This is a genomic window from Siminovitchia sp. FSL W7-1587 (assembly GCF_037963795.1).
Taxonomy (GTDB): Bacteria; Bacillota; Bacilli; order Bacillales; family Bacillaceae_C; genus Siminovitchia; species Siminovitchia thermophila.
On the sequence record NZ_CP150169.1, the window covers coordinates 1,787,814 to 2,018,499 of the forward strand.

At 41.8% G+C, this 230,686-nt stretch carries 201 protein-coding genes, 8 tRNA genes, 7 pseudogenes and 2 other annotated features (1 of these 218 running past the window's edge); of the genes and pseudogenes, 71 read left to right on the forward strand and 145 right to left on the reverse strand.

Translation table 11 applies throughout. The annotated features are described in order from the left end of the window. The 3 genes in view from NST31_RS08290 to NST31_RS08300 are tightly spaced (at most 25 nt apart) and all read right to left on the reverse strand, a layout consistent with a single transcriptional unit that may run on beyond the window. On the reverse strand, positions 1–1,155 hold the 5' portion of the coding sequence (locus NST31_RS08290) for a hydantoinase B/oxoprolinase family protein (RefSeq protein WP_339164969.1). It extends 621 nt beyond the left edge of the window; only the first 1,155 of its 1,776 coding nucleotides appear in the window; the start codon lies at positions 1,153–1,155; the stop codon falls past the left edge of the window. Further along, positions 1,148–3,190 (reverse strand): hydantoinase/oxoprolinase family protein, encoded by a 2,043-nt coding sequence (locus NST31_RS08295; RefSeq protein WP_339164970.1) that lies wholly within the window; start codon positions 3,188–3,190, stop codon positions 1,148–1,150. Before NST31_RS08295 ends, NST31_RS08290 begins: the two co-directional genes overlap by 8 nt. A 25-nt stretch (positions 3,191–3,215) precedes the next feature. Beyond that, on the reverse strand, positions 3,216–3,758 hold the full coding sequence (locus NST31_RS08300) for an XRE family transcriptional regulator (protein WP_339164972.1): 543 nt from the start codon (positions 3,756–3,758) through the stop codon (positions 3,216–3,218). Between the two features lie 600 nt (positions 3,759–4,358). Between NST31_RS08300 and uvsE the strand changes: the two genes are divergently transcribed. Then, positions 4,359–5,324, forward strand: coding sequence for a UV DNA damage repair endonuclease UvsE (gene uvsE, locus NST31_RS08305; RefSeq protein ID WP_339164973.1), 966 nt, complete (start codon positions 4,359–4,361; stop codon positions 5,322–5,324). 325 nt (positions 5,325–5,649) lie between these two features. On the opposite strand, the gene NST31_RS08310 is transcribed toward uvsE, so the two are convergent. Continuing rightward, entirely contained in the window at positions 5,650–6,033 is a 384-nt protein-coding gene (locus NST31_RS08310; RefSeq protein ID WP_339164974.1) for a RidA family protein, read from the reverse strand. Between the two features lie 104 nt (positions 6,034–6,137). Here NST31_RS08310 and NST31_RS08315 point away from each other — a divergent pair, with 104 nt between their 5' ends. From NST31_RS08315 to NST31_RS08330, 4 genes and pseudogenes are all read left to right on the forward strand, one after another. Continuing rightward, a complete protein-coding gene (locus NST31_RS08315; RefSeq protein WP_339164975.1) occupies positions 6,138–6,473 on the forward strand; it encodes a helix-turn-helix domain-containing protein in 336 nt (111 codons plus the stop codon). Positions 6,474–7,231: 758 nt separating this feature from the next. Next, complete coding sequence (locus NST31_RS08320) at positions 7,232–7,564, forward strand: DUF4870 domain-containing protein (RefSeq protein WP_339164976.1); 333 nt, start codon at positions 7,232–7,234, stop codon at positions 7,562–7,564. 27 nt (positions 7,565–7,591) lie between these two features. Then, positions 7,592–8,341 (forward strand): MerR family transcriptional regulator, encoded by a 750-nt coding sequence (locus tag NST31_RS08325; RefSeq protein ID WP_339164978.1) that lies wholly within the window; start codon positions 7,592–7,594, stop codon positions 8,339–8,341. Positions 8,342–9,129: 788 nt separating this feature from the next. Next, positions 9,130–9,213, forward strand: a pseudogene (locus tag NST31_RS08330) (TetR/AcrR family transcriptional regulator); the annotation flags it as partial. Positions 9,214–9,749: 536 nt separating this feature from the next. On the opposite strand, the gene NST31_RS08335 reads toward NST31_RS08330, so the two are convergent. The 7 genes from NST31_RS08335 to NST31_RS08365 form a co-directional block, all read right to left on the reverse strand. Beyond that, entirely contained in the window at positions 9,750–11,006 is a 1,257-nt protein-coding gene (locus tag NST31_RS08335; protein ID WP_339164979.1) for a dicarboxylate/amino acid:cation symporter, read from the reverse strand. Positions 11,007–11,411: 405 nt separating this feature from the next. Continuing rightward, a complete protein-coding gene (locus tag NST31_RS08340; protein ID WP_339164980.1) occupies positions 11,412–12,431 on the reverse strand; it encodes a D-cysteine desulfhydrase in 1,020 nt (339 codons plus the stop codon). Positions 12,432–12,572: 141 nt separating this feature from the next. Further along, the gene (gene dapF / locus NST31_RS08345) at positions 12,573–13,412 is read right to left on the reverse strand and encodes a diaminopimelate epimerase (protein WP_339164982.1); all 840 of its coding nucleotides are present in this window, start codon (positions 13,410–13,412) and stop codon (positions 12,573–12,575) included. Positions 13,413–13,810: 398 nt separating this feature from the next. Next, positions 13,811–13,978 (reverse strand): helix-turn-helix domain-containing protein, encoded by a 168-nt coding sequence (locus NST31_RS08350; protein WP_339164983.1) that lies wholly within the window; start codon positions 13,976–13,978, stop codon positions 13,811–13,813. Between the two features lie 86 nt (positions 13,979–14,064). Continuing rightward, positions 14,065–15,390: a citrate:proton symporter gene (locus NST31_RS08355; RefSeq protein ID WP_339164984.1), complete on the reverse strand. Its 1,326-nt coding sequence runs from the start codon at positions 15,388–15,390 to the stop codon at positions 14,065–14,067. Positions 15,391–15,503: 113 nt separating this feature from the next. Then, complete coding sequence (locus tag NST31_RS08360) at positions 15,504–16,256, reverse strand: response regulator (protein WP_339164985.1); 753 nt, start codon at positions 16,254–16,256, stop codon at positions 15,504–15,506. A gap of 11 nt (positions 16,257–16,267) precedes the next feature. Continuing rightward, a complete protein-coding gene (locus NST31_RS08365; RefSeq protein WP_339164986.1) occupies positions 16,268–17,884 on the reverse strand; it encodes a sensor histidine kinase in 1,617 nt (538 codons plus the stop codon). Positions 17,885–18,642: 758 nt separating this feature from the next. Between NST31_RS08365 and NST31_RS08370 the strand changes: the two genes are divergently transcribed. Then, positions 18,643–19,878: a Zn-dependent hydrolase gene (locus NST31_RS08370; protein ID WP_339164987.1), complete on the forward strand. Its 1,236-nt coding sequence runs from the start codon at positions 18,643–18,645 to the stop codon at positions 19,876–19,878. Positions 19,879–19,961: 83 nt separating this feature from the next. On the opposite strand, the gene NST31_RS08375 is transcribed toward NST31_RS08370, so the two are convergent. Both NST31_RS08375 and NST31_RS08380 read right to left on the reverse strand, forming a co-directional pair. Continuing rightward, complete coding sequence (locus NST31_RS08375) at positions 19,962–20,363, reverse strand: hypothetical protein (RefSeq protein ID WP_339164988.1); 402 nt, start codon at positions 20,361–20,363, stop codon at positions 19,962–19,964. An 18-nt stretch (positions 20,364–20,381) separates the two neighbouring features. Then, positions 20,382–20,906, reverse strand: a complete 525-nt coding sequence (locus NST31_RS08380) for a hypothetical protein (protein ID WP_339164989.1) — start codon at positions 20,904–20,906, stop codon at positions 20,382–20,384. A 469-nt stretch (positions 20,907–21,375) separates the two neighbouring features. Here NST31_RS08380 and NST31_RS08385 point away from each other — a divergent pair, with 469 nt between their 5' ends. The 8 genes and pseudogenes from NST31_RS08385 to NST31_RS08420 all read left to right on the forward strand — a co-directional run bounded on the left by NST31_RS08385 (position 21,376) and on the right by NST31_RS08420 (position 30,765). Continuing rightward, on the forward strand, positions 21,376–22,758 hold the full coding sequence (locus NST31_RS08385) for an NAD(P)-dependent oxidoreductase (protein ID WP_339164990.1): 1,383 nt from the start codon (positions 21,376–21,378) through the stop codon (positions 22,756–22,758). 24 nt (positions 22,759–22,782) lie between these two features. Next, positions 22,783–24,060, forward strand: coding sequence for an NAD-dependent dihydropyrimidine dehydrogenase subunit PreA (preA, locus tag NST31_RS08390; RefSeq protein WP_339164991.1), 1,278 nt, complete (start codon positions 22,783–22,785; stop codon positions 24,058–24,060). An 18-nt stretch (positions 24,061–24,078) separates the two neighbouring features. Further along, complete coding sequence (hydA, locus tag NST31_RS08395; RefSeq protein ID WP_339164993.1) at positions 24,079–25,491, forward strand: dihydropyrimidinase; 1,413 nt, start codon at positions 24,079–24,081, stop codon at positions 25,489–25,491. A gap of 36 nt (positions 25,492–25,527) precedes the next feature. Further along, on the forward strand, positions 25,528–25,755 hold the full coding sequence (locus NST31_RS08400; protein ID WP_339164994.1) for a hypothetical protein: 228 nt from the start codon (positions 25,528–25,530) through the stop codon (positions 25,753–25,755). 73 nt (positions 25,756–25,828) lie between these two features. Then, positions 25,829–26,713, forward strand: a pseudogene (locus NST31_RS08405) (solute carrier family 23 protein); the annotation flags it as partial. A gap of 243 nt (positions 26,714–26,956) precedes the next feature. After that, positions 26,957–28,185 (forward strand): IS3 family transposase gene (locus NST31_RS08410; protein ID WP_212951973.1). Its coding sequence is split into 2 segments (ribosomal slippage): positions 26,957–27,245 and positions 27,245–28,185, totalling 1,230 coding nucleotides; the frame shifts between segments, so codons are not numbered across the junction. 646 nt (positions 28,186–28,831) lie between these two features. Beyond that, entirely contained in the window at positions 28,832–29,404 is a 573-nt protein-coding gene (locus tag NST31_RS08415; protein WP_339164995.1) for a hypothetical protein, read from the forward strand. Positions 29,405–30,165: 761 nt separating this feature from the next. Then, entirely contained in the window at positions 30,166–30,765 is a 600-nt protein-coding gene (locus NST31_RS08420) for a class I SAM-dependent methyltransferase (protein ID WP_339164997.1), read from the forward strand. A gap of 263 nt (positions 30,766–31,028) precedes the next feature. On the opposite strand, the gene NST31_RS08425 is transcribed toward NST31_RS08420, so the two are convergent. Next, a complete protein-coding gene (locus NST31_RS08425) occupies positions 31,029–31,817 on the reverse strand; it encodes an MBL fold metallo-hydrolase (RefSeq protein WP_339164999.1) in 789 nt (262 codons plus the stop codon). 799 nt (positions 31,818–32,616) lie between these two features. Here NST31_RS08425 and erm point away from each other — a divergent pair. After that, positions 32,617–33,465: a 23S ribosomal RNA methyltransferase Erm gene (gene erm / locus NST31_RS08430; protein WP_339165000.1), complete on the forward strand. Its 849-nt coding sequence runs from the start codon at positions 32,617–32,619 to the stop codon at positions 33,463–33,465. A 268-nt stretch (positions 33,466–33,733) separates the two neighbouring features. On the opposite strand, the gene NST31_RS08435 is transcribed toward erm, so the two are convergent. After that, positions 33,734–33,856, reverse strand: a complete 123-nt coding sequence (locus NST31_RS08435) for a hypothetical protein (RefSeq protein ID WP_339165002.1) — start codon at positions 33,854–33,856, stop codon at positions 33,734–33,736. Positions 33,857–34,557: 701 nt separating this feature from the next. Between NST31_RS08435 and NST31_RS08440 the strand changes: the two genes are divergently transcribed. From NST31_RS08440 to NST31_RS08460, 5 genes are read left to right on the forward strand one after another with little or no spacing between them, the layout of a single operon-like run. Then, complete coding sequence (locus tag NST31_RS08440; protein ID WP_339165004.1) at positions 34,558–35,247, forward strand: RraA family protein; 690 nt, start codon at positions 34,558–34,560, stop codon at positions 35,245–35,247. After that, entirely contained in the window at positions 35,244–36,269 is a 1,026-nt protein-coding gene (locus NST31_RS08445; RefSeq protein WP_339165006.1) for a TRAP transporter substrate-binding protein, read from the forward strand. Before NST31_RS08440 ends, NST31_RS08445 begins: the two co-directional genes overlap by 4 nt. 14 nt (positions 36,270–36,283) lie before the next feature. Next, a complete protein-coding gene (locus NST31_RS08450; RefSeq protein ID WP_339165008.1) occupies positions 36,284–36,766 on the forward strand; it encodes a TRAP transporter small permease subunit in 483 nt (160 codons plus the stop codon). 3 nt (positions 36,767–36,769) lie between these two features. Continuing rightward, a complete protein-coding gene (locus NST31_RS08455; RefSeq protein ID WP_339165010.1) occupies positions 36,770–38,065 on the forward strand; it encodes a TRAP transporter large permease in 1,296 nt (431 codons plus the stop codon). 40 nt (positions 38,066–38,105) lie between these two features. After that, positions 38,106–38,930, forward strand: coding sequence for a carbon-nitrogen hydrolase family protein (locus tag NST31_RS08460; protein WP_339165012.1), 825 nt, complete (start codon positions 38,106–38,108; stop codon positions 38,928–38,930). Positions 38,931–39,604: 674 nt separating this feature from the next. On the opposite strand, the gene NST31_RS08465 is transcribed toward NST31_RS08460, so the two are convergent. The 18 genes from NST31_RS08465 to NST31_RS08550 all read right to left on the reverse strand — a co-directional run bounded on the left by NST31_RS08465 (position 39,605) and on the right by NST31_RS08550 (position 58,302). Continuing rightward, positions 39,605–40,833 (reverse strand): IS3 family transposase gene (locus NST31_RS08465; protein WP_212951973.1). Its coding sequence is split into 2 segments (ribosomal slippage): positions 39,605–40,545 and positions 40,545–40,833, totalling 1,230 coding nucleotides; the frame shifts between segments, so codons are not numbered across the junction. A 181-nt stretch (positions 40,834–41,014) separates the two neighbouring features. Beyond that, on the reverse strand, positions 41,015–41,158 hold the full coding sequence (locus NST31_RS08470) for a hypothetical protein (RefSeq protein WP_339165013.1): 144 nt from the start codon (positions 41,156–41,158) through the stop codon (positions 41,015–41,017). A gap of 94 nt (positions 41,159–41,252) precedes the next feature. Then, positions 41,253–42,992: a phospho-sugar mutase gene (locus NST31_RS08475; RefSeq protein ID WP_339165015.1), complete on the reverse strand. Its 1,740-nt coding sequence runs from the start codon at positions 42,990–42,992 to the stop codon at positions 41,253–41,255. A gap of 55 nt (positions 42,993–43,047) precedes the next feature. Beyond that, positions 43,048–44,421 carry a glucose-6-phosphate isomerase gene (locus NST31_RS08480; RefSeq protein ID WP_339165016.1) on the reverse strand — a complete coding sequence of 458 codons (1,374 nt, stop codon included), beginning with the start codon at positions 44,419–44,421 and terminating at the stop codon, positions 43,048–43,050. Positions 44,422–44,618: 197 nt separating this feature from the next. Beyond that, positions 44,619–45,590, reverse strand: a complete 972-nt coding sequence (gene galE / locus NST31_RS08485; protein ID WP_339165017.1) for a UDP-glucose 4-epimerase GalE — start codon at positions 45,588–45,590, stop codon at positions 44,619–44,621. Between the two features lie 33 nt (positions 45,591–45,623). After that, positions 45,624–46,904, reverse strand: coding sequence for an oligosaccharide flippase family protein (locus NST31_RS08490; protein ID WP_339165018.1), 1,281 nt, complete (start codon positions 46,902–46,904; stop codon positions 45,624–45,626). Then, positions 46,897–47,604: an acylneuraminate cytidylyltransferase family protein gene (locus NST31_RS08495; RefSeq protein WP_339165019.1), complete on the reverse strand. Its 708-nt coding sequence runs from the start codon at positions 47,602–47,604 to the stop codon at positions 46,897–46,899. The genes NST31_RS08490 and NST31_RS08495 overlap by 8 nt, the downstream gene beginning before the upstream one ends. Next, entirely contained in the window at positions 47,597–48,748 is a 1,152-nt protein-coding gene (neuC, locus tag NST31_RS08500; RefSeq protein ID WP_339165020.1) for a UDP-N-acetylglucosamine 2-epimerase, read from the reverse strand. The genes NST31_RS08495 and neuC overlap by 8 nt, the downstream gene beginning before the upstream one ends. 36 nt (positions 48,749–48,784) lie before the next feature. Beyond that, on the reverse strand, positions 48,785–49,834 hold the full coding sequence (neuB, locus tag NST31_RS08505) for an N-acetylneuraminate synthase (RefSeq protein WP_339165022.1): 1,050 nt from the start codon (positions 49,832–49,834) through the stop codon (positions 48,785–48,787). Beyond that, positions 49,803–50,792 (reverse strand): polysialyltransferase family glycosyltransferase, encoded by a 990-nt coding sequence (locus NST31_RS08510; RefSeq protein ID WP_339165024.1) that lies wholly within the window; start codon positions 50,790–50,792, stop codon positions 49,803–49,805. Before NST31_RS08510 ends, neuB begins: the two co-directional genes overlap by 32 nt. Continuing rightward, entirely contained in the window at positions 50,789–52,231 is a 1,443-nt protein-coding gene (locus NST31_RS08515; protein WP_339165025.1) for a DUF6418 domain-containing protein, read from the reverse strand. The genes NST31_RS08510 and NST31_RS08515 overlap by 4 nt, the downstream gene beginning before the upstream one ends. A 2-nt stretch (positions 52,232–52,233) precedes the next feature. Next, a complete protein-coding gene (locus NST31_RS08520; RefSeq protein ID WP_339165027.1) occupies positions 52,234–53,001 on the reverse strand; it encodes a DUF4422 domain-containing protein in 768 nt (255 codons plus the stop codon). Next, complete coding sequence (gene glf, locus NST31_RS08525; protein ID WP_339165029.1) at positions 52,998–54,098, reverse strand: UDP-galactopyranose mutase; 1,101 nt, start codon at positions 54,096–54,098, stop codon at positions 52,998–53,000. The genes NST31_RS08520 and glf overlap by 4 nt, the downstream gene beginning before the upstream one ends. A 63-nt stretch (positions 54,099–54,161) precedes the next feature. Then, positions 54,162–54,803 (reverse strand): sugar transferase, encoded by a 642-nt coding sequence (locus tag NST31_RS08530; protein WP_339165505.1) that lies wholly within the window; start codon positions 54,801–54,803, stop codon positions 54,162–54,164. A 58-nt stretch (positions 54,804–54,861) separates the two neighbouring features. Then, positions 54,862–55,746, reverse strand: a complete 885-nt coding sequence (gene galU, locus NST31_RS08535; RefSeq protein ID WP_339165030.1) for a UTP--glucose-1-phosphate uridylyltransferase GalU — start codon at positions 55,744–55,746, stop codon at positions 54,862–54,864. A gap of 266 nt (positions 55,747–56,012) precedes the next feature. After that, positions 56,013–56,780 (reverse strand): CpsB/CapC family capsule biosynthesis tyrosine phosphatase, encoded by a 768-nt coding sequence (locus tag NST31_RS08540; protein ID WP_339165506.1) that lies wholly within the window; start codon positions 56,778–56,780, stop codon positions 56,013–56,015. 90 nt (positions 56,781–56,870) lie between these two features. Continuing rightward, complete coding sequence (locus NST31_RS08545; protein WP_339165032.1) at positions 56,871–57,569, reverse strand: CpsD/CapB family tyrosine-protein kinase; 699 nt, start codon at positions 57,567–57,569, stop codon at positions 56,871–56,873. After that, positions 57,556–58,302: a YveK family protein gene (locus tag NST31_RS08550; protein WP_339165034.1), complete on the reverse strand. Its 747-nt coding sequence runs from the start codon at positions 58,300–58,302 to the stop codon at positions 57,556–57,558. The genes NST31_RS08545 and NST31_RS08550 overlap by 14 nt, the downstream gene beginning before the upstream one ends. Before the next feature lie 151 nt (positions 58,303–58,453). Here NST31_RS08550 and NST31_RS08555 point away from each other — a divergent pair, with 151 nt between their 5' ends. After that, on the forward strand, positions 58,454–59,254 hold the full coding sequence (locus NST31_RS08555; protein WP_339165035.1) for an SGNH/GDSL hydrolase family protein: 801 nt from the start codon (positions 58,454–58,456) through the stop codon (positions 59,252–59,254). A 767-nt stretch (positions 59,255–60,021) separates the two neighbouring features. Here the strand turns inward: NST31_RS08555 and NST31_RS08560 are convergent. From NST31_RS08560 to NST31_RS08575, 4 genes and pseudogenes are all read right to left on the reverse strand, one after another. After that, positions 60,022–61,056 (reverse strand): MraY family glycosyltransferase, encoded by a 1,035-nt coding sequence (locus tag NST31_RS08560; protein WP_339165037.1) that lies wholly within the window; start codon positions 61,054–61,056, stop codon positions 60,022–60,024. Positions 61,057–61,135: 79 nt separating this feature from the next. Further along, positions 61,136–61,942: a teichoic acids export ABC transporter ATP-binding subunit TagH gene (gene tagH / locus NST31_RS08565; protein ID WP_339165039.1), complete on the reverse strand. Its 807-nt coding sequence runs from the start codon at positions 61,940–61,942 to the stop codon at positions 61,136–61,138. 14 nt (positions 61,943–61,956) lie between these two features. Beyond that, a complete protein-coding gene (locus tag NST31_RS08570) occupies positions 61,957–62,775 on the reverse strand; it encodes an ABC transporter permease (protein WP_339165041.1) in 819 nt (272 codons plus the stop codon). A 12-nt stretch (positions 62,776–62,787) separates the two neighbouring features. Then, a pseudogene (locus NST31_RS08575) lies at positions 62,788–63,927 on the reverse strand (CDP-glycerol glycerophosphotransferase family protein); the annotation flags it as partial. A 180-nt stretch (positions 63,928–64,107) separates the two neighbouring features. Here NST31_RS08575 and NST31_RS08580 point away from each other — a divergent pair. The 4 genes and pseudogenes from NST31_RS08580 to NST31_RS08595 all read left to right on the forward strand — a co-directional run. Further along, positions 64,108–65,640 carry a glycosyltransferase gene (locus NST31_RS08580; protein WP_339165043.1) on the forward strand — a complete coding sequence of 511 codons (1,533 nt, stop codon included), beginning with the start codon at positions 64,108–64,110 and terminating at the stop codon, positions 65,638–65,640. 1,428 nt (positions 65,641–67,068) lie between these two features. Further along, positions 67,069–68,064, forward strand: a complete 996-nt coding sequence (locus NST31_RS08585; protein WP_339165044.1) for an LCP family protein — start codon at positions 67,069–67,071, stop codon at positions 68,062–68,064. A 182-nt stretch (positions 68,065–68,246) separates the two neighbouring features. Further along, positions 68,247–68,477 (forward strand): annotated as a pseudogene (locus NST31_RS08590) (transposase family protein); the annotation flags it as partial. A gap of 241 nt (positions 68,478–68,718) precedes the next feature. Then, positions 68,719–69,663: pseudogene (locus NST31_RS08595) on the forward strand (ISL3 family transposase); the annotation flags it as partial. On the opposite strand, the gene NST31_RS08600 reads toward NST31_RS08595, so the two are convergent. From NST31_RS08600 to NST31_RS08620, 5 genes are all read right to left on the reverse strand, one after another. Continuing rightward, the gene (locus NST31_RS08600; protein ID WP_205179217.1) at positions 69,638–70,759 is read right to left on the reverse strand and encodes a glycosyltransferase; all 1,122 of its coding nucleotides are present in this window, start codon (positions 70,757–70,759) and stop codon (positions 69,638–69,640) included. The pseudogene NST31_RS08595 and the gene NST31_RS08600 sit on opposite strands and share 26 nt — an antisense overlap. A gap of 96 nt (positions 70,760–70,855) precedes the next feature. Beyond that, positions 70,856–72,169, reverse strand: a complete 1,314-nt coding sequence (locus NST31_RS08605) for a nucleotide sugar dehydrogenase (RefSeq protein ID WP_205179216.1) — start codon at positions 72,167–72,169, stop codon at positions 70,856–70,858. A gap of 372 nt (positions 72,170–72,541) precedes the next feature. Next, complete coding sequence (locus NST31_RS08610) at positions 72,542–72,733, reverse strand: UDP-N-acetylglucosamine 2-epimerase (protein ID WP_268920967.1); 192 nt, start codon at positions 72,731–72,733, stop codon at positions 72,542–72,544. Continuing rightward, positions 72,705–72,953, reverse strand: a complete 249-nt coding sequence (locus tag NST31_RS08615) for a hypothetical protein (RefSeq protein WP_268920973.1) — start codon at positions 72,951–72,953, stop codon at positions 72,705–72,707. Before NST31_RS08615 ends, NST31_RS08610 begins: the two co-directional genes overlap by 29 nt. A gap of 557 nt (positions 72,954–73,510) precedes the next feature. Then, positions 73,511–73,903, reverse strand: a complete 393-nt coding sequence (locus NST31_RS08620; protein ID WP_205179211.1) for a transposase family protein — start codon at positions 73,901–73,903, stop codon at positions 73,511–73,513. Between the two features lie 405 nt (positions 73,904–74,308). Between NST31_RS08620 and NST31_RS08625 the strand changes: the two are divergent. Beyond that, positions 74,309–75,000: pseudogene (locus NST31_RS08625) on the forward strand (DUF4372 domain-containing protein); the annotation flags it as partial. A 196-nt stretch (positions 75,001–75,196) separates the two neighbouring features. On the opposite strand, the gene NST31_RS08630 reads toward NST31_RS08625, so the two are convergent. The 11 genes from NST31_RS08630 to NST31_RS08680 all read right to left on the reverse strand — a co-directional run bounded on the left by NST31_RS08630 (position 75,197) and on the right by NST31_RS08680 (position 88,879). Continuing rightward, positions 75,197–76,336 carry a glycosyltransferase gene (locus NST31_RS08630; protein ID WP_205179209.1) on the reverse strand — a complete coding sequence of 380 codons (1,140 nt, stop codon included), beginning with the start codon at positions 76,334–76,336 and terminating at the stop codon, positions 75,197–75,199. Positions 76,337–76,417: 81 nt separating this feature from the next. Continuing rightward, the gene (locus tag NST31_RS08635; RefSeq protein ID WP_339165046.1) at positions 76,418–77,815 is read right to left on the reverse strand and encodes an O-antigen polymerase; all 1,398 of its coding nucleotides are present in this window, start codon (positions 77,813–77,815) and stop codon (positions 76,418–76,420) included. After that, a complete protein-coding gene (locus NST31_RS08640) occupies positions 77,802–79,223 on the reverse strand; it encodes an oligosaccharide flippase family protein (protein WP_205179207.1) in 1,422 nt (473 codons plus the stop codon). The genes NST31_RS08635 and NST31_RS08640 overlap by 14 nt, the downstream gene beginning before the upstream one ends. A 280-nt stretch (positions 79,224–79,503) precedes the next feature. Continuing rightward, on the reverse strand, positions 79,504–80,244 hold the full coding sequence (locus NST31_RS08645; protein ID WP_205179198.1) for a hypothetical protein: 741 nt from the start codon (positions 80,242–80,244) through the stop codon (positions 79,504–79,506). Between the two features lie 74 nt (positions 80,245–80,318). After that, entirely contained in the window at positions 80,319–81,434 is a 1,116-nt protein-coding gene (locus tag NST31_RS08650; protein WP_205179196.1) for a DegT/DnrJ/EryC1/StrS family aminotransferase, read from the reverse strand. 620 nt (positions 81,435–82,054) lie between these two features. Next, a complete protein-coding gene (locus NST31_RS08655) occupies positions 82,055–82,693 on the reverse strand; it encodes a sugar transferase (protein WP_328799787.1) in 639 nt (212 codons plus the stop codon). Positions 82,694–82,710: 17 nt separating this feature from the next. Continuing rightward, positions 82,711–83,862, reverse strand: a complete 1,152-nt coding sequence (locus NST31_RS08660; RefSeq protein WP_339165050.1) for a DegT/DnrJ/EryC1/StrS family aminotransferase — start codon at positions 83,860–83,862, stop codon at positions 82,711–82,713. A 41-nt stretch (positions 83,863–83,903) separates the two neighbouring features. After that, positions 83,904–85,133, reverse strand: coding sequence for a glycosyltransferase family 4 protein (locus NST31_RS08665; protein WP_339165052.1), 1,230 nt, complete (start codon positions 85,131–85,133; stop codon positions 83,904–83,906). Positions 85,134–85,144: 11 nt separating this feature from the next. Further along, complete coding sequence (locus NST31_RS08670) at positions 85,145–85,855, reverse strand: N-acetyltransferase (RefSeq protein ID WP_205179185.1); 711 nt, start codon at positions 85,853–85,855, stop codon at positions 85,145–85,147. A 27-nt stretch (positions 85,856–85,882) separates the two neighbouring features. Further along, on the reverse strand, positions 85,883–86,914 hold the full coding sequence (locus NST31_RS08675) for a Gfo/Idh/MocA family oxidoreductase (protein WP_205179183.1): 1,032 nt from the start codon (positions 86,912–86,914) through the stop codon (positions 85,883–85,885). 93 nt (positions 86,915–87,007) lie between these two features. Further along, positions 87,008–88,879 carry a nucleoside-diphosphate sugar epimerase/dehydratase gene (locus NST31_RS08680; protein WP_339165054.1) on the reverse strand — a complete coding sequence of 624 codons (1,872 nt, stop codon included), beginning with the start codon at positions 88,877–88,879 and terminating at the stop codon, positions 87,008–87,010. A 1,009-nt stretch (positions 88,880–89,888) separates the two neighbouring features. Between NST31_RS08680 and tagD the strand changes: the two genes are divergently transcribed. Next, positions 89,889–90,284 carry a glycerol-3-phosphate cytidylyltransferase gene (gene tagD, locus NST31_RS08685; protein ID WP_205179178.1) on the forward strand — a complete coding sequence of 132 codons (396 nt, stop codon included), beginning with the start codon at positions 89,889–89,891 and terminating at the stop codon, positions 90,282–90,284. Positions 90,285–90,297: 13 nt separating this feature from the next. Beyond that, positions 90,298–91,428 (forward strand): CDP-glycerol glycerophosphotransferase family protein, encoded by a 1,131-nt coding sequence (locus NST31_RS08690; protein WP_339165056.1) that lies wholly within the window; start codon positions 90,298–90,300, stop codon positions 91,426–91,428. Positions 91,429–91,500: 72 nt separating this feature from the next. On the opposite strand, the gene NST31_RS08695 is transcribed toward NST31_RS08690, so the two are convergent. Both NST31_RS08695 and NST31_RS08700 read right to left on the reverse strand, forming a co-directional pair. After that, positions 91,501–92,259 carry a WecB/TagA/CpsF family glycosyltransferase gene (locus tag NST31_RS08695; RefSeq protein WP_077114477.1) on the reverse strand — a complete coding sequence of 253 codons (759 nt, stop codon included), beginning with the start codon at positions 92,257–92,259 and terminating at the stop codon, positions 91,501–91,503. A gap of 230 nt (positions 92,260–92,489) precedes the next feature. After that, positions 92,490–93,374, reverse strand: a complete 885-nt coding sequence (locus NST31_RS08700; protein ID WP_339165059.1) for a LysR family transcriptional regulator — start codon at positions 93,372–93,374, stop codon at positions 92,490–92,492. A gap of 117 nt (positions 93,375–93,491) precedes the next feature. Here NST31_RS08700 and NST31_RS08705 point away from each other — a divergent pair, with 117 nt between their 5' ends. Beyond that, positions 93,492–94,550 (forward strand): putative sulfate exporter family transporter, encoded by a 1,059-nt coding sequence (locus NST31_RS08705; RefSeq protein ID WP_339165060.1) that lies wholly within the window; start codon positions 93,492–93,494, stop codon positions 94,548–94,550. Between the two features lie 90 nt (positions 94,551–94,640). Here the strand turns inward: NST31_RS08705 and NST31_RS08710 are convergent, their stop codons facing one another. The 3 genes from NST31_RS08710 to trpE all read right to left on the reverse strand — a co-directional run bounded on the left by NST31_RS08710 (position 94,641) and on the right by trpE (position 98,000). Beyond that, complete coding sequence (locus tag NST31_RS08710; protein ID WP_339165061.1) at positions 94,641–94,970, reverse strand: thioredoxin family protein; 330 nt, start codon at positions 94,968–94,970, stop codon at positions 94,641–94,643. Between the two features lie 910 nt (positions 94,971–95,880). Beyond that, positions 95,881–96,282: a DUF6157 family protein gene (locus NST31_RS08715; protein WP_205180313.1), complete on the reverse strand. Its 402-nt coding sequence runs from the start codon at positions 96,280–96,282 to the stop codon at positions 95,881–95,883. A gap of 323 nt (positions 96,283–96,605) precedes the next feature. Further along, the gene (gene trpE / locus NST31_RS08720; RefSeq protein ID WP_339165063.1) at positions 96,606–98,000 is read right to left on the reverse strand and encodes an anthranilate synthase component I; all 1,395 of its coding nucleotides are present in this window, start codon (positions 97,998–98,000) and stop codon (positions 96,606–96,608) included. A 62-nt stretch (positions 98,001–98,062) separates the two neighbouring features. Then, positions 98,063–98,310 (reverse strand) — a binding site (T-box leader). Between the two features lie 44 nt (positions 98,311–98,354). Next, positions 98,355–98,594 (reverse strand) — a binding site (T-box leader). 106 nt (positions 98,595–98,700) lie between these two features. On the opposite strand from trpE, the gene NST31_RS08725 reads away from it, so the two are divergent. Together NST31_RS08725 and NST31_RS08730 are read left to right on the forward strand one after the other, a co-directional pair. After that, on the forward strand, positions 98,701–99,447 hold the full coding sequence (locus NST31_RS08725) for a threonine/serine exporter family protein (protein WP_077113218.1): 747 nt from the start codon (positions 98,701–98,703) through the stop codon (positions 99,445–99,447). A gap of 47 nt (positions 99,448–99,494) precedes the next feature. After that, positions 99,495–99,938 (forward strand): threonine/serine exporter family protein, encoded by a 444-nt coding sequence (locus NST31_RS08730; protein ID WP_077113217.1) that lies wholly within the window; start codon positions 99,495–99,497, stop codon positions 99,936–99,938. A gap of 4 nt (positions 99,939–99,942) precedes the next feature. Here the strand turns inward: NST31_RS08730 and fbpA are convergent, their stop codons facing one another. From fbpA to NST31_RS08755, 5 genes and pseudogenes are all read right to left on the reverse strand, one after another. After that, positions 99,943–100,119: a Fur-regulated basic protein FbpA gene (fbpA, locus tag NST31_RS08735; RefSeq protein WP_339165065.1), complete on the reverse strand. Its 177-nt coding sequence runs from the start codon at positions 100,117–100,119 to the stop codon at positions 99,943–99,945. A 215-nt stretch (positions 100,120–100,334) separates the two neighbouring features. Further along, positions 100,335–100,469 (reverse strand): annotated as a pseudogene (locus tag NST31_RS08740) (ferredoxin--NADP(+) reductase); the annotation flags it as partial. A gap of 285 nt (positions 100,470–100,754) precedes the next feature. After that, complete coding sequence (locus tag NST31_RS08745; RefSeq protein WP_339165066.1) at positions 100,755–101,477, reverse strand: DsbA family oxidoreductase; 723 nt, start codon at positions 101,475–101,477, stop codon at positions 100,755–100,757. A gap of 13 nt (positions 101,478–101,490) precedes the next feature. Then, positions 101,491–102,312 (reverse strand): prephenate dehydratase, encoded by an 822-nt coding sequence (gene pheA, locus NST31_RS08750; RefSeq protein ID WP_077113214.1) that lies wholly within the window; start codon positions 102,310–102,312, stop codon positions 101,491–101,493. Positions 102,313–102,962: 650 nt separating this feature from the next. Next, on the reverse strand, positions 102,963–103,892 hold the full coding sequence (locus tag NST31_RS08755) for a manganese-dependent inorganic pyrophosphatase (protein WP_339165067.1): 930 nt from the start codon (positions 103,890–103,892) through the stop codon (positions 102,963–102,965). A gap of 129 nt (positions 103,893–104,021) precedes the next feature. Between NST31_RS08755 and NST31_RS08760 the strand changes: the two genes are divergently transcribed. After that, a complete protein-coding gene (locus tag NST31_RS08760; protein WP_339165069.1) occupies positions 104,022–106,019 on the forward strand; it encodes a penicillin-binding transpeptidase domain-containing protein in 1,998 nt (665 codons plus the stop codon). A gap of 175 nt (positions 106,020–106,194) precedes the next feature. Here NST31_RS08760 and NST31_RS08765 read toward each other — a convergent pair whose 3' ends face one another. From NST31_RS08765 to nadB, 4 genes are all read right to left on the reverse strand, one after another. Further along, positions 106,195–107,034 carry an S-adenosyl-l-methionine hydroxide adenosyltransferase family protein gene (locus NST31_RS08765; RefSeq protein WP_339165071.1) on the reverse strand — a complete coding sequence of 280 codons (840 nt, stop codon included), beginning with the start codon at positions 107,032–107,034 and terminating at the stop codon, positions 106,195–106,197. Between the two features lie 510 nt (positions 107,035–107,544). Next, entirely contained in the window at positions 107,545–108,651 is a 1,107-nt protein-coding gene (gene nadA / locus NST31_RS08770; protein ID WP_339165072.1) for a quinolinate synthase NadA, read from the reverse strand. Positions 108,652–108,722: 71 nt separating this feature from the next. Beyond that, a complete protein-coding gene (gene nadC, locus NST31_RS08775) occupies positions 108,723–109,574 on the reverse strand; it encodes a carboxylating nicotinate-nucleotide diphosphorylase (protein ID WP_339165074.1) in 852 nt (283 codons plus the stop codon). Beyond that, entirely contained in the window at positions 109,543–111,120 is a 1,578-nt protein-coding gene (gene nadB / locus NST31_RS08780) for an L-aspartate oxidase (protein WP_339165076.1), read from the reverse strand. The genes nadC and nadB overlap by 32 nt, the downstream gene beginning before the upstream one ends. Positions 111,121–111,625: 505 nt before the next feature. Between nadB and NST31_RS08785 the strand changes: the two genes are divergently transcribed. Next, the gene (locus tag NST31_RS08785; protein WP_339165078.1) at positions 111,626–112,744 is read left to right on the forward strand and encodes an IscS subfamily cysteine desulfurase; all 1,119 of its coding nucleotides are present in this window, start codon (positions 111,626–111,628) and stop codon (positions 112,742–112,744) included. A gap of 570 nt (positions 112,745–113,314) precedes the next feature. Here the strand turns inward: NST31_RS08785 and yhfH are convergent. Together yhfH and NST31_RS08795 are read right to left on the reverse strand one after the other, a co-directional pair. Then, positions 113,315–113,443: a protein YhfH gene (yhfH, locus tag NST31_RS08790; RefSeq protein WP_077113204.1), complete on the reverse strand. Its 129-nt coding sequence runs from the start codon at positions 113,441–113,443 to the stop codon at positions 113,315–113,317. Between the two features lie 747 nt (positions 113,444–114,190). Then, positions 114,191–114,673 carry a hypothetical protein gene (locus NST31_RS08795; protein ID WP_077113203.1) on the reverse strand — a complete coding sequence of 161 codons (483 nt, stop codon included), beginning with the start codon at positions 114,671–114,673 and terminating at the stop codon, positions 114,191–114,193. A 138-nt stretch (positions 114,674–114,811) separates the two neighbouring features. Between NST31_RS08795 and NST31_RS08800 the strand changes: the two genes are divergently transcribed. The 3 genes from NST31_RS08800 to NST31_RS08810 are packed head-to-tail and all read left to right on the forward strand — an operon-like array spanning position 114,812 to position 118,700. Next, positions 114,812–116,377: a spore germination protein gene (locus NST31_RS08800; protein ID WP_339165081.1), complete on the forward strand. Its 1,566-nt coding sequence runs from the start codon at positions 114,812–114,814 to the stop codon at positions 116,375–116,377. Then, complete coding sequence (locus NST31_RS08805; RefSeq protein ID WP_339165083.1) at positions 116,374–117,465, forward strand: GerAB/ArcD/ProY family transporter; 1,092 nt, start codon at positions 116,374–116,376, stop codon at positions 117,463–117,465. The genes NST31_RS08800 and NST31_RS08805 overlap by 4 nt, the downstream gene beginning before the upstream one ends. Continuing rightward, entirely contained in the window at positions 117,462–118,700 is a 1,239-nt protein-coding gene (locus NST31_RS08810) for a Ger(x)C family spore germination protein (protein WP_077113201.1), read from the forward strand. The genes NST31_RS08805 and NST31_RS08810 overlap by 4 nt, the downstream gene beginning before the upstream one ends. A 941-nt stretch (positions 118,701–119,641) precedes the next feature. On the opposite strand, the gene NST31_RS08815 is transcribed toward NST31_RS08810, so the two are convergent. The 12 genes from NST31_RS08815 to NST31_RS08870 all read right to left on the reverse strand — a co-directional run bounded on the left by NST31_RS08815 (position 119,642) and on the right by NST31_RS08870 (position 131,729). Beyond that, positions 119,642–120,025 (reverse strand): 5-carboxymethyl-2-hydroxymuconate Delta-isomerase, encoded by a 384-nt coding sequence (locus NST31_RS08815; protein WP_077114552.1) that lies wholly within the window; start codon positions 120,023–120,025, stop codon positions 119,642–119,644. A gap of 96 nt (positions 120,026–120,121) precedes the next feature. Next, positions 120,122–120,880, reverse strand: coding sequence for a fumarylacetoacetate hydrolase family protein (locus NST31_RS08820; RefSeq protein WP_077114550.1), 759 nt, complete (start codon positions 120,878–120,880; stop codon positions 120,122–120,124). Beyond that, entirely contained in the window at positions 120,877–121,659 is a 783-nt protein-coding gene (locus NST31_RS08825; protein WP_339165086.1) for a fumarylacetoacetate hydrolase family protein, read from the reverse strand. The genes NST31_RS08820 and NST31_RS08825 overlap by 4 nt, the downstream gene beginning before the upstream one ends. 301 nt (positions 121,660–121,960) lie before the next feature. After that, the gene (locus NST31_RS08830; protein ID WP_339165088.1) at positions 121,961–122,419 is read right to left on the reverse strand and encodes a flavin reductase family protein; all 459 of its coding nucleotides are present in this window, start codon (positions 122,417–122,419) and stop codon (positions 121,961–121,963) included. Positions 122,420–122,459: 40 nt separating this feature from the next. Then, complete coding sequence (hpaD, locus tag NST31_RS08835; RefSeq protein WP_339165090.1) at positions 122,460–123,443, reverse strand: 3,4-dihydroxyphenylacetate 2,3-dioxygenase; 984 nt, start codon at positions 123,441–123,443, stop codon at positions 122,460–122,462. 12 nt (positions 123,444–123,455) lie between these two features. Next, on the reverse strand, positions 123,456–124,931 hold the full coding sequence (gene hpaB / locus NST31_RS08840) for a 4-hydroxyphenylacetate 3-monooxygenase, oxygenase component (RefSeq protein WP_339165091.1): 1,476 nt from the start codon (positions 124,929–124,931) through the stop codon (positions 123,456–123,458). Between the two features lie 21 nt (positions 124,932–124,952). Continuing rightward, on the reverse strand, positions 124,953–126,473 hold the full coding sequence (gene hpaE / locus NST31_RS08845; protein WP_339165093.1) for a 5-carboxymethyl-2-hydroxymuconate semialdehyde dehydrogenase: 1,521 nt from the start codon (positions 126,471–126,473) through the stop codon (positions 124,953–124,955). 50 nt (positions 126,474–126,523) lie between these two features. Then, a complete protein-coding gene (gene hpaI, locus NST31_RS08850; RefSeq protein ID WP_339165095.1) occupies positions 126,524–127,447 on the reverse strand; it encodes a 2,4-dihydroxyhept-2-ene-1,7-dioic acid aldolase in 924 nt (307 codons plus the stop codon). Positions 127,448–127,494: 47 nt separating this feature from the next. After that, positions 127,495–127,698, reverse strand: coding sequence for a hypothetical protein (locus NST31_RS08855; protein ID WP_339165096.1), 204 nt, complete (start codon positions 127,696–127,698; stop codon positions 127,495–127,497). Continuing rightward, positions 127,688–128,362: a GntR family transcriptional regulator gene (locus tag NST31_RS08860; protein WP_339165097.1), complete on the reverse strand. Its 675-nt coding sequence runs from the start codon at positions 128,360–128,362 to the stop codon at positions 127,688–127,690. The genes NST31_RS08855 and NST31_RS08860 overlap by 11 nt, the downstream gene beginning before the upstream one ends. A 683-nt stretch (positions 128,363–129,045) precedes the next feature. Then, complete coding sequence (locus NST31_RS08865; RefSeq protein ID WP_339165099.1) at positions 129,046–130,383, reverse strand: hemolysin family protein; 1,338 nt, start codon at positions 130,381–130,383, stop codon at positions 129,046–129,048. A 458-nt stretch (positions 130,384–130,841) separates the two neighbouring features. Further along, positions 130,842–131,729, reverse strand: coding sequence for a DMT family transporter (locus NST31_RS08870; protein WP_339165101.1), 888 nt, complete (start codon positions 131,727–131,729; stop codon positions 130,842–130,844). 306 nt (positions 131,730–132,035) lie between these two features. On the opposite strand from NST31_RS08870, the gene NST31_RS08875 reads away from it, so the two are divergent. From NST31_RS08875 to NST31_RS08895, 5 genes are all read left to right on the forward strand, one after another. Continuing rightward, positions 132,036–132,899 carry an undecaprenyl-diphosphate phosphatase gene (locus NST31_RS08875; protein WP_339165103.1) on the forward strand — a complete coding sequence of 288 codons (864 nt, stop codon included), beginning with the start codon at positions 132,036–132,038 and terminating at the stop codon, positions 132,897–132,899. A 523-nt stretch (positions 132,900–133,422) separates the two neighbouring features. Beyond that, a complete protein-coding gene (locus NST31_RS08880; protein ID WP_077114534.1) occupies positions 133,423–134,832 on the forward strand; it encodes a LysM peptidoglycan-binding domain-containing protein in 1,410 nt (469 codons plus the stop codon). Between the two features lie 616 nt (positions 134,833–135,448). Beyond that, positions 135,449–135,961, forward strand: a complete 513-nt coding sequence (locus tag NST31_RS08885; protein WP_339165106.1) for a TetR/AcrR family transcriptional regulator — start codon at positions 135,449–135,451, stop codon at positions 135,959–135,961. 73 nt (positions 135,962–136,034) lie between these two features. After that, a complete protein-coding gene (locus NST31_RS08890) occupies positions 136,035–136,886 on the forward strand; it encodes a hypothetical protein (protein WP_339165108.1) in 852 nt (283 codons plus the stop codon). 122 nt (positions 136,887–137,008) lie between these two features. After that, positions 137,009–137,707 carry a DUF2306 domain-containing protein gene (locus tag NST31_RS08895; RefSeq protein WP_339165110.1) on the forward strand — a complete coding sequence of 233 codons (699 nt, stop codon included), beginning with the start codon at positions 137,009–137,011 and terminating at the stop codon, positions 137,705–137,707. Between the two features lie 207 nt (positions 137,708–137,914). On the opposite strand, the gene NST31_RS08900 is transcribed toward NST31_RS08895, so the two are convergent. Next, positions 137,915–138,130 (reverse strand): hypothetical protein, encoded by a 216-nt coding sequence (locus tag NST31_RS08900; RefSeq protein ID WP_339165112.1) that lies wholly within the window; start codon positions 138,128–138,130, stop codon positions 137,915–137,917. A gap of 362 nt (positions 138,131–138,492) precedes the next feature. On the opposite strand from NST31_RS08900, the gene NST31_RS08905 reads away from it, so the two are divergent. After that, positions 138,493–139,743: a glycosyl hydrolase family 18 protein gene (locus NST31_RS08905; RefSeq protein ID WP_339165113.1), complete on the forward strand. Its 1,251-nt coding sequence runs from the start codon at positions 138,493–138,495 to the stop codon at positions 139,741–139,743. A 155-nt stretch (positions 139,744–139,898) separates the two neighbouring features. On the opposite strand, the gene NST31_RS08910 is transcribed toward NST31_RS08905, so the two are convergent. The 5 genes from NST31_RS08910 to NST31_RS08930 all read right to left on the reverse strand — a co-directional run bounded on the left by NST31_RS08910 (position 139,899) and on the right by NST31_RS08930 (position 144,971). Then, positions 139,899–140,999 carry an endospore germination permease gene (locus NST31_RS08910; RefSeq protein ID WP_339165115.1) on the reverse strand — a complete coding sequence of 367 codons (1,101 nt, stop codon included), beginning with the start codon at positions 140,997–140,999 and terminating at the stop codon, positions 139,899–139,901. Between the two features lie 42 nt (positions 141,000–141,041). Further along, positions 141,042–141,260, reverse strand: coding sequence for a hypothetical protein (locus NST31_RS08915; RefSeq protein WP_339165116.1), 219 nt, complete (start codon positions 141,258–141,260; stop codon positions 141,042–141,044). A 4-nt stretch (positions 141,261–141,264) separates the two neighbouring features. Further along, the gene (locus NST31_RS08920; protein ID WP_339165117.1) at positions 141,265–142,455 is read right to left on the reverse strand and encodes a Ger(x)C family spore germination protein; all 1,191 of its coding nucleotides are present in this window, start codon (positions 142,453–142,455) and stop codon (positions 141,265–141,267) included. Positions 142,456–142,477: 22 nt separating this feature from the next. Next, on the reverse strand, positions 142,478–144,055 hold the full coding sequence (locus tag NST31_RS08925; RefSeq protein ID WP_339165119.1) for a spore germination protein: 1,578 nt from the start codon (positions 144,053–144,055) through the stop codon (positions 142,478–142,480). A gap of 106 nt (positions 144,056–144,161) precedes the next feature. Then, positions 144,162–144,971 carry a DUF2071 domain-containing protein gene (locus tag NST31_RS08930; RefSeq protein WP_339165120.1) on the reverse strand — a complete coding sequence of 270 codons (810 nt, stop codon included), beginning with the start codon at positions 144,969–144,971 and terminating at the stop codon, positions 144,162–144,164. A 144-nt stretch (positions 144,972–145,115) separates the two neighbouring features. Here NST31_RS08930 and NST31_RS08935 point away from each other — a divergent pair, with 144 nt between their 5' ends. Next, positions 145,116–146,516, forward strand: a complete 1,401-nt coding sequence (locus tag NST31_RS08935; protein WP_339165121.1) for an FMN-binding glutamate synthase family protein — start codon at positions 145,116–145,118, stop codon at positions 146,514–146,516. A 181-nt stretch (positions 146,517–146,697) separates the two neighbouring features. On the opposite strand, the gene htpG is transcribed toward NST31_RS08935, so the two are convergent. From htpG to NST31_RS08950, 3 genes are all read right to left on the reverse strand, one after another. Next, positions 146,698–148,578 (reverse strand): molecular chaperone HtpG, encoded by a 1,881-nt coding sequence (gene htpG / locus NST31_RS08940; RefSeq protein ID WP_339165123.1) that lies wholly within the window; start codon positions 148,576–148,578, stop codon positions 146,698–146,700. A 524-nt stretch (positions 148,579–149,102) separates the two neighbouring features. After that, positions 149,103–150,497, reverse strand: a complete 1,395-nt coding sequence (gene brnQ / locus NST31_RS08945) for a branched-chain amino acid transport system II carrier protein (RefSeq protein WP_339165125.1) — start codon at positions 150,495–150,497, stop codon at positions 149,103–149,105. 280 nt (positions 150,498–150,777) lie between these two features. Continuing rightward, positions 150,778–151,761, reverse strand: a complete 984-nt coding sequence (locus NST31_RS08950; RefSeq protein ID WP_339165127.1) for a proline racemase family protein — start codon at positions 151,759–151,761, stop codon at positions 150,778–150,780. A gap of 194 nt (positions 151,762–151,955) precedes the next feature. On the opposite strand from NST31_RS08950, the gene NST31_RS08955 reads away from it, so the two are divergent. Next, a complete protein-coding gene (locus NST31_RS08955; RefSeq protein WP_339165129.1) occupies positions 151,956–153,329 on the forward strand; it encodes a sigma 54-interacting transcriptional regulator in 1,374 nt (457 codons plus the stop codon). A 1,667-nt stretch (positions 153,330–154,996) separates the two neighbouring features. Here NST31_RS08955 and NST31_RS08960 read toward each other — a convergent pair. From NST31_RS08960 to NST31_RS08990, 7 genes are all read right to left on the reverse strand, one after another. Continuing rightward, on the reverse strand, positions 154,997–155,425 hold the full coding sequence (locus NST31_RS08960) for an N-acetyltransferase (RefSeq protein ID WP_339165131.1): 429 nt from the start codon (positions 155,423–155,425) through the stop codon (positions 154,997–154,999). 286 nt (positions 155,426–155,711) lie between these two features. Further along, positions 155,712–156,935, reverse strand: a complete 1,224-nt coding sequence (locus NST31_RS08965) for an RtcB family protein (protein WP_339165132.1) — start codon at positions 156,933–156,935, stop codon at positions 155,712–155,714. Positions 156,936–157,239: 304 nt separating this feature from the next. After that, positions 157,240–158,571, reverse strand: coding sequence for a YjiH family protein (locus NST31_RS08970; protein WP_339165134.1), 1,332 nt, complete (start codon positions 158,569–158,571; stop codon positions 157,240–157,242). Between the two features lie 82 nt (positions 158,572–158,653). Continuing rightward, complete coding sequence (locus tag NST31_RS08975) at positions 158,654–159,628, reverse strand: agmatinase family protein (protein WP_339165136.1); 975 nt, start codon at positions 159,626–159,628, stop codon at positions 158,654–158,656. Positions 159,629–159,631: 3 nt separating this feature from the next. Then, positions 159,632–160,888 (reverse strand): imidazolonepropionase, encoded by a 1,257-nt coding sequence (gene hutI / locus NST31_RS08980; RefSeq protein WP_339165138.1) that lies wholly within the window; start codon positions 160,886–160,888, stop codon positions 159,632–159,634. A 27-nt stretch (positions 160,889–160,915) separates the two neighbouring features. Beyond that, on the reverse strand, positions 160,916–162,586 hold the full coding sequence (gene hutU / locus NST31_RS08985) for a urocanate hydratase (protein ID WP_339165139.1): 1,671 nt from the start codon (positions 162,584–162,586) through the stop codon (positions 160,916–160,918). Between the two features lie 147 nt (positions 162,587–162,733). Beyond that, a complete protein-coding gene (locus tag NST31_RS08990; protein WP_339165141.1) occupies positions 162,734–164,209 on the reverse strand; it encodes an AraC family transcriptional regulator in 1,476 nt (491 codons plus the stop codon). 120 nt (positions 164,210–164,329) lie between these two features. On the opposite strand from NST31_RS08990, the gene NST31_RS08995 reads away from it, so the two are divergent. From NST31_RS08995 to NST31_RS09005, 3 genes are all read left to right on the forward strand, one after another. After that, entirely contained in the window at positions 164,330–165,616 is a 1,287-nt protein-coding gene (locus NST31_RS08995; RefSeq protein ID WP_339165143.1) for a cytochrome P450, read from the forward strand. Positions 165,617–165,938: 322 nt separating this feature from the next. Then, positions 165,939–167,558 (forward strand): spore germination protein, encoded by a 1,620-nt coding sequence (locus tag NST31_RS09000; RefSeq protein WP_339165145.1) that lies wholly within the window; start codon positions 165,939–165,941, stop codon positions 167,556–167,558. Then, on the forward strand, positions 167,548–168,768 hold the full coding sequence (locus tag NST31_RS09005) for a Ger(x)C family spore germination protein (RefSeq protein WP_339165147.1): 1,221 nt from the start codon (positions 167,548–167,550) through the stop codon (positions 168,766–168,768). The genes NST31_RS09000 and NST31_RS09005 overlap by 11 nt, the downstream gene beginning before the upstream one ends. A gap of 36 nt (positions 168,769–168,804) precedes the next feature. Here the strand turns inward: NST31_RS09005 and NST31_RS09010 are convergent, their stop codons facing one another. Beyond that, a complete protein-coding gene (locus tag NST31_RS09010; protein ID WP_339165149.1) occupies positions 168,805–169,893 on the reverse strand; it encodes a GerAB/ArcD/ProY family transporter in 1,089 nt (362 codons plus the stop codon). Positions 169,894–170,005: 112 nt separating this feature from the next. On the opposite strand from NST31_RS09010, the gene NST31_RS09015 reads away from it, so the two are divergent. Beyond that, positions 170,006–170,245 (forward strand): hypothetical protein, encoded by a 240-nt coding sequence (locus tag NST31_RS09015; protein ID WP_339165151.1) that lies wholly within the window; start codon positions 170,006–170,008, stop codon positions 170,243–170,245. A 251-nt stretch (positions 170,246–170,496) separates the two neighbouring features. Here the strand turns inward: NST31_RS09015 and NST31_RS09020 are convergent, their stop codons facing one another. Next, positions 170,497–170,952, reverse strand: a complete 456-nt coding sequence (locus NST31_RS09020) for a hypothetical protein (protein ID WP_339165153.1) — start codon at positions 170,950–170,952, stop codon at positions 170,497–170,499. A 5-nt stretch (positions 170,953–170,957) separates the two neighbouring features. After that, positions 170,958–171,962 carry a DUF3231 family protein gene (locus NST31_RS09025; RefSeq protein WP_339165155.1) on the reverse strand — a complete coding sequence of 335 codons (1,005 nt, stop codon included), beginning with the start codon at positions 171,960–171,962 and terminating at the stop codon, positions 170,958–170,960. 504 nt (positions 171,963–172,466) lie between these two features. Here NST31_RS09025 and NST31_RS09030 point away from each other — a divergent pair. Continuing rightward, positions 172,467–173,585 carry an FAD-binding oxidoreductase gene (locus tag NST31_RS09030; RefSeq protein ID WP_339165156.1) on the forward strand — a complete coding sequence of 373 codons (1,119 nt, stop codon included), beginning with the start codon at positions 172,467–172,469 and terminating at the stop codon, positions 173,583–173,585. 29 nt (positions 173,586–173,614) lie between these two features. On the opposite strand, the gene NST31_RS09035 is transcribed toward NST31_RS09030, so the two are convergent. Together NST31_RS09035 and NST31_RS09040 are read right to left on the reverse strand one after the other, a co-directional pair. Continuing rightward, positions 173,615–173,809 (reverse strand): hypothetical protein, encoded by a 195-nt coding sequence (locus NST31_RS09035; RefSeq protein ID WP_339165158.1) that lies wholly within the window; start codon positions 173,807–173,809, stop codon positions 173,615–173,617. A gap of 88 nt (positions 173,810–173,897) precedes the next feature. Then, positions 173,898–174,155, reverse strand: a complete 258-nt coding sequence (locus NST31_RS09040; RefSeq protein WP_339165160.1) for a hypothetical protein — start codon at positions 174,153–174,155, stop codon at positions 173,898–173,900. A gap of 290 nt (positions 174,156–174,445) precedes the next feature. On the opposite strand from NST31_RS09040, the gene NST31_RS09045 reads away from it, so the two are divergent. Next, positions 174,446–175,438 carry a zinc-binding dehydrogenase gene (locus tag NST31_RS09045; protein ID WP_339165507.1) on the forward strand — a complete coding sequence of 331 codons (993 nt, stop codon included), beginning with the start codon at positions 174,446–174,448 and terminating at the stop codon, positions 175,436–175,438. A gap of 225 nt (positions 175,439–175,663) precedes the next feature. Here NST31_RS09045 and aspA read toward each other — a convergent pair whose 3' ends face one another. From aspA to NST31_RS09065, 4 genes are all read right to left on the reverse strand, one after another. Continuing rightward, on the reverse strand, positions 175,664–177,091 hold the full coding sequence (gene aspA, locus NST31_RS09050) for an aspartate ammonia-lyase (protein ID WP_339165162.1): 1,428 nt from the start codon (positions 177,089–177,091) through the stop codon (positions 175,664–175,666). Between the two features lie 351 nt (positions 177,092–177,442). Further along, positions 177,443–178,783 (reverse strand): MATE family efflux transporter, encoded by a 1,341-nt coding sequence (locus tag NST31_RS09055; RefSeq protein WP_077113829.1) that lies wholly within the window; start codon positions 178,781–178,783, stop codon positions 177,443–177,445. 29 nt (positions 178,784–178,812) lie between these two features. After that, the gene (locus NST31_RS09060) at positions 178,813–179,637 is read right to left on the reverse strand and encodes a carbon-nitrogen hydrolase family protein (RefSeq protein ID WP_077113830.1); all 825 of its coding nucleotides are present in this window, start codon (positions 179,635–179,637) and stop codon (positions 178,813–178,815) included. A 14-nt stretch (positions 179,638–179,651) separates the two neighbouring features. Next, positions 179,652–180,917 (reverse strand): sigma 54-interacting transcriptional regulator, encoded by a 1,266-nt coding sequence (locus NST31_RS09065; protein ID WP_339165164.1) that lies wholly within the window; start codon positions 180,915–180,917, stop codon positions 179,652–179,654. Between the two features lie 218 nt (positions 180,918–181,135). Between NST31_RS09065 and NST31_RS09070 the strand changes: the two genes are divergently transcribed. The 4 genes from NST31_RS09070 (at position 181,136) to speB (ending at position 184,585) form a co-directional block, all read left to right on the forward strand. Further along, positions 181,136–181,936 carry a carbon-nitrogen hydrolase family protein gene (locus NST31_RS09070; RefSeq protein WP_083717719.1) on the forward strand — a complete coding sequence of 267 codons (801 nt, stop codon included), beginning with the start codon at positions 181,136–181,138 and terminating at the stop codon, positions 181,934–181,936. 16 nt (positions 181,937–181,952) lie between these two features. Continuing rightward, positions 181,953–182,105 carry a hypothetical protein gene (locus NST31_RS09075; RefSeq protein WP_171974031.1) on the forward strand — a complete coding sequence of 51 codons (153 nt, stop codon included), beginning with the start codon at positions 181,953–181,955 and terminating at the stop codon, positions 182,103–182,105. A gap of 31 nt (positions 182,106–182,136) precedes the next feature. Next, positions 182,137–183,534 carry a cytosine permease gene (locus NST31_RS09080; RefSeq protein ID WP_077113832.1) on the forward strand — a complete coding sequence of 466 codons (1,398 nt, stop codon included), beginning with the start codon at positions 182,137–182,139 and terminating at the stop codon, positions 183,532–183,534. Between the two features lie 94 nt (positions 183,535–183,628). Next, complete coding sequence (gene speB / locus NST31_RS09085) at positions 183,629–184,585, forward strand: agmatinase (RefSeq protein WP_339165167.1); 957 nt, start codon at positions 183,629–183,631, stop codon at positions 184,583–184,585. A 139-nt stretch (positions 184,586–184,724) separates the two neighbouring features. Here the strand turns inward: speB and NST31_RS09090 are convergent, their stop codons facing one another. Next, positions 184,725–185,306, reverse strand: a complete 582-nt coding sequence (locus NST31_RS09090; protein WP_339165169.1) for a superoxide dismutase family protein — start codon at positions 185,304–185,306, stop codon at positions 184,725–184,727. A gap of 184 nt (positions 185,307–185,490) precedes the next feature. Between NST31_RS09090 and NST31_RS09095 the strand changes: the two genes are divergently transcribed. Then, entirely contained in the window at positions 185,491–186,336 is an 846-nt protein-coding gene (locus NST31_RS09095) for a lipoate--protein ligase family protein (protein WP_339165171.1), read from the forward strand. After that, positions 186,323–187,267, forward strand: a complete 945-nt coding sequence (gene lipA / locus NST31_RS09100) for a lipoyl synthase (protein WP_077113835.1) — start codon at positions 186,323–186,325, stop codon at positions 187,265–187,267. The genes NST31_RS09095 and lipA overlap by 14 nt, the downstream gene beginning before the upstream one ends. Before the next feature lie 52 nt (positions 187,268–187,319). Here the strand turns inward: lipA and NST31_RS09105 are convergent, their stop codons facing one another. The 3 genes from NST31_RS09105 to NST31_RS09115 form a co-directional block, all read right to left on the reverse strand. Continuing rightward, on the reverse strand, positions 187,320–187,883 hold the full coding sequence (locus NST31_RS09105) for a GNAT family protein (protein WP_339165173.1): 564 nt from the start codon (positions 187,881–187,883) through the stop codon (positions 187,320–187,322). A gap of 310 nt (positions 187,884–188,193) precedes the next feature. Then, a complete protein-coding gene (locus tag NST31_RS09110) occupies positions 188,194–189,414 on the reverse strand; it encodes an MFS transporter (RefSeq protein WP_339165175.1) in 1,221 nt (406 codons plus the stop codon). A 113-nt stretch (positions 189,415–189,527) separates the two neighbouring features. After that, positions 189,528–190,121 carry a TetR family transcriptional regulator C-terminal domain-containing protein gene (locus NST31_RS09115; protein WP_339165176.1) on the reverse strand — a complete coding sequence of 198 codons (594 nt, stop codon included), beginning with the start codon at positions 190,119–190,121 and terminating at the stop codon, positions 189,528–189,530. Between the two features lie 355 nt (positions 190,122–190,476). On the opposite strand from NST31_RS09115, the gene NST31_RS09120 reads away from it, so the two are divergent. Together NST31_RS09120 and NST31_RS09125 are read left to right on the forward strand one after the other, a co-directional pair. After that, positions 190,477–190,550 (forward strand) — tRNA-Pro (locus NST31_RS09120). A gap of 258 nt (positions 190,551–190,808) precedes the next feature. Next, a complete protein-coding gene (locus tag NST31_RS09125) occupies positions 190,809–191,963 on the forward strand; it encodes an ISL3 family transposase (protein WP_253191846.1) in 1,155 nt (384 codons plus the stop codon). 437 nt (positions 191,964–192,400) lie between these two features. Here the strand turns inward: NST31_RS09125 and NST31_RS09130 are convergent, their stop codons facing one another. From NST31_RS09130 to NST31_RS09160, 7 genes are all read right to left on the reverse strand, one after another. Then, positions 192,401–193,408, reverse strand: coding sequence for an AraC family transcriptional regulator (locus NST31_RS09130; RefSeq protein ID WP_339165178.1), 1,008 nt, complete (start codon positions 193,406–193,408; stop codon positions 192,401–192,403). A 212-nt stretch (positions 193,409–193,620) separates the two neighbouring features. Then, entirely contained in the window at positions 193,621–194,088 is a 468-nt protein-coding gene (locus tag NST31_RS09135) for a flavin reductase family protein (protein WP_339165179.1), read from the reverse strand. Beyond that, on the reverse strand, positions 194,081–194,383 hold the full coding sequence (locus NST31_RS09140; RefSeq protein WP_339165180.1) for a hypothetical protein: 303 nt from the start codon (positions 194,381–194,383) through the stop codon (positions 194,081–194,083). The genes NST31_RS09135 and NST31_RS09140 overlap by 8 nt, the downstream gene beginning before the upstream one ends. Before the next feature lie 211 nt (positions 194,384–194,594). Further along, positions 194,595–196,064 (reverse strand): aldehyde dehydrogenase family protein, encoded by a 1,470-nt coding sequence (locus NST31_RS09145; RefSeq protein WP_339165181.1) that lies wholly within the window; start codon positions 196,062–196,064, stop codon positions 194,595–194,597. Positions 196,065–196,134: 70 nt separating this feature from the next. Further along, a complete protein-coding gene (locus NST31_RS09150; RefSeq protein WP_339165182.1) occupies positions 196,135–197,265 on the reverse strand; it encodes an LLM class flavin-dependent oxidoreductase in 1,131 nt (376 codons plus the stop codon). Between the two features lie 119 nt (positions 197,266–197,384). After that, the gene (locus tag NST31_RS09155) at positions 197,385–197,936 is read right to left on the reverse strand and encodes an NADPH-dependent FMN reductase (RefSeq protein WP_339165183.1); all 552 of its coding nucleotides are present in this window, start codon (positions 197,934–197,936) and stop codon (positions 197,385–197,387) included. Positions 197,937–198,450: 514 nt separating this feature from the next. Continuing rightward, the gene (locus NST31_RS09160) at positions 198,451–198,600 is read right to left on the reverse strand and encodes a hypothetical protein (RefSeq protein ID WP_339165184.1); all 150 of its coding nucleotides are present in this window, start codon (positions 198,598–198,600) and stop codon (positions 198,451–198,453) included. Between the two features lie 149 nt (positions 198,601–198,749). On the opposite strand from NST31_RS09160, the gene NST31_RS09165 reads away from it, so the two are divergent. Continuing rightward, positions 198,750–199,415, forward strand: coding sequence for a DUF4097 family beta strand repeat-containing protein (locus NST31_RS09165; RefSeq protein ID WP_339165185.1), 666 nt, complete (start codon positions 198,750–198,752; stop codon positions 199,413–199,415). A gap of 215 nt (positions 199,416–199,630) precedes the next feature. Here NST31_RS09165 and opuFB read toward each other — a convergent pair whose 3' ends face one another. Beyond that, positions 199,631–201,142, reverse strand: coding sequence for an osmoprotectant update ABC transporter permease/substrate-binding subunit OpuFB (gene opuFB / locus NST31_RS09170; protein ID WP_339165186.1), 1,512 nt, complete (start codon positions 201,140–201,142; stop codon positions 199,631–199,633). Next, positions 201,135–202,085, reverse strand: coding sequence for an ABC transporter ATP-binding protein (locus tag NST31_RS09175; protein WP_339165187.1), 951 nt, complete (start codon positions 202,083–202,085; stop codon positions 201,135–201,137). Before NST31_RS09175 ends, opuFB begins: the two co-directional genes overlap by 8 nt. A gap of 73 nt (positions 202,086–202,158) precedes the next feature. Between NST31_RS09175 and NST31_RS09180 the strand changes: the two genes are divergently transcribed. Then, on the forward strand, positions 202,159–202,314 hold the full coding sequence (locus NST31_RS09180; RefSeq protein ID WP_339165188.1) for a hypothetical protein: 156 nt from the start codon (positions 202,159–202,161) through the stop codon (positions 202,312–202,314). Between the two features lie 184 nt (positions 202,315–202,498). Here the strand turns inward: NST31_RS09180 and NST31_RS09185 are convergent, their stop codons facing one another. Then, positions 202,499–202,693: a hypothetical protein gene (locus NST31_RS09185; RefSeq protein ID WP_339165190.1), complete on the reverse strand. Its 195-nt coding sequence runs from the start codon at positions 202,691–202,693 to the stop codon at positions 202,499–202,501. A 462-nt stretch (positions 202,694–203,155) separates the two neighbouring features. Between NST31_RS09185 and NST31_RS09190 the strand changes: the two genes are divergently transcribed. After that, positions 203,156–203,941 carry a TIGR00266 family protein gene (locus NST31_RS09190; protein WP_339165191.1) on the forward strand — a complete coding sequence of 262 codons (786 nt, stop codon included), beginning with the start codon at positions 203,156–203,158 and terminating at the stop codon, positions 203,939–203,941. Between the two features lie 591 nt (positions 203,942–204,532). After that, a complete protein-coding gene (locus NST31_RS09195; RefSeq protein ID WP_339165509.1) occupies positions 204,533–205,093 on the forward strand; it encodes a short-chain dehydrogenase in 561 nt (186 codons plus the stop codon). A gap of 45 nt (positions 205,094–205,138) precedes the next feature. Here the strand turns inward: NST31_RS09195 and NST31_RS09200 are convergent, their stop codons facing one another. Next, positions 205,139–205,582 carry a GNAT family N-acetyltransferase gene (locus tag NST31_RS09200; protein ID WP_339165192.1) on the reverse strand — a complete coding sequence of 148 codons (444 nt, stop codon included), beginning with the start codon at positions 205,580–205,582 and terminating at the stop codon, positions 205,139–205,141. Positions 205,583–205,700: 118 nt separating this feature from the next. On the opposite strand from NST31_RS09200, the gene NST31_RS09205 reads away from it, so the two are divergent. Then, positions 205,701–207,113 carry a PLP-dependent aminotransferase family protein gene (locus tag NST31_RS09205; RefSeq protein ID WP_339165193.1) on the forward strand — a complete coding sequence of 471 codons (1,413 nt, stop codon included), beginning with the start codon at positions 205,701–205,703 and terminating at the stop codon, positions 207,111–207,113. Between the two features lie 200 nt (positions 207,114–207,313). On the opposite strand, the gene NST31_RS09210 is transcribed toward NST31_RS09205, so the two are convergent. After that, on the reverse strand, positions 207,314–207,454 hold the full coding sequence (locus NST31_RS09210; RefSeq protein WP_339165194.1) for a hypothetical protein: 141 nt from the start codon (positions 207,452–207,454) through the stop codon (positions 207,314–207,316). Positions 207,455–207,663: 209 nt separating this feature from the next. Here NST31_RS09210 and NST31_RS09215 point away from each other — a divergent pair, with 209 nt between their 5' ends. Then, positions 207,664–208,410, forward strand: a complete 747-nt coding sequence (locus NST31_RS09215; RefSeq protein ID WP_339165195.1) for a MerR family transcriptional regulator — start codon at positions 207,664–207,666, stop codon at positions 208,408–208,410. A 345-nt stretch (positions 208,411–208,755) separates the two neighbouring features. Here the strand turns inward: NST31_RS09215 and NST31_RS09220 are convergent, their stop codons facing one another. The 4 genes from NST31_RS09220 to NST31_RS09235 all read right to left on the reverse strand — a co-directional run bounded on the left by NST31_RS09220 (position 208,756) and on the right by NST31_RS09235 (position 212,232). Then, the gene (locus NST31_RS09220) at positions 208,756–209,322 is read right to left on the reverse strand and encodes a class D sortase (protein WP_339165196.1); all 567 of its coding nucleotides are present in this window, start codon (positions 209,320–209,322) and stop codon (positions 208,756–208,758) included. Between the two features lie 164 nt (positions 209,323–209,486). Beyond that, positions 209,487–210,737 (reverse strand): ABC transporter permease, encoded by a 1,251-nt coding sequence (locus NST31_RS09225; protein WP_339165197.1) that lies wholly within the window; start codon positions 210,735–210,737, stop codon positions 209,487–209,489. Next, entirely contained in the window at positions 210,730–211,671 is a 942-nt protein-coding gene (locus tag NST31_RS09230) for an ATP-binding cassette domain-containing protein (protein WP_339165511.1), read from the reverse strand. Before NST31_RS09230 ends, NST31_RS09225 begins: the two co-directional genes overlap by 8 nt. A 246-nt stretch (positions 211,672–211,917) precedes the next feature. After that, positions 211,918–212,232 (reverse strand): cupin domain-containing protein, encoded by a 315-nt coding sequence (locus tag NST31_RS09235; RefSeq protein WP_339165199.1) that lies wholly within the window; start codon positions 212,230–212,232, stop codon positions 211,918–211,920. 396 nt (positions 212,233–212,628) lie between these two features. On the opposite strand from NST31_RS09235, the gene NST31_RS09240 reads away from it, so the two are divergent. Both NST31_RS09240 and NST31_RS09245 read left to right on the forward strand, forming a co-directional pair. After that, on the forward strand, positions 212,629–213,486 hold the full coding sequence (locus NST31_RS09240; RefSeq protein WP_339165200.1) for a nuclease-related domain-containing protein: 858 nt from the start codon (positions 212,629–212,631) through the stop codon (positions 213,484–213,486). 3 nt (positions 213,487–213,489) lie between these two features. Beyond that, positions 213,490–214,263 carry a hypothetical protein gene (locus NST31_RS09245; RefSeq protein ID WP_339165201.1) on the forward strand — a complete coding sequence of 258 codons (774 nt, stop codon included), beginning with the start codon at positions 213,490–213,492 and terminating at the stop codon, positions 214,261–214,263. Here the strand turns inward: NST31_RS09245 and NST31_RS09250 are convergent. The 3 genes from NST31_RS09250 to NST31_RS09260 are packed head-to-tail and all read right to left on the reverse strand — an operon-like array spanning position 214,260 to position 217,291. Continuing rightward, positions 214,260–215,150: a lactate utilization protein C gene (locus NST31_RS09250; RefSeq protein ID WP_339165203.1), complete on the reverse strand. Its 891-nt coding sequence runs from the start codon at positions 215,148–215,150 to the stop codon at positions 214,260–214,262. The two genes, NST31_RS09245 and NST31_RS09250, sit on opposite strands and share 4 nt — an antisense overlap. Next, entirely contained in the window at positions 215,147–216,565 is a 1,419-nt protein-coding gene (locus NST31_RS09255) for a LutB/LldF family L-lactate oxidation iron-sulfur protein (RefSeq protein ID WP_339165205.1), read from the reverse strand. The genes NST31_RS09250 and NST31_RS09255 overlap by 4 nt, the downstream gene beginning before the upstream one ends. Next, on the reverse strand, positions 216,566–217,291 hold the full coding sequence (locus NST31_RS09260) for a (Fe-S)-binding protein (RefSeq protein ID WP_339165207.1): 726 nt from the start codon (positions 217,289–217,291) through the stop codon (positions 216,566–216,568). A gap of 417 nt (positions 217,292–217,708) precedes the next feature. Between NST31_RS09260 and NST31_RS09265 the strand changes: the two genes are divergently transcribed. Continuing rightward, the gene (locus tag NST31_RS09265) at positions 217,709–218,860 is read left to right on the forward strand and encodes an MFS transporter (protein WP_339165208.1); all 1,152 of its coding nucleotides are present in this window, start codon (positions 217,709–217,711) and stop codon (positions 218,858–218,860) included. Between the two features lie 43 nt (positions 218,861–218,903). Further along, complete coding sequence (locus NST31_RS09270; RefSeq protein ID WP_339165210.1) at positions 218,904–219,179, forward strand: alpha/beta-type small acid-soluble spore protein; 276 nt, start codon at positions 218,904–218,906, stop codon at positions 219,177–219,179. 328 nt (positions 219,180–219,507) lie between these two features. Here NST31_RS09270 and NST31_RS09275 read toward each other — a convergent pair whose 3' ends face one another. The 8 genes from NST31_RS09275 to sigW all read right to left on the reverse strand — a co-directional run bounded on the left by NST31_RS09275 (position 219,508) and on the right by sigW (position 226,152). After that, entirely contained in the window at positions 219,508–220,314 is an 807-nt protein-coding gene (locus tag NST31_RS09275; protein ID WP_339165212.1) for a DUF4097 family beta strand repeat-containing protein, read from the reverse strand. Continuing rightward, positions 220,307–220,867, reverse strand: coding sequence for a DUF1700 domain-containing protein (locus tag NST31_RS09280; RefSeq protein WP_339165214.1), 561 nt, complete (start codon positions 220,865–220,867; stop codon positions 220,307–220,309). The genes NST31_RS09275 and NST31_RS09280 overlap by 8 nt, the downstream gene beginning before the upstream one ends. After that, the gene (locus NST31_RS09285) at positions 220,860–221,183 is read right to left on the reverse strand and encodes a PadR family transcriptional regulator (RefSeq protein WP_339165216.1); all 324 of its coding nucleotides are present in this window, start codon (positions 221,181–221,183) and stop codon (positions 220,860–220,862) included. Before NST31_RS09285 ends, NST31_RS09280 begins: the two co-directional genes overlap by 8 nt. A 151-nt stretch (positions 221,184–221,334) precedes the next feature. Next, positions 221,335–222,690, reverse strand: coding sequence for a phosphoglucosamine mutase (gene glmM / locus NST31_RS09290; RefSeq protein WP_077113867.1), 1,356 nt, complete (start codon positions 222,688–222,690; stop codon positions 221,335–221,337). A 35-nt stretch (positions 222,691–222,725) separates the two neighbouring features. After that, positions 222,726–223,967, reverse strand: coding sequence for a CdaR family protein (locus NST31_RS09295; RefSeq protein ID WP_083717725.1), 1,242 nt, complete (start codon positions 223,965–223,967; stop codon positions 222,726–222,728). Next, positions 223,960–224,790 carry a diadenylate cyclase CdaA gene (cdaA, locus tag NST31_RS09300; protein ID WP_077113868.1) on the reverse strand — a complete coding sequence of 277 codons (831 nt, stop codon included), beginning with the start codon at positions 224,788–224,790 and terminating at the stop codon, positions 223,960–223,962. The genes NST31_RS09295 and cdaA overlap by 8 nt, the downstream gene beginning before the upstream one ends. 160 nt (positions 224,791–224,950) lie before the next feature. Beyond that, complete coding sequence (locus NST31_RS09305) at positions 224,951–225,571, reverse strand: anti-sigma factor (RefSeq protein WP_077113869.1); 621 nt, start codon at positions 225,569–225,571, stop codon at positions 224,951–224,953. Positions 225,572–225,588: 17 nt separating this feature from the next. Further along, positions 225,589–226,152 (reverse strand): RNA polymerase sigma factor SigW, encoded by a 564-nt coding sequence (sigW, locus tag NST31_RS09310; RefSeq protein ID WP_077113870.1) that lies wholly within the window; start codon positions 226,150–226,152, stop codon positions 225,589–225,591. A gap of 163 nt (positions 226,153–226,315) precedes the next feature. Here sigW and NST31_RS09315 point away from each other — a divergent pair, with 163 nt between their 5' ends. Then, positions 226,316–226,519 carry an aspartyl-phosphate phosphatase Spo0E family protein gene (locus tag NST31_RS09315; RefSeq protein ID WP_339165218.1) on the forward strand — a complete coding sequence of 68 codons (204 nt, stop codon included), beginning with the start codon at positions 226,316–226,318 and terminating at the stop codon, positions 226,517–226,519. On the opposite strand, the gene rocF is transcribed toward NST31_RS09315, so the two are convergent. The 8 genes from rocF to NST31_RS09355 form a co-directional block, all read right to left on the reverse strand. Beyond that, positions 226,516–227,409 carry an arginase gene (rocF, locus tag NST31_RS09320; protein WP_077113872.1) on the reverse strand — a complete coding sequence of 298 codons (894 nt, stop codon included), beginning with the start codon at positions 227,407–227,409 and terminating at the stop codon, positions 226,516–226,518. The two genes, NST31_RS09315 and rocF, sit on opposite strands and share 4 nt — an antisense overlap. A gap of 205 nt (positions 227,410–227,614) precedes the next feature. After that, positions 227,615–227,687, reverse strand: a tRNA-Ala gene (locus tag NST31_RS09325). Between the two features lie 20 nt (positions 227,688–227,707). Further along, positions 227,708–227,780, reverse strand: a tRNA-Lys gene (locus NST31_RS09330). A gap of 7 nt (positions 227,781–227,787) precedes the next feature. Then, positions 227,788–227,862: transfer RNA gene (locus NST31_RS09335), tRNA-Gln, on the reverse strand. Between the two features lie 141 nt (positions 227,863–228,003). After that, positions 228,004–228,088 (reverse strand) — tRNA-Tyr (locus tag NST31_RS09340). A 22-nt stretch (positions 228,089–228,110) separates the two neighbouring features. Continuing rightward, positions 228,111–228,186 (reverse strand) — tRNA-Thr (locus NST31_RS09345). A gap of 15 nt (positions 228,187–228,201) precedes the next feature. Continuing rightward, positions 228,202–228,277 (reverse strand) — tRNA-Val (locus NST31_RS09350). 147 nt (positions 228,278–228,424) lie between these two features. Then, positions 228,425–228,499: transfer RNA gene (locus tag NST31_RS09355), tRNA-Glu, on the reverse strand. Positions 228,500–228,937: 438 nt separating this feature from the next. Between NST31_RS09355 and NST31_RS09360 the strand changes: the two genes are divergently transcribed. Both NST31_RS09360 and NST31_RS09365 read left to right on the forward strand, forming a co-directional pair. Continuing rightward, complete coding sequence (locus tag NST31_RS09360; RefSeq protein ID WP_077113873.1) at positions 228,938–229,042, forward strand: YjcZ family sporulation protein; 105 nt, start codon at positions 228,938–228,940, stop codon at positions 229,040–229,042. 663 nt (positions 229,043–229,705) lie between these two features. Beyond that, on the forward strand, positions 229,706–229,861 hold the full coding sequence (locus NST31_RS09365) for a hypothetical protein (protein ID WP_171974033.1): 156 nt from the start codon (positions 229,706–229,708) through the stop codon (positions 229,859–229,861). Positions 229,862–230,686: the final 825 nt, after the last annotated feature.

The window sequence follows — 230,686 nt, forward strand, 5'->3', positions numbered from 1 at the left end:
CGGATGATTTCCCGACAAGGTCACCGAACATACTGATAGAAAATGTCCTGCTGTCAGGCGGCCGGGAAGAATGGAGGCGAGTGCTTGCCACACTAAATCTGCTCCAGAAGAACCACTTTCCCAATAATTGGATACAGGCGCGGGTCTTTCCGCCGAAAAAATCGATGCCCGGTCTGTAATGACTTTCAAGGGACGAAATACGCCGTCGTTGACATCTTGAGATGGATTCGTGATCGCTAAAAAAATCGTTCGAATATCCGTAACAAGCGTTGTATAGGAGCCATTGATCGGCCCCGGAACTTGTGGGTGACTCCCTCTAAAATCACAAATAAACTCATCATCCGTGATGGTCACTTTTACCTGAATGGGAAAAGGACCGTTGCCCAACCCATCCCCATCTATAAAATTTCGAGCTTCATATGTTCCATTGGGGAGCTTTGCGATTTCTTTCAAAGCCATCTGTTCCCCTTGGTATAACAGAAGATCAATCGATGCCTCGACGGTATCTTTTCCGTAGCGCTCACATAGTTCATTAAAGCGTTTCCCGCCAATTTTCAAGGCGGCAATCTGCGCCCACATATCACCAACAGACAATTCAGGGAATCTGACATTGCTTTTAATCAATTCAACAAGAGCATCGTTCATCTTCCCTTCCTCACAGAGCTTAATACACGGAAACTGGAGCCCTTCTTGATAAATATCTGTTGAATCATTGGTAAAAGATCCCGGATCTTTTCCCCCGACCTCTGTCCAGTGGGCTTTGTTGGCGGAAAAACCCAATAATTGCTCCTTGTAAAATACAGGCATAACCAACCCAACATCGGATAAATGTGTTCCTCCCCCGCCATATGGGTCATTAATGATAAAAATATCTCCCGGTTTAATCTCGTTTGTACTGCCATATTTGTTGATGACATCTTTGACCATATAACTCAATGTTCCGATAAATCCAGCAACCCCGTTGCCCTGTGTGAGCAACTGCCCCTGTCTATCGGTCAAGCCGCAAGCAAAATCAAGGACCTCATAAATAATGGGGCTCATGGAGGTTCTTGCCAATGTGTAAAACATTTCTTCGCCAATGGACAACAGTGATTCCCTGACAATCTCCAATGTGAATGGATCATGTTCTTTCATGAGCGTTTGGATATTATTCATCTGAACCTACTCCTGTTTTGATGATTAAATTGCCGTATTTATCTGCATGTAGATTTTGTCCTTTATAGATCACAGTTACCGCGGCTTTTTCTTCGATGACTGCCGGCCCTTCAATCTGCTTTCCCGTAGGCAGTTTGCTTCGGGCATATACGTTTGTTTGAACCCATCCTTCTTGTTCATAATAAACAGGTCTGATTTCGATTAGTGCGTCCTTGAGATGATCTCTGTTTTCAATCACTTCTAAAGAAGGTTTATCTGTTCTTCCCAATGCCACCAAATGAATGTTCACAATCTCTGTTTCCTGTCCTGGCAATTGAAAGGTGTAATTTTTTTCGTGAAGATGATGAAAGGCCTCAATCATTTCCCCAATCGTTTCTTTTGTCCACCTTCCGTTTGGAACAGGCACCTTTACCGTATGTTCTTGACCGATATAACGAATATCCATAAATCGGGAAAAAACGACCGATTTTTCCGGCATCCCTTCTTCCCGAAGCTTTTCCAATGCCGACTTTTCCATTGTGATCCATTTTTCATTTAGGTCGTCAACACGCAACTCCTCGGTTCTTTGAATATACGTTTGAATATAATCGTTTCTCAGATCCGTCATCAACATTCCCCACGCAGAAAAAACGGGAGAGGCAAAAGGAATGATTACCTTCCTTACACCCAATTCTTTGGCAAGAGCGGCAGCATGCATGGACCCGCCCCCACCAAAAGCCACAATGGAAAAATTGCGCGGATCATGGCCTTTACGGATTGAGATGAGCTTTAAAGCCGTAAGCATGTTGGAGTTGGCGATTCGAATAATGCCCAAGGCTGCTTCTTCCGGACTTATATGGAACGCTTTTGCGATCTTTTCCTGTAATGCGGCCTCCACCTTTTTCATGTCAACGGAATAGTCGAAATGATTGGGCGATAACCTTCCGGTATAAAGATTCGCATCCGTAGTAGTGGGTTCTGTTCCGCCCCTGTTATACGCCACTGGTCCAGGCGAAGCACCCGCCGATTGCGGCCCGACCTTTAAGGATCCTCCTTCATCTATCCAAGCTATTGATCCCCCGCCATTGCCGATTTCAACAATATCAACAACTGGCACCTTTACCGGATATCCGGCATTTCTGCTATCTCTTTCAATGTAATAATCAGTAGAGACTTTCATTTCTCCATTCTCGATCAGGGAACATTTAGCGGTTGTCCCGCCAATATCAAACGCGATCATATTTTTTTCACCGATCAACTCCCCCAAGATAGCAGCCCCATAAACACCAGCCACTGGCCCCGATTCCAGCATATTGATGGATTGTTTTTTGGCTTCGGCAAAAGTAGTCGTTCCACCATTGGATTGCATAATATAGTTTTTATCAGGCGACCGCTCAGTTATCTCCTCTTGGAGATTGTCAATATAGGTGGATGCAATTGGTTGAACATAGGCATTTAACACTGTCGTGCTTGTTCTCTCATATTCTCTCCATTCCTTTGTCAATTCGTGGGACACGCTCACGAACACTTCCGGCCAAAGCTTCATGACCTCTTCTCTGGCTAAAATTTCATGTTGTGGATTGATATAAGAATGCAAAAAGACAATGCCGATCGCTTCCACTCCTTCGGACTTAAACTCCTCAACAATCTCTTTCAGTTCATGTGTATGAAGCGGTTGCATGACTTCTCCTTTATAATTGATCCGTTCATTTACCTCTTTTCTTAAAAGCCGTTCCACAAAAGGAGTCGGCTTTTTATATCGAATATTAAAGAGATCCGGCCTGTTCCCGCGAGCAATCTCCAGTACATCCCTAAACCCTTTTGTCGTGATGAGTCCGGTTTTCACACCTTTTCTTTCCGTAATGGCATTGATGACAACGGTAGACCCATGAATAAATTGATCAATTGTTTCGACATGATTTTTTTCGATTACATTCATAACTCCTCTTTCAAAATGTGGAGGAGTCGTAGGGCTTTTATCAACCCGCAGCTTTCCAGAATCATCAATATATGCCAGATCTGTGAATGTGCCTCCAATATCTGTTGCCACTCTCATGTCATCCCACTCCCCTAACTTGTTGTTAAAAAATCACTGGTGTCAAAACACTGATAATAACCGTTTCTTCATTAAGCGGGTTCTTCCACATATGCTTCAGTTCTGAAGGAAAGTGAATAGACTCCCCTTCCTTTAAATAAAACTCTTCCTGTTCAACCACAAAAATGATGGCCCCTTTTAATACATAGTGAAACTCCTCGCCTGGATGTCCAAAGGTAAATGTATCAACTTGCAACGGCTTCACCAATACTTTAAACGCTTCCATTTTTCTGTCATTAAAATGGCCGCTTAACATCGTAAATGTAGAATCTGATCTCGTGGTTTGAAATGGCTTTTGATCCTCCTGCTTATTGATATACTTAATCGCTATATCCTTTTGAAAAAAATCTGCCATTTCAATCTGCAACGCATCGGCTATCTTCTTTAAAGAAGTGATTGCCAATGAGGAAGTGCCTCTTTCAACCTGGGATAAAAAACCCACTGATAACTCTGTAGCTTCACTTAACTCCTTTAGCGTCATTCCTTTAGCTTTCCTAAACTCTCTAATCTTCCGCGAAACACTTTCCATAATTTTAGTATCACCTGAACTTTTATAGTATATATTAAATTATTAATATAATATCATAATTATTAAAATACACAATACTTTTTTTATGTGGACTGCTTCCGCAATTCTTAACACTTTATTATGTATCAGTATGGAATGATGACGAAAAAACAGTGAACGGGGGTATTGGAGCCAGCTGTCATTGGCAAAACAAAAGGAGATGGCGGGAAGATGTGAGAGAATTTGGCATGATCGAAAGCAAAAGCGAGGAAGAAAGAGGTGTCCGAAAAAGGTGTATCTGTAAAAGATAGAAGGAATAGCATAATATAATTGAAGAGAAAGGCGCCCAAAGGCCGAAAGCTCGGACACCTTCCTTTTTCAGTACGATCAACCGGGATGGCGACCGCTTGCTCTAGAGGATCGTGTTAGGAGTGAGCCGGATCGTAAAGTCTGAAAAGCGGTGAGTATTGTATTTCTTGCTCGTATTTTTCAAATCCGGATAATCGTATCCGCAGAAATAGCTAGCATTGGCGAAAAAAATAGCCAGGTTAACATGAAGTCTCATCATTTTTTACATGAGTGCCGGCTATCATGTCCATACTAAACATTGAGGTGGGCAATATGACTCTTGTACGTCTCGGCTATGTCGCCATGAGTATGGAACTTCAAAATGCTTCCCCATCAAAAACAATGACATTTTCACAATTTCAAAAAATAAAGGACCGGGAAGCTGCCATTCGTAAGCTGGAACGGATTGCGCTTAACAATCTGGAAAATACACTGCGGCTTTTTAAGCATAATCTGATAAATGAGATACATTTTTATCGAATGACTTCGCGGCTTATTCCACTTGCCACACATGAGGAATTATTGGATTGGGATTACCTTGCGCCATTGTTGGGGATGTTGCGTGAAGTAGGAGCTTTTGCCAAAAAACACCAGATGAGAGTCGATTTTCATCCGGATCATTTTGTATTGATTAATTCTCCCAAGCAAGAGGTGCTGAAAAACTCCGTACAAAATTTAAAGCTTCATTATTTATTGTTGAAAGGGATGGGCCTCGATCAAACCCATCGTTGTGTCATGCATGTAGGCGGCAATTATAAGGAGACCGTCCAGTCGTTGGAACGATTCGTAGACAATTGGATGTTGCTGCCGCCTGCGATCCAACGGATGATCATGCTTGAAAATGACGATACATCGTTCACCCTGGATGACACCTTGTATCTTTGTGAAAAGCTTGGCATCCCCTTGGTGTTTGACTATCATCATCACCTCGCCCATCACAAGGACCCCCATTGGGAAGAGCGCTGGGACCGGGTCACACAAACTTGGAAAGATTCTCCCTTTCCAATTAAAATGCATATTTCCAGCCCCAAAAACGAAAAAACCTTTCGCCATCACGCAGATTATGTAGATGCCGACATGTTTTTCGCATTTTTACATGAAATAAAGGGATCCGTCCCGCAAATTGACTGTATGATCGAAGCAAAGATGAAAGATCAGGCCCTCTTTACATTGATGGAAGACTGCAAGAAGCGGGAGGATGTCGAAATTGTGGATGGGTCATCTTTCTTTTTACGTTAATGATTTTTGCTATACATGAAAATGTGCATGCTAACCATCCTCCCACAATTTTACAATCTGCCCAATCAGTTCTCCAGATCGAAAAATAACTTCACTTACTTCACGAGCTGCCTGATTGATCTCTTCTTTGGCAACATAGTAACAGACCCGATTGGGCGGACGGTCAGTCAGTTGTAAGATTGATCATACACAGCAGGAAATTTTTAAAATCGAATTAAACCTTTTTAAAAAAATAAAAAAACCCCGAATAGATTAACTTTTTCTAAGATTGTTTACAATCCGGGGTTCGGTCAATCAAGTTGATTCCCCTATTTTCATTTTCCCCTTAGTCCGTGTGTGCGACGGCGCTGATTTCGATCAGTTGCTCCGGGAATGCCAAGTAATTCACGCCGATGAGGCTGCCGGCCGGCCGATGTTGTCCCATGTATTCCTTTAACAGCCGGATGACTGGTTCAGTATGCTCTTGCGCATTTGTTAAATAGATCTCGATGTAAGCGAGATTGGACTTTGTGACATCAAACCCCTGCAGTACGCGATCGAGATTTTCAAATGTCTGTCGAGTTTGAGCTTCTATATCGCCCTCGCCAATGAACGCACCCTCCATATCATGGGAAAATTGCCCCGAAATGTAGATATTGCCGTTGACACTGTAACCTTGGGTAATACCGTGATCCCAAAGACCGTGATCATAGATTTGAACATGAGTCATTTTTTGTCTCCTTTACTTCAATGTAATGTCAGTATAAAATGAACGCAAACAAAAGAATAGTACGCACTTTTTTGATAGGTACTTCCAGAAAGGATAGTGTAAATATGAGTATGGCTGATTATAAAGAGAAGGGTAATAGTAAAGAGACACCTTTTGGTTATACAATATCGGTGATTGGTGGTAAATGGAAAATGATTATTATTTATCTCCTGGCCGAAAACAAAACGGTTCGCTTTAATGATTTGAAAAGAAAAATAGGAGCGATTACTTTTAAAACATTGAGCTCACAACTTAAAGAATTGGAAGCAGATGGGATTGTTAGAAGAAAAGAGTATCCACAAATTCCTCCTAAAGTTGAGTACAGTCTCACACAAAAAGCAGAAACGCTATTACCTGTTTTGGAGCAGTTATGTGAGTGGGGAGAAAAAAACTGCAAATAAAAATGCGGAAGTTTTTTACGAGAGCAATGAGAAAACGGTGGTTTTTATTCTTTGCTCATGGCAGAGGCATGGCGGAATATAACTCATTGACATGATCAAACTGTTTAGTAGGCGTTTACTTCCATCTCCTACTGAATATTAGTTGAACGAAATTTAGGTGCCGTTTTCTCCCACTTAGACCTTTTGGATCAACTCAAGTCTTGAAGTAGTGTATATGGCACCTTACATGCGGGATAAAAATCCCATCCTTTACTCAAAATACAATGATTTCATTTTGAATAAACTTTTCAAAATGGATACTTTTCATTTGCAGTAACATCGGGCTTCATTCGATATTTTTAATAAAACTTTATTTAAAACCAGCAGCACGATCGACATTTCGTTCTCTTCCGGCACCCGCCATTTATTTCTATATTGGGCCTGTCACACCAACTATACCGTTGCACGAATCGACACGAAATGACAGCTTTCTACCAAGAGCGGGGAACGATAAAGCTTTTAAGAATCTTACTTTCAGACATGTTTTCTAAGGAAAGGGCACTTTTTACTGTATCGCCGATTTTAAAACAAGTGCAGGAAAAGCGCCAACTGTCCATAAGCGACATTCATTTTTGTGAAATATTTCACATAGAAGGACTGAAAAGCTCCCCTTTTATCTGGTTAACTTTTCCAATACAAGTACTACAATTTTTACTTGAACCTCTAGTCACGTCACCTTATATGATGAATCCAGTCACTACAAATTGGAGGAATCACTTATGGAAAAAGAGAGACTGTCATATAGGGTATGGGCTAGTTTCATGCACTTGTTTTCACTGTTGCTTACTTTCATTTTACCTATTGTCGTATACTTGCTATCAAAGGGGAGAAATGATTATTTTACCCGGCATGCAAAAGAGGGGATGAATCTCCACTTTACATTCTTTCCCATTTTTTTGACGTTGACTTTTATGTCTCAAAAGTTTAGCGTGGCTTCCACCTTGTCCATAGCACTGCTTATTCTCGAAACAATCTTGATTATTATAGCAACGGTTTGTACGCTAATCGGGAAAAAGTTTTCTTATCCTGTCATTAAGTACTTTAAAGTCTAAAACTGCAAGAAAGGAGGGAGAAAATCGTTGGAAAAGAATATGTTTACGATTGGCGAGTTTGCACAAAAATCCGGAGTCAGTATTAGAACTCTCCGCTATTATGACAACATCGGCCTATTAAAACCGAGTGGTTATTCGGAAGGAGGACATCGATTATACTCACATGACGATTCCACCATCCTGCAACAGATAAAAGCCTTGCAATTCCTTGGTTTTCCCTTAAAAGATATTAAAGGTATGCTGCAAAATAACACTGTTGAAGGTGATCTATTATTAAAAGCTTTAAACGAGCAAAAGCAGTTATTTGAAGCAAAAAAACTTGAAATTGAAAATATCCTATCTGATTTACACCATATGATAGAAGTGGTTGAAAATGAAGAATCCGTCCATATTGAAGCTTTTTGTGCCATGCTTCAAAAATTAATGTTTGATGAAGATACAGAAAAGTGGTTTAAAGATCATTTTTCCAAAGATGTGGCTGACAAATTATTCAATATCCAAACATCAGAAGAAATTACCCTAGATAAAAGATGGATGAACATGTTATCTTCCATTAAACAATTATCGGCTAATGAGACAACGCCATCTTCAAAAGAAGCACAAGAAACCATCGCAGCCCTGTTGCAATTGATCGATGACACAATGAAGGGAAATCTCGAAATCATCGAAGAAAAGTTACCGTCCATAGAACCATTGGCCTTCCCAAACCCCTTAACAGAAAGAGAACAGCTATTTTTAAAGCAAGCCTGGGACATTTATCAGACGCATCACCAATGAGATCGAAAAAATATCTAGTCGGATAAAAACAACCACGTGACGGCGCCCTCTTTATGGTAAACAGGTCTTTCAACCCTTGTAAAAAGACAACAGATGGGCTTTTCAACATAGAGCACTTGAAGTTGAGCCCGTCCGAGAGTGAGTTGCCCGTCAAAGAGGCGATAACATACCTAGAAGCCGGACGTGGCGGACCTAGCCTATTTATTTTCTCCTGAATCCACCCAGTTTTTCAGGCATTTCACCTTATGAGCGAGGATCCGCCTTCTATGCGCGGGTATTCACCTCTTACACGCGGGTATTCACCTCTTATGCGCGGGTATCCTCCTCTTATACGCGGGTATCCACCTCTTATGCGCGGGTATCCTCCTCTTATGCGCTGGTATTCACCTTCTATGCACGGGTATTTCACCTTCTAATTTCTAGCTCTCTAACATCCCTTTGAATAACTGATGCAGGATATTTTGGAAATAAAGGTATGCTGGGCAAGGCGTATCCACAGCAAACCTTGCACCTACACACGATGGATCCCAAAGGAGGACACATTGGTTTTATGAGCGTGTCCGTGGAAAATATTTAAATGAGCAGGCATACCTTACTTTTAAAAAATAACACTGGCTCTTACGCAATGACCTCCTATAGATTTTCTACAATCTACTTTTATTACCGACATATCCGTTTCGCGAGCACATTTTTCAAAAAAGTTGTTGACATGCAAATCACTCGATATATAATATCTGATATAGAACAAATGATATTCATTAAATGTTTGATTAGAGGTGAGTGAACAGGTGGCGCCAAAAACAAAGTTTACGAAAGAACAGATCATAGATGCGGCGTTTGAAATTGCAAGGACGGAAGGAATCGATTCAATTACTATCTGTTTTTAAAGTCTTTTTGCCAGGCCAATGCCATTTCAGCTTCATTTTCACTTGCTACTTGAAAAACATATTCTTCTTTGTTTCATTCAATGATCAGGTCCGTGCTCATCACCTTTGAAAATCCAAAAACTTTCCTCATGGTTTCTTTCCTTATCGGTATACTCCCTGCAAACCCAACTACTTTTAAATCTGCCTTTTTGGGGGTCAATCATATAAACGTAGTTCAAATAAAAGGAAATGGTAAAATTCCCATTATACAAGTATTTATTGAAACTATCATAGAGTATCTTCCAGGCTATAAATCCGCATGAAACATTAAAAGGTCTGAGCCCGGTAGAATACCGAGTTCAGACTTTGGAGGTTGCTTAAGAAAATATGATGCCTACCTTTTTGGAGTCACTTCAAAATGTAGTGTTTCTTTTTTCCTGCTTTTCATGGTTGAAAGTGTATATTTATTATCATTCACTCACATAAGATTTTGCATTGGCTGAAGCTTTATCAGCCTTTATTTTATTATCTTTTTTTCTTCCTCATACGGTTAAACTATGCTGTTGTGGTTCTTCAACGTTTACTTGGTCCATCCAATCTTTTCCTTCTAATTGTCTTGAAACGAGCATACTTGCGACTGTATCCCCAGTAGCATTGACCATTGTCGCTGGCGGATCTACGACGACACCGATGGCTGAAATAATTGGCAATGCTTGGATTGGCAAGCCATAGAGAGTAACAATAACCATTTCTCCAATAAAGCCTCCGCCAGGAATCCCACTCATGACAACACCGGACAATAAGGCTATACCAATAGCTGTTAGAAACGTATCTATTCCGCTATAGTCCATGTTGAACACACCAAAAACAAAAGCAATTTTAAGTATTGCTGAAAGACAGGATCCATCCATATGAATGGTTGCTCCAAGAGGTAATACGGTTTCCCGGATATCTTTCGGAACGCCTATGTTTTTAGCGGCTTGTAAGTTTACAGGTAATGTGGCAAAACTGCTTCCAGTTCCCAATGCCGTTGCTGCTGGTGTAAGGATATTTTTCCAAAAACGGGTAACCCCCTTTTTTCCTCCTGCAATAAATGCATAAAGTGTAAATCCAATAGCAAAGTAAAGAATGGCAACCGGATAATAAAGGAGGAATGCTTGAGCGTAATCGCCAATCAACTCCGCGCCCATATCTCCTATCAGCGTAGCGAAATAAGCTCCTAAACCGATGGGTGCATAATACATAATGAGTTGAATGACCTTCATAAATATTTCAGATCCACTTTCAAGAAATCTGGCAAACGGTTTGCCAACTTCACCGGTTAACCCTGTTGCGATTCCAATAAGAACAGAAAACACAATGAGAGCCAGCATGTGTTGACGGGAAAACAAGTTAACAAAATCCGGAACTGTGAAAGTGTTTACAAGTTGTTCTGAAAGTGTAACCGTTTCTACGTTTTCCGGAGTTTCCAAAGGGATATCCACACCAGATCCCATCGGAAAAATGACCGTTGCAGCAAGCATCGTTACCGACGCAATAATACCAGTAACGACGAAAATGGTTATCATCCATCCCATGATTTTACCAAGCCGGCGCATGCTATCCATGTTGGCTACAGCCGATGAAATGGAAAAGAAAACAAGTGGAACAACGACCATGAAAAGTAGATTGATAAACAAGTCTCCAAGTGGCCGAATGACACCAGCCTTTTCACCAAAAATCAGTCCGATAATGGAGCCGATAATAATTGCAGAAAGAAGAATTAATGGAAAACGATAGGCTTTTAATTTTTTTCCCAAAGTCGTTACCCCCTATGTTTGTTAGCTTCTATTCCATTCGAATTAATATTTATCCCGCATGCAAGGTGCCATATACACCACTTCAAAATCTTGAGTGAATACAAAAGGTCTAAGTGGAAGATAACGGCACATAAATGCCCGATTTGTTCAACTAACATTCTGTAGGAGCCCTACTGAATGAAGTTTCACTTTATTCCAGTGGTAATATCCCTTCTCTTTTCTGCCACCCTTGTCAATTTTACATGTTTGCTTTAGCCATTTAATCGTTATATCTCCACTTAATCGAACATATATAATATTCTGAATCCAACAAAACTGCACCAGCCCTCATATGTTTAGCCGTTCTTTCAACACTTTTTATCATTTAATCCACAATCCAAATACATTTTCTCTCCGCTGTATACGTCAACCCTGCAAAACAAATAAATCTTCATTGAATAATGTATGGTTTGCGTATAGGGAAGGAGAACCGCCTGTATGTATAAACAGTACATTTTCACCCTTCTTGAAAGTTTCATTTCGGACCAATTCAATCAGTCCTGCCATTACTTTCCCAGTGTAAACGGGATCTAATAGGATTCCTTCTGTACGTGCCAGCATTTGTACTGCTTCAATCATGCCTTCAGTTGGAATCGTGTAACCTCCGCCAACAAACTGATCGTTGCATTGCACCCTTTCGATGGGAAGGTCACATGAAACATTTAGAAACTTGGCTGTCTCCTGAACTAGTTGATAGATTTTAGGGATCTGTAATTCATTTGATCTGGAAACATTGATCCCTGTTACCTTAATGGGGGCATTGTTTCCATGTAACCCAACAATTAATCCTGCTTGTGTTCCACCGCTTCCACTTGCCACAACAATATGGTCAATCGTGAGCCCTTGTTCAAATGATTGTTGGAGGATTTCCTGTGAACAAGCAACATAACCTACAGTACCCAACTCATTTGATCCACCGACAGGAATGACGTAGGGAGTTCTTCCTGAAGCAATCAGTTTCTCACTTACTGCCTGCATCTCGTCATTCAAATCTGAACCATTTTTTACGACTATCATCTCTTCTGCTCCAAGCAATTTATATAGGAGGTTATTTCCATTCGCATTTGGGTCATATGTTGTTGCAACCCCTTCTTCTAATACAAGCTGGCATTTTAATCCCTCTTTCACTGCTGCAGCCAATGTTAGACGGCAATGGTTCGATTGAAGCGCACCACATGTTACAATCGTGTCTGCTCCCTTTGCAATTGCATCCGCCATTAAAAACTCTAATTTTCTTGTTTTATTACCGCCTCCGGTCAGTCCCAACAAATCATCTCTTTTAATGAAAATATTAGGCCCATTTAATAAATGAGTAAGCCGATTTAACTTTTCAATGGGTGTTTGTACTCGCGTATAACATCTTCTCGGTATTTTTGATAATAACATTCAAATATCCCCACCTTTTTTGACGGCCGTATTGTTTCGTCAATTCTATTACAAACAACCGCCGATCTCTACATCACCCTGTTTATGAATCTTAGATGTCCCGTGTAAATACATATCTTAACCATCCTCTCCCTTTCCACTTTATACGCTGACTGATGCTTCTGACAGAAGTTCTCCCTCAGCAACAAGAACCGCATTTCCCTTCAAAAATATATCTTGAACATAGTCTTCTGTGATTCGAAAGGTAATCGTCAAAATGCCTCCCTTGGTATGAACTTTCACAGGAGAAGATACATTGCTCAACAAACCTGAAATAATGGCCGAAGCGGTCGCACCAGAACCACAGGCCAATGTCTCATCTTCCACTCCACGTTCATACGTTCTAATCTTGATTTGATTTTCACCACATATTTCAATTAAGTTTACATTCGTTCCACTTTTACAGATGGCTGGATTGTATCTGATTGCCCTGGCCCACTGAATAAAATATTGATCCTGTTTTAGATCAATATTCCTTTCAACAAATACTGTATGTGGTACGCCTACCCAAGCAAAATGATAGAAAACGCTTTCATCCGAAGGAAAAGGTTGATGGAGATCGAAACCCTGAATCGGTATGGGCGGAAATTTAATATGGACATTCTCATTAAGTATTCTTCCTTCGTAAATACCATTCAACGTTTCAAAAGTCATGATATCCCCGCCTATTCCCATTAAATAGGCATATTTCACGATACAGCGTGCTCCGTTTCCGCACATCTCCCCTTCACTGCCGTCTGAGTTGAAATATCTCATTTTAAAATCTGCTGAGGTAGATTTTTCCAATAACATGAGGCCATCCGCACCAATATGGAACCTCCTGGTGCAAACGGACTTGACAAAATGAGAAAGCTCAAAACTTTTCATTACAGATTCCCGATTATCAATCACAATAAAATCATTGCCGCAACCATGCATTTTTTTAAACGGTACTTTTCTCAAGCCTGAATCACTCCTCTTATGATGATTTCACTCACTTCATTAAGTTCCCTCCCATATTTCAAGTTGTAGGTCGTGTCGTTTACAATAACCTGTTGACTCTATGTGAAGAACAGCTATAAAAGCACTAGCAAGTTTCATGCCTACGCAACACTTTTCTTAAAACAAATGAAAAAACCACATTTTAAAGTCTTTACAGAAAGATTCAACTTTATCTAATATTATAAATTTTATATATGAATAATGCAAAAACTGCCGAATATTCAGCAGTTTACTTTTGATAGATTATTTTTGCCAGTATAGATTGCAAAGTTTGTAAAGGCTTATCCAATAATATAGAAAGGTGGCATTGGTTTCACAGCAACAGTAACTCTCATGTTGTTTTGTTTCTTTCATCATATTCAAGTATCCTTCAGTTCTTCCGTCCACCTGCAAGCCTCTTTAATATCCATATCAAGATATTCATAGACTGTTGTCCTGGACAGATTACATTTTCTCGCGATGGCAGCGACTTTAAAACCCTGTCTTTTCAATTTGATGGACTCTTTGGTCAAGTAATTCACATACAAAAAAATCCCTCCCATAAGAAGGAGGAATTCTCGTTTTTTCCTCAGGTAGCAGGAAATCTCCTGGAAAGGAAAACCGTTCCGCTGCTTCAAATGACACCAATAATTAGAGCGATCATGACTAAGATGATGCTTAGTCCCCACATCCAGAATAGGGAATAGCGCAGGTGTTTTCCCATTTCCAATCCTGCCAATCCGAGTGCCAGCCAAACTGCCGGCGCCAATGGGCTGACAAAAGTACCAACTATGTTTCCAATAATCATTGCATACGCTGTAGATAAAGAGGATACGCCAACACTTGCAGCAATTTGATCAACAACAGGAAACAATGCGAAGTAATAGGCATCTGTACTTAATACTAAATCGAACGGTACACCTAATACCCCAATGATTATATGCAAATAAGGGATAACGGTTTCAGGCAGTACCTTTACAACATCATTTGCAATTGCATCTAACATCCCTGCTCCATTCAATATTCCTAAGAACAGTCCTGCAGCCAAAATGATCGAGGCCATAGTAAGTGCATTGGGTGCATGGGCACGCAATCTCTCCATCTGATCATTAACCTTTCTAAAGTTAATGGGCAATGCGATACTTACACCAATCATGAAAGCTAAACCTGCCGGGATAATCCCTGCAACGAGTACTCCAATAACGGCTAATGCTAAAAGCGAGTTTACCCAAATTAATTTAGGGCGATTTAAAGAATCATCTCTTGTAGAATGGGCAGCCTCGTGATGATCTTCTACCGAAGCATCCAGTGCTGCTGCCATTTCCAATGCTCCATAGTTCGCAATAATTCTTCTCTTTTCTCTTATTCCTAGAAAAACCGCTAAGACAATCATCAATATTAATCCAATCATTTGTATTGGAATCAGGGGTCTCCATAATTCTGTTACATCCATCTTCAAGACAGAAGCCGTTCTTCCTAATGGCCCCGCCCAAGGAAGCATATTCATAATGCTTGCGCTCCCTCCAACTAGCAGAAGAAGCAAATATGGATTCATTTTCAATCGTTTATACAGCGGCAAAAGTGCCGGAATTGTTATTAAAAAGGTAGAAGCACCCGATCCATCCAATTGTGCAATCGCTGCAATTAAAACGGTTCCAACACTCACTGTAATTACATTTCCGCGTGAAATAACGACCATTTTATTAATGAGCGGGTCAAAGAGTCCTACATCTTGCAAAATTCCAAAGAAAATAATCGCAAAGATAAACATTATGGCAACATTCATAACAGACCCGACACCACTTTCAAAAAAGCCGCCAATTTTTCCCATACTAAACCCCGCAGCCAACGCGCCGAGAATAGGGGGTATAACCATAGCAACAATTGGGGTGACTCTTCCACTGATTAGTAAAGCGACAATGACTAAAATCGTAATAAGACCGATTAAACTAAGACTCAATTGATATTCCCCTTTCCGTAGTTCACTAACTTCCTTTATCTGGATGCGTTTTCATTTGGTGCTATTTTTTTGTTAGTAAAAAATTATCACGGAATAAGGAAAGGGTAAATGTTCTACTCATAAAACAAATAATTATCATTTTGGTAATTTTGTTCATAAGCTTCACAACGAGTGTATTGACGTTCTGGCCTGCCGACAGTTCCGTAGTTGAGCTTTGTTTTTACCTTTTTTATAGAAACTAAATATTCCAAGTAACGGCGTGCTGTCGAACGGCTTATTCCTAATAATTTGCTCAATTCTACAGCTGTTACTCCCACTCCCACAGCCATCTTATCGTTTAATAATTGATTAATTTTGCCTAAAGTAATCGAATCTATGCCTTTTGGAAGCTGCCGATCTGGACTATGTGAATCCAATAAACGGCGAAAACCCGTCAGATAGTCAATATCTGCTTGTTCAAGCTCTTTTTTAGACTGCATATAATTTCTATATTTTTTGTACTTATATAAAGTTTGTGCAAATCGGGCATCGTCCACAGGCTTCACGATAAAATCAAAAATTCCACCGCGCAATGTTTCTTGTATAGCCGATGTATCTTTTTCGGCACTTACGACTACCATATCTACCTCTTGATATTCATGGCGAATTTGCCAAAATAGCTCAAAACCCTCAACATCTGGAATATATAGATCCAGCAATAGCAAATCGGGCATGTTTTGACAGTTTTCAAGATATTGCAATGCCTCGTTTCCACTTTTTACAACCTTTTGAACATCAAACCCTGCTACTTTTTCAACATATTGACGATTAATTTCCGCCACTCTAAAATCATCCTCAATAATGAGTACCGAATATGTTTTCTTCATCCTTCTCTCCTCTAATCTTTTGGTATGATGATGACGAAACAGGCCCCTCCAAGTTCGCCTTCTTCCAAAACAATGGCACCGCCGGCTTCATTCAGCGCGAATTTAGTGAGAGCCAAGCCTGTTCCTCGATTGAAACCTTTCTTGGTTGAATATCCTTGCTGAAAAATCCGGGACATATTTTCTTGCGGTACACCAATGCCAGCGTCTTCAATTTCAAAAATACAATCGTCTCCTATATCAGTAAAAAAGATGGAAACCTTACGCTCACTTTCACCTTTAGTTTTTACCGCATCAAATGCATTTTCAATTACATTACCCAGTGCGGTTAGTATGGCATCCTGCTTTTTCTCAGAAAACTCGTATTCCAGGTGGCTATCTGGATGAATCGTCATCATAATACCCAGTTCATTTGCTTGATTAAATTTCCCTTGCAATAATGCATGTATTAATGGATCAGAAACCTTTTCTTTCAAAAGGTTCAATCTATTCAGTTGCATATTGCTTTCTTTCTTTATAAAATCAATTGCGTCTATCTTTCTATCGTTCTGTATCAATCCCAGAATGATATGAAGTTTGTTAAAGTATTCATGTGTCAGGGCGCGCTGCGTATTAGCATATTGCTTGATTCGTACTAACTCCGCCGTCATTTTTTCCAATTCCGTTTTTTTACGGAAAGTATAAACAACTCCGGTAAAAACATTTTCGCTGTATATCGGAGTTTGATTAACAAGGGCGATATTTTTCCCGAGAACCATTTCCCTGTCATAGTAACGATCCTTTTGTTTAAATAAAGCACTTTTATATAATGAGGGGGTAATCTCTTTGATTGATGTCCCCAGATAATTTATTTCTTTCTGCTTCTTTTTGGAAAAAAGAATGTCTTTTGCCGCCAAATTCATGGCTGTAATCATCCCTTGGTTGTCCACAGCGATGATCCCTTCATGTGTCGACTGTAAAATTGCTTCGTTTTGTAAATATAAATGGGATATTTCCTCCGGCTCCATATGATGCAATAAGCTTTTAATATAATAGGAAATCAAACTAGCTCCTAAAATACCTAAAAGCATAATATTACCAAGTGTAAACCACAATGTTTGGCTTTGATTTTTGATCATTTTTTGGACACTATCGTTAAGAAAACCAACCGACACGATTCCAATAATTTTTCCTTCTGAATAGATGGGTACCTTCCCGCGAATAGATAGACCAAGTGATCCGTTTTTTTTCGATACATAAGATTCCCCGTGAAACAATGCTCTATCATTATCCCCGCCCACCATTTTTTTCCCGAGTTTGCTAGTATCGGGATGCGAGTATCTAATTCCTTCTGTATTCCCGACAACGATGAACTCAGCACCCGATTCCTTTTGTATTGGCGAAACGATTTCTTGAATCGCTAATGAAGGATCTTCCAATTGTAGTGCTTCTTTGATTTCAGGGATATTTGCTACACTATGGGCTAAACCAATGGCTCGTTCTCCTATTTGATCCTCTATCACATTTATAATAAATTTATGAAGAAATATCGAAAAAATAATGCAAATTCCAATGATCAACAAACTGATTAATATGATCATTTTTATTTTCAAGCTATACTTCACCTTTGGAATTCTGCGTTTTCGATGCATATGACAAATCCCCTAAAAATATTTTTAAAGTTTATTATAACATTTGTTTAAAGAACCAGGCGATTTCAGAGTTATTTGAGGAGGATAAAGCAGCGTTCCTTCTTTTGCCGGCAAAAGAGTATGAATGCGTCAAATATGAAACTTTAAAAGCCGATAAGTATGGCTATGTGAAGGTGGATCTTAACCTGTACTCAACTTCACCAAGGTACGCTCTTAACAAGGTCCTGGTCAAGATTTCTTATAACAAGGTTGACGTTTTAAATGATGAAAATCAGGTGATAGTCAATCATTCCCGACTTTATGGCCAATATAGAAAATCAATGAAATGGCAGCCCTACCTCAACTTAATGGCCAAACGGCCTACGGCACTTAAATAGGGCTTACTGAACAACTTATATCCTAAGCAAAAATTACCTTTCGGAAGTTAAGAGAGGAAAACAACCGGTGGATGAGCCGACGAAAAAACGGCAAAAAGGGATCCCGGAGGATCTTTTCAAGGTTCATGATGAGTATTTCAATGGATTCATGCCCGCCAGTTCAGTTTGACCAGATGAGGATGAAGTGAAATGTCAATACATGAAAAAGTGGGAACCACTTCGGTATCCTTTCATCTTTCCACACGATTTTCCGAATGCCTTTTTTAAATTGGAAAAAGAGATGGGAATTGAAAATATTTTGTGCAATAATGAAATGAATATTGATATTTCATATTATTAATAATATTTAAACAAAAAATATTTTACTGGGAGGCTGCAATTATGAACAAACAAAAAATGAAAATCAATGGGGAAAGACTAAAAAACGCTTTGGAAAAGTTTGCTGATTTTGGCCGTACAAAAAATAATGGAGTAACACGGCTGGCATTAACTGAAGAGGATCGGCTGGCAAGAGATTACCTTCGCTCTTGTTTTGAAGAGCTTGGCTTAACTGTAAAGGTTGATGATATAGGAAATATGTATGGTACTCTTGAAGGTATTGAAAACAAACCGCCAATTGTCATTGGCTCCCATATGGATACAGTAAAAAAAGGCGGACGCTTTGATGGGATTTTAGGCGTAGTGGCAGGATTAGAGGTTGTTAGCACATTAGTAGACAATAACATAAAGCCGAATATTCCGATTACTGTGATGAATGTGACGAATGAGGAAGGTGCCAGATTTGAGCCATCCTTGATGTCATCAGGGGTTCTCTCAGGAAAGTTCAATAAGGAAGCCATGTTTAAGAGTACGGATACGGACGGTATTACATTTGGAGAGGCTCTCGGCTCCATAGGATATGCAGGGTCTGAAGAAAACAGGTTAAAAGAAGCGACCGCATTTTTAGAATTGCATATTGAACAAGGCCCGATTTTGGAAAGAGAGCAGCTTTCAATCGGTGTTATTGATTGTGTCCTGGGTATGGTTTGCTATGATATTGAAGTAAGGGGAGAATCTAACCATGCCGGAACAACTCCGATGGGGATGAGACAGGATGCTCTTTTCGCAGCAAATAATGTCATTTCGGAAATTCGGAATAAACTCGGCGATATTGATGATCAGCTCGTTTATACGATGGGAAGAGTGAATGTAGCTCCTAATATTCATACGGTGATCCCCAATCAAGTTGTTTTTTCACTGGAGGCAAGACATACCGATAGAGAGGTAATCAACAAGGTTGAACAGGTCATTCATCAGCTTCCTAAGTCAGAGGGCGTTTTACAGGAAGGCTGCGAGGCAAGGGTCAATAAACTATGGGAAAGAGACACAGTATGGTTCGATAAAGAGTTATGCCGCTTATTCGAACAATCGGCCAGGGAACTGGGATATTCTTATAAAAGAATGGTAAGCGGGGCTGGTCATGATGCCCAGTTTTTACAAAGCTACATTCCATCTGCGATGGTTTTTGTGCCGAGTATTAATGGCAAAAGCCACGTTGAATCCGAGCTGACGAAGTGGGAAGATTGTGAAAAAGGTGCAAATGTTCTTTTGGAAACGGTTTTGTCAATGATTTCATAGTCGGCGACACGGAGCCTTGGAGTATAAACTTTTTACTGCACTTCTAAAGCTTTTGCCCAAAATCCAGAAGTGCAGGTCATTTTTTAATTAATAGAATTGTTTTTTTCTTTATTGTATTGGTCCATTCCTTTTTTAAAAAATTCCAAAACCAGGTCGTGTTGGGTTTTGCCTAAAACATGCTTTCTAATCTCATTAAGTTCGGAAACGAGGTCGGCATCAAGGTGCAAGTTAATTGTTTTTCCTCTTTCCTTTGGTTTAATTTCAATTCCATCCCCTTTTTCTTTTGCCTGTCCTTCAATCAGCATTTTATTTGAAAACCAGGTTTTCTTCGGAATCCAAATAAACTTTCCTTCAATATGAAATTCTGATAAATCTTTTTCGAAATTGATCTCAACTGAATTCGATATTTCTCGGTTGGCATACCTGATTTTCCGGCCAATCTGTTGATTTTCCAGCGTGTTTTTCATTTTTATTTTTACCCTCAACCTTGAATCTCTCCTCTCCTATTCAATTTTTTTCATATATTCCTCGCTGATCATGGTAAATTTCTCTAAAGAACCTTCTTTTTGAACCATGTAAAGAAACTTTGCTTGCTTTAGCTCCCAATCTATTACTATTCCTATAAAAGATTCGCCGTCAGGTATGGTGATTTGCACCCGATCCAACACTTCATATTTCGGGGAAAGATACCCCTTTTCATATAAAAAGTGATACACATCAATGACTGGATATAAAAAGCGCTTTTTTCCCTGTTTCCGTTCCAGGGCCCAAAACTTGTCTTTTTCTTCCACAATCTCGCCTAAATATCCTTCGTCTGCCCATCTTTTTATCGTAGACATATTTATCTTTTTTCCTGTATGTTTAAAAATGAAATCAACGATTTCACTCGAAGAAATGTAATTTCTTCTTTTTTTCTCCTGTTCGATAAGTATGTCCAATTCCTTCCTCAAATCGGACAAAGTATTTTTATATTCGATCATTTTTTTTTCAATCGAGTTTATTTCATTTTCTAATTCTTTTCTTTTCAAGCTAGTCACTGCTCCCTTGACATGACAATGATCCCTATTAAATAAAGAATTTGCTGTATACTTTGCATTGCTATTTTATTACAGAAAAGAAAAAACTTTCATTTTTTTAAAAGTATAACTCCATTCAACAAAAAGTAAAAACATAAAGAATTACATTTCATTATAAAATATTAAAAGTATGCAATCAATGATATTGACAAGTGATTATTGATTCAATAATATTAATATAAATAATATTTGCTCAATTCAAATATCCGGCGGTGACCTTAAAGAAAAAGGATCGGTTTTACGATTACTCAATTGGATGTGAAATGGATAGACGATTTCAAACCGAAATACACCGAAAAAGATCATTCGTTCGCCGATTTGGAATGAGAAGCTGGACGCGGCATAGCTTCCAGATTTCATTACTGTACTGAATGTGGAACGGTTGTATTGAATCACACAAACAAGTTGGGAGGGCGCGAAGATGAATTTTAATCGTATAAAAACACAAGCAATTTCACTGACGGATTTGGCTCAAAATTTTAAGGAAATAGAGCCGGACTTAACAGAAAAAGAGGCGATTGATGAAGCAAACAGATGCCTTTATTGCTATGATGCTCCTTGTATTCAGGCTTGTCCGACAGGTATTGATATTCCGTCGTTCATAAAAAAGATTGCATCAGGAAATTTAAGGGGATCGGCCCGGGTGATTATGGAGTCAAACCCGGTCGGGGCAAGTTGTTCACGGGTTTGTCCCGTTGAGGAGTTGTGCGAAGGGGCCTGTGTTGTAAATGAACTGTCCCTGCCGATTATGATTGGGAATTTGCAAAGGCATGCGACAAACTGGGCAATCAAAAATAAAGCGGAGCTATTTGAAGCAGGTAAAGATAACGGAAAAACTGTCGCAGTGATCGGTGGAGGACCGGCAGGTTTGTCGGCTGCCCGGGAATTGGCCCGCCTCGGTTTCAGGGTAACCGTTTTTGAAGCAAAAGATAAAGCAGGCGGATTGGACACGTATGGAATTGTTTCATTCAGATTGCCGCAAGAGGTCTCTCTTTGGGAAGTTGAGCAGGTGGAAAAGCTTGGGGTAGAGATCCGAACGAATACGATGGTTGGCCGTGACATTTCAGCCGAAGAAATTGTAAGCGGTTACGACGCGGTCGTTCTGGCAATTGGCATGTCCGCGGTTCCAATGCTGGGCATCGAAGGTGAAGATGCGGTTGGAATGCTGGATGCGATTGAATTTGTGGAGTCGACAAAAACACCTCCATTAGATGAATCATTCATCGGAAAAAAAGTAGCGGTTATTGGTGCCGGAAACACGGCTATTGACGCAGCAACATGTTCAGTACGCCTCGGTGCCAGCGATGTAAAAATTCTCTACCGCCGGACAGAGGCCGAAATGACTGCTTATGAATTTGAATATGAATTTGCAAAGCTTGATAAAGTTGAATTTAGATGGCTAACACAGCCAGTGAGAGTGATGAAAGACAATGAAGGAAAAGTAAATGCACTTGATTGTATAAAAATGGAGCTGGGTGAACCGGATGAAGATGGACGCCGCCGCCCGACACCGGTTGAAGGAACAGAATTCACGATGGAAGTCGATGTGGTTATCAAGGCAATAGGACAATCACGTTATATTCAATTAATTGAACAACTCGGGCTTGAACACAACAACGGAACCGTAAAAGTAAACCCTGAGACGCTGCAAACATCCAATCCAAACATATTTGCTGCAGGTGACGTTATTTTTGGGGATAACCAAGGGGAAGCGATGGTTGTTGCTGCGGCGCAGCAAGGCAAGGAAACAGCCTATTCCATTTACAAGCAGCTAATCGGAGACAAAGAAACGGTAAGTGCGTGATTTTACTATTAAGGAGGAATCAACATGGCTGACTTAACTATTCATTTTGCCGGTATTAAAGCACCAAACCCTTTTTGGTTGGCCTCTGCCCCCCCAACGAACACTGGATATCAAGTGCAAAGGGCTTTTGAAGCCGGTTGGGGCGGTGCCGTTTGGAAAACGCTGGGAGACCCGATTATTAATACATCATCCCGTTTTGGAGCTATACATTTTAATGGGCAAAGAGTAGCCGGTTTTAACAACATTGAGTTAATTACAGACCGTCCATTGGAAGTGAATTTAAAGGAAATTGAAGAAACAAAAAAGAAATATCCCAATCATGCGTTAATGGTTTCTCTGATGGTCGAGCCTCAACAGGAAAAATGGCATGAAATTGTTAAAAAAGTTGAGGCGGTAGGTGTGGATGGTCTGGAATTGAACTTTGGATGTCCTCACGGTATGGCTGAACGTGGTATGGGCTCAGCTTCCGGCCAAGTGCCTGAACTTGTTGAAAAGCAAACGCATTGGGTAAAAGAAGTTGCACAAACACCCGTAATCGTTAAGTTAACTCCCAACATTACCGATGTTACTGCTACCGCGTATGCTGCCGTTCAAGGCGGAGCGGATGCTATCAGCATGATCAATACGATTAATAGTTTGGCCGGTGTTGACCTGGATACGTGGAATACGATTCCTCATGTAGCGGGAAAAGGTGCACATGGAGGATATTGCGGGCCTGCTGTTAAACCCATTGCATTAAATATGGTAGCAGAATGTGCACGCAGTCCGGAAATCAATGTCGTGCCAATTTGCGGAATTGGCGGAGTTTCGAATTGGCGGGACGCAGTCGAGTTCATGCTCATGGGGGCAGGAAGTGTGCAAGTTTGTACCGCAGCCATGCACCACGGTTTCAGGATTGTTGAAGATATGATTGATGGCCTGAATAACTACCTGGATTATAAAGGGTTAGCTTCTGTAAACGACTTAATCGGCAAATCTGTGCACAAGTATTCAGATTGGGGCGACCTTGATCTTAACTACAAAATTGTTGCCCGAATTCATACAGAAATATGTATTAATTGCAATAAGTGCCATATCGCGTGTGAAGATACATCCCATCAATGCATTGATATGCTTACATCTAAAGAGGGAAGCAAGTATCTAGAAGTTCGCGAAGAGGATTGTGTCGGCTGTAATCTTTGCCAGATCGTCTGCCCAGTTGACGGCGCGATCGATATGATTGAAATTCCAAGCGAAACACCGATGACATGGAAGGAGCGGCAAACTGCGCTCCAACAACTGGCGGGCAGCCTTGTTAAATAAAAGGGAGGAGCTGCATAAATGAAAAAATTAATTAAGAATGGAACAATTGTGACAGCTGCCGATGAGTATAAAGCGGACGTCCTTATTGAAAATGGAAAAGTGTCTGCAATCGGCCATGATTTGACCAAACATGCGGATGAAGTGATGGATGCTGCGGGACTTTACCTCTTTCCGGGGGGAGTTGATCCGCATACTCATTTAGATATGCCATTCGGAGGAACAGTGACAGCCGATGATTATGAGACGGGAACCATTGCAGCAGCCTATGGCGGAACCACGACTGTTCTTGATTTTTGTCTGACGAACAAAGGCGAACCTTTAAAGGACGCCATTAAAGAATGGCACGAAAAGGCAAAGGGAAAAGCAGTCATTGATTATGGTTTCCATTTAATGATTAGTGAGGTAAATCAAGAGGTATTAAATGAACTCCCATCCATTATCGACGAAGAAGGAATCACATCTTTCAAGGTTTTTATGGCTTATAAAAATGTCTTCCAAGCCGACGACGGTGTGTTGTTTCAGACCCTCTTGACAGCAAAGGAACATGGTGCCTTGGTCATGGTGCACGCTGAAAACGGAGACGTGATTGACTACCTTGTAAATAAAGCATTGAAAGAGGGAAATACAGATCCAATTTACCATGCTCTTACCAGGCCGCCCGAAGTTGAAGCGGAAGCAACAGGAAGAGCCGCACATCTTACCGGGTTAGCGGAATCGCAACTGTATGTTGTACATGTTACTTGTTCTGATGCAGCAGAAAAAATTGCCGAGGCCCGCCGGAAAGGATATCAGGTGTGGGGAGAGACATGCCAGCAGTATTTGGTCCTGGATCAAAATGATTTGGCAAAGCCCCATTTTGAAGGTGCAAAATATGCTTGCTCACCCCCTCTCAGGGAGAGCCGGCATCAAGAGGAGCTTTGGAAAGCATTAAAAATGGGGCACCTGCACACGATAGGATCTGACCAATGTTCTTTTAACTTTAAGGGTCAAAAAGAACTGGGTAAAGGTGATTTTTCAAAAATCCCCAATGGAATGCCGACGATTGAAGATCGGTTTAGCATCATTTTTTCAGAAGGTGTAAAGAAAGGCCGGATTACAATAAATGAGTTCGTCGATTTAGTTTCAACCCGTGCGGCGAAGCTGTTTGGAATGTTTCCTGAAAAAGGAACGATTGCTGTAGGCAGTGACGCTGATATCGTGATTTTTGACCCGAACATTGAGCGGACCATTTCCGCAGACACACACCATATGAATGTTGATTACAATCCGTTTGAAGGACTAAAAATAACGGGAGAACCAGTTTCTGTTCTTTCCCGGGGGGAGTTTGTCATTCGCGACAAAAAATTTGTTGGAAAGCCTGGCTCCGGACAATATTTAAAAAGGCAGAGATATTACAGCCCTTTGAAAATCAAAGAAACCATTTTCAGATAAACGTATAAAAATAAATTTTTAATTGGAGGCAAAACATTGGTTAGAGAAAGAACAAGAGAAACGTCAATTTATGAAACCTTTCTTCAGGAAAAGGAGAGAATCGATTTATTAATAAAAAAAGGTTATGAGATTACGGCAGTAGAAGAGAATTTAAGCGGTGCTTTTGTAGAATTTAGCCGTATAAATGAAAATAATCAAAGGGAAAGAGAAAGACTTCATCTTACAACAGCAGACGCGAGAATATATTTCTCCAACTTATTATAGCGGGCTTTACGCCGGGCAACCTGGAGCCGCGTCAGACGAAGGAAATTCGGGGACAATGCTGAAAGGCGAAGAAGTTGCCGTTATCGGCCTCGAGCTTGTTCCGGTTGCAGCAAGAATGGCCGGATTGGCAAAGCCGGAAGACGCAGCAGTCAATTGGGCGCCGGTCCCCAGACGATTACGGTATCATTATTGACGATTGGCATTACAATCGTAAGCTGGATAACGTTGCGAGGATTTTTAAAAATTATTCCCATTCTCATCGGGATTCTATCCGGCTACCTCATTGCGCTATCCATGAACATGGTCGATTTGACTGGATTTCATGAAGCAGATTTGATTACAGTGCCGACATTTTATGCAATGAAATTCAATTGGCCGGATTTTTTCTCATTCTGCCTGCGGCACTTGTATTGGTACCGGAGCATATCGGCCATCTGATTGTAACAGGAAATATTGTAAAAAAGGACTTGGTAAAAGATCCCGGTTTGGACCGCTCATTAATGAGTAACGGGCTATCCACCACATTATCTAGCTTTGTTGGTGCCACCCCAAATACAACGTACGGTGAAAATATCGGGGTAGTGGCCATTACAAGGGTTTATTCAACCTGGATTATCGGCATCGCTGCAATCATTGCTATGATTCTCTCGTTTTGCGGCAAACTGGCCGCATTGATTTCATCGATCCCTACACCGATAATGGGCGGAATTTCCCTTCTTCTCTTCGGAATCATCGGGGTAAGTGGAATCCGGATGCTTGTAGAGGCGAACGTTAATTACAGCACTTCACACAATATGATTTTAACATGTATCGTCCTGGCCATCGGCCTCAGCGGCGCATCCATACACATCGGTGCCGTTTCTTTGGCCGGAATGGGATTGGCGACGGTAGTGTAGTGGCCATTTTGTTGAGCCTGTTCTTTAAACTGCTGGAAAAGCTGAATTTAATGAACGATTAAAAACTTGGGCCAACGCCCGGTTTTATTTTTGTTTGGGAAAGGTTGGGATGACGGTGGAACAGGTCCGGTACCCGGCCTGAAAACTTCTATGACATATCCCTCAATCGTTTTCACTTTTTGAAAGTGTGCATGCGTTCTGTTTTTTAAGCGGGTTTTAGTAGCCTCCTAATTAGCCCCTAAATGAACTTGGACAATAAGGGTAAAAAATAATATACTGCTTAATGTACCAAGGAGGCTAACAACATGACACGAAACAAACACTCCAAGGAGTTTAAATTACAAGTCATCAAAGAGGCCCAGGAGACAGGCAATAACAGCCTTGTTGCCCGCCGTTATGAACTGAATTCCAACATGGTATGCCGTTGGGTGCGGGAATATAAAGACGGAAAATATGGTGATGTTGATGTCGCTGTTTTACCAGATTTTGACCCGAAAGAAGTATCCAAGGAAAATGAAAAGCTTAAAACATTGCTTGGTGAAAAAGACCTTGAAATCGCGATTTTACGCGACATTATAAAAAAGAAAAACCCTCACTTGCTGAAAAAATTGAAGTAGCCGACCACTGGATTCAAAAAGGCTATTCTATTTCTAAGGTGCTAAAGGTCATAGGGATCGCTCGTTCCACCTATTATTACCAAAAGAACTACCGTGTGGAAGAGAAAAAAGTGAGTGAGGGACGTCCAGCACCAGGTTATTCCTTCACAGAAGACGGACGAAAAGTATCAGACGAACAAATCAAAGAATTCCTTCTGGAGGAAATTGCAGGCGATGGCTTCAACTATGGCTACCGCAAACTGACTAAGAGGCTTCGCCGCGAATATAGCCTTGTCATCAACAAGAAGAAAGTCTACCGGTTGTGCAAAGAGCTGGGTATCCTGCGTCCACAACGCAAAAAGAAGACCCAACACCCTAGGAAACTGGCACGAAACCGTACGATAACAGACTCAAACCAACTATGGGAAGCGGATATCAAATACGGCTACATCGAAGGGGAAGACCGGTTTTTCTTCGTCATGTCCATTATCGATGTATATGACCGTGGAATTGTCGCCTATCATAACGGATTAAGCTGTACAGCTAAAGATGCCGTCCAGGCACTTCAACAAGCATTGTTAAGACGCCAACAATTCAACGCAGCGATCAAACCAGTGATCCGAACAGACAATGGGCCACAGTTTGTTTCCCATACTTTTGAGGAATTTTGCGAAAAATACCATATGGAACATGAAAGAATTCCGCCAAGAACGCCGAATATGAATGCCCATATTGAATCTTTTCATCGAATTTTTGAAGATGATTGCCTCTCAAGGTGGCAGTTTGAAACCTATGCGCAAGCCTATGAAGCTGTCACGGATTTTATGGTCTTCTACAACGAAAGACGGATGCATTCAAGTATTTTGGACCTATCACCTCAGGAGTTTTACGAACAAAATAAGCATCATAAATTGGAAATCAAAGAGGTTCGCGTGTGATCGATTTGAGGGAGTCAGGGCCGATAGGAATCCTAGTCAGGCTACGAAAGGAGCCACAGCGCAGCTGCTTGCCATTTACCGCAGCGCCCGATTCTTAGTAGGCGGTGGAAGGGGTCGGGGCCCCGCCAACGAATACTTAGAATCGACTTGTCCGTGTTACCATCTGTTGCAGGCGAGCCTCTAGGCTTTTATTTTCGCTAACCTGCATGGATACCGCTACACGGACAAAAGCAAGGTCAATGGTGGCGGACAAGAAGCACAGAATCCAAAATCAAGAAATAGAGAGCTATTTTAAGAAAAAGATAGATTAAGAGTAACCATGTCCAAAATACGGGGGTTAATCCGCCTCAATATGTTATCCCGCTAATTTTTCAACTTTACTATTCGATAGAGAAGGAATAAAATCACCTTCGTCTAATTAAATATATAAGAATATAAGAGTTAACCTCCAGACCGTTCTTCAATGGCCTTATATAAAGTAAAACTTCATTCAGTAGGAGTTTTCTTCCATCTCCTACTGAATGTTAGTTGAACCAATCGGGCATTTAGGTGCCGTTTTCTCCACTTAGACCTTTTGTATCTACCCAGGTCTTGATGTGGGAGTATTACGGAACCTTACATGCGGGATAAAAAGGAAGGTGATAAGTTGAGAAGAACTGTTTACCGAGGAATTAGTTATAATGAGGCGCAAACGGTCATTGCCAACCAATTCTATGAAAGGGATGAAAGGAGGAATTTTCAAAACGGCATCAAAGCAAGGTCAACCTTTGGACAGGGAATTTATTTAATAAGTGATATTGAATTGGCAGCACAGTATGCCTTTTGCCATGCTGAAGTTGAAGGTGAAAAAGCGGCGGTTCTAAAGCAGGATTTAAGTTTAGCAAATCCATATATATTAAACTATCGATCTACAGAAGAACAACTAAGAATAAAAGCACTGAGCTGGAAGTTCGGAGGCACATCGGATCCAGGAACTCATTTGGGATTAAATAATGTTGAAGAAAAACAAGGGATTGGAAGTTTAATCAAAGAGTTTTTACTTGATCATGGTTTCGATGGGATTGTCTATCATATTGACGAAGAGATTATCTATTATATTTCTTATTTTCAGAAAAGACAGATTAAAAATATAACTTTAGATTTTGTTTTTAATATTGACGATTTAAAAAGGGCGTCTGTTTTAATTTTACGAGAAAAATATAAAAGGCAATTCATTTAGGCCTTCACATAAAAGGCCCAATCAAACCGCCTTTTCAAAAAAGCGGTTTAAGGTTTAGCAAATGAACGAAATTCCTTCCAGTATACGGAAACCTGCGAACGATTTGAACTTGTCGACTGCAATGAACGGAGAAAATATTGGCGGAAAGCCTTTAGCTGTTATCGCGGCGATGAGGGATATAGGAGGAAAAATGGAGGCAGTGCCATGGGAGCAGTGCCTTTTTTTTTGATGTTTCACAACTTGTTGCGGAGTTTTTGAACTTCTCCTTTTTCCAGTCCGGTGACCTCAATAACATTCGACAGAAACCCCCTTTGCTTAGCAATTGTATGGCTACTTCTTTTTTTTCTTCTAACTTTTTCTCTGTATACACAATCGCCCTTCCCCTCTCTTCATACAAAATCGGGAGTTCCAATATTTCTTCCGCTTCCGGTTAGCTTTCTCACTTCCTTCATCCAGTTTTTCCTCCTCTTCTTCATGGAGCTTTAGATAGGTAAGAAAAACCGGACAAAAACCATCCTCATTCTATTTTCAATAAACAACTCTTCAGCTGCCTATCCACGCTCCTTCTCTTCATATAATCAATTGACTGCATTTCTTCTTCTTTGATTTCCAAGGAATATCTTCCCGGGCTGATCCAGCATGCATTTTTTTCTAGCTTTCTCATCTCATTCTATGTTTGCAGTTGTGGTTTGGCTGTGCGTTTTTCGGGGAAATTTTCTTGTAGAAGATATGTAACGTTGAACAGCAGGGAGGAGAAAATATTGTTTGAGTCGATCAAAGAAAATTTCAAAGAACCGAATGGAATCATCGGTAAAATAGCAGGTAAAATAATGGATTTGGAAAACCGTGAGCTGAATGAATGGGCTGTAAATCAACTAAATATCAAGCCGGGAGAGCGTATTCTTGAAATCGGTTATGGGCCGGGCTATGGCATTTCTTATTTATTGAACCGCCACGAAAAAGTGGTCGTAGATGGGATCGATGTGTCAGAGGATATGAAAGAATTGGCCAGCAAAAAACTGAAAGAAGAAATGGCAGAACAGAAAGTAAATCTGTTCGTTGGCGATATAGAGGAAAGAAGTCTTCCTCCCAATCGATATGATAAAGTACTGTCTGTAAATAATTATACGCTATGGGACGCACAGCTGGAGATCCTGACCAATATTCATCGGGCAATGGTAAAGGAAGGCAGAATTGTTATTACCATGCAGCCGAGGCAGGAAGATGCTCAACTTGGCAGAACAAAAAAATTCGGGGATCAGATTAAACGGGATCTTCAATCAAGTGGCTTTCGTCACATCGAATGTTCCTATAAGAATATTCCTCCTGAACTTGCGGTTACTGTCACGGCAGTTAAATAGAACTCGCCTGAAAACTCCGCGGGCCGGAGCTCCTTGGAGTTCGACTTAAGGAATTAATAAAAGTGCAAAGGCCCGTTCAATCTGTTCTCCTCCAACCAAAGTAATTGCTGCTGTTTGAATACTATAACAGATATACCAATGCAAAACGTCAATATACTAGGGAAATAGCCAATGAATCTCACAAATATCTTATAAATTCTAAGCTAAAAATAGAATGATTCGTAAACAAAGAGCATTTGGTTAGAAAAATACTCACAACCCAATTAAAATTGCACACTAAAACCGTTGAACATATGAATGCCAGTTCCGAATCTTACAAGGTCTTTTTCTTCAAGCTCTTTAACTGCATTTTTTACTTCTTGTAAAATACTTGCATCAAGACCTACTGTATTATGTCCACCAAAAATCTTTGTTACATTGGAAATGTTGGTTATTTTCTTTAATGATTGTACTAACTCCACAGGGTCAGTTGTTGGGAAAAAAGCATACACCGGAGTTTCATCATAAAGCAGATCACCAGTAAATAAATAGCCTTTACTATGGTCAAAAATGGAAATATGTCCTGGAGAATGCCCGGGAGTATGGTAAATAATCAATTTTCTGTTTCCTATCTCTATCTCATCTCTATCAGCTAACAAACCTGTGGGATGACCCTGAAAGGGTTTATATGTATCTGGATTAAATGATTTTGGCGTTGGTTTTGTAATACCTCGACTTACATCTTTCCTGATTTGTTCGATGGGTAGTTTTTTAATGCCATTTATCAGCCAGTCTGCTTCATCTTTATGTACATAAATATCTTTAAATTCACCGTGACTTCCAATATGATCCCAATGAACATGTGTTGTCAACACAATAATTGGTAAGTTGGTCAACTGGTCTGTAATCCTTCTTATATGATCAATTCCTAACCCCGTATCAATTAATGCGGCTTTCTCCTCACCAATTAATAAATAAGAATGGACTTTTTCCCAATGTCCATACTCACTAATAGCGAATGTAGTATCATCTATTTGCTGTACTGTAAACCAGGAATCTCTTAACTCAACCATTTATTAATTCCCCTTCCTAAGATCTTCTATTAAAAGTATTTCTCTGTTTGTATGCTAAAAGCCTTTTTTCTGCCCGATTGTTCAATGAATGCTGATAGCAATAGGCAAAAAGCCACGAACGGCTTCAGTTTGTTCACCTTGTCTCCTGCATATCAACAAATCGGACCAAGATTATAGATCTTCTTGCTTTTTTACCGGAAGAATGGGCACTTTCTGGCTCGAGTGGCATTGATAGCATCATGACAATTTTTGTCACTACGTTAATATAAATTTTTAGGGACATCTTTTAAATCGGACAAAAAAATGTCTTCAAATCTGCCAGTAACAAGGATTGTTTTCATTAACTTTGACTTCATCAAAAACTGGAATTATAATGTATATTGTGTGTAATGTAACCAAACTAAGGAGGATTGTTAAAAAGCTATGGGTGGAATTATTATTTTCCGTGCTTTGAACTAGTAATTTAATACGTTCAAAGGCTCTGTTTTCGCTGACAGAGTAAGCGGGATAAGTCTGCTCATTTTTAACAATCTTTATTCACATTTTCTTCTTAATTGAGAGGGAAGACTGATTATTCAATCTTTCCCTTTTATTGTTGTGAGAAAATTGATTTAGCTATTTTGAACGAAAAAAGGCCTATTTTGTGCTGTTTCGTTGTTTACAATATCTCTATGTCTTTTTGTCTTTCTGCTAAATTAATTGATTCCGTTTACTGGAAGCCACAGACGCCCATGTCTGTGGCTTTTTTGCGATCAGAACTTGAACGGTCAATTATTGTAAGGAAAGGATTGTTAGAATCATGACAAAAAGATGGAAAAAGCATCCACATAGAAAGTTTCCCACTGGGAAACCTCCAAACTTTAGTGGGCAACATTTGATGCATAACAAACGTTTGCTGCGTGATATTGTAAACATTGCACATATATTGGAAAGTGATCTTGTATTAGAGTTGGGAGCCGGAAAAGGAGCAATTACAAATATTTTAAGTAATCGTGCAAGAAAGGTGCTCGCTGTTGAATACGATCGAACGTTTGTAAAGAAATTAAAACAACTTAAATTGAAAAACACAGTGATCATAGAGCAAGACCTATTAAACATTTCATTACCTCGAGAGCCTTATGTAGTTGTTTCAAATATTCCATATGCCATCACAACTCCAATTATGAAAATGCTTCTGAATAAACCCTCAAGCGGTTTTCAAAGAGGTGTTATTGTGATGGAAAAAGGTGCAGCTAAAAGATTTACATCAAGTATTGTGAAAGATCCATATGTGATCGCTTGGAGAATGTGGTTTGATATTCGGTATATTAAAACGATTTCGAGAGACAACTTTTCTCCACCGCCAAGTGTAGATTCCGCTATAATTACGATAAATAGAAAGGTAAGGCCCCTTGTACCCATTACCGATTATTTAATCTTTTGGGGACTGGCCAATTATGTGCTTAGAAATCCACAATCATCTATAGATATAGCACTAGGAGGTATATTTACACCACCTCAAATAAAAAATTTAAAGAGAAATCTTCGACTAAAGAACGAGATTCCAGTTGCGGCGTTATCGGAACAGGGATGGGGATTGATATTTGAAACAATGGTAAGATATGTTCCGAAATTCAGATGGCCAAAGATAAAAAAACGCGAAATGTAACCATTTTTGAAGTCTGAAAGATTTCGTTCCCCATAAAGAACAAGAAAGTGGATTACCTGAACCTTGAGCGTAAAAGTATCGACATGAAGGAATTTGACGATGACTATTGTTTCCAGGTGGAGTCAACAACTCCACCGGATTCCCTCTGTGATATATTGCCCCATTGAATGGGAATAGTGCTTTTATTCATTTCAGCTCAACTAAGACCTCAAATGGTTGCTGACATGAACGTTTGTCCAAAAGAATGAATATTTCCCCCACCTTTTCTTCATCCAAGCCAAGGGAAATATATTTTTTCTCGACAAACATAATCTCTTCTTAACAATAAATGGAGCATATCCCCCATAAAGGCTTCCCACTTATTAAATAGCTCTTTATATGAGAGATTCATACTTTCTCCTCCCAATTTTTAGCTGAACATATTGTAAGCACTTCCAGCAGTGTCAGTGAATTTTATAGAAGAATGAGAGGTCGTGGTTTTAGTCGCCCTGGGTAAAAGTGTGTCCTTACAATCTACGCTTTCCCCCATTATGGCGTATCATTCAAGCCCTCAAACATAAACATTCCGTTTATTTAAACTTTCCGTTGACATATTGAATTTAATTCAATATAATATGATGTAACATTGAGGCACTCATTGTTACAGGATTTCTATGAAGAATTTCTCAAAAGGGGGGATGTAAAAAAGTGACCTCAAACATAGATAAAGTAATCTCAATCATTGAGCCTATTATCCAATTATAGCTCACCTTCTGCTTGCATAACGTATCAATAATGAGAAGGGTCAACAAGAACAACGAAAGCCTCTACATCTAAAGTAAAAGCTTTGCAGCAACGCTTAAATTCCGTTAGCAGAAATGAGTTGGGGACGGATATACCTGTCTAAAAAGAGTTGTTCGGATGCTTCAATTTATAATAAGCACCTAGCCGTGAAAAAACAAACCACTAAAGTAGCGCAACTTTTATTAACTGAATATTCAGATTATTAATGATGGGTATTTTTAGGGAGGTGATAGACACGCGTATCTGTATCGGCCAATAACCACTGTCTCGAATGTTTATTACAAAATACGATCAGGAGGATAGATCATTATGAAAATCTTAAACCGTGTCGCAAACAAACAATTAACGCCTGCCATGAGAAAACAATTTGAAATGGTGGAGCCGGCAACGATTGGCCATCATTTGCATTATGGTTTTATGGATTGCCGGATTCGATCAATGTTACAAGATGTCAAGGTCGTAGGAACCGCTTTTACGGTGAAAACGAATTCAAACGATTCAACGATGGTCCACAAAGCGGTCAGTCTTGCACAAGAAGGAGATGTGATCGTAATTGATCGGACCGGGGATACGAAGCATGCGTGTGTTGGTGAAATGGTTGTCTATGCCGCAAATACCAGGAAAGTCGCAGGAATTATTATTGATGGGCCATGTACAGACATTCAAGCGCTCCGTGAAATCGGGCTGCCTGTTTTTGCCACCAGGCTTTCTCCCATCACGACCAAGCTTTATGGAATAAGCGGTGAAATCAACACAACCATTCAGTGTGGCGGGGTTGCAGTAAAGCCTGGGGACTTCATCATAGCAGATGATAACGGAGTACTAGTACTCCCTCAGGACTTGAATTACCAAAGCATTTTGGAAAAAGCGGAATTGAGCGAAAGAAACGAACCCAAATTCAAACAGATGCTCGACGCTGGAAAGACTTTAAGCAGTATGACGAAAGCAGATCAATTAATCGCTTTATATGATGAAGAGTTCAAGGAGAATGAAAGATGAGAATAAAAGCTTTTATGATCACTTTATTATCCTTCATGATGATAATCAGTGGCTGCGGAACTGATTCAGCCTCTACTAAAGATAAAAAGGCTTCCAATAAGCCGATAAAACTAAAGCTCGGAACGAAAATGCCGGACGAATCTGTTGAAGGAAAGGGATTTAACATCTTTGCCGATCTGGTAAAAGAAAAAAGCAATGGTGAAGTCATTATCGACATATATCCGGCCGAACTACTGGGAAAAGGAAAAACACAAATTGATAATATGTTGCTTGGTACCCAGGATATGTATGCAGAGGGAGAGACCTATTTCGATGATTTTGATTCCAGAGTGCAAGTTAGCAGCATTCCCTTTCTGTTTAGGGACTTTGAACACTTCCAAAAATTTAATACGGGAGAAATGGGACAAGACATTCAAAAAAAGCTCAACTCCGAAGGGATTCGATTTTTAAATACAGAAAGGAACTTCGTGCGGGGACCTTACAGGGTTTTATTATCAAAGAAACCTATAAAATCCGTTAATGATTTAAAAGGGCTAAAAATCCGTTCCTTTGAATCGGAATTTTATTCACAAGCCTACGAGTCTGTTGGTGCCAATCCTACTGTCGTGGCATGGACAGAAACGTATTTGGCCTTGAAGCAAAATTTAGTGGAGGCAGTTGTATCGCCCATTTCCCTCGTTTGGTCGATGAAGTTTACGGAAGTGGCTCCCTATATGACGATCATTGATGAATATCCGCAGGACATTGTCATTGCCATAAGCGAAGAAAAATTCTCTAAGCTTTCCAAAGAGCATCAAGACATCCTGATTGATGCGGCAAACGAAGCCGGAGAGGAAGCTGCAAAGCTATTGGAAGATGAAGTGGAAAAACATTTGGCATTAATGAAAGAGGAACATGGAATAGAAATTTATGAAATCGACAAAGAAGAATGGGCAGAAGCCTTTTCCGGTTTTCATCAAAAAGTGGAGGAAAGCGGAGCATTTCCCAAAGGGTATATTGAACAAATCAAATCGATTGAATAGTGAAGGTGAAACACATGGGCAAAATCATTCAATTTGTGGCTAATGTGTACTTGGCCATTGCATTTCTTTGTTTATTGGCCTTGATTGGTATTCTATCTATTGAAATAGTTTGCAGATATTTCTTCAGCAGTTCCATTATTTGGTCCCAAGAATTATTTTCTATTCTCATTTGCTGGATTACCTTTCTGGGATTTGGCAAATTGGTCGTTGACCGTCAGGATATTTCAATCACATTCTTGATTGATAAACTTGATCCTTTCAAAAGAAAAATCGTCAATGTGACGAATTATATTCTTTTAATGATGACATCCATTGTGATGTTATTCTTTTCCGTGAATCTAACGATCAACCATCTGGACAAAACGACGATTATTATGAAAGCGCCGACAGCATGGTTCTATGCGCCGTTGGTCTTGTTACTGGCACTGGTTGTTTTAGTGTCCGGTTATCAAATGATGTCAGCTCTTAAAGCAGGCAAGTTGCAGGAAGGGGGATAAGTCATGATATTGGCTGTCACATTGTTCGCCGTATTTCTCATGTTGTTGGCCATCGGCTTTCCGGTTTCTTTTTCCATGGCGTTATCCACCCTGGCGGCTTTATTATTGGGCGGCTACACATTGGATGTTCTTTCATTACAGTTAGTGGAAGGAATGAAAGGCTATACCCTTCTTTCCATTCCGTTATTTATTATCGCCGGTAACTTGATGAACTCGGCAGGTATTACGCAAAGAATTTTCGATTTTTCCAATGCTCTGATTGGCCACATACGCGGCGGACTAGCTCAAGTCAATATTTTTGCCAGCGTCATTTTTGCAGGAATATCCGGAACGGCGGTTGGAGATCAAGCAGGGCTCGGGGCTATCGAAATGAAGGCAATGGCGGAAAAAGGTTATGAAAAACCTTTCAGTGCATCACTAACCCTCGCATCATCGGTAATAGGGGCCATTATACCTCCGAGCGTACCATTAATCGTATATGCTTATTTGGCGGAAGTTTCCGTTGAGAAGTTGTTTCTTGCCGGAATTATCCCCGGGCTTCTCATAGCCGTTGTACTGGCCATTTACGTATACGCAGGCGCAATCCGGGGCTCCATTGTAGCCCCGGTGCCTGAACCTTTTTCAACGAAATCACTCGTTAGTACATTTAAAAATGGATTTTTTGCGTTGCTTGCTCCAATCGTGATCCTGGGAGGTATGTTGGGGGGCGTTGTTACTCCGACAGAAGCTGGAGCCATCGCGGTTATCTATTCGCTATTTTGCTCGGTTATATACAAAGAGTTAAAATGGCAATCGTTAAAAGAAGCACTAAATGCAAGCGTTGGTTCAACAGCGCTTATCATGTTTTTAATTGGCGTCGGAACGGCGATGGGCTGGATTATATCGGCAGAGCAGCTGCCTTACTTGCTATCCGACTTTCTGCTTTCTTTAACGGAAAATAAATATATGATGCTGTTGATCATCAATCTATTGTTACTCATTCTTGGTTGTATTATGGAAGGAATCCCGATCAAATTAATCATGCTGCCCATTTTACTGCCAATTATTGATAGTTTGGGAATTGATCGCATGCATTTTGGCATTGTTATGTCATACAACCTCTTGTTGGGAATGATTACCCCTCCAGTAGGTTTGGGGCTATACGTCATTAGCCGGGTTGGTGATGTATCCATCGAAGAAGTTGTAAAAAATCTATTGCCACTGTACGTGCCATTACTCATAACACTTGTGATCCTTACTTATTTCCCCCAACTGTCTCTTTGGTTGCCGGGTATGTTGGATTCACTCTATAGTTCGTAATTCACTAATGAAAATAACGATTTTTTAGGAGGAGCTATTCATGAAGGTTGCAGTCATTCAGTTAAATTCCAAGTCGGATAAAGAAAAAAATTTACAAACCATTTCCGGTTTTATCAGTCAAGCCGCTCAAAATGGGGCTGAGCTTGTTTCTTTACCCGAGTATTGCAATTTTTTGGGAGAAGATCATGAGAAAAACACCCATGCCGAACAGATACCTGAGGGTGAAACCACAACATTGTTCATAGAATTGGCCAAACGACACCGCCTTTATATACACGTTGGCAGCATAGTCGAAAGGTGTAATGAGGAAAAATCTTATAATACCAGTTTTGTCATTGATCCCGAAGGAAAAATCCTTAATAAATATCGAAAAATTCATTTATTTGATATTGAAATCAAAGGAATATCCTCATACAAAGAATCAAACACGATTGAAAGCGGCGAAAATCCGACAATGGTTCAGCTCCCTTTCGGAAAAGCGGGATTGAGTATTTGTTACGATCTGCGCTTTCCGGAGCTTTATAGAAATTATGCATTACATGGCGCCAAAATCTTATTTATCCCGGCAGCATTTACACGATATACAGGGATGCTCCACTGGGAAGCACTTGTAAGAGCAAGGGCCATTGAAAATCAATGCTACGTCATAGCCGCCGGTCAATTCGGAAGCTACTTGCCCGGAAAGGAAAGTTATGGGAACAGCATGATCATTGATCCGTGGGGAACAGTGATTGCCCGGGCATCAGAACAAGAAGGAGTGATCATAGCAGACATCCAAGAAGATATCGTCCAGGCTGTCAGAGAAAGCATTCCTTGCTTTGGACATCGAAGGCCGGAATACTATGACAGAATGCCTGTAATGTAAGAATGTCACCTTCCGTTTAGTGAAAGCTGTCAGACTATAACCCTCTCTTTTATTGCGATCCCCGAACATTGAGGTGACCCCAATGATTAGATGGTGGCTAATTATTGGAGCAGTTCAACATCCGGGGATTTTTTTGCATTGAGGAAGCTCTACATCAAAATGGCTTGCAAATGCGTACCGTCGTGAAAAATTGTATTTTAAATCAAAGAAAAGCGACTGGGTTTAAAAATTCGGGATATTTCAACGGTGACAATTGGCGGGATGGGCATAGAAACTATATGGAAAGAAGTATGCGGAAGCCTTTTTCACCGGCAAAGGAATCGCTCGAACGGATTAACCCCCGTATTTTGGACATGGTTACTCTTAATCTATCTTTTTCTTAAAATAGCTCTCTATTTCTTGATTTTGGATTCTGTGCTTCTTGTCCGCCACCATTGACCTTGCTTTTGTCCGTGTAGCGGTATCCATGCAGGTTAGCGAAAATAAAAGCCTAGAGGCTCGCCTGCAACAGATGGTAACACGGACAAGTCGATTCTAAGTATTCGTTGGCGGGGCCCCGACCCCTTCCACCGCCTACTAAGAATCGGGCGCTGCGGTAAATGGCAAGCAGCTGCGCTGTGGCTCCTTTCGTAGCCTGACTAGGATTCCTATCGGCCCTGACTCCCTCAAATCGATCACACGCGAACCTCTTTGATTTCCAATTTATGATGCTTATTTTGTTCGTAAAACTCCTGAGGTGATAGGTCCAAAATACTTGAATGCATCCGTCTTTCGTTGTAGAAGACCATAAAATCCGTGACAGCTTCATAGGCTTGCGCATAGGTTTCAAACTGCCACCTTGAGAGGCAATCATCTTCAAAAATTCGATGAAAAGATTCAATATGGGCATTCATATTCGGCGTTCTTGGCGGAATTCTTTCATGTTCCATATGGTATTTTTCGCAAAATTCCTCAAAAGTATGGGAAACAAACTGTGGCCCATTGTCTGTTCGGATCACTGGTTTGATCGCTGCGTTGAATTGTTGGCGTCTTAACAATGCTTGTTGAAGTGCCTGGACGGCATCTTTAGCTGTACAGCTTAATCCGTTATGATAGGCGACAATTCCACGGTCATATACATCGATAATGGACATGACGAAGAAAAACCGGTCTTCCCCTTCGATGTAGCCGTATTTGATATCCGCTTCCCATAGTTGGTTTGAGTCTGTTATCGTACGGTTTCGTGCCAGTTTCCTAGGGTGTTGGGTCTTCTTTTTGCGTTGTGGACGCAGGATACCCAGCTCTTTGCACAACCGGTAGACTTTCTTCTTGTTGATGACAAGGCTATATTCGCGGCGAAGCCTCTTAGTCAGTTTGCGGTAGCCATAGTTGAAGCCATCGCCTGCAATTTCCTCCAGAAGGAATTCTTTGATTTGTTCGTCTGATACTTTTCGTCCGTCTTCTGTGAAGGAATAACCTGGTGCTGGACGTCCCTCACTCACTTTTTTCTCTTCCACACGGTAGTTCTTTTGGTAATAATAGGTGGAACGAGCGATCCCTATGACCTTTAGCACCTTAGAAATAGAATAGCCTTTTTGAATCCAGTGGTCGGCTACTTCAATTTTTTCAGCAAGTGAGGGTTTTTCTTTTTTATAATGTCGCGTAAAATCGCGATTTCAAGGTCTTTTTCACCAAGCAATGTTTTAAGCTTTTCATTTTCCTTGGATACTTCTTTCGGGTCAAAATCTGGTAAAACAGCGACATCAACATCACCATATTTTCCGTCTTTATATTCCCGCACCCAACGGCATACCATGTTGGAATTCAGTTCATAACGGCGGGCAACAAGGCTGTTATTGCCTGTCTCCTGGGCCTCTTTGATGACTTGTAATTTAAACTCCTTGGAGTGTTTGTTTCGTGTCATGTTGTTAGCCTCCTTGGTACATTAAGCAGTATATTATTTTTTACCCTTATTGTCCAAGTTCATTTAGGGGCTAATTAGGAACAGAGGGTAAAAGAAAGCGAAAATTGACAGCGTCGTTTTACAAATCCCCCGCTTCTCAGCTGTTACCTGGCATGTTACCTATATTTTTCTTAAATACAGGTTAGTTCTGATTATTGTTTAATAAAGGACGGAGAACCTCTCCTGCTTCAGCAAGCAATCCGTTAAGCGACGCTCCTTCTTCCTGCCCTTTTTGGTAAATCTGTTGCAATGCCTCTCTTAAAAGCCTTTGTTTTTTATCACTCATATCGCCCACTCCTATGAAACAATTTCTTTTATTTGGTCTTGGATGAATTGAAAGGTTGCCAAAGAACCCGGAACCATATGGTCCCGGGATATAATCATTTACTCTCTACTAAAGCCTCTACTCTATTCATCACTGCGCTCTCCAACGCTTTCAACTTCTCATGAGCCTCGCCCATCGTTTTACCCTTCACGCCAAAATAAAACTTACATTTTGGCTCAGTTCCCGATGGCCTGACACAAAACCAAGAGCCGTCACCCAATTTAAATTTTAAAACATTGGACTTGGGAAGCTGTATGAGAGCCTTCATACCGGTTTCGACATGGAAACACTCACTCTTTTCATAATCCTCTGCCTCAATGACCGTAATGCCGTTGATACTTGTTGGCGGGTCATTCCGGAATGATTCCAGGATACGGATGATTTGCTCGGCCCCATCTTTTCCCTTTAAAGTGATCGACTGGAGTGATTCCTGATAATAGCCATATTTTTTATACAGTTCTATTAAACCGTCGTACAATGATTTTCCTTGGGCTTTGTAATAAGCTGCAACTTCTGCGACAAATACAGCGGATTGAACAGCATCTTTGTCACGGACAAAGTCGCCTATTAAATAACCATAACTTTCTTCATATCCAAATAGGAAGGTGTGCTCTCTCGACTGCTCAAACTCCTTGATCTTTTCACCAATAAACTTAAAGCCTGTCAGGACATCGAGCGTTTTTACACCAAAGCTGGAGGCAATCGCCCTGCCCATTTCCGAAGTAACAATTGTTTTGATCATGATGCCATTATCGGGCAATTTGCCCACTTTTTGTTCAAGTAAATAATGCAACATTAAGGCCCCCGTCTGGTTGCCTGTAAGGACGACATACTTTCCTTCCCCATTTTTCACGGCAACGCCAAGACGATCGGCATCCGGATCAGTTCCAAGCAAGATGTCCGCCCCAACCTCTTCACCGTAACGAATGGCCCATTCAAAAGCCGCATGTTCCTCGGGATTTGGCGACGTTACTGTTGAAAAATCAGGATCCGGCAGCTCTTGCTCCTTCACGACCGTGACATGCTGGAAACCAAAAGCGGCCAATCCGTCTCTCACCGGCCAATTGGCAGTCCCATGAAGCGGGGTAAATACAATGGACAAGTCTTTCCCCGCTTTTTCAACCACATCCCGATTGACCTGAATGGAAACAAGCTGATCCAAATAAGCCCGGTCGATATTGTCGCCTATATAAGTAAGCAAACCTTTTTCCAACAAATCTTTCTCAACGGCCACTTCCAACGTCAGTTCACATTCAATTTCACGAATATAGCCGATAATTGTTTCAGACGCCTCCGGCGGCAATTGACCGCCATCTTCGCCGTAAACTTTAAAACCATTATATTCAGGCGGGTTATGACTCGCCGTGATCATGACACCCGCATAAGCATTCAAATACCGAACAGCAAATGATAGAAACGGGGTTGGGCGCAACTCATCAAACAAATAGGCCTTTACGCCATAATGTCCAACAGTTTTCGCTACTTCCAAGGCAAATTCCGGGGACATGCGCCGACAATCATAAGAGATGACCACACCACGCCCCATAGCCTCCTCTCCTTGTTGGACGATATATCGGGCAAGGCCGGCCGCCGCTTTTCGCACGGTATACATGTTCATCCGATTCGTACCAGGCCCAAGAACACCGCGCATCCCGCCCGTACCAAATTCCAATTCCTTATAAAAGCAGTCCTCAAGATGCTTTTCATCTTCGAGAAGAGAAACCAATTGGTCCCGCAAACCTTCACCTTGTGGCAGCTTCTTTAGCCAATGGTCTACCTTTGATCTCCACGCCATAAGTTCAAAATCCTTTCCAAAAAAATAAAACTCAAGATCTATGTTCCTGAGCTATTTATAACACTTGAGTGGGAATAGAGTTTTCTAAACGCTCTTCCAATTCAGCCTTTTTTTCCTCATAACCTGGCTTGCCAAGCAGTGCGAACATATTATTCTTATACATTTCCACTCCCGGCTGGTCAAACGGGTTGACACCCAATAACTTGCCACTCATCGCACATGCTTTTTGGAAAAAATAAACGAGATAGCCAAAAGAATAGGCATCCATTTCCGGAATTTCAATCACCATATTCGGAACACCGCCATCCGTATGGGCCAGCAGTGCGCCTTCAAAGGCTTTCATATTAACGTAATCCACTGAACGCCCAGCCAAATAGTTCAACCCATCCAAATCACTTTCATCCAACTCAATCATAATATCCCGCTGAGGCTCCTTGACTTTGATAACCGTCTCAAACAAGTCACGTCTGCCTTCTTGAATATACTGTCCGATAGAATGCAAATCTGTAGTAAATTGGGCCGAAGCCGGAAAAATACCCTTTCCTTCTTTCCCTTCACTCTCTCCAAACAACTGCTTCCACCATTCAGCAAAATACTTCATCCCGGGTTCATAATGCACGAGCATCTCAACCGTTTTTCCTTTGTTGTATAATATATTGCGGATGACCGCGTACTGGTAGGCGGTATTTTGCATGAGTTCGGGCTTTCCAAGATCCTCCATGGCTTGAGCCGCACCGCTCATCATCATTCTAATGTCTATCCCGCTCACAGCTATCGGAAGCAGCCCCACAGCTGTAAGGACTGAATAACGTCCCCCGATATTATCAGGAATGACAAACGTTTCATAACCTTCCGTATCTGCCAAAGCTTTGAGCGCACCTTTTTGCCGATCCGTCGTCGCATAGATCCTTTTTCGGGCTTCTTCTTTTCCGTATCTTTCCTCAAGCAGTTTCCGGAAAATCCGAAATGCAATCGCCGGCTCAGTCGTGGTACCCGATTTCGAGATCACATTGATGGAGAAATCTTTGCCTACGAGAATATCGATGACATCTGCTAGAAATGCAGAGCAGATCGTATGCCCTACAAATATAATATGAGGCGCTGATCGCTTGTCACTCAAGAGGATATCACGGAAACTATGGTTTAGCATCTCAATAGCTGCACGCGCCCCCAAATACGAGCCGCCAACACCAATCACGAGCAATATATCACTATCACTTTTTATTTTTTCAGCGGCCCACAAGATGCGGTCAAACTCCACCTGATCATACTGTTGTGGCAAATCTATCCAACCTAAAAAATCCTCTGCTGGAGCTGATTGACGGTGTAATTCACCGTGGACTTGTGCTATTGACTCCTGAAATAATATCATCTCTTGTTCTTCCAAAATAGAAAGGGTCTTCGAATAGTCAAAGTGGATATAAGACAATCCCTCACCTCCGGCTAAAAACTATGTATCGTTAGTTAATTCGAAGCGCCAAGCGTCCCTGCACATATCAATAATATACTGCTTAGTATTACAATTCTTAATTCTTCAACCCCAACCATACCGTTGGTAGACCTATATCTTATCTAAAACTAATTGAACTAATTGATAATCATTGTTATTTTTACTATCAATAGTTTTTAATACCTTTGATTTTGGTGCCAATTCCATGCACTTTCAATAATTTGTTTTAAATTCTTCTCTGCCTTCCACCCCAGCTCTTCGTATATCTTTCGGGAAGATGCTACTAAAATTGCTGGATCTCCCTCGCGCCTATCAGTTATTTCAACATTTGCTTTTAATCCTGTTACTGTCTCACAAGTTTCAATTATTTCCTTGACCGAATAACCAAGCCCATTCCCAAGGTTGTATATTGCCGTTTTATTTGTTCCATTAAGCAAAGAATTTAATGCGTGGATATGAGCATTTGCTATATCTGTAACATGAATATAATCCCGAATACAAGTACCGTCTGGTGTGTTGTAATCTGAACCAAATATGGAAATTTTATCTCTTTTTCCTGCCAAATGCTGAAGAATTACGGGAATTAAATGAGTTTCCGGCTCATGGCTCTCCCCTATATGTGCAGATTCATCAGCTCCTGCTGCATTAAAATACCTTAATACGGTATAGTTTAGATTATATGCTTTTGAGTAATCTTGAAGAATCTGTTCAATCATTAATTTTGATCTTCCGTACGGATTTATAGGTAAAGTTTGCATAGTTTCATTTATAATATCGACATTCGGAACTCCATATGTAGCAGCTGTCGAGGAAAAAATGAAATTGTTAACATTATGATCTAGCATTACTCTTAAAAGAGTAAGTGTAGAAGAAACATTATTTTCATAATACTTCATTGGATTGATTACTGATTCCCCTACCAAACTATTTGCCGCAAAATGCATGACCGCTTTAATTGGGTACTTTGAAAACACAAACTCTAGATTTTCCTCATCTCCCAAATCACCTTGAAAAAAAACTGCTCGATGATCAACTGCCTCACGATGACCGGTTGAAAGATTATCTAAAACGATTACTTGTTCTTTTTCCACCAGTTCTTTTACTAAATGACTTCCTATATAACCCGCTCCACCGACAACTAATATCAATTAATAGACTCCTTCCAAACAAAGTAAAGCTATTCAATTACTTTTTTGCCTAAGATTAAACCAAGGCATTTTATAAACGACATTGGAAAAATACCAAGTTAGAAAAAAGGATATTAAATAGCTTATAGCTGTACCTTGAGCCGCTCCTATAGGCCCATTAAGTTTAATTAAAGCGTAGCTTATCAAAATATTAATGACAGCAGTAATAAATGTAATAGTAGCTAAATAATACGTTCTTCCATCAAAGAAAATATAGTTTGTAACCATCTTATACATTCCGTTAAATGCATAGCCTAATCCAAGCCATAATATAAATTGACTAGCGTTTTGATAAGCTGGTCCAGCCATAATTTGTAATATGATTGGAGACAAAGCGTATAAAATTAGGGCTGCTAAAATAATTATTACAAAATATATATAAGTGAATTTAACAATTTTTATCTTTAGAAAATCATTGTTTTGTTTAAGCTTTGAAAAAAGCCAAGGAACCCACGCCTTGTTAAAGGAATCTTGCAATATCATGATAATCATACCTATTTGGTAGCCTACCGTGTATAATCCTGTTTCAGAAATTCCAACTAATGCAGTTATCAAAAACCTATCACTGGCTGTTATAACATACATCCCGACTACATGAGGAATTAAGGGTGATCCATACGATATTATATGTTTTATATCTTGTATGCTTATCTTAAATTTTAACCACTTATTTTTTAACAAAAAGAAGAAACCCAAGATTCCAAATCCAAAGAATGCAATAGTCTCTGCTAATATTGCACCAGTCCAATTTAAATTTAAAGAAATAATAAACCATAAGTTCAAAGTGAAATTTAATGTAGTTTGTAGAATTTGAAAGGCACCATAAGTAAAAGGTTTATTTTCTACTTGCCATATAACTAAAGTAGCTTGAAATATTACTTTTCCGTAGGAAACTAGAATTACAGTCCATAACCAATTGTTAGGAATATAAGTCTTATCGCTAATAAAGTCAGTAAATAACCCAAACACAAGATACATCAGTATTGAATTTATAGTAACAAGCAAAAAGGAATTAGCTATGTATCTGGCTAATTCCCCCTTGTTTTTATCATAGTATACTCTTGTTATAGCACCGTTTATCCCAATACCTATTATTGAAAATACCAGACCCGATACAACTTTAAACATTGAATAAATACCAAACTCTTCGGGGGAGAGATACCTGGTTATTACTGGCAGTAATAAAAATGGAATTGACGCATTCAAAACTTGAGTAATCATGTATATTCCCGCGGAGCCGAATAGAGATGATTTTATTCCGTTACCTTTACTCAAAAGTCCGTCCTCCATTGAGTAACAGCTGTAAAACCTCTAAATCAAATGGTTCATCAATGTCAATATCATACTTTTTATCCATAATGTAGCCAATCTTATTGTCATTCAAACTGGTTTTCGAGTTGAAATTATCATTAATTTTATTTATATAGATTGAACCATTTACTTTATAAAATTTAGGGAAATCTTGCCTTCTTAAAGTACTATTCAATTCTAGTAAATTTTTAGTCTCTCCACTTTCATTTATTGTTCTCATTAATATAGGGTGTTCCGAAACTTCTGTAATACTCACCAAACTTTCTTCCTGTTTCTGAATAATCATCTCGATTGCCTCATCAATATGTTGACTGAGCCTTAGCGGTTGTGTTGGCTGTAAAAGAACGATGTAATCATACCTAGAACCCCTTTTTTTCAACTCTTCAACAACATGTATAAGTACATCAATTGTTTTTGAAGTATCACTTGCTAGATGTGTCGGTCTTAAAAAAGGGACTTCCGCTCCACAATTAATAGATACTTCTGCAATTAAAGAATCTTCGGTAGAGACTACAATTTTATCTATATATCTAGAATTCTTTGCTGCCTCAATTGTATACTGAATCAAAGGCTTGTTATTTACTTTGATGATGTTTTTTCCTGGAATTCCCTTACTTCCACTTCTTGCCGGAATGACTGCTAAAAAAGTTTTATGATTAAACATAAGCTTTATCACCAATAATATTAATGTCAATAAAGCGCTTCTGGATATCTAAATCCCATATGTCTTCATTTTCTAAGATATTTAAAAATCGTTCATCACTTTTACCATCACCAAATGTGTAACTAAACAACCTTGATCCTTCCCGACAATTGATTGCTCTAAGAATTTCATATTTATCTTCCTCGACATGAACAATATTTTTGGAGACCTTCGGATTATATCTTCCTAACTGTCTATTGCCTATATCAATGGAAGGGATACCATAAACCCCAGCTTCTCTTATTCCGGCACTTGAATTACCGACAATAAAATCACAATGTTTTAATAAAGTTAAAAAATACTCGAATCTCATTGAAGGGAAAACTTTAAAACGATCATTGTTGTGAAGCCTATCGTATTCATTTAAAATAATATTGCTACCCTCATCATTATTTGGATAAATGACAACATAATTTCTGTTACTTTCGATAACTGCATCTACCAAGTGTTTAATATTATCACGTAGTCGATCTACTTGAGTTGTTACAGGGTGATACATTAATATAGAAAAGTTGTCAAATTCAATTTCATATCTTTCTTTAACCTTTTCGATAGTCGGCAAATCCTCTGACATCATGACATCGATATCAGGTGAACCAATAACGAAAATGTTTTTTTCTAGTTCTCCCAATTGAACAATTCTTTTTTTCGCTTCTTCATTACTAACTAAATGGATATGAGAGAATTTTGTTATGGCATGCCTAATAGATTCATCAATAGTACCAGAAACCTCTCCACCTTCTATATGAGCAACTTTTATATTATTAAAAGCCCCCACAATCGCGCCAGCCAGAGCCTCTAGCCTATCTCCATGTACAACAATCAAATCCGGATTGAATTCATGAACATAATTGCTTAAACCTAAAATAGTATTGCTTAATGCTATATCCATTTTGGAGTTTGTTTGTTGGTTCACAAACTGGTACAGATTTCGAAAGCCGTCCTTTTCGATTTCCTTCCATGTTGAGCCATATTTTGAAAGCATATGCATACCTGTAATAAATATATGAAGTTCAAGATTGGGACTACTATCTACTTTCTTCATTAAGGATTTAATTTTCCCATAATCTGCTCTAGTTCCTGTTAAAAAGAGAATTCTTTTCATATAACCGCCTCAACAATTCTAAAATTATACTTTCAACTAAGCATTCTCTAGATCAGACCATGAAAGGTGAGTATCACATTCAACAGCTTTAGTTACCTTTTTACCTATTAACGAATTATAATGCTCAGCTTTTATCTCACCAGTCCCAGGCCTTTTAACCCAAATATTATCTTTTGTTAAGACATCGCCAGCTTTTAAATTTTTAGTAGTGACGACAGTTGCAAAAGCAAATTCAATGGTTACTTTTTCCTCTAATGCTGCTTCTTTCTTTCCGCCTCTCATTTCTGCAACTTCTTTACTCGCAACAATTAAATCTTTTAACTCTGTTGGATCCATAGAACATAATATATCTGGTCCAGGTCTATCTTTCCTGTCAGTAAAATGTCTTTCTAATATAGATGCCCCTAATGCTGTTGCCGCTAAAGCGGCATTGTTATTAACAGTGTGATCTGAGAGGCCGATTACTGCTCGAGGGAAAGCTTTTTGTAATTCTTGCATACCACCCAGCCTCACTAAATGGGGTGGGGTCGGATATATATTTGTACAATGTAAGAGGGCATATTGTATATTTTTTCTCTCAAGTATTTCAACTGTTTTGCTAATACTATCTAGATCATTCATCCCTGTTGAAACAATCATGGGCTTTCCGAAGGAAGCTATATGTTCAATTAATGGATAATTATTACATTCGCCAGATCCAATCTTGTAAGCCAATACCCCCATTTTTTCTAACCTATCAGCAGCCGCACGCGAAAAAGGAGTACTTATAAATAACATACCCTTAGATTCCACATATTTTTTTAAGGCTATTTCGTCTTCCTCATTAAGAGCGCATCTTTCCATCACTTCATAGATAGACACATCGGTGTTTCCAGGTATTACCTTCCTAGCCTCTTGACTCATCTCATCTTCAACCACATGAGTTTGATGTTTTACCACCTCAGCTCCTGCAGAATACGCAGCATCTACCATCTGTTTAGCGACCTCGAGACTTCCCTCATGGTTAATTCCAATTTCGGCAATTACTAGTGGTCTATAATCTTCTCCAACTTTTCTATTTCCGATTTGAATATATGGCTTTGTCATTATTTTTTCCCCTCTGCAAAAAATTCTCATCAGTATTATATTTTTCCTCGGCATTTATACCAGAAATAGCACTTGTGCAGACTCCTACTGCTTTTTTGAATCCAATATCTAGCATTGAAAAAATTTCACTAGGAAAAGAACCATCTAATTCAATAATTTCATTTATTCCATAAACTGTTCTTTCACGAGGATGCTTCTTTATTACAATCTGATACTCTTTATGCGTATCGATAATATCCTTATATAACATGATCTTCTCTTTTTCTGTTATATAACCATCTTCTGACAGAGGTTGTGTAAGAATAATAATGCTGTCTTTCTGTTTAAAATCTAATAACATGTTTGCTTTCTTTTCTTCTAAGAACACACCGATAATAAGATCCTTTTCCATATTATTCAAGTGGTTAAACATTGGCTTTAGATCCAGATACTCAAGCTTTTCAAAAAGGTGCTTAGGATATCTTTCTGGATACTGAACCATTATTTTTTTTAGCCTTTTATCTAAGTAAAAGTCTGTACTAATTCTATAAAGATATTTTTTTACAAACAAATTTAACTTGCTTGGTTCTGGGTAGAGGAATAAGTTAGCCCCATCCTCTAAAAAAATAACACTTTTAGCTTTTTTGTAGATATAATTCGATATGGTATAAAGTGAATACGGGTTCCACGGGAAAAGGAATACCGTAGAATTATTGTTTAAGTGTTTTTTCACTCTATTAAATAAAATGCGATCCTTACATTCCTCTATTAAAAGTCGCTCCATCAATTTGCTTCTTTTCCTAATAATAACATCTTCAACTTTTTCAAGTTTATTTAATCTTTCTTTCAAAAGAACAAATAGTTGTTCCGAATTTGAATCGTGCGTTGTAAGATAAAATACTCCTTTCCTAACATCGGAGTATAAATGACAAAGACTGATGAAAATATGATAGGGCGTAGAACAAATATAAAAGTTCATAGATGCTTCTCCGCAATTTTATATTTTAGATTATTTGATGATTGCCGTATTAGTGGGAGCTGAGTTTGTTTGATGATTTTCTTATTGGTGACATAATTTCTTTTTATTAACTTAAGAATCATAAGAATGAGTAAAATAAATAATACTTCTACAGAAAACAGTTTATTAAAGTCTGATTGCATTAATACTCTTCCAAATATTAGCCAAAGTCTGGCATATAAAATTGCTTCAACTATATTTATATTAACAATGCTTTCCGTTAGTTTTTTGGTTATTAAATAAAAGAAGAACGCTGTAAACAAAGAAAATATAATTAACCCTGAAGCTTTAAAATAATAATAGATGCTAGCTTGTGTAGAATAGGCATATCTACTGTTTTTATCATCGACTTTCCGAAGGAATATATCGTATGGAGTGGTTAGTTTCATTATTTTATATATTCCTGAGTTATAAATTTCTTCTTTTGAGTTGCTAAATTTATAAAAAGTTCTTAGTTCATCGTCTAACTTGTCAATATTATTATCGCCTTCTTTCGTAACGCTATAAGTTGCCCACCAAAGTTGTCCCTGCTGTGCCAACCTCATTTTTAAATACTCAGCATTTTCATTAAAATCACGTTTATAAACTATAGAGCTTTGGAAGGAGATAATAATAATTAATACCACAATCAGTAACATACTTTTTCTCAAAATATTATTAAGAATTTTGTAAGACCCATACCACAAATAGGGTAAAAAAACAATGTAGCACATGTTTAGGAAAAAAGAAAACTTATGACCTATCCAAAAAAAGTATAGAGAAACGATCCCTAATAATAAATACACTTTTTTGCTTTTAGTTTTATATAAATAAATACTTATTAGGGGGCTTAAATACAAGAAGGAGTTTCCTATCTTTTCTTCCAAATTAGATAAGTATTGCTCTTGATACAAAAATCTATCTAACTGCACCAAGAAAAATGGTTTATTTGCTACATTTAAAAAAAGAACAAGGTACATAATAAAAATAATCACTAATAAAAGCTCTATTACTCTAAGTTTATTTATCTTCCTCTTACCAATTAAAATATAGGAAGAGTCTATAAAAGTAATATCTTTTATTGGATTATCTCGATTTAATAGCCTGATAGTTTCCATAAATATGACATGAACTAAAACTAATAACAATAACGAATTTACTTTAAATGAATATATATCTAACTCCGTTAAATAAAAAGATCCTATTTCAATAATAAATACTCCCAAGATATTTGTAGTTATATAAAAGATAATATAACTGTATTTCATAAGATATCTTTTTTCTTTAAAATATAGAAAGATCAGATATCCTAAGAATATTATTATTATTATATAATCTTTATAATTACTTGATTTATCATTAAAGAAAAACATTAATGTTAATAAAAAAGGGAAAAAGATACCTGTTAATGAATTTCTCATAACTAGCTAACCTTTCTTTTTATGAAATTCGCTATTTTGTCAAGCCAATTGACTTTTTCTAAATTTATAACTGGTACCTCCATAGATCGTATTTTCGCTTGATTAATCCAAACATTAAACAATCTTTCACTTATAAAGCCAAAGATCCTTTTTTGATAGTCGTCATAACTTGTTATATCTATGCGTTTTTCCAATTCAAAGAGAATATCAAAAAGCCATCGACAATAACTATCGAAACTTTCTTTTTTCATAACAAACATATTATACAGATGTAGACTCTTATCTTTCATTACATGATTAAAGCTCTCGATGTATTCTGGATACTGTTCAACTAAAATCTTTTTTGTTTCTTCTAAATCCTCGATATGATGAGCGTTTTTATAATGTGACCATACTGTTTCGATAAAGTAATTTCTTTTCTTTGGTAAAATGATGTCGTATTCAGATAATAATGCCTTGACTTCATTCTCTTTAAGAATTAACTCGAACTTCTTTTTATCCGAAAGTCGTTTTAATAAATTTGCACTTGTAAAATACCTTCTATAATGTGAAAGTCCAATATACTTACAATCAAGATTTTTCCATGCCCAATATAGTGCTGTTAATTCACAGTAGTTTTGGTTTTTATAAGAGATGTGGTCTCCTGTATTATCTCCTATAAAACCTAAATCTTCCTTACCCTCTTTACCTACATGGATGGGTAAATAAATGTCGCTAATAGGCATATCATATTTCTTATGTGTAGCAACAAGAATCTTTATATCACTCATTTATTAAATTCCTCTTTAACTTTAGTCAACGCTGCCCCAATAACCTGATGCATATCATAATATTTATAGTTGGCCAATCTGCCACCAAAAATCACATTTTCTTCTTGATCGGCCAATTCCTTATATTTCCTAAATAGCTGATTATTCTTTTCATTATTGATCGGATAGTATGGCTCATCACCCTTTTTCCATTCTTTTGGATATTCTCTTGTGATAACCGTTTTATCCTGTGTTCCAAATTCAAAGTGTTTATGCTCTATTACCCTTGTATAAGGCGTCTGGCTATCTGTATAGTTTACCACGGCGTTACCTTGATAATTATCAGTTTCTAATATCTTATTTTCAAACTTTAAACTTCTATACTCTAAAACCCCAAACCTAAAATTATAAAACTCATCTACCATGCCAGTATATACAATTTTGTTTGCTTCTTTCTCTAATTGCTCTCTTTCTGCAAAAAAGTCTGTTTCTAATTGAACGTCGCAATTCTCCAGCATTCTTTCTATTATGACATTATATCCACCAATTGGTATTCCTTGATATCTATCATTAAAGTAGTTATTGTCGTATGTAAACCTTACAGGTAGTCTCTTAATAATAAATGCAGGAAGTTCCGTTGCAGGCCTTCCCCATTGCTTTTCTGTATATCCCTTTATCAATTTTTCATAAATATCTGTACCAACTAAAGAAATTGCTTGTTCTTCTAAATTTCTGGGCTTTGTGATCCCTGCTTCTCTTTTTTGTTCTTCAATTTTTTCTTTAGCTTCTTTAGGTGTCACCACTCCCCACAATTTGTTAAATGTATTCATATTAAATGGCAAATTGTAAATTTCACCGTTATAATTAGCAATTGGTGAGTTAGTATATCTATTAAATTCGACAAATTGGTTCACATAATCCCAAATTTCTTTGTTGTTAGTATGAAAAATATGTGCTCCATACTTATGAACGTTAATATCTTCTATTTTTTCAGTATAGATATTTCCTCCTATATGGTCTCGTTTATCGATAACTAAACACTTTTTCCCTCTTCTAGAAGCTTCATGAGCAAAAACAGACCCAAACAGTCCCGCCCCTACTATTAAATAATCATACATAGAACAAATGCCTCCCAAAATCAAAAACCACTGGTCTCGTTGGATGCCTTAACGACTTAATGCCTAATAAGCACCTTTTTTTAAAATGACTATCCATATGGTTAAAATTAATATTTTTATATCAAATATTAAAGACTGGTTATAAACATAATGTAATTCCAAATTTACTCTTTCGGGATATCCAACACTGCTTCTTCCACATACCTGCCAATATCCCGTAATTCCTGGCTTTACAGATAAAAAATCACTAGCTTTATTATTATATTCTCTTAATTCTTCTTGAACGACCGGTCGCGGACCCACTAAGCTCATATCTCCTTTTAATACATTAATTAACTGAGGTAACTCATCCAAACTAGTTCTTCTTAAAAACCTGCCAAGCTTTGTTATTCTTGGGTCTTCTTCCGGCTCTAATTTATAGTTGTTTTTTATATACTTTTGATAAAGCTCCTTATTTTGCTTGAGCTTGTCATCGGCGTTTACTACCATTGACCTAAACTTATAAATATTAAAAAGTTCCCCACTTTTTCCATACCTTTTTTGCTTAAAGAAGATAGGGCCTTTTGCTTCACCAAATAAATACATTATGCTAACAATTAAAAATAAAGGAAATGATAACAATAGTCCTATTAACGCCCCTAAAATATCAATTAATCGCTTAACAAATAAGTACCCCTGCGATACAGAGGCACTGTTTTCATCCATTATGACTTGAGGAATATAGGAAGATGAACTGAAATCTGGTTCATTTTTACTCATTTTTTCACCTCGTAACCAATATCCCATTAAGCTTTTCTTGTAAATAGGTGGTTAGCTCTTCTTTAATATCTTCATTTTGAAGAGCAAATTCTAAAGTTGTTTTGACGAACCCCAACTTTTCCCCGACATCATATCGTTTCCCTTCAAAATCATAAGCAAAAACCCTTTGAATTTTGTTAAGCTGCTGAATAGCGTCGGTTAATTGAATTTCTCCACCAGCACCTTTTTCTTGCTTTTCAAGAAACATAAAGATTTCAGGTGTTAATACATAACGACCCATGATGGCCAAATTGGATGGTGCTGTTCCTGGTTTCGGTTTTTCAATAAAATTACTTACTTGATATAGACGCCCAGATTGGTTAATTGGATCGATAATACCATAACGGTGTGTAACATCTTCTGAAACTTGCTGAACCCCGATAACAGAGGAGGATGTTTCTTCATACTGATCAATTAATTGGCGCAAACATGGTATCTTGCTTTGAACTATGTCATCACCGAGCAAGACTGCAAAAGGTTCATTTCCAATGAAACTGCGAGCACACCAAACAGCGTGACCCAATCCCTTCGGTTCTTTTTGGCGTATATAATGAATATCGGCCAAGTTGGAAGAGAATCTTACCTTCTCTAACAGGTCGTATTTTTCTTTTTCAATCAAGTTTTGTTCCAATTCGAAAGCATGGTCAAAATGGTCTTCGATTGCTCGCTTGCCTTTTCCGGTCACTATAATAATATCTTCGATGCCGGAAGCAACTGCTTCTTCTACAATATATTGAATAGTTGGTTTGTCGACAATTGGCAACATTTCCTTTGGCATCGCTTTTGTTGCTGGAAGAAACCTCGTTCCCAACCCTGCAGCGGGAATAATCGCTTTTCTTACTTGTTTCAATTCGCAGACAGTCCTTTCAGAAAAAATAAATATCTAATGAAAGCGCACACATTGACTTATGCCCTTTCATTAGACATTTAACATTTACATTTTCTTAACAAAAGATATATAAAGATGTGGGCATCTAACCCACCCTCACACCATGCCCCTGACGACGGGCGTCTAAGGCAGAGCTATACTCGTACCCACGGCATGGCCGAGTGCCTCCATTGATAACGGAAAGGAGACATCACCGAATAATCCTGTTAGGTTACTGTGCTAAAGGTCTAAAAAAGGCCAAATATCCTTTTCTTCCTAACCCTTTCTGGAATCTCGCGAAAAATGTCTTTACCATCCACGATTAGTTCCGAATTATCCATCAACATAAAAAGGATATCCGAGCCAAATTTGGCATTGATCACTTCAAGGGCTTCCTCCATTTTAAAAGCTCTTGTCGTTGTGTTATGCGCGTCAGAAGCGATAAAATGTGTCAAATTTGCTTGAATCAGATCTTCGGTAAATTTTTGGATTTTTTTCCCAAAGTAGCCGACAACGCTTGCTGCCGTTACTTGAGTCGCTGCGCCGTTTTTTACAAACTGATACAATTTGTCCGGCTGCTGAATCAGCTCCGCATTTCTTTCTGGATGGACAATGACCGGTGTTACACCTTTCATTTGCAGGTCAAACAACAGTTGTTCTGTATAGCGGGGAACATTTCCGGAAGGAAATTCGACAAACACATAAGTCGATACTTCCGCAAGTGTCAGAATCTCCCCTTTTTCGTAGTCTTCAACCATTTCGCCATATATTCTCGTTTCTTGCCCGGGCAAAATCTCCACTTTTACCTGCTCGGACTGTAAGTAATCATTTAACTCTTTTGTTCTATGAATGATCTCGTCTTTATAATTATCGTAACTTCCATTTCGGTGATGCGGAGTAGCGATGATCTTTTTAATCCCCTCTTTGGCTGCGGCCTTGGCCATTTCCAAACTTTCCGTAAAGTCCGCAGCCCCATCATCTATTCCTGGTAATATATGACAATGTATATCTATTATTTGGCTCACCCCTTATAAAATAGATATAATCATCTTAAGTTTATATTACTGATGCATGATTTCCAAGTAAATACGCAGATTTACCGAATGCTATTTCGTTCCATAGTAGTAATAATTATCGTTTTTATCCATTTTTTTATTATTTAATACAACACCTAGAATTTTTGCTTGTGCTGCTTCCAGCAGATCTTTCGTTTTCTGAGCCGACTCCGTTTCCGTTTTGCCGCTAGAAATGACAAGGATCGTGCCATCGCATTGATTCGACAAAATTTGAGCATCCGTCACCGCCAATACGGGAGGCGTATCGAACATAACCAAATCGTATTCGTTTAAAGCTTCTTCAAAAAACTGCTTCATTCCGCGTGAACTCAATAGTTCTGCCGGATTGGGCGGTATGGGACCAGATGTAAGTACGAAAAGCAGTTCTTCAGATGTGGATTTTACGGCCTCTTGCAACTCCATTTGCCGCGCCAACACATTCGTCAATCCGAAAGTATTCGTTACACCAAATGTATAATGGACGGTCGGCTTTCTCATATCAGCATCCACAAGCAATATACGTTTCCCCTGCTGGGCAAAAACGATGGCCAAATTAGCCACTGTCGTAGACTTCCCTTCTCCCGGGCCGGAAGAAGTAACCATCAAGGAGCGAATTTCGTCATCGATCGAAGAAAACAAAATATTCGTCCGAATTGTCCGGTATTGCTCAGAGACCGGTGACTTTGGATTTAAACTTGTAATGAGCTGTCTTCTGGCCGGTTTCCCAGCCTTTTTCTTATTTAAAGCCAACGGTTTCACTCCTTAACCTCGTATTTCTCGTTGATCTCGAGGGTCTTTTCATGTCTTGTTCCTCAAAAGTGGCTATGGCTCCCAAGACAGGAAGGCCCAATAACTGCTCTACATCCTGCTCCGTCTTTACCGTGTTGTCCAAATATTCTAGGAGGAAGGCGATTCCTACTCCCGCCATCAGGCCAACGACTAAGGCAATAGCAATATTAAGCAAAGGCTTAGGCTTAACTGGTGTTGGATTCTCGCTTACTTCAGCAGTTGTAAGAATACTGACGTTGTCTACATTCATAATACTGGCTATTTCTTTTTGAAAAACAGTTGCAATCTTATTGGCAATTTCCGCTGCGTTGTTCGGATCGGGATCTTCCACAGTTACATTTACAACCTGCGAGTCTTTCTCACTTTCAACGGTTATTTTTTCATTCAGTTGACTCACCGTCATTTGCAAATCCAAATCGTTTATAACATCTTCCAATATTGCCGGGCTTTTGATAATGACGTTATATGTATTAATTAATTGTAAATTGGTTTGAATTTCTGCGGGATTGTATACAGGCTGGTCGCTTTTTGCCTGGTTAACAAGTAATTGTGTCGAAGATTGGTAGATGGGCGTCATAACAAAATAACTGACAGCTCCACTTAGTACGACGGCCGTTAACGTGACAAGCACGATGAGATTTATCCGCTTTCGCAGTGTTGCCATCAGTTCCTTTAAGCTTATAGTTTCTTCCATAGTTTCCTCCTGGTTAAATCTGTTATATGATATATGTAAATAGTAAAGTTTTTTGTCTAAATTCACAACTATATACGATTATATGTCGTATAATGTAAAAATGCTAGGGCATATTTTGGAAAATCTTACTATTTTTTGTAGGGGGCTTAGTATGAGAAGGTTTTTTACTTTTATAGCAGTTATCATATCCATTATATTTTTATTTGCAGGGCATACATATTGGAAACATAAGACCACTTCCATAAATGTTGAGAAAACGTCCGTAAAGGACGCAGCGTCGTCTACTTCAAAAGAAAAAAAGCAAGCTGGAGAAAGCAAGACCGATGAAGAAAAATTGGCAAAAGCTGCGAACTGGCCAGAGAATGCCCAAGCCGCTTTTGAAAAAGCCATGTTGAACAAACAACCATTGAAATTGGCTATTGTCGGCTCCAAAGCGCTAGGCGAGGAAGCAAATGGCTGGTCTGTTCAACTGCAAAATGTATTGGCTGATACATACGGGGATACACTTGATGTGAAAATTTTCCAACATGAAGAGCAGTCGGATCAATTTATAGCTTCCGGCCATGACAAAGAAGTTGCCAAATTCCAACCTGATATCGTTTTATTTGAACCATTCACATTAAATGATAATGGAAGCGTTAAAGCAGAAGATAGCCATGAAAACATTCGCTCCTTTATATCCGCTGTTCAAAAGGAAAAGGAAGGGGCTGTCGTTATCTTGCAGCCACCGCACCCGATCCATAACGCTACGTACTATCCATTGGAAGTAGAAGCGTTGGAAAAGTTCGCCGGGGATAACAACTTGCCATTTTTGAATCACTGGGCCAAATGGCCAGCTGTGGAAAATGAACAATTGCGCTCCTATTTATTGGAGGATCAAAGCGCTCCAAATGAAAAAGGACATGAAATATGGTTTACATACTTGAAGGAATATTTTATCGCAGATGCATAGGAAAGGGAAAGTCGGGCAGATAAATTCTGACCGGCTTTTCTATATGTACGGCCACAATGGCTTGCACCTTCTGCCACAGTCCCTTACAAAAAGGGATTGCCTTCCACTCAGATCCAACAGAAGCTTTTTATATGCTCATTGTTGCTTTCATTGTCCCAATTGCATTTTGTTCTGCCCTTTTTCCGTTGTTCCCCATCTCCTCCGTTGGATGGCGTCGGTAATTTCTTCTAGATTTAATAGATCGACACAAATACCACATTCGCGTCAATTTTTTTCATAACGGAAATCTTAACTGGAATTCCCGCAGCCATATATTCAAACATTTTTATGGGCAGAGTCTGAGTAATGTATTCTGATTCTGGATGAAGCACGATTTGTCCTGCTTGACTCCTTTTCTATCCAGGATAAACCATGTTTCGATCCGCCGTAGACTCACTCTTCCATTATCCATCGGAGCTTGTATCCGCATGAGTTGTCTATCGCTGCATAACATACAACATTTCCTTTTTCAAGCCACGAAGGGTTACTTTCAATTCATCCAATTTGGGAAAATAATTAGCATTGGCTCAAAGTTTTATAAAAACAATCGTGGATATGTGGTGATCGCGGCCACAATTAAGTCGATTTTTTAGCACTCTATTTTGAAACAAGCTTTGGATTTCCCGGTCATTTACCTTGAAACGGTGGCTTAAAAAGTTATTTGCGATGTTCCCAGACAAATTTTGATTAAAGACGGGCTGTAGAAGCATAACCCGCAGAAAATTCAGCTATTTTCTCCTGATCATGGTCAGAAGCGGTTTGTAGTTTTCGCCCACAAGACCAAGGGCTTCCGCAAAAATTTGCAAGGCAATGATCAAGATGCAAAGGATGACGATGGACAGCCAGGCGGTGGCCATGGAAAAAATAATTCCGGCCAGGCTGAATAGAGCCGCAATCGCATAGATCAGAAGCACTGCTTGCCGGTGGGAAAACCCTATTAGCAGCAGGCAATGGTGTAAGTGAGCTTTGTCAGGGGCGGCAATTGGTTTTTTATGAAGAATACGTCTAATAATGGCAAATAGCGTGTCAGAAATGGGCACACCCAACATGATAATCGGAATTATGAAGGAGATAAAGGTAACGCTTTTAAATCCGAGAAGGGAGAGAACAGCGATCATGTAGCCGAGAAACAAGGCGCCGGTGTCTCCCATGAACATTTTAGCCGGATAAAAATTGTACACGAGAAAGCCGAGGGTGCTGCCAATACATATCAATCCAAGAACGAGTACAAAAAAATCACCATGAAGGAATGCCATGAAGGTGATGGCAGAAAAAGCAATGGCCGATACGCCAGCAGCCAACCCGTCCAACCCGTCGATCAAATTGATGGCGTTTGTAATACCGACCACCCACAACAGAGTGATCGGAACACTAACAAAGCCGAGCACGAACTGCCCTCCAAACGGAATGTTCAATTCGGTGATCACCAATCCGCCATAGATGACAACGCCGCCTGCCGCGATCTGCCCAAGGAGTTTCATATGTGGAGGTAATTGTAGCATGTCGTCAAGGATGCCAGTCATGACAATGATGACTCCGCCAACCACGATCGTGAACACACGCTGGTCGAATGGCAAAACGAGAATGACACCTGCCAAAAAACTGGCGAAGATGGCAAGACCGCCCAAAAGCGGCATTGGCTTTTGATGAACTTTTCGCTGATTCGGCTGATCGATAGCTCCCCAATAGCAGGCCAATCGTTTCACGGCCGGAGTCAAAGCGATCGAGATGATAAAACAAATCAACGGCATTACATATATCACTGGAACCTTCCTCCTCCACCTTATCATGTGTAGCTATGAGGTGAAGTACCACAGGTTTTATCATGTAAATGATGGGAGATTATACTTGTGGCAAAAGGAATTCCTTCTGTCGTTCCATGGCCTTCTCTTTGTACATTTCCTTTTCTTCCCGTGACATTTTTTTAAAATCGCTTAAAAATGTTTCGTATTGCGGAATCATTTCATCCACGGCGCCAAAACCTTTCACCATCCCGTACTCAAGCCAAAGAATTTTTTCGCAAAACTGTCTCATCTGTCCGAGTGAATGGCTAACGAAGATGAGCGTTTTTCCCCTCTTTTTAAATTCCTTCATTTTATCGAGGCTTTTTTCAGCAAACGCCCTATCTCCAACGGAAAGTGCCTCGTCAATGAGTAAAATATCGGGATCGATATGGACAGAGATGGAAAATCCGAGACGGGATCTCATACCGCTTGAATATGACTTCACGGGTTGATCGATGAATTTTCCCAACTCCGAAAAATCGATGATTTCCGGTTCCAATGCTTTGATTTCTTCTTTCGAAAAACCGAGCATGAGCAGCTTTAATTCAATGTTATCCCGCCCGGACAAGTCTCCTTTGAGTCCTGCCGCTACTGCGATCAATGCCGCCTGTCCGCTTAATTCCACCGTACCCGACGTTTCGGGAACAATCCCGGCGACGATGTTCGCCAACGTTGACTTCCCTGATCCGTTCATGCCCATAAACCCGACGGATTCGCCTTTTTCAACTTCAAAGCTGACATTGGCCAATGCATAGAAATCCTCGCCATAATCTTTGGGAAAAATCAAATCAAACAGGCGCTCTTTCGTTCCATTGTACAATTTATATTTTTTAGTGACGTTTCTGGCGATAATTGCTTTTTCCATATCATCACGACCTGTTATAAGTAATCAATAAAATGTCTTCTGAATTTCATATGCAGTTTTGCGCCAAATAGGAGCAATATAATGGCGACCGCCCAGAAATAAAGCGAATATCTCCAATGTTCGGCAAAATACCAGCCCGTTCCAAACAGTGCGGCCCGATATCCTTCAATTAAATAATATAGTGGATTGATTTTCATAATGGTCGGAAGCGGGTCTTCTAAAATGGTGACTTGCCATAAAACAGGCGACAAATATAGAAGCATTCTCAATGTCGCGTTCAGCAGCATATGTACATCGCGAATGATCGTCGACAACGTGGACGTAATCAACGAAATGGCGAATACCAAGAAAAAAGTCGCGAAAATAAAGTAAAAGATTTGCAAGAAATAAATCGTCACAAAATAGCCGGATACTTGAAATATCAGGATTGTAATGCCAAGTAATATCAAGTGCGTGTAAAACTGCGAGAAAATGACGATGTTTGGTATAACGCTCATCGGAAAATTCATTTTTGACAGTATGAGCAAACGTGTATAAATCGATTTTGACCCTTGAATGACGGCTTGATAAAAAAAGGTCCATAACACAAAACCGCCCAGCAACCAATAGATAAAGGGCACTTCAAACCCGGGAACCACTTCGATATTCGCCCGTTGGCGGATGCTCCCGAAAACGAACCAGTATATCAAAATTTGAATGACCGGGCTGATCACTTCCCACGCCATCCCAAGGTAGTTGCTTTTATTTTTGCTTTTTAATTCATAAAGGGACAGCCTCCGGATCAAATAGAAATGCCCGATTTGCTCTTTCAAGACGTTCCATGCAGATTTCATGAAAAAACCCTTTCACAGCGGGCGTACGTTGAATAGTTCATTGACGACCCGTTCACTGGCATTCCCTTTATCCAAATAACAAAATTTGTCATAAAAAGCTTGCAATGTGTTAGAGTCGATTTGATATTTCATACTCTTAATTTCGTGAATTAGATCATCAGTCGTTTTAACCAAGGGACCCGGGGCCTCTTTTTCAAAATCAAAATAAAAGCCGCGTAATTTGTCCCGGTAATCTTCAATGTCATACACGAAAAAAATCATCGGCCGCTTTAAGTTGGCAAAATCAAAAAAGACGGAAGAATAATCGGTAACAAGGATGTCCGAAATGAGATACAGGTCACGAATATCTTCATGTTGGGAAAAATCGTACATAAATCCTTCATAGCCTGACAGATCAAGATGTTCCGCAACAAGATAATGGAGCCGGAATATGATGATATATTCATCGGCAAGCTCCCTTTTTAAGGCTGCAAAATCAAGCTGAATGTCAAATTTATACCGGCCTTTGCCGTAGTACTGATTATCCCGCCATGTCGGGGCATATAAAATGACCTTTTTCTCCATTGGCAAGCCGCATGACTTCTTGATTTCCGCGATTTTTTTAGTATTGTTGTTATGGATTAAAAAATCGTTCCGGGGATAGCCCGCTTCAATCATTTTTTTTCCAAAAAGAAATGCCCGCTTAAAAATCTCCGTCGAGTATGCATTCGGTGAAATTAAAACATCCCATTTTCCGGATTCTCTTACAAAGTTTCGCTTATATTTATTCGTGTTTGTCCCCGGCATGTGCACCTCTTCCATGTCAAGTCCGAGCTTTTTTAACGGCGTGCCATGCCATGTTTGGACATAAATGGTTTTCGGGGATTTGGTCATCCAAAGCGGAAATCGGCAATTCGTCACCCAATATTTCGCTCTGGTCACCGTAAAAAGCCATTCAAGAGAAAAGCGCCTGACATATGGGATACCGTGTTTGTCAAATTTCTCCGTACAACGCTTATCAACACTCCACACCATTTTATATCCCGAATGATGGTCTCTTAAAAATTCATAAATAGCCCTTGGATTACAGCTGTACTGCTTTCCCAAAAAACTTTCAAACACAATGAGGTTCTTGTTTTTCGGCAATATTAAGGCCAACCATCTAAACGTCTTTTTGTATATTTTTAAAAGCTTTTTTTTAAGTTTTTTACTCATCACCATCACCGTGCTCCATTTGGAATGCCATATTGAAAAGTATGTCCAATGAATCGGGTAATAAACCGGGGAGAACTTATAAAATGAGGGTGTAAAGCTCATAATACGGTTAACTGATACGCTTATGGGAGGATTACCATGTTTTCATTCCTGACTCGCATGTATGCCACTTTTACAAATGGAAGATCGCGGTTTGAGTATAATCCTGAAGGTTATTACGTCCATCCAGCCAACCGGAACAGGGAATTTAAAGTTTCGGTCGTCATGCCTGTATATAACGCGGAAAAAACACTGCGAAAAACAATTGATTCCGTTATCCGGCAAACGATCGGCTTTGAAAATATCGAATTTTTGATACTGGATGATAAGTCGACAGACAATTCGCGGCCGATCATTATGGAGTACGCCCGTTCTTATTCAAATATCGTTCCCGTTTTTTTTAAAAGCAATAACGGTTCTCCTGCGAAGCCGAGAAATGTCGGAATTGATTTGGCAAAAGGCAAGTATCTCATGTTTATTGATTCAGATGACTGGCTCAGTAAAAACGGAATTGAAGTCCTACACCAATTGTTAGAAAAAACGGGAGATCCTTACGGGATTGGAAGAACGATTAAAGTGGAAGATAATAAGTTTGTCATCACTGGAGAGTACAACAGTTGCGAGTATCGAGAATCGATAAATCCCTGCACGATTCCCCATATTTTTCAGCATTTGGGGCCGACGGCGAGAATGATGAGAACGGAATTTTTAAGACAACACAACTGCCGTTTTCCGCATATGAGGTTTGCGGAAGATAAACAATTTTTCATTGATGTTTTAACCAACTGTCCGAACATATCGACTACAAAAGAGGTTATTTATTACGTCAATCGTTATCGGGACAATAAAAGCCTCGTTTCCAAAACATCTATTTTTGAAAAAACGGATACGAACTTGGAAGTCATTCGGAATGTCATCAAGAAACAGTTGCCGGAAAACATTGAGCGGATGGTTTTGAACCGTTTATACGAATTTGATTGCATCACCAGGCTGTTCAACCGCCACCATTTCTTGCGATCACTTCGAAAAGACAAGTATTACAAGAAATTTGCGGAGGTGTTGGAAACGACGAAAGGGCTGCGGTACGACTTTACCGAAAATTTTTTCGAACCTTGGCATAAAGTGCTCGTTGATCTTTTCAAGCAAAATCGCTATGACGACATTGTCAGATTAATTGAGTGGAGCCTGAAAGATACGACAAAAGAAACAGTCATTCGGCAGGGATTGCCATACTACCGACTGCCCCTTGATGAGCCGTACCAATGGGCCCGAATCAGAATGCTCGCACTGTACCATGACCAAGTCAAGGAAGCTGATCGTTTTTTATTACGAGTCAAGATTTACGGTGACTATATGGACAAACTACATTCATTTGTCATTCGCCAGCGTCATAACGAATTGAATGAAATCGAGTTGCCCATTCGCCATGCGGGCGGAGAGCTGTATGAAATTGAAATTCCATTTGAGCGCCTAGCCGAACTCTCTTCCGCGAGCCACTTCATGTTTATTCGCTACTGTGACTATCAAAAATTGCCGATCAAAATGAACGCGCGCCGAATTTTTGACTACGATAAGCGGCAAATTGATTTTTATACAACAATCGGGGATAACATTGGAGTGAATATCAAGTAGAGTTGAATTGAAATGAGGGCAGACACGTTTGCCGGAAGTCAAATTCGCGTTCCAGAAGACGTAACAACTGAAATTGCAGAAGAGTTCCCAACAGGTTACAGGGTACCGAAGATATCTAATATAGTGGGGGGCTGGGACACGACTAAATCAGCTGATGAAAAAACGAACAATAAAGTGAAACTTCATTCAGTAGGAGTTTTTTTCCATCTCCTGATGAATGTTAGTTGAACCAATCGGGCATTTAGGTGCCGTTTCTCACACTTAGACCTTTTGTATTCACTCAAGATTTTGATGTGGGAGGCTTACGGCACCTTACATCGGGATCAATTGTCCTAGTGTATAATACGCAAGCTTTTAGCGTAGTCAAAATAGGTAGACTCCTGCGGGAATAGCTCGATCTGAAGATCCCGCGGGAAAGCGACCTTTGCTTTCCGAGGAAGCTGAAGAGACCTGCGGAAAGCGAAATATGTTGACGTAGCGATGATAGGGATTTTTTCACAAAAATAAACCGAACAATTCCATCAACGGGAAGATACGTCCAAATACCCGCTTGAAAGAGGGAGTCGAATCTCGCTTAGGATTAGTCGAAAACAGCGCATCCTTTTTGATAAGCCCCAAAAATGAGCCAGGCTTCTTTAAAAAAATGTTTTAACAAACTGCATGAACATATCGACTACGAAAGAAGTCATTTATTATGTGAATCGTTACCTGGGCAATAAATGTCCTGTTTCCGAAAAATCTATTTTTAAAAAAAATGGTTACGAACTTGGAATCTTTAGCATACAAATCGAGCAAACCAGAGAATTTACCTTCCTAAATGATACTCCACCATTTCTTACAAATACTGCTGAAATATTGTGATATAATGGATAGTATGTAAAAGTGCAGACTTAAAAACAGGAATGGCGAACCAGTTAGCCATACCCGTGACAAGAAACAATCCAATCATGATCTTCCGCAACAAGAGTTGTGGATTCCTTTCCTTAACCTGTCTAAAACAACCAAGTTTTCCAAAACTGGGCGAATTCATAAACTGGAAATAATGCTTGCGTGGTTCAACCCAAGGACAACTGTTATAATGACTAGATTTGTAGTGAACTGCACCCTAAAGACGCTCCTTTCTTTGGGTATTTAGATTTTCGGAAACTCATTGATACCAAAGGACGGAGCTTTTTTTATTTAGCAACTTAATATTACTGTCACAATTTCAGCTTTACAATCTTCGCCAAACATCTTCAAAAATAGACTTCAGTATGCTATTCTTTTGTAGAATATTAAAATGGTGCCGATGATTTGAAAAACCGCACGAAACAACGATTTTGCAAAAAACGGAAGAGTGCGCTGCATTCATCACTACCGGTACAAGTTGTCCTTCATATTAGACAACCATTTGAGCTGTTAATTTAATTTGAAAAGAGGTACCTGTGCATGGAACAAACCAGGTTAATAAAAAAGAAGAAAAAAAGAAAGAAACTTAAAATATTTGTCTTTTTCATAATTTTACTTTTAGTAGGGGCACCTTTAACATATGGCGGCTACTTATTTTTTACAATTAAAAATGCTGCCGGGAAGTCATATACCGAACTTGAACGCGAAAAATCAGAATATAGGATAGAAGATGTAAAACTAGGTAAGGATCCTGTATCAATTCTACTTATCGGTGTAGAGGATTATTTAGAAGACGGTCCTGGCCGCTCGGATGCCTTATTGTTAGTCACACTGAATCCAGAGACGAAAGAAGTGGCCACTTTAAGCATTCCAAGGGATACAAGGACCTACATTAAAACAGAAGGCAAAAAAGATAAAATCAACCATGCCTATGCATTTGGCGGAGTACAAGCAACTATACAAGCCGTCGAAGATTTATTTGAACTCCCTGTTGATTATTATGTCGAAACAAATATTAAAGGCTTTCAGGACATTGTCAATGAACTGGGCGGTATAACGGTTGATGTTCCATTTGACTTTAAGCAAGTGGGTATGGACGGAAACATGATATACTTCAATCAAGGGGAAGCGAAACTAAACGGACGTGAAGCATTAGCATTTGTACAAATGAGAAAAGAAGATCCGCGCGGTGATTTTGGACGCCAGGAAAGACAGCAGATTGCACTTAGAGCCATTGCAGATAAAGCTCTTTCCATCAGCTCATTGGCCAAAATTGATAATGCCATTGATGCAGTAAGCGACAGCACGAAAACAAACATATCATTAAACGAACTACTCGGACTCAGAAATTTTTACAACGAAATTAAAAATCAAGAGATCAACATACTGCAACTTGAAGGTGAAGACACGAGGATCAATGATGTTTACTATTTTGTTCCTCATACTGAATCGATTAATGAAGTAAGGAATAAATTAAGCCAGATCCTTGAAATAGAAGACAACATAGACAACACCGGAGAAAGCATAAATGAATAAATGAGCAAAGAAAGGCTGCACCGTAAAGGGTAGGGTTATCCTTTTTGGTGCAGCCTTTTATTTTGGGGTCTATACTAAATGTTGGGGTTTCACACAATTTGCCCATAAAAAATACACGCAAACATGCAATTCTTTTATACTTGAATTGTCTAGAAACAAGCAAAGATTGGAGTTGCGTGCAAATGAATTTTACCATAAAAATCCCTGGTCTTAAAGATCTGTGGATTACAAAAGTGGAGGAAATGGAAGATCGTGTTGTGCTTCATGTGGAAATGCCTGTCAAGGTACACAAGTGTCCCAGATGTGGGAAGAAAACCAAGAAAGTTCACGATTATCGTATTCAAAAGATCAAACATTTAAAGTGGTTTGAGCGGTTAACTTACCATTTCTACAAAAAGCGCCGCTATGCCTGTTAGTGGCAGTTTAACAATGTAGGTTTCGGCAGTATATTATTTGCATACGATCGCTTTACATGGAGTGGCGAGCATGGTAGGCTTTTCGCCTGGCGAAAGAGTGGTTTATTGACCTTTCGCCCTTCGACAGACATTATGCTCGCAGAGGCTCCATGTCAAGCGTTAATGAGCGATGAATATTTATCAATCTTACAAAATAAATATCCTGCCATTTTATACATACCTTGATTGCCAAATACACTATGCCTGTTCGTGCGGGAAGCGATTTGCGGAGGAGAATCCTTTTGTTCATCGATATCAACGGCTTTCTATCGAATGGAATCGTGCACTATCCGTACGGATAGTGCAAGCGAAGACATTTAAGGAAACTGCCAAGCAGTTTGGTGTCTCCGTATCAACCGTCATGCGCAGATTTGACCGTTTGGCCGTAAAGGAAATGACAGAGGTCCAAGAGCTGCCAAAAGTGATTGCCCTCGATGAATACAAAGGAGATACAAAGACAGGAAAATATCAATTGATTATTGCGGATGGGGAGACCAAGGAACCCATTGACATCTTGCCAAATCGAAAAAAGAAGACCATCAAGGATTATCTCCAAAAACATGGAACCAATGTGGATGTAGTCATTATGGACATGAGTCCTTCTTTTAAGGCAGCTGTCCAAAAGGCATTGGGGAAACCGGTTATTGTAGCCGATCGTTTTCATTTTTGTCGTTATATCTATTGGGCTTTTGACGGAGTCAGAAGAAGAATCCAATCTAAATGGAATGATTATGACCGTAAAAAATGTAAAAGGATGCGCTATGTGTTTTATAAAGACAGTGCAAAGCTAACCGAAAAGGAACGCTGGTATTTGGACAGGTATCTTGGGATGGATGAAGAACTTCGCAGGGCTTACGAATTGAAAGAGTCCTACTGCAGTTGGTTCAAGCAAGCCAAGGAAAATGGACAGGTTAAGATCAAAGAAACGAAGCAGAGATTATTGGGTTTTTACAGGAAGGTAGAACAAGAGGGTATCCCTGAATTTGAGAAGGCTATCCGTACATTCAAGAACTGGCAGACAGAGGTATTAAACAGCTTTTTATTTGATTACTCAAATGGTTTTTTGGAGGGAATTAATAACCTAACGAAAGTCATGTTGGGTAGGGTGAGATTGCATCTCACTCCACCCCAACATTTGACATAGAACCTTTATTTGTAACCGTTTCAATATAAATGCTTTCCATAGTGCCTACGTTCTTTTCCCAAGCATAATTCTCTAATACAAACTTTCTACCGGCAGCCCCCATCTGTTTGCGCAATGATTGATCATTAACAAGAATAAGGATTTTCTCCGCCAACTGTTCCACATGTTTCGGTTCTACGATAAAACCGGTAACTTCATCTATTACAACTTCCGGCAATCCCCCCACATTTGAGACAACAACAGGAGTTTCACAAGCAGATGCCTCAATTACTGCCACACCAAAGCTTTCACTAAGACTCGGTGCACAAAAAACATCGATGCGGTTCAACCACAATGGTACTTGATCATTTGGAACAGCCCCAACAAATTCAACGTGCTTTTGTATTCCTTTTTTTCCTACCATTTGTTCTAATGCTTCCCTCCCGCTCCCATCACCTACAAACAAAAGCTTAAGGTTTATTGTATTGTTCTCATCATTGTTTCCTATGTCGGTTAAGACCTTCGCAAATGCTTCAATTAAATATTTAGCTCCATAAATAGGCTCCAAAAGTTTTATCATACCGATTGTTATACTGTTATCTAGGCTTTCCTTCTGTTCGTAACGTTTAAATTTTGTCGTATCAACCCCAAATGGGGTTACCCTGATATCAGTTTCCGGTTTTAGGAATTTCTCTGTTTGGATTTTCATACTATAACTCGTTGAAAGGATTTGATCAGCACTCTGTAAATTCCTTTTCAAGGTTTTCTCTTTGAAGCGACTTTGATAAGGAAACTCAAAAACATCGCTCCCCCACACCGACAAGATCATTGGATGAAAGTTGATTAACCGTCCCAAAGTCCCATATCCACTTGCATAGTGAACATGAAATAGATCCGGCTTTATTTTGTTTAACAGCCTTTTCCCTTGCAATGCGTTCAAATAATATCCTACAGGGGCGTGAAACAACAATTTATGAACTTTGATCTTGGGATGCAATGCTTTTATATCAGGTGTATGTATTGTCAATAAATGAACTTCATAATTTTTTTCAGCAAAAGCATTTACCCATTTGATTGTATGAATGGAATTGGCCGGCGCCAAAAAACATATTCTCATGTTTATGTCTCCCTTTAGCTTTCCTTTAAAAAACGATAAAAAAACAATAAATAGTAGGACATGCCTATTATTTATTGTTTTTTTTACTTATATTTTTCAGAGCTTATAATAGTTGTCCATTTTTTCTTGTTTACTCATTGCATTCCTAGTATCAAATATTGCTTTGCTTGACCGGGCTACTAAATCGTAATCAAAGGCACTATGATCCGTCAGAATTAGAGTTAAATCCGCACTTTGGATTGCTTTTTCAGTGAGAAGAACCGTTTCAACTACTTGATGATCAAGTTTAAAACTTGCTACATGTGGGTCAATTGAAATCACTTCGGCCCCTCTTTGCTTCAACATGGAAATGATGGAAAGGGATGGCGATTCTCTTACATCATCAATATCTTTCTTATACGAAACACCAAGAACTGCTACAGTTGAACCCTTTAATGCCTTTCCAAACTCATTTAATATTTCCAAGCATTTATGCACGACAAATTCAGGCATTGAATTATTGATTTCACCCGCTAATTCAATCAATCTTGTATGATAATTGTACTCCCGCGCCTTCCAGGTTAAGTAAAATGGATCGATTGGTATACAATGGCCGCCAAGGCCAGGACCGGGATAAAATGCCATAAAACCATACGGTTTTGTTTTTGCAGCATTAATCACTTCCCAAACATCAATATCCATCTTATCACATAAAATAGCCATTTCATTTGCCAATGCGATATTGATATGCCTGAATGTGTTTTCGAATATTTTTTCCATCTCTGCAACAGCGGGGCTTGAGACTTCATGAACTTCCCCATCCAGTACAGCCCGATAAAGCGCTGAAGCTACTGCTGTACAATTTGAGGTAATCCCTCCAACAACTTTGGGAGTGTTTTTTGTATTATAAAGCTTGTTACCCGGATCGACGCGTTCCGGTGAATAGGCGACAAATACGTTTTCTCCGACGACAAGCCCATTAGCTTCTAAAACCGGGCTAATAATTTCTTCCGTTGTTCCGGGATATGTGGTCGATTCCAGTACAACGAGCATGCCTTCATGTGCATATTTTGCTATTTCCTTGCTTGATTGGCGTACATAAGACGTATCGGGTTGCATATGCCGATCTAACGGTGTTGGAACACAGATGGCTACAGCATCTACTTCCTGAATACGTTGATAATCAGTTGTTGCTTCCAATCTTCCCAACTTCACCATTTTTGACAAATCTTCATCCACGACATCGCCAATATAGTTATGACCTTCATTCACAAGGTTTACTCGACTTTCTTGTATATCAAAGCCAATGACTTTAAAACCAGCCTTCGCTTTTTCAACAGCTAACGGCAATCCTACATAACCAAGTCCAACGACACCAATAATGGCCTCTTTCACTTCAATCTTCTTTAATAAAGTATTTACAATGGTCAAAATTGACCTCCTCCCCTACTCTTAAGAAATTGTTATGTGATTTTATTGAGCAAGCTTATAACTTCCCCAATTAAATAACATACGACGTATGATCAAAAACTTGCCATACGAAATTATAATGCAGAAACTTAGTAAAAGTATCCCCGAAATTCATCATTAAAAAAACTCACAAGCACGAACAACCTTTTAATATTGTGAGATTCACGCTTCATTTACGGAATTCATTATAACACAAAAAAACAAAGGGAAATAGTAGCTTAATCATACGGGAGAGGTAATACATTCTGTCTTATCTATTAATAACAGCCTGTATTGCTTTTTTACAAAATAAGGAAAAACGCTTTATACGCCTTAGAAAAGCTTGACAGTTAATTACTTTGACAACAATTCAACAATTTTTTTAGATGCATCCGCTTCTCCAAAATATGCTTCATAGTTCGGCGAAATTGATTTATATACAGCATCCACGATCTTTTGAGTATCCGTACCAACAATGTTAGCTTCCGATTCCAGTGTCTCGACCCACTCCGTTTGCTCACGCAAAGTAACACAAGGAACTTCCATGAAATATGCTTCTTTTTGAACCCCGCCTGAATGTTACAATTTTCAATTCAAGATTTTCTAATTTCAACATATCTAAATATCCGACTGGTTCAATAATATGCAGATCAGGTATCTTGTTAATATCCAGTCCAAAATAATGAAGCTTCTTTTTTGTACGTGGGTGGACTGGCCAAACTTTTGGCCCTTTTATTTGAGAAAAAGCATCAATAATCCGACTCATTTTTTCAAAATCATCGGTATTCTCAGCTCTATGAATGGTAATTAACTCAACTTTCGCACCAATCAACTAGTGTGTAATCATTGGTAGTCTTAGTACGAAGGCTTGCCAATCATAACCTTGACATCTGCAGTAAGAAATGAAAAAACACCTCATTTTTTGGTACAGTGAGATTGTCTGAGATCACTACCACAGAAGAGGCGTTCCTACTATAATAGATCAAAATAGCCAATATAATCAACTGCCGAATGAACTTAATTTGTTTTTTTCTGAGCTAGAAGTGAAAGGCATTTGCGTCAAGCAGGCATTAAATAATTCTTTGGTTTCAGTTGTTCTTACTTGTTTCAGCTTGTATTCTGCTTAATTTTCCAGCAACCATGTCTTAAATGTTTCAGCTGTTCGATCGGGTAATAAGTCAATGGGATGAGATGTTTGAGCATCGCAAATAATAACCCCATACTTATGTCGCCGTTTGAAAGCAAAATCATCAATACCAACGAAAGGGACTCTCCTTTTTTGGCAGAGGTGTTTTGTAGATAAGACGCAATAAAGAATCATGGCTAACCGGCATACCTAATGTCCGGCACACTTTTTTCTGCCTGCATTGCATGCGTTGAAAATGCAACCTCTCGAAGAGCATTTTCCAGTCGCTGAGTACGTCTGCGATAAGGAGCTATCCAAGGTAGTCGTTCTGTAAATACTTGTCTCTCACATTTGCTATTTTTGCAGAACCATTTATAAGATTTTACATGAATAAAAACTTTACGTTCTTCTATAGGGAGATCTGAAATCTTACGCATATAGGAGCTATGACGATTAAACGAACGCTTGCCGCATGTTGGGCATAGGGCGGAAGACGAGGAAACAAACACAACAAACTCCATTCGATCAGATTCCTCTAATACCGATTCAACCTTAAGAAAGGGATCTAGTCGTTTCAGAACATTTTTCATGAGTATCACGCTCTTTTTCCTTTTGGTTGTTATATTCCCATTTTATTGTCAAATAACACCCATCAAAAGTGCGTAAGAACCCTTTTTTCAAACAGGACAATTTCCCGTAAATGTTCTTTATCCCGGTTTGAAACCGCCTCTCGAAAGCCTTGAATGAAGCAAAATAGGGGCGTAGTTCTGGATATCGTTTAAGAAATCATCAACGAACGCCTTGTCTTTTTCTTTTGTAGAATACCTCCATTGCCATAAAGCTCGACGAATTTCATTTCTTGTGTAATAGCTTGATGGCTGAAGTGTTTGTCCCTCTGTTTTCGTTTTCTGCGAATTTCGGTAACTAGCACTCGTACAGAACTATAGGGACCTTTATATCCCTGTTCGGTAATGGTATTGTAAATTTCCTGAACAGTACGTCCATTTTTTTCTAAGGTGAAAACCATGAAATTAGATTTCTATACGAAAAAATTAACGACAGAGTCATTCCTAAAATTACTGCTTTTTTCTCAGCTACATGAAGTAGAAAGTCTTCATACGCTAAGTGATTGTCTTTTCGATGATCATTTTCAAAAAGAGATTGACCTTGATTCGATCAGTATTTCGTAGCTGTCACGCCGATTAAATGGCATGAATCCAGATCTATTTCAAAGGCTTTTCCTTGACTTAGTCCCACAAATTCATGCCAAAAATCACTATACAAAACTTGTAATGTCGTTAAAAATCATAGATTCAAGCACATTGCCACTGAATTTAACTAACCATAGGTGGGAAAAGTTCCGCAAAACAAAAGCCGGCGTGAAACTGCATCTACGCCTTGTATTTATGGAAAAAGGAACTTCCTATCCCGAAAAAGCCGTCATATCAATGCCAAAGAACACGAACGTGGTCGGCGGGGTGTTTGGGATTCTTTCCCCGGGGCAAGAATCCCAAACATCCAAAATCAAGTGTTCATCGCACTGATTGTTTTTTGCCTACATGTTCTCGAACAAATAGAAACAGGAAGCAAACGAAAAACCTTACAAATCAGCCGTTATCTACGGGCTGCTTTGTGGAAGCCAGCGCATATTTGGCTTCGAAAAATTGAAGGAAAAGGCGTTCCCTGATAAGTAAGTTGTCATCGCTCTTAAAGTCTAATTATAAATAAATCTCAAATGGATGGAACCACCTGTAGTTAGGTATTTACTTTTTTGGCTCTTAACAGGGAAAACAAATAAGCGGAAAATCCCATCAAATTTTATGCAACACTAGTGCTTCCTTGCTATTAAAATATTTGACTTGGATAATTACCTTGCTTGGGTACTATGCCTCCGAAAAAAGTTTTTTTATTTTGGATAAATCTGCATACACTTTAGCAGCCCTTGCATACCAAGAATGATTTTTAAAAGCGGTTTGTAGAATATTATTTTTATACTCAATATAATTATTTTTTTGGATAATGTTTAAAATAGATTGAGCAAGCTCATCAGCCGAATCTTTTATAACTAAGCCATATCCGCCTTCCCTTACGATCCTTGTTTGCGCGCTACAATCTGTTACGATTAGCGGCAACCCAAAAGAGAGGTATTCAAACAATTTTACGGGCACTGCAAAGTCATGATATGAATTTTTTTGTATCGGAACTATTCCGATATGAGCTTTTTTGAACACTTGTATTAAACTTTCTCCTGATAAGTGCTCAATTGTAACCCAATCATTTTCAGCCTTTTCTTTTAGAAATGTATTTTGTTCATATTCAGCTTTTCTACATATTACATACAAATGAACATGCTTTTTCTTTTTTTGTAATAATATTTCCATTGCGTCAATTAAAGTCTTTATTCCATATCTTTTACTTATCCCGCCTATATATATTAAGTTCACTCTGTCATTTATCTTTGGATTACTTAGATTCTTCATTTTATCAATCCCAGGTGGAAGTTCTTCAATATTTCCATCCCAACCTACATATTCATTCATCTCTAATGAGGGGAGATATAAAACATCAACAATTTTGTGGAACTGTCTTAATTCCTTTTGATAGATAGCGCGCATCACGGGCGTTAATAACTTCTTAGCTCCTTCTAGCGTATACAATTCTTTAAATTTCCAATAAATATCCCGATAAAATAATCCGATGGGAACATTGTTTCTTTTCAAGAATTTCCAAAATCGAATATCACTAAAAGGATGTCTAGGAACATGGTCTTCATCGGTTAACCAATAGGGCATTGTACTATTTTCCATATAGCAAAACAATGTTTTTTTTATTTTCTCAGAATTAATAAATTCCTTTATTTCCCTTTTCCTTTGTTTGCTTTCTCCTGAAATAACGATTATTTCAATCCCATAATTATTACCCAGTAACTTAAAAGCCTCAACCATTTTATGAGGTCTAACACTAGAACCGGTTTTTGGATTGTCACTTAGCTTATATGGAAAATATACAATAATATTTTTCATCCAACTTCACCTTTTACTTGTTTAAATTTCAAAAAGAAGGCTTTATGCATAGTTATAAAACACTTTTTTATTTTACAAGCCTTAAGATTTTTGGTTCATGTAAACCTCGGAGTAATACTTATGAATTTCTTGTTTGAAGCGGCTTAGAATGAGTATACCTACAAAAAGGAAGAACAATAAGATCCAGTAAGAATTAAATATAAAGTCAGTAAAGCCCCCCACCAATACCCGAGGAATATTTACTGTAAAATATACAAATAAACTAATGAGTATAGGGTTTTTAGGCAGACGAATAAAAGAAATATATATTATCTGTACGAATAGACCTATATATAGTGTACCTAAAACAATACCAGCATAACCAAAGTTTGCAAAAGCTTCTCCAGCGAATATGGTATTCAATACTCCTGCTATCCCTGCTTCTACTTTTTCTGGATAATATACTTCCATAACTAGCCTTGCAGATCTTACATGCTCAATATCATACAAATTTAAAATGATATTTGGCAGGCTCTTTCCCATTAACGGATCAATTTTATCACCAAATAATTCAAGGTGTAAAAAAAATGGAGAGATCTGGGATAATATCATACGCCCTATTGGCCCCGTATTATAAGATAATAAATTGAGTAGCGACATATTTCCAATGACCTTATACATGACTAATAAAAAAGAGAAACCGAAAACACCAATTACAGATATCCACCTGAAATTTAAAGTAAGTTTCCCAATATATATGTTAACCAAAATAAACATTAATACATAGAAAAAGATCGGAGCCTTCTGCAAGTCATACACACTTACAAATATCGACATGCCAAATAACATTAAAAACAACAGCCACCAAGGAAGGCTTTTGGTTTTTATAGCATAAATGTAAGCAATTAAAGATAAAACTGGCGGAAGACCAAGTGCAAAGATATTCCTAAATACTATATTTCCTTCAAACCCTCTTCCAGCATTAATTCTCAATTCATCTAAGTTTGAAGCGCCTCTAAATAGTTCAACAATCGGTATTTTATCTAGTATAAATATCATATAAACAACTGCTAAAAAACAAATTAAAGATAGAGTAGTCATCAAAATAAATATATCTCTATCCTTTTTCGCGCTTAATGATACTTTTTTCTTTAGATAATTATGAAATTCTCCATGCGCATTAAAGCCAAACAACCGTGTTACCAAAAGCATTGTTAACGGCATGAAAATCATAATATAACAAATCCAATAAAAGCCTATTTCCCGATAATCATCATTATGGAGCCTTGTTAACATATAATGTTCATCTATATTTAACACTATAAACAATGCTCCAATAAAGCTGGTCACCAGAAGTGAATAGTAAAATATTATTGAGATTAAATTTGGCTTTAAAATTGACAATGATCCAGATACAATTTTAAAAAGATATATGGAAATAAATAATGTGATAATCCAGATTGCTACATAAAACAATATTCTCCACTCACTTTTTATCAAAGATGGCCTTCCAAATTCCTGTTAAATATATGGATCCAAGTAGCAAAAACCATGGTACTACATGTAATATGGCATTAAGTTGAGGATTATTATACAAAAAGGTAATCATCCCTATACTTATTAGTGTTGCCAAATACACGATAATCATTTTGCCAGGCTTAACAGGAATATAGTATACTTCTTGGCTCTTTTTAAATATGATGACATTTACAAAGAGATAAGAAATGATTAAGGCAGCTACCGCTCCCCAAATGGAGAACAAGGGAATTAAAACGATGTTCAGAATTACACTGATAACTGCTGAAATCCCAACATATTTTGATATAGCCCCTGTCTTTTCCTTAAGGAAAAGACCTACAGAAATAATCAGGTAGTAAAAGCTAAGAAATGAACTCATACTTAGAAATGCGATGTAGTTTCTTGCTTCTATATATTCGGGATTAATCATCATCATTTTTAAAATAAGTGGGCTCAACTGAGCAACCATGGTAATCCCCAGCATACCTATTATAAAAATAATGTAAAAAATACCAGCATATATACGGTCAGCATCTGGCTTTTCTCTAATAGACATAGAATAGGGCCGCCACGCCATTTGTACACTAGATGTAAGTAAAGTAATCACCATGCCTATCTTCATAGCGATACCATATATACCTACACTATCCAACGATTCAAATTTTGTTAAAAAAATCCGATTAGAGAATGTAATAACCCAGAAAGCTAATGAAGCAGGAACTAAAGGTGCTCCGTAAACCAAGAGCTTTTTTAGCAAATCTTTCTCAATTTTTATTCTTAGTAATTTTGATAACGTACTAAATAAGGCTATTGATATTAGGATTAAACTGTAAAACCTTGCCCAAAATATTGCATCTACATTATACGAAAAATATTTCAATAGCAAAAAAGAAATGACTGCTACAGCCCCTAATTGCAAAACTGTATAAATCACTACTTTCAGGCTTTTAAATTGGAATCTGAAATAAGTAAGAATCACAGTGGTTATTGCCTCAAAAACGAGTATGATTCCTGTTAGATAAAAAAGTTTCTCGTATCCTGACATCCCCAATAACAAAAAAGAGAGAGGCTTTGCAAAAAGCAGGAATACAATTAAAAAAAGAGAGGCCAGGTACAATCTGAAACTTAAAACAGTCTGAACATACCTCTCCTTCAATTCTTTATTATCGGTACTGTAAAAAAAATAGGCTAAGGCACTGTCCGTTCCAAAAATAATAACAAATGTTAATATAGAGGAAATGGCGTCAATATTTTCCATTATCCCCATTTCTCCCGGACTCAAATAATGTGTATATACAGGGAGCATTAAAAATGCTATAAGTTTCGTCCCTACATTCATTAAAGCGAAAAGGAGAGAGTCCCCCCCAAGCCTCTTAATTTGCTTAAACAAAGATAACCTCTCCTACATCTCAATGCATTTATTAATATCAAATACTTTTTTTGGGCTTTTGGTTTACTTCATTCCATTTCTATATTAAACATTAGCTTTTACAGTCACTAAGTAAATCATAGTCAAATTATTATGGTCGGTAAGCAATAAAACAATTTTTGCTTCTTCTATAAGATCCTTAATCGTTTCGACCCTAGCTGGAATGAAAAGTCAAATGGGGCAACACTTTAAACCTTGCCTCATTTTATTTAAAGCTTGTATGATTTCATTCCAAAACGAATCAAGCTTTTTTCACCCTTCTCGCATCTGCCATATACTTCATAAGAACCAACAGTAGGACAGATAAAAACAAGCCAAATACTGTTGCAATAAGGAGGTTGGCCTTCAAATTCCCTCCTTGATCATTGACTGCTGTATCTAATACTCGTGGCTCCTCCAACTGGATTAATTCACCTTCAATTTCATTGATTTTCTGAAGATAATCATATTTCCTTTTTTCAATTTCACGCAACAAATCAAAATACCTTGCTTCCAAGGAGGTATCTGTATTTGGAGCTTTTAATGCATTTTTATATTCCTGGGCCGACTCTTCCAACTCTAATAAATATTTTTTTGAGTAATTTAACTCATCTTCCTTAGAGCGATGCATCTCCTTATAGATACCATTAACCTTTTGATGGTACAGATTTGTTAGGCGCTTTAAAGAATTTATAACTTGCTTCTTGTCGGTTCCCTCTATGCTAAGTGTAGTTCTTTTCTCACCCTTGGTAATGGTATAGTCTAGATCCTGCTTAAGCTCTTTATCCAATTCCCTTTGGATTAAATCGGGCTCAAGCCATGTTTCCTTTGTGACTGAACCCACATAAACTATAGAAGTCCCTGTATAAGTTTTTCCTTGAGTGGATATAATCCCTGCAATGATCATCAATAAAATTGGCATTATAGGAATTAGCCATTTCTTTTTCCAAAAAAATATTAGATATTCGTAAAAAGTATATTTTTCCGTTTCTTGGCCTGACAATATAAACACCTCCCAGATTACTGGATGTTAAACGAAGTAACCCCTTAGTTTGATAGGTAAGGGGTAAATCGAGTTTAATTTTTTGAAAAGTATTTTTTCATCGTTTCGATCACGTATTTTTGCTGTTCTTCTTTAATCTCAGGGAACATCGGTAATGATATAGCCTCTTTTGCTGCTTTTTCACTTTCAGGAAAATCTCCTTCTTTCAACCCCAGTTCTTGAAATACAGGTTGCAAATGTAGAGGTACAGGGTAATAAATCATTGAAGCTACACCATTTTCCTTCAGGTAGGATTGGAATGTATCTCTCTCTGGTACTCGAATGGTATATTGATGATAGACATGAAAATTCCCACCTGCTTCAACAGGTGTATCTATTAGTTCACCGAACTCTTTTTGGATCATACTTGTATAATTTGAGGCTGCATTTCGTCTATTATCTACCCATGTATTTAAATGCTTGAACTTTACATTCAATACAGCTGCCTGAAGTTCATCGAGACGACTGTTATACCCAAGTACGTGATGATAATACTTTGGCTTACTGCCATGAACTCTTAGTACTCTACAATTTTCAGCGATAACATCGTCGTTAGTGACAATCATTCCGGCATCTCCATATGCACCTAGATTCTTTGTAGGAAAGAAACTAAAGCATGCGGCATTTCCCATTTCACCAACCATTTTACCCCTATATCTAGCCCCAATAGCCTGAGCAGCATCTTCAACAATATAAAGACCATGTTTCTTGGCGATTCCTATAATAGGATCCATGTCTGCACTTTGACCGTACAAATGGACTGGAAGAATTGCCTTTGTTTTAGTTGTAATAGCTGATTCAATTTGTTCAGGGTCTATATTGTAAGTCGTTGGATCTATGTCTACAAATACAGGCTTGGCGCCGCAACGAGCAATTGCACCCGCAGTTGCAAAGAAAGTGAATGGAGTGGTGATTACTTCATCACCTTCGGATACTCCACATGCTTGAAGTGAAATATGTAATGCATCGCTGCCATTGGCTACCCCAATGCCATGTTTTACATTTGAATAGTTTGCAATCGCCTCTTCTATTTGCTTAACATTCGATCCTAAAATAAACTTCGATGAGGTCATGACTTCATCTAGAGCCTGAATCATTTCTTCTCGCAACTTACTATACTGTTCGGACAAGTCTAACATAGGTATTTTCAATATAATCGCTCCTTCTACATAAAACCACGAACCTTAAGTCAGATTACCACAAAATAGTGATGTTGAAAAGAAGCAGAAAAAAGTTTTATTGACAATTTCCGGTATTGTTTTTTGAAATTTACTGTTTTACATGTTATATCCATTAAAGTATCATTTCACTATAACACTAATATTTAGGATAGATGGTTTTATTAATTATACTAAGAATCTTTTCTTTGTTTAGATAGCCGTTTGTATCAGTGGTTATTAGGAGTTAGATTTAAGTAGTGACAACATGCCCTAATCCCCTCAAAGTGATAGGGATCACGCCAGTTTCTTTCAAGGGGATCCCACAAATGGAAAATCAGGCGGAAGAAAACGAATTGTTTTCTTCCTCCTGATTGTTTTTAGACCCACCTATTTTTCTTACTTGAATCCGATGTTCTTCACGGCATTTGACATTTACATAAAATCTCGAATAACACAACCATAAGCGCCGACATGGTGAAAGTTCCTTATCCAAACATCTATGTTCCCTGGATAAAGCTTTTATAAGGGCATCAACAAAATGAACTTTTTTAAAATATGAACCCTGGATGGAACTAAGATAATCCCATCTCACAAGCAATAACATTAAATCACTATCTCAATATTGCTATAATCGTCATAAAGATAATTTTAACATCATTTATAACCGATTGCTGATCCAAATATTTCAAGTTCAAGCTCAGTTTATCTCTCATTACTTCTTCGATATACGTTTTTTCGGGGTCTTCGCTTTTCGCCAAAACTTCATTTTCGTTCCGATATTTTATTGAGGCATAATCAGTTATACCGGGTCTGATTTCAAAGATTCTTTTTTGTTCATTTGTATAATAAGCTGTGTATTTGGGCACTTCAGGCCGAGGACCTACCAGGCTCATGTCACCTATTAGAACATTGATGAGCTGCGGAAGTTCGTCCAGCTTATATTTCCGAAGAAATTGCCCTGTTTTGGTGATCCGGGAATCTTTGCCAACAGTAATTTGTTTCCCTTTTTTCTCGGCATCTACGATCATCGTTCGAAACTTGAAAATTTGAAAAGGCTCTTCATACCGGCCTACCCTCGTTTGTTTAAAGAATACCGGACCTCTTGAATCAAGCTTTATACATATACTTATAATGAACAAGAGGGGAGAGATGATCACCAGTCCCGCCAATGATAATATGACATCCATTGTCCTTTTTAACACATCATTGAGCTTGTTGCCTTTTTCGTAATAAAGCTGTTTTTCATCCACATTGCTCACCTGCCCGCTTATCTTTTATACGTTTCGGCCAGTTCAGTTACAGATTTGATGACACGATGAATTTGATCCTCGCTCATTTTCGGATATAGAGGCAATGAGATGGCTCCTTCATATGCCGCCAATGCTTGAGGATAATCTTCAATTTTATAGCCAAGCTTTTTGTAATAAGGATGCATAGGAACAGGGATAAAATGTACACTTGTTCCGATGCCTTTCTCATTTAATTTTTCAATGAACTCTCCTCGGTTTATTGTAAACCGATCCGATTCAAATCGTAACACATACAAATGCCAGGCATGGCGATTAATTTCGTCGCTATAAGGCGTGATCAATCCTTCTAAGTTTTGAAATGCCTCATTGTACATTTTCGCATATTTTTCCCGAATCTGCTGCATTTTATTAAGCTTTTTCAATTGAACAATACCAAAAGAAGCCTGAATATCTGTCATGTTGTATTTAAATCCGGGATACTCCACCTCATAATACCAGGATCCTCTTTCGGCGTAACGGTTCCAAGCGTTCTTGCTCATACCGTGGAGGCTCATAACCCTTAGTTGATCGGCAGCTTCCTCATTGTTTGTCGTTACCATGCCGCCTTCTCCTGTTGCAAGATTCTTAGTTGCATAGAAACTAAAGCAAGTGTAGTCCCCGATGCTCCCGATCATCTTGCCTTTATATTGTGTATAGACCGCATGCGCAGCATCTTCTATGACAATCAGGTTATGCTTTTTGGCAATCTCCATGAGCGGCTCCATGTCACACGGATATCCTGCAAAGTGGACAGGTATAATCGCTTTAGTTCTTTCGGTAATTTTGGCTTCAATTTGATGAACATCTATATTCATCGTGATAGGGTCAATATCAACAAATACAGGCTTGGCACCTGTATGAATAATGGTATTGGCACTTGCAACAAAAGTGTAAGGTGTGGTAATGACTTCATCACCTGGACCGATTCCTGCCGCAAGCTGTGCAATGTGAAGCCCTGCAGTACATGAATTTAAGCCAATCGCATGCTTGGCATGAACATAATCGCTAAAAGCTTTTTCAAACTGAATCGTTTTCGGACCCTTACTCAGCCAGTTTGATTGTATCGTGTCAACTACTTCTTTGATCTCTTCATCTTCGATGAAAGGTAGTGCGTAAGGGATTGTTTCCATATGTCTATCCACCTCTAAAATAAGTCCAAAAGGACTTTTGTTTAATCACTCATTATGAGCAGGAACTTCTCTGCCAGCACTTTATAATCATGGGTTGCCATGACAAATTTTTTACCATTTAGACCCATTTGCATTCTTTCTTTTTCCGTTTTTTTCATGAGTTCTTTAACAGCAGCAGCTATTTCTTCCGGATTTTCAGGTGGGATCGATATCCCGCATGAAGCTTCTTTTACAATGTCATTTCCTGCCTCAATCCCATGGATAATCGGTTTTGCAGACATCAAATAATCGAGTAACTTATTGGGACTGACACCGTATTGATAAAGAGGGCTTTTCCTCCATCCTATATATAAAGCATCCATTCGACTTAAGAAATCAGGTATCGCCTTTTTGTTAATAACCGGTAAAAAATACAGGTTATTAACACCTTTTTGCTCCGCTTGTTTCATCAGGTGTTCCTTCTCAGGACCTTTGCCGACAAATACAAATGCAGCATTCTCTTCCTTTAACAGTTGGCACGCTTCGATAACATACTCTAAGGCATTCGCTATGCCGTGTGTCCCCGCATAGCCAATTAAAAATTGACCATCCTTCTTTAGTTGATTAATCACTTCTTGATGTTCCTTTGGAATGATTTCTGTAGCTTCATTCCATTGTTCAACATCAATACCATTGGGCAAATAATGAAATTTTCCAGGTGCCATCCCGTGATCAATCATATGTTGTTTAGCCTTTGGAAGAAAGGATACCACTTTATCGGCCTTGCGGTATGCATCATTCTCACCTTTTTGCATGATCATAATAAATGGGTGATATGGTGACATGTTTCCAAGCAACATTGGGGATAACGGCCACAGGTCATGTACTTCAAATATCAACTTGGCATTGGCTTTCTTTGCAATGGCAGAGGCCGGGTAAATATCCAACGGATAAGTGGATGATGCAATAACGACATCAGGTGATACGCCTTCCACTAGCTTTTTCGTGTTAAATTGCAATTCTTTTACAAAAGAAAGCATGTTTAAGAACCTTTTCACACCATTGCCTTCATATTCAGGCGTTTTTATCCAAATATAAGAGATACCGTCTATCAGCTCTTCCGTCCATTTTCCCCTAATTGTAGGCTGGTTGGTTCTAATGTGGGAATGTGACGCTCCAATAATTGTCACCTGATGCCCTTGCTTCACCCACTCTTTTGCCATATGATAGGGTCGATATTCCATTCCATGGATATTTGATCCTGCGTAATGGTTTATGAGTAATATATTCATAACATCACCAATTATTGATTCCTTAACAACTGATCCTCAGGAACGTTTCGTAGCTTTCGTGCCGGCACCCCAATAACCAGCTCTTCTTTCTGGACATCTTTACTCACTACGCTTGCCGCTGCAACCGTTCCGTCTTCATGTATCACTTTTCCAGGCAAAATCGTAGCATTCGCCCCGATCCTGCCTCCTTTTTTTACCGTCACACCTTTAAAATGCTTGAGGCGCTCCTTGGAACGGGCCATATAATTATCATTTGTCGTGACGACATACGGTGCAATAAACACATGGTCTTCTAATGTGGAATAGGCCGTAATGTAACAATTCGTTTCCAATTTACAATATTTCCCCACATTACAATCATTTTCTACAGCTACTCCCCGTCCAACTATTGTTTTTTCACCGATGGACACTCGTTCTCTAATGGTAGCCAAATCGGCAATAAAAACATCATCGCCAATTTCAGCATTGGCATAAATAATCGCGGATGTTCCGATTGTTACACCATTTCCAATCACAGTAGGCGGTAGCTTCTTTACATCCGGCAAGATGGAAGTTTTGGCTCTTGTAGGTTGTTTTCCAATGACGGCATTATCTTGGATGATAATGTTGTTTCCAAGTTTTACCCCATCATATATTACTACATTATGGCCGATCGTCACATTTTCTCCAAACTTGACATTCTTGCCAATCACTGCGTTTTCTCCCATTTGAACATTTTTCATAGTTATCAATTCCTTCGGTTATTGATTTCATTCAATGTCATGCGCTTTTATAGGCATTCTCTTCTCAGCAGACTGGTAGAGCCCGGCAACCAATCGCAATGCCCTGATGCCGTCTTCACCTGTAATGATCGGTTCGCGATCATCATTAACAGCTTGAACCATGTCTTCTATAATACACTGGTGGCCAGGAATTCCGTATGGATTTTCATTTATTTTATGTTTTAATTGCGCAACCTCTTCTTCCGGCATTCCTTCCATCACCCAGTGCTCGATGAAGTTGGCCGTTCTTCCTCCGATTTTCACCGATGCCGTTTCTCCGAAAATGCTCAAAGACTCTTCAAAGTTCTTTGGATATATGGTTGTAGCAGCTTCTATGACACCCAAGGCGCCGTTTTTAAATTTCACAGTTCCTACTGATACATCTTCGGCTTCAATTTTCCGGAGTCTTGTAGCGGACATACTGTACACTTCATCGATATCTCCCATTAGCCATAAAAGGAGATCCAAATTATGTATAGCCTGATTCATTAAAACGCCGCCATCCAGTGATTTGGTTCCTCTCCAGGGTGCTTGATCATAATATTGCTGATTACGATTCCACCGAACAGTGGCATTGGCATGGCTCAGCTTTCCAAAGCGCCCCTCATCCATCATTTTTTTCAATTCCATCATTGCAGGTCGAAAACGATTCGGATGCAGCACTGATAATTTGACTTTGTTCTTCTTGCAAGCCTCTACAATGGCATCTGCGTCTTTTATAGTTAATGCTATTGGTTTCTCAACGATGACATGTTTTTTCGCTTCTGCGGCTTTTATAGCCAAAGGGGCATGGGAGCCGCTTGGCGTACAAATGTTCACAACATCTATTTTAGGATTTTTTAACATTTCATCATAATCTTGATAAGCAACGGCCTGACATTCTTGAACATACCATTCCATATTGGAAGGAATGGTATCGCACACGGCAACCAATGTTGCTCCTGGTGTATTTTTGATTCCTTCAGCATGTTTTTTGGCAATATGGCCACAGCCTACTATTGCAAAATGAACGTTTTCCATTTTTCCACCTCATCACATGGGAGCATAAATTATCCCGATTCAAAGAAAGAACGTCAGTACGAAATATATGGACACGTACTACGTTCTTTGTTATCAATGAGCCATTGTCAGTATTTTCTTTACGGCTTCATGATTGGGACCTTTACATTCCGTCGGATTCTTTTTATTGGTTATTGTCAGAAGCGTTTTTCTAAGTTCTTCCTTATCATTGATAATTAGCTCGATCTCTTGAAGCACCTCAGTCATATTTTCTTCTGTTGCTTTTCCAATAAATATTTTCGGATATACTTGGACGGGATCTACTTCTTCTTCATTCATGATTTCTTCATATAGTTTTTCACCTGGACGGACCCCGGTAAATTTGATTTTAATCTCGTCTTCGGTGAAGCCGGAAAGTTTAATAACTTTTTTGGCAAGATCTACAATTTTTACAGGCTCACCCATATCAAGCACAAAAATTTCGCCGCCTTTTGCCAGAGCGCCTGCTTGGATAACAAGTCTTGCCGCTTCGGGAATCGTCATAAAAAAGCGTGTCATCTCTGGATGGGTAACAGTTACTGGCCCGCCATTGGCAATTTGCTTTTTAAATAACGGAACAACACTGCCTCTGCTTCCCAACACATTTCCGAACCTTACGGAAACAAATTTGGTTTGGCTAACTTTATTTAAGTTCTGAACGATGATCTCGGCAATGCGCTTAGTCGCTCCCATTACACTTGTCGGATTGACCGCCTTGTCGGTTGAAATAAGCACAAAAGTATCAACATTCGCGGCATCGGAGGCTTCAGCAACATTTTTCGTACCATAAATATTGTTTTTGACCGCCGCTTCCGGATTTCTTTCCATAAGGGGAACATGTTTATGGGCAGCTGCATGAAATACAAAAGCAGGTTTATGCTTAGACACTATTTCAAACATTGTATGGCGGTCTTGAACATCCGCAATTTCTGTTAAAAATGCGATTTTATCTTGATGTTTGGATTTTAGTTCCATGTCAATGCTATATATACTGTTTTCGCCATGCCCAAGCAGGACCATCTTTTTCGGGGAAAAGTGGCATAATTGCCTGCAAAGTTCCGAACCAATGGAACCCCCTGCCCCGGTGATGAGTATTGTTTGTCCTTTGATTTTATTGGCGATACCTTCTATATCAAGTTCTACCGGCTCTCTCCCCAGTAAGTCTTCGATGGAGACATCCCGGATCTCAGTGATCTCGACTTTTCCTGATGCTAAATCACCGATCATCGGCAGTATTTGAACATTTTTCACATATTTTTTCGCTTCGGAAACAATATCGTTCAATTTTTGTTTCTTTAATGATGGGATAGCGATCACAACATGTTCAATCTTGTAGCGTTTCATCACTTTCGGCATATCTTCGATCGTACCCGCCACTGGCAGGCCGCCGATCTCCAGTTGTTGGACACTTGAATTATCATCAAGAAACGCAACTGGCTGCAGTTCTGTATTGGGATGCTCTTTGAGCTGGCGGTGTAGCATCCGTCCTGTTGATCCAGCGCCAATGATTAAAGTCCTTACTTTTTTACTTGGGCTAATCCCCCAATTTTTAATGTCGAATAAAACAGACTGGATAAATCTCCACCAAAACCGGACTCCACCCAACAACAGTATGTGAAACATAAATGTTAGTGATAGTCCGCGAGAATATATATTATTAAAGGCAAGCTTTTGAACAATTGCCGTAATAATAATGGATGAGGTCACGACATAAAATACGCCGGCAAGCTCTTCCATACTCGCATATCTCCATACTCTTCGGTACAAGCCAAAAAAATAGGAGAAGAGATGGTGAGTGATTAACAAAGTGATCGATGTAGTAATGATCAGTTCATTAACGACATATTTATAAAATGGGTTTAATAAAAAATGCGACATGAAAATCGATAATAAAACAATCGCTGAATCAATACAGACAAGCACAAACATTCTTGTCTTGTAATTCATGAAACTTCCCTCCCGGCGCGCTTTAGAGAAAACTGCACTCTGACACATTATAACATAAAATTTTCTAAGGACGATGAACATTCTGTTGCAAAATGAATTAGATCGCTTAGCTAGGTCAAAAATTGTCAAATCGGGCAACTTGTACGCGATGGAAACTACCGTGTTTGCCTGTTAATCAGTGTCTAAAAGACTAACTGAAAAACTTACAATCGTCAATGATAATAGAAACGTCTGGCGGCCCGAAAAAAGCCCTAAGGTACCAGGAACTTGGCCCTGATTTTTACGTTTCCCCCACTTCACAAAAAAAGCTCCCTCCTTTGGTAAAATGAGGTTTGAGAAAAACCAACAATCCAAAAAAAAGAGCACTTTTATCGTGAAGTTTATCATAAACCCCACAAATAGAAAAGCAAATTTTCATTAAGTAGTGTTACCAATATTGCAAGATTGTTGCTGCTTTATGAATAACACTTTACTGCTTTTGAATCAAAATAAGGAAAACGAGACGGAGGCCGCATGATCATTTTCAAAGGTCAATATACCCTTGCTTAAGATGTTGTAAACTCCCACTGGGCCGATCAACACCCCTTATAAAACTGCCTTCTACCGTTCCAAACAAATCACTTTCCAGCAGCGAAGACGGGACTGCTGACAATTTTGATCAATGAATGGAGCCGACCTTATCCGGGGTGGATTTTTATACAACCACCCTATATTCCGAAAGGATCGTGCAACGAAGTGTTGCCACCGTGGCACTTATTTCACGAAAAAAGGTTTGTAGTGTCATAGATTCAGCTCTGAATGAGTTCATAAAATACTTCAAATGATGTTGATATATTTACTTTCTTTAAAGAAACAAAGACTGAACGATATTGTTTCCGTAGCGAAAAGAGATGTGAAAAATGTTCAAATACTTTCCTTGGGATAAATGGCAAATTCTTGACATAACATAATAACTAACGCTTACGGAGAAGTTTGCAAATGTTTAAAACAAATTGGAGGGCTCTTCAGCATGAAGAAAATCATCACGTATGGCACTTTTGATTTGCTTCATATCGGGCACATTAATATTTTGCACCGCGCGAAGGAATATGGGGACTATTTAATCGTGGCGATTTCCACTGATGAATTTAATGCTTTAAAACAAAAAAAAGCATACTACACATTTGAACAACGAAAAGCGATTATGGAAGCGATTCGCTATGTGGATCAGGTGATTCCGGAGCATAGTTGGGAGCAGAAAGTAGAAGATATAAAGAAGTATGGCATTGATGTATTCATAATGGGTGATGACTGGAAAGGGAAGTTTGATTTTTTGCTGGAATACTGTAATGTGGTTTATCTTCCGCGCACTGTTGGGATTTCAACGACTAAAATTAAAAATGATTTACAGCTTAGTAATGCTTAGAGAAGCGGCGATTATGTTATATTTACTTGTTTTTCGCGTGTTTTTCTCAATCTTTCAATTATATCCCCAACAGGCGAAAACAACTTTCGTCGCGTCTTTTGGAGATAATGTTTTATTCACATTAAACGCGCTGGAAAAGCAAGTAAACCATTCTATTGTTATTTTAAAAACATCCCAATGCAAAATGGATTTCGAACGGCGATGTGACTGCCTTGTGTTAGCCTTTGATCCCAAGAATGTCATTGGCTGGATTCGCTCCATTTACCATCTGGCTACATCCACCCATGTTTTTGTGGATAATTACTTCGGTTTTTTGGCGGCAACTCGGTTTAAACCGAATGTGATTTGCATTCAGTTATGGCATGCAGCGGGGGCGATTAAACGCTTTGGACTTAAAGATCCTTCTATCCAGAATCGTCCCCCGCGGGCGTTGAAGCGTTTTATCAAAGTATACAGCCGCTTTGATTATGTTGTGGTTGGAAGCCGGAAGATGGCGGACATTTTTCACGAAAGCTTTGGCATTGAAACTGAAAAAATGTTACGGACAGGCATTCCCCGGACAGATTTTTTCTTCCATAAAAAAGCCATGGAGAAAGCGGCAGATTTTCTGAAAACAAAAATCCCAATCATTCACGGAAAAAAAGTCCTTTTATTTGCTCCTACTTACCGTGACAATGACATTCACAACTCCAGGCTCAAATTGAATATTGATCGAATGTATCAGGAATTGAATGAAGATTATGTGCTCCTTCTACGACTTCATCCGGCTATCCAAACAACATTTTGTAACATGTATCCGGACTTTATTTGTGATGTCTCGGGATATTCTGAAGTCAATCCATTATTGGTTATTTCGGATATACTCATTACCGACTACTCGTCCATTCCGTTTGAATTCTCGCTTTTGCATAAACCAATGATTTTTTTCGCTTATGATTTGGACGTTTATACTTCAGCTCGCGGCTTTTGGGAGCCTTATGAACAGCTGGTTCCGGGGCCGATCGTGAAGAATACAGAAGAACTCATAAAAGAAATTCGCAACAATCGTGATGAATACCTTGAGAGGGTTCAAACATTCGCGAATGATTGGAATGAATATTCAAGGGGCGATTCAAGTGATCGGTTAATAAAATACTTATACTGATACATGATTTCCTAACAAACTGGAGGTGGTCATTCGTCCCCTTCAGTTTTTAATGTTAAGCTCCAAAAATGTCTATCGGATGAGTTTTATCGTTTTTTTAAACGTATCGCTTGCTGTAGAACCTAATATTTTTAAAACAAACAACGGTAAACATGTCATCCTTTTCCATCTGGATGGCTGTTTGCATAACCGATATAACCATTCGATTTTCCAGCTTCTCCAGATAGTTGGTGCACGTTTTACAACACCGGCTAACACATCGAAACTACCGCCCACTCCTATAAAAATGCCCTTTTCAAATACATTTACATTCTTTTGAATCCACCTTTCCTGCCTTGGGAAACCCATCGCAACGAAAACAAGATCGGAATTTGCTTTTTTTACCATATCAGTAATACGAGGATCATTTCCTTCAAAGTAGCCGTGATGATAGCCGCCTATTTGGACATTGGGATATTCTTGCTTCACATTACGGATCATCATTTGGATTACATTGTCTTTGGAGCCGAGGAAGAATACATTCAAGCAGTCTTGATTGGCCACCGCCAATAGTTCTGTCATCAGGTCGAAACCCGCTACCCTCTCAAGAAGCGGCCTCTTTAACATCTTCGCTCCCAGCATAATCCCGACTCCATCCGGAATGATAAAATCGGCAGACTGAAGAGTATCCTTATAGTCTTGATCTCGCTGTGCTTTCATAACAATTTCTGGATTCGCAGTAACAATAAATGTTTTCTTTTTCTGTTTGATGCGAGTCTTGATCATATCAATCATTTGTTTTTGGGTCATATTATCAAATTCTATTCCCAAAACATCCACTTTTTTTGACATATTAAGCTCCATCATAACAATTCCCTTTCACATATGCTGAATGGAAGTAACTTCGAATTCATATTCTCCATTATGGTTAATGTTGCCCATGTTCAGGTACTCTAGTCTTCGGTGAAACCAATAAATCTCCACTACCAGCGTCTTAAGAGTTCGACTTTAAAATTGAATTAAATTTAAGTGTATACCGGATTCCAATGCACGCACTCAGATAGGAATCATAGGACACGCATTCAGCTTTTCTCGAATACTTCACGGACAAACTGCAAAAATGTGTCCAACGCTTTTGTTCTATAAGGAGATGATGTAACGATTGAGAATGTTCTTGTGAAAGGCAGGCCGTTTACATCAATGATTTTTAAAGTATCCATGGAGAGCTCCTTTCTGATGGCCCACTTTGAAAGCAAGCTGACACCAAGCCCGGCCTCAACGGACTCTTTAATGATTTGAAGACTTCCGAATTCCATCATTTTTTCGGGAGATATATCCAGGGAATCAAGCATCTTATCTGCCGCTGTTCTTGTTCCGGAGCCTTCTTCCCGAACAATCCATGTTTCTTGGGCCAAGTCGGCGGGTGTCACTTTTTTCAACTTGGCAAGCTTGTGGGTCGGCGCCGTGACAATATGCATAATATCTTTAGCAAAGGGCTCAATCATAAGCTGATGGTGGCGGAAATCCCCTTCCACAATGCCGACATCCAGCTGGTGTTTCAAGACGGATTCCGCAATGTCCCGGGTGTTGCCAATGGAAATGCTTGGAGTGACAAGCGGGTATTGTTCAAGCATATCGGCAATTACATAGGGCAAAATATACTCGCCGAATGTGTAGCTTGCCCCAATCGTTAACGGTCCGCTCGTCTTGTTTGTCAAATCATCGACAAGGCGTTGCATTTTCGTATAAAGACCGAGTATTTCCACCGCATGGTCGTATACGATTTCACCAGCTTTATTGAGTTTCACATATTTATTGGTCCGATCCAATAGCCTCGTTCCGATCTCCCGCTCGAACGCCTGAATGTGCTGGCTTACCGCAGGCTGAGTCATATGCAGTTCTTCAGCTGCCCGTGAAAAATTTTTCTTTTCAGCAACAGCGACAAACACTTCCAGTAGCTGATCCATCTCGCATTCCTCCTAGTATATAAAATGCTTATTATTGCTATTATAATCATTTATTTTTCTTATATATCTTTTTCATATATCCTTACATTAGGAGATCAGCCGGAAGGATGGATACACATGAGTTTTGGAAAAACGGAACATCATAAAGAGGAAGGCGAACCCCTGCAACGGCAGAAGGAAAAAAGTTCTTTTTTCGGATTATGGGCAGGAGGAGTTGCTTTTACGTTTTTCATTGCATTGCTTGGATTTTTGCTTGCAAGAATTCCGGGTTTCAGTTTGATCGGTCAAATGGCTTCTGCCATTTTAATAGCGGTCGTTTTCCGGCAAATTTTCGGCTATCCGGAAGCATTGCGGCCGGGGGTGGCTTTTTCTTCTAAAGTGTTGCTGCGGACAGCGATTGTTCTATATGGATTGAAATTGAATATTCATACCGTTTTACAAGATGGTCTTGGGTTATTGATACGGGATGCGGGCATTATTACGATTGCCATTTTGGTGACGGTATGGGTCGCGAAGCGGCTGCGGGCAAATCCAGTCATTTCGCTTCTTCTTGGTGTTGGAACTGGAGTATGCGGGGCAGCCGCAATTGCGGCGGTAGCTCCAATTATCAAAGCAAAGGATGAAGATACCGCGATCAGCGTGGGGATCATTGCTCTTGTGGGAACGGTCTTCGGTATTGTGTATACGATTTTGCGGCCGGTTTTGCCGCTGACCGGCGCTGAGTACGGGGCGTGGACCGGGATGAGTCTGCATGAAATCGCTCACGTCGTGCTGGCAGGCGCGCCAGGGGGCCAAGAGGCACTGGCCATGGCATTGCTGGCCAAATTGGGACGGGTATTCTTGCTTATACCGCTTTGTTTCATATTGGTTTATTGGGTTAAATCAAGGTCGGGAAAAGATTCGACAGGGAATGCCAAAGTAGGCTTTCCGTTATTTCTTCTCGGCTTTATTGCGATGAGCATAATCGGAACGTATGTGCTCGGATCTGTGATCGTGGTTCCGCAAGGCTTCATGGACTTTGTTTCAAGCGGAACGACGTGGCTTCTCACGGCAGCCATGGTCGGTCTTGGACTGAATGTCAGCCTACAGGATGTAAGGACAAAGGCATTGAAGCCGCTTTTGGCGATGAGCGTTGCGTCCGTCTTGATTTCGGTATTGGCATTTTTGCTTGTGTAAAAAAGAGTTGATGTTCAGATCGTCATTTCGCAGTTCCAGATCATGACCGCACGCCGCACCACTACCGTAGCGGACAGGTCACAACTATTATTAGGTTAAGGTTAAATGGGAAATAAGCTTTGAAAGCTGCTCCTCCAATTCTCCAATCGGCACAAATCTTGCTTCTCTAATCATTTCTTTTCCATTGGCGAAGACAAGAACGGCAGGGACGGTAAAAACAGAGTATTCCCCTGCTATTTCAGGAATTTGATCGGCATTTGCGTGAATCGGAACGATTGCTGGAAATTGTGTCAGCAGCTCTTCCACCTGCGGGAGCAGTGAGTGGCATACCGAACAACTGAGTCTCGATATATAAAGGAGTGTTACCTTGTTTTCTTCAATATTTGCCTTAATTTCTTCCAAGGAATGTACATGAATCACAGCTTTCAATCCTCCATCTAGATGTGTAGTGGGCGATACAGTGAAACTTCATTCAGTAGGCGTTTTCTTCCTTCTCCTACTGAATGTTAGTTGAACCAATCGGGCATTTAGGTGCCGTTTGCTCACACTTGGACCTTTTGTATCAACTCAGGTCTTGATGTGGGAGTATTACGGCACCTTACATGCGGGATAAAGTGAAACTTCATTCAGTAGGCGTTTTCTCCTTTTCCTACTGAATGTTAGTTGAACCAATCGGGCATTTAGGTGCCGTTTTCTCCCGCTTGAACCTTTTGTATTCACCCAAGATTTTGAAGTGGGAGGCTTACGGCACCTTACATGCGGGATAAAGTGAAACTTCATTCAGTAGGAGTTTTCTTCCATCTCCTACTGAATGTTAGTTGAACCAATCGGGCATTTAGGTGCCGTTTGCTCACACTTGGACCTTTTGTATCTACCCAGGTCTTGATGTGGGAGTATTACGGCACCTTACATGCGGGATAAAGTGAAACTTCATTCAGTAGGCGTTTTCTCCTTTTCCTACTGAATGTTAGTTGAACCAATCGGGCATTTAGGTGCCGTTTCTCACACTTAGACCTTTTGTATCTACTCAGGTCTTGATGTGGGAGTATTACGGCACCTTACATGCGGGATAAAGTGAAACTTCATTCAGTAGGCGTTTTCTCCTTTTCCTACTGAATGTTAGTTGAACCAATCGGGCATTTAGGTGCCGTTTTCTCCCGCTTGAACCTTTTGTATTCACCCAAGATTTTGAAGTGGGAGGCTTACGGCACCTTACATGCGGGATAAAATCGTATTTCGGATTAACCGAACCATATTCAGACGATAGGCAATTGGGTTCATGCTCTCAAGGGTCCGCCGTATCTTTGGAATCCAATTGGAAGACGGAGCTTTACTTCCTTTTTGAGCGCATTCCCTTTAATAAAGTGATGTTTTCCAAATCGAGAAATCTATTATATGCTTCACTGTTTACACCGTATAAGGCAATTTTTCCCTGTTCATCATAATGTATTCCCCAGCCATATTTTTTCACTAAGGGGGAAGCCCGAAAACAAGCCTGTGGTTTTGAAAAAAAATGCTCTCGCATCTCTTCTGTATGATGCAATTCCATTTGATGTTTGATTAAATAGGTTTTAAATTGCACATCTTCTTCTGTATATTTGTAGGGATTATGCTTAATGAGCTCATATTGAATAGAGGCGATCGTGGGCTTGCCGTTTCTTGGAACAGGCTCTACAGCCGAATCAACCGTTGAATCCTCGGAACTTGTAATGAATGTATTTTTGTAGCTCACCGTAATCCCCCTTCGAAAAGTTTTTTCTCATCATCGTTCATTACTTTATAATTACGTACAGAAAAATGCCCATTCATCTTTACATACCTTCCGCGATAACGGAACTGTCTTAAAAAGTATATCTTTTAAAAAAGTACCATTCAAATGTTGAAATCACAACGTATTTGAAATGAAAAGAGTGTCCAAAGAACAAAAGACGCCTAGACCCTGATTGGACACCTTCTACTTTAAGCACAATTTTGTCGATGTCTGTTTTGCGTTTACCCCCGTAAGACGGGGACGATCTCAACAACTTGATGACTAAATTCCAGGGGATTCCTCCGCTACAAAGGCTTTGTGCTCAGCAATCCCCGCGCTTTATTCATCGTTTCTTTATATTCGAGCCGAGGTACGGAGTCGTGAACGATGCCGGCGCCGGCTTGAAGGTGCGCACGTCCCTCTTTTATAACAAGGGAGCGGATGGCAAGGGCGAAGTCGACATCGCCGTTCGCATTGACGTATCCGAGTGCTCCAGAGTATACACCGCGCTTTACATCTTCTAGTTCGTTGATGATTTGCATGGCCCGTACTTTCGGGGAGCCGGATACGGTTCCCGCAGGAAGCAAAGAGATTAAGGCATCCAACCCGGAACAGCCTTCTGTCAAGATGCCTTCGACTTCCGAGACGATGTGCATGACATGGCGATAGTACTCTATTTGCATATAGCTTCTAATGTCAAAGCTTCCGGGGACGCACACTTTTTCCATGTCTTCCCGGCTTAAATCAATCAGCATGCGGTGTTCGGACAGTTCTTTTTCATCCGTGATGAGTTCCTCCGCAAGTGCACGATCCTCTTCTTCGGTATGCCCCCGTCGTCTTGTACCGGCAATCGGGTTCGTTTGGATTTTGTTGCCGTTTGATTTGATGAAGCTTTCCGGAGAGGAACCGAGAACCACATATTCTTTGAAGTCCACAAAAAACATATATGGTGAAGGGTTAGAGTTTCGCAGCACCCTGTAAAAATGAAACGGATCGGCTTTCACTTCCCCGCTCATTCTTTGTGAAAGGACGACTTGCTCCACTTCTCCTTTTAAAATGTAGCCTTTTGCTTCCTCAATACGCCTGATAAATTCCTCTTTTTCCATTTGCGGTTCAAAGTCGATCTGGCATTCTCCCAATGTTTCATCTGTGTGGCCGTGGAAAACTTGCTCTTCCAGCTTTATTATTCTCTCTTCCAATTGTTCATTTGTCCGGCCTCCATCCAGGCTGATGGCCAAAATATAAATGGATTGAGCTAAGTGGTCAAAAACGATGACGTCTTCGTACACCATGAAATGAATGTCCGGCATGCCTATTTCATCTTCCAGTTCCTCGCCGATTTTGTTGTACTGGCGGATGGCATCATAGCCTACGTAGCCAACTGCGCCTCCGTAAAAAGGAAAAGGAACATCCAGCTCTATTTTGGGTACCGTACGTTGCAGAATTTGAAGCGGAAAGCCCGTTTCTTTTTTTACTACTTTCCCATTTTTTGAAACGATACTCGTTTGATCTCCCTCACCGATTATTTCCATAATCGGATTTACGCCAATAAAAGAGTAGCGCCCTTGCTCGTTATGTTTCAAGGAGCTTTCAAGCAAAAACTTCTTCTTACCCTCCAATCGTAAAAATACTGTAATTGGTGTTAAAATGTCTCCGTTCAGCTTTTTCATTTTCATTCCCGGTTGGATTGTTTTGTTCATGTCGATTCTCCTTTACTATTTTTTAAAATAAAAAAGCCCCCGAACAAGCGTATCAATGCTTATTCGAGGGCGAACATTCGCCGCGGTGCCACCTCGTATTGGAAAAAGTCTTTCCATCTCGTTTCAGACACGGGAATTTGAATTTCCGATGCCCTATCCATGTAACGGTGGAATCCCCGTGTTTCCCTACTCATATTCAGAAAACAGCTCGCAAGCCCATTCCATTCGGGATTTCGCACCGGATTTCCACCAACACCGATTCTCTGTACCGAAAGTGCCCAAACGTACTCTTCTTGCTCAACGCGATTGTCATATGCTATTGTTTATCTTCCAAAAGACAAAAAGGCCCCTCATCCAAAGGACGAGGGACCGCGGTGCCACCTTTTTTAACTGTTGAAAACAGTTCTCTTCACAGCATGAGTATCTCATGCGTTCTCCCTTGTAACGACGGGATGTTTCGCCAAAGCCTACACCCCCGCAGGGTTCGGTTTGGAAGCTCGGAAGCCCATTCCCCACCGCATTCACGCCGATTTGCACCAACCACCGGCTCTCTTCAGTGTTACGGAGGGTACTATTCTTCTTCATAGCCGTGCATTATGATTGTATTTGATATTATAAAACTTTTTTTGTATTGTCAATACTTTTTTTCTCATGCAAGGTGTGTATGATAAAATAAGGCGGGAATAGGGGGAATGCGTTGATGGGAAAAGAGCAACTGCTCATTGATATTTGCCTTTTGGCGGGGCGCATGATGGCACAAGCCGGAGCGGAAACATATCGCGTGGAAGACACAATGACACGTATGGCTGCAGCGGCCGGATTTCCGAACAGCCAAAGCTTTGTAACACCGACTGTCGTCATGTTTAACCTTGAACCAATGTATACAACGCATTTTGCACGAGTGAATGAAAGAGGTACAGATTTAGAAAAAATTGCACTCGTCAACAGCATCTCCAGACAGATGGTCAAAGGCGAGATCAACCTGAACGAAGCGCAGCAAATGCTCAAACAGCTTGATGAAAAAAGCTTGTCTTTTCCTGCTTGGCTGCAAGTTGTGGCCGCCGCACTGGCAAGTGGGAGTTTTTTGCTTATGTTTAAAGGTATGTGGATCGACTATCTTCCAGCGGCATTGATTGGCGGAGCCGGATTTATTATATTACTGATTGCGCATTATCTCTCAAAGGTAAAATTGTTTGCCGAATTTTTCGCGTCATTTGTTATTGGCGGGCTGGCAGTTTTATCAGTTCAGTTCGGATTCGGAAGGAATCTTGATTTGATCATTATTGCTTCCGTCATGCCGCTCGTTCCCGGGTTGCTCATTACGAATGCAATCCGTGACTTAATGGCGGGACATTTTATGGCGGGTGTTTCGAAGGGAGCCGAAGCGTTTTTGACGGCGTTCGCCATCGGCGCGGGCGTTGCGTTGGTATTTTCGTTTTTTGTATGAGGCGAGCCCATGGCCGCCAAATTTTTCCATGTTTAGGAGTGTTTCTGATGTCGTATATGTTGACACAGATAGTGATGAGTTTTATATCAGCGGCGGGTTTTGGCATTATTTTTAACGCGCCGAGAAAATCATTGGTTTCGTGTGGAATTTGCGGAACAGTCGGGTGGATATTTTTTCGGACGATGACAGATTCTGGCATCGATGCGGTGCAGGCATCATTTGTCGGCGCTTTTGCGGTGGCGCTTGCCGGCCACGGATTGGCGAAGTATTATAAGACACCGATCATTATTTTCATCGTTGCCGGCATTATCCCGCTCGTTCCCGGCGGTGCCGCCTATGAGGCGATGCGTCATATCGTGAGCAATGATTATTCAGGTGCAATTCCGCTTGCCTCCAAAGCCTTCATCATTTCCGGAGCGATTGCGATGGGCCTTGTTTTTGCCGAGGTGTTTGTCCAGCTTGTTTCAAGAATGGGAGCCAAAAAAGCATAGCCTTCTACTGTTTCTTTCGAATCCAGCGAATCGAATCGACTCCGCAATGCGGATGAATGTTTCGGTATTCTTCTTCCAATTCCGACAAGGATAGTTGTAATAGGTCCTCTTTTTTCATAATCCTAATGGCCGTCAACTGAGCGATTAATTCTTTTCGTCTGCTTTTTGCCGCTTGAGCCAACTAAGATCCTCTCCTTTTCATCCTGATAGGTTTACTCTATTTTAAACCTTATAATTCCTATTTGTAAACTAACATTTAATGCTATCGCCTCCTTTATAGGTTTGTAAGAGCGCTTTTCCACCATTTTTGAAACAAAAAACACTTACAAGGCTGGAGCTTGTGAGTGTTTCTTGTGTCATGATATAGGTCAGATTGAAACTGCTTGTTTTTCCCATTATGGAAGTACTGTGAAGCGGTTGAAGCCTGGCGTCTGGATCAATGTGCATTTTTGCATTGCTGATTGCAATAGGCGCTACTCAAAATCCGGTCGCGATCAACTTGACTTTCCCCTCATATGTACAAATATTCCCTACCTTCCTTTTTGGATAGAACATTCCAAATACTCAAACAGTAATCCAATATAATCCTTTCTTTGTGTAAACCATTAGATTCTAACTTTTTCGAAAAATGGAGAAAAACCAGGTCGATTTAAGTAACTTTTTGTCAAAGAAAGTATGTTGGCAGAGGAGATACAGAGTGATCAAAATCAGAGGCCCGATCATGATAGTAGAAATCCTGCTAAGTCGAAGTTTTGGATGATATTCAAAAAATGGATGGCCAGGGAGGGGACGCAAGAAAGTCCTCCCGTAGCCAAGCTATGATGGATTATTTTGTATGTCACAGCCCTCATCCCCGCAAGCGGTCCCTTCATCTCCAGAATCCTGTAAAACAGATGCTTGTTTTTCTTCATTCCATACCTTTTGCAGGGCATTGAGGAAGGTTTGCATCGGCTGGGCACCTGAAATCCCGTACTTTTGATTCATAACGAAAAATGGCACACCACGCACACCCATTTGCTGCGCCGCCCTTTCATCATGGCGGACCTCCTCCGCGTAAGCAGTGTCATCTTTAAGTATTGCCAACGCTTCCTCTCGGTCAAGGCCCGATGCTTCAGCGATATTCGCTAAAACAGCATGATCGCCAAGGTGTTTGGATTCTGTAAAATAGGCATACAACAATTTTTCCGCCAGTTCCTGGCCTTTCCCTTTCTTTTTGGCAAAATGGGTTAACCTGTGAGCATCAAACGTGTTGGTTGGAACCAATGTATCAAATTGAAAGTCCAGCCCCTCGTCGGCTGCCTGCTGACGAATGTTTTCCCCCATTTGCTTTGCTTTCTCCACAGTCATTCCGTATTTTTCCGCCAGCCTTTCATGATTGCTTTTTTCTGTGTCCCGCGGAGCATCGGGATCGAGTTCAAAGCTTTTAAACTCTACTTGCACTTGGTCGCGATGGGCAAATTGACTTAATGCTTTTTCCAAACGGCGCTTTCCAATATAGCAAAAAGGACAGGCATAATCCGACCACACTTCAATTTTCATAAGAGCACCTCTTTTACAGTTGTTTGGAGTTGAAACTGCCCAACACCCGGACATCATGTCCATACGTTTTTAAAATGGATATGGCCTTTTGCAAATTGATTTCGTGTGCGCCCAATTGCGCTTCAACGAAAAATCGGTACGTTCCCAACTTTTTCTTCGTCGGACGGGATTCAATCCAAGACAAGTTGATATCAAGGGAGGAAAAGACATTTAAAATGATGGCCAGCAATCCCGGGCGGTCTTGCATCGGCGTGATTAGGAGCATTGATTTGGTGGCCTCGGGCACCTCGGTATGTTCTTTCGAAATGATGATAAATCTTGTTGAATTCCCCTCGAAATCATGAACATTTTTTTTGGCGATCTCAAGGCCGAATGTTTTGGCCGCCCATTCGGATGCGATGGCACCGGCATGTTTATCGTCTGCTTTCACAAGCGATGCGGCTGCATTCGCCGTACTGCTGTAATGTTTTATTTTCGCATTCATTTTTCTGATAAAGTTCCGGCATTGCGCAAGTGCAGGGGCTATGGACCAAACTTCGCGAATGTCGTCAACATCTGCCCCTTCGACCGTCAACAGATGAAGCGCGACAGGCAAAATCGCCTCCCCTTCAATCCAAACATTGTTTGTGACCAATCCATCGGTCGTTAATGTGATCGTACCTTCAATCGCATTTTCAATCGGGACGATTCCTTTGTCCATTTCCCCTTGCGCCACAGCTTCTATCACGTCAAAGATGCTGTCGTGCATAATCAGTTCCACGCCATTTGGTGGAAAATAACGAAGGGCGGCTTCCTCCGAAAACGTTCCCTTTGGCCCTAAATAAGCTACATTCAAAATTAACTTACCCCTTTAAGAAATTGATAAATTTGTATTTTAAGAAAAGCGCAAGCGCCTGTTGAACAACGTTCAAACTCGAACACTCCACAATGAGATCAGGCCAAACTTCAAACAGCGAGAGCTTTTCCGCTGATTGTTAACTGAGCTAATGGGCTTGACTGGCAGTTGATTCCCCATTTACGTTTTTCGGGTACCTTGATAGTAAAGGGGCGGCGTAGTACCTGGCAGATTGCTTCAAAGTTCATGCATTTGTTTCGTTGGCATAACCTTTGTGACGAGCTGACACGATTTCCTCGAAAAAGCGGACTTTGTTGGCTTATCATGCCTCTGAATTCACTCCCTCGAAAAAACAACCGCGCAGAAAAAGCGGGGCTTTTTCAAAGAAAGCGAAGTTTACGGACGCTATAGCTGGACAACGCCAGTCGCCGGTCACCTCGCGCGAATATTCATACAAATATTATATTTCGCACCTTGTAAAGTAAACTTGCCAGCGCAAAGCCTTTAAGAGTGCTAATGGCACTTCTACTTTGGGATACACATTTTCATTTTTTACGCTAACCATTCATCACTGATCATTTGTGAAAAGGGCTTTGACTCGCAAAGCCCTGCTGCTGTTTTAATGTGATGCCTTTTTTCAATCCCGTTCCTTATTTGCTGAGTGCTTCTGTTAATGATGGAACGATTTGTTTTTTCCGGGACACAACGCCTTTTAACACACATTGATTTTGGTCAAGCGAGACGTTAAAGGCCTGCTCAACCGATTTAGCTGCTTTTCCAGCCGCGATAGCGGTTGAGTCGTTTGTTAAAATGTCGGTCACGACAAAAAGGAAAAGGTCGAGTTCACGCTCGGCGATCACTTTTTCGAGCGCCTCTTCAATTTCAGCTTTGCGCACAAGTACGTCTTCAACACCAACGGCATTGACTTGGGCAATTTCCACTTTTGCTTGTCCCATTTGAAACTGCTTGGCATCTTGCGACAACAATTCATCAACCGATTTTCCACTCACGTCCGCACCGGCTTTAAGCATTTCCATTCCGTATGCTTCCACCTCGACACCCGCTATTGCCGCCAGTTCTTTTGCGGCTTCGATATCACGTTCCGTGCATGTTGGAGATTTGAACAACAGAGAGTCGGAAATAATCGCAGATAACATGAGACCAGCGATTTTCTGTTCAATTTCCACTCCGTGTTCTTCGTACATTTTTTTCAAAATTGTTGCCGTACAGCCGACTGGTTCTGCCCGAAAATAGAGCGGGTCGCTCGTTTCAAAGTTGGCGATCCGGTGATGGTCGATCACTTCAGCAATTTGCACTTCGGTAATGTCATCCGCACTTTGTTGACGTTCATTGTGGTCAACCAAAATAACCTTTTTGGCTTCGTTGGCCACAGTGTTGACTTCACGCGGTGCCTCAACGTTGAAGTACTTGAGCGCGTATTCCGTCTCGCCATTAATTGGCCCAAGGCGAACAGCCTCAACATTTTCGCCCAATTTCGTTTTCAGATCGGCATAGACAAGTGCAGAACAGATAGAGTCGGTGTCCGGATTTTTATGTCCAAAAATGAGTGTTTTTTCCATCGCTCTTCTCCTTACTCTCTTTATATATGATTTCGTCAATACCATTTATTTTAACATATTGAATGAATTTTTCCCTGCTTTCAACCCCCTATAATGTTAAAATAACACAATAGAGGGGGCGAATGAGCGATGAAAAAATGGATCGTTATGCTGTTTGTATTAGTGGCCGGGCTCACAATGGCCGCTTGCAATAAGGGGCCACAACCTGAAGAACGGTTTGCTGCGTATATTGATGAATGGAACGACCAGGATTTTAATAAAATGTATGATTATCTTTCGGCAGATGCCAAGGAAAAAGTCTCCAAAGAGGATTTTACGAATAGATATAAAAAGATATACGAAGACTTGAACATTAAAAATGTAAAAATAACTTTTAAAAAGCCTGAAGAAGTGAAGGAAAAAGATGGTAAAGTCCAGTTTCCTTTTTCAGTCCAAATGGACAGTATTGCGGGCAAGATTTCATTTGACCATAAAGCAGTACTCACGGAAGAGGAACAGAATGACAAAAAAAGCTGGTATGTAAACTGGGATACGACGTATATTTTTCCCGAGCTTGAAGAAGGCGATAAAATCAGCCTTTCCATGACACCTGCGAAACGCGGGGATATTGTGGACAAGAATGGCGTCGGCCTTGCCGTTACAGGAAAAGTGTCGGAAGTCGGAATCATTCCTGGAAAAATGGAAGACCAAGAAGAGGAAATCATTACGAAAGTAGCTGAGTTGCTTAGATTGGAACCTGAGAACATAAAAAAAGAATTATCTGCATCATGGGTACAGCCGGAACATTTTGTACCGTTGAAAAAAATACCGGGTGATGATACGGAGTTGCTTGAAAAAGTAACAAGCATTCCTTCCGTTAGTAACCGAAGCGTGGAGGCACGGGTTTATCCTCTCGGGGAGGCAGCGGCCCATTTGATCGGCTATGTGGGTCCGATTACGGCAGAGGAGCTGAAAAAGGCCGGTTCCGGATACCAATCATCCGACGTAATCGGAAAAAGAGGCTTGGAGCAGGTTTTTGAAAAACAACTTAAAGGAGAAAACGGTGTCCAAGTTTTGATCAAAAAAGAAGACGGCTCTGAGGCCATGCTGGCGGAAAAACCTGTAAAAGACGGAGAAAGCGTGCAATTGACAATCGATTCAGGTTTGCAACAATCCGTTTTTAACGAGTTGAAAGACCAAACGGGATCGGCCGCCGCCTTGCATCCGGTAACGGGCGAAACGCTCGCTTTAACAAGCAGCCCAAGTTTCGATCCAAATATGCTGTCTTTAGGCGCGAGTGCCGAAGAGTGGAAAGCATTACAAGAAAACGACAAAGAGCCGCTCCTCACCCGTTTTAAAGCATCTTTCGCACCAGGTTCGGTGATGAAGCCGATCACCGCGGCGACAGCCCTTGAATCAGGGGCAATCGATTGGAAAAAAACGTACGATATTAACGGCAAGTCCTGGAAAAAAGATTCCTCTTGGGGCGGGTATTCCGTTACCAGAGTGACAGAAGCAAATGGTCCGGTCAATTTGGAAAAAGCGCTCATTTTATCGGACAACATTTATTTTGCGATGGCGGCCCTTGACCTGGGAAAAGATAAATTTACGAAGGGGTTACAAACGTTTGGGTTTGAAGAAGACATTCCTTCCTATGGATACCCGCTTGAGCAATCGAAAATCGGAGACATCGATTCTGATATTGCATTGGCAGATTCCGCGTACGGACAAGGAAAGATCCAGATGAACATTGTTCATTTGGCCGCAACATACACTCCTTTTGCGAACAAAGGGAACATGATTCAGCCAATATTGGTAAAAGGAGAAAAACCAGGAACCGTTTGGAAAGAAAAAGTGATGAGCGAACAGACAGCCACAGCTATTCAAAATGCGCTAGTGAAAGTCGTAGCAGATCCTAGTGGAACAGCACGTTCGGCGAGAATACCTAATTATCCGCTCGCGGGTAAAACAGGAACGGCCGAGTTAAAAGCAAAACAAGGGGAGAAAGGAAAAGAAAACGGCTTTTTCGTGGCATACAACCCGGAAAATCCCGAGCTGCTTATCGCCTTGATGGTCGAGGGTGTTGAAGGCCGGGGCGGTTCAGAAATTGCCGTCAACAAAGTGAAAAAGATATTTGAGGGGAAATAAAGAAAAGGGATGGCCTTTTGGGGGTCGTCCCTTTTTGAACACATATTTTTCTTTGAAACGGTAAATAAGAATGGACTGCCCGGTTGACTACCGAGCCACACCCGCTGTCTTTTTTAAGTCTGCCTACTGGTCAAACCAGTACTAAGTCTGTTTACTAGTCAAAGTATGTCCAGCACTAAGCTTTCTCTATTTCAATTCTCCAATGAATGCCCGTTCCGATGCCATATTTTTCAGCAAAAGATTGTTGATTAATGGCAATAGCCACATTATCGAGCGAATTAATATATACGAGGGGCTCCCCTTTTTTGGTGGCCGCAAACGAGCGTCCGTAAATCATGGTTTCGTTATATACTAAAATAGAATTGTGCTTAATGGCTACATTTACATGATCATTGTAGTCGATGTTCAAATCAATGAGCGAAGGTCTGCTAATATTCGTCCAAAGATTGCCGTAACGAACATCCAACACATCGATCATTCCGTATACTTTGCCGTTTTTTCGGTATGCGTCGATATAAGGCAGTGTCACAATGAGACCCAGATCCAGCTTTGGACCCACTTCCTCAAATGTCATTTTTCCCGAAGCGAGACGCGCGCCAGTATAGGCATAAATGTCCCTGCCATGAAATGTATGGGAAGCACCAGAGTTTGGAAGCCGGTTTATCTTTTCATCGATGAGTCTTAATTCCTTGATGCCGATTTCTTTATGAACGTGAGTAAGCGTGCCGTTGTCCGGTGTCACGACCCAATGATTGGAAGCCGTTCGCGCGACGACACTCCGACGGTCTGTTCCAACCCCGGGGTCCACCACCGATACGAAAACCGAATTTTCCGGCCAGTATTCAATTGTCTGCAACAGCCGGTAAGAGCCTTCCCATATATCAAAAGGAGGAATTCTATGAGTCAAATCAAATATTCTGATGGCCGGATCAACACAATTGGCCACGCCGTACATAGCGCAGACAGCACCATCTGCCAATCCAAAATCCGATTGAAAAATTAAGGGGTTACTCACCGCTTTCTTCCTCTCCCGTGATGTATTTGGGCTTAAAAAAATGTTGCGAATAATACGCTATCTTAATACACGGCAAGCCCTTTGTCAAAAGGTCTCCGCCTATTTTACACACTTTTTTCCAATTGAAAGTGCGCGAATTTATTGCGGGAGAGATGAAAGCATAGTATCCTTCATCTATTTTTGATACAGGATGACCTTTTTGAATACAAACGAGTCAAGGTTAAATGAAAAGGATGAGCCCGGACCCAACAATTTGATCAGGCCACTCTTCATACCTTGCGCAATTTCTGATCAAGTAAAGAGAATCATTTCTGGAATAATCTAAGCTAAATGAAGGGCATGAGCCCGGACCCAATAATTTGATCGGGCCACTCTTCATACTTGCGCAATTTCTGATTAAGTAGAGAGTATCATTTCTGGAATAATCTAAGCTAAATGACAAAGGGCATGAGCCCGGGACAATTCCAGGTTCATGCCCCAACAACTTACTTCACATCCGCACCATTCTGATCAAGATCGTTCCAGCATCCGATCCAGTGCCATTTTGGCATAGGTCGCTGTTTTATCGTCAACTTGAATTACATGATGTCCTTCGCCTTCCATAATTGTATCGAGGCACCAAACCAGGTGCGGGAGATCGATCCGGTTCATCGTAAGACACGGACACATGTGAGGATTAAGCGAAATGATGTGCTTGTCCGGGTGTTCCTGTATCAAGCGATTCACAAGGTTCATTTCAGTACCGATGGCCCAGGCGGACCCCGGCTCCGCTTTTTCAATCATATTGATAATGTAGGTCGTGGAGCCCGCCATGTCTGAAAGGGCAACCACTTCACGCCTGCATTCCGGATGAACGATGATGTTCATATTCGGGTAATTTCTTCGGACTTCTTCCATATTTTTCACTGTAAAATTTTCGTGAACAGAGCAATGACCTTTCCAAAGAAGTACTTTGATATTTTCCACCGGTCCATCATACTCCAGTTCATCCGTGATCGGATTCCACACCGCCATTTCATCGAGACTGATGCCCAGACTGTAAGCTGTATTTCTCCCCAAGTGCTGGTCGGGCAAAAAGAGAATCCGCTCCTTTTGTTTGAAGGCCCACTGAACCATTTTTTCAGCATTGGAAGATGTGACCGTGGCGCCACCGTTTTGACCGACGAAAGATTTAATGGCGGCTGTTGAATTAACGTATGTGAGCGGCAAAATGGTGTCGCCAAATATGTTTGTAAGCTTTTCCCATGCCCGTTCCGTCTGATAAATATCAGCCATATCCGCCATCGAGCACCCCGCCCGCATGTCCGGTAAGTACACTTTTTGATCATCAACTGTCAATATATCGGCTGTTTCCGCCATAAAATGAACCCCGCAAAATACGATATGTTCGGCATCGCGATTTTTCTCCGCCATTTGCGCAAGCTGCAACGAATCCCCTCTCGCATCGGCGAATTGGATGACTTCATCCTTTTGATAATGGTGACCGGGAATGAACAGTTTTTTTCCAAGCTGCGCTTTTATATCACGCACTCTCTCCTCCATTTCTTGTGTGGCCATATTCCGATACTTTTCCGGAAGTATATTGGACTGCTTTTCCAACGTTTCAAAAATACTCATACTCTGTCTCCTCCTAGTCTTGATAAATGATGTGATTACAACAAAAATGAGCTTGGACGACACATCCTCCCTCAGGAGGTTTCTCTCATTACACCAATGTCCACTTTTACGCTTATGTCGAACGAGGAAATCGAGTGTGTCAAAAAACCGAGGGAAATATAGTCCACTCCTGTTTCTCCGTATTCTCTGAGGTTATCCATTGTGATACCTCCGGATGCTTCCGTTATGATCCCTTCGGGAACAAGTTTCACCCATTCGCGTATGTCTTCGGGGCTTCTATTATCAAACATGATGACATCAGCTTTTGCTTCAACAGCTTCAATCACTTGTTTTTTTGTCTCTGTTTCTACTTCAATGTTGATCATATGGCCTGCGCTTTCCCTGATAGCTTGAACCGCTTTTTTTATTGATCCGGCGAAGGCGATGTGGTTGTCTTTGACCATTGCCCCGTCGTACAGGCCATACCTATGGTTGTAGCCACCACCGCAACGGACGGCATATTTTTCAAGCATTCGCAATCCGGGTGTTGTTTTCCTCGTATCGCATACTTTTGCCTTGGTTCCGCGCAGCGTTTCAACCGCTTTACCTGTTTTGGTCGCGATACCGCTCATCCGCTGAACCAAGTTCAAGATGACACGCTCACCTTTTAACAAGCTTTCGATTGGTCCGGAAGCAATGGCCAGCCGCTGTCCCCGTTCAACGCGCTTTCCGTCCTTCACGTTTGTGTCAAGCCGAATCGCCGGGTCCAATACCGCGTATCCGGTTTGAATCACATCTTCTCCGCAAAAAATCCCCTCCTCTTTTGCAATAAAAACGACTTGGCCAAGCTCCCGATGTGCGAAGATTTGACTCGAGACGTCACGGTCGCCGATATCCTCCAAAAAAAATTGTTCAAGTAGCAACCGAAGCTTCAGTTTGTTCATTTTGTCCCATCCTTTTTCTGCATTGTATAATTCTTTTTCCAATCCATACGTGATTATTTTCACAAGGAAAGTCGAGCCGAAAATGACCTCCCCTGCTTTCAGTTCTTTTTAAAGCGGAATCTGCCACGAGCCAGGCGGTAATCCCCATGAAAACCCGCTCTATCTCTTCCGGCTTCAAGTCGTCCAAACTTGCGGACAACCATTGCCTGATTCGAGCATTTTCCAACCAGTAAATGTGTTTTTGCAAGCCGCTTTCCGTCCGGGCTATGCCAACGTGATCCATCATCGACCTCTGGATGTCTTGCTTTTTCGGCAAACCCTCTGGTGGACGAACAAACTTCTGCTCTGGCTCTGCATATAAAAAAGCTTCTTCTTTAATAGGATTTGCCTGTACCCATTTGGCCAGGCTTTTCCCCATAAACAGGCCCTCCAGCAACGAATTGCTTGCAAGCCGATTCGCGCCGTGAAAGCCTGTTGTAGCGGCTTCTCCTATCGCGTACAGTCCGGAAACATTCGTCCTGCCGAGCAGATCCGTTTTGATGCCGCCCATGAGAAAGTGGCTTCCCGGTGCAACCGGAATTCCGTCATGCCAATTGACGCCATTTTTTTCACAAAGAGAAGCGACTGTCGGAAATCTTTTCGAAAAACTGTCCACACACGACACATCAAGAAATACAGGATTGCTCTCCCGCAAATGGTGATATATGGTTTGCGCTACGATATGCCTTGGCGCCAAATCGCCAAGTGGATGAACACCGTTCATGATAGGTCGGCCAGTATCATCCACGAGTCTTCCTCCTTCTCCACGGACCGCTTCCGAAATAAGGCCGCGGGTCTGCCCATTGATATATAAAAGTGTTGGATGGAATTGAATAAATTCCATATCGGTCAATTTGGCTCCGGCCCTGTACGCAAGCGCAATACCATCGCCAGTAACGGAATATGCGTTTGATGTATGGGTATACAACTGGCCGCAGCCGCCTGTCGCGACCACTACATGCTTGGCAAAAAAATGCACGACTTTTCCGTTGACATCCTTCGCTTTTGCTCCTGTACATTTCCCGATTACCGAATCTATTATTAATTCATAAGCAAACATATTTTCAAAGACTGTGACATTGTCTGGGAGGTTGGCGACAAAGTGCTCCATAAGCGTTGCCCCGGTAGCATCTCCGCCCCCGTGAACGATTCTTTTTTTACCATGCGCACCTTCCATGCCGAGAACGATTTCTCCTTGTTCATCCCGATCAAAAGGACAACCTTCGTTTACAAGACCACTGATAAGCTTTGGCGCCTCTTTCGTAATAGTGCGGACGACATCAGGATTGTTATGGAAACCGCCGGCTTTCATTGTGTCAGCACCATGTCTTGATGGATGATCAGTCGGACCAACCGCCGCCGCAATTCCTCCTTGAGCCAAGTTTGAATTGCCATCTTTTAGAGAGGACTTTGTGATAATGATCACATTTATATCACTGCGAATTTCCGTCGCCAGCTTTAAAGCGGCGATCCCGCTTCCTATGATTAAGACGCTCGCTTTTTTCATGATTCTCCTCCTGTTTGTTTACAGGTGTCTTGACACATATATTTACATAGATTTACACTTATGACAAGTTCTTTTTTATAAAAAGAAGTTTTTAACAAGAAAAGCGCAAGCACCCGGCCTTAAGCGGGAAGAATGAGAAAGATTACAACGACAGCCACTATAGGAAAATGGCCGTCTGCTCCAACTTTTGAAACTGCCTCTTGAAGATTAAAAAAAATGAGAGCCTCAAGACGATAACGTCTAGCGGCCTAACATCATTCTTTTGAAAAAATTTGCGTTTTTCCTGATGATAACTCTTTTCCCGTAAGAATAAAAACATAAGCGCAAGCGGCAACCATCTCGAAAAAACTGATTTTTTCTTTCGAATGCAGATATACTAATGAGCATTCCTTTTCCTGTCATTGCACCTGCACTGTTGGACATTCTGTCCGAAACATTCTAGAAATAATGTACTTACATGTGTAGTGCTGTATTTGTAGTCAACAACAGAAAGCGGGGGGAAATCGTGCAATATTTTGATTATGCAGCTTCTTGTCCTCTGGATGAAGAAGCGGCCAAAGCATATGTAAAAGCTTCTGCCGAATTTTATGGCAATGCAAGCAGTCTTCATGACATTGGAGACAAAGCCAGACAGCTTTTGGAACATTGCCGGGGAGAATTTTCCCGATTGCTCCGTGTTCCTAAAGATGGCATTTATTTTACAAGTGGGGGGGCCGAAGGGAACTTCCTTGCGATTCAGGCCTTGCTATCGGCTTCTCCTAAAGAAGGAAAGCACATTGTGACCGGCATGGCCGAACATTCATCGGTAGCCAATACAATGAAACTATTAAAAAAATCCGGTTACGACATCACATTTTTGCCGCTTCAACCAGATGGGAAAATCAATCTAAGTGAATTCCAGAGCGCTCTACGTGATGACACGGTGCTTGTAAGCATCCAGCATGGAAATCCGGAGATCGGCACAATCCAGCCTATCAAGGAAATGGCCGCACTTTGCCGCAACAATGGCATTCTTGTCCATAGTGACTGTGTTCAAACGTTTGGCAAAGCAGAAATGTCAACCATTTCTCCTATGGTTGACAGCTTGACGATTTCAGGACACAAGTTTTATGGACCGAAAGGGATTGGCGTTACATACGTCAATCCATCGCTGACCTGGAAATCTTTTTTTCCTGGTACAACACACGAAAGCGGATTTCGTCCGGGAACCGTCAATGTTCCTGCGGTGGCGGCCATGTCTGTTGCGGCCAAAAGAGTAGTCGAACAACAAAGAATACAGGCAGAACATTTTACCCATGTAAAAGAAGCTTTTATTCAATCACTCTCGCCTGCTGAGTCTGCTTTCATCATTTACAATTCCGATTTGCCCTCAACGGTCGGAATGCGGGTAAAAGGGCTGGAAGGCCAATTTGTCATGCTGGAATGCAACCGCCGCGGCTTTGCAATCTCCACTGGCAGCGCCTGCTCCGTACATTTACAAACACCGTCCAAAACGATGACAGCCATGGGCATTACAGGAAAAGAAGCGAAAGAATTTATCCGTATTTCTTTCGGGCGGGAAACTACTGAGGAAGATGTCATACAGCTTGGGGAGACGCTTGTAAAAATAGCCAACCAATACTAGCCGGCTTTCGGATTTTTCCGGAACCGGTCTTTTCATTGCTGGTTTCTTATACTCTATAGCTGTTTTTCTGGGATTTCAGGAACATTCGCTCTTATCTTTTGCATTTCTTCTTATAAAATCGAACGCTTTTGGCTTTCAAATAACGATTTTAAATATATCTCCGTACAGAGAGATGAAACGCTATCCGAATTGGAAGCAGCCATGACGGAATAACAGCATTGGATTCGAGATGTAAGAGCGTTTTTCCAAACAGCGAGCCCGGTATGTGATCAAGTAAAGTAAAAAGACTCTTTTTGCTGATCCTACAAAAAGCAGAGGAATATTGTGGATAAGCCAAAATCAAGAAACTTCCCGTAAAGATAAACGATTATTCGAGGAATCATAAAGAAACTGATTTTGCCATTCCAATCATTGCTGAAAAACCTATGGTGAATTGAATATGGCTTTTTTAAGCGTTCCTCTACTGTTACCTTTTGACAGTATGCTCAAAAAAATAGTCCAAAAGAAAAATCTGCCAATTCATACAATGAAACTGGCAGATTGTTAACATTTCAATATTTTATTCATTTGTTACTCCTCTACTTTGCTTAAACACCGCTCACACTCATTAAAATAGCATTCATGCATTTCTTGCATATCTTCTCCGCATTGGCAACATTGTTTGGCTGGAATGTTCCGGTAAAATTCAATTGGCATCATTGGACGTATCCTCCCTTTTCGTTGTTAAGCATATTGTATTATAACAGATTGAAAATGTCAACATCTGTTATATATCTGTAATGTTTTTTTATGGAGACAAATGTTCCACTTGGTATGATCCGGTTTTCAGTTATGTTATTTCCCTTTCGCTGGCTGCATCATCGTTTATTATTTGACTGCGTCAGTTAATAGGCTGGTACATAAGCAAATACGAAATAGCAAGGGGTCCACTTGGAAGCTGATTCATATTCGTAAAAAATCGCGTGAATAAAACGCGTGAAATCAAGGTTTTTAAACTTGATTCCATGCGGTTTATTTCATTTTTATAAGGTTTTGCCCCGGCACCTATTTGTGTTAAAAAGATCCCTAACATCGCTACGTCAACATATTTCGCTTTCCGCGGGATCTTCAGCTCGAGCTATTCCCGCAGGAGTCTACATATTGCGATTGGTTCACAACATTAGTAGGAGCCCTACTGAATGAAGTTTCACTTTATTGTACGTTTTTTCATTAGCTGATTTAGTTGTGTCCAGCCTCTCTGTTCGCTATCTACGCAGTAGTAATGGCAGACTTTCACCCTGAAGGTACTGTAAAAACAAAGCGCAATTTCCGGGCAAACCATTTACCTCTATTCGTTACCGATAAAGCGGCTGAGCATCCTACATTCTTAGAATGAAAGCTATTTATTGATTGCCTAACAATTGAGAAGTCGATGTTGTCAGGGGATTTCCGACGCCCCCTGACCGATTAGCGGCTCTTTTCTTTTTCCTCGCTCCCTTTCTTCCAAATGTCCCAAATCGCCTTGCCGTCACTATACTGACCTTCGCCATATTCGGTCGGCAGCAGGTCAAAGAAAATATAATAAACGGAAAAATAGACAAATTGATAAAAAAACATGTGCTTCGGCAAATATCCGGCGGAAATAGCCGAATTCACCAAAATAATGGATAACAGATTAAAAATGACTCCTCCGGCCCGAACAAGCGTCTGGGTAATCCGGTTGTTCACCTTTAAACCTTCGTAATAGCTGTAGCAATCAACGAAATATAACATCCGCATCTTAAAGATTCCCAAAGATAAGAGCAATCGGCCCTGCCCCAAGACAACTTTCGCTTTCCCGCCGAAAAGTAACGCGAAAAACAAGTGGCCCGCGGAATGGATGAATGCCACAAGCGGAAGCGTCAGGAAGAATGCCCAAACGAACGTAATCATGTCATTCCAAGTAAACATGAAAGGCCCTCCCCCATAAAAATAATCCGTGCAATCATCCCCTATCACAATCGGCCCAAGATTAAACGTAAAATGCATTTTTTTACAGAAAATGTCCATATTAACAAACATAGTCCATGTTGGCTGGAGGTACGCTCATTGAACTTCTTCAAAAAAAAGCAATTAATGAAAGCTAAACAATCAAAGGATGGGACAAAAAAGGAACAAGAGCTAGAGGTTTTCTCCAATAAAATAACGGAAAACAGAAAGCGTTTTGAACAATTATTTTACTATCCAACGAATAATGCCTTGAAATTCAGGGAGCTGTACATCTCGTCCATCAACCGGCATGCTCTCATTTTATTCGTTGCCGGAGCGGTTGATACGAAGATGATCGATCAGCAAATTATAAAGCCTCTTCTTGAACCACAATCACAATCTACTGTTCGGAATGAAATCAATATCGTAACGGATATTATGCATAATGTCCTGACGACTGCAAGCGGCAAAAAAATAACGAAAATTAAAGAAGCTGTTGAAAATATGTTGAATGGCAGCACTTTGATTTTGATAGATGGGCAAAGAGACGGAATCCTAATTGATACGAACGGTTTTGAAAGCCGTTCTGTAACGGAGCCGACAGCCGAAACCGTTGTGAAGGGGCCTAAAACGGCGTTTATCGAGTCCGCGCAAGTTAACCGTTCCCTTATTCGCCGGCAATTAAAAGATCATCACTTAATAACAGAAATTGTCACTGTAGGGACGAAGTCTCCCCAGCAAGTTTCGGTGCTATACATTCAAAACATCGTGGATAAAGAGCTTGTTGCCACGGTAAAAAAACGAATAGAGGAAGTTCAGCAGGATGCTATACTGGAAATTTCCATGCTGGAAGAAGTGATCGAAGAAAGGCCCAGCTCTTTATTTCCGTCATGCATGACGACAGAACGCCCTGATCGTGCCTGTTCTTTTTTACTCGAAGGACACGTCATTTTGCTGATGGATAACTCTCCCGTCGCATTGGTGACACCCATTACGTTTTGGTCATTGTTCCAAACGGCGGAAGATCAATTTTTGCGTATGCCTTACGGCAATTTTTCACGAATCATCCGCTTAATCGCCTTATTTATCGGCTTGTTGACTCCGGCTTTTTTTCTGGCAGTCACAACTTTTCATCCGGAAATGATTCCGACAGATCTTCTCCTTGCCATGGCTGGAACAAGAGAAAGGATCCCTTTTCCAACTCTTTGGGAGATTGTGCTGATGGAAATAACATTTGAAATTTTAAGAGAGGCCGGAATCAGGGTTCCCACCCCACTAGGCGCCACCATCGGAATTGTAGGTGCCTTAATTCTTGGCCAGGCAGCCGTAGAGGCGAATATTGTCAGTCCTATTATGGTCATTATTGTGTCGATTACAGGCCTGGCCTCTTTTGCCATTCCGGATATCGGCTTGAGTGTGATCGTCCGGATTCTTCGTTTCTGCCTGCTCTTTGCCGCCAATTTTCTTGGCTTCATCGGCATTGCTTTGGCATTGACAGCTATCATGGCCTATGCCGCTTCGCTTAAAGCTTTTGGTGTGCCATTCTTTTCGCCGCTTGCCCCTTATACTCCTTCATCAAAGGACTTGTTTTTGCGCCCGGTTTTAAAGAAACAGTGGCTGAGACCGCAAAACATGTCTCCGCAAAGAAAGATTAGAGCAGCGCCGAAAGGGGAGGAGAAAGAATGATCAAAGCTACCGATGGCAAGCTGGGGACGAGAGAATTGTTTTCCATTATTTTTTTGATGCTGGCCATTAAAGTAACGGACACAACCCCAAGCATTTTCCTAAACACTGGAATAAATGCTGGTTGGATGTTACCCATCTTTTCATTTCTTTTTTTTCTCATTCCCTTCCTTTTGTTATTGGGATTGTTTCGTAAGCATCAAGTCGGGCTGATTGAAATGGCCAATAAATTGACGGGAAAATTTTTTGGGGGCGTCATCACGTTTATATTTATCAGTTTATCTATGGCAACAACTGTAATAAACACCCGCAGTTATGCGGATATTGTCATTACGATGTATTATCCGCACACTTCGGTGTTTATGATCTTGCTGGTTGCGATGGCTACGTGCCTTCTTGTCGCCATCCGCGGTTTGGAAACAATCGGGAGTACAGCCTGGCTAATCACACCAGCTATCCTTGTTTCCGCTGTGCTTCTTATCATTTTTGTAACAAAAGATCTGGATCCGGGGTTTATTTTTCCAATTGCCGGCCCCGGAATGTGGGATCTTATAAAAGGGGGAGTCAGTTACAGCTCGTTTTTGGGAAGCGATATCATTATCCTTTTCCTGCTTGCTCCCTTTGTACGCACTTATAAATCTTTTCAAAAAGCATCCATTTGGAGCTTCAGTGTGAGTTCCGCAAAAATGGTTATTTTTATGGCGGCATTTATTATGATGTTTGACTACCCGTCAGTTGAAAGTATTGCTTATCCGTACCATCACCTGACTAGGTTGGCTGCTGTTGGAGCGTTGTCTAACCATGTGGAAGCTATTTTTCTGGGATTGTGGTTTATGGGGGCGGCTGTTCGTTTTGCCATTTATATTTATATTTGTGCATTTTTACTGGGCAAGTTGATCCGCTTCAACGAATTTGAAGGGCTTTTGCTGCCATTAACAGGCCTGATTATTTTGTTGGCATTAATGCCAGACAATTATTTTCAAGGATTTGAAGCAAGGAAACTGTTATTAAAGATTGGTTCAGGCTTTTTCTTTTCTCTTCCCGTGCTTTTATGGGGAATTGACCGCTTTAAGGGGAGGAAGAAAAAATGAAGCGTTTTTTTCTGCTATTGTTTAGCGCCTTTTCGATTATATTTTTGACAACGGGCTGTGGAGATAAAGAAGAACTGGAAAGGCAGGCCTTTGTCATCGCACTGGGGCTGGACAAAGATGAAAAGGATCACTTGATATCGGTCACCTTTCAGGTTGCCAATCCTCAAGTAAATACCTCAAAAGCCGCGGAAGCACAAAACGAACAGCCGTCTAATATTATATCTGTTTCAGCTCCAGATATATTTTCTGCAAAAGAGCTTACCCAGTCTTCCCTATCCAGAAAAGTTACCTTTGCCCATTTACGGACTATTATTATCGGGGAAGAGTTGGCAAAAACCGATGAATTTCGCCACATCATTGATTCTGCTGTTATTGACCCAGAACTGCGGCGGGAAAGTATTATGATCGTATCGCAAGAAAAGGCGAGTGATTATATTCATAAAAACAAGCCGGCGCTGGAAAGCAGCCCGCATAAATATTATGAATTCATGGAGGAAAGATGGGACAGTACAGGGCTTGTTTCAAAATCCAATTTAAATAACTTTTACCATCGGTCGGAAGGAGAGCTAGCCTTGATCATCTATGCCACAACCAAAAGAAATGAGACCGTTCATACAGATGAAGATACGTATAAGGCCGGGCAAGTTCCTCAAAAAGCCGGGGACCCTGTCCAGATGATCGGTTCTGCCGTCATGCAAAACAGAAAAATGATCGGTACCCTAAACGGGGAGGAGACAAGGATGGCTTTGCTAATAAAGCGGAAATCACCGATAAACTCGTTTGTTGCTTCGTTTATAGACCCTTTAAATGAGAAGTTCAGAATCTCGGCAAGGGTCATAAAGGACGGGCATACAAAAATTAACGTATCTCCTAATCAAGACCCCTTGAAAGTTGCTGTTTCTGTTCCAATCAAATTACAAGTTAGGTCCAACCCCGGGCTCACCAACTATACGACAAATGAAAAGAACCAAACCATTTTAAAAAAGTCGATAGAAAAGCAGTTGGAAAAAGATGCGCTGAAACTGATCAAAAAAACCAAAGTGGAATATAAAGGGGAACCGTTCGCTTGGCACATTAATGCAAGAAAACATTTTTGGACAATGAAAGATTTTCAAAAATATGATTGGGAGAAACACTATCAGCATGCAAAAGTCGATGTGCGCTTTAAAGTAACGATCGAAAACTTTGGGGCGCAAATCAAGCCGATCCCGATAAAACCGTCAGAAAAGGACTGATCGCCCGTGCAATTTTTGTTCATTGGCATCCTTACCTTATTTTTAATGTATTACACATGGGGATTGACCAAGCATGCTTGGAAAGAGGGAAATAAATTTGGAGCGGCTATCATGGCAATCATGACTGCCGCTTTCCCGATCCTTTTTTATTTTAGCGGTTGGAAATAAAGTGAAACTTCATTCAGTAGGGCTCCTACTGAATGTTAGTTGAACCAATCGGGCATTTAGGTGCCGTTTTCTCACACTTGGACCTTTTGTATTTACTCAAGATTTTGATGTGGGAGCCTTACGGCACCTTACATGCGGGATAAAGTGAAACTTCATTCAGTAGGAGGGTTCTTCATCTCCTACTGAATGTTAGTTGAACCAATCGGGCATTTAGGTGCCGTTTTCTCACACTTAGACCTTTTGTATTCACTCAAGATTTTGATGTGGGAGTCTACGGCACCTTACATGCGGGATAAAGTGAAACTTCATTCAGTAGGAGGGTTCTTCATCTCCTACTGAATGTTAGTTGAACCAATCGGGCATTTTAGGTGCCGTTTTCTCCCATTTAGACCTTTTGTATTTACTCAAGATTTTGATGTGGGAGCCTTATGGCACCTTACATGCGGGATAAAGTGAAACTTCATTCAGTAGGAGGGTTCTTCATCTCCTACTGAATGTTAGTTGAACCAATCGGGCATTTAGGTGCCGTTTTCTCACACTTGGACCTTTTGTATTTACTCATGATTTTGATGTGGGAGCCTTATGGCACCTTACATGCGGGATAAAGTGAAACTTCATTCAGTAGGAGGGTTCTTCATCTCCTACTGAATGTTAGTTGAACCAATCGGGCATTTAGGTGCCGTTTTCTCACACTTAGACCTTTTGTATTCACTCAAGATTTTGATGTGGGAGCTTACGGCACCTTACATGCGGGATAAAAGCGAGTCCCGGCATTACTTTTTATATCGTTTATGAATATTGTTCTTTTTATATGTTGGTCTTGTGAATTCGGCTACTTCCATCGATAGAGCAAAGTATCTTTTTTCAAATAAAGCGGCGAAATGATCTTCGATAACAGCAAATAGTTTGTCACAGGCAGCAACAAGCCGCTCTTCGGAGCGGCCTCCGCCAATTTTAAGTGTGACATGTACGAAAGCATCGTTTTCGGTTCCATCCGCAACGACATAATCCTTCAGCTCGACAGCCCTTGTTCGAATCCCCCCGATCGGGAATAAACCGTCATTTTTGAGAAGAGACTGATTGATTTTTTCCAGAAGTTCGCCAATATGCCCTTCTCCTTTTATATTGTCCGTATACTCCACTATGACGTGAGGCATGAAACCCTCCTCCTTTACAGTAAAGAAAACTTGCCTAGTTGCACTTATACTTAAAGCGAGTTACGCTTTCATTCCGTAGAATAAACTTCCAGCCAATTAACGTTTTGAAAAAACTTCATCACCAACAATGTTATTGACGAGCCTGCCCAGCCCCTCAATCTCGGTTGCGACTTCATCTCCCGGAACAACATCGACGGTTCCTTTAGGCGTACCTGTCAGGATCAGATCATTTTCATCAAGTGTCATAAAGCTGCTCAAGTATTCAATTAGAAACGGAATGTCAAAAACCATGTCCTTCGTTGATCCTTCCTGTTTGAGTTCTCCGTTTACATATGTACGGAGCGCAAGGTTCATCGGGTCTGGAATGGCCGAAGCTTCGACAAACCACGGGCCAATAGGCGTGCACGTATCACGGTTTTTCACCCGTAAATTGGGACGGTAATAGTTTTCCAGGTAATCACGCAAGGCATAGTCGTTCGCAATCGTATAGCCTTTGACGTATTGATAGGCATCTTCACGCTTTACATGCTTTGCTTTTTTCCCGATGATAACGACCAACTCGCACTCATAGTGCATAAACGTAACATCTTGTGGACGGCGTGTTTGAGCGTTATGGCCAACAAATGTATTCGGTCCCTTTAAAAAGACGAGCGGTTCTTCCGGAGCTTTAAAATCAAGCTCGCTGGCATGGTCGGAATAGTTCAGGCCAAGGGCAAATACAGTTCGCGGTTCAACCGGGGGTAGCCAAACAACCTCATTATGGGAAACAAGGCGGCCGTCCAATAATTCTAGCTCGCCATTTTTTTCAGCCGCTTCATGGACAGCGCCAAAGCACGCCACTCTAGCTTTTCTCATTTCGACTCTCCCCTCTGTTCCGGAGCAATGGTATTTTCCAAGGCGCCGATTCTCGAAATCTCAATGCGGACATGGTCGCCTTTTCCGACAAGTGGTGCTCCTTCCGGAACTCCGGCAAGCAATACATCTCCCCGATTCAGCGTCATAAAGTCCGTAACATCTTCGATTAATGTTGGAATCGATCTGATCATGTTTCTCGTGTTATTTTCTTGCTTTAACTCGCCATTTATATAAACACGAATGTTGAGCTGCCCGGGGTCAACAATATCATCCTTGGAAACAATCCATGGACCAATCGGGCAAAATCCATCCCGTGCTTTTTGCTTAATCGCCGGGCGATATACACTTTCATGCGGAATGCTGACATCATTAGCGATCGTGTAGCCTTCAATATAGTCCCATGCATGCTCCGCCTTGACGCGGGTCGCCGTTTTTCCGATTACAACAGCAAGCGCCGCACCCATTTCAAGGCGTTCTTCTCCGGCAGGAAGCGGAATCGGGCAGTTACATCCCGTTAATGTATTGGCAGGTTTGATATAAAGGATCGGTGCTTTTGGTGGCTGTTTGTAAGGCGGTTGATGAAATTGTTCCCGAAATTTATCGTACTGGCCTTGATAGTTTAACAAAACGCCATAAACTGTACCACTGACAGGCGGGTTCCAGGTAATGTCTGAAATCGGCTGCTGGTCACCATGTAGTTCTACCGCAAATTCGTCCAAATTAGCCCGCACATCATCCCAAGCACCAAGCCCCCGAAGGCTGGCTTTTACAAGACTCATGTTCTCACTCCTCTTTTCTGGCCTTGATTATTTCCCTTAACGTTATGCCGCGCACTTTAGCGAAGTACTCATACATTAGGTAAAATACGATTCGGATTTGAAGAATACTCGCGAGAATTTACAAATACTCGCTACACCCGAAGACTTACGATCCAGTTCAAACAAAATACTCGCTACATCCGCAGACTACTATCCAGTTCAAACAAAATACTCGCCACATCCGCAGACTACTATCCAGTTCAAACAAAGTACTCGCTACTAAGAAATATCCCGTCCGTTTCCGGAACGGGCGGGATTTCCGTTATATGACTTTTTTATACTTTCCTTCAAAGAATCCGAGCGGCTCTCCGTCCTGGACGCGCAAATCCGTCACCTCGCCGATATAGAGTGTATGGTCTCCGGCGATTATCGATTGATGGACGTCGCATGTCAGATTCACCAATGCGTCCGGAATGACCGGCATATCGTTAAATGTGTCAAATAAGATCTTCCGTTCTTCTTTGATTTGGCCTGCGAAGTAGGCAGACATGTCTTGCTGACGCTCATTCAGAACACTTACGGCGAACGTTCCGGACTCTTTAATGAGGCGGTTCATGTTTGCTTTTTCGCCAATGGAAATAAGGACAAGCTTCGGATTTAGCGAAACAGACATGAAGGCATTCGCTGTCATTCCATGAACCGCTTCGCCTACCTTTGTCGTAATAACGGTCACCCCTGTCGCAAATTTCCCCATCGCTGTTCTAAAAAGACGATCATCCACGTTCACTCCCCCTTTTTCTTTACTCCCATATAGATCTTTTTTATATGATAAATTCAGGCTTGCGCTTTTCAAGTTTCGGCTCTTTTGTCGGCACTTCTGCTCCACTTATTACGTCCAGAACAGTTGATGCTTCGTTGAACCAACAGTCAGGCGCCGCATGTCCCCAAAATGTTTGACGCATCGGATCGTCAACGTCCCAGCGAATCGGTTTGAAGTCAGGGTCACTCGTCAAATAGTCGCCGCTGTATAACTCAATGCGATGGCCATCCGGATCCCTCAAATAGAGAAAGAAGGCATTGGATAAACCGTGGCGGCCCGGGCCCCTTTCAATGCTTTTGCTATAGCCGGAAGCGGCGAGGACGTCGCAAGCATGGATGAGCGCCAACGGATCGGGAAGCCAGAAGCCGATATGATGAACACGTGGGCCAACTCCGTTCATAAATGCTTGATCGTGAACCGTTTGCTTTCTGTGAAGCCAAGTCGCCCATACTTCCCCTTTTTTCGTATCTGTATATTCGGAGCAAGCAAATCCTAGTTCGTTCATATAGAAATGTTGGGCTTTTTCGACATCTTCGACCATGCAGTTAAAATGATCAATTCGTTGAATACGAGCCCCCCTGTACAGGTCGTACCGTTGCAACAGGCGCTCGACATGATCCATCTTGGCAAAAAACTCAAGCGGAAGTCCCGATAAGTCTTGGACCCGGAGGGTGCGGCCAAGCCCAAGCTGTTTTCCTTCCGCGATCCACTTTGTTTTATATCCCTTCTCTGTAAAAAATTCGGCAATGACATCCAGTTCAGCATTTGATGCCACTTTGTAGCTTAGTGCCTCTACCGCGGGCTTTACGGCTTTTTTCAAATGGATACTGTGGTGATTATGTTCTTCAAGTCCTCGTAAATAAAGATTCTCGGAATCTGCTTCCGTTTCAATAAATCCCAATGTATCCACATAAAATTTTCTTGATGCCTCCAGATTCGTAACGTGTAAAACAACTCTTGCACAGCGAACGATATTAAAGTTCACGATGGTTCCCCCTTATGCATTTATAAAATGAGGTTTGGCCGATTTCTCTTTTTTTAGGAAGTCCGTTACAAATTCTTTATATGGTTCTTTTTCATATCCGCTAAAATAAGTCATGCCCATTCGGATGGGATCTCCAAAGAAGTAGTATTCATAGTGTGTTTGCCTTGCACCGAACGCACTCAAAGTCAAGTCCCAGGCCAGCCTGAACAATTGTACACGCTCATAGCCATTCAAGTGCTTGCCTTGAAGTCCACGATCAAGTATGGGACCAATTTCTTCATGATTGAAGTCATCTTGCGTTGGAATGCCCATCAAGCCGGAAGCCCCCAAGATACGGACAATTTCCACAAGACGCGGGTAAATGCGCGGATACCAGTTGCGTGCCGCGTCAAGAGCTGCAAAATCTGGTGTCATGACTCCCCATTTATCAATTTTGGCATTATGTTCTGCTTTGTACATATGAGAGCGCATCGTTTCAAGAACGAGCATGATTTCTGCGCCTTTATCCTGGACATGCTGGAATTGATCAATCCCGATTGCATCCATGATGCTCAATGCGACACCGAGAATGAATTCTGTTTTGACAATATTTTTAGAAACAACCTGGTGTGACATGTGAATAACGGCATTTGTTTCTTTAAATGTCCGATTGCAGATCGCGGAATTGCCGCAAACGAAGACACGATCCCAAGGTACAAATACATGTTCGAACGATACAACCGCATCTCCTTCTTCAAAGCGGGATGAAAGCGGATGATCCCAAGTGCTTTTACCATAATCAAATGCTTCACGGCTAAGGAATTTCAGGCCGGGCGTATTATTCGGGATGGCGAAAGCCAGTGAGTACGGATCATCTTGGGCTCCGGATTTGTTGACTGTAGAGGGGAAGACGATAATTTCATCTGTAATGGCGCCCTGTGTCGCGAGCAATCGTATACCATCAACGATAATGCCGTCACTCTTTTTCTCCACAAGATGCAATGCGACATTTGCGTCTTTTTGCTCAGCCTGGGCTTTGGCGCGGTTCACTTGCGGATGAATGAGCGTATGCGTCAGGCTAAGGTCGTTTTCGCGGGCGTATTCATAATATTTTCTCGCATTATCGGCAAAGGCCGGGTCCCCTTCCGCAAAAAACTCGCTCGCCGCACCGGCCGCCATAACTTCGGCATTCATATAATCCGGAGAGCGGCCCATCATGCCGCCGGAAGTACGCGCCCATTCCTGGATCGCTTCCCGGCGTGCGATGATATCATCAATTGTTTCCGGCACTTTAAACGTCATGCCCACTTGATTTCCCGTTGTCGGAGATGTATAAAGCATTTTTTCAGGCTTTTCATATTGAAGATCGTACAAATAAGCCATCGATTGCACTACATTTTTAAATGCTGGATGCTCCGTCACATCATCCACTCTCTCCCCGTGAATGTATACGTTGTTGTTTGCCTTCTTCAGTCGTTCGATATATTCTTTGCCTGTTTTAGCTGGCATAGGACTTCACGCTCCTTCATTCTATTTTCCAAATTGGGGAATACGATGGTCGCCGATGGCAACATGTATTACTTTTGGTTCTGTGTAAAATTCCAGAATGGCGTAATGTCCGCCTTCACGGCCAATTCCGCTTGCTTTCATGCCGCCGAACGGAATTCTGAGATCCCGGACGTTTTGCGCATTAATCCAAAGCATTCCGGCTTCTACTGCCTGGGCGACACGGTGGCCGCGTTTTATGTCATTTGTCCACACATAACCGGCAAGTCCGTATTTAACATCGTTGGCATAGGCAATGACTTCTTCTTCTGTTTCAAACTCTATAACCGCCATAACCGGCCCGAAAATTTCTTCTTGGGCAATTTTCATGTCGTTCGTGGCATTGAGCAGTAGTGTAGCAGGCACATAATTTCCTGTTTTCAGCTCCTCTGGAACCGTTCCTTGAAAGACCTCGCAGCCTTCTTCCTTGGCAATTTCAATATAGCCTGTTACCTTTTCAAAATGGCCTTTGTCGATAAGCGGTCCCAACTGTGTGGCAGGATCCATCGGATCACCAATCTTAATGTTTTGAACCCTTTCTTTTAGCGCTTTGACGAATGTATCTTTAATGTTCTTATGAAGGAACACTCTCGAATTCGCCGTACAGCGCTCACCGTTAAAGGAGAAAATGCCCCAGACGGCCGCATCCAGAGCACGGTCAACGTCAGCATCGTCAAAAACGATGAGCGGAGACTTTCCACCCAGTTCCATGGAAGTCTTTTTCAATGTATCCGCAGCGTTTTTAATAATCGCTGAGCCAGTTACCGTTTCCCCCGTAAAAGAAATCGCTTCCACATCAGGATGTGCTACGAGCGTGGCTCCCGCTGTTTCCCCGAACCCATGCACGATGTTAAAAACACCTTCCGGAAGCTCCGCCTTATGAATGATTTCTGCCAGTTTATTCGCTGTAAGCGGTGACAATTCCGCCGGTTTTAAAATAACGGTATTACCTGTTGCGAGTGCCGGCGCCACTTTCCACGTTGTGAGCATGAACGGAGCATTCCACGGAGTAATTAATCCGACTGGACCGAGCGGACTGTAAACGGTATAGTTGACAAATTCGTTGTCTTGCATATAGGCTTCGCCGTGCATTCTCGTTTGCACCATACGCGAGTAGAATCTAAAGTTCTCTGCCGCACGCGCCGCCATATTCCTCGTCTGCGCAATGGGCAATCCCGTATCAAGTGATTCGAGGTATGAAAGTTCTTCTGCTTCTTCGTCGATCAGGTCGGCGATTCGTTCAATATATTTCATGCGCTCGGAAACTTTCATTTTTCCCCAAGGCCCTTCTTTAAATGCTTTTTTTGCCGCAGCCACCGCCTTGTCGATCTCCATCTTACTTCCTTTGGAAACATGGTTGATCACTTCATTCGTGAATGGACTGTGATTGACAAACCGGGCACCGCTCTCAGACTCAACGAATCTTCCATTGATATATTGTTGAATATCAGGCTGTTTTGTATGTTTTCGGATAGCTGATTGTTCCGCTGTTCTTTGTTCCAACATGTTCACCTTCCTTAATGATGATTTAAGCTTGAGGGAACTTCCCTCCCAACTTAGGCATTGATTTCGTCTTTTAGGGAAATCCCGTAGTTTTTCAACACTTGGCGAATTTCTTTTTGCAACTCTTCAGAAGGAAGGGCCATTGGCTTGCGCAACACCGGCTTGATTTTGCCCATCATGCCAAGTGCCGCTTTCGCCGGAGCCGGATTCGTATCTTTGAACAGAACATCGTTTAGCTCCATCATTTCAAAGTGCATGTCTTGCGCGCGTTGAACATCGCCTGCTGTCCACGCGTTGTAAATTTCAGCGACCTGCTTCGGGGCTACGTTGGATGTGGCGCTAATGTGGCCCGCACCGCCGATGGCCAGCATTGGATAGCAAAGCAGTTCAATTCCCGAATATAAGTTAAAATGGCGTCCCGCTCTTAATAAAACACGGTTAACGTGTTCAAAGTCTTTGTTTGATTCTTTAATGCCGATAATATTCGGGCAATCTTCCGCGAGGCGCGCAATCGTTTCCACTTCAAGGTTGACTGCCGTTCTGCCCGGAATGTTGTACAAAATAATTGGAATATCCACGGAATCGGCGATTGTTTTGAAATGATTATAAAGCGCCTGCTGATTCGGACGGTTGTAATATGGCACAATGACAAGCGCTCCGTCCGCCCCTATTTCCTGCGCCGCTTTTGTCAGTTTCAATGCCTCATTATGATTGACAGAACCCGTCCCCGGAACGAATGGAACTCTCCCTGCAACCGCTTTTTTTGCGGTCTCCATAACGGTCAGGCGTTCTTCCACCGTCAATGAGCTGGGCTCCCCGCTCGTTCCCGTCACGGAAATGCCGTGGCTGCCATTTTCAATCTGCCAATCAATCAAACTTTTAAACGTTTCCAAATCAAGACTTTCATCTTCATTAAACGGAGTTACGACCGGAGCCATGGAACCTCTTAATCTTAACCTCGCTTCTTCAAACGACATTTTGTCACCCTCCTGTTATGTTAATCCCTTTAAAATTTTCTGAACAATTAAATCATATATGATTTCATATATTTTGTCAATCCCCTAATCCTTCGTGTTGTTGTTAGCGCTTTCACATTCGTGCCGACAAGGTTCATTAAACCCTTTAGACGCAACCGGCTGCTTAGTTGCGCTTGTTCCTGAAACACGAGCATTTCACGACTCAAGACGAACGTGGAAAAAAAGAGCATTCCATGCTCTTTAGTTCTCACCAGTCGATTCCATCCTCAGCGAACGTCGTCTTTCGAAATCGTCCGCTGTCTTAAATTTATGTTCACGGACAAACATTTCCAATTCCTTTAAATCGGATTTTTTCTCCAATAAAAAGATGATTCTTTCATGTTCCTCGATTGACTCTTTTACCCGAACCGAATACAGTGTTGAACCAATTCCCCTAATGGAGTCGAGCTTTTTCCAAATCCCGGCAATCGTATCGTATAATATTTTGCTTTGGCATTCCCGGGTGATCAACTGGTGAAACTCTGCATTCAGCTTGGCAAATAAGTGGATATCGAAATGTTCAAGCGCCTCCTTCATTCGCTCATTTAATTCTTTTAACTTTATGATTTTGGCAGCTGAAATATAGGGGGCACTTAATGCCGCAGCGTACCCTTCAAGCACGCCAAGAATCTTTAGGTTATCGTAATATTCAGACTCATTTATTGGCGCAACGACTGGACCCACATTGTGTTTGTACTCGATCAGCCCTTCCGCTTCCAGTTGACGGATCGCCTCCCTAATTGGTATGGAGCTTGTCGCAAGTTCTCTTGACAGTTGATCAATGACAATCCTTTGACCCGGCGCATACACCTTTTCCACAATTCTCGCTTTAATGATTCGATAGGCTCTTTGTTGTTTATTTTCTTTTTTCATCATACTTTTATCATATTTAAAATCATATATGATGTCAATTAGAAAGTGGAAGCACTTTGAAAACTTCCCTTTCATGTATCATGCCCTGACTATGAATTTTTACTTGAAACGTTGTGTTTATCGGAATTTCGGAATAAACAATTGATTCTCTTCCAAGTGTTACCCTTTCTCCAAGCCCCAAGGCGTCACTATTTGCGTCTTGCAAACTATCCAGCGCGTTTTTTGCCAATTCATTGAGTTCTTTTTCCCTTTTAAAGATGTGGGATGTTGTAATGATACTGTTAAAAGACGCACTTCAAATTGTAAAAGGTTCAAATATCGGACAACCATCCACGCTGACAAGGATGGCATTATCAACACTGGAAATGGGTCAAGACCCGTAAGTATCACACAGTATTTTAAAGCATGTCCCGCAAAGGATACCGCATAGGCAATTCGCCAATGGAAGACTTTCTTCGCTATTGAAACAAGAGATGTATGCAGGGGAAGCAGCCCGCACATACGAAGACTTAAAAGAGAACATTGAGACATACATCATTACCGCTATACTAAACGCCTCAAACAGAAATTGGCTGGCATGAGTCCGGCTTAGTACCGTCTTCATTCCAGCCAATAGACTGCTTATCATATCACTTTAACTTTTAGGGGTCACCTCAGTGTGACAGGCGTTTTCCCTCCGAAATCGATTAACCTTCATTCTGGTATTGCAACGTCTCCAGTTTCGGGGCATTTTCTTTCAGAACCTCGACAATTTGGATTTGATGCCCATCCAACTCTTTTACTTTAAAGCTGAATCCGTCAAAATGAAGCACTTCCCCCTCTTGCGCATCGAATTTTTGCGATAAAATCCAACCACCGAGTGTATCCACTTCTTCATCTGACAGATTTGTTCCAAGTAAATCATTCACCTCATGAATGAGTACTTTACCATTGAACGAATAGTGGCCGTCCGCAATTTTTGTCACATCTGGAACCTCGTCTGCGTCAAATTCATCCCGGATTTCGCCGACGATCTCCTCAACGATGTCTTCGACGGTGACCAGGCCGGAAGTTCCACCATATTCATCCAGCAGAATTGCCATATGTGTGCGCTCCCGCTGCATCTTTAAGAGCAGCTCACTGATCGGGATCGTCTCAATCACAACGATTACAGGCTTTATGAACTGTGTAATATCCGCTTTCATATCTACCTTGGGATCCTTGATCTGTGCGAGCAGCATATCTTTTATGTTTATAATTCCAATAATGTTATCCTTGTCGCCTTCATAAACGGGATAACGAGTAAATTTGGCATCCTTGATGACCCCGAGCAAATCTTCCATTTGATCTTCCGTTGAAAACGAAATCATTTCCGTTCGGGGAATCATAATTTCCTTTGCAATCCGATTATCAAATTTAAATATATTGTTCACATACGTCAGTTCCGTCTGATTGATCTCACCGCTTTTAAAACTTTCAGAAAGAATGATTCGAAGCTCTTCTTCGGAGTGGGACACTTCGTGTTCAGCCACCGGCTCCAGACCAAACACCCTTACCAGCAGTCGGGCCGAGCCATTTAACGCCCAGATAAATGGAAACATGATTTTATAAAACCATTTAATCGGTTTGGCAACAAGCAACGTGACCATCTCGGATTTTTGGATCGCAACGGTTTTGGGCGCCAGCTCCCCCACAACGACATGCAAAAAGGTAATGATGAAAAACGCAAGCGTAACCGATAAAATATGGGAGACGGAAGCTCCGACCGCCATTTTTTGAAACAGCGGATCCAATAATGCTTTTACAGCCGGTTCACCGAGCCAGCCTATTCCCAAAGCCGTGACCGTAATGCCGAGCTGGCATGCGGATAAGTATTCATCTATGTGAGTAGTAACATGCTTGGCCACCTTCGCCCCCGGTTTGCCTTCTTCCACGAGCTGATCAACTCGTGAACTCCTAATTTTAACGATGGCAAACTCCGTCGCAACGAAAAACGCGGTTAATCCAATTAAAATGACAATCAACAATAAACTGACAACGTCCAAATGGATCACCTTTCAAAGAAAGGTGTACACCTCCTGATTAAGAAATTTTTTGTCCGGCGCGTACCCGGACATTCTTTATACATATATTATACTATTAATATGAAAAACATCTGCTTTTTTAGTGATTTATTTTGTAAAATTCTTTTTCAATTATGAAACCGCAAGCGGTCAAGGCACGTGACAACAAACGTTTCACCATCCATCGGAAAGCCATTTTTTTGTATCATCCAAAGACGGGTACCCTACGAATTTTCGACAAAGCTCTGCCATGGCAACGCCACCATTTTCTATTTTTTTAATCAATATACCACTTTTTCTTCTTTTTACATAAAGAAACCTTTGTGAACGCAGTTTTCAGAGTAGGAAGTTGCTTTATTATACGTAGAATATTCATATTTTACTACAATTGACTGTGTACGTTCCCATTTGAAAATAAAAGGGGAAACCATAAAACGGTTTCACCCTTCTTTTTGGAAAGTGATGATGACAACTCCCAGCACAATACATGCACCACCAATAAAAAAATTGGCGTTTAATTGTTCGTTTAAAAGCAACCAGCCGAGGAAAGACCCGACAATCGGCTGGAAAAAGAAAAACAATGAGCCGACTCCCGCATCCATCAGCTCCAAGCCTTTATTCCAAAGAAAGAAGGCCCCGGCAGTCGAAACAATACCCAAGTACAGGATGCTGAAAATAACGAGTGGGCTTTCATAAAAAATGTCATTGGCTTGAAGCTCCCACAGCATGGCCGGCGTCGTAAAGACGAGCGCAAATAAAATGGCATAGGTTGTGATGGTCAATGACGACAGCCGTTTTGACGCAACTTTTACGTAAACCGACAATAACGCCCACGTAACGGCCGCTCCAACAAGGATCAAACTACCCCAGAAATAGTCGCCGACATGAAAATCCCATCCGATCACAATCGTGACGCCCAATGTCGCCAGCACCATGGAAATGAGTTTTCGCGGCGTAATTTTTTCCTTTAACACCCACCTCGCAAAAATGACGATAAACGCCGGCGTAGCCGAAGTAATTAAAGATCCCGTATGGGCATCGGATAATTTTGTCCCAATAAATTGGAATGAGATGGACACAAAGTAACCGATAAATCCAATCCAGACAAGCAAAAGCCAATCTGTTTTTGCCATCATCTGGCGTTGACCACTTTTTTTCTGAACGGCAAATAAAATGGCATACAAAAAAATAAACGCAATCATGTAACGCAGCCAGACAAGTGTAAACGGCGGAATAAAATCGAGTACATATTTACTGACGACATACATACCGCCCCACATACTTGCCGCCAATGATAAACAGATCGCTCCGATGATACTTTTCTTCATAGGTTGCATACCTCCGTCTTTTATTAGGAAAATGTTGTAAAGTATTTTCCCAAGACGAGGAGGCTTAAGTTGGAAAGCGCCTATTCACCCCTCGACTCAGGATGAATAGTTGCAGGCTGGTCGTTTTCAAAAAGATCAAAATATAATCTCATCTTCTTGACACCTCCCAAACATATTGTTTCCTTCATATTACTCTGTTCATCGCGAGTTTAGCAACCTTATGGACAATTTCTCATTTTACCATCATATATTTAAATATAGAATGCTATAATGAGAGAATCCGTACAGAAAGTGAGGATCTATTTCGTGAACATTTGGGATTTAATCGTTGCATTGATACTCGGCCTTGTGGAGGGGCTGACAGAGTTTGCTCCTGTTTCATCTACGGGGCATATGATTATTGTGGATGATATGTTATTAAAATCTGCTGAATTGCTGGAATCCCAAGAAGTGGCTAATACGTTTAAAGTTGTCATCCAGTTCGGTTCGGTCATGGCGGCCGTGATCGTATTTTGGGAGCGGCTATTAAGTTTGATCGGTATTAACAAGCGCAGCTCATCAAAAGTTCCGATGGAAGGGAGTCGGCTCCGTTTAACACATGTGATTGTCGGGTTGATTCCCGCAATGATTTTGGGGCTGTTGTTCGAGGATTTCATCGATACATATTTGTTTTCGGTCGAAACGGTTCTGATTGGGCTTGTCGGAGGAGCGATATTAATGATTCTTGCTGACTGGAAAGTACAGCGGGAAGTCCGGACCAAAGGCTCCCATGAAGGCGTTCCGCTAGATGGCATCAATTACAAGCAAGCTTTGCTCATTGGTTTATTTCAGTGCATCGCCTTGTGGCCCGGCTTTTCTCGTTCCGGTTCAACCATTTCGGGCGGAGTGCTGCTTGGCCTACAATACAGGGCAGCCGCCGATTTTACTTTTATTATGGCCGTTCCGATCATGGCCGGAGCCAGCGTCGTTTCTTTGTTAAAGAAAATGGACGTGCTGACGGCGGATGTTATTCCTTTTTTTGCGGTCGGATTTATTAGTGCGTTCATTTTTGCCTGGATTTCTATCCGCTTCTTTTTGGCGCTCATCAACCGGATCAAACTAATTCCATTTGCGATTTACCGGATCTTGCTTGCCACCGTTATCATGGTCATATATATAAGTATCAGATAAGCTATAACATACGCGCGGCTTGAAGCCGGGCGTTTCTTTCGTTATACGCGGATGTTTTGCTTTATACGCGGGGATTTCACTCTATACGAGGGGATTTCTCCCTATGCGCGGGTATTTCACTCTATACGCGGGTATTTTCCTCTATACGCGGGTATTTCACTCTATACGCGGGTATTTTCCTCTATGCGCGGGTATTTTCCTCTATGCGCGGGTATTTTCCTCTATGCGCGGGTATTTCACTCTATACGCGGGTATTTTCCTCTATACGCGGGTATTTTTCCCTATTCGCGGGTATTTTACTCTATACGCGGGTATTCTCCTCTATGCGCGGGTATTTTCCTCTATGCGCGGGTATGCCCACTCATTCGCAGACATTCCCACTCACCCACGAGTATTTTCGTTTTGTACTATACAGTTTTAAGCAGCCATGGTATTCTCCCCTAATCGGAACGGTTCTTTTTATTCTTGCTGAGGTTTTTTCCGCATACATTATTCATATGAACTTGTTTAGGAGTGGATATGTATGATGATTCATGTCGTTGCACGAGGAGAGACGTTAAATGAGATCGCCCGCCGCTATAGGAGCACGATTTCACAAATTGCTTCGGTGAATGAGTTGCCGGACCCGAATCGGCTTGTTGTTGGCCAGGCGCTTGTAATACCAGTTGGGGCCATCCAACACATCGTCCGGCGGGGTGAGACACTTTGGCAAATCGCTCAACGGTATCTCGTTCCGCTGGATGCGATCGTACGTGCGAATCAATTGGCCGATCCTTCTGTCATCCAAGTAGGGGATGTGCTAGTGATCCCGGCGCGGGTACACACGGTACAGACCGGTGAAACGTTATGGCAGATCGCCCAGCGGTACGGTACGACGGTGCAGCAAATTGTCACGCAAAATCAAATTGAAGATCCGAACCTGATTACTGCCGGCACAGTACTGACGATCCCTTTTCCCAAACCTGTCATTGATGTGAATGCCTATATCATTAATATGGGAGAAACGGGTGCCCGGGAGGTACGGGAAGTAGGGGAACATCTTACTTATATGTGTCCTTTTGCCTATATTATGAAGGCTGACGGCGGACTTGAACCCATTAACGATGTGCCGGCCATTCAAGCTGCTGTTGAAGAACGTGTCGTCCCGATGATGTGTGTTACAAACTTTACTTTCCGTGATCCCGGAACGACATTGGCACATACGATCTTGTCAAGCACGGAACTCCAGGACCGCCTTTTAACCAATATCATTCAAATCATGAATGATAAGGGATATCGCCTCCTGAACATCGACTTTGAAAATGTAAGGCAGACAGACAGGGAATCATACAATCAATTTTTACAAAAAGCTGTAAATCGCCTGCATCCACTCGGTTATTTCGTTTCGACTGCTCTCGCTCCCAAAACGAGCGGAACGCAAAAGGGGCTTTTGTATGAAGCACACGACTATCCAGCACACGGAAGAATTGTCGACTTTGTCATCCTCATGACCTATGAATGGGGTTATCGACTGGGACCGCCGATGGCCATATCACCTCTCAATGAAATTCGCCGTGTCATAGATTATGCCGTTACGGTCATACCAAGAAATAAAATAATGATGGGCTTCCAGCTTTATGCCAGAGACTGGCTGCTCCCCCACGTTCAAGGGCAGGAAGCAGAAACGTTTGATATGCAGGAAGCCATACGCCGCGCGGTTGCACACGGAGCCTCCATTCAATACGATGAAAGGGCTCAAAGTCCGTTTTTCCGATACACAGACCAACAAGGGCGTCGGCATGAAGTTTGGTTTGAGGACGCGAGAAGTGCCCAAGCCAAATTTAACTTGGTAAAAGAATATGGTTTGCGGGGCATTAGTTATTGGGTTCTCGGCTACCCGTTTCCGCAAAACTGGCTCCTGCTTGAAGATAACTTTATCGTAAGAAAAACGTAGGTCTTTTACACGTTTCTTTCCAATCTCCGCATCAGCCAACTAATGAAGTATGCGGGGGTACGAAAGCTTCTCTCGTGCGCTTTATGGATGGAGTTGGCCTTCGCATATATTTGTTAATCCTCGGGGAAAATCTGGACGTTCGGAAAGCCAGCTAGTTAACGGTTTCGCTGAACCACTTAAAACGCATTCGGCTGAGAGGGCTTTATTGACTTTACGTATGAAACAGGAAACGGAGAAGCGAAAGCTTTTTGATGCCATCGCAGTAAATTTCATGCTATATCATCTGAAAAAATCACAAAAAATGATCGCCATTGATCCTAACTTGCGCCCCTTTGCGCTTATTATATCTGGAAACTGACCGTAACCTTTTTCGCCAGCTTGTAGAGAAAAAATGGGTGTTTTTTTCTACAAGCTTTTTATTGCTGTATAGGACGCCCGTCTTACCCGTCATTATATTTGAATGCCGCCGCATTGAACTAACTCAAGCACATCCTGATACAGAGCCTCTCCTACCCAAATTCATTGGCAAGAATGAATCTTGGATTGACAATAACATAAACGGAATTTATAATTTATTTATTGACTGATAAATAAAAATCGCAAAGGATGATTCTTAGTGGCTGTTCGTGAAGATAAAAAAGAGGTCATTATTGAAAATGCCGTTGGTGTTTTCTCTGAAAGGGGGTATTATAAGGCGACCACTGCGCTTGTTGCCAAGGAAGCAGGAGTCACTCAGCCATATGTATTTCACTTTTTTAAAAACAAGGAAGAGTTATTCAAAGCTGTCATTGACCGTGCTTTTAACCGGATTTATGATTTGTTTGCTAAAGTCGAGGCCCCAGCCGATCAACTGCTCGAAGCGATGGGTTGCGCATTTGCGGAGGTGGTCGAAACTCACCGGAAAGAAGTTTTATTGGTCATGCAGGCTTATGCTATTCCGGAAAAAGGAATCCGGGAACATGTCCGCCATTTGTTTTTGAAGATGTGGGAGTCTCTTACAGTAAAGTTTAACCAGGCAGGAATTCCCGATGCCAAAAATATAGCCTCCCATTTTATCAGTACTGGGCTGTTGATCACGGTAACGGAAGTATTGGATTTACCACAAATTGTCGCGGAATTGGAGCAATAAAAATAAACATTTGCTCTTTTTTTACCAAATCATTTATTTATTGATAAATAAAACGAGAAAAGAGGGTGTTTTCATGTCCAATCATCGGCTGTTTGAAGGTGAGAAATGGCTTGTTGTCACAAGTATGATCGGCTTTTTACTGGCAGCAGCGATAGCGGTTGTCATTTTGGCAAGAGGGCCAATCGTTTGGCCTGAAGGAAACTTACAGGATGCCTTTTCCTTTAATGCGGCTATTGGTATTTTTTTCTTGTCGGTCGCCGCCATTTTGCCTTTTACAGAATATAAAGAGCGCAAAAGAAAGATTGTACGCTGGATGTTTATCGTAGGGGCTTTATATGCATATGGAGTTGAAACAGTGCAGCATTTTCGTGGAATCAACCCCCGGTTTTCACGAGAAGGCTCGGTAATTGATCTCGTCGCTGGAGCACTATTTGGCGTTGTTTCTTTATTGCTGATCCTATTAGGCCTGATACTTACAGTACGGTTTTTTCGCATCAAATCAAATTCGTTTATCTTGGCAATCCGTTATGCTTTTCTCTCCGTTTTAATAGCCAATATGGCCGGATTAGTGATGAGTTTGCTGCAAGGCAGGCTCATAGGTGATACTGGAAATCTCATCGTCCTACATGGGATTGGATATCATGCGCTACAGACATTGCTTATACCCGGTTGGCTCCTGCAACACTCTCAAGCAAGCAGCCGTTTTAAAAAAGGAGGGACTCATATCGGCGGTATCGCCTGGATGTCGGCCATTGTGCTGATCGGATTACAAACCGGAATGGGACGATCGGTATTCGAGTTGACAATTCTGCCCGTGCTGGCTGCGATTATGCTGCTCGTTTGGTTTGGTATGGCAGTTCTTTCATTTGTTGTCTTTTTAGGTAAAATGAAAGAGCGGATGGATCGCAAACATCTTTTTGATTAAGAAAAAACCGAAGAGGGGGGGCAGTCTCCCCTTTGACTTATAGATTCCATGTTTCGGAATACACTTTTCTCAGCAAAACTTGTTACAATACACCTACACCGTTTTACATAGGAGGAATTTCAGTGACATTGTTTATTCTCATGAGAATACTGCATATCGTGGGAGGTTTTACGGCTTTATTTACTTTTTGGGTTCCGGTAGTGACGAAAAAAGGTGGAAAAGTTCACGTTGTTTCCGGATGGATTTATGTGATCGGCATGAGCATCGTATCTGTTTCCGCCTTTTATATGGGCGTCTTCCGCATTTTGGATCCAAGCAGTTCACCAGAACTTATTTCCTTTTCCTTGTTTTTAATTTTTATTGCGATTTTAAGCTCTTCAACAGCCTATTACGGAATTCGGGTGCTTCGTTTTAAAAGGAGGACAGAGAGGCATCGGCATTGGCTTGATGTAGGGTTTTCTGTTACGCTGTTCGTATCGGCGATTGGAATCAGCATTTACGGTTTCGTGCATGATTTTTCCTTGCTGGCTTGGTTTCCGCTACTCGGGATTTTTCTGGCATCCATCCAATTGAGGTATTGGCTCTCTAAACCGGCCCGAAAAATGCATTGGTGGTTTGAACATCTTAGCGGCATGCTCGGCTGTTCCATTGCAACAATTACGGCATTTACCGTTTTTGGAGCACCGCGCTTATTAAATATTGAATCTGTCAGCATATTGCTGTGGTTTCTGCCTACCATTCTATTAACGCCTGTCATTATTGGCCTTTCCGCCTATTACACTAAAAAATTTAATCAACCAAAAGCAAACGTGACTGGATAGAAAAAGTTTCCGTGGCCACAGCATACGTGGCAACGGACGTTTTTGTTTACATCCCAATCTTCCATTCTTTCATTTTTCGATAGAGCGTACTTCTAGCGATCCCCAGCCGTTTCGATGCTTCCTTGACATTTTTCGTTTCACTCAGCGCTCTTTTTATCATTTCTTTCTCAATGTCCTTTAATGAAAGTGATGAAGCAGGCTTCCTTTTCATAAAGCCTTTGAGTGCAGCAGGAAAATGATCTTCTGAAAGGCATTTTTTCTGCCACGGGCCAATAAAAACGCTCGTTCCAACACATTTCTTAACAACGCTTTAAAACCCTCCTTATTGTGAATAATTTCTCCTTCCGAAAGACAAGTTTGATCATCATAGGTGACTTTGTAGCTTTTCCCCATAGAGATATCTAAAGCGATGACTAATCCCAATATTTTCGCCTCGCTCTTCTTGATTATTTGAAAGATCTCCACTTATTCATTTCGATTCCAATTTCCTATACACGAGCTCTATGGCCCCAACATACTTAAACCTGATTCAAAAATGAAAGTGAAGAAGCCCAGTTTATCATTCGGATTCGCAATCCCCGAGGCTTTGGTCGGACTTTCTTTCACTTCTCACTATAACTCTAAAAAGAAATATAGTGGGCAAAGTCATCCGTCGATGACCTTACCCACTAATCCTAGCCTGTTTTTCATTTTATAAAAATCTCCCTTGCTTGTTCATAACAACAATCCAGCCGAATATACATGGTGTATGAGCGATTACCGATTGCAAGGAAATGGGGTGCCGTATGTTTATTTATGTCGTAAAAATAGGAGATTCTTTATTCTCTATCGCGGCAAAGTTCCGGATTACCATGGAGAGTTTGCGAATAACGAACGGCTTGAGGACGGACCGGCTTGTTCCCGGACAGGATTTATTGATTCCCTCCAATTTGTATATCGTCCAGCCGGGGGACAGCCTCTTCTCAATTGCTCAACTGGCATTCGTCCCGGCGGAAACGATACGGCTATATAATGGATTGCCATCTGATCAACTAACGATAGGTATGGAGCTATACTTGCCTCCACGGGAAAAGTATTCTGAAGAAGGACTAAGTTATTTAACGCCTTCCACCCCTGAAAGAAACCGGAGGAATGTACAAACCTTCGCGCCGCTTATCTCCAACTTCGGCATTTTTGAATACCACATTTTACCAAATGGCAGTTTAAGTACCTTGAACGATGAGCAGCTTATTAGTCTTATTTGGGAAAATAAGTCAAGGCCGATCGTCGTCATCACCAATTTGACAGAAACCGGGTTCAGCCCCGAACTGACGAGAAGAGTGTTAAACAATCCCCAACTAAGACAGCGCGTCATCGACAATATATACAACCTCATGAAAAGCAAAAGATATGCCGGGGTCAATGTCGATTTTGAAAGGATCCTTGAGAGTGAACGGGATTTATATACAGGCTTTTTGGCAGCACTCCGAGATCGCTTAAGACCGGAAGGATACCAGCTTTCCGTCGCCGTACCCGCCAAAACATCCGATGATATTCCATGGCTGCGGGGCTTTGACTATGGAGGGATCGGCGCCGCGGTGGATTTTGTCTTTATCATGGCCTATGACTTTCATGAAGCGAGCAGCCTTCCTGGTCCGGTTGCTCCCATAACAGAGGTGCGAAAAACGCTGGATTATGCACTGACTAAAATGGGACGAGATAAAATTGTGCTCGGAGTTCCACGGTACGGATATAACTGGACCATGGCCAATGGGGATGTGATAAGCGCAAGGGCTTTTTCCGTATCCAATGCCATTGCGACTGCGATGAGATACCAGGTCCCTATCCAATACTCCGCCGAATTTGAACAGCCGTACTACACTTACTGGGATGAATCAGGCAAAAGGCATGTCGTTTGGTTTGAAGATGTAAGGGCGCGCGCCGCCAAGTTTCAACTGGCAGTCCAATACCGAATCAGAGGTGTCGGCTCATGGCAGCTTGGACTTCACTTTCCACAATCCGGGTATCTTGTACGAGAATTTTTTAAAAAGAGATAAAAGCATTACCCCAAATGGCGGACGTGAAAGCCAAGACCGGAGCCACAATAGAGATTCACACATAAAAAAACACTTCAGGCGAATGAGAGGCCTGAAGTGCTTTTTGTTGAATCTAGGTATTATTTGACTCAAAATATATTCACGTTCTTTAAACGTCATTTTTGCGTTTTTGGCCTCACTTTCTCCCTTCGGAAAAAAGCGATCATCAGCAGGAGCGCCGGAATAATCACCTGAACAAAAACCGAAAAAAACGGAAATACAACAACTAAGTAATGAGTTAAATCCATCATGCTCTCCTCTGCCCAAAAAGAAAATTGCACGACAAAGATCCCCACAGGCCATATAATCGGCCGATAATCGGAAAGATTCAGCCATTGAGCTGTTCCCAATACGCCCGCATAGTAAAACACGGATATTTTAACAAATGCGCCTACAATCCATACAGCCATCACAACAGCTTCCATATTTTCGAAAAAACCGGATAATTTTGCATAGCGGACAACATTCATCAAAGGGTACACCTTGTTGGCGGTCGTAGCTCCCAGTACAAAAAGAACAAGTAAATCAACGAACACAATTGTTATCATGACGCTTAATACCGCGGTCATTCCATACTTCATTCCTTTTTTCTTATCTGATAAAAAAGGAAGCAGAAAGGCAATTAAGAAAAATTCCGCAAACCATCCAGCCGGCGCAACTGAGCCCTTAAGAGGCGGCACTATCCCTTTATCAAGAACCGGCAAAATATTCCCGAATTCAAAATCCCTAGCCAAAAACAAAATGGCGGCGAAAAGGGGCACTACCAAGAGAGGGAAAAGCAGTTGGCCAGCTCTTCCCAGTACTTCCAAACCCCCGTGTATACAAAAAGCGCAAAGTAACACCATTAATGAAATCACAACAATCTGAGGTGTTTTAAACAAAAAAGAGGAAACTATAAATTCGCTGTATGATCTCGTTATCAATCCTGTACTTTGGATATAAAAGTAAAGAATAATGAAGCCGATTACTTTTCCGGGTATTCGACCGGCGATGTCTTCACAAATTTGAATGGCTGTTTTTCCGGGATATATATTATGAAGCCGGACTGCAATATACACTGTCAAAAAACCAATAAAAGACGAAATAGTAGAGGATATCCATAAATCATTCCCTGCATATTTGGCTGTAATAGCAGGCATCGAAAGGATCGCTGTGGCAAGAATGGTAGGATAAAGCAGTATGGCCATTTGTAAAGCTGAAATTTTTCCTTTTTCCATTACGTCCACTTCCCTCACCAAAATGATGAAACAGCATGCGCTTTATAAAAACTTGCCAAGCGGTTGAAATATGACTTCCACTAGTGTGACGGGACCTTTCAAATGTTGAAGATCAAACATGGATAATAGGAGTGCAATCATGAGTAGAACGATAAAAGCCGCTTTATCTCTCTTGGAATTTTGTTTCATTTTTGGCCATTGTAGGAACATGATCACCAAAACGATCATCATTGTGCCAAAAAAACTTCCCCATGCCATCATGCTTTCACCTTTCTTGTGTTTTTATCGGTTTATGAATGTATCCCGGCCTGCGAATGTGTGCTTCTATGACCAGTTCCGTTTTTACATGTGGGAACATTTCTTGCCAGCGATTTTCAACTTTTTTCCACTGTTCGGGATACTTCCGGTGGAACTCCCTCCCAAAATGAACGATATCCGCTTCCAGCTTTTGTGATTCGTTTATAGCTGCTGTCACTCTCTGTTTGATCATTTGCCGATAGGCTTGTTGAATCTTTTTTTCGGAGGTTTTGTGAGACAGATCCAAATCTGTATTATTTTGAACGACCATACCTTCTGTTTTAATATTTACGATCATTTTCCATTCCCCGCCTTGAATTTTTGGAGTTAAATTTACTCTCGTCAATACCGGCACGATGGATACTACCCCTTGTTCATTTTTCGGTTTGACATTAACAGTGTACTCTTCAATTTCTCCTCTCAGCCATAGTAATCCCCTTGTTGTCGATTCGGAAATTTTGCCAACCATACTCTCATTTTTAAATACGGCAATTCCATGTATATTTGGTAATTTTGAGATTTTCCCCGCACTTGTTTGTTCATTTTTTAATTTTAAATAAGGGAGACCAGCACCTTGGTCTTCATCCGTAATCATTTTCTCCAAATCCTGAAGTGTGATGGTCAGACCATGACCTGTATCAGCCTTCTTATGAATCGTTTCCGCCGAATAGCGCTCTATAACCGCTTTTTGCTCGATTATGCTCTTTGCTTTTCCTTCACTAACAAACATAGAAGCCCGTTCCCTTGGCTGCGGATGCCGAAGAAGGAAATCCAGATAATGTTGTATCCCGTCTTTTGCGGCAGCTGTGCCAAAAATAAATACTTTACAGCTGCCCCAAAAGATCCTGCGCGGCAGCTCTGCTTCCAGCTTCGACAGAGCATCGGCCATATTCTTCCCTTTGTGAGATACGACCATCGTTGTCTGCCCACCACCGCTCTCTGCTCCGCCGCCGCCTCCTTGACTGCTTCCACTCAATGACTTTGGAATAAAGATCTCTAGGGAAATTTCCACCTGCCCGTCATCATGTTTATCAATCGCCGTTGCTGTCACAATAGATAGTTCGTCAATTTCCACCTTATCCCAGCAGCCACCCAATAAAACAATCATGGCCAGCAAAATGATACAAACAACTGCCTTTCTTATATATGGGCTCCTCATGCTATTTTCCTCACTTTATTCCTTAATCTTCGGTTTCCCCACCCCTTAGCGGACCCGGCTTTTGGTTTGGTGCTTGCCGATATTCGTTTATATCTTTTTCGAAATGTGGGCGCTTATCCATCATCCATATAGGCGCCCTCCACAGGACGTCTTTCAATTCGTGCTTCTTCAGCGGCGCCAGCGGTGCCAAGTAAGGTTCTCCAAAAGATCTTAATGTACATAAATGTATGATAATGGCCAATATCCCCATCATGATGCCGAGCAGGCCCAGAGTCGCCGACAGAATGATCATTGGAAAGCGAAGAAGCCGTATAGAATATCCCAGAATATAATGGGGGTACATGAAGGATGCGATTCCTGTCGTCGCCACAACAATCACCATCGGAGCCGACACCAATCCTGCCTGAACTGCCGCTTGCCCAATGACGAGGGCCCCGACTATACTGACCGCGGCGCCAATCTGATTAGGCAGCCTGACACCCGCTTCACGCAATGCTTCCAGCATCAATTCCATGATCATCACTTCTACTAATGCAGGAAAAGGAACGCTTTCTCTCGAAGCCGCAATACTGAGCAGCAAAGGGTCCGGTATCATTTCCTGATGAAAACTCGTAATAGCTACATAAAGGGAAGGAAGCACAAGTGAAATAAACAGAAATATATAACGGAGCCAACGAATAACCGTGCCGATAATGTAACGTTCGTAATAATCGTCAGGCGCCTGCAGCATTGAAAAAAACGTAATTGGCGCAATCAAAGCAAATGGAGTCCCTTCTGCCAAAATGGCTACCCGTCCTTCCAGTATATTGGAACTGACCACATCCGGACGTTCGGTTGCCATTAGTTGAGGAAAAGGGGAGAATGGATTGTCTTCAATCATCTCTTCGACATAGTTAGTGTCAATAAAGCCATCAATATCAATTCTTTTTAACCGATTTTCAACTTCTTTAATTAATGTCGGGTTTGCAATCCCGTTAATATAAGCCAACACAACGCTGGTTTTTGAATATTTGCCTAATTTGATGGATTGTATTTTAAGTGCGGGACTTTTAATAATGCGCCTCAGCATGGCCGTATTTACCTGAAGAGATTCAATAAATCCCTCACGCGGTCCCCTTAACACTTTTTCAGCCTCGGGCTCCTCTATCGCCCGGGATTCAAACTTCGTTAAGCCTAAAGAGAGGGCTTGTTTCTCCCCCTCCATCAGCAAAATGGAGCTGCCTCCCGAAATGGATTCGATGCAATCTGCCCATAGGCTCAGTTTCTTTGTCTTAGATACGGATATGTTGTTTTCAATAAACCCAATGCTTGGTTGCTGCGGCTTTGGGTCCTTTTTCTGCATCAATGGAGAAATCACATGATTATCAATTTTTTCCGTATCGGTAAGCCCCTCAATATAGATAATCATCGCTTGCACATTGCCAAACAAACGGAACTCCCGAAATACGACATCGGAACAATTGTTGTAAATCGAACGGAATAATTCAACGTTTTTGTTGAAATCTTCAAACAGAGCCTCTTTAGGCTTGGGAATTTGCACATGATTCGCCGGTTGTTTTTTGCGTTTTTTCCTTAACAACTTCTGCACATTCCGAATCAAGCCAATTCCCCTCCATTCAACCTTTCTTTTATCTTTTTACAAATGGGATTTTTTATACAGTGATAACAGAAACTGTTATGAGGATTTTTGAAAAATGAACAGAAGGCTAGTCCATCTTTAATCTTTTTCCATTCCACATCAGTGAATCCACTCCTTGCGAGAAATGAGCGATGGGAGGATCGTTGGAAACACGAATATCGAATGGGGAAAAGAGAGTATGTTGATTGATATGAACATCTACCTTTTTCAAAGGCCATGGAAGATGATGTATGTCGCCATGATAAATATCTTTTCCGTTCCGGGTTGTATAAAAGCAATATCTTTCGGTAAGCCAATGTTCAAGTGTTCCACTCTCGGCAAAATAAGTATCGTTGGCCGGGATGCAGCTTCCATCAAACGCCAACGGATTGCCCGCTTTTCGGACACTTCTATATTGGATGGCACCGTTTCTTCCAGTCCGTACTTCTATGTTTGCCGGATTGTACGGCAAGCGATACCATCTTTTCGCTATGTTGAGGGAAGCCCAGTCGTCTACATCAAGAGAGAGAAAAAACACACCAGGTTTCCCTTTATAAGTGACGTATGTACGGACATTCACTTCGGGAAAAGACGGAACAACAGAGAACGGCAGCCCGCGAAAATAAATCCCCTTCATTGTAAACGCCACGATCCCCATCCAGGCAAAACCTTCAAAAGTATCAATCTCCAACTCAGGCGGAAGATGCGGCCTTATCAATCGGGGCTTGATGGGCCAATGGAGAAACAATACGTTCCTCCAAACTTGGCGCATAATCCACTTATTGGAAGGCAGCGGCCAAGGCCGGTGTTCGACCTTTTTATCTATGTTCATTGTATCGTTTTGCTGTATGTTGGACTTTGTAGCCGTTGCAAGTATGCCTTTTTTATATATGCCCATTTTTCGTTTCCTTCCCATCTTGATTGAGATTAATTTGCTCGAATGACCAAGCTTCTATGCCAAGCTTTCTTATAGACATAGTTTTTTCGGTTCTGAGTCATAATAAAAGGACACATCTCCTAAAACTTGCTGGAGGACTGGAACATGCCGATTATGTTGTCCTATATAACATTTGGAATCGTCGCCTTTTTATTGATGGCATTTTTATTGCTGATCATTGGCTGGCGTTGGATAATGAAACAAATCGTAAAACAGGTCGGAAAAATCATTTTCACAGACAGCTACCAAGAAAATATTATTGAATTATTGCCTGGTCTAAAACATATGGGTATTCAAAATACGCTCGAGAATAATTTGCGAGCGGAAACGGGAGATATTCTGAACAGGCCGCTTGGATCTTCAAAAAGCTGGCCCCACTTTGATCCAATTACCTTTATTCCTGCCCAAACGACACCTTTTGCGGTATCCACCGAAGAAGAAGTCGATGTAAGTGTCACCATTGGACCAAAGGCCAAAAAGCCAATGAAGATCAAAATTCCTCTCATGATTGGCGGAATGGCTTATGGAGTGGGACTTAGCGAAAAAGCAAGAATCGCTTTGGCAACAGCCGCCAACAATTCTGGAACAGCGCTTAACTCAGGTGAAGGCGGCATTTTATCAGAGGAATTAAACGAAGCCGGAAAATACATTTTACAGTTTTCCAAAACCGAATGGGGAAAAGATGAGCAGATTATTAAGCGTGCAGACATGATTGAAATTAAGCTGGGGCAAGGTGCAAAATTGGGGATGGGTTCTAAAATATCACCCGAAAATCTGACGGGAAAAGCCCGCAAAATCATGGGATTGCAAGAAGATGAAGACGCCATTATCCATGAACATTTTTTCGATGACCAAACAATAAAAGACCTCAAGGAGCTTGTTGATGAACTTCGAAGTTTAACGGGCGGTGTTCCCATAGGGGTAAAAATAGGAGCCGGCGGAAAAATTGAAGAAGATATTGATCACTTGCTGGAAATGGGTGTTGATGTTATCGCGATAGACGGGGCGCAAGCCGCCACACATTCCAGCCCGCCAATTTTGTCGGATGACTTTGGCATCCCGACGTTGCACGCGGTCGTCCGGGCATCCAATCATTTAAGAAAAAGAAAAATGCAGAAGCGGGTAAGTTTAATTATCTCTGGTGGACTTTTGGTCCCCGGCCACTTTTTAAAAGTGCTTGCCCTCGGAGCCGACGCTGTTTACTTGGGATCGGCCATCCTTTTCGCGCTATCACATACGCAGGTCACCCGGGCATTGCCTTTTGAACCGCCAACTCAAGTTGTTTGGCACGAAGGCAAGTTCAACAACCAATTTAATATGGAGGAAGGCGCTAAAACGACCGAGAAATTCTTGTCAGCCAGCACGGAAGAAATCAAAATCGCCTTAAGAGCGATGGGAAAGCGATCCTTGAGCGAGCTTTCCAGAAGTGATTTGACCTCATATGATGAGTTAACCGCGAAGATGATCGGAATTCCGTATACGTTTCGGCCATGGAACGGGGGATGAAGACGGAAGGCTGTTAAGACGGATATAAAGCGGCACGCCAAGAAGCCGGCCATGGATATGAAGACGGAAGGCTGTTAAGTGTGTTTCGTTACCGGCCGGACACCCGTGAAGAAGCCGATCATGGCCGTACCTTTTTATTCCGCAAAAAGACCTCCCTGACTCAAGCGGGAGGCCTAATCTTTTATACCATTACTTTACACATATTGTTTGTAAATTCTACCGGATCTTCAATCGGCAAGCCTTCAATTAGGAGTGCCTGATTATATAACAGGTTTGTGTATAATCTTGCCTTTTCGCGGTCCTGGTCAAACGCCGATTTTAACGCTTGAAATACATCGTGATCTCCGTTGATTTCCAGAATTTTGTCTGCTTTTACTTGTTCATTGTTCGGCATAGCGCTGAGTATTTTTTCCATTTCGATGGATACTTCACCATCCGCCGCCAAACAAACAGGATGGGATTTCAACCGTTTTGATATTTTCACGTCTTTCACTTTTCCGGAAAGCACTTCTTTCATATAATCAAGCAGCTCTTTGTTTTCTTTTTCTTCCGATTCCGTCTGCTTTTTATCCTGCTCCTCTTCTATGCCCAAATCGCCGCTCGCTACGTTTTTAAACTCTTTCTCTTTATAGCTCATGAGCATTTTAATCGCAAATTCATCGACATCATCAGTGAAATACAGAATTTCATACCCTTTATCTGCAACAAGCTCGGTTTGCGGCAATTTGGCAATTCTTTCGATCGATTCACCTGTCGCATAATAAATATATTTCTGATCTTCCGCCATTCTAGATACATACTCGTCTAATGTAACAAGCTTCTTTTCCTTCGACGAGTAGAACAATAACAGGTCTTGCAGCATTTCTTTATCTTGCCCAAAGTTGTTATATACGCCAAACTTAAGCTGTCTGCCGAACTCCTCGAAAAATTTTTCATATTGCTCCCGATCGTCCTTCAGAAGACTTTCAAGTTCCCTTTTGATCTTATTTTTAATATTTTTCGCGATAAACTTCAATTGCCGGTCTTGCTGTAACATTTCCCTTGAAATGTTGAGCGATAAATCTTCGGAATCGACCATCCCTTTTACAAAGCTGAAGTAGTCCGGAAGCAAATCTCCGCATTTTTCCATAATGAGGACGCCATTGGAATATAACTCCAACCCTTTTTCAAACTCTTTCGTATAGTAATCAAACGGAATTTTTTCAGGGATAAATAAAATGGCGTTATACCGGACGGTTCCATCGACTTTGATATGAATATGCTTGATCGGTTTATCAAAACCGTAGTGTTTTTCATGATAAAAATTCTCGTAGTCCTCCGCGGTCAGCTCGTTTTTGTTTTTTCTCCAAATGGGGACCATGCTGTTAATCGTTTGTTCCTCGATGTAGTCTTCGTATTCGTCCTCGCTGCCTTCTTTCAGCCTGCGTTCGGTCACGTCCATTTTAATTGGGTAGCGAATGAAATCAGAGTGCTTTTTAATGATCGCTCTTAAACGATACTCTTCAAGATACTCATCATAATTTTCATCTTCCGTATTCTCTTTTATTTTTAAAATAATCTCCGTTCCGATCGATTCTTTTTCCACCGGTTCAATCGTAAATCCATCAGCCCCGGACGATTCCCATTTGTACGCCTGGTCGCTCCCCAGCGCTTTCGTAATGACCGTCACATGATCCGCCACCATAAACGCGGAATAAAAACCGACGCCAAATTGGCCGATAATATCATGGCCGTCCCGGATTTCATTTTCGTTTTTAAACGCCAACGAACCGCTCTTCGCAATCGTTCCCAAGTTTGATTCCAGCTCGTCTTTCGTCATCCCGATGCCGGTATCCGTAACCGTTAACGTGCGCTCATCTTTGTCTGCCTTTACTTTGATATAATAACTGTCCTTATCAAACACCAAAGAATCATCCGTCAATGCTTTATAATAAATCTTATCAATTGCATCACTCGCGTTCGAAATCAGCTCCCGCAGAAAAATCTCCTTGTTGGAATAAACCGAATGAATCATCATTTCCAACAGCCGCTTCGATTCCGCCTTAAACGCCTGCTTCGCCATATGTATACCCCTTTCATCGATTTGATCAATGGCTAGCACTCTTATCAGGAAAGTGCTAATCATTTATGAAATACCATAGAGAGCGAAAAGTGTCAACAGAAAGGGGGCTTCTTGTTTGGAGCAATGTCAAAACAAGACGGACTTACAGCCATGGTCACTGCCTTTGCTTTAGCACTAGTGACTTTTTTTATTTTCACGATCAAGCCATCATTTTCTTTCCTGCCAACCACTAGTGAATGTCCAAGGAAAAAATCCGTTTTGAAAAGTATTCTTTGAAGCCTCTATGGATTCGGCTTGCAGAAGAACTGATTGCGGAGAAAAAACAACAAGACTTGGAACATACACTTCATGATATAAGAGCCTACTCAATGGTTTTAACCACTAATCTCATCATACCTATGGCGGCATCATCATCTTTGCCGTTTAGGCTTATGTCTGAGCGTCTATTGTATTGGATAAAGCCTTCGCTTTAGTTGCCGTGAGTCCTGTGACTGCTGATACTTGGACTGTGGGCGCTTTCAAGCTTATTTGATAGGTAGATGTTCAACATGTTCCTCACACTCATGGTCGGGACGCTTTTGACTTGTGATTTGGATGAGATCGGCCGGCTCTTTGAGAACTTTGGCAATTATAAGGCCAAGCAAAAAGCCAATTAAACCGGTTACAATCCATCCGGCGCCATTTGTAAATAATGGAATGAAATCAAATACTTGATTGATCGCTTCAGGCGCGATGTTTGCTTCTTTTAAAGCATCGAGAATAGCGACAAAACCGACACCGGTTATGGTGGCAACGTAAACCGACTTATATCCGCCAAATAAATTGTTTGTAAAGATTAATACAATCAAAGCAATCGCAATCGGATATAACAATAAAAGAATAGGCGAAGCAAGCGTCAAGATTTTATTTAATCCAAAGTTCGTAATGATCAAACCAACAAGCGAAAATGGGATGAGCCACTTTTTATAAGAAACGGACGGAATGATCCTTTCGAAATATTCGGAAACGGACGCTAAGCAAGCAACATTCGTTGTGATCCCAGTTAAGAAAATGACTGCCCCAATCATATATACCCCGCCTTGCCCAAACAGCACCTTGGAGCCTTGAGCCAATATTTCTCCTCCATTTTCTTTCAAGCCGATGGAATCCACACTAGAGGCGCCAATCCAGGCCATTGAGAGTTGTAATGCCACAAGTCCAATCATCGTGATCATCCCAGCCTGAATAAAAACCCGTGACACTTCTTTTTCTGATTGGATTCCTAAAGAGCTGATCGATTTAATGAAGATTCCCCCAAATACAAAGGCGGCAAGAACATCCATTGTATAATATCCTTCTGTAAACCCTTTGATAAAAACTCCGCTCAAATATTCCTCTTGAGGCTCGCCAATCTTTCCCATTGGTGTAATCAGCGACTTGGCAATTAAAGTGATTAATAATATTGAAAAGACAGGGGTGATTATTTTTCCTAAACGATCGACAAATTTGGTCGTATTCCACGAGAGCAAAATCGTCAAGACAATGAATATTGTAGAAAAAATGAACAAGTAAAGACTGGCATTTTCCTTACTGTGCACATGTGGATTAATCGCAATTTCATAGACAACAGATGTTGTCCGGGGAATGACGTAAATGGGGCCAAGCGTTAAGAACAGCAATACTGAAAATATAACAGCAAAACGGGGACCCACTCTGCCCGCAAGTCTTTCCACTGTTCCTCCGCCGCGTGTCAACGCAATAATCGCCAATAACACCAAACCGACACCAGTAATTAAAAACCCGCCCATAGCGGTCCAGACATTTCCACCTGCCTGCTGTCCTACCATTGGCGCGAATATCACGTTTCCAGCACCTAGAAACATCGAAAAAAGCATCAAACCTATTGCGAGTATTTGTAGAAAGGGCAGTTTTTTTTGCACCTCAAGTTCCTCCTCTAATGAGAAGGGGAAGAACATCCAGGAGCTTCCCCTTCTATTTTTTTCGTGAACATGTTATCCTTCAAATCTATTTTTCCTTTCCGGTTTTGAGTGTGCTGCCCGCCGGAAATGTGCCTAAAATGAAATAACCGCGACGTTCCCCAAATGAAATGATGAAAAAAAACGCAATGTTCTATTCATAATTCCCGCCACTTCCTTGAAATTGCGGACTGAGTATTGGCTTCATCATTTCGTCCGATTGTTCGAGAAAGGATGAATAGATTTATCGTAAAAGAAAGCCTTCCTTGAATGGATCGCTCACATCCAATGAGAATTTATGAATGCCGGTCACCCAAGCGGACCCCGTTATTTTCGGGATAATCGCTTTATAGTTTCCAACCTCTGTATAACCGACTACCTCGCCTTTAAATTGTGATCTAATAATACTTTCCTGGATAATATATTCACCAGGCTTAAGGTTCAATGTGGAAAGCTTTGCACATGTGCCTGTCCCACACGGTGACCGATCAATTTGGCCATCGCCAAAAACCACGGTATTCCGATAATAATGTTCATCTAATTGTAAACTAAATTCTACGAGATCAATCGTATTGATCTCGGGAATGTACGGGTGGCTGACCGTCAACTGTTCGTTTGCCGCCTTTCTGATCTTCATGCCCAATGAGGTAATTTTTTCCTGTTCTTCAGTGGTTAGTTGTAGTTGAAATGGTTCTGCATCGACAATGGCAAAAAAACTGCCGCCAAAAGCGATATCCATTTCCACATGCCCCACATTTTCAACAAAAACGCTTACACCGCGTTCATATAAAAAGGCCGGAACATTGATAAATGACACTTCCTTCACTTTATCCTGCTCATAAACAAGATGACATTCGACAATTCCGGAAGGCGTATCCAAAAATACCTTGTCTTTTCTTTCAATGAGGCCACTATGGACAGCCACTGTGACAGCCGCTATCGTTCCATGGCCACACATGTTTAAATAACCGCCGCTATCCATAAATAAAACCCCAATATCGCATGATGGCTGGCAAGGCGTGGTCAATATGGCGCCAAACATATTCAGATGCCCTCTTGGCTCATGCATTAACAGTTTTCGTATATCGTCCATATTTTTCTGCACATAACGTTTTTTGTCCATCATGGATTCACCAAGAATCTCCGGAATCCCTCCGATGACAATTCTGGCCGCTTCTCCCATCACATGCGCATCAATGGTTTCTATGTAACTTTCTATCTCAATCATTTCACCATTTCACCTCGTAAATATGTTTCTATATAATAGAGGTAGCAAAAATTGTGCCAACACATTTTAATAGGTATACTTGCTACAATTGCTGTTCTGTTGATCATCTATTACAATAAGAAGTGTCCAAAAATGTTACACATTTGTTTAATAGAAATGGCAGATGTTACACTATTTTAACGAAGGTGTTGGTTATGAAAGAACAATACTTTAAACATTCACACTATTTCTTACAGACGTTAATACAAACAAGTGCGGATGCCATTACCATTATTAACGCATCGGGCGAAGTACAATATTGGAATCCCCAAGCAGAAAAGATCTACGGCATACCGCTTAGAGACATTGAACATAGAAAAATAAGCAAGTTTTTTAAAAGAAAAGATTTGAAATTATTGGAAATCCTAAAAACGAAACGGCCTGTCCATAACGTCTACCACCAACCCCGGCCGGATAAGCACGTAGTCATCAGCTCGGCGCCTATTTTTGATGAAAATGGAGAGTTAATCGGAGCCATTTCCATCGACCATGATATTACCAACATCGTAAAATTAAACGAAAAGCTGACCTTGCAAACAACCCAGCTCCAAAACATAAAAAGGCAATATAAAGTACAGGAACAAAATGGTCCTTTTTCGGAAATTAAAGGGAATAGCGAAGCGATTCAACTCGTAAAAGGATTGGCGCTAAAAGTGGCTAAAACGGATGCGACAGTCCTCATTCACGGAGAAAGCGGCGTTGGGAAAGAACTGTTCGCCCAAGGCATCCATGAAGCAAGCTTCAGAAGTCGGGAGCCATTTATTGCCATTAATTGCGGAGCCATTCCCGAAGCCCTGTTTGAAAGCGAATTTTTCGGTTACGAAAAAGGCGCTTTTACAGGCGCGCACCGGGATGGCAGACCGGGGAAAGTGGAAATGGCCGAAGGAGGCACTTTATTTTTGGACGAAATTGGTCTATTGCCCCTTGACATGCAAGTCAAATTACTAAGAGTCCTCCAAGAAAGAGAAGTATATCGCATTGGGGGCAACACCTCTATTAAAGTAAACATTCGCGTTGTGGCCGCCACCAACAGCGATTTAGAAGAGATGGTGAAACAAGGCACCTTTCGGGAAGATCTGTACTACCGTCTCAATGTGGTTACATTACCCATCCCTCCCCTGCGGGAAAGATTGGAAGACATCCCGCTCTTAGCCAATAACTTCATACAAGAATTTGCAATAAAATACTATAAAGAAATCCCCTCCCTTTCTGACAGCGCCTTGGAATGCTTCATGAACTATCATTGGCCCGGAAATATTCGAGAACTGAGAAATGTGGTCGAAAGAATGATCATCTTTTCAGAAAAACCGATCATCCATGCCGAAGACATCACCCAAATCTTTCCGGCCAACACCAAAAAAGCAGAAGAAAAGGCGGGACTCGCAAAAGAAAAAGCCCTGTTAGAAAAAGAGCGCATCCAAGAAGCCCTAAACAAAACCTTTGGCAACAAAAGCGCAGCGGCCAAATTACTCGGAATGTCCCGAGCAAACCTATATAGAAAAATAAAGCAATACGATATCAAAACATAAAGCCATAAAGACGACGGAAACCTCATTCATGGATCGCTTAATTCAGTGCAGATATCAAAAACGGATAGCCATGAAGACGCCCCCAAAAGGCGGATGCTCCGATGACTGAGACTTCTTTGACAGAACATCAGCTATCGGAGCAATAAACAGAGACAAGCTCATAGGAAAGATATAAAGTGAAACTTCATTCAGAGGAGTTTTCTTCCCTCTCCTACTGAATGTTAGTTGAACCAATCGGGCATTTAGGTGCCGTTTGCTCACACATGCACCTTTTGTATTCACTCAAGATTTTGAAGTGGGAGCCTTACGGCACCTTACATGCGGGATAAAGTGAAACTTCATTCAGAGGAGTTTTCTTCCCTCTCCTACTGAGTGTTAGTTGAACCAATCGGGCATTTAGGTGCCGTTTACTCCCACATGCACCTTTTGTATTCACTCAAGATTTTGAAGTGGGAGTCTTACGGCACCTTACATGCGGGATAAAGTGAAACTTCATTCAGTAGGAGTTTTCTTCCCTCTCCTACTGAATGTTAGTTGAACCAATCGGGCATTTAGGTGCCGTTTGCTCACACTTAGACTTTTTGTATTCACTCAAGATTTTGAAGTGGGAGCCTTACGGCACCTTACATGCGGGATAAAGTGAAACTTCATTCAGTAGGGCTCCTACTGAATGTTAGTTGAACTAATCGGGCATTTAGGTGCCGTTTGCTCACACTTAGACTTTGTGTATTCACTCAAGATTTTGAAGTGGGAGTCTTACGGCACCTTACATGCGGGATAAAGTGAATCTTCATTCAGTAGGGCTCCTACTGAATGTTAGTTGAACTAATCGGGCATTTAGGTGCCGTTTGCTCACACTTATACTTTTTGTATTCACTCAAGATTTTGAAGTGGGAGTCTTACGGCACCTTACATGCGGGATAAAGTGAATCTTCATTCAGTAGGGCTCCTACTGAATGTTAGTTGAACTAATCGGGCATTTAGGTGCCGTTTGCTCACACTTATACTTTTTGTATTCAGTCAAGATTTTGAAGTGGGAGTCTTACGGCACCTTACATGCGGGATAAACGAGAAAGAGATTCGGAGAGGCAGAGCGAAAATCAAAGCACGGAGAAAAGCTCATAGGGAAGAAGGCAAGGTGAATTTTATAAAGACCGCGGCGGTTGCCAGACTCATGGGAAAGTGAAACGCTCATTGAGCAACCGGAATCAAGAACCAATATGCAAGAGTTCTTCATAGGTAAGATGTTAACCCTAGCCAATTCATCATTGCATCCTCGAAAGCTTCAGTTTCAATTCCTCATAGGTAAGATACAAACCCCAAAATACATGAGTCTTATCATATTTACCATATAACACATATTTCATAAAAATGGAAGGTTTTTTTCCAAATTGGCTCAAAATACTGGTGTTTTCTAGCTTTTGTACTGTTTTGATTTGTCGTCGATCTCCTGGGGTTGATGTCATGAGATGGATCGACGACAAATATTACAGGATAAAATCATGTTTCCTTTTTATAAAAAAGGCACATTGACTTTTTATCATTTTCCTCAGTCACTGCATTGTCATACGAGTCCTCTTCTTCACTCAATGACCTTTGATCTCAAACGTAAGCTTGATGAATCAGGCGTAAACCTCTGAACAGCGCTCCCAACAATTTAAGGTTTATTATGTTGTCCACTCCATCAAATATTCTTTCTCCCCAGTGAGTTCATCTAATTGTTCCTCACGAATTTCAAAACCATTTTTAAGATAAAAACGAATTGCTTGCTCGTTTTTCTGATACACTTTTAATTGAATACGATTTCGGTTTTCCTTTACAAACTGCAGTAGTTTTTTTCCGTAGCCTTTGCCTTGGCAATCGGCCTTCACAAATAACGCCGCTACATCATTTTCGACCATAGAAATAAAACCTGTTATCTGTTTCCCTACTGAAATAACATATGTGTCCGCCATTGGCAGATATGTTTCCCTCATTGCTTTTCGTTGTGATTTCCAATACGCTTGTTCGATAAATTCATGTGCATCTATTGATGCTTCATACCATATATCAACTAATCTATCCAATTCATTCAGTTTAATTTTTCTTATTTTCAATATAAAACCCCTTTTCCTTAAAACGCTATGAGCTCAATGTTATTTTTAAGTATTTTTATTTTGTCAACCATGACTTATAGTTCACTAAAGAAATGAACAGTGACACCTTTTTGGGTTGTATGATAGGAGAATAAAAAATTCCATACAGATCAAGCAGTGAGTTTAAAAATAAGCCTATCGATGAAGTTCTTAAAGCTTTTAGCATCGAGCATTCCCTGAGTCCAAAAGGAACTCCAACGGTTTCAATAGATTCAAGGGGTGATTTTCATCAGCTTACCTAAAATCTTTAATCTTTATACGGATCGAACTCGTTCGCACCTGCCATACATACCCCTATAGGTCTGAGTTCATGTAGTATTTCGATCGTTTCACTATGGGCGTTCAAAACAGTACGAAGCTTTTTGTATACAAATGGGCTTTCATCTGTACCAGCTCCCCGCAACTCCACTCCATAAGCTTCGATTGCTTCTTTCATTTGCTGAGGTGTAATTTTTCCTCCTCTGCGCCTTCGGGTTTTCCAATTCATTTTACCTGCCGCTTCCGTTCTGCTCATGATTCGACCGGCTCCATGAACCGTGCTATAATAGGCATCTTTATTCTCTTGGCTATCTTTTCCTTTTACAATAACTGAAATATCGGCCATGCTGCCACCAATAAAGCCCAGTTGGCCGGGTGCCGAAGGTGTTGCTCCTTTTCTCACTACTATATATTCACGACCATTATGAACTTCCTTCCATGCGAAATTATGGTGATTGTGTACTTCAAATGTAGATACGGCTCCCAAAATATTTAAAACTTGTGTCATAACATAATCACGTCCGGCATAAGCATACCTTCCCGCTAATGTCATAGCCCTGAAATACATATCTCCGAGCTCACTATTTAAGTCGATCAATGTTGGTGGTTGGTCCATGCTTTCTCCCGGGGCTTTGTCTGAAAATTTTCTACCGTTCGCCAAGTTTAAAAATCCACTCGCCGTTTTATGGCCGAAACCCCGGCTGCCAAAATGGTTGGCAACCCAAATGTCACCGGTCTTTTCCTCTACAAATATATCTACAAAATGATTACCGCTGCCTACAGTACCCAATTGTTTTCTTGCCAACGCCTTTAGGGTGTCATGTTCATGTGTTCCGATTTGCTTGTAGACGTCCCAATCCGGATCGTCAAATAACTCGTGGTCTACTCTTTCGTTATTATTGCGCCCTAAACCAAACGATATGTTTTTTGCAATTTCATCCATAATGCCGGAAATATTATGTTGAACATCTTCATATTTTAAGTTCGTTCTGACCGCTTTATTCCCGCAGGCAATATCATAGCCGACTCCAGAAGGTGAAACTTGTCCATCATACACAATTACTCCGCCGACTGGCTGCGAGTATCCTTTGTGATGATCGGCCATTAACAACGTTTGCACCACATTTCCATGCTTAGAGCAAGTTATGGCTTGTGATACCGCACTTTCTAGAGGTTCTCCCCATACTCTTACATTATTTATTACTTGATACATTTTTTACTCCTTTTTGATCAATATTTTACGAATAAGTTTTTACCCAGTGCTGCCAAACATCTGAAGCTCTCTTATTAGTTTAATATCGAACAACATCTTTTTAAAGATATGTAAGAGAGATTTGCTCATTTTTGAAATATCTACACTATTATCATACATTATCAACGTCCCTCAGTTTCAACATGTCTAGGGCAAGATGACTCTCCCCCTGCCCTATTTCGTTATAAAAACGAACCCTACGGCTTCCAATGCAAAAAAATAGCAGGAGAGAAGTCTCCCCTGTACATCTATCTATTATTCTTTTCTACAAGATCAAATAGGCTATCGGCGTTACGATTAAGATTGTAAGAATAACCCGCTCAATCCAAATAATGATCAGTTGCGGGATCGTAATCGGAATTTCGGTTGCGACGATACAGGGAACGACAGCGGAAAAGAAGATAATTCCGGAAACGGATACAACTGCAATGACGAATTTCACGATGAGCGCCGCCTCGGTGACAAACAGTCCGGGCAGGAACATTTCCGCGATGCCTAAAGAAGCGGCTTTTGCCACAAACAATGGATCGGGTAATTGTACGATAAAAGTAAATGGGTAGAAGATATAGCCGAGCCAATCAAAGACAGGAGTATATTCGGCCAAAACGAGGCCAAGCAGCCCGATCGAAAGAATCGAAGGCAGGATAGCCATGGCCATTAGTAAGCCGTCTTTCAAATTCATCCATACGTTGTCCAGTAATTTTGGCGCCTCTTGGACTGTGTTTTTTGCTTCTTTCCAGGCTGCGGCAAAACGACTTTCTTGAATTTCCACTTCGGGCTGTGGAGTCGCACCCTCATGATATTCGTTTGCCATTTTTGAAAGCGGCCAGATTCTTACCGTAATTGCGGTAACCACAAATGTCACGATGAGCGTGATCCAGAAATACGTATTCCATATGTCCATTAAGTCGAGTGTTTTTGCAACAATAACCATAAATGTGGCTGAAACAGTTGAAAAACCTGTGGCAATAATAGACGCTTCTTTCGCGGTATACTTTCCTTCTTTATAGATTCGATTTGTAATTAAGAGACCTAGAGAGTAGCTTCCAACGAAAGACGCCACGGCGTCGATGGCAGAGCGTCCGGGTGTTTTCCAAACGGGTCGCATGATTGGCCGCATGATCACTCCAATGTATTCAAGTAGGCCGTACCCGACGAGCAAAGCCAAAAAGACGGCTCCGATCGGAACAAGCAGTCCTACAGGAATGACCAATTTCTCAAACAGGAATGGTCCCATGTCCGGATGGAACAGCCAAGTTGGTCCGAATTGAAATACAAGCATGAGACCAACGAACAACCCTATTAGTTTGAAAATTGAGAAAATAATATCTACGCTTGATTTTTTCCATGTTCCCGAAATAAAGGGATACATGGCTCCTGCAGCAATCACCATCAATCCATAGTACGGTGTAAACGTCCCAAGGTTTGTTTGAATAAAAGAGACAATATGATCCAACATGATTGAGTTTCGTTCACCTATCGTAACAGGAATGAAAAACATAAAGACGCCGATAAAACTATAAACAAAAAATTTCCACATTTGTGTATTTGAGTCCGGTTTTATAGCTGTCTCTTCCTTTCTTCTTGCTGCATCCATGTTGATTTCCTCCTATTTGTTTTATGCTCGCACCAAATTCATCTTGACCGCCGGCCCAGCCGGCGGCACAACACTTGTGGTCTTATGTCTTCCTCGCCCCCAGCACTCTCCCTGTTACAAACTGAAGCCAGGCGTAAACACCCGTTTTCACGGTTTCAGCCACGGGAGAGTCTTTTGTCGGATCGAGGCAGACAAAATCGATATAGTGAACTTCCTTCCACTTGCCGATTTCAATGAGCGAGTCAAATAGTTCAATGGTCGTCATACCACCCGGGGTGGATGCGGGAACTCCAGGGGCTTGGGTGATATCCAATACATCCATATCCACCGTGACGTAAATACGGTCCACTTTTTCAGCCAGGCGGCGCAGCGCTTCACCAACAGCGCTGGTAACGCCTTGTTCCCTCGCTTGTTTCAAAGTCACCATGTTGATCCCATGTTCTTTGGCATATTCGATTAAAGGACGCGCGTTAAAATAACCATGGAGGCCAATATTGTAGATATTCTCTCCTTTGACTGCACCGCCATCCACGAGTTGCCGAATCGGGGTTCCGTTTGCCGGGCCCAATTCCGCCGGGTCACGGACATCCAAATGGGTATCGAGTTGAAGAATGCCGATTGTTTCATCAGGAAATGTTTCTTTTATTCCACGAACGGCACAGGCGGTTGTGGAATGATCCCCGCCGATCATGGAAAGGGTCGAATCTGGATAATGTCGTGAAAGATATGCCGCAGCCGTTTCAATCCGTTTGTGCGATGTTACAATATCGGTTGTGTGCATGGCGACATCCCCGGCGTCCGCCACATGAAACCCTGATAAATCGACGTTTTCATCTAAATTGTATGTGGCGAAGCTTTTCCACATTTTGCGAAATTCCAGCGGATATAAAGACGCTCCCGAAACGCTGATCGAGGAGCGTGAAATGGGCGCTCCAAACAGGATCAGGCCGGGTGTCTCCCCTTCTTTAAGGGAGCGCACCCATTGGTGAACAAAATCAGGTTCGCCATCAGCCGGATTCCAAAACCATTCGGGTTTTCTCAGCCAGTTTTCTTCCATTTGCTACACCACCTGAATTCCTTTTTTCCAGACTGATTTGACGTGATTTACTCCGAATAAGTATTGCAGTTTCTGGTAGTTTTCAATATCCCACATGACAACATCCGCCTGCTTGCCTTGTTCCAGCGAGCCGACTTTGTCTTGGCGGTTGATGGCGCAGGCAGCGTTATACGTGGCGGCCGTCAATGCTTCTGCTGGTGTCATGCGCATTAAGATGCATGCCAAGTTCATGACGAGCGGCATTGATGTGGTCGGGGATGAACCGGGATTGCAATCGGTGGAGATGGCTACGGGGACGCCAGCGTCCACCATTTTTCGGCCGGCTGCCGCCTGTTCCCTTAAGTAAAGCGCCGTAGCGGGCAGCAGACAGGCGATAACACCAGCGTCGGCCATGGCCCTGATTCCCTGATCAGACGCTTTGAGCAAATGTTCCGCTGAAATGGCGCCAACTTTGGCAGCCAACTCTGCTCCGCCGTACGGTTCGATTTCATCGACATGGATTTTTGGAATGAGGCCATAGTCTTTTCCCGCTTCCAGTATCCGTTCGGACTGCTCCGGAGTAAACACGCCTTTTTCACAAAAAACATCATTAAATTCAGCAAGCTTTTCCTCCGCTACTACTGGAAGCATTTCTTTGATCAAATGATCCACAAATTCATCTTCCCGTTCTTTATACTCGGGTGGAACAGCATGGGCGCCCATAAAAGTAGGAACGATATCAATCGCGTGGGCTTCCTGCAGCTTTTGCATGACCCGAAGCTGCTTTAACTCAGTCTCTATATTCATTCCGTAGCCGCTTTTCCCTTCTACGGTGGTGACTCCATGAGTCAAAAATGAATCCAGGCGCCGCATCGTTTGTTCCATCAATTCTTCTTCCGTCGCTTCCCGGGTCATCCGCGTTGTCGCGTGGATGCCGCCGCCCGCGTTCATGATCTCCATATATGTCGCGCCTTCCAACCTCATCTCAAACTCACGTTCACGGCTACCGCCATACACAACATGTGTGTGCGGGTCGACAAGGCCGGGGGTGACGAGACAACCGGAAGCATCGACGACTTCCGCTTCATTTTCCCGCTCCCCATATTGTTCTTCCAGTTTTGCCGTCGTTCCAACCGCCTTAATCACGCCATCTTCAAGCCACAAGCTTCCGTCTTCAATGAGGCCGAGCTCCGACATTTCCTCTTTTACCCTTGGTCCTTTTCCATTCAAAGCAAGTGTCGCCAGTTGTGAAGCATGTTTGATCCAAATAGGTTTTGTCACTCTACCGTCCCCCCAAAAGCGATTTTTTCAAGTTTTGTTCGCAAGCATCGGTATTTGAACGCCTTTTTCACGCGCTGTTTTTTCCGCTAATTCGTATCCGGCATCTGCATGTCTTACGACGCCCATGCCAGGATCAGTCGTCAATACTCGCTCCAAACGGGATTCAGCTTCTTTCGTTCCATCCGCAACAATGACCATTCCGGCATGCAGGGAATAGCCCATTCCGACTCCTCCGCCATGGTGAACTGAAACCCATGTGGCTCCTCCGACCGCATTGATAAGCGCGTTTAATATCGGCCAGTCTGCCACAACATCTGAACCATCTTTCATTGCCTCAGTCTCCCTGTTTGGCGAAGCGACAGAGCCGGAATCCAAATGGTCACGGCCAATAACGATCGGCGCTTTCAACTTTCCGCTTGCCACCATGTCATTTATGATTTTTCCGAAGCGGGCGCGCTCTCCATATCCAAGCCAGCAAATACGTGAAGGTAGTCCCTGGAATTGGATTTTCTCCCGGGCCATGCGAATCCAGTTGCATAAATGTTTGTTATAGCTAAATTCACGTAAAATGACTTCATCCGTCTGATAAATATCTTCCGGGTCACCGGATAATGCCGCCCAGCGGAAAGGCCCCTTTCCTTCGCAAAATTGCGGCCGGATATAAGCAGGGACGAAGCCAGGGAAATCGAAGGCGTTTTCGACCCCTTCGTCTTTTGCAACTTGGCGGATGTTGTTGCCATAATCAAAGGTGACCGCGCCTTTATTCATCATCTCAAGCATTGCTCTCACGTGCGCCGCCATCGCTGCTTTTGAGCGTTTTACATAATCTTCGGGATTCGTTATCCGAAGCTTGGCCGCCTCTTCCAGTGACATGCCCGAAGGAATATATCCATTTAGCGGATCATGGGCAGATGTTTGATCCGTCAACACGTCCGGAATAAAACCGCGCTCAATCATTTCAGGCAGCAACTCCGATGCGTTACCTAATAACCCAATCGAAAGAGCCCTTCCTTCTTGTTTCGCTTCTTTGGCAAGCCTGATCGTTTCGTCTAAAGAAGTCGCCTTTACATCTGTGTAACGGGTTTCAATTCTCCGGTCGATCCGTTTTTCATCGACTTCAATTGCAATGCAAACTCCGCCATTCATCGTGACTGCAAGCGGCTGGGCACCTCCCATACCACCTAGTCCCGCCGTTACCGTAATCGTGCCTTTTAATGAACCGTTAAAATGCTTTTTGGCAAGTTCTGCAAAGGTTTCGTACGTTCCTTGAACGATTCCCTGGGAACCAATGTAAATCCAGCTTCCAGCCGTCATTTGACCATACATCATCAGCCCTTTTTGATCGAGCTCATGGAATGTTTCCCAGTTGGCATAAGCTGGAACGATGTTGGAATTGGCAATTAGGACACGCGGCGCATTTTCATGGGTACGAAAAATGGCGACCGGTTTTCCTGATTGAACGAGTAATGTTTCATCGTTTTCCAATTTTTTTAATGATTTTACGAGTGCGTCAAAACAATCCCAGCTGCGAGCAGCCTTTCCGATTCCCCCATACACGACGAGTTCATCGGGATTTTCCGCCACATCCGGATCCAAATTGTTCATAAGCATACGAAGTGCCGCCTCTTGGAGCCACCCTTTCGTATGAAGCTCTGTTCCCCGATATCGGATAACACGCTCGTTTGTAATCGGTTTCAAAATAGTCAACCTCCTTTTCTATCATTATTGTAATTGTATACTGATGTCTTTCTCTTTATAAATTAATAGTATTCTTATAAAATATTTCACTTTTATTCTATTATGAGCACTTATTTTTAAATGGTTTCAAAACAAAGACATAATCTGTCAACTTAAATGACCCAGGCCCATTCGATATTCTGTCGGTGTCTTCTTTTCCATTTGCTTAAATTTCGCATTAAAATAGGTCCGGTACTGATAACCTACCAAACGGGCAATTTCATCAAGCGGTAAATTTGTCTCTTTTAAAAGTCGCTTCGCTTCGCCCATTTTGATTTCATGTAATGTTTCGCGGAATGTTTTTCCCGACTCCGCCGCAAACCTCCGGCTTAATGTACTTTTATGAATCTGGAGTGTATTGGCACAGTCCTCCAAATTCCACTGCGGGTTCCAATAATTAGACTCCATCAAGCTTTTTACTCGGTCAACGAGCGTCTTAAAATCAGCATCAATACGCCCGTCCTGTTCTGTCAGCAAACGAATCGTAAATGATAAGAGATCTTGAACAATCCGATAAACAACCGGTTCCTGAATAATTTGCCGAAATACATCGTGGTAGTCCCTTTCCCAATTGGGGTGCTGCAGCTGCTGTGATTTCATATAGCGGCGAATTTGTGCCAATACGCTTGTAATCCGGATTCTAACCATTTCGGGAGGCGGATAGGGTTTTTTGTAATCGAGAAACGCATGCTCCATCCATTCGCGGATCGCTTGGATGTCCCTCCTTTCAAGCATTTCTATCCATTCCCGCTGTTCCAGAGGCGTTAAAAAAGGGTCCATTGATGACCAGTGGATTTGTTCTGCCTTGGCTAAAATAATGTCATACCCTTCAAAAAAGATCATTTCGGTTAACTGTTTTGTACGTTCATACATTTCTTTTATCGATAACCCTTGCCAATGGGTATTCATGATCATGGCAAGCGGTTCATCTTGTTCCTCTTTCCATTGATCGAAAAACGCATAGTATTCCTCTTGATAACGGTTCTCTGCAGGTACTTCATCCACACATAAAACCAACTGTGAAAAGGCAAAAATGAGCTTTGATTTTGGAAAAGGAAATTCCTGCAACTTTGCATAAACGACAGGAAGCTTGTTTGGATCCTGCGTTAACAACGCTGTCATGGAATGTGGTTTCCTTATTTTTGGCCCTCCAAGGAAGATACCCGAATAATCAATGACTAATTTTTCTGGTGTTTCCCCCGGATTTATTGTTGCCTTTCGCTTATCATTCCTAATTTGAAATCGTTGCCGTTGGATGCATTTCATTAGTTCATCCGGAGCAATTGGCCTGAACAGTACATCCTGCGCCCGGAAACGAAGCCCCCTGTATGCCGTTTGAAAAATGCGTTCAGAAGAAATCCCGAGCCACCGTACCGACCGCAGCCAGCTACTGAAAGAATCGTCGTCGGGCTCCCATTTATCCATGTCAATAATGTAAAGCTCCGGCTGTTCCTTTGCGAACGCTTCCAACATGTTTTCAACACGATCAAAAGGAACAAGCTTAACGCCTGTTACATGAGATTCAACAAGCCACCTTATTCCTTTTGCTTCCAGCTCATCAGTTGTAAAAAGATGAATGATCATAAGTACCACCACCTTTCTTTATTATAACGAGATTCAAACGTAGGAATAAATCATCTTCCGTTACAAATGATAAAAATATATTCATCGTGAAGAACGTGCTTTCAAAATGGAGGGATGGCCATGAGTTCAGTTATCCAGCAAGGCGGTTCAACAACAGGTAAAATACCGCGCGAAAAAGGGTTGGATCAAACCCTTGCTTTGCTGCGGGAAGGATATGAATTTATTTCAAATAGATGCGAGCTGTTTCAGTCCGATATTTTCGAGACGCGTTTAATGGGCGAGAAAGTGATATGCATGAGTGGAGAAGAAGCGGCGAGAATATTTTACAATCCTAGGCTATTTCAGAGAAAGGGAGCTGCTCCAAAGAGAGTACAAAAAACGCTGTTTGGAGAAAGTGCAATCCAAACGATGGACGGCGCTGCCCATGAGCATAGAAAGCAGTTGTTTATGTCGCTGATGGTCCCGGAACGAATCAGTATGTTAAAGGACTTGACTCAACAATATTTTGCAATTGCCGGTTCTGAGTGGGAAGGAAAAAAAGAAGTCATTCTCTTTGACGAAATGCAGAAAATATTATGCAAAGCGGCTTGCAAGTGGGCAGGTGTCCCGTTGAACGAAGCGGAAGTGGGGAAAAGAGCGGATGATTTCGGTAAGATGGTTGATGCTTTTGGTGCTGTGGGCCCGCGGCATTGGCAGGGACGCCGGGCGCGGAACAGAGCCGAAAAATGGATCAGAAAAGTGATTGAGTACTTTCGTTCTGGCAAAATTCAAGCTCCCGAAGGCACGGCACTGCATGCCATGGCCACTTACCGGGATACGGAAGGAAAGCCGCTCAGTGTGCAGATGGCGGCTGTTGAGCTGATAAACATATTAAGACCCATTGTAGCGATCGCGACATATTTTACTTTTTGCGCCTTGGCACTTTACGAATTTCCCGAATCACGGGAGCAAATTGTGTCCGGAAATGAAGAGGATTTGTACATGTTTGTTCAGGAAGTACGCCGCTATTACCCGTTTGGACCGTTTCTTGGAGCAAGGGTATGCAGTGGTTTTCAATGGAATGGTGTGCCCTTTAAAAAGGGGCAACTCGTCCTGCTTGATGTGTATGGAACAAACCATGACCCAAGGCTTTGGGATGACCCATTTTTATTTTGGCCTGAACGGTTTCGCAATTGGAGAGGCGGTCTGTTTGATTTGGTCCCCCAAGGAGGGGGCGATTTCCATACCGGACACAGGTGCGCCGGAGAGCTTGTCACAATCGAAGTGATGAAGACGGGTTTGTCCTTTTTAACGAAGCAACTGGAATATAATGTGCCAGATACACAAAATGTTTCAGTCAGCTTAACAAGGATGCCGACTTTGCCGGAAAGCCGTTTTATAATTGATCAAGTCAAATTAAAGACTTAAATGTATACGGACCCCTTCTATGGAACCTATAACCATTTCGCAAACCTTCCTATCCGATTTTTTATGTATGATGCAGCCCACACGGCTCTGTCTTTGATACGCCCCCTGAATCATTGGTCGTATTCTTTTATGTATGATGTAGCCCACACAAGTCACAGCTTTGAACAGCGCCTGCTATTGGAATAATGGTCACGATATAAAAAAAACGAAACGTCCATGCGCAATCGACATTTAAATGAGTTCTCGAAATATTTACCCAAAGAATACAACCGGAGCGATATGGACAAAAAAGGAATACAAGCACTGGAAGGTAATTCTCATTATGTCCTCATTCTTCAAACGACTTAAGAAAAAACAAAACAGCATACATCATGAGGCAGTCAAAGAGAAGAAAGCCATCTCCACATCATTGTCGGCCAACCTGGAACTGGTCAAACAAAGAACAGGAAACAGTTCTGATATTTCGATCCGGACTTTGAAAATAGGTGAAGTATCTCCCAAATGTCTGGCGATTATTTTTATTGAAGGAATTGTTGATACAAAGGCTATAAATGAGAAGATTGTTGATTCAATCATGAGTAAGTCTTTTCCTGATCATGATTCTTCCCAGCATTTAATTCAATCACTGACAGATGAAGGGATAGCAATCGGAAGCATTAAAACGGTAAACACGCAAGAAGATCTTTTCCTTGCTTTAATGGATGGCAACACAATCATTCTTCTTGATGGAACAGATCAGGCCATCATTGCCAATACAGCAGGCGGAGAAACACGGTCGATTCAGGAACCGGAAAGTCAAGTCTCCGTTCGCGGGCCGAGGGATGGTTTTACTGAGTCAATCCAAACGAATATATCCCTTGTCAGACGCCGGATCAGAAATCCGGATTTATGGGTTGAATCAATGAAGATAGGCAAAAAGACAAAAACAAACGTAGCAATCATGTATTTAAATGGCCATGCGAATGAGAAAATCGTTGCTGAAGTCCGTCATCGATTAAAAAAAATTGATATAGAAAGCATACTTGAGTCCGGATATATTGAACAATTGATTGAGGATCAGGCATTTACTACCTTTCCAACCTTGTATCATTCGGAAAGGCCTGATGCAGTTGCAGGTAATATTCTGGAAGGAAGAATTGCCATCTTTGTGGATGGTTCACCCTATGTTCTTTTGGCTCCCGCCGTCTTTATCCAGTTTTTTCAATCGGTTGAAGATTACTATGCACGCTTTGATATTATAACAGCTCTCCGCTTTTTGAGGATATTGACTTTTTTTATATCCATTATTGCGCCTTCAGTATATATTGCAAGCACTACTTTTCACCAGGAAATGATACCGACACAGCTTGTGATTATTATTGCGGCACAGCGGGAAAACGTTCCTTTTCCGGCATTCGTCGAAGCGCTCATCATGGAAATTACATTTGAAATTTTACGAGAAGCAGGAATTCGGATGCCCAGAGCGGTAGGATCTGCCATTTCAATTGTCGGAGCGCTTGTGATAGGACAGGCAGCTGTTCAGGCAGGCATTGTTTCCCCGGCGATGGTCATTATTGTATCTATTACTGCGATCGCCAATTTTGCAACCCCATCGTTTACCATGGCGATTTCAGCAAGATTAATTCGATTCTTATTTATGTTCTCTGCTGCCGTATTCGGACTATATGGAGTCATCTTAGGCATGATTTTGCTTACGGTACATTTATGCGCTTTGAGATCGTTCGGAGTTCCTTATATGACACCCCTTGCTCCAATATCTCCTGACAATGTTGGAGGCGATACACTCGTTCGCGCACCACTATGGAAAACAAGAGAAAAGGCAAATTTGATTATGAAGCAAGGTGAAAATTTATATTCAGAAGACATGGACAAGCCAAAGCCTCCCCTCAGCCGGGGAATCATCACACGGAAAAAGAAAAAAGGTGACACGGATGAAACATAGAAGGATGATTTGTCTGTACCTTGTTATCTATGTGCTCCTCTCGGGTTGCTGGAACCAAAGGGAATTGACGGATATGGCGATGGTTTCCGCAATTGGTATTGATATAAACGAAAACGGTTCATATGTGGGGACCTTTCAAATCGTGAATCCCACCGGTGTGCCAGGAACACTTCAAGGAGGAGCCACAAAAGGTTCATCTGTCGTAACGTATACTGCAACGGGGAAAAATATGGTGGAGTTGAGCAGGCGTGTGTCAAACAAAGTTTCCAGAGTCATCTTTTACTCCCATGCCAACTTGGTGGTGATAGGGGAAAAGCTGGCTAGGGAAAAGGACATTTCCAATGTATTGGAAGCATTGGATAGGGATATTGAATTTCGCAAAACATCAAAGGTTGTCATTGCCCATCGTTCAACAGCAGCAGAACTATTAAAAGTAACCACTCCTCTTGATAAAGTACCGGCAAATAAACTGACTAAGACACTGCAATTCTCGGAAGAAAGATGGGGCGACACTTTTTCGGTGAATGTCCAGGAATTAACCGAATCCTTGACAACTGAAGGAAAAGAACCAGTTATACCGGGTTTTAAAATCACAGGAAATATAGAAGAAGGAAAGAAGGATGAGAATATACAAATGATTGATCCCGATACAGTTCTTAAGGCTGTGGGAGTAGCTGTTTTTAAAGGTGGAAGACTGGTGAGTTGGCAATATGATCAAGAAGCAAGGGGCCTCGTATGGATCTTGGATAAAATCAAGCAAACGAATATCTCTGTTGATTGGGAAAACGAAAAGAACGCGATTGCCTATCAACTACTTAGGGCAAACACAAAAGTGAATGCTGAGATGGAGAATGAAAAGCCTGTGATATCCATTAAAATTAGCGCACAGGGAGACGTTGGAGAAGTCACTGTTCCCATTAACATAAAAGATCTGCATGTACGGACAGAAATAGAAAACAAGGTAGAAAAGGACATTAAGAATCTGATACAGCACTCCATTAAGCGTATACAGTCGGAACAAACAGACGTTTTTGGCTTCGGGGAAAAAATCTACCGATCATATCCAAAAAAATGGAAGAAACTTGAACATGACTGGAATGACAAACATTTCCCGACTTTAAAGGTAAACGTAAAAGTGGATGCATCGATCATTAGATCTGGTTTAAGGAATAATCCTTTTATATTGCAAATGAAAAGCAATGAGGAATAATGTCTATCGAAATGATTCCAGTTTAATTTCTGCCGCCTATCCTTTCCTGTTTTTAAAAATTGCGATCACAAGCAGTATAAAAGGAATGATCACCTGAAAAGGAAGATGCAGATAAACCGGGATCATTTCCAACCCTTCTTCAAAATGCTCGGACATGTTACTTGCAATCACAATTGAAAATATCAAAACAACGTACCCGATGGGAAAAGCAAGACGGGAAGGCTCTTTTAGATGAAACAAGTCGGCTGTACCAATCACGACTACATAAAAGAAAATACTTATTTTGAAAAATCCAAGAATAATCATGGCCAGCATAAAAAAAATATCCAGGCGCTCCAAAAATTGCGCCAATTCAATGGCTTGAACCGTAACGAGAGGGAATTGAGTCCGCGAAATATACGCTGCCCCCAGCACACTTATATTGACGACTGTACTTATCGCCAGATTAATCCCGCTTAATCCGATGGCGAATATAGCCGTCGCTTTTAACTTACTCGGATGTTTCAAATAAGGAAAGATCATACAAAAAGCGACCATTTCACCAAAAGGAAAATAGATATTTTGGGTCATGGCCATTTTTACAACGGGGATGATGCCATGCTCAAGAACCGGCCTTAATTTATCGAAATTGATCAATCCTGATAAAACGATTAAAATAAAGCCGATAATAGCCAGTAAATAAATAAAAATGAAAAATACTTCTCCTGTTCTCGCCAACACTTCGATTCCTTTTTTGATCGTATAAATAACAACTAACAATAATAATGCTTGATTGACCGCAATAGGTGTGTTGGAATAGCCCAAGATGGCAAGCATTTCACCGAAATCCCTAAGTACCCTTGCAGAAAGGTACACAAAATATATCAAATAGAGAAAAGCGAGAATCCTTCCAAAAAATGTTCCGATGATTTTCTGCAAATAGGTTGTCGGCAAAGCATCGGGATAGTATGTATAAATACGGTAATAGATGAAAAATAGCAAAATACCACCGATTAACCCAATTAACACAGCAATCCAAGCATCCTGTTTTACATCAGTAGCTAATGGTAATAACAAGGCACTGCCCAGTTGGAATAACAGGATGAGAACAAATAATTGGTATGAACTGATTTTTGCCTTTTCCACGGATAAATCACTTCCTGTACGCAAACCCTAAAATGGGTTCATTTTTCGTTTTATCCCAAATGAATCATTTTTATAACAAACCGGTATGGCGTGTATGAGGAAGTGATCATGATTGAAATTAATTGGCATCATATTGCTCATGATGATATCGATGACCATTTTTTCCATCATCATAGACATTTATTTATTAGGTTTTGACTTGAGGTATGCAATCATTGATTGGTTTCGGCCTTTCTTTGTCACAACGTTTACCGAAAAAATTATTTTCTCCCTCTATCCCCTATTAATTATCGTGCAGCCGATTGTTTTCTATTATCAAAAAAGAAAACAAAATATAAAGAACGGCAGATAACACTCTGCCGTCACGCTGTCGAGAAACCCTCGAAAGCTTCATCACGACAAACCCACTTCTCACATTTCGAATGAAGCGACTTTGGGGCGGTATGATTTCTATTAGATTACTCGGAATTGGGAAGCATTCGCGAATTTGAAGAATTACGAGCCCTCTTTCTCCACTTACTCGCGAATTTGAAAAATTATATCCACTTTTGAGCTATTACAATCCGCTTTCGTTTCAGTGAGAAGAATCCATATTGCCGTTCATTAAAATGCCGAACGTTTGATGATCACTTTTTTCAATGCAAGTCCTACAGCGATCCCCGGGATAACGCCCAACATGGGCAACCAAAGGGGGCCCAGCAAGACGCCAAACAATTTTATCTTTGCTGAAAAAACAATACCCAAAGTGACAAAGTAGGCGGTGATCGCAAAAGGAAGAAAGGAATAAGGTTCTTTTCCTCCCCCGGCATCTTTGTAAGCGTCCCACATCGCAAAAAAATATATACAAGGATAAAACATGAGCCACTGAAAATTTGCTTCACTGACCGCTTTATGAATATCACCATGGAAACTGGAAATAATGACCACATTAAAATTGGCCATGATGTTCACTAAAAGCTCCAGCAAAAGCAGTACAATTCCTTTTACATATTTGCCGTTTAAAAATTGTCCGAAACCGGGGAAGGCAATGCTCCAAAATAACGCTTCTTTCGCTCTCACAACTTTTAACCTTTCGACAACTCTTTTCGATCTGGAGCGGAAGGCGGCTTTTCAAACCATCCATTGTCAATCATGATCTGTGTCCCATCCATCACATATTCTCCGACTTCAACCATTAAACGGCTATAGGCAGTCGCTATATCTTTCCGGGGGCTTCCTGCCAAGCTTTGCCCATAAAAGCTCATTCCGTGATTGTTTAACGCATTTGTATGAAACATCAGCAGTTTGTCAGAAAATACGTGGTCTGTAGACTCAGTCACATTTAATCCCAGTGAAACAGGTGTTAATATGTTGCTTTCGGATAAAAACTTACCAAAAACAGCACTATGGTGCTTGGCGATTTCAGATCCTCTAGTCATGAATTTGCGCACTTCTTTCGTCTGGGCAATTTGTGCAAAACCTGTCAATAGAGCCCCTCCAAGGGTATTACGGAACAAATTCAAATATAAAAAAGAAATCTCTGTACTTGTTAAAGGTCTTTGGTCTCCCATCCAGCCAGCCAAAAAATGCCGTTTTTCAACGAATTCAGTTAATGTTGGATACGGAATAAAGGGCGAACGAATGAACACGCCTTTTTCCTGCAGTACATTTGCTGAACGATTAAACAAATCAGCAGAAGAATTCAGACTAGAGGTAAAATGCTGGCGTATATCCTGCCGCGCTGATTGTGCGACTGCAAGACTGTATGAACCCATTCCCATTATGCCCAAGTTGGTGACATATTGAAGGATCATGACATCATTATAAATACGCGGAGCCTTCACATTGACGTCATGCTCTGTAAATCCTACCGGAATGTGGATTCCTTCTGCTTTATAAAAAGCTCTGGCGGTCTCAACCCGCTTTTCAGATAACTCCAAGGCGTATGCAACACAAACTCTTACATCTGGATCTTCTATATGCTCCAAAAAATAAGAAGTAACACAAACCACTAACGTATCTTTCAAGTACGACATAAAAAAAACAGACAACTCACTAGCTGTTAATTGAATGTGATCATGACTCGTCATTAGAATTTAACCTCCATTTTCATCTGACAAAGGATAGTATTTCCTATATGAAAAATCTTATGTCTATAAAGATGGAGCGATCTTTCACTTCTTGACAAATGAAAGCGATTATTCTGACGTTGAAGGTTAAACAGCATTCACTGTGATGGAAATGATGATCTTCCAAAAGAATTGGCAGCACTAATTACCGCTTTTTGGCATTACAATTTTATGTATGTTAATTTATATAACGAGGCCATTGTGTGAATCACATTTGGAAAAGTGAAGCGGAGCCACTGGGAGGCTTGCTTACGAAGAGATCTGTCACATTGAACTGAGCGCCAAAATCGGCGAAAAATGGGCATGACCTAAACTGCCATTTGGAAAAGAACAGCTTGATGTTGATGCTGATGCCGTTGATCGACGAAGAGTAAACGGGGGCTCGGAGGAGAGAAAGGTGGGACGGACATTCACTGGGCGTATACACATAGATAAAAAATATGATTCATAAAAAGGAGGGAAACAATGGAGAGAATAATCGTAATTGGCGCCGGAATACTCGGAGCTTCCACTGCATACCATTTAGCCAAAAAAGGAGCGGACGTGACAGTGATCGACCGCAGGGATAAAGGACAGGCGACAGATGCGGCTGCCGGCATCGTTTGTCCTTGGCTGTCCCAACGGCGCAACAAGGCATGGTATTCACTAGCCAAAGGAGGCGCCGCCTTTTACCCAAGCCTCATTTCCAGCCTTGAAAAGGAAGGCGAAACGGACACCGGCTATGCCCGCGTGGGAGCCATCAGTGTGCGCCCCGAACACAAAACGCTGGTGGAAATTGAAAAAGTCGCCTTAAAAAGGCGGGTAGATGCACCTGAAATCGGTGACATTCAAGTTCTTGGTCCAGCGGAAGCGCAAAAGTTGTTTCCGCCGCTTTCTGAAGGATACGGGGCGGTTTATGCAAGTGGTGCCGCGCGCGTGAACGGCCGAAAACTCCGTGATGCGCTACTGCGAGCAGCTGAAAGACATGGCGCGCGTATCATTTTTGGCGATGCCGCATTTATGCTGAATGACGATCGGCTTGACGGGGTAAAAACAGAGGAGGATTTATTTAGAGCGGATACATATATTGTGACAGCGGGGGCCTGGGCAAAAGAACTTCTAAGAACGCTCGGGATCGAGTTTCGGGTCAAAGATTTGAAAGCCCAAATCATCCATATGAAGCTCCTCCATGAAAAAACGGATGAATGGCCGGTCATTATCCCGCCCGGAAACCAATATATTGTCCCGTTTGAAAATGGAAGAATAGTGGCGGGAGCAACGTACGAGAATTTTACTCATTTTGATGTTCGTGTGACCGCCGGAGGGATGCATGAAATTTTACACAAAGCGCTTGATATCGCGCCCGGACTTGCTGACAGCACCATTCTTGAAACGAGGGTCGGATTCCGGCCATATACACCCGGCTCTCTCCCTGTCATCGGGCCGCTTCCGGGTTATGGCAATGTTTTGGTCGGAAACGGACTTGGCGCAACCGGGCTTACCGCCGGACCATTATTAGGCTCCGTCCTCGCCAAAATAGCACTGGGACAACAGCCCGGCGTTGACTTGGAACTCTATCATATTGCAGGGGCGATTCAACAATAAGATCAAAGGGGCACTCCCTCCCCCTCCGTTTACCAGAATATTCCAATCAATATAATCGCGCCCAATATAAAGCCGCCAACCTGGGAAATGACTTGTGGTGTGAGAACCGGTTTCGGTGTAAAATATTTAATATCCTCTATATCTTTTTCCAATTTTTCTATCTTCGCGTTTAATGCTTTTATTTCGTTAATCAGTTGCACATTGGTATTCTCTTGATCCGCCATAGTAATATCGGCCTCCCCTCTTCTTCAATATAACATACGGTTGAACAAGAGAGTTTGTTTCATTTTTTTCACTAAGATCGTGAACGCTCTATGCTTCTTTTTTCATTGCCATAACAGTTCGCTTTGAAGCGGTGACCATAAAATAGAATGTGAGATGGTCCGGGATGCCAATGATATTTAAACCGTTTGTATTCCACTGCTTCAAGTCATTTTTGAAGTTGATGTCTAAGAGAATAATCCAATACACACGAGGATTGGTATTTTTTTCATGAGCCATTTTTGATGCCAATTGATTTTCCAGCCCAATACATGCTCCACTTTCTGTACATGATGTTAAACATGACACTATTTTAATGGTCCTCCCCCTTCGTTTTATCCTCGGCTGTTCTCCCTTTGGTAAAACCCGTCAACATAAAGAAATCTGATTTAGCGCTAAGCCATTGGGCACGAGTTGCACTTAAGGTTGCAACATGTACATATTCACTTTTTCAACAAATGATTTTTCTTTCTAAAACATGATCAAAAACGCGATAGGCTTTTGGCATCATTAAATAGTACTAGAAACATACGCAAATGTTCCGTATGATAGAATAGAAGATAAATCGAAAGAATTATTTTACTAACGGAGGGATGATGTTGAAAGCGATTGTTCATGAAGGAAAATCGGGAATGAATGGCCTTTTGCTCCGTGATATGGAAGAAGTGCAACCGGGCGCCGGCGAAGTGAAAGTTAAATTAAAAACAGCAGGGATGAATCACCGCGACCTGTTTGTGCTTCAGCGCCACAAACCGACTGATCCGCCACTTATCATCGGGTCTGATGGGGCTGGCATTGTCGATGCAGTTGGTGAAGGCGTTACCAATGTTGAAGTGGGAGAAGAGGTCATCATCAATCCGGGGTTGGGTTGGAAAAAGACGAGTGATGCACCGCCCCAAGGTTTTGAAATTGTGGGACTTCCATTCCATGGAACTTTTGCCGAATACATAGTGATTCCGGCGGAAAACGCCGTACCGAAGCCAGAATTCTTAATTTGGGAAGAGGCTGGTGTACTGTCATTGGCAGCTCTTACCGCTTATCGCGCCCTTTTTACGAGAGGAAAAGTTACACCGGAAACAACAATACTCCTTCCCGGAGTAGGGAGCGGCGTTATTACATTTATTTTACAATTTGCCAAAGCAGTGGGCGCCACCGTGTATGTCACATCACGGTCCGAAGAAAAACGCAGACAGGCCATCGATCTTGGAGCCGACAAAGCCATTGACAGCAATGACGATTGGAACGAAGCATTGGAAGGGGAAAAGGTGGACCTAGTCATTGAATCTGTCGGAGCTGCCACATTCAACAAATCGATCGCCCAACTTCGTCCCGGCGGTACAATTGTGACGTTTGGCGCATCGGCGGGCGACGAGGTGAAATTGGATCTCCGAAACTTCTTCTACGGCCAATTCAATTTGCTCGGATCCACGATGGGAAGCGCAGAGGAATTTCAAGAAATGCTCAACTTCATTGAAAAGCATCGCATTAAACCAGTCATTGACCAAATCTTTCCGTTAAGCAAATATGAAGAAGCCTTTCAGCGGTTGGCAGACGCCGAACAATTCGGCAAGATTGGCTTTTTGATAGATTAAGAAAGTGCCAAGCTTTGGGCGCTCCCTCTCCTACTCTTTTACAAATGTTGCGGTATCACCATTTTCTACTTTACCTTTTAAGGGATATATCCTTTTTGGACGTTCCTTCCTTTGAAAAAAGCCGACACCAGGCAATATTTATAATGGGCAGTGTGAGTGCCAAAGCTTGATCATTCCAAAAGAAAACAACCCGAACCGATACCCAAGCCGGTCCGGGTTGTTTCATTATTTCCTTAATAAAGACGCTCCTGCTATGCCCGGGTTCGTCATTTCATAAGGATCAAGGATTTGATCTAATTCGCTTTCTGTCAAAACACCCAACTCAAGGCAAAGCTCCCTGACGGATCGGCCCGATTGTAACGCTTCTTTGGCAATGGCCGCCGCCGCTTCATACCCGATATGCGGATTAACAGCAGTAATGATACCGATACTCGATTCAACATAGTTTTTCATTCTTTCTTCATTTGCTTCAATGCCGGAGACACATAATTCTGTAAACACTTTGAATCCATTCGTCATGACAGTGATGGATTCAAGCAAGTTGTACACAAGGACCGGTCCCATTACGTTTAATTCAAATTGCCCCGCTTCCGACGCAAGGCCCACCGTTTGGTCATTTCCGATTACTTGGAAGGCAATTTGGTTGATGAGTTCGGCCATAACGGGGTTTACTTTCCCAGGCATGATGGACGATCCGGGCTGTCGTGCCGGCAAACGGATTTCTGCAAGGCCGGTAAGCGGTCCGGACGTCATCATTCGTAGGTCGTTCGCGATTTTGGACATATTAATCATGCATATTTTTAATGCGGCAGATACTTCTGTATAAGCATCCGTATTTTGGGTCGCATCCACCAAATCGTCGGCGGCAACGAGCGGCAACCCGGAAATGTCGCGCAAATGACTGACAGCCAATTCAATATAGCGCGGATCAGCATTTAAACCGGTTCCAACAGCGGTTGCGCCCAAATTGACTACAAACAGGTTCTCACGTGTATTCTTGATTCTTTTTATGTCTCTTTCGATGACACGGCTGTATGCGCCAAATTCCTGGCCAAGGCGAATGGGAACCGCATCCTGTAAATGTGTTCTTCCCATTTTGATCATGTGGTCGAACTCTTTTTGCTTGTTGACAAAAACGTCCCGCATCTCCTCCATTGTGCACAATAATTCGTCCAATACACGCAACACGGCAACATGTATGGCGGTCGGAACCGAGTCATTCGTTGATTGGGACATATTAACATGTGAATTGGGGCTGATGACGGAGTATTCCCCCCGCTTTTTCCCCAATATTTCAAGTGCGCGGTTGGCGATCACTTCATTGGCGTTCATGTTCATCGACGTGCCAGCACCGCCTTGAATCGGATCAACAATAAATTGGTCATGGAGCTTTCCGTCAATAATTTCTTCGGCGGCTTGCACAATCGCTTCTCCCAATGAAAAAGCAAGCAACTCTACTTCCATATTCGCAAGTGCGGAAGCCTTTTTGACAATGGCGAGTGCCCTGATTAATTCTGGATGCAGCTTGTTTCCAGTGATTGGAAAGTTCTCCACCGCTCTCATCGTTTGAATTCCGTAATAAGCAGCGGCGGGGACTTCTTTTGAGCCGAGAAAATCCGACTCAATTCTCAACTCTGTTACCGTAGTTCCCATTTTTACTGTCCTCCAAATTACATATTCCAATATAAAACGCTACCCGGATCACAATTTGATCCGGGCTAAAAAATGATTTGATAGTCCTATCTTACAACGTAAATATCTTTTTGGAAATAGAAACTGCCAGAAATAAATAAAAATAATATAAATTGAGCTAGCTTGACGAAAGTTCAATCAGAAGACTGCAGTGTCACGTCCGAGCGTTTTCTTATCCCTATTTCGGGTTTAGCGGAAGTTCAGCAAGAAGACCGCCCACTTACCCGAACTTCCTACCCCATTTTACTATGGGCTTTTAGATAATATGAGCCAAATATTTTTTCCATTTCGTTCTAAAAAATTTTGACGATATTATGTTTTTGTTTTAAAAAGTTCCCGTTCCCGCCATTTTCCGTACTTATAGTAGCCGAATGCCAGCATACTGCTGATGACAAAACTCGTGCCTATGCCATAGCCGATCCCTTTTTCCGCAAAAAATTGGGCGAATAAAAATGTGAGTGGATAACGCAGCAACCAAAAAGAAATGATGTTCAGGACGAGTACTTGAAACATCGCGCCCGAAGCCCGGACAACGCCGTTCCAGACAAAATTAAATCCAAGAAAAGGGTAGAAAAAAGCGACGATTTTCACATACTCGGTGCCAAATGCAACCGCTCCCGCATCCTGAATGAACATCCTGATTCCCCAGCGGGCAAAAATAAATATGAGCAAGGCCGCCACGAGCATCGCACCCAAGTTCAAAAATGTGGCGTAAATGGTTATTTTCCTAACCCGATCCCACTTGTTCACCGCAATATTTTGGCCGGCCATGCTATTGACAGCAGTACCGAGCGCGTGTGCGGGAAGCATGATGATGCTGTCAAGCCGTTGGGCAGCACCAAATCCGGCCACAACATCCCCGCCGAATCGGGTGACAACACTCATAATGGCAGCCATGCCGGCAGAGATGACGGTCATCTGCAGTCCAGCAGGAATGCCCTGCCGCAAAATGAGCAAAGCTTCTTCTTTTTCCGGAAGCGCCGGCCTGGAAAACGGAATCATTTTTCGAGAAATACTTATGAACAAACCATAGGAAAAAGCGGAGCCCTGCGCAATGATTGTAGCCAACGCCGCCCCTTCAATCCCCCACTGAAAAACATATATGAACAAAGGATCAAGAATCGTATTGAGAATAACCGCCATCATGACAAATCGAAGTGGCGTCTTACTGTTTCCCAGCGCCCGAAAAACTGTGCCAATAAAATTATAGCCGAACAAAAAAAGAATCCCGAGAAAGTTAATTCGCAAATAGCTTGCCGCCTGTTCCAGCATTGCATCCGGAGTTCCTAAAAACAGTAGAATGTTTTTCGCAAACACGAACCCCACCATACCGAGAAGCAAGGATAACCCGCCAAGAATGACAACAAAGGCATTTACAAACATGCGAAGCCTTTGCTCATCATCTTTCCCTTTTAATTGGGAAAGTATCGTTAACGTTGCATGATTGACACCAATGATAAAGGACAGTACCGTAAAAATAACCGTGCTAGAAAGCGCCACCGCACCGAGCGCATCCGCCCCCAACAAATTTCCCACCCATAAACTATCAATAAATTGATAGGAAACTTGAAGCAGATTCGTCAATAAAATCGGAAGCGAGAAAACGAGCAGCTGCTTTCCAATCGGCCCGGTTGTAAAATCATGTTGCCTCACGAAGGATTTCATTCCTTCCCAAACGATATTTATATTTGTTCTTTGATAACTCCGTTTACCAAACCTTCTGAACGATATAAGTCTACCCTGCGATTATTAATATAATCAAGCAGCCCCTTCGCCGTGTTTGTTTGGGCAAAGTCAATGTCCACCGTGGAAATCAATTCGTTATTATATGACTGGTAAATGGTTTTTCCCGTTGGATGGATTACCTCGCTCTCTCCAAAAAAGATATGGTCGTTTTCCAATCCAACCTTATTCGCCAACGCAACAAATACATGGTTTTCCATGGCTCGCGCCCGCAAAAAGACGCTTTGGTATGTCTGATACGGCACCATATTTGCAGCCAGCACCAAAATAAGGCGCGCTCCTTTTTGGGCAAAAATGCGGGATGTTTCGGGAAACTCCATATCATAGGTAATCATGACAGCTATTCTGCCGAAGGGCGTGTCAAACACCGGACAAGAATCACCAGGAGAAAACCATTGTTTCTCGAAATCAAAAAGATGGGTTTTTCTATACTTGCCAATGATATCTCCATTTTTATCAATGACGATGGCAGTATTATATATATGGTCGTCTTCCTTTTCTGGAAGACCGACGATCATTCCCGTTGAATGTTGACTGGCTATTTCTCGCATATAATTTACACTCTCGCCTTCAATCGGCTCTGCCAGGTCCGTTACATTTTCATTTAAAGTATAACCTGTCAAGTACAGTTCGGGAAATAGCACATAGTCCGCTTCTTGTTTCCCGGCTGCTTCAGCAACAGTTTGGGCAATTCTGTAAAGATTTGTTTTCTTGTCATATAAATGACTTCTTAATTGCGCAAGCGCTAAGCGCATGACTGCCATCACGCGGCCCCCTTCTATTTATGAATATTGTACATTTTAATTTTTTTGGCGACCGTGGATTGGTCCACCCCCAAAGCTTCGGCCGCCTTATAAGTCGTTTTATATTTTTTATAAGCCCTTGAAATCAGATCTCTTTCCAACAACTGCTTTGCTTCTTTAAGCGGGATCAACTCTTTTACTTCTATACTCCGCTCAGAGGGGACGGAATGGCTTTCACCAGGAAGCCATTCATCGGAATTGGTAACGACAATTCTTTCTACTACATTTTCAAGCTCCCTGATATTCCCCGGCCACTGATAATATTGCAATCTGGATATCATTTCCGCAGACAAAGAGACATTCAGCCCATACTTTTGGTTGCATTTTTTCACAAAGTGGTTTACAAGCGATGGAATTTCTTCCTTTCTCTCTCGCAAAGGCGGGATGGCGAGCGGAACAACATTCAGACGATAATACAAATCTTCACGAAATAGTTTCTGGTCAACCATCGCTTTAATATCTTTGTTCGTTGCCGCTATGATACGCAGATCCACTGTTTGGCTTTTTGTGCTTCCTACTTTTCGAATTTTATTTTCTTGAATGACATCCAACAGCTTCACTTGGACATTCATCGGCAGTTCGGCAATTTCATCAAGAAAAACCGTACCTGTATCCGATTCTTCAAACAACCCTTTTTTTCCTCCCCGTTTGCTTCCAGTAAAAGCCCCGTCCTCATAGCCGAACAATTCGGACTCGATGAGAGATTCGGGAATTGTGCCGCAATTGATGGCCATAAACGGCTTATCTGAACGGTTGCTGATCCGATGTATCATATGGGCGAGCTTTGACTTCCCAACCCCGGATTCTCCTAGTAGCAGGATCGTAGAGTTTACACCAGCGACCTGATAAATAATATCAATGATGCGCTGCATTTTTTTGGAGCCATACAAAAGCTCATCATCCTCAATTGTTTTGTGTTCTTCGTATATTTTTGTTTGCAGCGTGTTCAGACCATCAATGCCCATCATGATCATAATCCACAAGTTATTTTCTTGGAGGTATTCAAACAGCAACATAAAATGTTGGCCATTCGTTGCCGGAAGAAGCTCTAGCTTATTTCCCCTAAATGAAGGAGTCTTCATAAAAACCTGCTCCCAATTGATATCCTTTAGATAATACCCTTTCTTAAATAAATCAGGAAAATATGTTGCTATCAAACTTTTTTCCCCATACGCCTCTTTTATTTGAGTAGATTGGTCAAAAACAATGATTGCATATTGCCTCTCCACCTCTCGTAACATGTCCCTTATCGCCTCCTCATCATGAAAAAAATCATTATAATGAAAATAATCATTAAAACTAATGAATAAAGCGCTTTCTATAGGAAGAAGGATATTCCAATAAAAAAATGATGAAAATATTCATCAATATGTTATTATTATATGACAACTTTCTTGAAATACAAGACTTTTTCTCATTGGCACACTATTTGCAATAGTAATAGCCAGGAGGGATAAACTTGAAAAGTATCAAAGTATCATTAGCCCAATTAACCCCAAAGCTGGGGGATAAAAGCCATAACCTGCAACTTTTAGAGAAAGCGATTGCACAAGCCGCGGAACAAAAATCAAACATGATTGTTTTTCCGGAATTATTTTTGACCGGCTATGCGATTGGTCATCAAGTTCCATATTTGGCCGAAACAAAAAACGGCCCAAGCTTAACCAAAGTGAAAGAGTTGTGCAAAACATTCTCTATTTATACTGTAGTCGGTTTTGCAGAGATTGATAACGGTTTTTACTATATCTCCTCCGCCTTGATTGACGATCAAGGCGAATTACGAGGAGTCTATAGAAAAACCCATTTATTTGACCGGGAAAAAGAGTTTTTCACACCCGGCACCGACATTCATGTATTTCCTACATCACTTGGAAAAATTGGTATCATGATTTGTTTTGACGTGGAGTTTCCGGAACTGGCGAGAACATTAAAAATCAAAGGGGCGGAGTTGATCGCTATCACGAACGCGAACATGGAACCGTATGAAAGACACCATCACATTTATGCCAAAAGCCGCGCGATGGAAAATGAAATACCCGTCGTGATTTGCAACCGCCTCGGTGAAGAAGGATCATTAAAGTTTTGCGGGGACAGCATGGTCATTGACACTCAGGGAATCGCCTTGCTAAGCATGGAAAAGGAAGAAGGAGTAAAAACAGCGGATTTGCCGCTACTAACAACTCTTGATCCAAAACTGGGTTATATTTCCAAACGGAGACAAGATCTTTATCTAGCATCATCTAAAGAACAATTCGTATAACAGGGAGATGAGAATAATGGATAGAGAAACGAATCATGAACTGGAAGAGATCTTGGCACAAGGAGTCGAGGTGGACGACGTAACGCAAAAAGATCATATGCTGGTCATCGCAATTGGTTTTATCCCGTTTATTGCATCCTTAATATGGTATGGAGCTTACATTTCCTGAAAGTGAATCTGGATGAAGGAGGGAATTTTTGATGAAGAAGACTGGAACAAGCATTTTGCCCATTCCTATAAAAGATCGGAATGCCGGGGGCTTTTCCCTTTTTTGGCTTTGGTGCGGTGGAAACGTTTTACTCGTTACATTCATGGTCGGCAGCGACTATGCTCCGGCAATCGGTTTGATACCCACCATATTTCTGACTATTTTTGCAAACTTGGCAGCCTATACATGCATAGCGTGGTCGTCGCAAAGGTCTGCCAAATATGGCATTGATGAAATCATCGCCTTGAGGCCAACTTACGGCATCCGAGGCTCGATTTTCGGTGTCATGATTCTCGTCGGAATTAATTTTGGCTGGGTCGGCATTTTAACCGCCTTGGCCGGAAAATCCGCCAAACACGTCATGATCACCTATGCCGGTGGATTCACGTTTGCGGGAGATTACATTATTTATTCACTGATTGGCCTATCCATTCCGATCGTATTTTTATTAATTAACCCGAAGTATGGTTTCACGCTAGCAAAAATCACATTTCCATTTTTTATTGCCTTAACCATTTATATTCTATATAAATTAATTCAGCCTGAAAATTGGAGCGCAATGGCAAGTGTAAAACCTACCTTCGAAGTGGGCGGAGCTTATGTCTTTGAACTATGTGTCGCCTTCGCTGTAGCATGGCTTCCTTATCTAGGCGCCTGGAACAAATTTGCCAAATCCCAGCGCCATGCCTACTGGACATCTTATTTAGGGCTGACTGCCATGGGGATCCTTTTTGGATTGGTTGGAGGAATGGCTACGCTATTAACCGGGGAATATGAACCTCCCGCTTGGGCAGGAAAAATCGATGTAGGCTTACCGGCTTATTTAATTATCGTATTTGGAAACATTACGACGATTGCCCTTCTGACATATGGAGGTGTCATGGCTGTTTTATCTATTTTTCCAAAATTGAGATATCAGTTGGTCACACTGGCTCTTGCCTTACCGTCAACCTTGTTTATTTTTTCAACCAGCCTTCAAGATATGTTTAACTATATCTTACTTTTCGTCGGACTTTTGGCCGGTCCTTATTGGGCGGTATCAATTGCAGACTTCTACTTTTTGAGGAAAGAAAAGATAGATGTAAGAGAATGCTATAATCCCAAAGGAATTTATAAATATTTTCACGGGTTTAACCCAGTTGCGATTGGTGCCCAACTGATTGGCATGATTGTTTGGGTGTATCTCGGAGGCTGGATGAGCGGAATGAAAACCTTTTCTTATGCAAGCGGCGAAGGATTGTTCCATCTCTTGTCCGCTACATTTCCAGCTATGGTCGTTGCAGGCTTTGTATATGTAATTGCTGGCAAAGTTGTTTTTTCAAAATACCGGCAAGGAGGCTACACTTTTTCAAAACAAAAGGACAAACAGACAGATCGCGCCGCCGGTTGAAACAAACGCTTGTAAAAGCTGTTGGCATAATGAGGGCAATTCGCCATCCGGCTTTTTCAAATAAAATGCTCTATACACTTAGGAGGAAGATAAAATGGCAAACGATACTTGGAGTACCGTATTACATGCAGGATTGGCAACTTTTATGAAAAGACCATATATGGAGCCGAACCGCCAACTCATCAAAGAAGCGGGAGTAAAGGCGGGCATTCTCGGAATTCCTTTTGACGGGACGACCATTGTCCGGACAGGTTCCACAATGGGACCGAGACGTTTTCGTGATTGTTCATCCCTGTATATTCCTTACCATCTGGATTATGATGTGGATGTCGTCGAAAAGTACAATGTACACGACTTTGGAGATATCAACGTTGTCATCGGCAATGCCTTTGAAACACTTGAAAGCGGAAAACGTGATATTCTGGAACTTCTTCACGGAGGAGCCATGCCCGTCGTCATCGGCGGTGAACACCTTGTGACAGTGGCTGCCACTCGTGCATTAGAAGAATTTAACCCGAATGCAAATTATGGATTTATCTTGTTTGATGCCCATTTGGATACAGCCCCTGACGTTGGCGGCGACAAATGGAATCACTGCTGTCCAGTCCCAAGATCAATGGAATTAAGCTGTTTCAACCCGAAAAATGCTGTTATCATCGGTCCACACGGTTCCTTGAACCCGAAAGAAGAACTAGAATATGTCCGGGAAAATGACATTAGTCTCTTTACAATGAGAGATATTTATAAAAACGGAATAGAAGCTGTCGTCAAACAAGCAATTGAAATTGCTTCTGATGGAACAGACGGCGTATATATTACTTTCGATATGGACTCTTTGGAAGCTTCTCAGACTCCTGGAACATGCGCTCCAACACCTGGCGGAATTACAGTCAGGGAAATGATCCAAGCAATTGATTTGCTCGGAGAAGTCAACTTGGTAGGGTTTGATGTAGTTGAAATCGCTCCTCCTTATGATCATAGTGATATTACGGCCATTACCGCTTCCAGAATGGTTGTCGATATGCTGGCTTCCAGAGCCCGGTATTTGTAAAAAAGCCTTATGACACTCCAAAGGTTAGACACAGCTTAACATTAAAAAAGGTTGTCACAGAAGCCCGTTTTCACTGACTTTCTGGACAACCTTATTTTAAAAATGGCATCAGCAATTCATACGTTTTCAAAAGGTGGAATTACGATTCATTCCCCGCTTTCACAATCTCTCCACATACGATCCGGTCTCCCGCACTTCCAGCCGGGTCGGTTTTGTAGTCATCGGCTTTTTCATGAATGACAAGGGCGCTGCCGTCAGCATCCAAAAGGGAATTCGGCTTCCCGGTTTCTAACGTCACATCGGCTGTTTGTAACACAACATCAATCTTGCCGCTTTGCGGAACTTCAATATTGGGCAAATCCCCGGCATGATACCCTTTCGGATTGTGAAATCCATGCTGCTTGCCGAAAGGATTAAAATGGGCGCCGGCGGATTTAAAATCGGGCGGTGTGCATTTTCCCGTTTCGTGAATGTGGATGGCTTTTGTTCCAGGCTCGAGCCCTTCCGCCATGACGCGGATTACCACGCCTTTATCCGTTTCAACAAGCTCCGCTTCGCCTGTTTTCTCCCCTTCCCGGTTGATCAATGAAATATTGATCGGGGATTTACTGCTCGTCGGCACTGCCTCGTCTTTTTTATCAATTGTCTGATTATCGTCTCCACTACATCCAACCAAGGCCAAAGCCGATGTCAGCCATAACAGTAACAAAGTATTTTTCATCGCGATGGATACCTCCATATGTAAACAAGTTTTTAGCATCATTAACTTAAATATCATCATTTATACTTTTTGACCGTTTTTCTCCAGTTCGTGAAGCTTTACTTATAAACTGTCTTTCGTTAAGATAAAGGCAATATTTGAGACTTTTCGCTTCGTAAGCGTTTCACCTTTAGGAGTTGATGAAATGTATGATACTTGGGGATTGTTAAGCTCCGGCTTTAACGATGCTGCGGTAAATATGGCGATGGATGAAGCATTGTTGAATTGGCATAGCGAAGGAAAAATCCCTCCCATTCTGCGTTTTTATGGCTGGTCAAAACCTACGCTTTCCGTCGGCCACTTTCAAAGAATAGAACGGACAATCGACCTGGATGGAGTTAAGCGCAATGGCTGCGAGTTTGTCAGAAGACAAACAGGCGGCAGCGCCGTCTTGCATGATGATGAGCTGACCTACAGCGTCGTAGTCTCCGAAAAGAAGGACTATATCCCGCCTTCCATTCGGGAAGCATATTACGAGCTATCTAAAGGGATTATGGCGGGTTTCAACAATCTGGGCATCAACGCCGAATATTCCATTCCGAAAGAACGTTTTCGCGACCGTACGGCAGTATGTTTTGAAAGGCCGTCCGACTACGAAATGCTTGTGAATGGAAAAAAAATTTCCGGACACGCACAAACGAGGAAAAAAGGGGTGCTTCTCCAACACGGATCCATCCCGCTTACCATGAACAAACAATTATTGTTTGACCTTTTTCAATTTCCTGATGAGGATACCCGGTCCGCCAAACGTGAAGCTTTTTCAACAAAAGCCATTACGATTCATGAAGCATCCGGAAAAAGTATTACGTATGAAGAGGCTCAAGAAGCATTTCGCAAAGGTTTTGAAGAAAAGCTCGGTCTGACACTCGTACCTTTCGAATTGACACATGAACAATGGGAAGAAGTACGTGAACTTGCTGATGCGAAATATCGCTCTGACGATTGGAATTTACATTTTAGAAAGAAGGTGCTGGCCAGTGGCAAAAAATGAGGAATACATAAGGAAACCGGATTGGCTTAAAATTAAAATCAATACAAACGAATCCTATACCGGACTGAAAAAATTGATGCGTGAAAAAAGCCTGAATACAGTTTGTGAAGAAGCGCGCTGTCCAAACATTCATGAATGCTGGAGCGAAAGAAAAACCGCCACATTCATGATTTTGGGTGACACTTGTACGAGAGGATGCCGTTTTTGTGCTGTTAAAACAGGCTTACCGACAGAGCTTGACTGGGGAGAGCCGGCACGCGTCGCGGAATCGGTCAAAATTATGGGACTTCAGCATGTTGTCGTTACTGCGGTGGCGCGTGACGATTTAAAAGACGGGGGTGCCGCCGTTTTTGCGGAAACGGTGCGAAGAATCCGCGAAGCAAACCCGGGATGCACGATTGAGATCCTTCCTTCAGACATGAAAGGCGATTACGAAAGTTTAACAACACTGATGTCGAGTGCCCCGGATATTTTTAACCATAATATTGAAACGGTACGGCGCTTGACTCGACGTGTCCGCGCCCGCGCAATGTATGACCGCTCACTTCAATTATTAAAACGCGTAAAAGAAATTGCACCGGACACGCCAACGAAATCCAGCATGATGGTCGGGCTCGGTGAAACAAAAGAAGAAATTCTTGAAACGATGGACGATCTGCTCGCCCATGATGTGGATATTATGACAATCGGACAGTATTTGCAGCCGACCAAGAAACATTTGAAAGTGGAACGTTATTACCATCCCGATGAGTTTGAAGAACTCAAGGAAATCGCATTGTCAAAAGGATTTAGCCATTGCGAATCCGGTCCGCTCGTCCGCTCTTCATACCATGCTGATGAGCAAGTAAACGCGGCTTCCGCCCAAAGACGCATTAAATATATGAAGGGTTATGAAGAACAAGAGAAAACAGAAGTGAACTTTACCTTTTAATCAAACAATTGATCAAGATCCATTCAACCTAAAAAGGCACGCCTCATTGGAGTCAGGCGGTGCCTTCTTCTTTTTTTGCAAGCCAGTCTTTTTTTAACATCCCATAAACGATATGGTCGACAAACTTTTCATACAGCCACTCAGCCTCGCGGATGCATCCCTCTTTTTGAAAACCGAGCCTTTCCGGAATTGCCCTGCTTTTTTTGTTTCCATCAGCCACCCTGATTTCTACGCGATTCAGCTTCAGTTGGGTAAAAGCCAGATCCGTCAGCTCACGGACAACCCTTGTCATGATCCCTTTCCCTGTATACTCTTTGCCAAGCCAGTATCCGATGGTGGCATGTTTGTTTTGCCAATCAAACTCATTAAAACCGGCTACCCCGACCACTTCGTCTTTATACACGATTACCGTATTCATGCTTTTATGTTCTTCATAGTTTTTAAGACTGTCTTTGATAAAATTTTCCGTATCCCGCACACTATACGTGTCATCCACCCAGGGGACCCATTTCCTCAAATGCATCCTCGAATCCCTCGTCAGCTGAAATACCCTTTGTGTGTCATTCAAATCTACCAACTTTAAATAAATGTCTTTATCTACGATATGCACAAACAACTCTGTCACATCCTGACATCATATTGTCACTAAAATATCATATTATTAAATAAAATGAAATAAATCTAGGGAAGTGATTATTTTGAAACATTATCTTGTGTCAATTGAAGCAAGCCCGTCTTCCGCATTGAAAGGAATATGTTGCTTCATTGTATGATGTAAGATAAAGAAAAAGCACTTAAACCCTTGAAATGTAAGGATTAAGTGCTTTTTAAGCTGATAAGGGTGACAGGGTTTGAGCCTGCTGTTTTGTCCCCAATGAAGATGTATCATGAGGCTTTTAGCCGCAACTGCCTTTTCTGCACCGTCACTATATCACATTGACATCTTTTCTTACCTCTGATGAGAAAGGAAGCTTGAGGCTGATAAACGATGCGAGGAGAAACAGAACTCCGGCTGTAAAGTACACAGCAAAGATAGATGTCGATACCATAAATACCCCCGCGCTTCCCGAACCAATCAGCAGTAACGCGATAAATATCGGGGTCATCAATCCATTCAGCCTGCCAACGAATTTCTCGTCCACCTGGCGGATCATCACCGCCATCAAAGCCGTCTCGGCCAATGCCAGAAGGAAGCCAGTCAAAAACCGCATCGTTCCGGTAAGTACAGGCCAGACAGAAAGCACCTCCACGAAGGTAGACACCCCAAGGAAGGCCAGCCCGATAAACATCAGTGTTGAGCCCTTCAGCTTTCCTGTAACCACAGCGGCAGTAATTCCTCCCACCAGCATGCCAAAGCCATCCAGCGCCGTGAACCACTGCACATCAGTCATATTCAAATCCAGCCGTTCAGTAATGACAAATATATCCAAAGGCTGAACCAAACCTGCTCCCAAAGCCAGAATGACATAGACACACATCATGATTTTCAACATCTGATGACTTCTTACATACTTCATACCATCACTCAAATCCTTCATGAAAGAGCCTGACGAATCATTGTCTGATTCGGTCACATCTACCGAAGAAGGAATCAATGCGATGAATAAAGCCGAACCGCCAAATATCACAAGCAAGCTGATGAGCGAAGCTTCAAGCCCGACCATTTGAAAAATAGCCGTGCCCACAATCGGCCCCACAATCACAAATAGCGACATCATGGTCTGGGACAATGCCGTAGCAGCAGGGACATGCTCATCCGGCAAACATCGTTTAATGATTTTCATCGAAGACGGCTGGGAAAACTGGGAAACGATCGCTGAAACGAGCGTTACCATAAAGACAGCCTGCCAATAACCCGCCAGAACGACAAACAAAATGAGCAATATGGAAAGAAAACTTAATATATCCCCCCACAACATCGTCCGTCTGGGACGCCAACGATCGGCCAGCACGCCGCCAACAATCGAAAACAGAAAAATCGGCGCATATTCAATGATCGTCAACAAAGAAACAGCTACCGGATTTCCACCACTTTTTTCCATTACAAAAAACAACAAAGCCATATTTCGAATCCAAATCCCGATGTTTTGCATCAGGTCAGATAGCATAAGAAAAACAAAAGCACGGTTGGAAAATAAATGCTTCATAAGATCCCCTCTTTTCTTTCTAGAATGAAAACCGACCGGTCGGTTTAATATATGTCAAAACAAACGGTATTCCTTACGCTTTAAGAAAGGCACCGTTTGGACTGTCAACAAGCTTAATCCTTATGGTTGTGAAGAACACCTTGCAGGAAGTACTTTACAGCCTTTTTGTATAATACACGAAGCTCATCGGTCGAACGTTCATAAAACGAGGTGACAAGACCATCCAGCAGTGAAGCAAAGACAATCGCTATGTCATCCAGCTCCTCTTCAGGCACTAGCCCTTCTTTCACTCCCTCGGCAAAAATGTCCCGGTAGAGCTTCCGCGGCTCACGTATGATTGCTAAAATTTTTTCCAGCAGCTCTTCGTTCTCCGGATTGCTAATGTAAAACTCTTCGCCCACTTTAATAAGCGGGTTCTGAAAATCATCCACCATATGATCGGCGATACCGTAGACCTTCTCCTCGAAGCTGGGAAAATCAACCGATTTCTCAACCCAGGCGTTTATCCATTCCTGATTTTGTCGGATAAGAAGCTGAACAAACAAATCATCCTTACTCTTGAAATGGTAGTATATGCTTCCCTTGCTGACCCCGATATACTGGACCAAATCCTCCATAGAGGTAGCGGCATATCCGCGCTGGATAAACAGCTCTTTTGCTTTGTCGAGGATGAGATCTCGTTTTTTCCTCCCTTTATCTGTAGACATGTTCATCCTCCTCAGAACATTCAAAACAGCCACTCAAAAAAACCGACCGTACGGTTTAATATTAAGCGATGGATGTTGTTTTGTAAAGTAAATATAGAGCGAAAAATATCCCGCCTTTGGATTCCCGGCTTTATGTTCAAAAACATTGTGGCATCGCTACTTTTTGAATGTGACTTTTAAGGAATAGATCCTTCCTCTCTGCCGACCTTGGGTGCGATGGCATATCATTTTTTCAAATGTATTTCAGAATCCATGAGCCGCCCACCCGCCTCCTAAAAATCTCAGCGGAAAAGAAATGTCCCATTATCATTGTTTTTTATGTCTATTTTTCGTATAATGAAAATGTCGCTTTTCCCGGGATGTAGCTCAGCTTGGTAGAGCACTAGCATGGGGTGCTAGGAGTCGCAGGTTCAAATCCTGTCATCCCGATTCATCAAAACGCTTGCCCTTCAAGGGGTTGAGCGTTTTTTCATTTGTGCAGAAAAAAGAATACCGGGGTTTATTTTTAGGCTCTATACTAAATGTTGGGGTTTCCACATAATTTGCACATAAAAATATACACGCAAACATCCAATTCTTTTATACTTGAATTGCCTAGAAACAAGAAAAGATTGGAGTTGCGTGCAAGTGAATTTTACCATAAAAATCCCCGGCCTTGAAGATGTATGGATCACAAAAGTGGAGAAAATGGAAGATCGTATTGCGCTTCATGTAGAAATGGCTGTCAAGGTACATAAGTGTCCCAGCTGTGGGGAAAGGACTAAGAAAATTCATGATTACCGGATCCAAAAGATCAAACATTTAAAGTGGTTTGAACGGTTGACGTACCTCTTCTACAAAAAGCGCCGCTATGCCTGTTCGTGCGGGAAGAGATTTGCGGAGGACAATCCTTTTGTTCATCGATATCAACGGCTTTCTATCGAGTGGAATCAGGCAGTATCCGTTCGGATCGTGCAAGCGAAGACATTTAAGGAAACTGCCCAGCAGTTTGGTGTCTCCGTATCAACTGTCATGCGCAGGTTTGATCGTTTGGCCGTAAAGGAAATGACAGAGGTTCAAGAACTGCCCAGGGTGATCGCCATCGATGAGTACAAGGGAGATACAAAGGAAGGAAAATATCAATTGATTATTGCTGACGGGGAGACAAAGGAACCGATTGATATCTTGCCAAACCGAAAAAAGAAGACCATCAAGGATTATCTCCAAAAACATGGAACCAATGTGGAAGTGGTCATTATGGATATGAGCCCTTCTTTTAAAGCAGCTGTCCGAAAGGCGTTGGGGAAGCCAGTTATTGTAGCAGATCGTTTTCATTTTTGCCGTTATATTTATTGGGCTCTTGACGGGGTCAGAAGAAGAATCCAGTCTGATTGGAATGATTATGATCGGAAGAAATGTAAAAGGATGCGCTATGTGTTTTACAAAGACAGTGCAAAGCTGACCGAAGAGGATCGCTGGTATTTGGACAGGTACCTTGGGATGGACGAAGAGCTTCGCAGGGCTTACGAGTTGAAAGAGTCCTACTGCTGTTGGTTTAAGCAAGCCAAGGAAAATGGACAGGCTAAGATCCAAGAAACCAAGCAAGGATTAATGGATTTTTATAGGAAGGTAGAACAAGAGGGCATCCCTGAATTTGTGAAGGCTATCCGTACATTCAAGAACTGGCAGACAGAGGTACTAAACAGCTTTTTATTTGATTACTCAAATGGTTTTTTGGAGGGAATTAATAACCTGACGAAAGTCATGAAGAGGAACGCCTTTGGATTTAGGAACTTCCTAAGGGCAAGGGCAAGAATACTTCTTTTACATAAGTATAAAAAAATTGGAAGTCATGTTGGGTAGGTGAGATTCCATCTCACTCCACCCCAACATTTGACATAGAACCTATTTTTAGGACTATTGACGGAGACTTTGAGGATTTTTTTATAGATTCTTCTTTTTCAAAAATAGTTCCTTACTCGTCCTCAATCTCTTATCAAATCTGTTTTTGCTACTTCAAACCTCTGGTTTTTCATTGTTTTAAATATCATATGTTGCAAGGGAGGTGTCCGAAAAATAATATTTCAGCTTGTAAATTTAAAAAACAAACCCAAGAATGCTGTAAAATCAACATTCTTGGGTTGTAAGTTTTAACTCCTTTAATTTAGACAGCCCCGCGCTCTCTATTAGACTTTCAACTCCTTCATATAGAGCGCGACTTATACATAATGTATCGGCTTTATTTGAATCCACGCACTCCTCATTTGAGTTGCAGTCATGCAATTAATTTGGAAGATATATTAGTTCTTTTCGGCCTTCATAATTGTTTCCCTTGGACTTTGGCCGTACAGCGCTTTGTACATTTGAGAAAATCGTCCGACATTGTAAAAACCCCAGCGCATGGCGATATCCGTTACAGTTTCACCCATATTAAAAGCATTTTCAAGCTGTTCGTGAGCACGTTGCATGCGAATATTTCGAACATACCCCATTGGGCTAGTCCCGGCATGTTGCTTAAAGCCGTTTTGCAAGGAGCGCGCACTTACTCCCGCATACGTGGTCAGTTCTGCCAATCCCGGCAGTTCGTGTACATTTTCTTCTATATAATCTTTTACTTTTTGAACAAGCATTTTGCTGGGACTTTCGTTTTGATGGTGAATTCCGTAAATTTTTTCAGTATATGAGCTTTTGGCAGCCAACAGAAAGTTTGTCATGACGAGTGATTCAATATGACGCCGCGCGACAGGCGACAATATTAATGTGCTTTGTTCCTCCCATTCTGCCTGGAGAAGGATGCAGGCTCGGAGCAAACTCCTTCCCGCAGTATTTTGCAGGTCAAATGTCAGATCAAAATCTATCGGTCCATCGACTCTTTCATTGATAAGTGCGGATAAATGATTTTCCAGTTTCTCCCTCAGGAATTTCAAGGCATATTGCTTTGCATCTTTTGTCCATAACACGCTGGCCTTTTCGTCTGGAAGCAATACTGCCCCACTTTTCATACCTTCGGTATACGCTGTTTTGCCATTTCGTCTCACGCAACTATTACCTGCCAATGTAATGTTCACATGGTAGCACGGCGGCAGCGGCGGTAAAACAATTTTTGCGTCCACTCCATATGTCAAGTATCCAAAAGTAAACTTTGTCCCTTCTACTGCATTCAACTTCGCGTCTACTTTTGTACCGTGTACCGGAACAAGTGAATGTTCGCAATATACTTCTGAAACCAAAGATTGCGAGAAATCTACATCATTTGATTGAAGCAGGTTGAAATTACTTAACGGTTCGTTTCCATGTAATAATTGCATGCCAATCCTCCTCAATGAAAGAATGTAATAAAGGGGATTCGGAAAGTTTTATTCTAAAAATTCAGTAAATTGAAAATTAGCTACTCAGAAAGGGCTTTCATCATTTTTTAATGATGTTTATTATATTATTTCTTACCATGAAATCCAACTACTTTTTTCCTCTTGGAACTTATTGGCAGGTTCGGTGCATCTCAGTTGGACGCAATGACGTATTATTCAGGAACAACGCTTACATTTCTTTGGTAATAAAGCATTGGTTTATGATCGGTTTTGTGTAAATCAATCACTTTTCCTATTAAAACGATATGATCCCCGGCTTCAATTTCTTGTACTTTTTTACATTCCAAAACGGCAAACACATCTTTCAAGATGGGAAGCTGATTCGCTGATCGTTCCCATGATGTTTTGGAAAAGCGATCACTCTCTTTGCTGTCGGCAAATATAAAGCATTCTGCTTTTTGATGTCCAGATAAAATATTTACTGCAAATGTATCAGACTTATGGAACGCTTGGAGACTGCTGGATTTTTTATCAATACACCACGAAACTAGCAACGGTTCCAGTGAAACGGAAGCAAATGAATTAACCGTCAATCCTACCGGCTTATCTTGGTCCATCGTTGTTACGATAGAAACACCCGTTGGATAACTGCACATGATTTCTTTATAGGTTTTAATCACAAATGGCCACATCCTTTCCTGCGAATTCACCTTCACACCAATATTCATTTAACTTCATGGCTAATCTTCCGCTCCCGAACCTGATTCTAGTTTGTTCCTGATGACGGAAATCCGCCACCATGAATTCCAAAAAAGCCAATATTGCATACCGGCGCCTAGTAATATTCGTCATGCCTTTTGTGTAAAACCAACTTTCAATTGTGTTATAGACACCGCGGTTTATGCCAAAATGTTCTTTGCAAAATGTTTGGAAGGAATGATCTGTAAAATGAATGACTTTGCTGTTACAATACATCGAATGACCTCCTTCAAATAGGCACATGATCAAATACAATTAGGCTGGTACAATGATACATCGATCCGCAGCCCGTCCGTAAACATGATCAAAATCATGAAGTTCAACTAGGCAGCCAGAAAATAAGCTGCCCACATAGTTATTTTTTTGGCATTGATTGGCTTGTCCACATTGCTGAAGACTGTAAATCTCAAAGACATGCAGAAAACCCTTAGCTTCCCGCCTGAACGACATGCTTATATTCTTGAAACTCTGCGAGTGCAGTCCTTCCGTTTAAGCGGCCAAACCCACTTTGTTTGAACCCGCCTTCTTCAAATTGATCAAATACAACCGCCCAAGCATTGACCCATACAGTACCCGCCTCTATTTTACCCGGCATGCGCAGTGAACGATCGCGATTCGCTGTCCAAATGGATGCCGATAAGCCATAGTCAGTGGCATTGGCTCTTTCAATCGCTTCTTCTTCGCTTTCAAAAATCTCAAAGCTGGCTACTGGGCCAAATATTTCTTCCTGAATGAGCGGAGAATTCACATCTTGGGTCGCAAGTAAGGTTGGACGATAGTAAGCATCATGTTCAGAAACATCCGATCCCTCTGTTTGCCCCCGGCCTCCCCTGACAATGACTTCCGCGCCGGCGGCAATCATTTCTTCCACTGTTTGGTCGACACGAGCTGCATTGGCCGTATCGATTAGAGGACCCATCTGACTGCTCGGATCGTCTCCGGGACCTACTTGAACGGCTGATAAAACTTCTGTCAGCCGTTTGCGGACTTCACCAGCGACACCACTTTGAACGAGTATTCTGCTTCCAGTCATACAGAACTGACCAGTAAATGTTGTGATCCCCGCTACAATAGTAGGAATAACTGCATCTAAGTTGGCATCATCAAAAACGATCATCGGTGTTTTTCCACCTAATTCCAACGACATTCGCTTTAATCGTTTGGCACAACCTTCCATTATTTTGCGCCCCACTTGTGTACTTCCCGTATAACTGATCACTTCCACTTCTTTTGCCTTAACGAGTTTTTTTGAAGCAACATTGCCTGATTCCGTTAAGATGTTCAGCACTCCTTTAGGGATTGAAGGCGTGTCGGCTATTATCTCCGCAAGCAGGCCGTTCACCAAAGCGGTTTGGGCGGGCATTTTGACCACACAAGTACAACCCGCGGCAAGCGCCGGCGCGAACGAACGAACGGAAAGAATGACAGGCGAATTCCACGATACGATGATACCGGCAACGCCGAGCGGTTCACTGACTAATGTGGAATGGAGGTCGTGCTGAATTTGCGCTGCTTGTCCTGTATCCGTCAACGCCAAGGCGGCATAATAACGAAGCTTTGGCGGTGTCAGGCTAAACTCAAATTCCGCTTCGCCCAAAACCTTGCCATTTTCTTTTGATAAAAGCTGAACCATTTCCTCGCGGCGCTTTTCAAGTTGATCTGCCAGGTCATTTAATGCTTTTGCCCGCATATGACGATTATGACGCCATTCCGAATGGACAAAAGTTTTTTTGGCCGCTTGTATAGCATCATGAACATCTGCTTCACTTGGCTCATAATAATGGCCGAGCACTTCACCATTTACCGGAGAAGTAGCAACATTCATTTGTGCAGATTTTCTCCATTCTCCATTAATCCAATTGGCCCTAACCGGTAAAGTCCCCATTTTATTCGTCATCCATATCACTCCCAAGGAATTTTTGGAAGGGCTTGCATTTTTTGTAAAGCCCCTTCCCATTCACGTAAAATTAATACCGCAACCCGGCTTGTTTCATCAATGGTAAAATGTGATCGCCAAAGAATTTCAAATCTTCGTGGTAGTCCAAGAAGCCGAGCAACATGCCATCAACACCGGCCTCTGAAATTTTTACGAGTTGATCAACAACCTGTTCCGGAGTTCCGATTAATGGATATCCGCCATAGCCAGTAATGAACCTTTCTTGCATAGCCTTAATTTGTTCGAATGACCCACTTTCCGAACCTAATCCTTTGGAAACACTTTCCGCAACACCCCAGTCACCCATGTCGAGGATTTGGTTATAAAGTTCTTGCGTTTCCTTTTCTGTTTCACGGCTAATGATATTTCCATAACTTAAAATCCCCAAATTCTTGCCATGATTACGGGCAATACCGCGAACACGCGCCGCCGTTTCTTTTGCCTCCCCGGCTGTGGCAAAAGCAATAAAGTTAAAATCACACTCTTTGGCACAAAACTCTAGTCCCGCAGGTGAGTTCCCCGCATTAACAAGTACGGGATATGGTTCTTGAATTGGCTTTGGCTCTGCTTCCAGCCGTTTTAAATCGAAGTATTTCCCTTTATAATCAAACTCTCCGTCTACCGTCCAAAGTTTTTTCATAATGTCTGTCCATTCAGAGCCATATGCATAACGCTCATCATGTTCCCGTTGTGTTACACCGAACATCCCCATCTCAGCAGCGTACCAGCCCATAGTTAAGTTCAACCCAAATCTGCCGCCTGAAATATGATCCACAGTAACTGATTCTTTTGCTGCAACAACAGGATGTTTGGCAGGTACGTGAATGGTAGAGAACACCATTATTTTTTCTGTCGCTTGTGCCAATCCGGCAGCCCATGTGTGAGTTTCGTAGTTTTCACCGTTAAAATTACTCTCTCCGCCCATCCCTTTGTAGCGTGCAATCGGTACCATTGCTTCGAATCCAAGATCTTCCGCCTGTTTTGCAATTTTGACGGTATGATCCCACGTCACTTCATATGTGGAAGGAGCAAGCGAAGCCATGACGCCATAACTGCAGTTACTGCCAAATACGCCAAGCTTCATTTTTTGATCATTAAAAAGCGGTACCCCACTAGCAAGGCGTGCTTCATATAACTCATCGGAAGTTAATACTTTTCTCATTATTGACCACCTCATCATTTATCATTGTTTATTCCGTCTCGGGGTATTTTTTATGTTATTGAAATTCCCCGGGACAAACTACCCATAAAACGAAACCGAACAATACAGATAGCGAAACATCAACGCCCATGAACTTCAGCAAGCGGAGGCGGTCCCAATATTTTGCCCCCAAGGCTTTTTGACAGGATCAATGTACTGTCCACAAGCTGTACAATTTGACTCATAACATTTGCAGGAATGCCATCATTGAGAGTCGGAGCAGTGATATAGCAAGTTGCCGGTACGTAAAGTGCGCCGAACCACGTGAGAATATCAGTGATATGCCGCTCCACGCCCAAATAATGCTCTGCTGCATTGCCCACAACATATAAACCGACCGGCTTAGAACGAAGGGCCTGAACAGGAAGAAGATCCAATAGCTCCTTGAGAATCGCGGGTATGGACCCCCGAAACACCGGAGAAGCAATTAAAATGGCATCCGCTTCCTCTATTAAACGGAGGGAATCCTCCTGCCAGAAAAAAAACTTTCCACTTTCATCCAATGAAGGACCTGTCCGTTTCACTTGGGCGCTTTGTCCAACTGCGTACTTTTCAGCTACATTCAAAACAGATGCCAAGCGCCCTGGAGGGGTGGGACTTCCATAAATGGTTACAAGTTTTATATGATTCATTAGAGAACCTCCTTCAATAAAGTGAAATTATCTCTAAAATACTCGCCCATTCTCAAATTTTCATTGGCTCCTTACATATCATTGATGGAAAGCAGGTATTAACCAAACAAACCAAAACCTCCTCGCCATTCCAGGTCTCACAGTACCCCTAAGGAACATATCGTTACCCGAGTAATTTACATCTTATGTAAAAACAGTTTAAGCAAACTACACCTACAACGCAGGACCACTATACAAAATCCGCAAAGCCCCCATCATGAGCAGGCGCATAAAGAACTCATGCGCTTTTTCCATAAACACCCATGTTGAATTTCAGAAAAGATCCAAGCTGCACAGGCATCCTTGAGGACATTCTAAATTCTCGTGTAGAACTAAAATAACCTCCTCACCGGATAATGCGGGGAGGAGGCTTTTTCCACATTGTTCAAGATCATGAAATATCGTAATAATACCTTCAACATATTCCTGACTATTTTGCCATTGATGATGGATCTATTACCAACTTATTGAATCCTTATTCATTTTCCTTATTGAAGAAAAGTGTTTTTAATAAGTAACCTATACCCAGGCCAATCAAAACCCCGGGTATTGCATGATCAAAAGACAAGCCAATACCAGCACCTATCATGACACATGCATAAATCAGGATATCTTCTTTTTTCACAATGAAAACCTCCAGTTAAGAGATTGAACAGCTAGTATAAGTATACAAAATGACGCGAGGTCGCTTTCAACTATGACAAATTGTTTGTTTGAAATGGTTGAGAAGGACCTTACGTCATCTTTTATACTAGATGTAAAGGAGGGTTCAGGATGGTGAAATCACTTTTATTTCCCATTATCATAATGTTATTTATGATTTCAGGCTGTACAAACACCGAGAAGGACACTCAAATTCAAAAAGCTCCTATAGATGAAATTGATCAGATTTATATAGATTTTGGAAGTACGGATATGAAGTTTTTTTCGAGTGATGCCCAAGAACTTGAAGCTCGAATCACTTTATACGATCAAGGCCCGGGAGTGACTTTAGACCAGACTGGCAACAAACTATTCGTTGACGTAGAAAGGGATATGACACGCCTTTTCAAAATTGGAAAGAAGCCGAAATTTGAAGTGTATATTCCGAATGATTATAAAGGACTCGTCATACTAGATGGTTCATCCGGAAATGTTTCAGGTGAAAAATTGCAACTACATGATTTAGAAATAAAAGCAAGCAGTGGCAACGTTCAGCTTGACTTTCTACAATTCCATAGTGATGTGAATATCGTTACAACTAGCGGGAATATAGAAGTGAATTTCGACGATCAAAATCCCGACCTGGACTTAGACCTAAAGACGAATAGTGGAAGACAATCAGTTGATATTTCATTGAACAAACATGAACAAACGAAAAAAGGACTAGTTGGTATTTCAGGTAATGGAAAATATAAAATGAATTTAGAAACTGCTTCAGGAAATATTACCTTACAATAAAGTGGAAAAATGATAGACAAGCTTTTTCCGAAGCAGATAATGCAGGAAACGATGACTTCCCCGCCATTTACTATTTTAGAGGCGCATAAATAACATGTGCCTCAGCGATATGAAGTCAAAAAAAACCTCCTTACAAGTGATTAGCAAGGAGGAGTGATATTGAATACATTTATCTACCTTCATGAAAAAGACAAATCAGCATAATATCCGGTTCATTATAGTCCCACTCGTTTTAAATAATCTTTGGCAACCTCCGCGGGAGGCTTTCCTTTCACATTTACTTCATAATTCATTTTTCGCATTTCGTCATCCGTAATGTTTCCGGCCAACTTGTTTAGCGCTTCTATGATTTCCGGATATTTTTCGGCTATTTCTTTCCTCATAAGCGGCGCCCCTTGATACGGCGGGAATAGATGTTGGTCATCCTCCAGCACTACGAGCTGATACTGCTCGATTTCACTGTCTGTCGAGTAGGCATCAACAAGGTTAATATCACCTGTTTGCACAGCATTGTAGCGCAGTTTTGGCTCCATTGTCGTTAAGTTGGAGAACGTGAGGCCGTATCGTTTCTGAATGCCTTTATATCCGTCCTCCCGATCAGAAAACTCAAGGGTGAAACCAGCCTTTACTTCGTCCGCGACTGCCTGCAAATCTGATATTCTTGACAATTGGTGCTGATCGGCAAAAGGCTTTGAAACCGCTAGCGCGTACGTATTGTTGTAAGCCATTGGTTTCAGCAACACAAGATCATGCTCATCAAGAAGACCCTTCCTTGCCTGCTCATACACTTCTTGTCTGTCAGTACTTGCGGCAGTTTCTTTTAGAAGTTCGGAGATGGCTGTCCCGGTGAATTCCGGATAAATGTCGATACTCTCATTTTGCAACGCATTAAATAAAAACGATGTTTTTCCAAGGCCCGGCTTTAGTTCAACTTGCAAATCGGTATTTTTTTCGATGAGCTGTTTGTACATGTTGATTAATATTTCCGGCTCCGCGCCAAGCTTTCCTGCTATCACAATTTGATCTTTTTTCCCGCCGGCAATCCATGGTGCGGCAAGTGTCATAATGGCGATCGCCGTAATCAACCCGACGGCGGCAACAGATTTTTTAAAAGAAAGTTGCTCAAACCTGCGGAGAAGTACATCAAACAATATGGCCAATAAAGCTGCCGGAACGGCACCAAGCACAATGAGAGAAGTGTTGTTACGATCAATTCCAAGCAAAATGATATCTCCCAGGCCCCCGGCGCCGATTAGGGCGGCAAGCGTAGCCGTTCCTACGATGAGCACCATCGCTGTCCGTATTCCCGCCATCATAACCGGTGTTGCAAGCGGAATTTCTACCTTGAGCAAAAGCTGGCGCTCATTCATCCCCATGGCACGGGCCGCCTCAATAAGCGATGGATCCACTTCCTTGATCCCGGTATACGTATTTCGCAAAATGGGAAGAAGCGCATAAGCGACAAGCGCAATGATGGCAGGAACTTTCCCAATGCCGAAAAGAGGAATTAAAAGACCCAGCAAAGCAAGTGATGGGATCGTCTGTAAAACAGCTGTCACCCCGATGATTCCTTCCGCGGCTTTCTTCTTCCTTGTCAAAAAGATGCCAACCGGAATGGCGATGAACACTGCAAAAAAGATGGCAATAAACGATAATTCTATATGCTGTACCAAGGCAGTCAACAAGTCGTCCCGACGATTGGAAAATACGTTGAGAAAGTCACCCATGGACGCCGCCCCTTTCAGCCAGGAAACGAATGACGGCCTTCCGGTCAATATGCCCTATGATTATACCGTTTCTTTCTACTGAAAGCTGATCGTGAGAGGCCAATTTTGACAATGTTTCCTGGAGAGAAGCCGAAACAGAAACAGGTGAACCTGACAAGCTTCTTTCTTCGGACAACGTTGGCGTCATCAATCGCTCAAGCTGAAACGCATCCTCAGCAGATCCATGCACTCCGACGAAGTCACGCACAAAATCGCTAGCGGGATTTTGAACAATATCCTCGGGTTTCCCCACTTGGACTACCGCTCCATCCTTCATCATACAGACGCGGTCAGCGATTTTAAGTGCTTCCTTCATGTCATGCGTAACAAAAACAATCGTTTTTTTGATTGTTTTTTGCAAATAAAGAATGTCATCCTGGAGTTTTTCCCGACTGATTGGATCAAGCGCGCTGAATGGTTCGTCCATTAAAATAATACCGGGGTCGGCTGCCATGGCACGAGCCACGCCAATCCGCTGCTGCTGGCCTCCTGACAGTTCTTTCGGTTTTCTGTCCCGATAAACCTTCGGTTCCAACCCCACCATTTCCAACAATTCATCCACACGCTTTTGAATCTCGGCTTTCCCACATTTTTTTAATTCGGGTACAACCGCGATATTCTCCCCAACCGTCATATGGGGAAACAGGGCAATTTGCTGCAAAACATACCCGATATTCCAGCGTAATTCATGGATGTTGTAATCATAAATATTCTTGCCATTGATGGAAATGGAACCGTGCGACACTTCAATCAAACGATTGATCATTTTCAACGTAGTCGTTTTTCCGCAGCCGCTCGGGCCAATCAATACAAAGAACTCCCCTGTATCAATATGTAGATTCAATGCATCTACTGCTTTACGATTTTCTGAATAAAGCTTTGAGACGTTTTCAAATATGATCATTTTTGGCCCCTTTTTTTAAAATGATAGGGTTATTGTCGCAAGGATTGTGGGAGAGCGCAAATGAAAGGCACTAATGAAACAGAGAAAAGCGTTCCTTTACGTTGTAGACACGCCGGACTTGCTATTGCTGGACGAACCGACAAACCACCTGGAATATGGAAGCATTCAATGGCTGGGAGAATATTTCCGAAAAAAATACGATAAGGTATTTGTTCGTCGTGTCTCGTGACCAGCTTTTTGGCTGATCTTTCTTTTTTGCAAAAAACATATAAACGGCTCCCATAGCCAGGCATATGAGAAAAAGAGAAACATGTACCACGGACCCGATTCGGATGATTACCATCTGAATGATTGTGTTCCAGGCAATCGTTGATATAAAAAGGCCCATTGAAATGCCTGAAAGTGAAATGTGTTCAAGTGACAGAAACATTTCCGTCTATGAGGTCATTCACACTTTTGATACTGTTTTTGGCCGCTTGAATCACTGCTTTTTCACCCCAACCCTGTGGCTGCAAATGGACCGCCTTATCCTCTAAGTTTCCCAACATTTCCTCTTTTAAATCGGATACGGATGGCCAGCTTTTATATGTTTTAAATAGAAACTCCACATATTCTTTTCATTCATTCACGAACTTCTCCCCTTCTTGGGATGAGCAAATCTATCACTTCTTTTGCCTCGTCCCACTTATTAACAGCTCGCACATAGGCTTGTGCCCAAATCGGTCATATGATCATATATCCGCCTTCCGCCCTGGCTCTTATTTCCCCAATAGACAAGAATCATTTTTTGTTTTTCCAGTCTCTTTAAGTTCATATAAATCGAAGGCTCTTTTCATTCGAATTTACCGCCGCTTTTTTCGAAAATTGTTTTGAGCATTTCATATCATAGCTGTCGCCTTCCCATAAAATGTTCAGAATCATCGCGTCGATATGTCCGCGAATGAGATCGCTTTGATCGGAATATTATTCCCCATTTACATCCTCCTTAGGGTGTAAAGTAATATTTTAAAACAAGTTGAAACCAAATTATTCGTTCAATCGTACTAAATTCAAAAGGATGGTGTACATACATGAACAACCATGAAATTGATTACAAAATATACGGAGATGACATGCAATTTGTAGAAGTTGAACTGGATCCAGGAGAAACAGTCATAGCAGAGGCCGGAAGTCTCATGATGATGGATGATGGGATTGACATGGAAACGGTTTTTGGAGACGGGTCGAATCAAAGTAGCGGCCTAATGGGAAAATTGATCGGTGCAGGAAAACGGGTGCTTACGGGAGAAAGTCTGTTTATGACGACGTTTACGAACAGTAGAAACGGTAAAAAGCACGTTTCTTTCGCTTCTCCGTATCCGGGGAAAATCATTCCGATGGACTTAAGTGAGCACGGAGGAAAAATGATTTGCCAAAAGGATGCTTTTTTAGCCGCCGCAAAAGGAGTAGCGGTCGGGATTGAATTTCAAAGAAAAATTGGGACAGGGTTTTTTGGTGGTGAAGGATTCATCATGCAGAAACTGGAAGGAGACGGAATGGCGTTCGTCCATGCCGGAGGCACGATCCATCAAAAAACGTTGGAACCGGGTGAAGTGCTTCGCATTGATACAGGCTGTCTTGTGGCCATGACGAGCGGAATCGATTATAATGTGGAATTTGTCCGCGGAATCAAAACAGCCTTGTTTGGCGGAGAGGGGCTCTTTTTTGCCACATTGCGCGGTCCGGGTACCGTATGGATTCAATCTTTGCCTTTCAGCAGGCTGGCGAGCCGTGTGTTTGCCGCAATGCCGGCAAAAGGCGGTTCAAGTGATGAAGGTGGAATCGGCGGACTGTTTAATTTATTCAATGATAAATAAAACGGCGATCAGTATTATGTAACAAATCGGGATTTTCCATCTAAACTCTTTAAGGTGGAATGCGAGATAAAAGGAACCAAGCGCAAGTGATCTTTCGTTCTGGCCGCCTTTCCGAGTGGACACTATTCTTAATCCGCTTATGATCACTTTTTCGTTTGACATATTAAGAAAAAAGTCCCAAATAATTGGGCTTTCAAGTCAATGAGGTATTTTCACAACTGAGATATTGGGGTATAATGAGAGAAGAAAACAAATATATATAAATCGTTCCGGTGCTGCGAACACCGAAACGATTAGCGCAATAGCACGGTCCCTTGGGGATCGGCGCAGTTATGTCAAAGCCGCCGGAGAGGGCCATCTCAAGGGCGGCTTTAGTCTTTTTTTATTGACAAAATCGCCACAACCAACACCGCAAACGCAATCATTGTTGATATGGATTCATATATTGTCATATTGGCACCACCTCCCCTCATAAAAACTGAGAAGCGTGTGCCGACCGCCCTTGAGAAACCTGTACTATTGTATATTTATTATAACATTTTTCCCCGGAATGGGAACATATGTTTTTATTTCTGAGTATATTTTTTGGAGGTGATTCCATTGAAACATGCTTTGGTTGTTGGCGGGACAGGCATGCTGGCGGGGGTTTCTCTTTGGCTGGCAGAAAAGCGTTATCATGTCTCGGTGATCGCCCGAAACGAAAATCGAATGAATATACTTATATCCAGAGCGTCATCGCCTTTTTCGATCACCCCTTTGTTCATTGATTATTCGGATGAAAATCGGCTGCGAAAAGAAATACAACGTACGATCAAACAAAACGGGCCACTGCAACTTATCATCGCCTGGATTCACTCAACAGGAAGAAACGCTTTGGGTATCATTGCTGAAGAAGCTTCAAAAGCGGGCGGGAAAAACAGGAAGCTGTATCATGTCGTCAGCAGCAGCACAAACTTGGAAGAAGCGGTCAAGAGTGTAAAAATACCCGTTGGCTGCCTGTACCGGCAAATCCAGCTGGGCTTTGTCATCGAAAATGGCAATTCCAGATGGTTGACACATGAGGAGATTGCAAACGGTGTCATTGAAGCCATTCGTCATGACAAGCTCCTTCACATCGTGGGCACGGTTGAACCTTGGAACCGAAGACCATGATAAAAAGCCTGTCGTTGTCCTTAAAAACCGACAGGCATGAATATATTAAATCGTATAATTGATCCAGTCGCCACGTACGCCACCCATTTTTTCATAAAAACGCTTAGCACGATCATTATCAGTAGCTGTCACCCAAGACATATGGACATAACCATTGCTTTTCGAATAATGTTCACATGCTTTAAATAACTTTTGGGCGACACCTTCGCCCCTGGCTTTCTCGACGACATAAAGGTCATTCATAACTGTGATTCGATCAGCCTTCGTTGTACTGTATGTAAAGTACAATGTTGCAAACCCAAGCAATTCTCCCTCACTATCAGCCACAAACTGAATCCCTTCTTCTTTTTGAAGCAATAAGTCAAAAATGTGGTCCACTTTTTTAACAGGCGGCTTTTCCCTTTTATAAAAGTCCACAATATACTCGTACATCAATACATTCATTTGCTCTCTGTCCTTTTGTTCTGCCGGCCTCACTTCAATGGTCATGTAAAATCCCTCCCGCATATATAAAAATTTAGTGCTTTCGTTTATTATAAAGAAAACTGACTACTAAAAAAGATACAGAACCATATCATTTGACCAGTACAGATGGGAGAGAATGAGCATGAATATCATCCCCAAATTGGACAAGCACTTAAAAGAGCCGTTATATATCCAGCTTTATCAATATTTTAAAGAAGAAATACGGTCGGGAAGAATCCCTTCGTTTAAACGCCTGCCATCGATTCGACAGCTTGCGGGCGATCTTCATATCAGCAAAACAACGATTCAATGGGCCTATCAACAGCTCCTCGCAGAAGGTTATATAGAAAGTAAAGAGCGGAGCGGATTTTACGTTGTGGAAATGGAAAGCCGGCCCTTCTCGCACATATTCGGTTCATCGGAACAACCGATTCCTTTCCCTTCTGAGGAAACCGAAATTGTTTATGACTTTTATATGTCCCATATCGATGTTGATCATTTTCCTTTTCAAAAGTGGAAAACATCCCTCAATCAAACGATGCTTTCCGATCCGAAAGAACTCCTTTTTTATGGGGATCGCCAAGGGGAACTCGAACTTCGGATTGCCCTCAGCAGTTACCTCCGCCAATCGCGAGCCGTAAATTGTTTTGCCGATCAACTTGTGCTTGGTGCGGGTACCCAAACGCTTGCCAGATTGTTATGCCATCTGATCGGACATGAAGAACAAAAAATAGCCATGGAAGAGCCGGGATATGAAGGCGTGCGCCATGTTTTTCAACTGTTGGGTTTTCAAGTCATTCCGATACCTCTGGAAGAAGATGGATTAAACGTGGATGAATTACACAAAAGCGGCGCAAAAGTTGTGTATATTACACCATCCCATCAGTTTCCGCTCGGCATGGTGATGCCGGTTGCCAAGCGGATGAAGTTGTTAAAATGGGCGGAGGAAAATGGCGGTTTAATTATTGAAGATGACTATGATGGCGAATTTCGCTACCATGGAAAACCGATTCCTTCATTGCAAGGTCTGGATGTAAACGGCAATGTCGTTTATGTGGGCACATTTTCCAAGTCGCTGATGCCTGCCGTTCGAATGAGTTATGCCGTTCTGCCCGAACGGTTGCTGGCCTTGTATCAGCACAGTTATCAAGGCTACGACCAAACCGTTTCCAGACTACACCAAAAAACATTGCAATTATTCATGGAAAGCGGAGAGTGGGAACGCCATCTTCGCAGAATGAAAAAAATTTACCAAAAAAAGCACGACATCCTGCTGCAAACGGTTCACCATGTGATGAACGATTCCGTACAAGTGACAGGCCAAAATGCCGGACTCCATGTTGTCATAAAAGTAAACAGCGATAAAACGGCTGATGAATTAGTTCATATTGCTAAAACATCCGGTGTCCAAGTCTACAGCACAACGAATAATTGGATGTATAAGCAAAAAGAAGAAACCCCACTTATTCTCCTTGGATTTGGCGGGTTGTCGATCGAGGAAATACAAGAAGGAATCGAACGGCTTCATGAAGCTTGGCTTCCTTTTTATAGATAAAGTGAAGCGAGGTTAACCAGTTATGGTGGCTGAGAACCTCCGTCCCCCCGAGCCTTAAGATCAGCTCAGGCAGCGACATCCTCGAAACACCATACGCTGAACGACAATGCGATTGAAACTTTTCCGGTTTCCTCGTGATTTAACGATGCGATCGATGCTTTTACTGCTGTCTTCGTGAACTGACGATGCGATCAATGCTTTTACTGCTGTCTTCGTGAACTGACGATGCGATTAATGCTTTTACTGCTGTTGTCGTCAACCAACAATACGATCGATGCTTTTACTGCTGTCTTCGTCAACCGACGATGCGATCGCAGCTTTTCCTGGTCCTGTCGCTTCACTTGCCTATATTCTGTCCTGTACCGCGCAGGCCTTTGTGTCGACATCCTAAAAAACCGTTTCCGAAGTTTTTCATGTCCTGTCGCCCCGACGAGTCGGACTTTTACTGGCAGTTGATCCCCCACTCGTTTTAAACTGGACACAATTTTTTAAAAAAGTATTGACTCTCACGTTGCGTGATCCTTTATATTTTGCTTGAAGGGAGGTCCTTTTGGAAATGAAGGTAAAAGAAGTTGCAGAACTAGCTAGAATCAGCGTACGAACGCTTCATCATTATGATGCAATTGGTTTATTGGCGCCTTCTCAAAAAACGGAGGCCGGTTATCGGCTATATTCCGATGAAGATCTGGGGAAGCTTCAACAAATCTTGTTTTTTAAAGAACTCGGCTTTTCTTTGAAAAAAATAAAGGAAATCATCCATAGTCCTTCCTTCGACAAGTGCGAAGCCCTTCAACTTCAGAAAAAATGCTTGTTGGAAGAGCGGGAGCGCCTTGACAGAATGATCGGTTTGATCGAAAAGACCATCAAACACGAGCAAGGAGAGATTGAAATGTCCAATAAAGAGAAATTTGCAGGCTTTGACTTCAGCCAAAATCCATACGAGCAAGAAGCACGCCGGCGATGGGGTAACAAAGCCGTCGATCAATCAAATGCAATGTTAAACGAGATGTCAAATGAGGAGCGAATGCAAATGAGCGAGGAGATGAATGAAATTTACCGAAAGCTTGCGCACTTGAAAGACGGCTCGCCTGAATCAAAAGAGGCGCAGGCTGCGATCGCTGAATGGTTTACCTTTTTGAACAGGAATGCGGGAAGTTATTCGCTGGAAGCGTTTAGGGGCTTGGGAGAAATGTATGTCGCCGATGAACGCTTCACAAAAAACATTGACCAATTTGGCGACGGACTGGCAAAATTCATGCGTGATGCCATGGCTGTCTATGCGGATCAAAATAAATAAACAGAACGCCTCAAATCAATATTGAAATAGCCACATATTTTTTGGGGCGCCAAATTAGGCATGGACCCGTTATTGAATCGCGGCCCATGCCTTTTGGGTATTCCGAGTTTGTGATGCGACCGAGCACACAAACACTGCATATTTGTCATTCCTTACTGTGAGCGATTAATCATTTTGCGTTTTAGGCGTGTCATTAAAATATTCCTTCGTCTTACAATTCAATAAAAATAAGTGACATATTGTTTAATATGCCACCTAGTTTTTTCCTTAGTGAATCAAACTTTTTTATCTTTAACAAGGTTGTACAGCTTCTTGACAGCACCCGTCGTTCGAATAGCTATGACATCATTTAACTGGGTAAGCGTATGTTACAAACCGATCTGGCGCATCCCCTATGTAGCTAAATGGATAACAGGTCGTTACGACGAGCACCTCTTCCCCCATTTCTCGTATGACGGTCGTGTCATCTTCCGGAACGATTTCCGTTTCCCGGATTTCATACGTGTAGGAGCCGTATGGCATCGTCAAAACAAACCGATCTCCAATTTCTATTTCCCCAAATTTGCGAAAGACAGTGTCACGATGCCCTGATAAAAGGATTTGTTCCCCTTGCCCAGGATAGACGGACTCCGATAAATGGCCCACTCCTTTTTCCAAAGCGTCAGGGTCTGTCCCTTCAACTACCGGCAACGTTTTTCCCAGCTTAGGTATCTCCAATGTGGCAAAAGCTTCACCATACTTCGCTTTAAAGTCTCTCAATGCTTGATCCGTATCTTCCGGGGAATTTTGAATTCTCTCTTTTGCTTCAACCAAAGATTCCTTTTGTGATTGATTGTGCTGAAATAGTTGGTAACCAAAAACCGCCAACAGCACAACTCCTGCGATAAGCAGTAAATTTCCGATAACTTTCAAGTGGGAATCCCTCCTAAATGAAGGCTTGATATATTTTATTATAACTGATATATCAACGTAAAAGAAGCAAATGTGCAAAGACATTTGCTTCTGTCTTTTTATTCATAACCGAAAACTCTTCCTCTATTTCAGCCATCAATAACAGGTATTTCCGCAGCAATTTTTTATGTTCGTATCCATTTCCAAATTTCTTTCGGTGTTGCATTTTTCCCATACATTAAAATGCCAACTTTAAAAACTTTTCCTGCCAGCTTCATCATGAGCCAAATGCTGGCGGTAAGTATGATGAGAGCAAGGATAATTTCCATCCAGGGCCATGTTTCCAACAGTGATAATCGTATCAGCAAGACACCGGGTGCTGTAAACGGTATAAACGAACCGATCATAGCCATCGTTCCACTTGGATCGCTCAAAATGGGACCGATAAAAATGAGCGGCAAAAATGGCAGCATCATGACCATTCCCTGAAAATTGCTAGTCGCCGTCATATCTTCAACCGTAGCCCCAATACCGACAAAAATGGCTGCGAATAGTAAGTAGCCCGCCACTGCGATAAATAACAAAAGCGGCAGTTCAGGTACGAGCAAATATTTAAAAAGAGGGATATCGATTTTCCAAATAACGAGCGGGATGGCAAAGGCAATCCACACAGTAACTTGTGTAATACCCAACACAAAATAACCGATAATTTTTCCTTGCATTAAATCCCCTGGTGTTACTGAGGATAAGATGATTTCCGCGACCTTTTCCTTCTTCTCCTGAGAGGCTGAAGTAAAAATCATCATGCCGGTCATCACAATGGAAAACAAAATTATGCCGGAGAAGATGCCCGGTATAATTCGTTTAAGCGGATCGGCGCCAGCGGCACTTTCATTGGCTGGTGTCTCTTCAGCCGATATCTTTTCAGTGACCGGTTCCAATGTGATCCCCTGCGAGACAACCGTTTTTTGCTCCTCCGTCAAGTCAAGCTTTTCGATTTGCAGTTGGCGAAGAACATTTTCGATCACGGATACCTCGTATATAAACTCCTCATACACTTGATCGTTTAGGTAAACGGGAACATGTGCTTGAGCCAAGGCTTGTTCTGTCAAAGGAATGAACACTGCTTGTTCATCCGATTTCGCGATTTGCTTTCTGATCGTCTCTTCATCTTTTGCCGTTTTTATCAGGTGCCAATGCTTAAGTTCTTGCGCAGATGCCGCCTCCTTGATTTGAGTAAATACGTTCAATTCATCGTGTACGTACACTTTAACCGTATTTTCCGCCGCATCATCGCCATCATGATCATTAAATAAGGAAGGAACAAAAAAGAAAAAAGCAAATAAAAGTGGGGTCAATAATAAGGATATGACAAATGATTTGTTTTTCATATTTCTTTTAATTTCCCATTTGGCTACTTTCCAGCTGTTACGCACCGACTCCGCCTCCTTCTCCACTGCTTGACAAAGTATGATTATCGGTTGCAATATCAATAAAAATTTCATGGAGAGAGACTCGATCAATGGACAGCTCTTGTATATGAAGCTCTTCGGGAAGATGTTTGATCCAGCCAGGGATATGTACATCTCGGGTTAAATACAAGACAGACACGTCTCCGTTTGTTTCAACGCGTTGTACGTCAGGAATTCTGCCAAGTCGTGCAGGTTCGTTATGGCCGCGGATCGTACATTTGAAATTGGCGTATTGATTTTTGACATCTTCAATCGGCCCGTATATGACTTTTCGCCCGCGGTGGATCATGAATAACCGATCACATACCTCTTCAACCATATTCATTTGGTGTGATGATAGGAGAATCGCCGTACCCTTTCTTGCCTGCTCCTTAATTTCCTGTTTAAAAACTTCCTGGCTAACGGGATCAAGTCCAGAAAACGGCTCATCCAGTATAAGCAAGTCAGGCTCATGAATAATCGATCCGATGAACTGGACTTTTTGCCCCATCCCTTTGGACAACTCTTCAACAGGAACTTTTTCTTTACCTTGCAGCCCGAATTTTTCCAGATATTGTAAAGCTCGTTCCCTCGCTCTTTTCAGCGGATAATCTTTCAATTCCGCTAAATATAAAATCATGTCCATAACCTTCACATTTTTGTAAAGGCCACGTTCTTCAGGAAGGTAGCCGATCGTATGCCGGGGAATTTCTCCCGCTGGATAATCACGAAACTTGACCGTGCCCTCATCCGGATACAAAATCCCCATTATGTTCCGGATCGTCGTAGATTTCCCCGCGCCATTAGGGCCCAAAACCGCCATAATTTCACCTTTATGTACCTCGAAGGAAATATTTTGGATAACACGATTTTGCTTAAACGTTTTACCAAGGTTTTCTATTGCCAAGAGAGGTTCTATAGGTCATCACCCTTTCATACTCTCTAATACGAAAAGGACGGAAAAAAGTTTCATACTAATTGATAAGGGGATAAACCCGTGTTCGTTGTTTTACATGGCTATTATAATAATGTGAGCCGAGTGGAAATCTTACGCACGATTATACTATTATAATTGTTTCGGAGTTGACAAGACTGATAATCGCATAAATCAGGGAATCCATTACCCTATAGACGTTTTTGCGCCTATGTCCATCACGGGGTGTGCTTACTCCTTCGCCATAACAACATATACACTAAGAGGACCATCGCTTGTATTTTCGATCGACAGCATTTCTTGATCTTCACAGTGAATGACATCATGTGTTGTGATTGGGAAGCTTCTTTTGTCGATTGTACATGTGCCTTCCCCTTGAATAACGGATAAAAATACGTTGGATTGGGGATGAGGGTGGGGCGGAATAGACTGGCCAGGCAACAAGTTCAGCAAAAAGACCGTGCTTTTTCCTTTTTGAAAAAGATTTTTCCGGGTAAACTTTTTTTCGTTAAATACCAATTCTGGTGCAATATTCTTTATTTCCATTCATGTTTCCTCCCGTTTTTTTGGTAGAGCTGCCCATCTTTGGAGCTCCATCTTTTTCTTCTATTATACTGAAAATATTTATTTTTTCATGTAAGCCGTTACACTAATGAAGCCGTATCTATTGTTCCGCAGGGTTGTCTTTTTTCGCCCTTGAAGCATCGGCGGCGTAAACCTCCCACGAAGAATAAACTTTTTCGAGTATTTCAACTGACAGATTTTGCTTTTGTAAAGCCCTACCTCATGTGGTACGCGTTTTCTTATTATGGTACGATTCTGATAAGGACTAGCGAATGGAGGTGGAAACCCATAATCGTCCAAAACAGGGAAGAACCGCTTTTATTGAAAGGCATTCGCTTTACCCTAAAGCGGCTGCATCCTGACCATAAGATATATCCTTTGCTTGAAACAAAAGAGGTTATCTTGAAAGCCGGCCTCTCTGGAGAAGAAAAGTTGGCCGAAGTTCTTCGAAAGCAAACTTTTTCGTTTGCTCACCACATTATTCACGACCTCTCCTTGGAATCATGCAGCCTTTTTCAAATCGACTCTTTGTTTCTTACTCCCTATTATGCTGTTATTTTCGAAGTGAAAAATATAAGTGGGCGCTTGAAGTTCATTGAGACGCCTCCTCAGCTAATCCGAACACGTGAAACAGGCGAGGTAGATGGATTTGAAAGCCCTGCCGCACAAGTTGAACGCAACGGCGAACTGCTTGACCTCTGGCTTAGCGATCGCGGAATTCAAATACCGCTTTACCGTGTGGTTGTTTTAGCATATCCAAAGCAAATTGTTGAAAAAGCCCCGTCAAAAACGAAAGTGCTGTTCCCCAGTTTAGTTCCCTCATTCCTGCGAAGCCTCCCCCGTGAGAAAACCATGCTTGATCAAAAAACTTTCAAATGGTTAACTGAAGCTCTTTTGAGCAGCCGCATTCAACATATTCCTAGGCCCGTCTGCGAAATGTATAATATTCCTAGGAGCGCCATTCGTACCGGTGTAATCTGTGTTGACTGTGGAATGATTGGAATGGTCAAAATCAAAAGAAGTTGGCGCTGTGAAAAATGCGGACGCTGTGATCCTAAGGCGCACGAACAGGCGATCAGAGAATGGTTTTTATTAATTGGAAGAGAAATGACCAACAGGGATTGCCGCGATTTTCTGCACGTGGATTCAGATACGGCATACAGAATGATGAAGAGCATGGGCTTGACATCAAGAGGAACTTATAAAAATCGCTCATATAGAATGGACTTTAAATAACACTTGTTGTTTTTTTCTATCCGCGGGTATTTTTTTCTATCCGCGGGTATTTTTCTCTATCCGCGGGTATTTTTCTCTATCCGCGGGTATTTTTCTCTATCCGCGGGTATTTTTCTCTATCCGCGGGTATTTTTCTCTATCCGCGGGTATTTTTCTCTATCCGCGGGTATTTTTCTCTATCCGCGGGTATTTTTCTCTATCCGCGGGTATTTTTCTCTCTATCCGCGGGTATTTTTCTCTATCCGCGGGTATTTTTCTCTATCCGCGGGTATTTTTCTCTATCCGCGGGTATTTTTCTCTATCCGCGGGTATTTTTCTCTATCCGCGGGTATTTTTCTCTATCCGCGGGTATTTTTCTCTATCCGCGGGTATTTTTCTCTATCCGCGGGTATTTTTCTCTATCCGCGGGTATTTTTCTCTATCCGCGGGTATTTTTCTCTATCCGCGGGTATTTTTCTCTATCCGCGGGTATTTTTCTCTATCCGCGGGTATTTTTCTCTATCCGCGGGTATTTTTCTCTATCCGCGGGTATTTTTCTCTATCCGCGGGTATTTTTCTCTATCCGCGGGTATTTTTCTCTATCCGCGGGTATTTTTCTCTATCCGCGGGTATTTTTCTCTATCCGCGGGTATTTTTCTCTATCCGCGGGTATTTTTCTCTATCCGCGGGTATTTTTCTCTATCCGCGGGTATTTTTCTCTATCCGCGGGTATTGGAGCGTGACAGAGCCAAGGCTCTGCACGCTCCAATACCAATCCCCCCTTCCGCCCACGGTTAGGCGTCATCCATAATGATGTAAGTGGCTTTGACTGGACCGTGCACGCCGACGACGAGGCTCATTTCGATGTCAGCGGAGTTGCTCGGTCCGGAAATGAAGTTGACACAGGAAGCTATCGTTTCTCCTGCCGCGATTCTTCTGTCAATTTCAGCCGCGGCCTGGGTGATCCGCGGGACAATGGTGCTTTTCGGAATAACCGCAATATAATTTGTCGGAAGGAGGCTCACCGATCGGCCTTTGCCTTCACCAGAGAAAAGAACGACTGTGGCGGATTCAGCCAGCGTCATATCGCTGAAGGTGATTCCGACATCGGCCCGCTCGGCCGCGGCGATGCCCGCATCCCGATCATTCGAATCCCATTCAAACACCTCGTAGTCTGCCCCGTTTAACACCTCGTCCAAACCAAATTCAGCAAATCGGGGGTCATCCCAGGTAACCACCGTTTTGGCTTCACTTCGATCGATCGCCTCTTTTAAAGCGGCTCCCAACCCGGCTTTATTTGTTTCAATTACTTCCGTATGAACCAAAAGACACTGCTCCTTCAAAACTTCAACCAGCTCGGTACGTGAATACCCGGAAAAAACCTCCCATTGCGGCTTAGGCTTATGTCCCCAATCAGGGCGGACAGGCTTTTCCCTCACACGCGCTCTGCCAAAACTTTCAGCCAAACGATCAAGGAATCCTTCACGATTGACGATATTGCCTTGCGGTTGCGAAAGCTCTCCGCCCGAAGACTTTTCAGTGGCCCCAGCCCGCGGATGAGTTGCAACGCCTTGATCATGCAAACTCAAACTGGAAGTATTGATTTCCGATTCCGGCTGATCAGAACCTCCTTGCTTATTTGCATGTTGCAAAACAGTGTTTATGGCTTTACCCTTTTCTGTCATTGGCCCGCCCCCTTGTTTCGTTCTTTGTACAAGTCCCGGAACCTCTTTTTCCCCACTGAAGGAAGGTCCCGCGATTGCGTCCATCCCCTTATCGGCTTTGGCCCTTTTTTCGACATGCCTGAAATGATGCCCCGGAAAACCGTCGCGGACTTTGTGCTAACCCTATAAAATCGGCTAGATGAAGTCACTTTCCTGAATGTTTTCATGGCTGTCTTTTCGCCGGCTGGCGCATGGCCTCCGTCTTGAACGATCCGCTGCCGGTGTTTGTAAAGCAATTCATGCAGCGGAATACGAACCGGGCAAACTTCGGTGCAGGCCGCACACAAAGATGAGGCGTAAGGAAGCTCTTTGTATTCCTCATAGCCTCCTAAAAGCGGCGTTAAAACTGCGCCAATCGGCCCCTGGTAAATCGAGCCATAGGCATGCCCGCCAATATGTCGATAAACCGGACAAACATTGACACAGGCGGCACAACGGATGCAATGCAGAGCAGATTGGAACTCTGTTCCAAGAATCCGTGAACGCCCGTTGTCAACGATCACCAAATGGAATTCATCCGGCCCATCCGCTTCCCCTTCCATCTTTGGTCCGCTCAAAGCTGTTACATATGTGGACAGCTTTTGTCCAACAGCACTGCGGCAAAGCAAGGAAACCATCACCTCAAAATCTTCCCACGTTGGAACGAGCCGCTCCATGCCCATGACAGTGATTTGCGTCTTTGGCACCGTCGTGGAAAGCCGCGCATTCCCCTCATTCGTCACAATACCGACCGTTCCCGAATTGGCGATCGCGAAGTTGCAGCCGGTAATGCCGACATCGGCTGATAAAAATTCCTTCCGAAGCTGTTCCCGGGCAAACCGTGTCAACTCTTCCGGCTTTTCAGATCCTGAGTAACCCCGCTTTTTTGAAAAAATATCCCGAACCTGTTCTTTCGTTTTATGAAGAGCCGGACCTATAAAATGGGATGGATGATCGTTATCCAGTTGAATGATGTATTCGCCAAGATCCGTTTCGATCACTTCGCAGCCCGCTTTTTCCAAAACTGGATTCAAGCCGATTTCCTCCGTCACCATCGACTTCGATTTTACTACTTTCCTTGCCTGCTTCTGTCGGACAACCTGTTCAATATAATTGTTGGCTTCTTCGGCAGTCTCGGCGAAAAACACATGACCGCCTCTTTTCGCCACACTATCGCTTAGCTCTTGTAAATAATAGTCAAGATGTTCTATCGTATGCGAGCGGATTTTCTCACCAAGATCCCGCCATTGTTCCCAATCGCCCAGTTCATCGACTGCTTTCAACCGGACGGATTGCAGCCGTTCCTGGGCAGGAGGCACAGCCCTTTGCACATCAGGATCATGAAGAGCTTCGTCGGCTCGTTTGTCAAACGCAGCATTGCCAATTTTTATTCCCATTTATTTCTCCCCCCTCCTATTCAACATTTCAGCAAGATGCATCACCTTGATTGGCAGGCCTTCCCGCTTAATCCTTCCACCGATGTTCATCAGACAGCCGCAGTCACCGCCAACGAGCACATCTGCACCCGTTTCCTTGATGTGCTCCACTTTTTCACCCACCATTGCTGATGAGATATCACCCATTTTCACGGAAAAAGTACCACCGAACCCGCAACAGTCCTGACTTCTGGGCAAAGATGACAGCTCCAGCCCATCCACATTTTTTAACAAAGTGAAAGGAGCCTCACTTACCCCGAGCAATCGTGTCATATGACACGATTTGTGATAAGTGGCCCGTCCTTTAAAAGAAGCACCAACATCTTCCATTCTCAGCACTTCTACAAGAAATTGGCTGAACTCATACGTCTTATTCGCCAAATCCTTTGCTTGAAGTTCCCAATGGGGATCGCCCTTAAAAATGTCAGGATATTCCTTGAACATGTAAGCGCACGAGCCGGATGGTGTTACAACGTACTCGGAATCGGCAAAAGCCTGAATCATTTGCTTCATCGCTTCTTTGGCATCTTCCACATACCCGGTGCTATATGCAGGCTGGCCACAGCATGTCTGCTCTTCCGGAAAATCAACCTCGCATCCTTCCCGTTCCAACACCTCTACGACATTCATTCCGACTTCCGGGTAAAAAACATCCGCCAAACAGGTAATAAATAATGACACTTTCATATTTTTTATCCCTCCCTTTCATCTAATGCTAAATGGCGCAATCCCGTAAATGAGTCTTCATTTTAGATTTGCACCTTCAGCCATCAAGAGGAAGCCCCGGAAAATCATTTTCGGGGCATCGCTTCAACATACCATCATTTAATGAGGAAAAAATCTATCCCCCCCAAAAAAAGAAAAAATAAATAACATTTCGCCCTACGGACGACCGAGCATTGCATAAAAAAACCTTGTAAATCTATTATAGCACTCGGAAACACTGTATCACATGGCTTTCGTCAAGAAATATTTACCGTGGAAATATGCTCATTCCCGATGGACATTAAGACGTGGATATAATGTTCGAATGCGTAACTTTTGCCTAAATGCAGTGAACACGAGAGAATAGAGGGTAAATAACATTCAGGGAGTAATCACGTTATGCGCGCGATCGTTTATGCTATTATCTTTTTTTCTTTTTTCGACTTATTTACACAACTGCCGATCATTACCCCACTAGCAGGTTCCGTCGGAGCAACGCCATTTCTAACCGGACTGGCCGTCGGCATGTATTCACTTTCCAATATGATCGGGAATGTCGCCTCGGGCTTTTTAACGGATAAAAAGGGGCCTTTTCGGCTTTTAATGGCCGGCTTGCTGTTGACAGGCGGCTCATTGCTGCTTTACCATCTGGCAGCGAATGCATATATCCTGCTTATTGTGCGCTTTATTCACGGATGTACAGCGGGACTAATCATGCCGGCTGCATTTACATTCATGGCGAATACATCTGAAAACAATAAAAAGGGCAAACGTGCCGCCATTTCAGGGGCATTTATTGGGGTTGCCGCCATCACCGGACCGGCTTTCAGCGGGATTTTGGCAAGCCGGACAAGCGAAGTCACCGTCTTCACTGTAACCGCAGCCTGTATGTTTGTTTTGGGGGCCTTGGCGTTCATTTTTTTAAGAACTTCCAATATTACTCCAAAATCTTCTGTCAGACAAACGGAACGCCCCGTTCTCGAGCTGTTTAAAACTCCTGCCGTTGTAAAAGCATTTTCGGGAGCTTTTTTTCTGATGTTCTCTCAAGGCGTACTAGCCTATATGCTTCCGCTAAAGGTGGCGGAGCTTGGAAGTGACACGAAAACAAGCGGCATGCTTCTGAGCACCTTCGGGATCATCGCTGTTCTCATTTTTATTTCGCCGACAAACCGGCTATTCGATCAAATCAAGCCGATACGTTTGCTTGTTTTTGGCATGTCCTTGATGGGAGTAAGCCTTCTGCTGATCAGCATGGGTGAAAGCTTGTCTGTCCTTTATCTATTTATGGCTTTATACGGAACGGGCTTTGCCTTTTTATTTCCATCTATCAACACACTGCTCATTGAATCGACTACAGATCAAAACCGCGGAAAAGCTTACGGCTACTTTTATGCATTTTTTTCCATTGGCGTTGTTGCCGGATCGAGCATTACCGGAATGTTGCAACTGACGGCTAACGGCGGTTTTTTATTTACAGGATGTCTGTTGTTGATCATCGCCATTCTGCTACTTATTATAAAAGGTTCCATTCAACTGCGTAAAAATGCGTGAACTCTCCTCCTCTGGGAATACTATTCACAAAGGAGGATGAAAAATGGCAAGGAAAAATAAAATTTTGGTTCCCGAAGCACGGGAAGCTTTAGATAAAATGAAGGCACGCGTGATGAAGGAAAAAGGTTATCCGGTAGACATGAAAAATCCCGACCATGTAAAGTACGAAGTCGCCGAAGAACAAGGGATCCCTCTTCAAAAAGGCTACAACGGAAAATTAACGGCGGAGCAGGCCGGAAAGGTAGGCGGCCCCATTGGAGGCAGTATGGTAAAAGAAATGATCAAGATGGCTCAGGAACAATTGAAGCATAAACCCTAAAAAACATACGAATCATTAGTAAGGGCTGTCTAAAAAGTCCAATTTAGAGTAAAATTCAAAGGGGCTGGAACATAAGTTAAAAGCTGATTGATATTCGTAAAAATCGCGAGAATAAAACCGCGTGAAATCAAGAAGTAACCACCGGTTTTTTAAACTTGTTTTCACGCGGTTTATTCATTTTTAGAGGGTTCTGTCCCGGCCCCTTTGTTTTTCATATTCACGCTGGACAACCTCTACTATTTTTTTAGAGCTAAGAAGAGCGATTTTTCAGGACTTTGGACATCCACCTCTTTAATACCTGTTATCACTTTATTCAGCGCGCTTCATCTTATTCATTCACGTTAACTTTCCCGTTTATCGTTTTCAGCTTGATGAGGTGTTCTCCATTTCCAAACTTGACGTCTTTCGCTGTTCTTCCAAAAATTTCAGCATCGCCATTTGTAATACTAACATCAAAGGAGACATTATTCGGTTCTTGATCAGTTTCGATTCTAATCTGACCATTGATGGATGCAAAGTCGATAGAGCGTTCCAAGTTGTTCGACAGTAAAGATATGTTGCCATTCGTTATTCTGCCCTTTAACTCTCCAGTGACTTCATTCATATGAATGGAGCCGTTCTCGGAGCTCGCTTTCATACTTGAGCTTTGAATATCCTTCAAATCAATTTTTCCATTAACCGTCCGCACCGTTCCACTCTTGACATGTAACCCGCTTGCTTGAATAAGGCCATTCACGACTTCGACTGCGATCGTATCATATTCCTTTTCGGGTACGCCTATTTTCAAATAAAAGTTTTCGTTAAAAAAGTTCAGATTAAATAGCTTTCGTTGTCTCTCATTTAATTTGATAATGGCAGAATTACCTTCGGTTTTGGCTTCCAATTTATATTTTTTATATTTTGCCACTTTACCCGTCAATTCAACGGTTATTTTATCTGTCGCCTGCATAGGTACAATGTCCACTTTGGCGTGGTCAACATCCACTTGTATATCAGTGATATTCTCCGTATCCAACTCTTTTTCTTCGAATACATCTTCTGCCTTTATCATGGATTTATATGTCAGTAAGCTGCCCACAACTCCCACTACTAAAAGCAGGCTTGCGATGATCGCCAATTTTTTTAATCTAGTCACGTTTTAATCCTCCTTTAACAATCCTCATATTAAATTTGAGGTAACGGATAAAACCGCTTGAGATGGCTTGTGTGGCAAAATACATTCCAATGACGATAAAAATCCCGATTCCCGCGAGTGCCAAAGATGAAAATAAATCAAAGAACACGAACGTACCGGGAAAAATGATTGTATTTGCCAAAACCAAAAGCGGGGATAAAATGAATGCCGCCCCAGTTATCCAAGCGGCAACAACAATACCGGCTATCGCGATAAATGGTCCAAGTACAATGACTACATTAAAAAATCCCAAGCCAATGACCGCCCATACTGCGCGCATGATATTTCCGGCCGAGGCTGTCGCTTCAACTTTTTCCAAATGGTAAGAAGCAAGCAATTCTTTGGCTATTTTCCGGGGTGAACCCAAAGATGTGGAAATTTGCTCTTCCGTCTTGCCTTCCATTTGTCCCGCATCAAAATATTCTTTAAAATCCTCAATGATATCTAATCGTTCTTCCTCTGGAAGATTTTGCAAGGATGAATTGAGTACCTTCAAAAATTCATTTCTAGTCATTTTTCACACCTTCTTTTATTAATTGGTTGACACCCTCCGTAAATTTTTCCCACTCGTTAAGCAGCTTCTGCAGATAATTTCTACCGTTCTCAGTTAGCTTATAGTACTTTCTGGAGGGCCCTTCCGTCGATTCCTTCAAATAGGTGCTAAAGTAACCTTCCTTCGTCAACCGTCTCAACAGCGGATACACCGATCCTTCAGAAATCGCTATTTGATCGGATATTTTTTGAACAAGTTCATATCCGTAACGATCTTGTTTATGAAGCAGGGCCAGGACACAAAGCTCCAATACTCCTTTTTTAAACTGAACGTTCACCTTTTGTCACCTCACTTTTTATAACCACTACTATACAACGTATAGTACCTTTCTAAAAAAAATACCAACTAAGTGAAAGATATCATATAGTACTGTTCTTTGCAAGGTACTATATAATAAAAAAGGGAGCCAAACAAATGGCTCCCCTTCCTTATTGTGATTGATCCAATCCCATTTCTTCTTTTACTACTTGGGCAATGCGGTTGACATAGCGCTCGCAGTCCTCTTCTGTAGCCGCTTCGACCATTACCCTGACAAGTGGCTCCGTCCCGGACGGGCGGACAAGAATCCGTCCATTGCCGTTCATGTCACCTTCCACTTCTTTGATGACTTCCTTCACTTTTTCATTATCCGTCACATGGTGCTTATCTGTCACCTTGACATTCACCAATTTTTGCGGATATTTTTTCATGTCTTTAGCGAGTTCGGACAACGATTTGCCTTCGAGCTTCATAATATTTACAAGCTGAAGCCCGGTTAAAAGCCCATCCCCCGTTGTATTGTAATCGAGGAAAACAATATGGCCCGACTGTTCCCCGCCCAGGCTATAGTCGTTCTTTTTCATTTCTTCCACGACGTACCGGTCACCCACTGCGGTTTGAATGCTTTTGATTCCTTCGGCTTCCAAGGCTTTGTAAAAACCGAGGTTACTCATGACGGTGGATACGACGGTATTTTGCTTTAAACGCCCTTCACTTTTCAGATGTTTGGCACATATGTACATAATTTGGTCACCGTCTATGATATGGCCGTTTTCATCAATTGCAATAAGGCGGTCACCATCCCCGTCAAAAGCAAGACCGATATCAGCACCTTTTTCCTTCACAAAGGATGCCAATGTCTCCGGATGGGTCGATCCCACACCTTCGTTAATGTTTAGCCCATTTGGAGATGAACCCATTGTGGACGTATCCGCTTCAAGGTCGGCAAATAAATGGGTTGCCAAGGAAGATGTTGCTCCATGCGCGCAATCAAGCGCCACATGGATTCCGGAAAAGTCCTCATCCACTGTTTGCTTGAGAAATTGTAAATATTTTTGTCCGCCCTCAAAATAATCATTCACATAACCAAGATCTGCCCCAGTCGGACGCGGCAGATGATCCTCTTGCAAATCAAGAAGCTCCTCAATTTTTGCCTCCTGCTCATCGGAAAGCTTGAAACCATCCGATCCGAAAAATTTGATTCCATTATCCGGAACAGGATTGTGGGAAGCTGAAATCATGACACCTGCATGGGCTCCCAATGCTTTTGTCAAATAAGCGACCCCCGGAGTTGAAATAACACCAAGTCTCATGACTTCCGCGCCAATCGACAAAAGCCCCGCTACAAGAGCCCCTTCCAGCATGTGCCCGGATATACGAGTATCGCGTCCAATTAACACTTTTGGCTGTTCGACATTATTTGACAAGACATAACCGCCGAAACGGCCCAACTTAAACGCAAGCTCAGGAGTTAGCTCCGTATTCGCCACACCTCTTACTCCATCCGTACCAAAATATTTACCCATATGATTTCTTCGCTCCTTCTTTATCCGATGTTTGCTTAAGCATTTTCTCTTTCCTTCAGTCGGACTTTTGCTTTTTCAGTAGATAACTGCCATTTCACATCTTGAGGTCCGCTCACCTGTAAATCCAGCTCATGCTCACCCGCTTTTAAGCCTTCCATATTCATGAACACCTCAAAATCTTTTTCGACGGCTTTCTTCAGTTCCTCACTGTTGCCTTCCAACTTGATGGACACTGCCCCTTCGGCGGGTGCTAAAATCTCCATATCAAGTCCTTCTGCCAATCCTTTGCTTTCAATCGGGATATTTAGGCTTGTCTCCTCACTGTTCTTCTCCGCAACGATCTTTACTTTTACTTTTTCCGGAGTCGTCTTGTTAACGCCTGCCGGATGTGTAAGCGGGAGTTCCAATTCTGTTGTTTTGTCAATCTTGCTGACATCTACTTCCAACTCTAATTCTTTTAGTTGTTCCAAAACCTTGGTTCTTCCGTATACGATGACCTCGTTAATGTCGGTTTCGATCCGTTTGATAATCGTACTATTCAAAGGTGTTCCTGTTTGCTTGATTTTTAAAGGCACTGTTTTCCTTGGATTGTTGACAGGCACAGTGACCGTTACGAATTCCGGATCAACAAAAACATCCAATTTGTTCAAATGGCGGTCAAGAACGGTTACTTTCGTATCCTGCTTGAGCGAGTGCGTAATAAGGCCCCCTGCATCGATGGAAGCTTTGACATACGATATTTTTTCAATCGTTTCTTTCCCTCCTGTAATTTGGACCGTTTTTGGGTCAACGACCGGAGAGTCCGCTTCAAAGCCTTCTGCAAGTGTATTATTGTTAAATTCCGCCTCTACTGTAAATTCTTCAGTCACTTTCTCCTGGATGGACACTTCAGCATAAGCTGGTTCTATTTTCACTTTCAGCTTATCTGAGAAATCTTTATATAAAATCGGTACACGGCGGTCACCAATACTGACATTGGATAAATCGACAAAAACGGTAAAATCCCTCTGCCGCTTGGCTGCTTCGACAAACCTTCTCTGCCCTTCAATGGTCACATCAACTGTATTCGGAATACCGTTTACAACCAAATTTTCAGAGTCATAATAAACTTCCACAGGCACATCTACAATCGTTTCAACCTCATTATTTTCCATTCCGTTTGGCTTGGACTGATTGTTATTTTTATTCATATCATGATTGACTGAAAAAAACAGAAGCAGCGCAAGGCTCATCGCAATAATTCTTACGAACCAGGGGTTATCCATGAATTTATCCACGTTCTTTCTTCCCCTTTCTTTTCCATAGTGAGGAGGAAGTGTATTTTACTTTAGTGCCGGTTACGAGTTCTTTTTCCAGTAGTTGCTCGAATTCATCCGATGATAAATCATGGTATAGCTCGCCGTGTTGCGTGACGGAAATGTTTCCCGTCTCCTCTGACACAACGATGGTGAAAGCATCCGTCACCTCACTGATTCCAACTGCCGCTCGATGCCGTGTTCCCAGGTCCTTGGAAATGAACGGACTTTCTGAAAGCGGCAAGTAACATGCCGCGGCGGTAATATGATTCTTCTGTATAACGACCGCCCCGTCATGAAGCGGTGTGTTTGGAATAAAGATGTTTATCAACAATTGGGAAGTGAGCGTGGAATTCAACGGGATACCGGTTTCAATGTAATCGCCCAAGCCCGTCTCTCTCTCAATGGAAATGAGAGCGCCGATTCTTCTCTTGGCCATATAACTGACTGCTTCCCTAATCGCCGCGACTTTACGTTTTTGTTCCTCTTCCTCCTGTATTCCACCTCTTGCAAAAATTCTCCCCCGGCCCAACTGTTCAAGCGCGCGTCTGAGTTCGGGTTGAAAAATGATAATAATCGCGAGAAAACCCCATGTAATGGCTTGCTCCATCATCCAGCCCAATGTATGTAAATTGAAAAATTCACTAAGAAAACGGACAATGATAATAACAAAGATTCCTTTTAAAAGCTGAACTGCTTTTGTGCCGCGTATGACCATAATCAGCTTATAAATAACGTACCAAACGAGGAGAATATCTACTATGCGGGACAAATAGTCCATGATCGAAAGGTCTTCAAACGGCATATTCTTTCCTCCATCTATTTATTCAACAGCACGCATCGTGCGCATGATTTAAACATATATAGAACCTTTATATTATAACATAATCCGAAAGATGCTGGTACGTTGGATGCTGGGGTATTAAAAGAAAAAGAAGCTGCTGCAGCAGCCTTGCAGCAGCACCTTATTCTTTTCCAATAAAATCAACGACTAGTTTGCCACTTTCTTTCATCTTATACCATATCCATTCAAACATTTTATCTATTTCTTTTACATCTCCTGTAACAGCACCAGCCGAAGCCAAATATTTCTCGCCATTAATCACTGTAACATTTCCATCCACTTTACCTTCTATTTTGATATTTCCATTTTTGACAGTGACATCACCTGTGACGACTTCCCCTTGTGGAACGATTACTGTATCGTTTTCAACGATCAAGTTGGGTTGTTTTGTATAAGAGAATCTTTGGTCGTCATTCCACATATTTACCATACTTCCCGCCATTAATACAAGGAATAAAGAAACAGCAATCAGCATGGGATGATTTCTGAACCAGCGCTGAATCCCTATTCTGCTTTTTTCTCTCGGAAGGCGAGCCATTACTTGATTCGTAAAGTTATTTGGTGCAACAATCAGTGAAGCACTTTTAACGATGGCTTCTGTCTGTACTAACTCTTGGAAGTATGTTTGGCAGGCCGGACACGTCTGTAAATGTACCTTTAGGGTTTGCTCATCTTCTCTACTCAAGTCTCCATCCAAATACTGGTGCATATAGAGAATGATTTCCTCTGGACAAGCATTCAATTTACTTCTCACCTTTCCTACATATTGTGCAACTGTTTGCGAAGCGCTTCCCGCCCGCGGTGGATTCTTGTTTTTACAGTACCAAGTGGTAATTCAAGTACTTCTGCGATTTCATTTAATGAAAGATCATCAATATACCGTAAAACAATAACCGACCTGTACTTATCAGGCAATCGCATGATTTCCCTTTGCACAATTTCTTGAATTTCCAACGTTTCGACCGCCGCGTCAGGCGTTTTGCCCGAGGATGGCAATTGAGAATACAAGGTCAGGCCTTCCGTTCCTGCAATTTCCGCATCAAGAAAATAGTCTGGTTTTTTCTTTCTGATTCTATCTATGCAAAGATTTGTGGCGATTCGGTACAACCATGTTGAAAACTTACGGTTTTGCTGAAAGCTCTCAATATTCGTGTAGGCCCGAATAAAAGCCTCCTGGGCAATATCTTCGGCTTCATGCCGATTTCCAAGCATTCTGAAGCATAGGGAAAATATTTTGTCTTTATATATTTCCACAATCTCTCCGAAGGCTTCCTGGTCGCCCTTTATCACTTGCTTAATTCTTTGGTTCACCAACTTATCCATTCAACAACCTCCCGCCAGCGCGGTATTCTCTTTATACGGATATATTATCAAAAGGTTTCATTTTTTCGTCCCTATTCTATTTTATCAAACATTCATGGGTAAAAAGGTTTATTCAAGGCAAATTCGGATAAAGATAGATAAGACATAATAGTGAGGGATTGCGATGAGTATCGAAGTGGAAAATATGATCAAAAAAATTGAAGAAAAGCGCATAGAAATGATTCAGCTCGGCTTGGCCCGTTCTTTCGTTGACGAGGGCGTCTTACAATTAAGCAGTCAGCTGGACAAGCTATTAAATGAATATGAGTTCCTTTTAAAAAACAAGCGGGCAGCAATATCTGACAGAACTTGCCGCCAGCATGTTTAAAGCAACTTTTCACCAAATAATGATCCTATTAAGGCAACAGCCACTTTGGCTGTTTTATTTTTTTCATCCAAGATGGGGTTTACCTCAACAAATTCAGCTGACGTAATGATGTTAGCCTCAGCGAGCATTTCCATTGCCAAATGGCTCTCCCTGTATGTAACTCCCCCCAGTACGGGTGTGCCTACACCCGGCGCATCGTGCGGGTCCAGCGCGTCTAAATCGAGCGAAAGATGAACACCATCCGTCCGCCCTTTCAGATAATGAATCGTTTCTTCCATCACTCTCGCCATGCCAAGCCGGTCAATCTCATGCATCGTGTATACCTTGATGGAATGCTCTTTTATCAGTTCCCTTTCACCGGGGTCCAAATCCCTGGCTCCGATAATGACAACATTTTGCGGCTTAATCTTTGGACTGTAATTTCCTACATTTGTCAAGTTCTCATGCCCAATGCCAAGGCTAGCGGCGAGCGGCATGCCATGAATGTTTCCCGTCGGGGATTGCTCTACCGGATTTAAATCTCCGTGTGCATCAAACCAAATGACTCCCAAATTCTCATAGTGCTTGGAAACCCCCGCCAGCGTTCCGATCGCGATGCTGTGATCCCCACCAAGAACAAGCGGGAAGCGCCCATGCCCCACTACAGAGTCAACCACTTGAAAAAGGCGCGTTGCTGCAAAGGTAACCGCGCGCAAGTTTCGCAACTTTCCAGTGGGTTCTTCTACAACACGTTCTATTTGAATGTCTCCCAAATCCTCCACATGGATATGCAGGCGCTCCAGACGTTCAATGACATCTGCATATCGAATCGCGCTTGGTCCCATATCAACCCCACGGCGGGTTTGACCGAGATCCATCGGGACTCCAATAATGGATATGTTCTGATTCACCCAGTTCTCCCCCTTATATCAAACTGGAATCATTGTACCAATTGAGGTGGTCATGACTCAACTGGACAAAACCTTGCATATATATACAATTTTAAACGAACTCAGAATGCCAGTATCCTTAATGGAGAAGCCGCCACCCATTTATAAGCATATAAAAACCCGAAAAGCGGATAACCAGCCTTCCGGGTTGAACACAATTCAATTATGGAGCCTAGCGGGATCGAACCGCTGACCTCCTGCGTGCAAAGCAGGCGCTCTCCCAGCTGAGCTAAGGCCCCGCCAAAATAAAAAAAGAGAGTGAGCCATGCAGGAATCGAACCTGCGACCCTCTGATTAAAAGTCAGATGCTCTACCGGCTGAGCTAATGGCTCGATTGTTTGGCTGGGCTAGCTGGATTCGAACCAGCGAATCACGGAGTCAAAGTCCGTTGCCTTACCGCTTGGCTATAGCCCACTGAAACAATGTTTGTTTGAATCGTTTTACAAATGCAGCGGGTACTTCCGCTCGCAGCAAAGCCCGAGCCGATAGAGTTTGATTCAAAAAGACATTATGTATAATACCCTTTTGTAAAACGTTCTATACAGAAATGTAAAATGGTGGTGGGGGACGGATTCGAACCGCCGAACCCTGAGGGAGCGGATTTACAGTCCGCCGCGTTTAGCCACTTCGCTACCCCACCCTAAAAATGGACAAATAAAAAATGGTGCCGGCCAGAGGACTTGAACCCCCAACCTACTGATTACAAGTCAGTTGCTCTACCAATTGAGCTAGGCCGGCAAGCCATTTAATGAATGGTGGAGGATGACGGGATCGAACCGCCGACCCCCTGCTTGTAAGGCAGGTGCTCTCCCAGCTGAGCTAATCCTCCTTTTTAAATTGCGATCTAGTGGCGTATTTTCGAAAAAACGGGGCATAAGAATGTTATGCGTTATTATAGGAACATTGTCTTCCTTTGGGCGCTTCTTTCTTTTACACCAATGCGCTTGGTTTGTCCCAATTTTTCCAAAAATAAAAATGGTGACCCCTACGGGATTCGAACCCGTGTTACCGCCGTGAAAGGGCGGTGTCTTAACCGCTTGACCAAGGGGCCGCCTTATATAAAACCAAATGAAATGGACCGTCCTTGACGACCCAATAAAGAGTATAGTCGATACCCTATCCACATGTCAACATATAAATGCATTTTTTTTATTTTATATGAAAAAACTTGTTCACAACATCATATTTTATGATGCGTATTCTTTGTAAATACCCCTTTTTCCTGCAATACGGCTGCCGCGAATGATTACCTGGCTCAAATGGACAGTACCCAGTCCAAGCTGTTTTGCATGTCAAAATGATTTTTTCAGGTGGCATCCCATATCCTCCATTGGCTTCAGTTATGGCTGGGCGAAGCGTGACTGAAATGAACCCTTCTACTGTAAAAATGATGAATTAGCACATTTTTGTTATAAACACTTGCCCCTTTGCACCTAGAAAGCTGTGAAACATAGAATAAAGCATTAGAACACCAAGGAGGTGCTTTCATATGAGTGGAGTCGGATATGGTGGAGGTTTTGCCTTGATTGTCGTCTTGTTTATCCTTTTAGTAATCGTAGGTGCAGCCTTCGTTGGAGGATTTGGATTTTATTAAAAAGCGATTCCATATGCAAGCCCTTGCCGCAGACTGGTCAAGGGTCATACACAAAACTCCTTCTATTTTCACAAGACGAAAAAAAGCCTGTTCTTCGCTAAATGAAGAGCAGGCTTTGTCACGTCTAGAGCCGCTTTGCTTTTGTATCCAAGAGGGAAGAATGGAGTGAAGCAACCATGTTCCTTCGACAGGGAAGACAGAATGGAACCAAAACAGCCATGTTCCTTCGAACCATAACCGATAAGTTCCGAAACATTTCCAAACCTTCAGCAAACCTAAAGACCCTTTGATCATGTTGAGAATAATATGTATCAACTCCCTTTTGAAAGCTGGGAACTGCTGATCGTACCCGCTCTCCCGAGTTTTTGTAAAAAACGGCCCATCGTTTCCAGCTCCAACTATCGTAATTCATTTGTCCCCTCCATCATTTCTGAACACTCGGCTGATAGGACAATCCGGCTATTATGATTTTAACAAATGTATGTGTATGATGGCCGGTTTAACTCATCATTCTTGGCTTAAATACATGAAATGAGATGGAATGAGACAAGCTTTACATATGGCAAATAGGCATAAAAATCATGATCGTTTGCTTGTTCAGAAAATGTATAGGCAGAGTTAGTAAAATATAGACATGTATAACAATGAAAGGAAGTAATGAAAATGAAAAACGAACAAATGAGCATTCGGATTCCAAAAGACCTAAAAGACAAGTTCTATGCCATATGTCGGGAAGAGTACATCAACCCTTCTGCACTTCTGCGTGGATGGATAGAAGATTTTATTGAAACGAGGCATAAAGCTGAGCCTGATTTATGAAAAGCCGGGTCGTTACCCGACCTATTTACATCAACTGAGGAGATTATCAAAGAAAACCTTGCGGCTCAAGCAGTTAAAATGAAGTTGGATTCTATTAATCGCGAAGGCAACTTATACTTTAGTTGCATAGTTCAAATAGATGAATCCACTTATTATAAGGCATCCAATCTTGCGCTGGTATGGCTTTTTCTAAATGGACCGCAGTACATTGAAAGCGAACTTAAGCGGCTGGATGACATCCGGGAAATAGAGAAAACAAAATGGTTATTGGAGAGAGATGTCACATAAAGCGCAGGCGTCATTGGCTAACAGACATCTCTCTTTTTTCAAATTTTACCGGCAGAAGACACCAACAAAAAGCAACGGCCGACCTTCTCAGGAATTGCTTTATATTCCCCTTCATAACAACTTCCAGCCGGGCTTGCACTGGCGGCCTCTTCCTGACCATTTCTATTATCTAGTCCCATTCCAATCAGGACTAAATGCCATAAACATTGATATTCCAACGGTTTGGATGGATGGAGAAATCCCCTGATTATTCAACTACAAAAGGTGTATCAAAAGCTGTGACTATATTAAAATACCTTCCTTCTTTATTATTACGCTGAGTTCTCAAGCCACGCACCCTTTGCTCTGTATCCTTGTGTGAAATCAAACGTCTAGCGTTATCTGACTGATCAACAGATAAACAAAGACCTGTGGTTAGACTCTCTAAAAACCTGTTACTAAAAAGTACTGTAGTTTGGGTCACTAATCCACAGCTGCTTCCAGCATAAATAATTACACTGTGGAAAAGCACCAGAGGTAGCGAACCTCTATTCATTA

Excerpts from the sequence above, each read along its gene's own strand:
- NST31_RS08295 (WP_339164970.1), bottom strand. The coding sequence starts at position 3,190 with ATGAGAGTGGCAACAGATATTGGAGGCACATTCACAGATCTGGCATAT.
- NST31_RS08300 (WP_339164972.1), bottom strand. The coding sequence starts at position 3,758 with ATGGAAAGTGTTTCGCGGAAGATTAGAGAGTTTAGGAAAGCTAAAGGA.
- uvsE (WP_339164973.1), top strand. The coding sequence starts at position 4,359 with ATGACTCTTGTACGTCTCGGCTATGTCGCCATGAGTATGGAACTTCAA.
- NST31_RS08310 (WP_339164974.1), bottom strand. The coding sequence starts at position 6,033 with ATGACTCATGTTCAAATCTATGATCACGGTCTTTGGGATCACGGTATT.
- NST31_RS08315 (WP_339164975.1), top strand. The coding sequence starts at position 6,138 with ATGAGTATGGCTGATTATAAAGAGAAGGGTAATAGTAAAGAGACACCT.
- NST31_RS08320 (WP_339164976.1), top strand. The coding sequence starts at position 7,232 with ATGGAAAAAGAGAGACTGTCATATAGGGTATGGGCTAGTTTCATGCAC.
- NST31_RS08340 (WP_339164980.1), bottom strand. The coding sequence starts at position 12,431 with ATGTTATTATCAAAAATACCGAGAAGATGTTATACGCGAGTACAAACA.
- NST31_RS08360 (WP_339164985.1), bottom strand. The coding sequence starts at position 16,256 with ATGAAGAAAACATATTCGGTACTCATTATTGAGGATGATTTTAGAGTG.
- NST31_RS08365 (WP_339164986.1), bottom strand. The coding sequence starts at position 17,884 with ATGCATCGAAAACGCAGAATTCCAAAGGTGAAGTATAGCTTGAAAATA.
- NST31_RS08370 (WP_339164987.1), top strand. The coding sequence starts at position 18,643 with ATGAACAAACAAAAAATGAAAATCAATGGGGAAAGACTAAAAAACGCT.
- NST31_RS08385 (WP_339164990.1), top strand. The coding sequence starts at position 21,376 with ATGAATTTTAATCGTATAAAAACACAAGCAATTTCACTGACGGATTTG.
- preA (WP_339164991.1), top strand. The coding sequence starts at position 22,783 with ATGGCTGACTTAACTATTCATTTTGCCGGTATTAAAGCACCAAACCCT.
- hydA (WP_339164993.1), top strand. The coding sequence starts at position 24,079 with ATGAAAAAATTAATTAAGAATGGAACAATTGTGACAGCTGCCGATGAG.
- NST31_RS08425 (WP_339164999.1), bottom strand. The coding sequence starts at position 31,817 with ATGGTTGAGTTAAGAGATTCCTGGTTTACAGTACAGCAAATAGATGAT.
- erm (WP_339165000.1), top strand. The coding sequence starts at position 32,617 with ATGACAAAAAGATGGAAAAAGCATCCACATAGAAAGTTTCCCACTGGG.
- NST31_RS08435 (WP_339165002.1), bottom strand. The coding sequence starts at position 33,856 with ATGAATCTCTCATATAAAGAGCTATTTAATAAGTGGGAAGCCTTTATG.
- NST31_RS08440 (WP_339165004.1), top strand. The coding sequence starts at position 34,558 with ATGAAAATCTTAAACCGTGTCGCAAACAAACAATTAACGCCTGCCATG.
- NST31_RS08445 (WP_339165006.1), top strand. The coding sequence starts at position 35,244 with ATGAGAATAAAAGCTTTTATGATCACTTTATTATCCTTCATGATGATA.
- NST31_RS08450 (WP_339165008.1), top strand. The coding sequence starts at position 36,284 with ATGGGCAAAATCATTCAATTTGTGGCTAATGTGTACTTGGCCATTGCA.
- NST31_RS08455 (WP_339165010.1), top strand. The coding sequence starts at position 36,770 with ATGATATTGGCTGTCACATTGTTCGCCGTATTTCTCATGTTGTTGGCC.
- NST31_RS08460 (WP_339165012.1), top strand. The coding sequence starts at position 38,106 with ATGAAGGTTGCAGTCATTCAGTTAAATTCCAAGTCGGATAAAGAAAAA.
- NST31_RS08470 (WP_339165013.1), bottom strand. The coding sequence starts at position 41,158 with ATGAGTGATAAAAAACAAAGGCTTTTAAGAGAGGCATTGCAACAGATT.
- NST31_RS08475 (WP_339165015.1), bottom strand. The coding sequence starts at position 42,992 with ATGGCGTGGAGATCAAAGGTAGACCATTGGCTAAAGAAGCTGCCACAA.
- NST31_RS08495 (WP_339165019.1), bottom strand. The coding sequence starts at position 47,604 with ATGTTTAATCATAAAACTTTTTTAGCAGTCATTCCGGCAAGAAGTGGA.
- neuC (WP_339165020.1), bottom strand. The coding sequence starts at position 48,748 with ATGAAAAGAATTCTCTTTTTAACAGGAACTAGAGCAGATTATGGGAAA.
- neuB (WP_339165022.1), bottom strand. The coding sequence starts at position 49,834 with ATGACAAAGCCATATATTCAAATCGGAAATAGAAAAGTTGGAGAAGAT.
- NST31_RS08510 (WP_339165024.1), bottom strand. The coding sequence starts at position 50,792 with ATGAACTTTTATATTTGTTCTACGCCCTATCATATTTTCATCAGTCTT.
- NST31_RS08515 (WP_339165025.1), bottom strand. The coding sequence starts at position 52,231 with ATGAGAAATTCATTAACAGGTATCTTTTTCCCTTTTTTATTAACATTA.
- NST31_RS08520 (WP_339165027.1), bottom strand. The coding sequence starts at position 53,001 with ATGAGTGATATAAAGATTCTTGTTGCTACACATAAGAAATATGATATG.
- glf (WP_339165029.1), bottom strand. The coding sequence starts at position 54,098 with ATGTATGATTATTTAATAGTAGGGGCGGGACTGTTTGGGTCTGTTTTT.
- NST31_RS08530 (WP_339165505.1), bottom strand. The coding sequence starts at position 54,803 with ATGGATGAAAACAGTGCCTCTGTATCGCAGGGGTACTTATTTGTTAAG.
- NST31_RS08550 (WP_339165034.1), bottom strand. The coding sequence starts at position 58,302 with ATGGAAGAAACTATAAGCTTAAAGGAACTGATGGCAACACTGCGAAAG.
- NST31_RS08555 (WP_339165035.1), top strand. The coding sequence starts at position 58,454 with ATGAGAAGGTTTTTTACTTTTATAGCAGTTATCATATCCATTATATTT.
- tagH (WP_339165039.1), bottom strand. The coding sequence starts at position 61,942 with ATGGAAAAAGCAATTATCGCCAGAAACGTCACTAAAAAATATAAATTG.
- NST31_RS08570 (WP_339165041.1), bottom strand. The coding sequence starts at position 62,775 with ATGAAATCTGCATGGAACGTCTTGAAAGAGCAAATCGGGCATTTCTAT.
- NST31_RS08580 (WP_339165043.1), top strand. The coding sequence starts at position 64,108 with ATGTTTTCATTCCTGACTCGCATGTATGCCACTTTTACAAATGGAAGA.
- NST31_RS08585 (WP_339165044.1), top strand. The coding sequence starts at position 67,069 with ATGGAACAAACCAGGTTAATAAAAAAGAAGAAAAAAAGAAAGAAACTT.
- NST31_RS08600 (WP_205179217.1), bottom strand. The coding sequence starts at position 70,759 with ATGAGAATATGTTTTTTGGCGCCGGCCAATTCCATTCATACAATCAAA.
- NST31_RS08610 (WP_268920967.1), bottom strand. The coding sequence starts at position 72,733 with ATGGAAGTTCCTTGTGTTACTTTGCGTGAGCAAACGGAGTGGGTCGAG.
- NST31_RS08615 (WP_268920973.1), bottom strand. The coding sequence starts at position 72,953 with ATGAGTCGGATTATTGATGCTTTTTCTCAAATAAAAGGGCCAAAAGTT.
- NST31_RS08620 (WP_205179211.1), bottom strand. The coding sequence starts at position 73,903 with ATGAAAAATGTTCTGAAACGACTAGATCCCTTTCTTAAGGTTGAATCG.
- NST31_RS08630 (WP_205179209.1), bottom strand. The coding sequence starts at position 76,336 with ATGAAAAATATTATTGTATATTTTCCATATAAGCTAAGTGACAATCCA.
- NST31_RS08660 (WP_339165050.1), bottom strand. The coding sequence starts at position 83,862 with ATGGAAACAATCCCTTACGCACTACCTTTCATCGAAGATGAAGAGATC.
- NST31_RS08665 (WP_339165052.1), bottom strand. The coding sequence starts at position 85,133 with ATGAATATATTACTCATAAACCATTACGCAGGATCAAATATCCATGGA.
- NST31_RS08670 (WP_205179185.1), bottom strand. The coding sequence starts at position 85,855 with ATGAAAAATGTTCAAATGGGAGAAAACGCAGTGATTGGCAAGAATGTC.
- NST31_RS08675 (WP_205179183.1), bottom strand. The coding sequence starts at position 86,914 with ATGGAAAACGTTCATTTTGCAATAGTAGGCTGTGGCCATATTGCCAAA.
- NST31_RS08680 (WP_339165054.1), bottom strand. The coding sequence starts at position 88,879 with ATGAATTACAAGACAAGAATGTTTGTGCTTGTCTGTATTGATTCAGCG.
- tagD (WP_205179178.1), top strand. The coding sequence starts at position 89,889 with ATGAAGAAAATCATCACGTATGGCACTTTTGATTTGCTTCATATCGGG.
- NST31_RS08690 (WP_339165056.1), top strand. The coding sequence starts at position 90,298 with ATGTTATATTTACTTGTTTTTCGCGTGTTTTTCTCAATCTTTCAATTA.
- NST31_RS08695 (WP_077114477.1), bottom strand. The coding sequence starts at position 92,259 with ATGTCAAAAAAAGTGGATGTTTTGGGAATAGAATTTGATAATATGACC.
- NST31_RS08700 (WP_339165059.1), bottom strand. The coding sequence starts at position 93,374 with ATGGATCAGCTACTGGAAGTGTTTGTCGCTGTTGCTGAAAAGAAAAAT.
- NST31_RS08705 (WP_339165060.1), top strand. The coding sequence starts at position 93,492 with ATGAGTTTTGGAAAAACGGAACATCATAAAGAGGAAGGCGAACCCCTG.
- trpE (WP_339165063.1), bottom strand. The coding sequence starts at position 98,000 with ATGAACAAAACAATCCAACCGGGAATGAAAATGAAAAAGCTGAACGGA.
- NST31_RS08725 (WP_077113218.1), top strand. The coding sequence starts at position 98,701 with ATGGGAAAAGAGCAACTGCTCATTGATATTTGCCTTTTGGCGGGGCGC.
- NST31_RS08730 (WP_077113217.1), top strand. The coding sequence starts at position 99,495 with ATGTCGTATATGTTGACACAGATAGTGATGAGTTTTATATCAGCGGCG.
- NST31_RS08745 (WP_339165066.1), bottom strand. The coding sequence starts at position 101,477 with ATGAAAATTGAAGTGTGGTCGGATTATGCCTGTCCTTTTTGCTATATT.
- NST31_RS08755 (WP_339165067.1), bottom strand. The coding sequence starts at position 103,892 with ATGGAAAAAACACTCATTTTTGGACATAAAAATCCGGACACCGACTCT.
- NST31_RS08760 (WP_339165069.1), top strand. The coding sequence starts at position 104,022 with ATGAAAAAATGGATCGTTATGCTGTTTGTATTAGTGGCCGGGCTCACA.
- nadA (WP_339165072.1), bottom strand. The coding sequence starts at position 108,651 with ATGAGTATTTTTGAAACGTTGGAAAAGCAGTCCAATATACTTCCGGAA.
- nadC (WP_339165074.1), bottom strand. The coding sequence starts at position 109,574 with ATGAACAAACTGAAGCTTCGGTTGCTACTTGAACAATTTTTTTTGGAG.
- nadB (WP_339165076.1), bottom strand. The coding sequence starts at position 111,120 with ATGAAAAAAGCGAGCGTCTTAATCATAGGAAGCGGGATCGCCGCTTTA.
- yhfH (WP_077113204.1), bottom strand. The coding sequence starts at position 113,443 with ATGATGCCAATTGAATTTTACCGGAACATTCCAGCCAAACAATGTTGC.
- NST31_RS08795 (WP_077113203.1), bottom strand. The coding sequence starts at position 114,673 with ATGTTTACTTGGAATGACATGATTACGTTCGTTTGGGCATTCTTCCTG.
- NST31_RS08805 (WP_339165083.1), top strand. The coding sequence starts at position 116,374 with ATGATCAAAGCTACCGATGGCAAGCTGGGGACGAGAGAATTGTTTTCC.
- NST31_RS08810 (WP_077113201.1), top strand. The coding sequence starts at position 117,462 with ATGAAGCGTTTTTTTCTGCTATTGTTTAGCGCCTTTTCGATTATATTT.
- NST31_RS08815 (WP_077114552.1), bottom strand. The coding sequence starts at position 120,025 with ATGCCTCACGTCATAGTGGAGTATACGGACAATATAAAAGGAGAAGGG.
- NST31_RS08820 (WP_077114550.1), bottom strand. The coding sequence starts at position 120,880 with ATGAGAAAAGCTAGAGTGGCGTGCTTTGGCGCTGTCCATGAAGCGGCT.
- NST31_RS08825 (WP_339165086.1), bottom strand. The coding sequence starts at position 121,659 with ATGAGTCTTGTAAAAGCCAGCCTTCGGGGGCTTGGTGCTTGGGATGAT.
- hpaB (WP_339165091.1), bottom strand. The coding sequence starts at position 124,931 with ATGCCAGCTAAAACAGGCAAAGAATATATCGAACGACTGAAGAAGGCA.
- hpaE (WP_339165093.1), bottom strand. The coding sequence starts at position 126,473 with ATGTTGGAACAAAGAACAGCGGAACAATCAGCTATCCGAAAACATACA.
- hpaI (WP_339165095.1), bottom strand. The coding sequence starts at position 127,447 with ATGTCGTTTGAAGAAGCGAGGTTAAGATTAAGAGGTTCCATGGCTCCG.
- NST31_RS08860 (WP_339165097.1), bottom strand. The coding sequence starts at position 128,362 with ATGATGAAAAAAGAAAATAAACAACAAAGAGCCTATCGAATCATTAAA.
- NST31_RS08870 (WP_339165101.1), bottom strand. The coding sequence starts at position 131,729 with ATGAAGAAAAGTATCATCGGAGCGATCTGTTTATCATTGGCGGCAAGT.
- NST31_RS08880 (WP_077114534.1), top strand. The coding sequence starts at position 133,423 with ATGATGATTCATGTCGTTGCACGAGGAGAGACGTTAAATGAGATCGCC.
- NST31_RS08890 (WP_339165108.1), top strand. The coding sequence starts at position 136,035 with ATGTCCAATCATCGGCTGTTTGAAGGTGAGAAATGGCTTGTTGTCACA.
- NST31_RS08905 (WP_339165113.1), top strand. The coding sequence starts at position 138,493 with ATGTTTATTTATGTCGTAAAAATAGGAGATTCTTTATTCTCTATCGCG.
- NST31_RS08910 (WP_339165115.1), bottom strand. The coding sequence starts at position 140,999 with ATGGAAAAAGGAAAAATTTCAGCTTTACAAATGGCCATACTGCTTTAT.
- NST31_RS08915 (WP_339165116.1), bottom strand. The coding sequence starts at position 141,260 with ATGATGGCATGGGGAAGTTTTTTTGGCACAATGATGATCGTTTTGGTG.
- NST31_RS08920 (WP_339165117.1), bottom strand. The coding sequence starts at position 142,455 with ATGAGGAGCCCATATATAAGAAAGGCAGTTGTTTGTATCATTTTGCTG.
- NST31_RS08930 (WP_339165120.1), bottom strand. The coding sequence starts at position 144,971 with ATGGGCATATATAAAAAAGGCATACTTGCAACGGCTACAAAGTCCAAC.
- NST31_RS08935 (WP_339165121.1), top strand. The coding sequence starts at position 145,116 with ATGCCGATTATGTTGTCCTATATAACATTTGGAATCGTCGCCTTTTTA.
- htpG (WP_339165123.1), bottom strand. The coding sequence starts at position 148,578 with ATGGCGAAGCAGGCGTTTAAGGCGGAATCGAAGCGGCTGTTGGAAATG.
- NST31_RS08950 (WP_339165127.1), bottom strand. The coding sequence starts at position 151,761 with ATGATTGAGATAGAAAGTTACATAGAAACCATTGATGCGCATGTGATG.
- NST31_RS08955 (WP_339165129.1), top strand. The coding sequence starts at position 151,956 with ATGAAAGAACAATACTTTAAACATTCACACTATTTCTTACAGACGTTA.
- NST31_RS08965 (WP_339165132.1), bottom strand. The coding sequence starts at position 156,935 with ATGTATCAAGTAATAAATAATGTAAGAGTATGGGGAGAACCTCTAGAA.
- NST31_RS08970 (WP_339165134.1), bottom strand. The coding sequence starts at position 158,571 with ATGGATGCAGCAAGAAGAAAGGAAGAGACAGCTATAAAACCGGACTCA.
- NST31_RS08975 (WP_339165136.1), bottom strand. The coding sequence starts at position 159,628 with ATGGAAGAAAACTGGCTGAGAAAACCCGAATGGTTTTGGAATCCGGCT.
- NST31_RS08990 (WP_339165141.1), bottom strand. The coding sequence starts at position 164,209 with ATGATCATTCATCTTTTTACAACTGATGAGCTGGAAGCAAAAGGAATA.
- NST31_RS08995 (WP_339165143.1), top strand. The coding sequence starts at position 164,330 with ATGAGTTCAGTTATCCAGCAAGGCGGTTCAACAACAGGTAAAATACCG.
- NST31_RS09000 (WP_339165145.1), top strand. The coding sequence starts at position 165,939 with ATGTCCTCATTCTTCAAACGACTTAAGAAAAAACAAAACAGCATACAT.
- NST31_RS09005 (WP_339165147.1), top strand. The coding sequence starts at position 167,548 with ATGAAACATAGAAGGATGATTTGTCTGTACCTTGTTATCTATGTGCTC.
- NST31_RS09025 (WP_339165155.1), bottom strand. The coding sequence starts at position 171,962 with ATGACGAGTCATGATCACATTCAATTAACAGCTAGTGAGTTGTCTGTT.
- NST31_RS09030 (WP_339165156.1), top strand. The coding sequence starts at position 172,467 with ATGGAGAGAATAATCGTAATTGGCGCCGGAATACTCGGAGCTTCCACT.
- NST31_RS09035 (WP_339165158.1), bottom strand. The coding sequence starts at position 173,809 with ATGGCGGATCAAGAGAATACCAATGTGCAACTGATTAACGAAATAAAA.
- aspA (WP_339165162.1), bottom strand. The coding sequence starts at position 177,091 with ATGGGAACTACGGTAACAGAGTTGAGAATTGAGTCGGATTTTCTCGGC.
- NST31_RS09060 (WP_077113830.1), bottom strand. The coding sequence starts at position 179,637 with ATGGCAGTCATGCGCTTAGCGCTTGCGCAATTAAGAAGTCATTTATAT.
- NST31_RS09065 (WP_339165164.1), bottom strand. The coding sequence starts at position 180,917 with ATGTTACGAGAGGTGGAGAGGCAATATGCAATCATTGTTTTTGACCAA.
- NST31_RS09075 (WP_171974031.1), top strand. The coding sequence starts at position 181,953 with ATGGATAGAGAAACGAATCATGAACTGGAAGAGATCTTGGCACAAGGA.
- NST31_RS09080 (WP_077113832.1), top strand. The coding sequence starts at position 182,137 with ATGAAGAAGACTGGAACAAGCATTTTGCCCATTCCTATAAAAGATCGG.
- speB (WP_339165167.1), top strand. The coding sequence starts at position 183,629 with ATGGCAAACGATACTTGGAGTACCGTATTACATGCAGGATTGGCAACT.
- NST31_RS09090 (WP_339165169.1), bottom strand. The coding sequence starts at position 185,306 with ATGAAAAATACTTTGTTACTGTTATGGCTGACATCGGCTTTGGCCTTG.
- NST31_RS09095 (WP_339165171.1), top strand. The coding sequence starts at position 185,491 with ATGTATGATACTTGGGGATTGTTAAGCTCCGGCTTTAACGATGCTGCG.
- NST31_RS09110 (WP_339165175.1), bottom strand. The coding sequence starts at position 189,414 with ATGAAGCATTTATTTTCCAACCGTGCTTTTGTTTTTCTTATGCTATCT.
- NST31_RS09115 (WP_339165176.1), bottom strand. The coding sequence starts at position 190,121 with ATGTCTACAGATAAAGGGAGGAAAAAACGAGATCTCATCCTCGACAAA.
- NST31_RS09125 (WP_253191846.1), top strand. The coding sequence starts at position 190,809 with ATGGAAGATCGTATTGCGCTTCATGTAGAAATGGCTGTCAAGGTACAT.
- NST31_RS09130 (WP_339165178.1), bottom strand. The coding sequence starts at position 193,408 with ATGCAATTATTACATGGAAACGAACCGTTAAGTAATTTCAACCTGCTT.
- NST31_RS09140 (WP_339165180.1), bottom strand. The coding sequence starts at position 194,383 with ATGTATTGTAACAGCAAAGTCATTCATTTTACAGATCATTCCTTCCAA.
- NST31_RS09145 (WP_339165181.1), bottom strand. The coding sequence starts at position 196,064 with ATGACGAATAAAATGGGGACTTTACCGGTTAGGGCCAATTGGATTAAT.
- NST31_RS09150 (WP_339165182.1), bottom strand. The coding sequence starts at position 197,265 with ATGAGAAAAGTATTAACTTCCGATGAGTTATATGAAGCACGCCTTGCT.
- NST31_RS09155 (WP_339165183.1), bottom strand. The coding sequence starts at position 197,936 with ATGAATCATATAAAACTTGTAACCATTTATGGAAGTCCCACCCCTCCA.
- NST31_RS09165 (WP_339165185.1), top strand. The coding sequence starts at position 198,750 with ATGGTGAAATCACTTTTATTTCCCATTATCATAATGTTATTTATGATT.
- opuFB (WP_339165186.1), bottom strand. The coding sequence starts at position 201,142 with ATGGGTGACTTTCTCAACGTATTTTCCAATCGTCGGGACGACTTGTTG.
- NST31_RS09175 (WP_339165187.1), bottom strand. The coding sequence starts at position 202,085 with ATGATCATATTTGAAAACGTCTCAAAGCTTTATTCAGAAAATCGTAAA.
- NST31_RS09180 (WP_339165188.1), top strand. The coding sequence starts at position 202,159 with ATGAAACAGAGAAAAGCGTTCCTTTACGTTGTAGACACGCCGGACTTG.
- NST31_RS09190 (WP_339165191.1), top strand. The coding sequence starts at position 203,156 with ATGAACAACCATGAAATTGATTACAAAATATACGGAGATGACATGCAA.
- NST31_RS09200 (WP_339165192.1), bottom strand. The coding sequence starts at position 205,582 with ATGACCATTGAAGTGAGGCCGGCAGAACAAAAGGACAGAGAGCAAATG.
- NST31_RS09205 (WP_339165193.1), top strand. The coding sequence starts at position 205,701 with ATGAATATCATCCCCAAATTGGACAAGCACTTAAAAGAGCCGTTATAT.
- NST31_RS09235 (WP_339165199.1), bottom strand. The coding sequence starts at position 212,232 with ATGGAAATAAAGAATATTGCACCAGAATTGGTATTTAACGAAAAAAAG.
- NST31_RS09250 (WP_339165203.1), bottom strand. The coding sequence starts at position 215,150 with ATGACAGAAAAGGGTAAAGCCATAAACACTGTTTTGCAACATGCAAAT.
- NST31_RS09255 (WP_339165205.1), bottom strand. The coding sequence starts at position 216,565 with ATGGGAATAAAAATTGGCAATGCTGCGTTTGACAAACGAGCCGACGAA.
- NST31_RS09260 (WP_339165207.1), bottom strand. The coding sequence starts at position 217,291 with ATGAAAGTGTCATTATTTATTACCTGTTTGGCGGATGTTTTTTACCCG.
- NST31_RS09265 (WP_339165208.1), top strand. The coding sequence starts at position 217,709 with ATGCGCGCGATCGTTTATGCTATTATCTTTTTTTCTTTTTTCGACTTA.
- NST31_RS09270 (WP_339165210.1), top strand. The coding sequence starts at position 218,904 with ATGGCAAGGAAAAATAAAATTTTGGTTCCCGAAGCACGGGAAGCTTTA.
- NST31_RS09280 (WP_339165214.1), bottom strand. The coding sequence starts at position 220,867 with ATGACTAGAAATGAATTTTTGAAGGTACTCAATTCATCCTTGCAAAAT.
- glmM (WP_077113867.1), bottom strand. The coding sequence starts at position 222,690 with ATGGGTAAATATTTTGGTACGGATGGAGTAAGAGGTGTGGCGAATACG.
- cdaA (WP_077113868.1), bottom strand. The coding sequence starts at position 224,790 with ATGCCGTTTGAAGACCTTTCGATCATGGACTATTTGTCCCGCATAGTA.
- sigW (WP_077113870.1), bottom strand. The coding sequence starts at position 226,152 with ATGGATAAGTTGGTGAACCAAAGAATTAAGCAAGTGATAAAGGGCGAC.
- NST31_RS09315 (WP_339165218.1), top strand. The coding sequence starts at position 226,316 with ATGAGTATCGAAGTGGAAAATATGATCAAAAAAATTGAAGAAAAGCGC.
- NST31_RS09360 (WP_077113873.1), top strand. The coding sequence starts at position 228,938 with ATGAGTGGAGTCGGATATGGTGGAGGTTTTGCCTTGATTGTCGTCTTG.
- NST31_RS09365 (WP_171974033.1), top strand. The coding sequence starts at position 229,706 with ATGAAAAACGAACAAATGAGCATTCGGATTCCAAAAGACCTAAAAGAC.